At 51.1% G+C, this 230,686-nt stretch carries 217 protein-coding genes (2 of these 217 cut by a window edge); 142 read left to right on the plus strand and 75 right to left on the minus strand.

Annotated features, from left to right (window positions below; genetic code table 11):
• Positions 1 to 2,192 carry the 3' portion of an Ig-like domain-containing protein gene (locus M467_RS21175; RefSeq protein WP_021066161.1) on the plus strand. The gene continues 1,135 nt to the left of window position 1, outside the view, so the window shows 2,192 of its 3,327 coding nt (coding positions 1,136–3,327); the start codon falls outside the window, past its left edge; the stop codon is at positions 2,190 to 2,192.
• An 86-nt stretch (positions 2,193 to 2,278) separates the two neighbouring features.
• On the opposite strand, the gene M467_RS21180 is transcribed toward M467_RS21175, so the two are convergent.
• On the minus strand, positions 2,279 to 2,914 hold the full coding sequence (locus M467_RS21180) for a class I SAM-dependent methyltransferase (RefSeq protein ID WP_021066162.1): 636 nt from the start codon (positions 2,912 to 2,914) through the stop codon (positions 2,279 to 2,281).
• A gap of 74 nt (positions 2,915 to 2,988) precedes the next feature.
• On the opposite strand from M467_RS21180, the gene M467_RS21185 reads away from it, so the two are divergent.
• The 7 genes from M467_RS21185 (at position 2,989) to M467_RS21215 (ending at position 10,077) form a co-directional block, all read left to right on the plus strand.
• Complete coding sequence (locus M467_RS21185) at positions 2,989 to 4,476, plus strand: cryptochrome/photolyase family protein (RefSeq protein ID WP_021066163.1); 1,488 nt, start codon at positions 2,989 to 2,991, stop codon at positions 4,474 to 4,476.
• A gap of 191 nt (positions 4,477 to 4,667) precedes the next feature.
• Positions 4,668 to 5,264 (plus strand): glycerol-3-phosphate responsive antiterminator, encoded by a 597-nt coding sequence (locus M467_RS21190; protein ID WP_031200014.1) that lies wholly within the window; start codon positions 4,668 to 4,670, stop codon positions 5,262 to 5,264.
• Positions 5,261 to 6,352: an ABC transporter ATP-binding protein gene (locus M467_RS21195; protein WP_021066165.1), complete on the plus strand. Its 1,092-nt coding sequence runs from the start codon at positions 5,261 to 5,263 to the stop codon at positions 6,350 to 6,352. Before M467_RS21190 ends, M467_RS21195 begins: the two co-directional genes overlap by 4 nt.
• A complete protein-coding gene (locus M467_RS21200; protein WP_021066166.1) occupies positions 6,349 to 7,254 on the plus strand; it encodes a carbohydrate ABC transporter permease in 906 nt (301 codons plus the stop codon). The genes M467_RS21195 and M467_RS21200 overlap by 4 nt, the downstream gene beginning before the upstream one ends.
• The gene (locus M467_RS21205) at positions 7,251 to 8,060 is read left to right on the plus strand and encodes a carbohydrate ABC transporter permease (protein ID WP_021066167.1); all 810 of its coding nucleotides are present in this window, start codon (positions 7,251 to 7,253) and stop codon (positions 8,058 to 8,060) included. Before M467_RS21200 ends, M467_RS21205 begins: the two co-directional genes overlap by 4 nt.
• 15 nt (positions 8,061 to 8,075) lie before the next feature.
• Positions 8,076 to 9,386 carry an ABC transporter substrate-binding protein gene (locus M467_RS21210; protein ID WP_021066168.1) on the plus strand — a complete coding sequence of 437 codons (1,311 nt, stop codon included), beginning with the start codon at positions 8,076 to 8,078 and terminating at the stop codon, positions 9,384 to 9,386.
• A gap of 1 nt (position 9,387) precedes the next feature.
• Complete coding sequence (locus M467_RS21215) at positions 9,388 to 10,077, plus strand: glycerophosphodiester phosphodiesterase (RefSeq protein ID WP_021066169.1); 690 nt, start codon at positions 9,388 to 9,390, stop codon at positions 10,075 to 10,077.
• Between the two features lie 98 nt (positions 10,078 to 10,175).
• Here M467_RS21215 and M467_RS21220 read toward each other — a convergent pair whose 3' ends face one another.
• The 7 genes from M467_RS21220 to M467_RS21245 form a co-directional block, all read right to left on the minus strand.
• Positions 10,176 to 10,418, minus strand: coding sequence for a hypothetical protein (locus tag M467_RS21220; RefSeq protein ID WP_144060656.1), 243 nt, complete (start codon positions 10,416 to 10,418; stop codon positions 10,176 to 10,178).
• A 186-nt stretch (positions 10,419 to 10,604) separates the two neighbouring features.
• On the minus strand, positions 10,605 to 10,757 hold the full coding sequence (locus tag M467_RS31730) for a hypothetical protein (RefSeq protein WP_021066171.1): 153 nt from the start codon (positions 10,755 to 10,757) through the stop codon (positions 10,605 to 10,607).
• Between the two features lie 49 nt (positions 10,758 to 10,806).
• Positions 10,807 to 10,953 (minus strand): hypothetical protein, encoded by a 147-nt coding sequence (locus M467_RS31760; RefSeq protein WP_021066172.1) that lies wholly within the window; start codon positions 10,951 to 10,953, stop codon positions 10,807 to 10,809.
• Positions 10,954 to 11,029: 76 nt separating this feature from the next.
• Positions 11,030 to 12,187 carry a sensor histidine kinase gene (locus tag M467_RS21230; RefSeq protein ID WP_021066173.1) on the minus strand — a complete coding sequence of 386 codons (1,158 nt, stop codon included), beginning with the start codon at positions 12,185 to 12,187 and terminating at the stop codon, positions 11,030 to 11,032.
• Positions 12,188 to 12,391: 204 nt separating this feature from the next.
• Complete coding sequence (locus M467_RS21235) at positions 12,392 to 13,108, minus strand: peptidoglycan DD-metalloendopeptidase family protein (RefSeq protein ID WP_021066174.1); 717 nt, start codon at positions 13,106 to 13,108, stop codon at positions 12,392 to 12,394.
• 438 nt (positions 13,109 to 13,546) lie between these two features.
• Entirely contained in the window at positions 13,547 to 14,128 is a 582-nt protein-coding gene (locus M467_RS21240; protein ID WP_021066175.1) for a YdhK family protein, read from the minus strand.
• Positions 14,129 to 14,154: 26 nt separating this feature from the next.
• The gene (locus M467_RS21245) at positions 14,155 to 15,654 is read right to left on the minus strand and encodes a multicopper oxidase family protein (RefSeq protein ID WP_021066176.1); all 1,500 of its coding nucleotides are present in this window, start codon (positions 15,652 to 15,654) and stop codon (positions 14,155 to 14,157) included.
• A gap of 132 nt (positions 15,655 to 15,786) precedes the next feature.
• Between M467_RS21245 and M467_RS21250 the strand changes: the two genes are divergently transcribed.
• Positions 15,787 to 17,793 carry a heavy metal translocating P-type ATPase gene (locus M467_RS21250; RefSeq protein ID WP_021066177.1) on the plus strand — a complete coding sequence of 669 codons (2,007 nt, stop codon included), beginning with the start codon at positions 15,787 to 15,789 and terminating at the stop codon, positions 17,791 to 17,793.
• Between the two features lie 59 nt (positions 17,794 to 17,852).
• The gene (locus tag M467_RS21255; protein WP_021066178.1) at positions 17,853 to 18,809 is read left to right on the plus strand and encodes a F510_1955 family glycosylhydrolase; all 957 of its coding nucleotides are present in this window, start codon (positions 17,853 to 17,855) and stop codon (positions 18,807 to 18,809) included.
• Between the two features lie 36 nt (positions 18,810 to 18,845).
• Here M467_RS21255 and M467_RS21260 read toward each other — a convergent pair whose 3' ends face one another.
• From M467_RS21260 to M467_RS21270, 3 genes are all read right to left on the minus strand, one after another.
• Positions 18,846 to 20,240, minus strand: a complete 1,395-nt coding sequence (locus M467_RS21260) for a sensor histidine kinase (RefSeq protein ID WP_021066179.1) — start codon at positions 20,238 to 20,240, stop codon at positions 18,846 to 18,848.
• On the minus strand, positions 20,237 to 20,914 hold the full coding sequence (locus M467_RS21265) for a response regulator transcription factor (protein ID WP_021066180.1): 678 nt from the start codon (positions 20,912 to 20,914) through the stop codon (positions 20,237 to 20,239). Before M467_RS21265 ends, M467_RS21260 begins: the two co-directional genes overlap by 4 nt.
• Before the next feature lie 76 nt (positions 20,915 to 20,990).
• Positions 20,991 to 22,445: a UDP-N-acetylmuramoyl-L-alanyl-D-glutamate--2,6-diaminopimelate ligase gene (locus M467_RS21270; protein WP_021066181.1), complete on the minus strand. Its 1,455-nt coding sequence runs from the start codon at positions 22,443 to 22,445 to the stop codon at positions 20,991 to 20,993.
• Between the two features lie 172 nt (positions 22,446 to 22,617).
• On the opposite strand from M467_RS21270, the gene M467_RS21275 reads away from it, so the two are divergent.
• Complete coding sequence (locus M467_RS21275; RefSeq protein ID WP_021066182.1) at positions 22,618 to 23,115, plus strand: DUF305 domain-containing protein; 498 nt, start codon at positions 22,618 to 22,620, stop codon at positions 23,113 to 23,115.
• Between the two features lie 14 nt (positions 23,116 to 23,129).
• On the opposite strand, the gene M467_RS21280 is transcribed toward M467_RS21275, so the two are convergent.
• From M467_RS21280 to M467_RS21300, 6 genes are all read right to left on the minus strand, one after another.
• Positions 23,130 to 23,333 (minus strand): hypothetical protein, encoded by a 204-nt coding sequence (locus tag M467_RS21280; protein ID WP_021066183.1) that lies wholly within the window; start codon positions 23,331 to 23,333, stop codon positions 23,130 to 23,132.
• A 62-nt stretch (positions 23,334 to 23,395) separates the two neighbouring features.
• The gene (locus tag M467_RS31785; protein ID WP_021066184.1) at positions 23,396 to 23,569 is read right to left on the minus strand and encodes a hypothetical protein; all 174 of its coding nucleotides are present in this window, start codon (positions 23,567 to 23,569) and stop codon (positions 23,396 to 23,398) included.
• Between the two features lie 90 nt (positions 23,570 to 23,659).
• Positions 23,660 to 24,577, minus strand: a complete 918-nt coding sequence (locus M467_RS21285; protein WP_021066185.1) for a TerC family protein — start codon at positions 24,575 to 24,577, stop codon at positions 23,660 to 23,662.
• A gap of 129 nt (positions 24,578 to 24,706) precedes the next feature.
• Entirely contained in the window at positions 24,707 to 25,330 is a 624-nt protein-coding gene (locus M467_RS21290; RefSeq protein WP_021066186.1) for a DedA family protein, read from the minus strand.
• A gap of 89 nt (positions 25,331 to 25,419) precedes the next feature.
• Positions 25,420 to 26,400, minus strand: a complete 981-nt coding sequence (locus tag M467_RS21295; protein WP_021066187.1) for an aldo/keto reductase — start codon at positions 26,398 to 26,400, stop codon at positions 25,420 to 25,422.
• A gap of 13 nt (positions 26,401 to 26,413) precedes the next feature.
• Entirely contained in the window at positions 26,414 to 26,659 is a 246-nt protein-coding gene (locus M467_RS21300) for a hypothetical protein (protein ID WP_021066188.1), read from the minus strand.
• A 156-nt stretch (positions 26,660 to 26,815) separates the two neighbouring features.
• Between M467_RS21300 and M467_RS21305 the strand changes: the two genes are divergently transcribed.
• Together M467_RS21305 and M467_RS21310 are read left to right on the plus strand one after the other, a co-directional pair.
• Entirely contained in the window at positions 26,816 to 27,697 is an 882-nt protein-coding gene (locus tag M467_RS21305) for an AraC family transcriptional regulator (RefSeq protein WP_021066189.1), read from the plus strand.
• 146 nt (positions 27,698 to 27,843) lie between these two features.
• The gene (locus M467_RS21310; protein WP_021066190.1) at positions 27,844 to 28,680 is read left to right on the plus strand and encodes a Cof-type HAD-IIB family hydrolase; all 837 of its coding nucleotides are present in this window, start codon (positions 27,844 to 27,846) and stop codon (positions 28,678 to 28,680) included.
• A gap of 23 nt (positions 28,681 to 28,703) precedes the next feature.
• Here the strand turns inward: M467_RS21310 and M467_RS21315 are convergent, their stop codons facing one another.
• On the minus strand, positions 28,704 to 29,138 hold the full coding sequence (locus M467_RS21315; RefSeq protein ID WP_021066191.1) for an Rrf2 family transcriptional regulator: 435 nt from the start codon (positions 29,136 to 29,138) through the stop codon (positions 28,704 to 28,706).
• A gap of 148 nt (positions 29,139 to 29,286) precedes the next feature.
• Here M467_RS21315 and M467_RS21320 point away from each other — a divergent pair, with 148 nt between their 5' ends.
• Complete coding sequence (locus M467_RS21320; RefSeq protein ID WP_021066192.1) at positions 29,287 to 30,147, plus strand: SDR family oxidoreductase; 861 nt, start codon at positions 29,287 to 29,289, stop codon at positions 30,145 to 30,147.
• A gap of 157 nt (positions 30,148 to 30,304) precedes the next feature.
• On the plus strand, positions 30,305 to 30,481 hold the full coding sequence (locus M467_RS31735) for a hypothetical protein (protein ID WP_021066193.1): 177 nt from the start codon (positions 30,305 to 30,307) through the stop codon (positions 30,479 to 30,481).
• A 35-nt stretch (positions 30,482 to 30,516) separates the two neighbouring features.
• Here M467_RS31735 and M467_RS21325 read toward each other — a convergent pair whose 3' ends face one another.
• Together M467_RS21325 and M467_RS21330 are read right to left on the minus strand one after the other, a co-directional pair.
• Complete coding sequence (locus M467_RS21325) at positions 30,517 to 32,043, minus strand: methyl-accepting chemotaxis protein (RefSeq protein ID WP_021066194.1); 1,527 nt, start codon at positions 32,041 to 32,043, stop codon at positions 30,517 to 30,519.
• Positions 32,044 to 32,156: 113 nt separating this feature from the next.
• Positions 32,157 to 32,804 carry a TVP38/TMEM64 family protein gene (locus tag M467_RS21330; RefSeq protein WP_021066195.1) on the minus strand — a complete coding sequence of 216 codons (648 nt, stop codon included), beginning with the start codon at positions 32,802 to 32,804 and terminating at the stop codon, positions 32,157 to 32,159.
• Positions 32,805 to 33,009: 205 nt separating this feature from the next.
• Between M467_RS21330 and M467_RS21335 the strand changes: the two genes are divergently transcribed.
• From M467_RS21335 to M467_RS21355, 4 genes are all read left to right on the plus strand, one after another.
• A complete protein-coding gene (locus tag M467_RS21335) occupies positions 33,010 to 34,719 on the plus strand; it encodes a methyl-accepting chemotaxis protein (RefSeq protein ID WP_021066196.1) in 1,710 nt (569 codons plus the stop codon).
• 310 nt (positions 34,720 to 35,029) lie between these two features.
• The gene (locus M467_RS21340; RefSeq protein WP_021066197.1) at positions 35,030 to 35,359 is read left to right on the plus strand and encodes a hypothetical protein; all 330 of its coding nucleotides are present in this window, start codon (positions 35,030 to 35,032) and stop codon (positions 35,357 to 35,359) included.
• A gap of 681 nt (positions 35,360 to 36,040) precedes the next feature.
• A complete protein-coding gene (locus M467_RS21350; protein WP_021066199.1) occupies positions 36,041 to 37,261 on the plus strand; it encodes an ABC transporter permease family protein in 1,221 nt (406 codons plus the stop codon).
• Complete coding sequence (locus M467_RS21355; protein ID WP_021066200.1) at positions 37,258 to 37,920, plus strand: ABC transporter ATP-binding protein; 663 nt, start codon at positions 37,258 to 37,260, stop codon at positions 37,918 to 37,920. The genes M467_RS21350 and M467_RS21355 overlap by 4 nt, the downstream gene beginning before the upstream one ends.
• Positions 37,921 to 38,184: 264 nt before the next feature.
• On the opposite strand, the gene M467_RS21365 is transcribed toward M467_RS21355, so the two are convergent.
• Together M467_RS21365 and M467_RS21370 are read right to left on the minus strand one after the other, a co-directional pair.
• Positions 38,185 to 38,607 (minus strand): DUF1801 domain-containing protein, encoded by a 423-nt coding sequence (locus tag M467_RS21365; protein WP_021066202.1) that lies wholly within the window; start codon positions 38,605 to 38,607, stop codon positions 38,185 to 38,187.
• Entirely contained in the window at positions 38,607 to 38,963 is a 357-nt protein-coding gene (locus M467_RS21370; RefSeq protein ID WP_021066203.1) for a DUF2200 domain-containing protein, read from the minus strand. Before M467_RS21370 ends, M467_RS21365 begins: the two co-directional genes overlap by 1 nt.
• A 142-nt stretch (positions 38,964 to 39,105) precedes the next feature.
• Between M467_RS21370 and M467_RS21375 the strand changes: the two genes are divergently transcribed.
• Positions 39,106 to 39,558: a MarR family winged helix-turn-helix transcriptional regulator gene (locus M467_RS21375; RefSeq protein WP_021066204.1), complete on the plus strand. Its 453-nt coding sequence runs from the start codon at positions 39,106 to 39,108 to the stop codon at positions 39,556 to 39,558.
• Positions 39,559 to 39,569: 11 nt separating this feature from the next.
• On the plus strand, positions 39,570 to 40,088 hold the full coding sequence (gene paiA, locus M467_RS21380) for a spermidine/spermine N(1)-acetyltransferase (protein WP_021066205.1): 519 nt from the start codon (positions 39,570 to 39,572) through the stop codon (positions 40,086 to 40,088).
• Here the strand turns inward: paiA and M467_RS21385 are convergent.
• On the minus strand, positions 40,063 to 40,749 hold the full coding sequence (locus tag M467_RS21385) for a haloacid dehalogenase type II (protein ID WP_021066206.1): 687 nt from the start codon (positions 40,747 to 40,749) through the stop codon (positions 40,063 to 40,065). The genes paiA and M467_RS21385 overlap by 26 nt on opposite strands.
• 107 nt (positions 40,750 to 40,856) lie before the next feature.
• Here M467_RS21385 and M467_RS21390 point away from each other — a divergent pair, with 107 nt between their 5' ends.
• On the plus strand, positions 40,857 to 41,453 hold the full coding sequence (locus M467_RS21390; RefSeq protein ID WP_021066207.1) for an FMN-binding negative transcriptional regulator: 597 nt from the start codon (positions 40,857 to 40,859) through the stop codon (positions 41,451 to 41,453).
• A gap of 49 nt (positions 41,454 to 41,502) precedes the next feature.
• On the opposite strand, the gene M467_RS21395 is transcribed toward M467_RS21390, so the two are convergent.
• Positions 41,503 to 42,123 (minus strand): YesL family protein, encoded by a 621-nt coding sequence (locus M467_RS21395; protein ID WP_021066208.1) that lies wholly within the window; start codon positions 42,121 to 42,123, stop codon positions 41,503 to 41,505.
• A 27-nt stretch (positions 42,124 to 42,150) separates the two neighbouring features.
• Positions 42,151 to 43,275, minus strand: coding sequence for a GntR family transcriptional regulator (locus M467_RS21400; protein WP_021066209.1), 1,125 nt, complete (start codon positions 43,273 to 43,275; stop codon positions 42,151 to 42,153).
• Between the two features lie 367 nt (positions 43,276 to 43,642).
• Between M467_RS21400 and M467_RS21405 the strand changes: the two genes are divergently transcribed.
• The 21 genes from M467_RS21405 (at position 43,643) to M467_RS21500 (ending at position 68,091) form a co-directional block, all read left to right on the plus strand.
• The gene (locus M467_RS21405; protein WP_021066210.1) at positions 43,643 to 44,992 is read left to right on the plus strand and encodes an ABC transporter substrate-binding protein; all 1,350 of its coding nucleotides are present in this window, start codon (positions 43,643 to 43,645) and stop codon (positions 44,990 to 44,992) included.
• 68 nt (positions 44,993 to 45,060) lie between these two features.
• On the plus strand, positions 45,061 to 45,957 hold the full coding sequence (locus M467_RS21410; RefSeq protein ID WP_021066211.1) for a carbohydrate ABC transporter permease: 897 nt from the start codon (positions 45,061 to 45,063) through the stop codon (positions 45,955 to 45,957).
• A gap of 72 nt (positions 45,958 to 46,029) precedes the next feature.
• Complete coding sequence (locus M467_RS21415; RefSeq protein WP_031200025.1) at positions 46,030 to 46,872, plus strand: carbohydrate ABC transporter permease; 843 nt, start codon at positions 46,030 to 46,032, stop codon at positions 46,870 to 46,872.
• 68 nt (positions 46,873 to 46,940) lie between these two features.
• Positions 46,941 to 48,341 carry an arabinan endo-1,5-alpha-L-arabinosidase gene (locus tag M467_RS21420; protein WP_021066213.1) on the plus strand — a complete coding sequence of 467 codons (1,401 nt, stop codon included), beginning with the start codon at positions 46,941 to 46,943 and terminating at the stop codon, positions 48,339 to 48,341.
• A 16-nt stretch (positions 48,342 to 48,357) separates the two neighbouring features.
• Complete coding sequence (locus tag M467_RS21425; RefSeq protein WP_021066214.1) at positions 48,358 to 49,668, plus strand: arabinan endo-1,5-alpha-L-arabinosidase; 1,311 nt, start codon at positions 48,358 to 48,360, stop codon at positions 49,666 to 49,668.
• 282 nt (positions 49,669 to 49,950) lie between these two features.
• Positions 49,951 to 51,648: a ribulokinase gene (gene araB / locus M467_RS21430; RefSeq protein ID WP_021066215.1), complete on the plus strand. Its 1,698-nt coding sequence runs from the start codon at positions 49,951 to 49,953 to the stop codon at positions 51,646 to 51,648.
• A complete protein-coding gene (gene araD / locus M467_RS21435; RefSeq protein ID WP_021066216.1) occupies positions 51,642 to 52,340 on the plus strand; it encodes an L-ribulose-5-phosphate 4-epimerase in 699 nt (232 codons plus the stop codon). Before araB ends, araD begins: the two co-directional genes overlap by 7 nt.
• A 34-nt stretch (positions 52,341 to 52,374) precedes the next feature.
• The gene (gene araA, locus M467_RS21440; RefSeq protein ID WP_021066217.1) at positions 52,375 to 53,862 is read left to right on the plus strand and encodes an L-arabinose isomerase; all 1,488 of its coding nucleotides are present in this window, start codon (positions 52,375 to 52,377) and stop codon (positions 53,860 to 53,862) included.
• A 44-nt stretch (positions 53,863 to 53,906) separates the two neighbouring features.
• Positions 53,907 to 55,430, plus strand: coding sequence for an alpha-N-arabinofuranosidase (locus tag M467_RS21445; RefSeq protein ID WP_021066218.1), 1,524 nt, complete (start codon positions 53,907 to 53,909; stop codon positions 55,428 to 55,430).
• A 1-nt stretch (position 55,431) separates the two neighbouring features.
• Positions 55,432 to 55,671 carry a DUF6171 family protein gene (locus tag M467_RS31665; protein WP_074036941.1) on the plus strand — a complete coding sequence of 80 codons (240 nt, stop codon included), beginning with the start codon at positions 55,432 to 55,434 and terminating at the stop codon, positions 55,669 to 55,671.
• A gap of 15 nt (positions 55,672 to 55,686) precedes the next feature.
• The gene (locus M467_RS21450; RefSeq protein WP_021066219.1) at positions 55,687 to 56,691 is read left to right on the plus strand and encodes an aldose epimerase family protein; all 1,005 of its coding nucleotides are present in this window, start codon (positions 55,687 to 55,689) and stop codon (positions 56,689 to 56,691) included.
• A complete protein-coding gene (locus tag M467_RS21455; RefSeq protein WP_021066220.1) occupies positions 56,688 to 57,857 on the plus strand; it encodes a sn-glycerol-1-phosphate dehydrogenase in 1,170 nt (389 codons plus the stop codon). The genes M467_RS21450 and M467_RS21455 overlap by 4 nt, the downstream gene beginning before the upstream one ends.
• Positions 57,854 to 58,801, plus strand: a complete 948-nt coding sequence (locus tag M467_RS21460; protein ID WP_021066221.1) for a glycoside hydrolase family 43 protein — start codon at positions 57,854 to 57,856, stop codon at positions 58,799 to 58,801. The genes M467_RS21455 and M467_RS21460 overlap by 4 nt, the downstream gene beginning before the upstream one ends.
• Positions 58,798 to 59,742: a glycoside hydrolase family 43 protein gene (locus M467_RS21465; protein WP_021066222.1), complete on the plus strand. Its 945-nt coding sequence runs from the start codon at positions 58,798 to 58,800 to the stop codon at positions 59,740 to 59,742. The genes M467_RS21460 and M467_RS21465 overlap by 4 nt, the downstream gene beginning before the upstream one ends.
• A 187-nt stretch (positions 59,743 to 59,929) precedes the next feature.
• Positions 59,930 to 60,910, plus strand: coding sequence for a LacI family DNA-binding transcriptional regulator (locus M467_RS21470; RefSeq protein ID WP_021066223.1), 981 nt, complete (start codon positions 59,930 to 59,932; stop codon positions 60,908 to 60,910).
• A 157-nt stretch (positions 60,911 to 61,067) separates the two neighbouring features.
• Entirely contained in the window at positions 61,068 to 62,309 is a 1,242-nt protein-coding gene (locus M467_RS21475) for an MFS transporter (protein ID WP_021066224.1), read from the plus strand.
• 17 nt (positions 62,310 to 62,326) lie between these two features.
• The gene (locus M467_RS21480; RefSeq protein ID WP_021066225.1) at positions 62,327 to 63,811 is read left to right on the plus strand and encodes a glycoside hydrolase family 32 protein; all 1,485 of its coding nucleotides are present in this window, start codon (positions 62,327 to 62,329) and stop codon (positions 63,809 to 63,811) included.
• Between the two features lie 77 nt (positions 63,812 to 63,888).
• Positions 63,889 to 64,866, plus strand: coding sequence for a carbohydrate kinase family protein (locus tag M467_RS21485; protein ID WP_031200029.1), 978 nt, complete (start codon positions 63,889 to 63,891; stop codon positions 64,864 to 64,866).
• Between the two features lie 135 nt (positions 64,867 to 65,001).
• Positions 65,002 to 66,039: an iron-siderophore ABC transporter substrate-binding protein gene (locus M467_RS21490; RefSeq protein WP_021066227.1), complete on the plus strand. Its 1,038-nt coding sequence runs from the start codon at positions 65,002 to 65,004 to the stop codon at positions 66,037 to 66,039.
• Positions 66,040 to 66,049: 10 nt separating this feature from the next.
• Positions 66,050 to 67,063 carry a FecCD family ABC transporter permease gene (locus M467_RS21495; protein ID WP_034797063.1) on the plus strand — a complete coding sequence of 338 codons (1,014 nt, stop codon included), beginning with the start codon at positions 66,050 to 66,052 and terminating at the stop codon, positions 67,061 to 67,063.
• A complete protein-coding gene (locus M467_RS21500) occupies positions 67,060 to 68,091 on the plus strand; it encodes a FecCD family ABC transporter permease (RefSeq protein ID WP_021066229.1) in 1,032 nt (343 codons plus the stop codon). The genes M467_RS21495 and M467_RS21500 overlap by 4 nt, the downstream gene beginning before the upstream one ends.
• A gap of 46 nt (positions 68,092 to 68,137) precedes the next feature.
• Here M467_RS21500 and M467_RS21505 read toward each other — a convergent pair whose 3' ends face one another.
• Positions 68,138 to 68,887, minus strand: coding sequence for an SDR family oxidoreductase (locus tag M467_RS21505; RefSeq protein ID WP_021066230.1), 750 nt, complete (start codon positions 68,885 to 68,887; stop codon positions 68,138 to 68,140).
• Between the two features lie 141 nt (positions 68,888 to 69,028).
• Between M467_RS21505 and M467_RS21510 the strand changes: the two genes are divergently transcribed.
• On the plus strand, positions 69,029 to 69,598 hold the full coding sequence (locus tag M467_RS21510; protein ID WP_021066231.1) for a TetR/AcrR family transcriptional regulator: 570 nt from the start codon (positions 69,029 to 69,031) through the stop codon (positions 69,596 to 69,598).
• Here M467_RS21510 and M467_RS21515 read toward each other — a convergent pair.
• Entirely contained in the window at positions 69,595 to 70,473 is an 879-nt protein-coding gene (locus M467_RS21515) for a LysR family transcriptional regulator (RefSeq protein ID WP_021066232.1), read from the minus strand. The genes M467_RS21510 and M467_RS21515 overlap by 4 nt on opposite strands.
• Before the next feature lie 104 nt (positions 70,474 to 70,577).
• Here M467_RS21515 and M467_RS21520 point away from each other — a divergent pair, with 104 nt between their 5' ends.
• The 4 genes from M467_RS21520 (at position 70,578) to M467_RS21535 (ending at position 72,829) form a co-directional block, all read left to right on the plus strand.
• Positions 70,578 to 71,309 (plus strand): SDR family oxidoreductase, encoded by a 732-nt coding sequence (locus M467_RS21520; protein ID WP_021066233.1) that lies wholly within the window; start codon positions 70,578 to 70,580, stop codon positions 71,307 to 71,309.
• Positions 71,309 to 71,869 (plus strand): sugar O-acetyltransferase, encoded by a 561-nt coding sequence (locus tag M467_RS21525; RefSeq protein ID WP_198922689.1) that lies wholly within the window; start codon positions 71,309 to 71,311, stop codon positions 71,867 to 71,869. Before M467_RS21520 ends, M467_RS21525 begins: the two co-directional genes overlap by 1 nt.
• Positions 71,866 to 72,297 carry a cyclophilin-like fold protein gene (locus M467_RS21530; RefSeq protein WP_031200030.1) on the plus strand — a complete coding sequence of 144 codons (432 nt, stop codon included), beginning with the start codon at positions 71,866 to 71,868 and terminating at the stop codon, positions 72,295 to 72,297. The genes M467_RS21525 and M467_RS21530 overlap by 4 nt, the downstream gene beginning before the upstream one ends.
• Before the next feature lie 133 nt (positions 72,298 to 72,430).
• Entirely contained in the window at positions 72,431 to 72,829 is a 399-nt protein-coding gene (locus tag M467_RS21535; protein ID WP_021066236.1) for a cytidine deaminase, read from the plus strand.
• A gap of 36 nt (positions 72,830 to 72,865) precedes the next feature.
• On the opposite strand, the gene M467_RS21540 is transcribed toward M467_RS21535, so the two are convergent.
• From M467_RS21540 to M467_RS21555, 4 genes are all read right to left on the minus strand, one after another.
• Complete coding sequence (locus tag M467_RS21540) at positions 72,866 to 73,588, minus strand: polysaccharide deacetylase family protein (protein WP_031200032.1); 723 nt, start codon at positions 73,586 to 73,588, stop codon at positions 72,866 to 72,868.
• 262 nt (positions 73,589 to 73,850) lie between these two features.
• Positions 73,851 to 74,789, minus strand: a complete 939-nt coding sequence (locus M467_RS21545) for a M23 family metallopeptidase (RefSeq protein ID WP_021066238.1) — start codon at positions 74,787 to 74,789, stop codon at positions 73,851 to 73,853.
• A 103-nt stretch (positions 74,790 to 74,892) separates the two neighbouring features.
• On the minus strand, positions 74,893 to 75,609 hold the full coding sequence (locus tag M467_RS21550) for a polysaccharide deacetylase family protein (protein ID WP_021066239.1): 717 nt from the start codon (positions 75,607 to 75,609) through the stop codon (positions 74,893 to 74,895).
• 129 nt (positions 75,610 to 75,738) lie between these two features.
• Positions 75,739 to 76,497 carry an MBL fold metallo-hydrolase gene (locus tag M467_RS21555; protein WP_021066240.1) on the minus strand — a complete coding sequence of 253 codons (759 nt, stop codon included), beginning with the start codon at positions 76,495 to 76,497 and terminating at the stop codon, positions 75,739 to 75,741.
• Between the two features lie 118 nt (positions 76,498 to 76,615).
• On the opposite strand from M467_RS21555, the gene M467_RS21560 reads away from it, so the two are divergent.
• Positions 76,616 to 77,023, plus strand: a complete 408-nt coding sequence (locus tag M467_RS21560; protein WP_021066241.1) for an Lrp/AsnC family transcriptional regulator — start codon at positions 76,616 to 76,618, stop codon at positions 77,021 to 77,023.
• A 38-nt stretch (positions 77,024 to 77,061) separates the two neighbouring features.
• On the opposite strand, the gene M467_RS21565 is transcribed toward M467_RS21560, so the two are convergent.
• A complete protein-coding gene (locus M467_RS21565) occupies positions 77,062 to 77,781 on the minus strand; it encodes a GntR family transcriptional regulator (RefSeq protein WP_021066242.1) in 720 nt (239 codons plus the stop codon).
• 146 nt (positions 77,782 to 77,927) lie between these two features.
• Between M467_RS21565 and M467_RS21570 the strand changes: the two genes are divergently transcribed.
• Positions 77,928 to 79,277 carry a 6-phospho-alpha-glucosidase gene (locus M467_RS21570; RefSeq protein ID WP_021066243.1) on the plus strand — a complete coding sequence of 450 codons (1,350 nt, stop codon included), beginning with the start codon at positions 77,928 to 77,930 and terminating at the stop codon, positions 79,275 to 79,277.
• 62 nt (positions 79,278 to 79,339) lie between these two features.
• Complete coding sequence (locus M467_RS21575; protein ID WP_235045165.1) at positions 79,340 to 80,902, plus strand: PTS transporter subunit EIIC; 1,563 nt, start codon at positions 79,340 to 79,342, stop codon at positions 80,900 to 80,902.
• Between the two features lie 51 nt (positions 80,903 to 80,953).
• On the opposite strand, the gene M467_RS21580 is transcribed toward M467_RS21575, so the two are convergent.
• On the minus strand, positions 80,954 to 81,172 hold the full coding sequence (locus M467_RS21580; RefSeq protein ID WP_021066245.1) for a hypothetical protein: 219 nt from the start codon (positions 81,170 to 81,172) through the stop codon (positions 80,954 to 80,956).
• A 135-nt stretch (positions 81,173 to 81,307) separates the two neighbouring features.
• Complete coding sequence (locus tag M467_RS21585; protein ID WP_021066246.1) at positions 81,308 to 82,198, minus strand: helix-turn-helix transcriptional regulator; 891 nt, start codon at positions 82,196 to 82,198, stop codon at positions 81,308 to 81,310.
• Positions 82,199 to 82,273: 75 nt separating this feature from the next.
• Here M467_RS21585 and M467_RS21590 point away from each other — a divergent pair, with 75 nt between their 5' ends.
• Positions 82,274 to 82,792: a dihydrofolate reductase family protein gene (locus M467_RS21590; protein ID WP_021066247.1), complete on the plus strand. Its 519-nt coding sequence runs from the start codon at positions 82,274 to 82,276 to the stop codon at positions 82,790 to 82,792.
• Positions 82,793 to 83,265: 473 nt separating this feature from the next.
• On the opposite strand, the gene gntK is transcribed toward M467_RS21590, so the two are convergent.
• The 6 genes from gntK to M467_RS31830 all read right to left on the minus strand — a co-directional run bounded on the left by gntK (position 83,266) and on the right by M467_RS31830 (position 91,248).
• Positions 83,266 to 84,765, minus strand: coding sequence for a gluconokinase (gene gntK, locus M467_RS21600; RefSeq protein ID WP_021066249.1), 1,500 nt, complete (start codon positions 84,763 to 84,765; stop codon positions 83,266 to 83,268).
• Positions 84,766 to 84,782: 17 nt separating this feature from the next.
• A complete protein-coding gene (locus M467_RS21605; protein ID WP_021066250.1) occupies positions 84,783 to 86,126 on the minus strand; it encodes a GntT/GntP/DsdX family permease in 1,344 nt (447 codons plus the stop codon).
• 82 nt (positions 86,127 to 86,208) lie between these two features.
• Positions 86,209 to 87,093: a phosphogluconate dehydrogenase (NAD(+)-dependent, decarboxylating) gene (gene gnd, locus M467_RS21610; RefSeq protein WP_021066251.1), complete on the minus strand. Its 885-nt coding sequence runs from the start codon at positions 87,091 to 87,093 to the stop codon at positions 86,209 to 86,211.
• Between the two features lie 138 nt (positions 87,094 to 87,231).
• Positions 87,232 to 89,658 carry a bifunctional diguanylate cyclase/phosphodiesterase gene (locus M467_RS21615; protein ID WP_021066252.1) on the minus strand — a complete coding sequence of 809 codons (2,427 nt, stop codon included), beginning with the start codon at positions 89,656 to 89,658 and terminating at the stop codon, positions 87,232 to 87,234.
• A 236-nt stretch (positions 89,659 to 89,894) separates the two neighbouring features.
• Entirely contained in the window at positions 89,895 to 90,488 is a 594-nt protein-coding gene (locus M467_RS21620) for a hypothetical protein (RefSeq protein WP_021066253.1), read from the minus strand.
• The gene (locus M467_RS31830) at positions 90,475 to 91,248 is read right to left on the minus strand and encodes a hypothetical protein (protein ID WP_021066254.1); all 774 of its coding nucleotides are present in this window, start codon (positions 91,246 to 91,248) and stop codon (positions 90,475 to 90,477) included. Before M467_RS31830 ends, M467_RS21620 begins: the two co-directional genes overlap by 14 nt.
• Before the next feature lie 175 nt (positions 91,249 to 91,423).
• Here M467_RS31830 and M467_RS21630 point away from each other — a divergent pair, with 175 nt between their 5' ends.
• The 3 genes from M467_RS21630 to M467_RS21640 all read left to right on the plus strand — a co-directional run bounded on the left by M467_RS21630 (position 91,424) and on the right by M467_RS21640 (position 94,418).
• Positions 91,424 to 92,272 carry a MurR/RpiR family transcriptional regulator gene (locus tag M467_RS21630; protein WP_021066255.1) on the plus strand — a complete coding sequence of 283 codons (849 nt, stop codon included), beginning with the start codon at positions 91,424 to 91,426 and terminating at the stop codon, positions 92,270 to 92,272.
• Positions 92,273 to 92,382: 110 nt separating this feature from the next.
• Positions 92,383 to 92,766 carry a hypothetical protein gene (locus M467_RS21635; RefSeq protein ID WP_021066256.1) on the plus strand — a complete coding sequence of 128 codons (384 nt, stop codon included), beginning with the start codon at positions 92,383 to 92,385 and terminating at the stop codon, positions 92,764 to 92,766.
• A 59-nt stretch (positions 92,767 to 92,825) separates the two neighbouring features.
• Positions 92,826 to 94,418, plus strand: coding sequence for an FMN-binding glutamate synthase family protein (locus M467_RS21640; RefSeq protein ID WP_021066257.1), 1,593 nt, complete (start codon positions 92,826 to 92,828; stop codon positions 94,416 to 94,418).
• Positions 94,419 to 94,424: 6 nt separating this feature from the next.
• Here the strand turns inward: M467_RS21640 and M467_RS21645 are convergent, their stop codons facing one another.
• The gene (locus M467_RS21645; RefSeq protein ID WP_021066258.1) at positions 94,425 to 95,624 is read right to left on the minus strand and encodes an MDR family MFS transporter; all 1,200 of its coding nucleotides are present in this window, start codon (positions 95,622 to 95,624) and stop codon (positions 94,425 to 94,427) included.
• A gap of 345 nt (positions 95,625 to 95,969) precedes the next feature.
• On the opposite strand from M467_RS21645, the gene amaP reads away from it, so the two are divergent.
• From amaP to M467_RS21665, 4 genes are all read left to right on the plus strand, one after another.
• Positions 95,970 to 96,512, plus strand: coding sequence for an alkaline shock response membrane anchor protein AmaP (gene amaP / locus M467_RS21650; protein ID WP_021066259.1), 543 nt, complete (start codon positions 95,970 to 95,972; stop codon positions 96,510 to 96,512).
• Positions 96,513 to 96,524: 12 nt separating this feature from the next.
• Positions 96,525 to 96,740 carry a DUF2273 domain-containing protein gene (locus tag M467_RS21655; protein ID WP_021066260.1) on the plus strand — a complete coding sequence of 72 codons (216 nt, stop codon included), beginning with the start codon at positions 96,525 to 96,527 and terminating at the stop codon, positions 96,738 to 96,740.
• A 24-nt stretch (positions 96,741 to 96,764) separates the two neighbouring features.
• Entirely contained in the window at positions 96,765 to 97,208 is a 444-nt protein-coding gene (locus M467_RS21660) for an Asp23/Gls24 family envelope stress response protein (RefSeq protein WP_021066261.1), read from the plus strand.
• A 121-nt stretch (positions 97,209 to 97,329) separates the two neighbouring features.
• On the plus strand, positions 97,330 to 97,944 hold the full coding sequence (locus tag M467_RS21665; protein ID WP_021066262.1) for a flavodoxin family protein: 615 nt from the start codon (positions 97,330 to 97,332) through the stop codon (positions 97,942 to 97,944).
• A 42-nt stretch (positions 97,945 to 97,986) separates the two neighbouring features.
• Here the strand turns inward: M467_RS21665 and M467_RS21670 are convergent, their stop codons facing one another.
• The 3 genes from M467_RS21670 to M467_RS21680 all read right to left on the minus strand — a co-directional run bounded on the left by M467_RS21670 (position 97,987) and on the right by M467_RS21680 (position 99,838).
• The gene (locus M467_RS21670; protein WP_158406023.1) at positions 97,987 to 98,472 is read right to left on the minus strand and encodes a hypothetical protein; all 486 of its coding nucleotides are present in this window, start codon (positions 98,470 to 98,472) and stop codon (positions 97,987 to 97,989) included.
• A 210-nt stretch (positions 98,473 to 98,682) separates the two neighbouring features.
• Positions 98,683 to 99,564, minus strand: coding sequence for a phosphogluconate dehydrogenase (NAD(+)-dependent, decarboxylating) (gene gnd, locus M467_RS21675; RefSeq protein ID WP_021066264.1), 882 nt, complete (start codon positions 99,562 to 99,564; stop codon positions 98,683 to 98,685).
• 61 nt (positions 99,565 to 99,625) lie between these two features.
• Positions 99,626 to 99,838 carry a hypothetical protein gene (locus tag M467_RS21680; protein WP_021066265.1) on the minus strand — a complete coding sequence of 71 codons (213 nt, stop codon included), beginning with the start codon at positions 99,836 to 99,838 and terminating at the stop codon, positions 99,626 to 99,628.
• 433 nt (positions 99,839 to 100,271) lie between these two features.
• Here M467_RS21680 and M467_RS21685 point away from each other — a divergent pair, with 433 nt between their 5' ends.
• The 5 genes from M467_RS21685 (at position 100,272) to M467_RS21705 (ending at position 104,929) form a co-directional block, all read left to right on the plus strand.
• The gene (locus M467_RS21685) at positions 100,272 to 101,225 is read left to right on the plus strand and encodes an LCP family glycopolymer transferase (RefSeq protein WP_021066266.1); all 954 of its coding nucleotides are present in this window, start codon (positions 100,272 to 100,274) and stop codon (positions 101,223 to 101,225) included.
• 63 nt (positions 101,226 to 101,288) lie between these two features.
• Positions 101,289 to 102,143, plus strand: a complete 855-nt coding sequence (locus M467_RS21690) for a YihY/virulence factor BrkB family protein (protein ID WP_235045166.1) — start codon at positions 101,289 to 101,291, stop codon at positions 102,141 to 102,143.
• Positions 102,144 to 102,246: 103 nt separating this feature from the next.
• On the plus strand, positions 102,247 to 103,170 hold the full coding sequence (locus tag M467_RS21695; protein ID WP_021066268.1) for an LCP family glycopolymer transferase: 924 nt from the start codon (positions 102,247 to 102,249) through the stop codon (positions 103,168 to 103,170).
• 82 nt (positions 103,171 to 103,252) lie between these two features.
• Positions 103,253 to 104,452: an alpha-amylase family glycosyl hydrolase gene (locus M467_RS21700; RefSeq protein WP_021066269.1), complete on the plus strand. Its 1,200-nt coding sequence runs from the start codon at positions 103,253 to 103,255 to the stop codon at positions 104,450 to 104,452.
• Between the two features lie 126 nt (positions 104,453 to 104,578).
• Positions 104,579 to 104,929 carry a hypothetical protein gene (locus tag M467_RS21705; protein ID WP_144060657.1) on the plus strand — a complete coding sequence of 117 codons (351 nt, stop codon included), beginning with the start codon at positions 104,579 to 104,581 and terminating at the stop codon, positions 104,927 to 104,929.
• Between the two features lie 23 nt (positions 104,930 to 104,952).
• Here M467_RS21705 and galE (M467_RS21710) read toward each other — a convergent pair whose 3' ends face one another.
• Both galE (M467_RS21710) and M467_RS21715 read right to left on the minus strand, forming a co-directional pair.
• Positions 104,953 to 105,969: a UDP-glucose 4-epimerase GalE gene (gene galE / locus M467_RS21710; RefSeq protein WP_021066271.1), complete on the minus strand. Its 1,017-nt coding sequence runs from the start codon at positions 105,967 to 105,969 to the stop codon at positions 104,953 to 104,955.
• Positions 105,970 to 105,996: 27 nt separating this feature from the next.
• A complete protein-coding gene (locus M467_RS21715) occupies positions 105,997 to 107,229 on the minus strand; it encodes a hypothetical protein (protein ID WP_021066272.1) in 1,233 nt (410 codons plus the stop codon).
• A 195-nt stretch (positions 107,230 to 107,424) separates the two neighbouring features.
• Here M467_RS21715 and M467_RS21720 point away from each other — a divergent pair, with 195 nt between their 5' ends.
• From M467_RS21720 to murJ, 13 genes are all read left to right on the plus strand, one after another.
• On the plus strand, positions 107,425 to 108,144 hold the full coding sequence (locus tag M467_RS21720) for a YveK family protein (RefSeq protein WP_021066273.1): 720 nt from the start codon (positions 107,425 to 107,427) through the stop codon (positions 108,142 to 108,144).
• Entirely contained in the window at positions 108,137 to 108,853 is a 717-nt protein-coding gene (locus tag M467_RS21725; RefSeq protein WP_021066274.1) for a CpsD/CapB family tyrosine-protein kinase, read from the plus strand. Before M467_RS21720 ends, M467_RS21725 begins: the two co-directional genes overlap by 8 nt.
• Before the next feature lie 14 nt (positions 108,854 to 108,867).
• Positions 108,868 to 109,635 (plus strand): tyrosine-protein phosphatase, encoded by a 768-nt coding sequence (locus M467_RS21730; RefSeq protein WP_021066275.1) that lies wholly within the window; start codon positions 108,868 to 108,870, stop codon positions 109,633 to 109,635.
• A gap of 221 nt (positions 109,636 to 109,856) precedes the next feature.
• The gene (locus M467_RS21735; RefSeq protein ID WP_021066276.1) at positions 109,857 to 111,746 is read left to right on the plus strand and encodes a polysaccharide biosynthesis protein; all 1,890 of its coding nucleotides are present in this window, start codon (positions 109,857 to 109,859) and stop codon (positions 111,744 to 111,746) included.
• Positions 111,747 to 111,763: 17 nt separating this feature from the next.
• Positions 111,764 to 112,396 carry a sugar transferase gene (locus tag M467_RS21740; protein WP_021066277.1) on the plus strand — a complete coding sequence of 211 codons (633 nt, stop codon included), beginning with the start codon at positions 111,764 to 111,766 and terminating at the stop codon, positions 112,394 to 112,396.
• Positions 112,393 to 113,238, plus strand: coding sequence for an NAD-dependent epimerase/dehydratase family protein (locus tag M467_RS21745; protein WP_021066278.1), 846 nt, complete (start codon positions 112,393 to 112,395; stop codon positions 113,236 to 113,238). The genes M467_RS21740 and M467_RS21745 overlap by 4 nt, the downstream gene beginning before the upstream one ends.
• A gap of 71 nt (positions 113,239 to 113,309) precedes the next feature.
• Positions 113,310 to 114,395 (plus strand): glycosyltransferase family 4 protein, encoded by a 1,086-nt coding sequence (locus M467_RS21750; RefSeq protein WP_021066279.1) that lies wholly within the window; start codon positions 113,310 to 113,312, stop codon positions 114,393 to 114,395.
• Complete coding sequence (locus M467_RS21755; protein ID WP_021066280.1) at positions 114,392 to 115,729, plus strand: nucleotide sugar dehydrogenase; 1,338 nt, start codon at positions 114,392 to 114,394, stop codon at positions 115,727 to 115,729. Before M467_RS21750 ends, M467_RS21755 begins: the two co-directional genes overlap by 4 nt.
• Positions 115,730 to 115,740: 11 nt before the next feature.
• Positions 115,741 to 116,715 (plus strand): SDR family oxidoreductase, encoded by a 975-nt coding sequence (locus M467_RS21760; protein ID WP_021066281.1) that lies wholly within the window; start codon positions 115,741 to 115,743, stop codon positions 116,713 to 116,715.
• A complete protein-coding gene (locus M467_RS21765; RefSeq protein ID WP_021066282.1) occupies positions 116,715 to 117,935 on the plus strand; it encodes a glycosyltransferase in 1,221 nt (406 codons plus the stop codon). Before M467_RS21760 ends, M467_RS21765 begins: the two co-directional genes overlap by 1 nt.
• Positions 117,936 to 117,947: 12 nt before the next feature.
• Positions 117,948 to 118,463: an acyltransferase gene (locus M467_RS21770; protein ID WP_021066283.1), complete on the plus strand. Its 516-nt coding sequence runs from the start codon at positions 117,948 to 117,950 to the stop codon at positions 118,461 to 118,463.
• A 390-nt stretch (positions 118,464 to 118,853) separates the two neighbouring features.
• Positions 118,854 to 119,750: a hypothetical protein gene (locus tag M467_RS21775; RefSeq protein ID WP_144060658.1), complete on the plus strand. Its 897-nt coding sequence runs from the start codon at positions 118,854 to 118,856 to the stop codon at positions 119,748 to 119,750.
• Positions 119,747 to 121,261 (plus strand): murein biosynthesis integral membrane protein MurJ, encoded by a 1,515-nt coding sequence (gene murJ / locus M467_RS21780; RefSeq protein ID WP_021066285.1) that lies wholly within the window; start codon positions 119,747 to 119,749, stop codon positions 121,259 to 121,261. The genes M467_RS21775 and murJ overlap by 4 nt, the downstream gene beginning before the upstream one ends.
• Before the next feature lie 201 nt (positions 121,262 to 121,462).
• Here murJ and M467_RS21785 read toward each other — a convergent pair whose 3' ends face one another.
• Together M467_RS21785 and M467_RS21790 are read right to left on the minus strand one after the other, a co-directional pair.
• Entirely contained in the window at positions 121,463 to 122,371 is a 909-nt protein-coding gene (locus M467_RS21785; RefSeq protein ID WP_021066286.1) for a tyrosine-type recombinase/integrase, read from the minus strand.
• A 5-nt stretch (positions 122,372 to 122,376) separates the two neighbouring features.
• Positions 122,377 to 122,829 carry a sigma factor gene (locus tag M467_RS21790; RefSeq protein ID WP_021066287.1) on the minus strand — a complete coding sequence of 151 codons (453 nt, stop codon included), beginning with the start codon at positions 122,827 to 122,829 and terminating at the stop codon, positions 122,377 to 122,379.
• 420 nt (positions 122,830 to 123,249) lie between these two features.
• On the opposite strand from M467_RS21790, the gene M467_RS21795 reads away from it, so the two are divergent.
• The 26 genes from M467_RS21795 to M467_RS21915 all read left to right on the plus strand — a co-directional run bounded on the left by M467_RS21795 (position 123,250) and on the right by M467_RS21915 (position 157,420).
• Entirely contained in the window at positions 123,250 to 124,401 is a 1,152-nt protein-coding gene (locus tag M467_RS21795) for an ROK family transcriptional regulator (RefSeq protein ID WP_021066288.1), read from the plus strand.
• A gap of 168 nt (positions 124,402 to 124,569) precedes the next feature.
• Positions 124,570 to 125,016 (plus strand): hypothetical protein, encoded by a 447-nt coding sequence (locus M467_RS21800; RefSeq protein ID WP_021066289.1) that lies wholly within the window; start codon positions 124,570 to 124,572, stop codon positions 125,014 to 125,016.
• Between the two features lie 19 nt (positions 125,017 to 125,035).
• Positions 125,036 to 126,337: an ABC transporter substrate-binding protein gene (locus M467_RS21805; protein ID WP_021066290.1), complete on the plus strand. Its 1,302-nt coding sequence runs from the start codon at positions 125,036 to 125,038 to the stop codon at positions 126,335 to 126,337.
• A 66-nt stretch (positions 126,338 to 126,403) separates the two neighbouring features.
• Entirely contained in the window at positions 126,404 to 127,357 is a 954-nt protein-coding gene (locus tag M467_RS21810; RefSeq protein ID WP_021066291.1) for a carbohydrate ABC transporter permease, read from the plus strand.
• Between the two features lie 12 nt (positions 127,358 to 127,369).
• Complete coding sequence (locus tag M467_RS21815) at positions 127,370 to 128,155, plus strand: carbohydrate ABC transporter permease (RefSeq protein WP_021066292.1); 786 nt, start codon at positions 127,370 to 127,372, stop codon at positions 128,153 to 128,155.
• A gap of 18 nt (positions 128,156 to 128,173) precedes the next feature.
• Positions 128,174 to 130,162: a beta-galactosidase gene (locus M467_RS21820; protein WP_021066293.1), complete on the plus strand. Its 1,989-nt coding sequence runs from the start codon at positions 128,174 to 128,176 to the stop codon at positions 130,160 to 130,162.
• Complete coding sequence (locus tag M467_RS21825; protein WP_021066294.1) at positions 130,159 to 132,225, plus strand: alpha-galactosidase; 2,067 nt, start codon at positions 130,159 to 130,161, stop codon at positions 132,223 to 132,225. The genes M467_RS21820 and M467_RS21825 overlap by 4 nt, the downstream gene beginning before the upstream one ends.
• A 31-nt stretch (positions 132,226 to 132,256) precedes the next feature.
• Positions 132,257 to 133,432, plus strand: coding sequence for a galactokinase (locus tag M467_RS21830; protein ID WP_031200040.1), 1,176 nt, complete (start codon positions 132,257 to 132,259; stop codon positions 133,430 to 133,432).
• Positions 133,429 to 134,436 (plus strand): UDP-glucose 4-epimerase GalE, encoded by a 1,008-nt coding sequence (gene galE / locus M467_RS21835; protein ID WP_021066296.1) that lies wholly within the window; start codon positions 133,429 to 133,431, stop codon positions 134,434 to 134,436. Before M467_RS21830 ends, galE (M467_RS21835) begins: the two co-directional genes overlap by 4 nt.
• Positions 134,433 to 135,947, plus strand: a complete 1,515-nt coding sequence (locus M467_RS21840; protein WP_021066297.1) for a UDP-glucose--hexose-1-phosphate uridylyltransferase — start codon at positions 134,433 to 134,435, stop codon at positions 135,945 to 135,947. Before galE (M467_RS21835) ends, M467_RS21840 begins: the two co-directional genes overlap by 4 nt.
• A gap of 14 nt (positions 135,948 to 135,961) precedes the next feature.
• A complete protein-coding gene (locus M467_RS21845; protein WP_235045167.1) occupies positions 135,962 to 136,933 on the plus strand; it encodes an aldose epimerase family protein in 972 nt (323 codons plus the stop codon).
• A gap of 125 nt (positions 136,934 to 137,058) precedes the next feature.
• Positions 137,059 to 138,849 (plus strand): BglG family transcription antiterminator, encoded by a 1,791-nt coding sequence (locus tag M467_RS21850; RefSeq protein WP_021066299.1) that lies wholly within the window; start codon positions 137,059 to 137,061, stop codon positions 138,847 to 138,849.
• A gap of 98 nt (positions 138,850 to 138,947) precedes the next feature.
• The gene (locus tag M467_RS21855) at positions 138,948 to 140,366 is read left to right on the plus strand and encodes a PTS fructose transporter subunit IIC (RefSeq protein ID WP_021066300.1); all 1,419 of its coding nucleotides are present in this window, start codon (positions 138,948 to 138,950) and stop codon (positions 140,364 to 140,366) included.
• Between the two features lie 12 nt (positions 140,367 to 140,378).
• Complete coding sequence (locus tag M467_RS31865) at positions 140,379 to 140,837, plus strand: PTS sugar transporter subunit IIA (protein WP_021066301.1); 459 nt, start codon at positions 140,379 to 140,381, stop codon at positions 140,835 to 140,837.
• A 62-nt stretch (positions 140,838 to 140,899) separates the two neighbouring features.
• Entirely contained in the window at positions 140,900 to 141,844 is a 945-nt protein-coding gene (gene manA / locus M467_RS21865; protein ID WP_420834471.1) for a mannose-6-phosphate isomerase, class I, read from the plus strand.
• A 104-nt stretch (positions 141,845 to 141,948) separates the two neighbouring features.
• Positions 141,949 to 142,833 carry an ROK family protein gene (locus M467_RS21870; protein WP_021066303.1) on the plus strand — a complete coding sequence of 295 codons (885 nt, stop codon included), beginning with the start codon at positions 141,949 to 141,951 and terminating at the stop codon, positions 142,831 to 142,833.
• Positions 142,820 to 143,770 (plus strand): acetylxylan esterase, encoded by a 951-nt coding sequence (locus M467_RS31435; protein ID WP_021066304.1) that lies wholly within the window; start codon positions 142,820 to 142,822, stop codon positions 143,768 to 143,770. The genes M467_RS21870 and M467_RS31435 overlap by 14 nt, the downstream gene beginning before the upstream one ends.
• 243 nt (positions 143,771 to 144,013) lie before the next feature.
• Positions 144,014 to 146,350 carry a family 10 glycosylhydrolase gene (locus M467_RS21880; RefSeq protein ID WP_021066305.1) on the plus strand — a complete coding sequence of 779 codons (2,337 nt, stop codon included), beginning with the start codon at positions 144,014 to 144,016 and terminating at the stop codon, positions 146,348 to 146,350.
• Between the two features lie 160 nt (positions 146,351 to 146,510).
• The gene (locus tag M467_RS21885) at positions 146,511 to 147,833 is read left to right on the plus strand and encodes an ABC transporter substrate-binding protein (protein WP_021066306.1); all 1,323 of its coding nucleotides are present in this window, start codon (positions 146,511 to 146,513) and stop codon (positions 147,831 to 147,833) included.
• Positions 147,834 to 147,904: 71 nt separating this feature from the next.
• Entirely contained in the window at positions 147,905 to 148,840 is a 936-nt protein-coding gene (locus M467_RS21890; RefSeq protein ID WP_021066307.1) for a carbohydrate ABC transporter permease, read from the plus strand.
• Positions 148,841 to 148,853: 13 nt separating this feature from the next.
• Complete coding sequence (locus M467_RS21895; protein WP_021066308.1) at positions 148,854 to 149,678, plus strand: carbohydrate ABC transporter permease; 825 nt, start codon at positions 148,854 to 148,856, stop codon at positions 149,676 to 149,678.
• Between the two features lie 20 nt (positions 149,679 to 149,698).
• A complete protein-coding gene (locus tag M467_RS21900; protein WP_021066309.1) occupies positions 149,699 to 151,042 on the plus strand; it encodes an FAD-dependent oxidoreductase in 1,344 nt (447 codons plus the stop codon).
• Positions 151,039 to 153,531 carry a glycoside hydrolase family 38 N-terminal domain-containing protein gene (locus M467_RS21905; protein WP_021066310.1) on the plus strand — a complete coding sequence of 831 codons (2,493 nt, stop codon included), beginning with the start codon at positions 151,039 to 151,041 and terminating at the stop codon, positions 153,529 to 153,531. The genes M467_RS21900 and M467_RS21905 overlap by 4 nt, the downstream gene beginning before the upstream one ends.
• 23 nt (positions 153,532 to 153,554) lie before the next feature.
• Entirely contained in the window at positions 153,555 to 155,213 is a 1,659-nt protein-coding gene (locus tag M467_RS31440; protein WP_021066311.1) for an ROK family protein, read from the plus strand.
• Positions 155,214 to 155,222: 9 nt separating this feature from the next.
• Positions 155,223 to 156,731: a DUF4127 family protein gene (locus M467_RS21910; RefSeq protein ID WP_021066312.1), complete on the plus strand. Its 1,509-nt coding sequence runs from the start codon at positions 155,223 to 155,225 to the stop codon at positions 156,729 to 156,731.
• The gene (locus M467_RS21915) at positions 156,728 to 157,420 is read left to right on the plus strand and encodes an N-acetylmannosamine-6-phosphate 2-epimerase (protein WP_021066313.1); all 693 of its coding nucleotides are present in this window, start codon (positions 156,728 to 156,730) and stop codon (positions 157,418 to 157,420) included. Before M467_RS21910 ends, M467_RS21915 begins: the two co-directional genes overlap by 4 nt.
• A gap of 72 nt (positions 157,421 to 157,492) precedes the next feature.
• On the opposite strand, the gene M467_RS21920 is transcribed toward M467_RS21915, so the two are convergent.
• The 3 genes from M467_RS21920 to M467_RS21930 all read right to left on the minus strand — a co-directional run bounded on the left by M467_RS21920 (position 157,493) and on the right by M467_RS21930 (position 162,414).
• The gene (locus M467_RS21920; protein ID WP_021066314.1) at positions 157,493 to 159,088 is read right to left on the minus strand and encodes a hypothetical protein; all 1,596 of its coding nucleotides are present in this window, start codon (positions 159,086 to 159,088) and stop codon (positions 157,493 to 157,495) included.
• Positions 159,089 to 159,223: 135 nt separating this feature from the next.
• Positions 159,224 to 160,729 carry a hypothetical protein gene (locus tag M467_RS21925; RefSeq protein ID WP_021066315.1) on the minus strand — a complete coding sequence of 502 codons (1,506 nt, stop codon included), beginning with the start codon at positions 160,727 to 160,729 and terminating at the stop codon, positions 159,224 to 159,226.
• Positions 160,726 to 162,414, minus strand: coding sequence for a hypothetical protein (locus M467_RS21930; protein WP_021066316.1), 1,689 nt, complete (start codon positions 162,412 to 162,414; stop codon positions 160,726 to 160,728). The genes M467_RS21925 and M467_RS21930 overlap by 4 nt, the downstream gene beginning before the upstream one ends.
• A 114-nt stretch (positions 162,415 to 162,528) precedes the next feature.
• Here M467_RS21930 and M467_RS31445 point away from each other — a divergent pair, with 114 nt between their 5' ends.
• From M467_RS31445 to M467_RS21945, 3 genes are all read left to right on the plus strand, one after another.
• A complete protein-coding gene (locus tag M467_RS31445) occupies positions 162,529 to 163,704 on the plus strand; it encodes a transglutaminase domain-containing protein (RefSeq protein ID WP_235045175.1) in 1,176 nt (391 codons plus the stop codon).
• Positions 163,705 to 163,941: 237 nt separating this feature from the next.
• Entirely contained in the window at positions 163,942 to 164,781 is an 840-nt protein-coding gene (locus tag M467_RS31450; RefSeq protein ID WP_021066318.1) for a hypothetical protein, read from the plus strand.
• Complete coding sequence (locus M467_RS21945) at positions 164,778 to 166,370, plus strand: hypothetical protein (protein ID WP_021066319.1); 1,593 nt, start codon at positions 164,778 to 164,780, stop codon at positions 166,368 to 166,370. The genes M467_RS31450 and M467_RS21945 overlap by 4 nt, the downstream gene beginning before the upstream one ends.
• 59 nt (positions 166,371 to 166,429) lie before the next feature.
• Here the strand turns inward: M467_RS21945 and M467_RS21950 are convergent, their stop codons facing one another.
• The 13 genes from M467_RS21950 to M467_RS31610 form a co-directional block, all read right to left on the minus strand.
• A complete protein-coding gene (locus M467_RS21950) occupies positions 166,430 to 167,122 on the minus strand; it encodes an N-acetylmannosamine-6-phosphate 2-epimerase (protein ID WP_081637930.1) in 693 nt (230 codons plus the stop codon).
• A 2-nt stretch (positions 167,123 to 167,124) separates the two neighbouring features.
• On the minus strand, positions 167,125 to 167,931 hold the full coding sequence (locus tag M467_RS21955; protein WP_021066321.1) for a MurR/RpiR family transcriptional regulator: 807 nt from the start codon (positions 167,929 to 167,931) through the stop codon (positions 167,125 to 167,127).
• A gap of 24 nt (positions 167,932 to 167,955) precedes the next feature.
• On the minus strand, positions 167,956 to 169,497 hold the full coding sequence (locus M467_RS21960; protein ID WP_021066322.1) for a maltose/glucose-specific PTS transporter subunit IIC: 1,542 nt from the start codon (positions 169,495 to 169,497) through the stop codon (positions 167,956 to 167,958).
• Between the two features lie 131 nt (positions 169,498 to 169,628).
• Entirely contained in the window at positions 169,629 to 171,080 is a 1,452-nt protein-coding gene (locus M467_RS21965; protein WP_031200049.1) for a 6-phospho-beta-glucosidase, read from the minus strand.
• Positions 171,081 to 171,117: 37 nt separating this feature from the next.
• Positions 171,118 to 173,025, minus strand: a complete 1,908-nt coding sequence (locus M467_RS21970; protein ID WP_021066324.1) for a beta-glucoside-specific PTS transporter subunit IIABC — start codon at positions 173,023 to 173,025, stop codon at positions 171,118 to 171,120.
• Positions 173,026 to 173,303: 278 nt separating this feature from the next.
• Positions 173,304 to 173,984, minus strand: a complete 681-nt coding sequence (locus M467_RS21975) for a DUF4956 domain-containing protein (protein WP_021066325.1) — start codon at positions 173,982 to 173,984, stop codon at positions 173,304 to 173,306.
• A gap of 13 nt (positions 173,985 to 173,997) precedes the next feature.
• Positions 173,998 to 174,696 carry a polyphosphate polymerase domain-containing protein gene (locus M467_RS21980; RefSeq protein WP_021066326.1) on the minus strand — a complete coding sequence of 233 codons (699 nt, stop codon included), beginning with the start codon at positions 174,694 to 174,696 and terminating at the stop codon, positions 173,998 to 174,000.
• Positions 174,693 to 176,423 carry a CotH kinase family protein gene (locus tag M467_RS21985; RefSeq protein ID WP_021066327.1) on the minus strand — a complete coding sequence of 577 codons (1,731 nt, stop codon included), beginning with the start codon at positions 176,421 to 176,423 and terminating at the stop codon, positions 174,693 to 174,695. Before M467_RS21985 ends, M467_RS21980 begins: the two co-directional genes overlap by 4 nt.
• 16 nt (positions 176,424 to 176,439) lie before the next feature.
• The gene (gene pelG / locus M467_RS21990; RefSeq protein ID WP_021066328.1) at positions 176,440 to 177,876 is read right to left on the minus strand and encodes an exopolysaccharide Pel transporter PelG; all 1,437 of its coding nucleotides are present in this window, start codon (positions 177,874 to 177,876) and stop codon (positions 176,440 to 176,442) included.
• Positions 177,839 to 179,278, minus strand: a complete 1,440-nt coding sequence (gene pelF, locus M467_RS21995; RefSeq protein ID WP_021066329.1) for a GT4 family glycosyltransferase PelF — start codon at positions 179,276 to 179,278, stop codon at positions 177,839 to 177,841. Before pelF ends, pelG begins: the two co-directional genes overlap by 38 nt.
• A complete protein-coding gene (locus M467_RS22000) occupies positions 179,275 to 180,858 on the minus strand; it encodes a DUF2194 domain-containing protein (RefSeq protein ID WP_144060659.1) in 1,584 nt (527 codons plus the stop codon). The genes pelF and M467_RS22000 overlap by 4 nt, the downstream gene beginning before the upstream one ends.
• Positions 180,859 to 180,945: 87 nt before the next feature.
• Positions 180,946 to 181,815 (minus strand): bacterial transcriptional activator domain-containing protein, encoded by an 870-nt coding sequence (locus tag M467_RS22005; RefSeq protein WP_021066331.1) that lies wholly within the window; start codon positions 181,813 to 181,815, stop codon positions 180,946 to 180,948.
• Positions 181,805 to 183,943 carry an NAD-dependent epimerase/dehydratase family protein gene (locus M467_RS31610; RefSeq protein WP_081637920.1) on the minus strand — a complete coding sequence of 713 codons (2,139 nt, stop codon included), beginning with the start codon at positions 183,941 to 183,943 and terminating at the stop codon, positions 181,805 to 181,807. Before M467_RS31610 ends, M467_RS22005 begins: the two co-directional genes overlap by 11 nt.
• Before the next feature lie 229 nt (positions 183,944 to 184,172).
• Between M467_RS31610 and M467_RS22015 the strand changes: the two genes are divergently transcribed.
• Positions 184,173 to 184,628 (plus strand): hypothetical protein, encoded by a 456-nt coding sequence (locus M467_RS22015; protein ID WP_021066333.1) that lies wholly within the window; start codon positions 184,173 to 184,175, stop codon positions 184,626 to 184,628.
• 38 nt (positions 184,629 to 184,666) lie between these two features.
• On the opposite strand, the gene M467_RS22020 is transcribed toward M467_RS22015, so the two are convergent.
• Positions 184,667 to 185,314 (minus strand): acetyltransferase, encoded by a 648-nt coding sequence (locus M467_RS22020; protein ID WP_021066334.1) that lies wholly within the window; start codon positions 185,312 to 185,314, stop codon positions 184,667 to 184,669.
• A 283-nt stretch (positions 185,315 to 185,597) separates the two neighbouring features.
• Between M467_RS22020 and M467_RS22025 the strand changes: the two genes are divergently transcribed.
• The 20 genes from M467_RS22025 (at position 185,598) to M467_RS22120 (ending at position 206,005) form a co-directional block, all read left to right on the plus strand.
• On the plus strand, positions 185,598 to 186,443 hold the full coding sequence (locus tag M467_RS22025; RefSeq protein ID WP_021066335.1) for an aldolase/citrate lyase family protein: 846 nt from the start codon (positions 185,598 to 185,600) through the stop codon (positions 186,441 to 186,443).
• The gene (locus M467_RS22030; protein WP_021066336.1) at positions 186,440 to 187,345 is read left to right on the plus strand and encodes an NAD(P)-dependent oxidoreductase; all 906 of its coding nucleotides are present in this window, start codon (positions 186,440 to 186,442) and stop codon (positions 187,343 to 187,345) included. The genes M467_RS22025 and M467_RS22030 overlap by 4 nt, the downstream gene beginning before the upstream one ends.
• Positions 187,346 to 187,517: 172 nt before the next feature.
• On the plus strand, positions 187,518 to 188,570 hold the full coding sequence (locus tag M467_RS31455) for a glycosyltransferase family 2 protein (RefSeq protein WP_081637921.1): 1,053 nt from the start codon (positions 187,518 to 187,520) through the stop codon (positions 188,568 to 188,570).
• 13 nt (positions 188,571 to 188,583) lie between these two features.
• Positions 188,584 to 189,741 carry a glycosyltransferase family 4 protein gene (locus tag M467_RS22040; protein ID WP_021066338.1) on the plus strand — a complete coding sequence of 386 codons (1,158 nt, stop codon included), beginning with the start codon at positions 188,584 to 188,586 and terminating at the stop codon, positions 189,739 to 189,741.
• A 134-nt stretch (positions 189,742 to 189,875) separates the two neighbouring features.
• The gene (locus M467_RS22045) at positions 189,876 to 190,652 is read left to right on the plus strand and encodes a YveK family protein (protein WP_021066339.1); all 777 of its coding nucleotides are present in this window, start codon (positions 189,876 to 189,878) and stop codon (positions 190,650 to 190,652) included.
• Positions 190,615 to 191,319, plus strand: a complete 705-nt coding sequence (locus tag M467_RS22050) for a CpsD/CapB family tyrosine-protein kinase (RefSeq protein WP_021066340.1) — start codon at positions 190,615 to 190,617, stop codon at positions 191,317 to 191,319. Before M467_RS22045 ends, M467_RS22050 begins: the two co-directional genes overlap by 38 nt.
• A gap of 16 nt (positions 191,320 to 191,335) precedes the next feature.
• Positions 191,336 to 192,607: a glycosyltransferase gene (locus M467_RS22055; RefSeq protein WP_021066341.1), complete on the plus strand. Its 1,272-nt coding sequence runs from the start codon at positions 191,336 to 191,338 to the stop codon at positions 192,605 to 192,607.
• On the plus strand, positions 192,550 to 193,485 hold the full coding sequence (locus tag M467_RS22060) for a glycosyltransferase family 2 protein (RefSeq protein WP_021066342.1): 936 nt from the start codon (positions 192,550 to 192,552) through the stop codon (positions 193,483 to 193,485). Before M467_RS22055 ends, M467_RS22060 begins: the two co-directional genes overlap by 58 nt.
• A gap of 20 nt (positions 193,486 to 193,505) precedes the next feature.
• Positions 193,506 to 194,570, plus strand: a complete 1,065-nt coding sequence (locus M467_RS22065; protein ID WP_021066343.1) for an EpsG family protein — start codon at positions 193,506 to 193,508, stop codon at positions 194,568 to 194,570.
• A gap of 15 nt (positions 194,571 to 194,585) precedes the next feature.
• Complete coding sequence (locus M467_RS22070; RefSeq protein WP_021066344.1) at positions 194,586 to 196,127, plus strand: oligosaccharide flippase family protein; 1,542 nt, start codon at positions 194,586 to 194,588, stop codon at positions 196,125 to 196,127.
• Between the two features lie 192 nt (positions 196,128 to 196,319).
• Positions 196,320 to 197,345 carry a polysaccharide biosynthesis protein gene (locus M467_RS22075; protein ID WP_021066345.1) on the plus strand — a complete coding sequence of 342 codons (1,026 nt, stop codon included), beginning with the start codon at positions 196,320 to 196,322 and terminating at the stop codon, positions 197,343 to 197,345.
• The gene (locus tag M467_RS22080) at positions 197,342 to 198,526 is read left to right on the plus strand and encodes a polysaccharide biosynthesis C-terminal domain-containing protein (RefSeq protein WP_021066346.1); all 1,185 of its coding nucleotides are present in this window, start codon (positions 197,342 to 197,344) and stop codon (positions 198,524 to 198,526) included. The genes M467_RS22075 and M467_RS22080 overlap by 4 nt, the downstream gene beginning before the upstream one ends.
• A complete protein-coding gene (gene wecB, locus M467_RS22085) occupies positions 198,453 to 199,610 on the plus strand; it encodes a non-hydrolyzing UDP-N-acetylglucosamine 2-epimerase (RefSeq protein ID WP_021066347.1) in 1,158 nt (385 codons plus the stop codon). Before M467_RS22080 ends, wecB begins: the two co-directional genes overlap by 74 nt.
• Positions 199,607 to 200,737 (plus strand): glycosyltransferase family 4 protein, encoded by a 1,131-nt coding sequence (locus M467_RS22090; protein WP_021066348.1) that lies wholly within the window; start codon positions 199,607 to 199,609, stop codon positions 200,735 to 200,737. Before wecB ends, M467_RS22090 begins: the two co-directional genes overlap by 4 nt.
• Before the next feature lie 12 nt (positions 200,738 to 200,749).
• Complete coding sequence (locus M467_RS22095) at positions 200,750 to 201,466, plus strand: WbqC family protein (protein WP_021066349.1); 717 nt, start codon at positions 200,750 to 200,752, stop codon at positions 201,464 to 201,466.
• Between the two features lie 10 nt (positions 201,467 to 201,476).
• A complete protein-coding gene (locus M467_RS22100) occupies positions 201,477 to 202,652 on the plus strand; it encodes a DegT/DnrJ/EryC1/StrS family aminotransferase (RefSeq protein ID WP_021066350.1) in 1,176 nt (391 codons plus the stop codon).
• Positions 202,652 to 203,623: a glucose-1-phosphate thymidylyltransferase RfbA gene (rfbA, locus tag M467_RS22105; RefSeq protein ID WP_021066351.1), complete on the plus strand. Its 972-nt coding sequence runs from the start codon at positions 202,652 to 202,654 to the stop codon at positions 203,621 to 203,623. Before M467_RS22100 ends, rfbA begins: the two co-directional genes overlap by 1 nt.
• Entirely contained in the window at positions 203,529 to 204,587 is a 1,059-nt protein-coding gene (gene rfbB, locus M467_RS22110; protein WP_034797025.1) for a dTDP-glucose 4,6-dehydratase, read from the plus strand. Before rfbA ends, rfbB begins: the two co-directional genes overlap by 95 nt.
• A gap of 11 nt (positions 204,588 to 204,598) precedes the next feature.
• Positions 204,599 to 205,207: a sugar transferase gene (locus tag M467_RS22115; protein WP_021066353.1), complete on the plus strand. Its 609-nt coding sequence runs from the start codon at positions 204,599 to 204,601 to the stop codon at positions 205,205 to 205,207.
• Between the two features lie 153 nt (positions 205,208 to 205,360).
• Positions 205,361 to 206,005, plus strand: coding sequence for a thioredoxin domain-containing protein (locus M467_RS22120; RefSeq protein ID WP_021066354.1), 645 nt, complete (start codon positions 205,361 to 205,363; stop codon positions 206,003 to 206,005).
• 36 nt (positions 206,006 to 206,041) lie between these two features.
• Here M467_RS22120 and M467_RS22125 read toward each other — a convergent pair whose 3' ends face one another.
• The 4 genes from M467_RS22125 to M467_RS22140 form a co-directional block, all read right to left on the minus strand.
• The gene (locus tag M467_RS22125; RefSeq protein ID WP_021066355.1) at positions 206,042 to 206,893 is read right to left on the minus strand and encodes a polysaccharide deacetylase family protein; all 852 of its coding nucleotides are present in this window, start codon (positions 206,891 to 206,893) and stop codon (positions 206,042 to 206,044) included.
• A complete protein-coding gene (locus M467_RS22130) occupies positions 206,893 to 207,372 on the minus strand; it encodes a PgaD family protein (protein WP_021066356.1) in 480 nt (159 codons plus the stop codon). Before M467_RS22130 ends, M467_RS22125 begins: the two co-directional genes overlap by 1 nt.
• Positions 207,330 to 208,589 carry a poly-beta-1,6-N-acetyl-D-glucosamine synthase gene (pgaC, locus tag M467_RS22135; RefSeq protein ID WP_021066357.1) on the minus strand — a complete coding sequence of 420 codons (1,260 nt, stop codon included), beginning with the start codon at positions 208,587 to 208,589 and terminating at the stop codon, positions 207,330 to 207,332. Before pgaC ends, M467_RS22130 begins: the two co-directional genes overlap by 43 nt.
• A 120-nt stretch (positions 208,590 to 208,709) precedes the next feature.
• Positions 208,710 to 208,955, minus strand: a complete 246-nt coding sequence (locus tag M467_RS22140; RefSeq protein ID WP_021066358.1) for a hypothetical protein — start codon at positions 208,953 to 208,955, stop codon at positions 208,710 to 208,712.
• Positions 208,956 to 209,081: 126 nt separating this feature from the next.
• Between M467_RS22140 and M467_RS22145 the strand changes: the two genes are divergently transcribed.
• A complete protein-coding gene (locus M467_RS22145) occupies positions 209,082 to 210,323 on the plus strand; it encodes a UDP-glucose dehydrogenase family protein (protein ID WP_021066359.1) in 1,242 nt (413 codons plus the stop codon).
• Between the two features lie 34 nt (positions 210,324 to 210,357).
• Here the strand turns inward: M467_RS22145 and M467_RS22150 are convergent, their stop codons facing one another.
• A complete protein-coding gene (locus M467_RS22150) occupies positions 210,358 to 210,831 on the minus strand; it encodes a DinB family protein (RefSeq protein ID WP_021066360.1) in 474 nt (157 codons plus the stop codon).
• Between the two features lie 108 nt (positions 210,832 to 210,939).
• Between M467_RS22150 and M467_RS22155 the strand changes: the two genes are divergently transcribed.
• Both M467_RS22155 and M467_RS22160 read left to right on the plus strand, forming a co-directional pair.
• Positions 210,940 to 211,668 (plus strand): DUF3784 domain-containing protein, encoded by a 729-nt coding sequence (locus tag M467_RS22155; RefSeq protein ID WP_021066361.1) that lies wholly within the window; start codon positions 210,940 to 210,942, stop codon positions 211,666 to 211,668.
• The gene (locus M467_RS22160; protein WP_021066362.1) at positions 211,665 to 211,931 is read left to right on the plus strand and encodes a hypothetical protein; all 267 of its coding nucleotides are present in this window, start codon (positions 211,665 to 211,667) and stop codon (positions 211,929 to 211,931) included. The genes M467_RS22155 and M467_RS22160 overlap by 4 nt, the downstream gene beginning before the upstream one ends.
• A gap of 30 nt (positions 211,932 to 211,961) precedes the next feature.
• On the opposite strand, the gene M467_RS22165 is transcribed toward M467_RS22160, so the two are convergent.
• A complete protein-coding gene (locus M467_RS22165; protein ID WP_021066363.1) occupies positions 211,962 to 214,670 on the minus strand; it encodes an EAL domain-containing protein in 2,709 nt (902 codons plus the stop codon).
• Positions 214,671 to 214,785: 115 nt separating this feature from the next.
• Complete coding sequence (locus M467_RS22170) at positions 214,786 to 216,384, minus strand: C40 family peptidase (protein ID WP_021066364.1); 1,599 nt, start codon at positions 216,382 to 216,384, stop codon at positions 214,786 to 214,788.
• A gap of 280 nt (positions 216,385 to 216,664) precedes the next feature.
• On the opposite strand from M467_RS22170, the gene M467_RS22175 reads away from it, so the two are divergent.
• Entirely contained in the window at positions 216,665 to 218,518 is a 1,854-nt protein-coding gene (locus M467_RS22175) for a sensor domain-containing phosphodiesterase (protein WP_021066365.1), read from the plus strand.
• Positions 218,519 to 218,531: 13 nt separating this feature from the next.
• Here M467_RS22175 and M467_RS22180 read toward each other — a convergent pair whose 3' ends face one another.
• Both M467_RS22180 and M467_RS22185 read right to left on the minus strand, forming a co-directional pair.
• Positions 218,532 to 219,905, minus strand: coding sequence for a sensor histidine kinase (locus M467_RS22180; protein WP_021066366.1), 1,374 nt, complete (start codon positions 219,903 to 219,905; stop codon positions 218,532 to 218,534).
• A 13-nt stretch (positions 219,906 to 219,918) separates the two neighbouring features.
• Positions 219,919 to 220,611 carry a response regulator transcription factor gene (locus M467_RS22185; RefSeq protein WP_021066367.1) on the minus strand — a complete coding sequence of 231 codons (693 nt, stop codon included), beginning with the start codon at positions 220,609 to 220,611 and terminating at the stop codon, positions 219,919 to 219,921.
• A gap of 107 nt (positions 220,612 to 220,718) precedes the next feature.
• Between M467_RS22185 and M467_RS22190 the strand changes: the two genes are divergently transcribed.
• The 4 genes from M467_RS22190 (at position 220,719) to M467_RS22205 (ending at position 224,560) form a co-directional block, all read left to right on the plus strand.
• On the plus strand, positions 220,719 to 221,477 hold the full coding sequence (locus M467_RS22190) for an ABC transporter ATP-binding protein (protein ID WP_021066368.1): 759 nt from the start codon (positions 220,719 to 220,721) through the stop codon (positions 221,475 to 221,477).
• On the plus strand, positions 221,464 to 223,293 hold the full coding sequence (locus M467_RS22195; RefSeq protein ID WP_021066369.1) for an ABC transporter permease: 1,830 nt from the start codon (positions 221,464 to 221,466) through the stop codon (positions 223,291 to 223,293). The genes M467_RS22190 and M467_RS22195 overlap by 14 nt, the downstream gene beginning before the upstream one ends.
• Positions 223,294 to 223,306: 13 nt before the next feature.
• On the plus strand, positions 223,307 to 223,651 hold the full coding sequence (locus M467_RS22200; protein WP_021066370.1) for a YxeA family protein: 345 nt from the start codon (positions 223,307 to 223,309) through the stop codon (positions 223,649 to 223,651).
• 153 nt (positions 223,652 to 223,804) lie between these two features.
• On the plus strand, positions 223,805 to 224,560 hold the full coding sequence (locus tag M467_RS22205) for a Fic family protein (RefSeq protein WP_021066371.1): 756 nt from the start codon (positions 223,805 to 223,807) through the stop codon (positions 224,558 to 224,560).
• Positions 224,561 to 224,589: 29 nt separating this feature from the next.
• On the opposite strand, the gene M467_RS22210 is transcribed toward M467_RS22205, so the two are convergent.
• Positions 224,590 to 225,030, minus strand: a complete 441-nt coding sequence (locus tag M467_RS22210; protein ID WP_021066372.1) for a MerR family transcriptional regulator — start codon at positions 225,028 to 225,030, stop codon at positions 224,590 to 224,592.
• Between the two features lie 320 nt (positions 225,031 to 225,350).
• Between M467_RS22210 and M467_RS22215 the strand changes: the two genes are divergently transcribed.
• The 7 genes from M467_RS22215 to M467_RS0115915 all read left to right on the plus strand — a co-directional run.
• Complete coding sequence (locus M467_RS22215) at positions 225,351 to 225,563, plus strand: hypothetical protein (RefSeq protein WP_021066373.1); 213 nt, start codon at positions 225,351 to 225,353, stop codon at positions 225,561 to 225,563.
• A gap of 68 nt (positions 225,564 to 225,631) precedes the next feature.
• Positions 225,632 to 225,772 (plus strand): YvrJ family protein, encoded by a 141-nt coding sequence (locus M467_RS31615; RefSeq protein WP_021066374.1) that lies wholly within the window; start codon positions 225,632 to 225,634, stop codon positions 225,770 to 225,772.
• Positions 225,773 to 225,798: 26 nt separating this feature from the next.
• Positions 225,799 to 226,011: a hypothetical protein gene (locus M467_RS22220; RefSeq protein ID WP_021066375.1), complete on the plus strand. Its 213-nt coding sequence runs from the start codon at positions 225,799 to 225,801 to the stop codon at positions 226,009 to 226,011.
• A gap of 29 nt (positions 226,012 to 226,040) precedes the next feature.
• Positions 226,041 to 226,253 (plus strand): DUF2922 domain-containing protein, encoded by a 213-nt coding sequence (locus tag M467_RS22225; protein WP_021066376.1) that lies wholly within the window; start codon positions 226,041 to 226,043, stop codon positions 226,251 to 226,253.
• 119 nt (positions 226,254 to 226,372) lie between these two features.
• Complete coding sequence (locus tag M467_RS22230) at positions 226,373 to 228,199, plus strand: methyl-accepting chemotaxis protein (protein ID WP_021066377.1); 1,827 nt, start codon at positions 226,373 to 226,375, stop codon at positions 228,197 to 228,199.
• Between the two features lie 130 nt (positions 228,200 to 228,329).
• Positions 228,330 to 229,109, plus strand: a complete 780-nt coding sequence (locus M467_RS22235) for a CPBP family intramembrane glutamic endopeptidase (RefSeq protein WP_021066378.1) — start codon at positions 228,330 to 228,332, stop codon at positions 229,107 to 229,109.
• 195 nt (positions 229,110 to 229,304) lie between these two features.
• On the plus strand, positions 229,305 to 230,686 hold the 5' portion of the coding sequence (locus M467_RS0115915; RefSeq protein ID WP_021066379.1) for a methyl-accepting chemotaxis protein. It continues 322 nt past the right edge of the window; 1,382 of the gene's 1,704 nt are visible here — the first part of the coding sequence; the start codon lies at positions 229,305 to 229,307; its stop codon lies beyond the right edge, outside the window.

Genomic DNA, 230,686 nt, shown 5'->3' on the forward strand with positions numbered 1-230,686 from the left:
CCTACTCGGATCCAAAAGCTGGAAATGCTCAAGTTCGTGTACAGGCAAAAAGTGATGAAGCGGGTAACATTGTCTTTTCATTACCTAGACTATACGGACTGAACTATATGGTCTCTTATTTGGACGAATATAATTATTCTCATCCAAAAGTAGAGCTTCGTGCGGAGGATAATCGCCCCGCTCCGATTCCAAATTTCAAACTTGAAAGTGATCGTATGGTAATTGGAATTCCACCATTTCATTACCCGAACAAAACGATATCATTTGAAACGAAGATCGAAAAGTCGGACGGACGTTCGATTGTTGAGAAAGTAGATTTGAAAAATCCGACGGTTCCACTTGAGCTAAATGACAAGTTCATGATTAGGACGCTCCTTCAAGATGGACGCGTCTCGGAGTGGGTTGAAGGAACGTTTGATGCGATTCAAAAACCATCGATCAAAGAACTGACAAACCACACGAAAGTGTTGACAGGGACGACGGAACCGAACGCTAAGCTTCAGTTCTCGAAAGGAATCACAAAAGAAGTGACGGCAGATGCCTCTGGGAAATTTGAGTTCGCCGTCAACTTGGAGAAAGTCTCGACGTTTAACGTCCTCGTTCAAGTGGCGGGGAAAGCAGATCAACGCTTCACGTATGCAGTAGAGGATACGATGAAACCGACATTACAAATGTACGGAATCTTGTCTGACGAAGCGACGCAAATAGACGCCGAAGCCAATGAAAAAGTAACGGACTTTACGATTGCATACTATAAAGGGGAGAGGCTGTTGCGAGAAGGCATCGTCAAACCAATCCATTCGTTCCCAAAAAACAACTCTAAAATCATAACGACCTCACAGTTACCTGTCTCAAATTTGAAGAGGGACGGCGTGACCCATCTTGTCGTCAAAGTTAAAGACCTCTCCGGTAATTGGTCGGAAGGAAATAAAGTTACAATCAAAGACATAGTTGCACCTCGAGTAACGCTTCAAAAGTATGTTTTGCCAGGTGAACGACTCATCTATGGAAAAACAGAACCAGGGGCCAAAGTTACGTTCACTTATCGAAGTGATAAAGAGAAAGCAGTCTCAGTCTCGAAAACAGGGGATTTTGTCATTAAAACGACAGACCCTATGTACTTATTCTATAATGGGGTCCGTCACAGTAAAGTAAGAATCACTACAAAGGATGCAGCGGGTAATGTGGCATATACTTATGTAGGACCAGTCGGTGACAAAATTCAAGATATTCGTATGAATGGGGATCAGCGAATTTGGTTTTACTCCCCATCAGACAATATGATTCAAAAACAGTATGAGTTCACCGTGAACGGGCAAACTGTCAGCCATAAACACATGGGCAATGTGGTCACATGGTCGAATGATATTGAATTACCTGCCGACGTGACAGTCAAACTCGTCAATCCGGATAAAACGATTAAGTATGAAGTCAAGAAGACGGTCACAAAACCGTATAGCGGCAAAAATGTATCCGCCGTTAAATTCCAAAAAGCATCCCGTCACATTACAGGCGTGGGAGAGCCGCAGGCAACGCTTGAAGTGTGGAATGGTACGACTAGAATTGGTCAAACGAACATCGATGCAACAGGTAAATTCAGTTTCTATCTAGTCCGTATGTACAAAGAAGGCGAAAGCTTAAAGTTCGTGACCATTCCTAGACTTGGACAAAAAACGTCAGTTACACTCAAGGCGAAAGATAACACGGCACCAACCAAGCCGACAGTCCATGCAATGTCGGCAGCGTCAACGAAAGTCCAGGGGAAGACAGAAAAAGGGGCAACCGTCCTCATTACGTATAACGGGCGGACCTATACGACGAAAGCGAACAGCTCTGGTTCATACGCCTATTCGATTAATAAATGGCTACCAGGAAAAACCGTTTCGGTCCGTGCAAAAGATACTACTGGAAATGTGTCGACGGCAACTGTACAAACCATCAAGTATGCGTTCAAACAATTCAGTGTGAATACTGTACGAACGAGTCACACCTATGTGACCGGAAAAGGACATCCGGGTGCGACGGTACAAGTGTATGGTAGAGATTCGAATATTGGAAAGGCTGTCAAAGTTGATTCGAAAGGGAACTTCAAAGTTTATGTGAATAAACAACGTCAAAGCAGTATGTTGACCGTTGAAATGACACGCTCGAGTTATATGACGAAGCGTATCAATACTATCGTTGCTAAATAACAAAGAAACCTCTCGAGATTTCACATTCGAGAGGTTTCTTTTCATTTTAAACAGCAAATGGAATAAAAATTCTTATAAAGTGATGATTAGAAATCATCGTGCGGCTTCCGCCCCGTCACGGCAACCGTATGATAATCACGCGAGTCAGGTCCTCGCTGTTGCTTGACGTCGATGAGACCGAGTTCCGAAGCGGCGGGGATGAACTGTTCCCGCATGATGGACGCGATGCCATCCCACGTCACGTCACCTTTCCCGTCACAGTAGGTGATGACGAATGACCCGCCCGGAACGAGAACGCGATCAATTTCGGCAAGCACCGCAGGCACGTCTTCCCAAAAGTAGAGTGTATGGATGCTGAAGACACGGTCGAACTGTGCGTCCGGAAACGGGAGCGTCCCGAGGTCGCCTTCGACGACGTCGGCTCGCCCGGTCTGCACGTCCGTTCGATTTCGTCGGAGCGCCGAGCGGACGATGGTCGGGGAACGATCGAGTCCGGTCACATGCACGTGCTCAAAGCCACGCAGCATCTGCGCCAGCGCGTCGCCGGCCCCGCAACCGAGGTCGAGGATGCGGTGGTCGGGCTGAATGTGAAGTTGTTCAATCGTCCAATCGACTTCGACCCGGTGTTGCCGGACCATCTTCTCACCGATATACGTCCCGACGATGCCGCGTGGATTCTCGTATTGACTGTCAATCCATGTTTGGAGACGCATGAAGCGCATCGAACCATTCCTTTCCGTATCCAGTAGATGTAGATTGAGTGTAGCATAACCATTTTGGGAGGGGAGTTGAATCGATGCGTTCTTTTTGGATTTTCGGCAATCAACTGTCGCACGAACTCGAGCTATTCGATCACGTTGAGAGCGATGACGTCATCGTCATAATCGAAGCGACGTCACGGGCGACGTGGCGGCCGTACCATAAACAGAAACTCGTCCTCATCTTCTCGGCGATGCGTCACTTCGCTGAGGAACTGCGAGAAAAGGGCTACACGGTCGACTATCACGAGGCCGACTCGTTCCAAGACGCATGGGACGACCACTTCACACGATATGAACCGGAAGAGATTCATTACACAGCCGTCACCGACGCCGCGATGGAGAAGAAGTTAAAACAGTTCGGTCAGCAGCATAAGCTCGTCGAACATACGGACGTGCCGCTCTTCTATTTAACGAAGAAGGAAGCCGTCGACACAATCGGCAACGCGCCATGGCGGATGGACCGCTTCTATCGCCAGATGCGGAAACGGTTCGACGTGTTGCTCGAGGACGGGAAGCCGCGCGGTGGCAAATGGTCGTTCGATGCGGATAACCGCCAGCCGCCGAAAGACGGGCTGACGTTCCCGGCACCAATCCATTTTCGACCGGACGCCATCACGAAAGACGTCATCGAAAAAGTGAATCGCGATTTCGCCGACCATCCGGGCGACATCACCCCGTTCGTCTGGCCGGTGACGCGTAGTGAGGCACGACGGGCATTGAAACGGTTCGTTGAGGAGCGTCTCGAGACGTTCGGTCCGTATCAGGACGCAATGCTGTCGGACAATCAAGACATGTCGCATAGCCTGCTGTCCGCGGCCATCAACATCGGGCTCCTGACACCGGACGAGGTCGTTCAAGCGGCCATTGCGTCGGATGCGCCGCTCGCCTCGGTCGAAGGGTTCGTCCGTCAACTCCTCGGCTGGCGCGAATATATGCGCGCCGTCTACGTGGCCTCGATGCCGGGATATGAGTCGGTCAACACGTTCAAGCATGAGCGCGACTTGCCACACTATTTTTGGGACGCCGAGACGGACATGCACTGCGTCCACCAGAGTGTGAAGCCGGTCATCGAGCGGGCGCACAACCACCACATCCAGCGGCTCATGGTGCTCGGCAACTTCGCGACGCTGTTCGAAGTGTCGCCACAACAGACGAGCGACTGGTTCAATGAGATGTATATCGATGCTTACGACTGGGTCGTGCTTCCGAACGTGCTCGGGATGGCGCTCCATGCCGACGGCGGGAAATTGGCGACGAAGCCGTATATCGCCTCGGGCAAGTACATCGACAAGATGAGCGACTACTGTAAGGGCTGCAAGTATAATCCGAAACACACGACTGAAGAAGACGCCTGTCCGTTCAATGCCTTGTATTGGAACTTCATCGACAAGCACGAGGAGCGGTTCGCAAAGAACCAACGGATGAAGATGATGGTCCGCAACTGGCAAGGGCGGGACGACGACGTCAAAGCCGACATTTTGGCGAAGGCGAGACAGACAATCCACGACACCGACTCCTTATGAGTCGGTTTTTTTACGTCGTCTTCACAAACTTTTGCACGTCCTTCACGACCGCTTTACATTCATCCGGTACGATATGACTTGTGAGACCCCTCATGCCAAGTGAATAGCAACTGGTAGAACATTCGAGAGACCAACAGAAGCCCGTACGTCGATGACGTCCTGTTTCTGTTGGTCCTTTTTTCTAGGGAAGGATGATTCAAGTGAATGAAACGCTCCGCACGATTGGACAAGAGAAGATGATCGCCTCCATCAAATCACCGAAACAACTCGAGAAGTTCCTGCAGTCGGACGTGACGACGACGTTCCTCATGATGGGGACGCTCAGCACGCTCGACCGCTACGTCGCCCATTTGAAGCGGGAGAACCGGACCGTGTTCTTGCACGCCGAACGGATTAATGGCATCAGTCTCGACCGGGACGGCATCGACTATTTGGCGAAACGCGTCGGCGCCGACGGGATTGTGACGACGAAGGCGTCGGTCATTCAACACGCCAAACGGGCCGGCCTGATGACGGTGCAGCGCCTATTCCTCGTCGACTCGGACGCAATCACTTCAGGCATCAAGATGGCGAAAGACCAACAGCCGGACGCGCTCGAACTGATGCCGGGTCTCATTCCGAGTGTCATCGAGCACGTCGCGGAACACGTCTCGTTGCCGATTGTGACGGGTGGGATGATCCGAAAACCGATTCACGTGCATGAAGCACTTTCTCACGGGGCGTTCGCCGTCTCGACCGGGGATGAGCGATTATGGGCGTCGCAAGGAATGAAGGAGGATATCATATGAAATCGATTCAACTGCAGAATATCAAAAAGTCATACGACGAGACGGAAGTCATCCGTGGCATCGACGTGACGATCGAGGCCGGTGAATTCTTCGCCCTCGTCGGACCGTCGGGTTGCGGGAAGAGCACGATGCTCCGGATGATTGCCGGGCTCGAGTCAATCACGAGCGGGACGCTCCGCATCGACGGCGTCGCCGCGAACGACTTGAAACCGAGCGAACGCCAACTGTCGATGGTGTTCCAAAACTATGCGCTCTATCCGCATATGACCGTCGAGAAGAACATCACGTTCGGGTTACATACGAAAGGACTGACGAAGCTCGAGCAGCGCGAACGCTGCATGGAAGCGGCCGAAACGCTCGGACTGACCGACTATTTGAAGCGAAAGCCGCGTGAACTGTCGGGCGGGCAACGGCAACGGGTCGCCTTGGCCCGGGCCATCGTGACCGAGTCACCAATCTGCCTCATGGACGAGCCGCTCTCGAACTTGGACGCGAAACTTCGGGCCAAAATGCGCTCCGAGATCCGACAGCTGCAACGCAAGCTCAAGCTGACGATGATTTACGTCACCCATGACCAAGTCGAGGCGATGACGATGGCCGACCGGATGATGCTGTTGAACGATGGCGAGGTCCAACAAGTCGGTCAACCGCTCGATTTGTACAACAAGCCGGCGAACACGTTCGTCGCCTCGTTCATCGGTTCACCGCCGATGAATTTGACGCCGGTGCAGCGGAGTGACAAGGGCTGGGTCGCCTCGGACGGACGCCTGTTCCATCCGAACACGCTGACGCGAGAAGATACGGCGACGCTCGGCATCCGCCCGGAACAAATCACGCCGGCGAAAGAGGATGTCACGTTCTATGCCGAACTGAAGAACATCGAGGTGCTCGGCACGGAGACGATTCTCGCCTTTGACATGGGCGGCGTCGAGTGGCTCGCCAAATGGCCGGGACAATGGCCGCTGTCGATCGGGGAGAAAATCGCCTGTTACGTCGACCCGAAACAGATATCTTTGTTTGATACGAACGGCAATCGTATCGAACCGCGGCAACCGAAACTGTTCGAGGCGTTGGAGGTGTTCCAATGACGGTCGCCCTTCCGAGACAACGCGTCCGGACCCGACTATCGGACGCGACGAGCGGGCTCCTCTACTTGTCACCGTCGATCGCGCTGTTCGGGATTTTCCTCGTCTATCCGCTGTTCCGGACGATTTACTTGAGTTTCTTTCAAACGGACACACAAGGGACGCCACTCAGCTACGTCGGCGGCGAGCATTACGCCAAGCTGTTCACGAGCGCCTCGTTTTGGCAGAGCATTCAGGCGACGGTCGGCTTCGTTCTGTTGACCGTCCCGCTCACAATCATCATCGCGCTCAGTCTGGCGCTCCTCGCCAACGAGAAGCTGCGCGGGATTGGCATCTTCCGGACGGCGTTCTCGGCGACGATGGGCATGAGCGTCGCGGCCTCATCCGTCATCTGGATGTTCATGTACAACCCGTCCATCGGCATCTTCAACCGTTTCTTGGAAGCGGTCGGGGCGAGCGGGGTGCAGTGGCTCCTCGACCCGCAGTACGCGCTCTTATCCGTGTCGCTCGCGACCGTCTGGATGAACATCGGCTTCACGTTCTTGATTCTCCTCGGCGGCCTGCAAAACATCGACCGGACGCTTTACGAGAGTGCGGACATCGCCGGGACGGGGTATTGGACCCAGCTCCGAGCGATCACCATCCCGATGCTGTCCCCGACCCTCTTCTTCGTCGGCATCATCTCGCTCATCAATGCGTTCCAGACGTTCGGGCAGATTGATTTGCTGACGAAAGGCGGACCGACGAACTCGACGAACGTCATCGTCTACGCCATCTATAAGGACGCGTTCATCAACTATAACGTCGGCGGGGCGAGCGCGCAGGCCGTGCTCTTGTTCCTTGCGGTGCTCGGGTTGACGTGGCTCCAGTTCAAGCTCGTCGAAAGGAAGGTGCATTACCAATGACGCTCCGGAAAATCATCACGTATGCGCTCCTCATCTTGAGTGCGGTCATCCTCTTGTTCCCGATTGCCTACGCCTTCTCGATCAGTCTGATGGACGGTAGCGAAGTGTTGAAAGGGAACCTCATCCCGCGCGACGTGACGTTCGACAACTATGTCGCCGCGTTCGAGCGCATCCCGCTCCTGACGTACTTATGGAACAGTCTCGTCGTCGCGCTCCTCGTCATGGTCGGTCAGGTCGTCTTGTCGAGCCTCGCCGCCTTCGCGTTCGTCTTCATCGACTTCAAAGGGAAAGGGCTCATCTTCATGCTCTTCCTCGCGACGATGATGGTGCCGTGGGAAGCGACGATGGTACCGAACTTCTTGACGATTCAGTCGCTCGGCTGGCTCAACTCCGTATGGGGGCTGTCGGTGCCGTTCTTCGCGCTCGCGTTCGGAACGTTCCTGCTCCGCCAACAGTTCAAGACGATTCCGTACGAGATGTATGAGGCGTCCCAAATCGCCGGCATCAGCCGGTTCCGCTTCTTTTGGAACGTCGTCTTGCCGGTGTCGAAAACGCCGCTCGTCACGTTGTCGGTATATAGCTTTTTGACGACATGGAACATGTACTTATGGCCGCTCCTCGTCACGAACACGGAGCAGGCACGGACGGTGCAGATTGGGATTAAACAGATGCAGTCGAACGAGGTCGCCTCGGATTGGGGCGTCGTCATGGCGGCGGTCATCCTGATTATCATCCCGACGCTACTACTGTTATTCGCAGGACAAAAGCAGTTACAGGAAGGTCTGACGCAAGGTGCGATCAAATAATAGGGGGAAACGTTCATGAAAAAGACAGCATTATTCGCAGGGTTGGCCAGTTCGGTGTTATTGCTCGGGGCATGTGGCAGTCAAGAAGCGGAAGAGGCCGCGGCGACCACGACGACGGACGGAAAGACAGAAGTCGTGTTTTGGCACGCGATGAGCGGGGACTTGGAAACGGCGCTCAATGATCAAGTCGACGCCTTCAACGAGTCGCAAGAAGAGTATGAAGTGAAGCCGGTGTTCCAAGGGACGTATGAAGAGGCGCTCACGAAATTCAACGCCGTCGCGGGCTCACCGGACGCACCGGCCATCATGCAGACGTTCGAGGTCGGTACGAAATACATGATTGACTCGAACAAAATCACGCCGGTCCAAGAGTTCATCGATAAAGAAGACTTTGATACGAGCGTCTGGGAAGAGAACATCTTGAGCTATTACCAAGTCGACGGTAAGCAATACTCGATGCCGTTCAACTCGTCGACGCCGGTGCTCATCTACAACAAGGACGCGTTCGAGAAAGCGGGCCTCGACCCGGAAAAGGCGCCGCGGACGTATGACGAGTTGAAGCAAGCGGCGAAGGCGCTGACGACCGATGGCCAGACGGGCTTCACGATGCTCAACTATGGCTGGTTCTTCGAACAGCTCGTCGCCGCGCAAGGCGGGCTCTACGTCGACAACGACAACGGCCGTAGCGGGGCACCGACGAAAGCCGTCTTCGATGGGGAAGAAGGGCAGAATGCCTTCAACTTGATTAAAGAGATGTACGACGAGAAGACATTCATGAACGTCGGTCAAAACTGGGACGACATGCGCGCCGCCTTCCAATCAGGGAAAGTCGCCATGTATCTCGACTCATCGGCCGGGATCCGTACCGTGGCGGACAACGCCGATTTCGAGGTCGGCGCGTCGTACTTGCCGGTCCCGAACGAAGCCGATCGTGAAGGTGTCATCATCGGTGGGGCCTCGCTCTGGATGGGGGACGGCATCGCCGACGAGACGAAGCAAGGCGCATGGGAGTTCATGAAGTATGCGGCGTCGAAAGAAGCACAGGCCAAATGGCACGTCGACACGGGCTACTTCGCGATTAATCCGGAAGCGTATGACGAGCCGGTCGTCAAAGAGATGTGGGCCGAGTATCCGCAGCTCAAAGTGACGGTCGATCAATTGAGCGAGACGACAGCCTCTCCGGCGACGCAAGGTGCGCTCATCTCGACGTTCCCGCAATCCCGTCAAAGCGTCGTCAACGCCATGGAGAGCCTATACCAAGGCGTATCGGTCGAAGAGGCGTTGAAACGCGCGGCCGATGAGACAACTTCCACCTTGGGACAATGACATGTTGATTTACGCACATCGCGGCTATAGCGCCAAGTATCCGGAGAACACGATCAGCGCGTTCAAGGCGGCGTTGCCTCACGTCGACGGCATTGAGCTCGATGTCCAATTGACGCGCGACGGACGCCTCGTCGTGATCCATGACGAGACGGTCGACCGGACGACGAACGGAAGCGGCTTCGTCAAGGATATGACGCTTCGACAGCTCCGCTTGCTCCGGACGGAGAGCGGGGAACGGATCCCGACGCTCGAGGAAGTACTCGTCTTGATTGAACCGTCCGACGTCACGCTCAATATCGAGCTGAAGACAGATCAATTTGATTATGAAGGAATCGAGTATTTGACGTGGCTCGCCGTCACCGAGTTCAAGTTAGAAGAGCGTGTCGTCTTCTCCTCGTTCAACCCGGACACGCTCGTCCGGTTGCGGGACGTCGCCCGCGAGGCGAGAATCGCCGTCTTGACCGGGGACGGGCATCCACGGCTCGTCGAGTTCGTCGAACGAGTCGGTGCCGAGGCGGTCCATGCCCAACCGGAGTTTATCGGGACGAGGGACGCGGCGATGATGCGCGAACAAAATCGGTTGCTTCGCCTGTACACCATCAATGACCCGAGTGAATTACCGGACATGACCGGTGTCGACGCCATCATGACGGACGAGGTCGAGCGGTTCCAATCGAAGTCGCGTCATTGAAGTGAGGTTGGGATATGCCTCAGTCGATTTGTAAAAAGAGGCCAGCTGGCGCGACGTGTTCGCATCAGCTGGCCTCTTCTCATGGCAATTCTCTAAATTTAGTATTCTTCGTTCAACGTGGTAAATTCATCTTCTTTCAAAGGTGAATCGCCATACGAGTTATGCCCATAATAGGTGACGACGTACTCTTTCTCTTGATTGGTTTTGACGAAAAATTCATACTCGACTCTGTTTTCGTCCTCGAAATTCAAGCGATATAAGTACCCAAATTGATTCATGCTGAACTCGACATCATAGGCGCTCTGATCGATTGAAAAATGCTCAGTTAACGTTTCGTTCAAAAAAGTTTCTCGCTGATTTACTTCATGAAGAAGGAAAAAGATACCTCCTAACAGGAGTAACGCAAAAGCGAGTTGAAACTTGGGTATAGGTTTGTTAGATGCCATCTACATCAGCCTTCCTTAAATGAGATCAATCAACTGCTACCGAGTAAATATGACAAAGACCGCTCAATGAAGCGGTCTTTGTCATATCTTCTTCGGTGAATCACTAAAAGCGAAATACAATCCGACACCGATTGCGAGTCCAATCAAATAGTGATCGAGCGCGATGGCAGTCGAGACACCGACGCCGAGGGCGAGCGGAAAGGCGTAGCTGCCGGTCGTTTGTTTATTGGACATGGAGCATGCCTCCTTTGTCCAATTACTACGGGCGCCGCCTAAAAAAGTTTCAAGCCTTCTTCTTCGTCCCTTGGAACGCGAAGAACATCGCGATGCCAATCCCGAGTCCAAGCCACCAGTTATCGAACAACAGCCCGAAAATAAGGATAAAGGCGACGGCGACAGGAAGTGCCAAAAAACCACGTTGACGTTTCATGCGAATCATCCTTTCTACGTTTCTCATTTCGTCTGTTCCCGCTTTAAAGGCGATTCATTCAAAAGAGACGGTCCTGTCAGTCGGACGTCTCTCGTTCGGCGAGTGACGTCGAGCTACTAGGATATAAGTAGATGGAGAACGTCGTGCCTTCACCGTACACGGAGTCGGCATGGATGCCCCAGCCGTGCGCTTCGGCGATCCGTTTACAGATGCGTAGGCCGAGACCGGTCCCTTTGATCGGACGGTGTGCATCCGAGTCGACCCGGTAATATTCGTCGAACACGTACGGGATGGCGTCGCTCGGGATACCGATTCCGGTGTCACGGACCGACAGGACAGACGTGTCGTCTTCGGTCGTCAGCTCGATGTGGACCGTGCCGCCGTTCGGCGAATACTTGATCGCGTTCCCAATCAAGTTATGGAGCAGCTGCAACAGCTTCTCCTGATCGGCTTCGAGGGTCATGTCATCCGCGGACAAGATGACGTCATGCTTGGGGGCCGTCGTCTTATAGTGAGCGACGATGTCCTCGAGCAATGGTCGCAAGTCGAACGTCGACAACGACAATAACTCCACGGAATAGTTCACACGCTGGTAGTCGAGGAAATTATCGACGAGCCGCTCGAGTCGCTCGGCCTCCCGTTTGACGAGTGTCAACATCCCGTGTGTTTTCTCGTCGTCGCCATGTTGGTACATGAGCAGTTCCGCGTAACCATTGATGGCCGTGAGCGGGGAACGGAACTCATGGGACAGTTCGGCCAGGAAGGCGTCTTTCTGCTCCTCGAAGCGGATCGAGTCGGTGATGTCCCGCCACATGAGGAATGCGCCGCGCGGCGTGTGCGTAAAGTTCACGATGACTTGCATCGTTCGCTCGCCGATGCGGAGCGACTTCGCATCCATGCTCGGACAACAGCCGAACCGGTTCGTCATGAGCTCGTCCCAAAACAGCGTTACATCGTTCATATTTGCGCCGTTCCGCTCGAACGCTTCGTAGAAGAACCGGGTCATGTCTTCCGGGCGCGAGAAACGCTGGTTGACCATCGAGGGACAGATGGCACGGAGCTGTTCATTCGAATACAGATGGTTCCGTGTGAAGTCGATATAGCAGACGGCGTCTTGAACTTCTTCGACAAGTGAATGAATCGGTAACGACTGGGGTGCGTGAATCTGGTTCATTCGTTTAGCCGTCGAGCGCCCATGGTACCGACGAGCCGGATAGAATGACTTTCGAGTCATCGCGCGAACCTCCCTTCGATATAAGGCTATATATAAACGTAAAGTAATATCCGACATACTCCTTTATTATACGATATTCGCCGATGATTCCCTATACCCCCCATAGACCTAGCTAGAAATGGGTCACAACCGGGATAGTCGGACGGAATGCGCACGATTCTAGGAAAAAACACCTTCCTCGTATGTTAGAGGAAGGTGTTAGGATTAGAACAACGTGTATGGGTTGACGCTATTGGCAGCCGTCGAGCTACTGTAGACGTATTTATCTTTATGGATTTCGAAGTGGAGGTGGCTTCCGTACGAGTTGCCGGTGTTGCCGACCGTACCGATTCTCCCACCCTTGGCGATTTTCTGTCCTTTGACGACGTTCAAGCGGTCCAAGTGAGCGTAGACAGTCGTATAGGCTTGACCGTCAACGGTATGTGTGACCATGACGTGGTTACCGTACGCTCCATAGTTACGGGCGACGATGACTTCACCGTACGCGGCGGATTGGACGGTCGTGCCTTTCGCGGCCGCCAAGTCGATGCCGTTATGGAACGTGTAGCCGTATTTGCCGCTCGCCGGGCCATAACCTTGCGTCAACGTGCCTTTCGCAGGAATCAAAAACTTGCCCGCTGTCGCTGTTTGGAGTGACGTGCTGCTATATTTTTTAACATATGTACTCGAGACGTATTTTGTACTGCCGTTATAATTGATTTTTGTCCATGAGCCGGTCGCGCCGAGATAGGTGAACGTTTGGCCGAGTTTAGCACTGCCGACTTTTTGATAAGACGTCGATGGGCCGCTCCGCACGTTCAAAACATTCGTCGTGACTTTGACTTTATACGATGTAGCTGCCTCTACCGGTGTCGAAGCGGGAACTGTCAAGCCGGAAACAAGAAGGGCGCCTAATGTGATCGTCATCAGTTGTTTTTTCATAGTATGGTAAATCCTTTCAATTATGGAACAATGCGACATAAAAATGATAATTACCTTATAAAAAAATTTTACCATCAAAAAATAGATTCTAATATGTCATTTATATTTCAAAAAAGTATAATCGTTATGAAAACAATCATGTATTGGAGAAAGTCCAGTCATATCAACGAAAATGAGACATGCAACGTTTTGTTGGTAAAAGAATATATGCCTAAAATTCAAAAAAACTCCGATTTCTCGGAGTTTAGCTTTTGAAAAACAGGGTAATTTAAAATGGTTTAGCCTAAATAAAAAAGGGCCGATGAGAATCAATCCCTTTTGTCAGTTGTTTCCTTGAAATGCTTCGTCCCATACATAAGAAAAACCGAGACATGTGCCCCGGTTTCGCTTGCCTGCTCTTACTGAGAAGGCGTGACCACGTTCAGACAAACGTTTCGATTAAGGTGCCGACAGTTCTTTCTCGGTGACCCATTTATGGTTGGTCACTTCTTCGCCGGATTCTAACGTGAAGTCGACCATATAGACCGTCGTCTCTTCGACAGAATCGATGGTAGCAGTCGTGCCGCCCATACCGCTCATATGCTCGGCATTGACTTCAACCTCGTCGCCGACCTCGTACGGGGCGTCCTGTGCACCTTCAATCTCTTCATGAATGATCCATTTATGGTCTTTGACGCGCTCGCCCCCGTGCATCGGGTCGTACGAGATACTGTAGGCGACCGTATCGTAGGCGCCGACGATGCTCGCTTCCGCGCCTTCCATGCCAGGCATATGGGCCTCTGTGATGACGGCCGTGTCGCCGACCGCGAACGTCGGGTTCTCTGCTGACTTCAATCCTTCGGGGACGTCACCAGACCCGGACATGTCCATTCCTGAATGGTCGTTCCCGTCCATCGTCTCTTCCATTTGATCATTCATGTTCGTATCATTATTCGTCGTGTCGTCTTCACCACAAGCAACGAGTAAACCGCTCAGTGAGAGTGCCATCGTCATCATTCCAAGTTTCTTATTCCATTTCATTCATATTCCCTCCAAGTTAAGTGTGATTAGTCTACTTTCAATTGTCCCATCATCCCGTTTTCTTCATGCTCCAGGATGTGGCAGTGATACATAAACGTCCCTGTCTCTCGAAACGTCATTTCAATGTTCACTTTCTCGCCCGGTGCGACGGCGACCGTATCTTTCCAGCCACGTTCGTTGTCAGGCGGAGGCTTGCCGTCCCGTTCAAGTATCCGGAATTGGACGCCATGGACGTGGAACGGGTGGGTCATCCCGCCCATCATGTCTTCTCGGTTATAAATTTCCCACACCTCGGTCGAGCCTTGCCGGACGTTAATGTCAATCCGGTCAGGGTCGAACTGTTTGCCGTCAATCGTAACCATATTGCCCATCCCGAACAACGTGAGCCGGCGATCGGCCTCGCTCGACTCGTTAGCGACAGGAGCTTCCGTAAAAGCTTCCGTCCAATCACCGTCTTGCTCGATGTGGTCGCGCGCCGTGAACGTCGTGAACGGAATCCCGTCAGCTTGAAGAGCGAGGTCGTCCCCGAGCGACAGATCTGAAAAGTCGATTAAAATATCGGCCCGTTCGCTAGGTGTGAGCGTCAACGTCTCAAGCGAAACCGGTCGATCGAGCAACCCGCCGTCAGTCGCGATTTGAGTGAACGCCTCCCCGTTCGATAGGGAGAAGTCGAGATTCCGGGCGTTAGAGCCGTTGACGAGACGGACGCGTAACGTGTTCGTCGTCACGTCGAACGTTGTATTGATCGCTCCGTTCGCAATCAACGTATCACCGACCGTCCCATCGATGTTCATCTGGCGGTCGTAATCGAGTTGTCCGTCGGCTGTGAAGAGACGGTCTTGAACGATGAGCGGGATGTCATCGACACCGTATTCATTCGGCAACCCGGTCTCCGTTTGATCCGTCACGTACAAGAGTCCGGCCAAACCAAGGTATACTTGTTCGGCCGTCGCGCCCATCGGATGCGGGTGGAACCAGAGCGTGCCCGGTTCTTGGTCGATGTCGAGACGAACTTGTCTTTGTTCGCCCGGGGCAATCGATTGATGGGGTCCGCCGTCTTCGGCTCCCGGGATGACGAGACCGTGCCAATGGAACGAGGTCGGTTCATCGAGCTGATTGATTGTATTGATATAGACGGTCTTTCCAGCTGGCAATTCAATCATCGGTCCGAGCAAATTCCCGTTATAGCCAAGCGTCTCGGTACTGACACCTTGATTGAAGAACCGGTGCTCGCCACGTTCGATCCGCACCGTATAATAGAGCGCCTCGTCCGTGACACGGTCAGGTCGTAGCGGTTCCGGGATGGGGAGTCGTTGATTCGGTTCGTTCGACGCGGCGAGCTCGACGGTACCCTCACGTCCCATCCCGCCGTTGCCATGCATCATGCCACCATCGTTCCGATCTCCCATGAATGAACTGTTGCCCATCATCCAGTTTCCAGGAGCAAACGTGAACAAAAGCAAGAACAATCCAATCACGATACTGACTATACCCATCCCGATGACCCATTTCATTACGCGGTTCATAAGGCATCATCCTTTCGTTTAAAAGCGAGAGCCTATTTAGTTATACCAACAAGTTATGAAATATTTGTTAAACGGAAAATAAGTTTTTATATACTATATAGGGGTATATGGTATACATAGGAGGTGGTCAACGTGGAACATTCACACCACACGTCATCTCATCATGAACACGGGGAAGCGCATGACTCGCATGCCGGCGGACATGAAGGGATGATTGAAGAGTATAAGCGTCGATTTTTCGTCTCGTTAGGGCTGACGATTCCGATTCTCATCTTGTCAGATATGATTCAAGAGTGGGCCGGTTTCGAACTCACGTTTCCTTATGAAAAGGAGACGCTATTCGTGTTGGCGACGATTGTGTACGTCTACGGAGGGTGGCCGTTTTTGAAAGGTAGCATCGACGAATTGCGTCAACGAAATCCGGGGATGATGATGCTGATTGGACTTGCCATCAGCGTCGCGTACTTCTATAGTGTTGCCATCGTGTTCGGATATGGGCATGGACATGACTTCTTTTGGGAGTTGGCGACGTTAATCGTCATCATGTTGCTCGGGCACTGGATTGAGATGCGCTCAATCATGGGTGCGTCGAACGCGTTGCAACAGCTCGTTCGTCTATTACCGAGCGTGGCACACCGCATCAACGGGAGTGACATCGAGGACGTTCCCGTCTCGGCGCTCGCTGTCGGGGATTTGATTCTCGTCAAACCGGGCGAGCAGATTCCTGTCGACGGGGAGCTGCTGAAAGGGCGGACGACGGTTGATGAGTCGATGTTGACCGGTGAATCGATGCCTGTCGAAAAAGAGACAGGGGATGTCGTCATCGCAGGATCAATCAACCAAGAAGGTAGCATGACGATTTCGACGACAAGCACGGGAGAGAGCACATACTTGGCGAAAGTCATCGACTTGGTCAAAGAAGCGCAGGAGTCCAAATCGAAAACGCAAAACCTAGCCAATCGGGCCGCCAAGCTCTTGTTTTATGTCGCCGTCGGATCGGGAGTGCTGACGTTCGTCATTTGGGTCGCCCTCGGATATCCGGTCAGTATGGCCGTCGAACGAATGGTCACCGTCATGGTCATCTCATGTCCGCACGCGCTCGGTCTCGCGTCTCCGCTCGTCGTGGCGGTCTCGACAGCCCTGTCGGCGAAACGTGGACTGTTGATTCGGAATCGGACCCAATTCGAAGAGGCGCGTCATCTCGATGCAGTCATTTTCGATAAGACGGGAACGTTGACGCAAGGCGATTTCGGGGTGACGGACATTGAGGCCGCATCTGCTCATACAGAAGAGGAAGTGTTACGTCTGGCCGCCGCGGTCGAGACGGCCTCGCAGCATCCGCTCGCACGAGGTATTCTTCGGGAAGCGGAAACACGCAAGTTGACGTTGCCTGAAGTCGTCGATTTCGCTTCGATCACGGGTGTTGGATTAGAAGGACAGGTAGAGGGAGGTCACGTTCAAGTCGTCAGCCCCCGCTATATTCGGGAGCATGAGCTCTCAATTGACGAAATGGCGTTCGACCGATTATCGGCCGCCGGGAAGACCGTCGTCTTCACGATTCGAGACGGGGAGTTGGTCGGTATGATCGCCTTGGCGGACATGGTTCGCGATGAAGCGAAAGAGACGGTCCGAGCGTTGAAAGACCGGGGCGTCCGCTCGATCATGCTCACCGGGGACAACCGGAAAGTCGCCGACTGGGTCGCGTCACAACTTCACATCGAGGAAGTGTACGCCGAAGTGTTGCCGGATGATAAATCACGGCAAGTGCAAACCGTCCAAGCCGATGGCAGCAAAGTGGCGATGGTCGGGGACGGCATCAATGATGCACCGGCTTTGGCCCAAGCGGACGTCGGCATTGCCATCGGTAGCGGCACCGACGTCGCCGTCGAGACGGCTGATATCGTCCTCGTCCGGAGCAACCCGAAAGACGTGCTGTCGATTCTCGACTTGTCTCGCAACACATACAACAAGATGATTCAGAATCTGTGGTGGGCCGCCGGCTATAACATCGTCGCCATCCCGCTCGCGGCCGGCGTGTTGGCCCCAATCGGTATCATCTTGTCACCGGCCGTCGGCGCCGTGCTCATGAGTCTCAGTACCGTCATCGTCGCCTTGAACGCGCGGACGCTCAAGCTTTAACAATTCTTTCATCTTTGGTCTCTATAATGAGGAGGATGCTAAAGATGGAGGGAACTATTATGAAACGAAAGCTATTCGTACCGATGTTTTTGACGACTGTATTTCTTGCCTCGTGTGGGGGTGCGACACCAGCGAGCGAGTCGACGGAACCGGTCACGGAAGAAAAAGAGGCGTCGACGGAACAGGTGCCGGACCGCTGGACAGCGACAAAAACAGGCATCGTGGTCTCCCATATCCACGGTGCCGGCTTTTGGCCAGACGGGCGTCCGGTCATCGCGACGCATACAGGACTGATGGAATTCAGGGAAGACGGCTGGTACGAATTGTCGTCGAACCGACACGACTATATGGGCTTCGAGCTCGTCGCAGACGGATTCTATGCGAGCGGTCACCCGGCACAGGATTCGCCGTATAAAAATCCGCTCGGTGTCGTCCGCGGGACCGATAAAGGTGAGACGCTCGAGATTCGTTCGCTAGAGGGCGAGGCCGATTTTCACTACATGAGTGCGGGCTTTGAATCCGAGAGCCTTTACGTGTATTTAGAAACGGCGACAAGTGAACTCGAACCAGGTTTTTATCGGTCGCTCGACGGTGGTACGTCGTTTGAGCCGATGAAGATGGATGGGATCGAAGGTCGAGGCATCGCCGGCATCACAGCCGATGCGAGCGAACCGAAACGCGTCTTCGTCTATGGCCCGGACGGCATCCTCGTCTCAGACGACGGGGGAGACACGTTCGAGGCGTTCAACAATCAAGGAAATATCGTCACGATGGCCGCAGCAAAGGGGCAACTGGCGTATATCGCTAAAACAGGTACCTCGTTCGATCTTGTGGTCTCGGATTTGACCGACGAGACGGAGACGACCGTTGAGCTGCCCTCGCTGAACGCGGACAGCGTCCCGATCGAACTGGTCAGCCAAAACGGGCGATTTTTGCTAGCGACATCGGATAACAGTGTGTACGTCTTTGAAGACGAGGAATGGACGCAACTGTTGCAAGCAGGGAAAGTGAAATGAAAAAATCCGGCGCCTGAGCTCAGGTGCCGGATTTTTTTAGTGGGGCGGAAGAGTGATGGTGAACATCGTCCCAGATGAATCAGAGGCGACGGTCAACGTACCATCATGCAACCGGATGATTTGATGGGCGATGGCAAGCCCGAGTCCACTGCCACCCGTACGACGGGAACGTGATTTTTCGACCCGGTACAGGCGATCGAAGATGTGAGGCAGATCTTCTTGAGGGATACCTTTCCCGTCGTCTTGAATCGTGAAGTGAAGTGCTTCATCCGTAAGTTGCATATCGAATCGGACGTGGCGTGCCTCGCTATGTTGAATCGCGTTGTGGGCGATGGAGCGGAACACTTGTAAGATGCGATGTCGATCTAACTGTAAGACGACGTCCTTGGAGGAGCAATCGGTGCTACTAGCAAACGCGATCGGTGTCACTCGGAACATCGTGGTGAGCACGCGTTGCAAATCGTCGCAGAGCGCATCGACGGCCACGGGTTCGCGATGCAACGTGAACGTGTTCTCGTCCAACTGGGCGAGCTGGAACGCGTTCTCGACGAGCTCGGTCAACGCTTGGCTCTCTTCGAGAATCGTCTGAATCGACTGTTCTTTTAACGACTCTGGCGTCTGCGGTTTGGATGCGATTTCGGCATATCCTTGCAGATACGTGAGCGGCGTTTTAATCTCGTGGGCGAGGTCCGACAAGAACTGATTTCGTTCTTTCCGGAGACGATCCAGTTCAAGCGACATCACTTCAATTGAACGGGCCAACTCGCCGATCTCATCTTCTCGAGACGTCGGCAGGGTCAACGTTTCGGGATTCGTCAAGACATCCTCGGTCGCTCGGCGCAACAGCTGAATCGGGTTTGAAATCAACCGGCTCAGCAAGACGAACGTCATGATGGTGATGACGAGGGCGATGCCGGTGATATAAAGAAACCGGAGTTGGAGCCGATGGCTGATGCCATGAATAATCTCGGTCGGTAGAAACATATACACATACCCGTAACGGGTGTCATTTTCCATCGCATCAATCGGGGTCCGTACTGCGAGATACGGTTCGTTCTCCCAATCGTCTTCGAGGATGGTCGTCACATCGGCATCCCCTCGGTCCGCTTCCGTTTGGACGAGCACCGAGAGCGGGTCGGGGAAGCGGTTGGATGTCTGTAGAATCGAGTGGTCGGGAGCGGTGATGGCGACTTTCGTATCGGTCTCGCTCTCCATCGTCGCGACGTGGCCAATCGTCTCTTCATCAAAACTCATCGCCAGTACGCTCGCATGGCTTTCCGCTCTCGATTCGAGCCGGTCGATTTCTTCGACAACACGTTCACCGAGGAGCGTATGGTAGAGCAATAAGAACAAGACACCTTCAATCAATAACGTCGTCAATAAAAAAATCAGACTGATTCGGAACGGGAGGCTATTGCGTCGGAATGTCATGAGTCCGACCGCTCCTCGGTCCAGCGATAGCCGCGACCCCACACCGTCTTCAAATAATCGTCAATCGGGAAGCCGGCCTCACCGAGTTTGTCGCGAATCATGCGGATATGGGCATCGACCGTGCGCGGGTCCGACTCGGACGAGTAGGGCCACACCAAGTCGTATAAATCCATCCGGTTGTATAGCCGGTTCGGATGTTGCAAGAACAGTTTCAAGATGGCCGTCGCTTTCGGCGTCATGACGACTTCTTGTTCTCGATAGAGGATCCGTCCGCTCGCTTCCTCATAGCGCAGCTGTCCGTAGTTCACATTGGTGACACGGCTCCGTCGCAACACCGCACGAATCCGGGCCAGGAGCACATTTCCTTCGAACGGCTTCGTGACATAATCGTCGGCACCTGCGTCTAACCCACGGATTGTGGTCTCACTGTCCGAGCGGGCCGTCAACAAGACGACGGGCAGTTCGGCATCGAGCGCCTTGATTTGGCGGCACAACGTGATCCCATCGACGCCGGGCATCATGATGTCGAGCATCACCAAGTCCGGACGTTCGGAAATCCGTTCCATCGCTTCTCGTCCGTCAGCGGCCTCGATACAGGTGTAGCCGTCGCCTTCTAAGAATAAGCGGAGCAACCGTCTCATTTTCATTTCGTCATCGACAATCAAAATTTTCATATGTGGTCCTCCTATGATTCTGAGCCGTCTCGTCTACGTAACGGTTTCGAGAGAAGGGGAACGTTCTCCTTGTCCCTCAGGGCAGTTCGGGCGATTGAAGAAAGCGTCGGACGAGTGCGGGTTCGTCGAACGGCACGGCCGCGTCTCCGATGCGCTCGACGCGGTCATGCCCTTTCCCGAATAAGACACCACAGTCGTAGTCGTCCATCCGTTCGCAGAAGAACCGGATGGCTGCTTCGCGTTCGTCGAAACGTGCAAACTCGACAGATTGTCCCGTCGCCAAATCGTCAAGGATTTGTTGCGGATCTTCGTGACGTGGGTCATGGACCGTCAAAATCATATCCGCGCCTGAAGCAACGACGACCTCTGTCATGATGTTTCGCTTCATTCGGTCACGTTCGCCGGCAGCACTGAGCAGCACGAGTACACGAGGGTAGCGGGCCGTCAATGCCGTCACGACTTGTTTGATGGCGTCCGGCGTATGTCCATAGTCGATATAGACCGATTGTTCGATTCCGGTCACTCGTTCGAGGCGTCCGCTCGGCAACGTCAACTTCTTAACATGAGGAAGGACCTCTGCCAACGGAACCCCGGTTTGCAGGACGATGCTGATGGCGCACAACGTGTTATCGAGGTTATAGGCCTCATAGAATGGGAGGGGAGATTGGACCGCTTCGTCACCCAATTCGAGCATGAACTGCTCGTCTTTTCGATGCCCGACCAAGTCCGCGGCAGTCGACTGACGGCTGAACAAAAACGAGTTGGCGGCGGACGGTGCCATCGACAGCATGAGCGTGTGATGCGGATCATCTTCATTGACGATCCCACATCCAGACTCCGTCAACTGTGTAAACAACTGGGCTTTCGTGTAGGCGTACGTCTCCATCGTGCCATGATAGTCCAAGTGGTCGTGGGACAGGTTGAGGAATGAAGTCGTCTCGAACTCCAAGCCGGCAATCCGTGCCTCCGCGATGGCTTGGGATGAGACTTCCATCATACAATCGGTGACACCGGCCTCGACCATGGCATGAAGGTGGCGATTGATGGTCAACGGGTCAGGCGTCGTGTTCGGTGTCTCAAACGTCTTCCCGGCGTATGTGATGCCGAGTGTGCCGATGAGTCCGGCTGACATGCCGACGTGATCAAACAATTGATGGGCGAGCGCGGTCGTCGTCGTTTTTCCGTTCGTCCCGGTGACGCCATGCAGACGAAGTCGCGTCGATGGATGATCATAAAACGCATTGGCGAGTTCGGCCAAAGCCGCCTTCGTGTCTTTGCAGTAGATGACAGGTACTCGGGCCTCGATTGGACGTTCGGCGACGATGGCGACCGCCCCGTTATGAATCGCCTCGTTCACGTAGTCATGGCCATCATGGCGATAGCCCGAGATACAGACGAATACAAAATTTTGTTTAATATTTTTTGAAGAGAAGGAAATGCCCTCAATCATCGTTTCGGCAGGATTGTCTAAATATGTCCATGTCACGAGCTGTTTCAGCTCTGTCAACAGGTCTTGCAAGGTTTTCAACACTTCGAATTTCTCCTTTATCGGCAAAGTCCATTTTGACAGTATAGCCCTCGTTTGTGAAAAAGAAGTGAAATGAGAAAGAGGCGCATGTCGCGAGCGATTCTTCGATGTTTCAACGAATTTGGTTTAGGCAATCAATGGTTTAGACAGACCATCTGAAAAGGAGGAGTAGACGATGAAACCTTACGCAAAATTTGGAGTGATGATTCTCGTTTCGACATTCCTCATGTACTGGCTCATGTATTTGAACGTGTTCCAATTCGACCACGTCTTCTTCAGTCAGACACGTCTATACATGGCGCTCATCATGGGATCGGTCATGGCGTTCGTCATGTTGCTGTTCATGTGGGGCATGTACAAAAACAAGAAGTTGAACGCCGTCATCTTAGGTGTGAGCGCGCTCGTGTTCGGGCTCTCGCTATGGCTCGTCCGGAGCCAGACGACGGTCGATGACGTCAGTTGGATGAAGGCGATGATCCCGCACCATTCGATCGCCATCTTGACGAGCGAGCGGGCCGAGATCGAGGATCCGCGCGTGAAACAGTTGTCGGAAGACATCATTGAAGCACAGCGGCGTGAAATTGAAGAGATGAAGCGGTTGATTGAAGAGTTAGAAAAAGAAGAAGAGGAAGCAGCAAAAGAAGCTAAATCGACAACAACAGCGACCGAGTGATACGGTCGCTGTTGTCATATGTCGGGATGAAGTTGGGCCTCAATCAATGCGACGGCGATTGTCAGCGCCTGGATGCGCCGGTTGGCGAGTGTCAGTTGTGACTTGTAGCGCTCAGGGGAGTCTTTCGCCTCGAGCGTCGTCACCGTCTCTTGCAGCTTGTGGAGAATCGAATCGATTTGACGTTTCGCTTCCGTCAGTTCTGTCGTTGAATAATCCATATGTCCTCCTAAAGGCTTTCCTCCAGTATACATGAAGAAAAAACCGAGGCGTGTACCCCGGTTTAGCGTGTCTGCGGTATATATTTTCTAGTACGGCGGTTTGTCGAACGCGGTGCGACGAGGAAGAAGATTCCTAACATCACACCGACTCCAAGTCCCCAAAGACTGTTGAACAGAAGCATCAACACGATCCCGAAGACGAGTCCAATACTCACATCACCCATACGGTCAAACATTTGTAACCACCTTTTCTGTGTTTGCTAGACTAAAGGTTTACCCACAATTGAGAAGTGAACCACCTGGGAGGCTAGCACGTCTCCCTTTTGTTATACGTGATTTTTCTGACCAGGTTTCGTTTTATAGAAACTATAGACGACACTGATCAAGATGACGATGACGATTGCGCCAAGTGACATCCAAATCGGCATCTTGTAGACGTCGCCCAATACCATCTTCGCTCCGATGAAGACGAGCATGAAGCTGAGTCCGTGCTTCAAGTAGTAGAAGCGGTCAATCAAGTTGGCGAGGACGAAGTAGAGGCTACGGAGTCCAAGAATCGCCATGATGTTCGCATAGAAGATGATATACGGGTCACGCGAGTAGGCGAAGCTGGCCGCGACCGAGTCGACGGCGAAGACGATATCCGACAGCTCGATGAAGATGAGCGCGATGAACAGCGGTGTGAAGAACAGTTTGCCGTTGATGCGTTTCGTGAACTTACCAGACGAGATGTCTTGCGTGATGGGCAAGCGGCGTTCGAGCCAACGAATCGTCTTGTTCTCCTCGAGCGACTCGTCCTTACCGATGTTCTTGAACATCATCCATCCTGTATAGATGAGGAAGGCACCGAACACGTAATAGACCCAATCGAAGTTCTCTAAGAGCGAGACGCCAGCCACGATAAAGACGGCCCGGAAGAAGATTGCCCCGAGAATGCCCCAGAACAACACCTTATGCTGATACTTGAGCGGAATCGCGAAGTAGGCGAACACGAGCGAGAAGACGAACACGTTATCGATGGCGAGTGCCTTCTCGATGAAGTAGACGCTCGCATATTCTGTCGCGACGGTGCTGCCTTGCGAGTAGAACAACCAACCGCCGAACGCGATGGCGATCCCGATCCAGACGAACGTCCATGTCCATGCCTCGCGGAGCGAGACTTCGTGTGCCTTGCGGTGGAACACCCCGAGGTCAAGTGCGAGCATGAAGATGACGAGTGCCAAAAAGGCGATGAGTAGGGTCAACAATAATTCCTCCTTTTAAGTTCACATGAACTCTATATATTCAATTTAAGGTCATAAGAACTTAAAGTCAAGAGGGTAAACTGCGATTCCACAAAAAAACACTCCGAATCGATTTCGGAGTGTGCAAACTTAACGCTGTTCAGAGCGACGTGACCAGATGACCCGGACGATGAAAGCGCCTAGTCCGAGAAGGATGACGGCGAGGACGCCATACATGACATGCGAATACGTCTCGATATGGCCGAGCCACACTTGCCAATTCTCCCCGACGTACACGCCGACAAAGATGAGCACCGTGTTCCAAATGAGCGTCCCGAGTGTCGTCAGCATCAAAAATTTGACGAACGGCATGTTCGACATGCCGGCCGGAATCGAGATGAGGCTGCGGACGACGGGGACGAATCGACCGAAAAAGACGAGTTTCGGTCCAAAGCGGTCGAACCAGCGATCGGCCATGCGGACGTCATCCACTTTCAAATAGAGACGTTTGCCGTAACGTGCGACCCATGACTCGAGACGCTCCTTGTCGAAAAATAATCCCACGCTATACAAAACGATAGCTCCGATAACCGCACCGACCGTCGCGGCGAGAATCATCCAGACGGGTGTAAGCGTGGTCGTCGTCGTGAAGAAGCCGCCGAATATTAAAATGAGCTCGGACGGGATAGGTGGGAAGACGTTCTCGATAAAGATGAGGAAGAGGACGCCCCAATAACCGAACTGCTCAATCATTTGTTGAATCCATTGTTCCATGAATCGGTTCTCCTTGCGTATATGACATCTCTGTCTACTTTACCCGACGGCAAGGAGCACGCCCATACGACTTGAGGTTGAATTTTGACTCAAATCGCACCGACGACCGCGTGTGGGATGTACGGTTCTTCGAGCGAAGCCATCTCTTCTTGTGTCAACGTGACGGCAAACGCACCGACCGCCTCGTCCAAATGACGCTGCTTCGTGGCACCGACGATTGGCGAGGTGACCGTGTCTTGTTGCAAGAGCCAGGCGAGAGCGACTTGTGTCCGGGTAATTCCCCGCGTCTCAGCGATTGCGGCGACCCGCTCGATGATGAGCCGGTCGGCGTCCATCGTCGCGTCATATTTCGAACGTTGAATCACGTCCGTCTCAGAGCGGTGGGTCACGGTCGACACGTCGCGTGTCAGGCGCCCCGAGGCGAGCGGACTGTACGGTGTGACCCCAATTTTCTCTTCCCGGCAGAGCGGCATCATTTCACGCTCTTCTTCCCGATAAATCAAGTTCAAATGGTTTTGCATCGACACGAACCGGGTCCAGTTGTTCCGTTCCGCCACGTGGAGCGCTTTTTGGAACTGCCAGGCGTACATTGCCGATGCACCGATATAGCGGGCCTTCCCGGATTTGACGACGTCATGGAGCGCCTCCATCGTCTCTTCGATCGGTGTGTCATAGTCCCAGCGGTGGATGATATACAGGTCGACGTAATCGGTGCCGAGCCGTTTCAAACTATGATCGATTTCCGACAGAATCGCCTTCCGCGACAAGCCGCCGCCGTTCGGACCGTCGTGCATTCGACCGTGAACTTTTGTTGCGAGAACGATTTCGTCCCGGTTCGCATAATCCCGAAGCGCACGTCCGACGTATTCCTCGCTCGTGCCTTTCGAGTAGATGTTTGCCGTGTCAAAGAAGTTGATACCGAGGTCGAGTGCTTGTTTGATGATCGGACGGGTCGCCGCCTCATCGAGTACCCAGTCATGAATCCATCGGTTCGCGTCGCCAAAGCCCATACAGCCGAGACAGAGCCTTGAGACATCGAGTCCCGTATTGCCAAGTTTTACGTATTCCACGAAAATGCCTCCTTCAAAGTTGATACGTGGAGAGGAACCGTTCGAACTCATCCACGGTGCTGTCGTCGTTGACGGTCAATCGTAATTCGGTATGGGTGCCGATCGGAAGCGCTAGCGCCTCGACAAGTGCCTCTGGCGTCGGTTCAAGTCGGAATGAATCGAGCCGAATCACCACGTTATGGGCAAGTGCGAAATGCGCACAACGGGTGAGCAATGTCGCGAAGCCACGTTCGACCGTCACGTGATACGTCTTTTCCATGTCGATTCCCCTCCTTTGCCACCAGTATGACGCGAGATGTGGGGCGGGCGTTAGCGCGTTCATGTCGTGTTTTTGCCTAATCCTCTCAACAGGTTGGACAGGGCTCGTCCAAGAAAACGATCTGCCGTATACTGAAGGGGAGAATCCAGAGGGAGGGTGAACGACATCGAGACACGACTGCAACTGATTGACGTCATCACACGACATATACCGGGGGACGGGGTGCATCCGACGATCGTCCCGGCGATGACGTTCATTCATGAATCGATGGTGACCGAACCGATTACACGCGTCAATGAACCGTCATTTTGCCTAATCCTGCAGGGTGGGAAAGAGATGTTGTTCGGTGACGAACGGCTCGTCTACGAGGGCGGACATTACCTCGTTGCCTCGGTCGACTTGCCTGTGACGGGACAAGTGACGAAAGCGAGCGCAGACGTCCCATACGTGGCGCTGAAACTCGAGTTGACGATTGACGACTTGATCGATGCCGTCGGGCACGTCGAGCTGACCGAGCCGCGTGAACCAAAACGAGGCATGTATATCGCCGATGCCGACGAGGCGTTGTTCGATGTCGCGCTCCGTCTCGCCCGTCTCGTCGACACACCGGATCACGTGGCACTCGCGCCGCTTTATAAGCGCGAGCTCCTGTATTGGGTGGCGCAAGGGTCGAACGGAGAGATGTTGCGTCAGTTGGCGTTCGAGGGAAGTCAGGCGTTCCGGATCAAGCGCGTCATCGACCACATCATCGCGAACTTCAACGAGACGATTCGAAGTGAGGAATTGGCCCGCGTCGCCAACATGAGCGTCTCGACGCTCCACCGTCATTTCAAGGAAGTGACGGCGATGAGCCCGCTCCAGTTCCAAAAACAGTTACGGCTCCAAGAGGCGAGACGGCTGTTGCTCATGCAGGCGACGGACGTGGGCGAGGCGGCGTTCCAAGTCGGCTACGAGAGTCAATCGCAGTTCAGCCGCGAGTATGCCCGGTTGTTCGGGCTGTCGCCACGGGCCGACGTGCGGCAACAACGACAGCTTTGACAAACGAAATGCGCGAGCGGTATGCTTGAGGGGAAAACGACATACATTAGGATTGTTACTGGATGACCAGGCAAAACCTAAACTGGGCGCACATGTTGCGTCTGGTTTAGGTTTTTCTTGTGTTCAGGACAAAAAAGGAGGATATTATGCGACACATCATCTTTCTAGACGTCGACGGCACGCTCGTCGATGACCACGGCAACATCCCGGAATCGGCCAAGGAGGCCGTCCGACAGGCGCGACAGAACGGCCATCTCGTCTTCTTGTCGACCGGGCGCTCGAAGGCCGAGCTGTTCTCGGACATTCTCGACGTCGGCTTTGATGGCATCATCGGGGCAGCCGGGGGCTATATCGAGCTCGAGGAAGAAGTGTTGTACCATCAACAAGTCTCCGTCGATGATTTGAGCCACCTCATCTCCTTCTTCACGGAACACGGCATCGATTTCTATCTTGAGTCGAACGACGGCCTGTTCGCCGGCGGCAACGCTAAGGCACGGGTGGCGACGATGATTGACGAGTTGATGGCGAACAATCCGGAGGCGAGTGCGACAATCGAGCGCGGCTTGAAGCCGTTCCATGACGCGATGATGGAAGGGGTCGACCTCGTCCGTCCCGACGTGAACAAAATCTCGTTCCTCGGCTCATCCGTCCCGCTCGACGTCATCCAACAAGAGTTCGCATCTCGTTTCACCGTCATCCCGAGCACGGTCGCCGTATTCGGGGCCAACAGTGGGGAGCTGTCCATCCCGGGCGTCAACAAAGCGACGGCGATTGCGACACTGCTCGAACATCTAGGGCTCGAGCGAGCGCAGACGTTCGCCTACGGGGACGGGTTGAACGACATCGAGATGCTCGAATACGTCAAGGTCGGTGTCGCCATGGGCAATGCCAAACTCGAGGTCAAGCGTGTCGCCAACGATGTGACGGACGCCTGTGACCAAGACGGGCTTGCGAATAGCTTCAAAAAGTATCGACTCATCTGAAAAAAAAGCCAAGCAACCTCTCTTCAGGTTGCTTGGCTTTTCGTTGCGACATCGTTCACGACATCGGCGAGGGTCACATGCTTCAATACCGATTCCATCGCCGATTGGGCGTGGATAAAGATCGGCTCGATCGTCGCTTGGATATGTTGGCCGACAGGACACGCCAGGTTTGGGTTGTCATGGATACTGAACAGCTCGTTCTCCTCGACGACACTGACGGCGCGATAGACATCATAGAGCGAAATCTCGGTCAAGTCTTTCGTCAGTTTGGCTCCGGCGACGCCAGGCTTCACTTCAATCAAGTCGGCCTTCTTCAACATGGCCATGATTTTTCGGATTAGGGCCGGGTTCGTGTTGACACTGCCGGCCAAAAAGTCAGACGAGGTGACGCCGTCCTGATTGACCTCGATCAACGTCAAGATATGAATGCCGACCGCGAAACGGCTACTGATGGACATAGGCTACCACCTTTCTGCACAAGTCATGTAAGTGAATTGGTTACATCTTCAGTATAACAGGGAACAAACAATTGACAAACGAAGATGCTGTAACTATGATGATTACATGTAACTGATTTAATTACAGGTTAAAAGGAGGAAATGATTTATGAAATACTTAGTCACAGGTGCAACCGGGAAACTCGGTTCGAAAATTGTCGATGTGTTACTCAAGTCGGTACCCGCAAGTGAACTCGCGGTCAGCGTCCGCAATCCGGAAAAAGCGGAAGCACTGAAAGCGAAAGGTGTCGATGTGCGACATGGGGACTTCGACAAGCCCGAGACGCTCGATGAAGCGTTCAAAGGTGTCGAACGACTGCTCATCATCTCGGCGGACGGGGACAACGACACGCGCATCCGTCAACATGCGAACGCCGTCGAGGCGGCCGAGCGCGCAGGCGTATCGTTCATCGCCTATACGAGTCTCGCCGATGCGACAGAAAGCCAAAACTTGATGGCCCCGCCACATGTCGAGACCGAAGGCGCAATCGAGCGGACGGGGATCCCGCATGCGTTCTTGCGCAACAACTGGTACTTAGAAAACGAACTTGGTAGCATTCAAGGTGTGCTTGCCGGCGCACCTTGGGTGACGGCAGCCCGTGACGGCAAAGTCGGTTGGGCGCTACAAGAAGATTACGCTGAAGCGATCGCGAACGTTTTGATGGCAGACGATTTCGAACAAGACATCTTTGAATTGTCAGGTCCGCTCCATACGCAAGCCGAACTCGTCGAGGCGCTCAGTGAAGTGCTCGGGCGTGAAGTGGCCCTCCAAGAAGTGAGTAACGACGCTTACGCTGGCGTCATGCGCGGCGCCGGGGTGCCGGAAGGAGCGATTCCAATCGTCGTCGGCATTCAAGACAGCATCCGCAACGGCTCGCTCGAGGTCGAGTCGAATGATTTCGAGTTGGTGCTCGGTCGTCCGGTGACACCGCTCAAAGAGGCGCTTCAAAAGCTCGTATCAACGTTATAAACGATAATAGTGACGTCACGTTTTCGATGATTGAGAACGTGACGTTTTTTGATGAATATTAGTGATTTGTCTTCACATATTTGTGAACACGTCATCCCCATCCGTTATACTAACAATAAATGGATAATCATAGATGTACATAGGAAGGATCGATTACATGAAAAACATGATGTTCTTAATCGGCGTCGTCTTAGGATTAGGATTATTGTTCGGGCTGAGATATGAATTCAATGTCATCGGGGATACGGGCTTTAGAATCGCGGCCATCCTCATGCTCATATCGGTACTCATCATTCGGTCGACTGCAAAAATTTCATTCTTCAGCCATTCATAAAAACAGACCGCGAATCCACATTCGCGGTCTGTTTTTTAGTTCGCTCGGGCTTCGAGCTGACCGGTCACGTCTTCTAACGTGCTCGCGGTCGAGGCGAGGCGGTCCGACATGTGGCTCAACTCTTTTTGGATGGCGACTTGTTCCTCGGTCGCGGCGGCGACGTGCTGAATTTGTTGCTGCAGTTCGCTCGCCGCTCGTTTCGTCGTCGCAAGGCGCGCCTCGAGCGTCTCCATCTGAGACGTCACGCGTTGACGTGTCTCTTGAATCGAACTGATTTGACCGTCGATTTCAGAGACGTCTTCGGTCAGGCGATGGAACACGGCCGTCACATCGGCCGAGACGGTTTGACAGTTCTCGGTCGCGCGTTTGAATAACTGTGCCGAATCGCGGACGACGATCGTATCGTCCATCAGTCCACCGAGAACGCGGGTCATCTCGGCTGCATAATCTCGGGACTGGACGGCGAGCTTGCCGACTTCAGAAGCGACGACGGCGAAACCACGACCGGCGTCACCCGCCCGTGCGGCTTCAATCGAGGCGTTCAAGGCGAGCATGTTCGTCTGGTCGCTGATTGTCTCGACGTGCTGCAGGATGGCTTGAATTTCGGTCGATCGGTTCGACATCGTCGTGACAACGCGTTCGAGTCGTTCTGATTCGCTAATGATTTCTTCGACTTTCGCCTCCATCCGTCGCATGTCGCCGTCCCCGGCGATGGTGTCGGCCGCAATCCGTGACGAAGCGGCAGCTGTTTGGGCCATCCGTTCTTGGATGAGCGCCGTGAGGGAGCGAATCGATTGAATCTCCTCGGCCCCGTGGTTCATCGACGTCTCTTGCTCGGTCGCGTGGGCGACGATCGGATCGACGGTGACGGCGATTTGTTCCCCGGACTGGAGCGACTGGTTGGCTGCCGTCTCGAGTTCGGTCGCATGTGTCTTCAATGTCATGACGAGTTGACTCGCGTCGGTGACGGCCTGCTGTAACAGACGGCGCGTCTCATCTTCCTGTACTTTGACACGCGACGACTCGAGGTTACGGAAGTGGATTTGCGCGATGAGCACGGCGCTCAGTAGGATGAGATAGATCGCATGGACGAGCAACAGGCTGAACGGATAATCCGCTGTTCCACAAATGATTTCAGGAACCAAGAAATATCCAGCGAGATGTTGCACGGCGAAGATGACCGTACTGTAGACGATCAAATCGATGCGGCGCATGAACGACAAAATCGCCAAGACGACGAAAATCGAGAAATGATATTCGACGAGCCCTTGCCCACCGGCGACGGTCGAGATGCTCGCGAACGTGAGCGTCAGCATCATCAAGTACGGGAAAAGATGTGGTTTTACGCGCTGGCTGACGACCATGGCGATCAATAGTACGATTGGGACTGCAAACAGGACCCATGTCGCGATGGGATATGCGTAGCCGACGGCACCGTTTCGGAGCACGGTGTACGTATAGGCAAAATCCGTGAAGCGGTGGAGCAGATGGACGATAACAGACGTCAAGACGATGACGAACGTGGTGACGAGCATCAATTGATTGCGTTTTTCAGAACTCATGCAGATTCCTCCTGATAATAGGTCGATATAGCTACTAGAGTATCGTCCGATTGGCACGAATGTTTATCGTTTTTACACGCCGAAGCAAAAAAAAGAGAAGCGGATGCGCTTCTCTAGTCTGACGTGAGTCCGAGCCACCGTTTGACGGGTTCCCGGAAATAGTAAGTGACACCAATCAACGTGACGAAGACGAGGGCGGCGATGACGACCAAAGTGATACTTCCCGAGGCGAGACTCGCCCCGAGAAAACTGTAGGCGAGCGTCCCTGGGATCATGCCGAGGACGGTCGCGAGGATAAACGACCGGAACCGGACCTTAGCAATCCCGCCCGCGTAACTGAGCAAATCGAAGCTGACGAGCGGGATGAGCCGCAAGACGAACACGTATAGGAAGCCACGTTGCTCCATCTGCGTGAACAGCTTCTCCGACCATGGATAGCTCTCGACCTTGAGCACGGACCTGCCGAACAGTCGGGCCATGACGTAACCGGTCACGGCCGCCGCCGTCGCCCCGAACAGGATGTAGAGTACACCCGGCCACACCCCGAAGGCGAGACCGGCCCCGAGTGACAGTACCGACGTCGGCAAGAAGATGATTGGGCCAATCGCATAGATGAGGAAAAAGACGACAGGACCCCACCAACCGAACGACAGGACGATGTCACGGATATCGGATGGACGGAGTTCATAGTGGAAATGAGTAATATAGAAGATACTCCCGAACACAATGAGCATGAGACTAAGTTTGAGCCAGCGGGGCACAGAGTACGCCTCCTTTCCATCAGTTCTTTTGTTTATCGTATCGCATTCCGTCTCCAAATGAAGGTGAGCCAGCTTACAAATGCGTCGGCAATGTGCGATTGTGCTCAATAGGGTGGCTAAAAATGGAAACATAGGTCAACGCATGTGCCGAGGGACTTCATTTTGAAGCTCTTTCCTACGATAAATCAGGTAGGGAGGGATCATCGTGAAAAATTTGAAGATGTCTAAAAAACTGACAGTACTGATCAGCGTATTCATCGCGACACTCGTTCTCGTCGCAGCACTCAGCCACGTCTTCATGGGACGCATGGCCGATGCGGGAGAATCGATTTATGAAGATCGGTTATTGCCGATTCGCGCCCTTGGTCAAATCCGGACGGATAACCGTGCCTTGGACGGGTATTTGCTCGAATTGATGCTGACGACGGATGCGTCTCGAAATGAAGAACTAGAGGCAAGTATCGAGGAACGGCGTGACAGCATCGGGACGAACCTCGAACTGTTCAACGAGACGTTCGCCTCAACAGATGCCGAGATGCAAGGTCGAGTCGAAGACTTGAATGCCGAGATTGCAGCCTATCTCGAAGGGACCGAGCTCGTGCTTCAGCCGGTGCTTCGAAATGAGAACACGGCGGCCTATCGCGTCTATATGAGTGACTTGCGACCGGTCCGTCAAGACTTGGTCGAGACGGCAACGGTCGTCATGGACGGCATCAATCAAGAAGCCGAGACGGCAAGCACGACGATGCAGAACGAGCGGACTGAATCGGTCACGTTGTTCTGGGCGCTTGTCGCCATCGGGGCACTCATCTCAATCGGGCTCGGCGTCTACATCACGCGCCTCATCGTCCGTCCGGTCCGTGAGTTGAATGGACTCATGAGCCGTGCCGGAGCCGGTGATTTGACGGTCGACAGCACGTACACGTCGCGTGACGAGATTGGTTCGCTCGCCAACTCATTTAACGAGATGAAAGATAGTCTTCGCGACTTGATCGGCAACGTCACGGCGACAGCCGGTCGCGTCGCGACGTCATCGGACGATTTGAAATCGAACGTCGAAGAGACGACAAAAGCGACCGAGATGGTCGCCGTCACGATGGAAGAGATTGCATCCGGTTCGGTCCGTCAATTGACGCGTGTGAAGGAATCGAGCAGTACGCTCACCGAACTGACGAATGGGATTCATCACGTCTCAAATAGCGCCCAACACATGACCGAACTGTCAGACGGGGCACTTCAAAAAGTCGGGACCGGCAACGAGTTGATTGAGACGCTCGAGTCCCAGCTCGAGGCGATGAACGAGAAAGTGAAGGCGTTGCAGACGGTCATCGGCCAACTCGACGTCCGCTCCCAAGAAATCGGCAGCATCACCGGCACCATCTCCGGCATTGCCGAACAGACGAACTTGCTTGCCTTGAACGCGGCCATCGAAGCGGCCCGAGCCGGCGACCAAGGACGCGGATTCGCCGTCGTAGCGTCGGAAGTGCGGAAGCTCGCCGAAGAGTCGGCGATCGCGACGAAACGAATCTCTGGTTTGATTGGAGATACGCAGACAGAGACGAAACAAGCCGTCCAGACGATGCATGTTGTCGAGAGCGAGATGGGCCACAGCGTCACGAACGTCCAACAGGCAGGCATCGCGTTCGAGGACATCAAGCGGGCGATTGAAGAAGTCGGTCAAAAAGTCGAGGAAGTGTCAGGCTCTGTCCAAGAGATGGCGGCCGGAGCGACCGAGATTTTACGATCGGTGAACGAGATTCAAGGCATCACGGAGACGACGGCGACCGACACCGAGAACACCTCGGCGGCGACGGAAGAACAGATGGCGTCGATGGAAGAAATCACGGCTTCGGCCCAAGAGCTGTCGAACATGGCAGACGAGATGCGTCAAATGACAAAACGATTTAACGTGTAACGAACAGGCAGGTCGACAATCGACCTGCCTGTTTTTGTGAATACTGTTCTATTCCACACTTCGTTTTTAAGAAACAGAGCAATCTAAGGACCCTGGACACGATTCAAATTAATCTATCAGGCGAGAGGTCGTGTATAGATTGATTGATGATAGTTAATTCGTAATGAGGAGAAACATACTTTTTATGTAAAAAGAATCAAATTGTAATAATATGTTATTTATCGATTGAATTTAATGGATGGTATGTTAGGTTTTAAATTGTACTAACCTTTCTCACTTCAAAATACTAACAGGAAAGAAGGAATGTGTTATGAACAAGAAGACAAAACGGTTTACTAGCTCAGCTTTAGTAGTCGGTGCGCTTTTATTAGGTGCAGGGTCTGCCTCGGCAGCAACTTTCGGTACTGCCTCTAGTGGAGCCTCTACAGAAGAGTCTTTCCAGATTAAGTACAACGGTGCTGCTTGGAATTACAGTAACTCAGCATACAAATGGACTTCGTTTAAATACACACGTGATGGGAGAACTTTGTTGAGCAAAGTCGCCTACAGCAGCAAAGTGACAGGGTCTGTTTGGGATGATTTAAGATGGGGAGATAAGTACACGACAAAATTCGGCTGGGCCCGTGGCGCACTAAAATAAGACTTTGTCGTTTGAATTTTTTAATTGCTAAGCACGTAGGGGACGTGAATCAGGCCCGAGAGGTATCTTCCTACAGGGCCTGATCTTATACCGATGCGATGTGATTTATTTCTATTTTAACTGGAAGATCAGCTTGTTTTTCTTGATGATCAGTTAGAACTCACAGTTTTTTTTAGCTAGGTAGTTGGCATTTAATTATACGTGTTACCATAAATTTATAAATGCCATCTGTAAGGAGTAGGTCATGAAATATTCTTTATTTAGATTTAATGATGTGTTTGAAGCTTTTGCCATTTACTTCTTCTGTTTCGTTTCAAATTTAATATTACTTTATGTAAAAGTTGCAGATTTAGAGGGCTCATTTATTTTAATGTCGTTCATTGAAAGCATTATCGACTATCAATTTGTAATCAGTATTGTTCTCACTTTTATTATGATGATTTTTCATTATCAATTTTTAAATCGGAGAAAAGTAGAGATATCCTGTCGCATCCTCGTCGGTGACACAAAGCAAAAGATTATGATTCGATATATGTTGAATAGCCTAGCGATCTTGCTGTTCACCTTTTTACTATCACTTTCATTGAACTTCTACTTGGATTTGAATATAACCAGCAATCTCTACCTCGTTTTGCTGTTTATCGTATACATATTAATTAGTGTAGGTCAGGTGAATAAAGAATGAGAATTTTACACTTTTTTATAACTAAAATATTTTTGAAAAGGTGGATCCTTGTTTTTGGAATGATCCTATTACTTTTTCTAGCGAATTATCTCTCGTTTAGTGCCACGCGTTCGATTATTTCGACTGTACAAGGTTATCAAGAAATTGAAACGTTTAACCAAGAAGGGAATTATATCGCCAATCTGGACCCGGACAGTGAAGCTGATTTCGCTCGAATTGAAATCGAGGATACACGCAAGATTTATGAGGATTTAAATAAAAATTATACATACGCCCTACAAGCTGATGGTTTTACGACCTCGTTAGAGAATGAACATGATATGGAAGTGTCGTTCAATTACATCAATGATGAGGCTTACCAACTTAATCAGTTCAAATTGGCGCAAGGCGATCATTTGAGCTTCGATTATCAATTTCAAAAAGATGAAATTCCGGTCCTGATAGGTGGGGGTCTGGCCTCAACGTATCCTGTAGGATCGAAAATCGAGATTGCTGATCCGGTTACCCAACAGGTAGTCGATTTGAAAGTTCAAGGAATCTTGGAGAAGAATACGCACCGCTCTAATTTTTATGCGCCCAATTCAAAGAATTACTATAATTTTTCAATTTTCGTGCCCGTCAATGAACAATTTATTCAAAGTGCGGGGCTTGACCTCCATTTGAATGGTTTGATGGATATCGTGCTTCTTGGTTCGACGAAAGAAGAAGCGATGAAGCTTACTGAACAGATTCAAAATGAGTTAGGGTTAGACTTCAACTTTTTTAATCAGCAAGAAAACTTTGAGTACTTTGAAGAATATTATATAAGCTCATTAAAAATGATTAGTGCGATTACGTTAGTGTTACTCGTCGTCATTATTTGTCTGGCGACCTGGAATACGCTAATCAGTGTTCGACTCATGATTAAAGATTTTACAGTCAATTTATTAGTTGGATTAAGTTATTCCAAACTGAGAACCATTTTTTATAGTTACTTTGCGATTTTGTTCTCAATTAACCTCGTTATCTTATTTGCAATTACCGCCTTCAACCGATACGGCTTTTGGATGAGAAAAGATTCGATTTTTGCTACGTATGGGCTATTTGGCTTAATCAGTATGGATTGGATCGCTTTCCTAGGTGTTCTGTTGATTGACGTGATCATTGGGTTGATGATTGTAGAACTTACGTTAAAAAAAATCAAAGGTATTCCAATCTCGGTGGGGGTTTTGAAATGAGTAGTATCATCAAGTTAGAAATCCAGAAAAAATCATTTGATAAAAAAGGGTTTTCGATCCTACATGATTTTGAGCTGGAGGTTCAACCGGGGGAAAAGCTCTCGATTATAGGGGAATCTGGAGTGGGGAAGACATCTTTGCTCAACATCATCGGATTACTGGATACGCGATATCAAGGGAGTTATCAGCTATTTGATTCACCGGTTCAGGAGCTGTCCCGAAATAAACTAGCAGAATGGCGCAATCAAAAAATTGGATTTGTTCTGCAGGAGTCGGCACTCATTGATTCATTGACGATCGAGGACAATATTAAGTTACCCCTCATGTATGCCAACATCGAAAAAGACGCGAGCGCCCAAGAACATTTCAAACGGATTGTTAATAAAATTGGCATCGAGTCTATTTTGAAGAAAAAGCCGCTGGAGTGTTCGGGCGGGCAACGATCTAGAGCTGTTTTCGCGAGGGCTGTCATTATGAATCCCCAAATCATTCTATCCGATGAGCCTACCGCGTCATTGGACCCTGAGAACAAAGAAAGAATCATCGATTTATTGTTTGAGATGAATGAAGAGTTCAATACGACGGTGATTACCGTGACGCATGATTTAGATGTGGCCAATCGTCACGAGCGAATCATTAAGCTTAAAAGGAGCGAATAAAATGGGATTCTTTGCAATGGTCTTATCATTCCTACTCGGTATCTTCTTTACCGTGATTGGTGTTGTTCGTAGAAAACAAAACGTGTTATATAAACTGTTCATCGTACTAGGGATTACTCTCCTTATTGTTGCGGTATACCTAGCAAGACCACAATAAAAGCCGGGGCATTGAGGTCTGAGACAGTCCTCGATCAGCATCGTCGCGATTGTGTAAAAGGGAGAAATCATGCTTAAAGGGCAGGTCGACAATCGACCTGCCCTTTTTTAACGTGATTCGTACGCAGCGACCCATTGCTCCGGCGTCATCTTCGAGACGAGCTCGCCAATCAACTCGTACGGGATATGTTTGACGTTGCCGAAGCGGATACAGCTCTTGCCCATGTTCAATTTCGTCGGCACTTGGTTGGCGTATGACTCCTCGAACCAGCGGAGCAGTTCCGGGTCGCTATAGACGCCCATATGATACACGGCGACATGGTTCTTCTGGGCGATGACGCTCAAGAACGGGAGCGGGGTGCCCGGTGTGACATGATACCCGGACGGATACGTCGATAGCGGGACAACATAATGGATGCCGTTCCCGTCGGTCGTCTTCTCGAATCCGGCCGGTAAATTCGCATCGATAATATCAATCAAACGGATGAAGGCGTCGAGTCGTTTGTCGTCGACGAGTGTCGTATAGTCCATCAGACGTCGCCTCCTCGTAAAATCTTCGCCATCGCTTTGCCTTTGGCGAGTTCATCGACGAGTTTATCCAAGTAACGGATCTCGCGCATGAGCGGCTCCTCGACATTCTCGACGCGGACGCCGCAAACGACGCCTTTGATCAAGGCACGGTCTTCGTTCATCTTAGGTGCGGTGGCGAAGAACGTGTCAAAATCGACCTCGGCGGCGAGTTGGCGCTCGAGCCCAGCCTCGTCATAACCGGTCAACCAGCGAATAATCGTATCGACTTCGTCTTTCGTCCGGCCTTTCCGTTCGGCTTTCGCGACGTAAAGCGGATAGACGCTCGCAAAGCTCGTCGTGTAAATGCGGTGTGCCATGAAATCCCCTCGTTTCGTGGAATGATACCTTCATTTTCTCACACAATCAAAGCTCATATCCAAAATACTTTTTGTTGCAAATGCAACTAAATCAACTATACTAGACGTAACATATTGTAAATACAACAATCAGGAGGATTGTATGAGAGACCAGTTACGTGAAATCGGGATGATTGCGCGTGCCCTCGATTCGATCAGCAATATCGAGTTCAAAGAGCTCGAGCTGACGAAAGGGCAATATTTATATTTGGTCCGGATTTGTGAGGAGCCGGGCATCATTCAAGAGAAGCTCGCCGAATTGATCAAAGTCGACCGGACGACGGCGGCGCGGGCGGTTCAAAAGTTGGAAACGAACGGGTTGATCATGAAGCAGGACGACCCGCACAACAAGAAAATCAAGCGGCTCGTCCCGACTGAACGGGGCAAGGCGCTGTACCCGGTCATCATCCGAGAGCACGAACATTCGACAGACGTCGCGCTCGCCGGGCTGAGCGACCAGGAAGCCGAGCAGCTGCTCCGGCTATTAAAGCGGGTCCGTCACAATATCGAAGGGGACTGGGATGCCGTGAAAAAAGGGAAGAAACGAGACTACTAGGGGGAACGAACATGATCACCATCGAAGCTTGCACAATCGAAGACGGCGACGCACTTCGCACCATCAGCATCGAGACGTTCACGGAAACGTTCGAAGCCGAGAATGACCCGGCGCATCTGGCCGCGTATCTCGAGCGGGCGTATAACGTAGCGCAACTTAAAAAAGAGCTTTCGAATCCGGACTCACAGTTCTTCTTCGCCATGCTCGACGGGGAAGTGGCTGGTTACTTAAAAGTGAACGCCAACAACGCCCAGACCGAGGCCATGGGCGAAGAGGCGTTCGAACTCGAACGGATTTATGTGCGACGGAAGTTCCAAGGTAGTGGCGTCGGCAAGGCGTTGTACGACCAGGCCATCCGCTGTGCGAGTGAGCTGAAGAAACGTGAAATCTGGCTCGGTGTGTGGGAACATAACCATAAGGCGCTCGCCTTCTATCGAAAGCACGGGTTCGTCCAAACCGGGGCGCACACGTTTTATATGGGGGACGACGCCCAAGTCGATTTGATTATGGCCAAGCCGCTTCGTCCGTGACCCATTCCAGTATGCCTGACAAGTCCTCGTAGACGGCGTCAGGGGCCAGGTCGGGCATATCGACCGGTTTGCCGTCGCGGTTGATCCAAGCCGTATGGAACCCGAAGTTCTTCGCACCGGCAATGTCCCAACCGTTCGAGGACATAAACAGCACCTCGTCCCGCTTCAACCCGCTGTTCTTGAACCAGTGCATGTAGGCGGCCGGTGACGGCTTCGCTTGTTTGATGCCGTCGATGCTGACGAGTTCGTCGAACAGGTCGGTGAACCCGGCGTTTTGGATGAGTTCCGCGAGCATCGCGTCCGTCCCGTTCGAGAGAACGATAGTCTGTTTATGATGCAGCTGGTGCAAGACGTCTTCAACCTCTTCATATGGCGACAGGTCGGCGTAAGTGGCAATCAATGCGTCCTCCGTCTCGATCGTCCACGTCACTTCGGCCGCTGACAATGCATACCGAAGCGCGTCGCGCGTGACGACGGAGAAGTCCTCGTAGCGCCCCATGATGTGGCGGGTAAAGAAGTAGTCGAGCTGTTTCGTCCGCCATGCCTGGCTGATTTGGTCCCCTTTTCCGGGGAACTGTTCGTCACACGCCGTCTTGACGGAATGGACGTCGAACAAGGTCCCATATACATCGAACACGAATGCTTTAATAGTTGGTTTCATGAAATCCCTCCTCAGTAAAAGCGTGTCATCTACTCTTTACCCTAGTTGGCGTGAATTATACGGAAGGGTCCAGTCAGTTGAACAACGAACAAGACAGGAGGAATTTGATGTACGTCCCAAAACTATACGCCGTGAACGATCCGAAAGAAGTCTACGCCTTTCTGAAGGCCCATCCGTTCGGCACCGTCGTCACGCATGACGGACAGAAGCCGATCGCGACGCACGTGCCGCTCCGTTTCCATGAGGAAGAGGGCCGCGTCTGGTTCACGACACACATCGCCAAAAACAATCCACAGTGGCAAACGATTGAAGACCAGACCGTCCTCTTGATCGTCCAAGGCCCGGACGCCTATGTGTCGGCGTCGTGGTACGGACATGAGGACGTATCGACGTGGAACTATCAGGCCGTCCATGCATACGGACAGGCCACCATTTTAAATGCGGACCAACTCGATGAAGACTTGGCCGGACTGCTTCAAGACCATGAAGGGGACCGGGAGCACGCCGTCGTCTGGGAGGAACTGTCCGAGCCGGTGCAGCGGCAGAAATATGGCGTCGTCGGGTTCCGCATCGACATTTCGGACATGCAGGCGGCGTTCAAGCTGAGTCAGAATCGAAACGAAATGGATTATACACGTATCGTCTCGGAACTCGAACAGGCAGGGTGTCCGATGGCAGATGTGATGCGAGCATATAAAAAATAACCCTTCCCTCGTCTGCGTGACCTAATCGCAGATGGAGGAAGGGTTTGTTTCATGAAGACTTGATGTCGACGTGGCGGCTCATGATGGCGCGGTCTAACTGGTGGAGGTACAGTTTCGTCATTAAGAACACGATGAACGAAAAGCCGAACAACAAATAGAGCGGAGAGCGATACGCGAGCATCCCGAGCGCTGTGAATAACAAGAGCGCGAGCACAACAATATAGCCATATCGCATGATGCTGAATAACGCCAACTTCAAGGCATCCATCGTCTTCATCTCGTAGTGCGTCAAAATCGGAAACAGGAATAACGATAGGGAGGTGAAGACAAATCCAATCACGAACAGACCGGTGAAGAGAATCGTTTGCCCGGTATCGATTTGACGAATGAGCAAAAAGTCGATCAACAAGACGAATACAAACAAGGTCCAGGCTATACCGAGCTTATAATGACGGCGCACTCCTTCATTAAAAAAGCGGAAGTAGGCGCGAAACACGCTGTAATCTTGGTTGACCGACCATTGCCGTGTGACGGCATGTAAAGCGTACAAGGCCGGGAACAACGTGATGACAGGCAGAATGCTCAGTAAGAAGACCACGTTCAGTTGCACCAGGCTGGTGACAAATTCGAGCGCTTGGAATAGCTTGTTGTGTTCATGTTTTAAATTCATGAGGACCTCCAAGAAGTTAGCAGAGAATCAGCCTAATTTAGATTCGAGACGGTTATAGGGTGCAGTCGAGTTGCGAACGATCAATTCAGGTTCATACGTATGTGACGGCGGCGTGTCCTTTTTCTCGACAGCCGCGATAATCCACTCGGCTGCGGCACGACCCAATTCTTGCTTCGGGTGGATGATCGAAGTCAGCTTCACCTCTGTCGCGACGGCAAGCACCGAGTCGTCATATCCGACGAGTGAGACGTCTTGCGGGACAGAGAGGCGTAGATTTCTCAACTGGTCCAACACGTTAAGGGCGAGTTGGTCGTTATAACAGACGATTGCACTCGGCCGTTCGTCCGCGTTCTCGAACACTTGATGAATCACGTCATAAAAAGAAGGCACAAGTTCTTCTGTCGTATACGTTATAATTAATTCTGGCTCTAGGGGGAGATTGTATTCTCGGAACGCGCGTATAAAGCCGCGCATCCGATGGACCCCTTGAAGGTCATCTGTTTTGAAGAGTCCCATGATGCGCTCATGGCCAAGTTTGATGAGATGTTCGGCAGCCAAGAATCCACCTTTCTCGTCATCCATAATCAAATAAGGAGGCGTCAACTGCGAATAGTATTGGTTAATCATCAAATACGGCGTATGCTGTTGTTCGAGTTCTAAATAATATTTGATGTTCGGATTGTAGCTACTGCTCTTCGTCGGCTCGACGATCAACCCATCAATTTGACGATCTAACATCATCTCGAGGCACTGCCGTTCTTTCTCGACGTTGTTATCCGTACAAGATAAGGTCAACGTATATCCTTTTGAAGCCAAGTGGGATTCAATCCCCCGGATGATAGACGGGAAGATATAGTCAGACATGTAAGTCGTGATGACCCCGATGTTTTTACCATTTCCTAAACGTTCGATCGTCTGGGGAGTCGAGGTCGGGAGGACCGGGGAACAATACGTGCCCGAGCCTTGTTCACGGTAAAGATAACCTTCGTTTACGAGTTCTCCTACAGCTTGTCGAATCGTATGACGGCTCACTCCAAATGATTGGACCAATTCATTTTCAGAAGGAATTTTTTCGCCGGGTCTTACCGTTCCATCTTTTATCCATTCAAGAATATGATCTTTGACCATATTGTACTTTGTGCGTTGTGCCATCTGGCGTCCCTGCTTTCTCTCATGTACGTCGAACAACTCATACGTACAAGATATGATCTTACTTCCATATTAACAAACAAATGTACCGTTTACTATGAATAAGCAAAAAAAGCATCTGAATTTTCTATGAATATGTACGGATGAAATATGAAAATACATAAAAATCGAATTGACATGTCCGAACGTGTGTAATAGACTCGAATTGTACAGAAAACGCTTTCATTACCAATTATATCGGTTTATTGGCTAGTAAATGTATAGTGTTGTGTGGGCTTCATTATACAGTTTGCTTTTTTATTTAACTCAACATGTACGTACATCTTTATCATGCTTTGCACATGAATATAAATTGATGGAGGAATTCACAATGAATCGTAAATCGAAAAAAATGTTTGCGTTGACGATGTCAGCACTGATGACAACTTCTTTTGCGCTCGCCGGCTGTTCGGGAGACGAGGCAGGCGCGGATGGAAAAGTTGAACTGACATTTATGTTCCGTGGAAATCCAGAAGAGTTAAAAGCCTATCAAGCGACGGTGAAACGTTTTGAAGAAGCCAATAAAGACGTGAAGGTGACGATGGTCCAGACGGCGCCGGATCAGTACGATACGAAACTCAAATCGGCCATCGCAGGCCGCAAAATCCCGGACGTCTTCTTCTATAATCCTGCCCAAGTGAAAGCCTATGTAAACTCGGGGGTTCTACTCGATATCACTGAAGCGGTTGAAACTTCAGAAGACGTCAAGTTGGACGACATTTGGGAGAAGGGTGTCGACAAATATCGTTTCGATGGGAAGACGCTCGGAGAAGGCGCGATTTACGGGCTACCGAAAGACTTAGGTCCGTTCGCACTCGGCTACAACAAGACAATGTTCGAAGATGCGGGCATCCCGCTTCCGGATAAAGACAAACCATATACATGGGACGAGTTCGTGGACGTGGCCAAACAGTTGACGAAAGACACGAACGGTGACGGGAAGATGGATCAGTACGGCACTGGCTTCAACGTGAACTGGGCCCTTCAACCGTTCGTTTGGAGTAATGGAGCAGACTGGATCAATGAAGATGGTACGAAAGTGACAATCGATGATCCGAAGTTCATCGAAGCGTTGCAATTCTTCGTCGATCAACAGTTGAAACATGGGATCACACCGTCAATCGGCGAAACACAGACGCTCGACACGTACCAACGTTGGTTGAAAGGTCAGCTCGCCTTCTTCCCGGTCGGACCGTGGGATATGGCGGCATTTAAAGAACAGTTGAAATTCGAGTACGACTTACTCCCATGGCCAGCTGGTTCTACCGGTAAAGCGTCGGGATGGGTTGGGTCGCTCGGGATTGGCGTTGGGTCGACGACGAAACATAAAGAGGAAGCGGCAGAGTTGGCCATGTACTTGTCTGCCGACCAAGAAGGGCAACAAGCGCTCGTAGACGCGCAAGTCCAATTGCCGAACAGTATGGAAATCGCAGACAACTGGGCGGCTGATACGTCAATCAAACCAGAAAACAAACAAGAGTTCCTTGATTTAATCAACGATTATGGCCGCGGCTTCCCGGCTGAGAAAACATACACGGCAGAATGGTACGACGAGTTCTTCAAAAACATCCAGCCTGTCCTCGACGGTAAAACATCGGTCGAAGACTATGTGAAGACGGCGCAGCCGAAGATGCAGAAATTGCTCGATGCGGCGATCGAACAAGAGAAACAGGCGAACTGATCAGAGAGTCGAAACGGGGTGGCGATGTTCGCCACCCGCGTCTCTGACGTTGAAAGGATGGAAGAACAATGAAAACAAAATCGATTTCAAAGTTATATCGAACTGAACAGCGGTACGCCTACTTGTTCGTTGCGGCACCGGTCATTGGGTTCTTTCTCTTCGCGTTCGTACCGTTGATGTATTCCGTTTACGGCGCCTTCACGAATTGGAACGGTCTCGGTCAAATGAAATTTATCGGGTTTGAGAACTTCGTTAACTTGTTCCAAGATGAATACTTTTATAAGTCGATGTACAACACGCTCTTCATGATGATTGGGATTCCGATCGGCATCGTCCTCGCGCTGCTGCTTGCCCTCGCGTTGAATCGAAAGATTTTTGGGACAGACACGTTCCGCGTGATTTACTACATTCCCGTCATCTCGTCGATTGCCGCCGTCTCGATTTTGTGGCAATGGGCGTACAACGGGGACTATGGATTGGTCAACCAATTCTTGGCGTTGATCGGCATCGACGGGCCGAACTGGCTTCAAAATACCGATACCGTCAAACCGGCGCTCATTCTCATGGCGATTTGGAAAGGGCTTGGCTACACGATGCTCCTTTATTTGGCGGCGCTCCAAAGTGTCCCGAAATCATTTTATGAAGCAGCAAAACTCGATGGAGCCAACGCGTGGCAAAGCTTTTGGCACATCACGCTCCCGATGGTCAAACCGGTCACGTTCTTCATCATCGTGACGAACATCATCGGTGGGGCGCAAATCTTCACAGAAATCAACGTCATGACACCAACCGGGGGTCCGGAGTACTCGTCTGCCTCTGCGGTCTTCTACATTTGGCAAAAATCGTTCGGGAACTTCCAACTCGGTTACGCTTCGGCGATGGCGCTCGTCCTCGGGCTCTTCATTTTCATCGTCACTTTGCTCCAATTCCGGATGAATGAAAAATCATCGTTCGATCTTGATTGAGCGATTCGCGTATAGGAAAGGAGAATGACCATGCAATTAGCTCTCTCACGGAAAAAAGAGAACGTGGAAACGATGTCGGTGAAGAAGAAGGACCGGATCACGGATTTCTTCATCTTTATCTTCCTGTCCATCGGAGCGGTCGTCATGATCGCGCCGCTGCTCTGGATGGTATCGACGTCGCTAAAGTCAAAAGAGGATGTGTTCGCACTCCCGCCGGTATGGATTCCGACCGATATTTCGTTTAGCAAGTACACGGAAATTTGGAGCATGGGTCCGCTGTTGTCCGGGATATCGAACAGTTTGATCGTCGCGTTATCCGTCACGATCGTCGGGACGTTCACGTCGAGCTTGGCGGCGTTCGCCTTCGCGAAGTTGAACTTCAGAGGCAAGAATAAAATCTTCCTGCTCTTGTTCGCTTCCGTCATGATCCCATACCCGGTGCTCATGATTCCCCAGTTCATGATGTTCTCGAGCATCGGCTGGGTAGATACGCTGTTACCGTTGATCGTACCGGGACTGTTCGGGAACATTTTCATGATTTTCTTCTTGCGCCAATTTTTGAACAGCATCCCGAACTCGATTATCGAGGCGGCCAAGATTGATGGCTGCTCGTACTTCCAAATCTTCTACAAGATTATCTTCCCATTGATCAAACCGGCCGTGGCCGCGCAATTGATTCTTTGGTTCATGGCAATCTGGAACGACTATCTCGGACCGATTCTGTATTTGAACTCGCCGGAGAAACAGACGCTTCAACTTGTCATCGCGAACTTTAACGCATCGTATGCAATTCAAAGTGATTATCCGTTAATCATGGCCGCGTCCGTCGTGGCGTTACTCCCGATGTTAATCGTCTTCATGATCTTCCAAAAACAGATCATCGAGTCGATTGCAATTTCTGGTGTGAAGGGCTGAGGTGTGACAGGACAAAGGCACCCGTCTTTTTTAGGCGGGTGCCTTTTTGATGGAGAAAGGAGATTGACATGAAAAAAATGATGGTCTGGATGGCGTTGCTCATCGTCGCGGTCGGAGGTGTTTTCTTCTGGCAGACGACGAGTGCATCAATCGATGAGTTGCCACTCCCGAAAGCGCCGTTTGATCAAAAAGTGGAAGATGTGACGCCAGACGTGCTCAACAAAGAGAGCGAGTGGACGACGAACTTCACGCATGACGGGGCAATCTTTAAAGATGGTGACACGTACTACGTTTTCTCGACGGATTACATGGTGGGTAGTCCTCCGACGCCCGGCATTCAAATTCGTAAATCGACCGATCTCATTCACTGGGAGTTCGTCGGCCGTGTGTTCGATCAAGTGTCTGAAGAGGCGTTCGCTTGGGCCGGTGGGAATACGTTCTGGGCCCCGGCAATCACAAAAATTGGAGATCGGTTCCACCTGTACTATTCCGTATCAGGGGTCGGGAGCCGCACGTCGTACATCGGGCTAGCGACCGCGTCAACGATCGAAGGGCCTTGGGAAGACGAGGGTGCCGTCGTGACGTCGAAAGACGGGGACGGGGGTGTCGCCAACGCGATTGACCCTCATGTGACGCAAGATGCGTCAGGCAAATGGTGGATGACGTATGGGTCGTACTTTGGGGGAATCCTTTTGACGGAGATTGACCCAGGCACCGGGAAGCGAGTGGACGAATCGTCAGAAGGAACGCTGCTCGCCAAACGGAAAGACATGTCGATGGGCATCGAAGGACCGGAAATCTTATACAACGATGAGACAGGCTATTACTACTTGATGGTGTCGTATGGTTGGTTAGAAGATACGTACAACGTCCGAATCGGTCGCTCGAAGTCAATCGCGGGACCGTACGTCGACTCGCGTGGTCGAGACTTACGGGACGAATCGGATGAGTCATTTGATACGGGCGTGAAAATCGTGGGTCCGTATCGTTTCGAAGGAGATGACGGATACGTCGGGACCGGGCACTCGGCATTCTTACAAGACGGGACTGACACGTTCGTGTTGCATCAGGCGCGACCGAGTGAAGACATCTATTGGTCCCAGTTGCACGTCCGAAAAGTGTATTGGACGAAAGACGGTTGGCCGGTCGTCTCGCCCGAGCGCTATGCAGGCGAAGGAGACGTCGAGGTCGACGACGCCCATCTGGTCGGGGACTGGGACGTCATCACGTTCCCGCGATTCGACGATGGGCAGCAAGCCTCGAGCACGTTGACGTTGAAACGAGACGGGAAGCTCGAAAACGGGGACGGGTCTTGGCGATTGAACGGCTCGGTCCTCGAGGTCGAAGTCGGGCAAGAGACGTATGAGACGCAAGTCGGAGCGGCGTGGGACTGGGAGAATTGGAAACCGACGATCATCTTCACAGGTCTGAGCGAGGACGGCACCGCCGTATGGGGCAAAAAACGATAAAAGGAGAAACGGAAACATGCAAAAGCTGAACGGTCCGAAACGAGAAGAACGTTATGTGTTAGAACGATTGACGGACGAAACGATGTGGGGCACACACAACGCCCACGATCCGGCGTCAATCAAAGTCGGGGACTGGTATTACGTGTTCTCGACGGACGCCGCCCACGGACATCACATCAACGGCGGGATTCAAGTGCGTCGCTCACTTGACTTGATCCATTGGGAATACGTCGGCTTGGCGCTTGAAGAACTTCCGCACGAGGCTGTGGAATGGACGGGGGCGCCAGGGCTTTGGGCGCCGGAAGTCGTGTTCATGGGTGGTCGCTATGTCATGTACTACGCGGCTTCACAATTTGGACAGACGCAGTCGTATATCGGTGTCGCCAGTGCGGAAACGATAGACGGGCCTTGGCAGGATCGCGGGCTCGTCGTGAAGAGCGAGGCTGGGACATCGGGGCCGAATGCGATCGATCCGAATATCACGTTCGATGCGCAAGGAGAACCGTGGCTCGTCTACGGCAGCTTCTTCGGTGGGCTGTATGTGTTCCCGGTCGATCCGGAAACGGGGAAGAAACGCCCGGGGAGTGAGGAGACGTTGATTGCGAAACGTCACCAAAGCGTTGAAGGGGCAATCGAGGGACCGTATATCGTCTACCGGGAGGCGGATCGCCATTATTACTTGTTCGTCTCGTACGACTCCTTGTTCAAGGACTATCACATCCGTGTGGCCCGCTCGACTTCGATCACCGGACCGTACGTCGATTTTGATGGGAACGTCATGACCGACCTCGAGATCGACCCGCAACAAGTCGGCATGAAGATTCTAGGGGGCTATCGGTTCGGGGCTGGGGAAGGTTGGGTTGGTCCTGGTCATAACTCCGTCTTGCAGGACGGCGACAAGGATTATCTCGTCCATCACGTCAGAGGTGAGCAAGACCCGCACTGGCATGAACTGCATATCCGGAAAATCATCTGGACGGAATCGGGCTGGCCGCTCGTGTCTCCGCAACGATATGCCGGGGAAGAGGAACGGCCCATCGAGATGGAAGAGCTCGTCGGGGAGTGGGAGTGGATCTACATGGACCGGACGAAACATGGCGTCCTGCCTTCGAATAAGATTGAACTTCTAGCTGACGGGACGTTCGTGACAGAGGACGGCGAACGAGGGCGTTATGAGAAGCTGACGGATACGACCATCAAACTCTACGGTCCTGAAGGAATCACTTGGCATGTGTTACCGGGTTGGGACTGGGAGAATTGGCGAGAGACGCTCGTGTTCGCGGGACTGTCTGACCAAGGGCGAGTCTTTATTGGCAAACAACTATAAATATCCGTACAACTTATCGCATTCTCTTTAAAGATGCGTGTCACAGTTTTTTCAGAACTAACGCAAAAATGTTCGAATAAAATACTGAAAACAGTTGATTAATTTAAAATAGTTGATACAATCAAGGTGTAAGTTATACGTACAACTTGATTGTATCTTTTTGTTTTCTGTACGAATCAGGCACGGTATTTGAATAGTTGTACGGATGAAAAAGACAGGAGTGCCCACACACTTTATTTTTTTTCATCCTATATGTAAGCGCATTCTTTTGGAGGTAGGGTGATGAATATGGCCAACTATACAATCGGCGTCGACTACGGGACGCAATCAGGACGTGCGGTCCTCGTCGACGTAGCGACAGGTCGAGAAGTGGCGACCGCGGTCAAACCGTACACACATGGCGTCATGGATGAATATTTACCGGACGGGGTGACCCGTCTCGAGCATGATTGGGCGCTCCAACATCCACAAGACTATTTAGAAGTGTTAGAACTCACCATCCCGGCCGTCGTCAAAGAGGCGGGGATCACGGCTGACCAAGTCGTAGGACTCGGTATCGATTTCACAGCCTGCACGATTTTACCGATTGACGAACACTTGAACCCACTTTGTTTCCGCGAGGAACATCAGCAAAACCCGCACAGCTACGTGAAGCTTTGGAAGCATCACGCCGCGCAAGACGAGGCGGACGAGTTGAACCGCATCGCGGCCGAACGGGGCGAAGCTTTCTTGAAACGATACGGCGGGAAAATCTCATCGGAGTGGATGATCCCGAAAGTGTGGCAAATCCTGAACGAAGCGCCGGCCATTTATGAAGAAGCGGACCAGATTCTAGAAGCGACGGATTGGGTCGTCTCCCAGATGACAGGTCGCGTCGTTCGGAACAGTTGCACAGCTGGATATAAAGCCATTTGGCATAAACAAGACGGTTACCCGTCGAACGAATTCTTTAAAGCGCTCGACCCGCGGCTAGAGAACGTCGTCGAAGAGAAACTCTCTCGCGACATCGCGCCAATCGGGTCCAAGGCGGGTGAACTGACGGAGGCGTTCGCCGCGCGAATCGGACTCCTTCCAGGCACGGCCGTCGCGGTCGCGAACGTCGACGCCCACGTGGCGGTACCGGCTGTCGGAATCGCCGAACCTGGCAAGATGCTGATGGTCATGGGCACATCGACGTGCCATATCTTGCTCGGTGAAGACGAACAGGTCGTCCCAGGCATGTGCGGTGTCGTCGAAGACGGCGTCATCCCAGGATTGATGGGCTATGAAGCTGGCCAATCGTGTGTCGGGGACCATTTTGAATGGTTCACCGAGACGTGTGTCCCAGGACATTACGTCGAAGAGGCCGCCTTGAAAGGTATCGGCATCCATCAGTTGTTGACGGAGAAAGCAGCCCGGCAACGTGTCGGGGAGAGCGGTCTCGTCGCCCTCGACTGGTGGAACGGGAACCGATCAACGCTCGTCGATACGAATTTGACGGGTGTCCTCCTCGGAGCGACATTGCTCACGAAACCAGAAGACATTTACCGGGCATTGATTGAAGCGACAGCGTATGGGACACGGACGATTGTAGAAGCGTTCCGGAACAGCGGTGTCCCTGTGCATGAAGTATATGCAGCCGGCGGGATCGCCGAGAAGAACGCCCTCATGATGCAAATCTATGCGGACGTGTTGAACATGGAAATCAAAATCTCCGCCTCCTCGCAAACGCCTGCCCTCGGGTCGGCCATGTTCGGAGCGGTGGCGGCTGGTGCGGAGCGAGGCGGTTACGCCACAATCACGGAAGCGGCAGCGAAGATGGGCCGTGTCAAAGAAGAGACGTACAAGCCGATCACGGAAAACGTCGCGACGTATGATGCTTTGTTCGCCGAATACACGAAACTATACGACTACTTCGGTCGCGGTGAAAACGATGTGATGAAACGCTTGAAAAAAATCAAAGCCGACGCGTCACGCGTGAAGGAGGAGCCGGTATGGTAAGCCGTCATTTGAAGGAAGCCGTGCTCGAAGCGAACTTGGCCCTCCCGCAACACGGCTTGGTCACATTCACGTGGGGCAACGTCAGCGGCATCGACCGTAACTCAGGATTGGTCGTCATCAAGCCGAGCGGTGTCCCTTACGAACGATTGACCGTGGAAGACATGGTCGTCGTCGATTTGGAGGGTAACGTCGTCGAAGGCGAGCTTCGTCCCTCATCAGACACACCGACCCATCTCGCGCTCTACCGGTCTCTCCCAGAGATTGGCGGGGTCGTGCATACCCATTCGCCATGGGCGACGAGCTGGGCACAGGCGAAGCGGGCGATTCCGGCGTTCGGAACGACACACGCCGATTACTTTTATGGCGAGATTCCGTGCACTCGGGAATTGACAGACGAAGAGATCGCAACGGCGTATGAACTCGAGACCGGACACGTCATTTTAGAGACGCTCGACGAGTTAATGCTCGAAGCGGTCGCCGTACCCGGCGTGCTCGTGGCCAACCACGCACCGTTCTGCTGGGGCAAAGACGCGAATGAGGCGGTCCACAATGCGGTCGTCCTCGAGGAAGTCGCGAAGATGGGACTTCACGCCTTGAACTTGAACCCTGGCCTGACACCGATTAAACAGAGCATCTTAGATAAACACTATTTGCGAAAACATGGGGCGAACGCATACTACGGCCAAAAATGACCGGAACTTCGCCCTCACATTAGGGGGACTTTGGATGTTGACAGCAAAAACATATGAATTTTGGTTCGTGACAGGAAGCCAAATGCTTTACGGTGAAGACGTGCTTCGGCAAGTGGAGGATCATTCAAAAGAGATGGTGGCCGGACTCGATGCGGCCGACGTCTTCAGCGACCGGATCGTCTTCAAAGGCGTCGTCAAAAACGCAGAAGAGATTCGTCAAATGATGCTTCAAGCGAATGCGGACGACTCATGCGCGGGCGTGATCACCTGGATGCACACGTTCTCGCCATCGAAGATGTGGATCAGTGGCATGCGCGTCCTGCAAAAACCGTTGCTCCATTTCGGGACACAGTTCAACCGTGACATCCCTTGGGATGCGATCGATATGGACTTCATGAACTTGAACCAATCGGCGCACGGCGACCGGGAACACGGCTTTATCACGAGCCGGATGAACGTCAAACGCAAAGTGCTCGTCGGGCACTGGGAAGACGAGACGACACGCGGCAAGATGGCGAGTTGGATGAAAGTCGCTCATGCGTTGGCCGAAAGCAAAGTGTTAAAAGTGGCTCGTTTCGGTGACAACATGCGTAACGTCGCCGTGACGGAAGGCGATAAAGTCGAAGCGCAGATTCGCCTCGGTTGGACGGTGGACGGATATGGTGTCGGTGATCTCGTCGCATATATGGACGCTGTGACCGACACGGACCTCGAAGCGCTGATGGACGAATACGCGTCTCGTTACGAGCTGACGAACAAAGGGATGGCAGAAGAGGAGTTCCTCGACTCGGTCCGTTACCAGGGTCGCATCGAACTCGGTATGAAAGCCTTCCTCGAGGCAGGCGGCTATACCGCCTTCACGACGACGTTCGAAGACTTGCATGGCATGAAGCAGTTGCCGGGTCTCGCCGTCCAACGCTTGATGGAGCAAGGCTATGGCTTTGCCGGAGAAGGTGACTGGAAGACCGCGGCGTTGGTCCGTCTCATGAAAATCATGGCGAACAACGAGCGGACCTCGTTCATGGAAGATTACACGTACCACTTCGAGCCGGGCAACGAGATGGTGCTTGGCGCCCACATGTTAGAGATTTGTCCGACGATTGCGGTCGATCAACCAAGAATCGAAGTCCATCCGCTTGGTATCGGCGACCGGGAAGCACCGGCCCGGATCGTCTTTGAAGGACAGAGCGGCAAGGCGTTGAACGCGAGTATCATCGATCTCGGCCATCGCTTCCGTCTTCTCGTCAACACGGTCGAAGGCATTCAGCCGGAAGAGGCGATGCCGAACTTGCCGGTCGCACGCGTTCTTTGGAAAACAGAACCTTCGATGGCGCAAGCGGTCGAAAACTGGATTCAAGCCGGTGGGGCGCACCACACCTGTTATTCGTATGAAGTGACGACCGACCAACTGCGGGACTTCGCGGAACTGCTCGACGTTGAAATCGCGGTCATCGACGCCAAGACGGAGACGGTCCAATTCAACAACGAACTACGTTGGAACGAACTTTACTATCGACCATAATCTAAAGGGCCACTTCGTTGGCCCTTCTTCATGGAGGAGATACAATGAACAACCAACTCATCAAACCGACGCACGTGACGACAGGGACGACACAGCTCATCGTCAATGCCGACTTAACCAAGGGGACGATCAGCAAGCACATTTATGGTCACTTCGCCGAGCATTTAGGTCGTTGTATTTATGAAGGGCTCTGGGTCGGTCCTGAGTCGCCGATTCCAAACACGGATGGCATTCGCAACGACGTGCTCGCCGCCTTGAAAAAATTGAACATTCCGGTCCTCCGTTGGCCGGGCGGCTGCTTTGCCGACGAGTACCACTGGAAGGACGGGGTCGGTCCGAACGAGAACCGAAAACGGATGGTCAACACGCATTGGGGCGGGGTCGTCGAAAACAACCACTTCGGCACCCATGAATTCATGCGCCTCTGTGAACTGCTCGAGTGTGAACCGTACATCTGTGGGAACGTTGGAAGCGGGACGGTGCAAGAGATGTCGGAATGGGTAGAGTACATGACGTTCGGTGGCGAGTCACCGATGTCGAACTGGCGACAAAAGAACGGCCGGACCGAGCCGTGGGAACTCACGTACTTCGGCGTCGGGAATGAGAACTGGGGCTGTGGCGGCAACATGCGCCCGGAATATTACGCGGACCTGTATCGCCGCTACCAGACGTACGTCCGCAACTATGATGGCAATAAACTCTATAAAATCGCCGGTGGGGCGAACATCGACGACTATAAATGGACAGAGGTCCTGATGCGGGAAGCAGGGACGATGATGGACGGGCTCAGCCTCCATTACTACACGATCCCAGGTGACTTCTGGTTGGGCAAAGGATCGGCTCTCGATTTCACGGAGGACGAATGGTTCATCACGTTGAAGCGCGCCCTCCATATGGACGAGTTGATCACGAAACACGGCCAGATCATGGACCAGTATGACCCAGAAAAACGTGTCGGCTTGATCGTCGACGAGTGGGGCACTTGGTTCGATGTGGAGCCGGGGACGAACCCAGGTTTCTTGTATCAACAAAACTCGATTCGGGATGCACTCGTAGCTGCGGTCCACTTCAACATCTTCCATAACCATAACGACCGCGTTCATATGGCGAACATCGCTCAAATGGTCAACGTGTTGCAGGCTATGATTTTGACGGAAGGAGACCGATTCATCCTCACGCCGACATACCATGTGTTCGAGATGTACAGCGTCCACCAAGATGCCGAACGCGTCGAACTCGCCGCACACACACGCGATTACGTGGCCAAAGATGAAGCCATTCCGGCCGTGAACGCCACTGCTTCGCGAAATGCGGAAGGTGTGCTCCACATCAGCCTCTGCCAACTCGACCACGAGCAAGGCGATACGGTCGAAATCGATTTGCGGGGAATCGGCGCCATCTCTGGCGTGTCGGCCCGGATTTTGACGGCAGACCATTTGAACGCCCATAACACGTTCGAACAGCCTGACCTCGTCTCACCACAGGACCATGATGTGACAGTCACGGAAGACGGCAAGCTCGTCCTCGATGTGCCGGCGATGAGCGTCATCACCATCGCGGTCCGCTGAGATGACAGTGGCGGAGACGCGGCGATGTCGGACCTGTACACCGCAAGCGACAGACCAAGACTGGCTGTTGACCATCGATGCGGAAGTCATGGAGCAGGTGTCGGATACGGAATACGAGGCGCGCCTCACCCATTGCGCGGCTTGCCCGTTCCAGCAACAAGATACTTGCTTGAAATGTGGGTGTTACGTCTCGTATCGGGCACGACTCGCGACGAAGCACTGCCCAGTGAACGTTTGGTAAAAAGGAGTGGATGTCATGAAGCGGCAACTAGAAACAGCGATTGACGAGTCGACGATCACGCTCGAGAACGATGTGTATCGATTGAACATATTGACTTACGGAGCGACGTTGCAAGAATTTTCGATTCAGGACGATGGCTGGAAAAATATCGTCTTGTCGTACGACACAGTCGAGGCGTACATGCAGGACACGTATTATTTGGGTGCGACGATCGGACGGGTCGCCGGACGGATCGACCAGAGTACGTTCGACCTGGATGGTGTGACGTATCACGTGCCCGCAAATGAAGGTGTCCATCACCTTCACGGCGGAGAAGGGTTGCACCGTCGCGTCTGGACGGTCGAACAGAGAACGTCCGACCGTGTGACGCTTCATTACGTCAGCCCGGACGGAGAGAACGGATATCCCGGGGCACTCGATGTCCGCGCCACGTTCGAACTGGTCGACCACGGCGTCACCATCACATACGAGGCGACCTCTGATCAAGATACGGTGTGTGATTTGACGAACCACACGTATTTCAACTTGAGCGGAGGTGAGCGGGATATCTTGAACCATGAGCTTACGTTGTCCGCCGACACGTTCGCTGAGCTGCGGGATGATTTGATTCCGACGGGTCGCTTGCTTGAAGTCGATCAGACAGCGTTTGATTTCCGGTCTGGTCGTGTCTTGGCGGACGGTCTCGAGTCAACCCATCCACAAAACGAATTGGTCAACGGCTATGACCATCCGTTCGTCTTCGCGGGGCGACGGGAAGCGAGACTCTATGAGCGAGCGTCACAGCGAGAGTTGACGATCTCGACGACGGCCCCCGCCATCGTCCTCTATTCGGGCAATCAGATGAACGAGACGACTTCATTGCGTGAAGGGACGTCGAGACGTTACTACGGCGTCTGTCTGGAGCCGCAACACCTCCCTGATGCCGTTCACCACGAGACGTTCCCGTCGATTCGCTTGAAGGCAGGGAACACGTACCGTTGGCAAACGACGTACCGCGTTGAGACAGGAGTCAGCCGATGAACCTCGAACAGATTAACGAACACGTACAAGCTTGTGATTGCGGGAATCCCCATCACGCGATCACGATTGAACGGATGGTCGCGTCCGAACACGTCTGGGTCGAATTGGCTGCGTTCGTCCACGAAAAAGAGTGGAACCACCTCCTCGTCGTCGCCGACATGAATACCGAGCACGTCGGGTTTCTCCCGCTACGAGAAGCCTTGACGGACATCGGAGTCGATGTGTCGCTCGTCTCGCTCCAAGCGGATGAGCAAGGCGACGTCTTGGCGGAGGAACGCTCGGTCGTACAAGTATTGCTTCAACAAGATGAAACCGTCGACGCGCTCATTGCGCTAGGTGCCGGCACGATTCATGACGTCACCCGGTTCTGTGCGGCCAAAACGAAAGTACCGTTCATCTCGGTGCCGACCGCGCCGTCAGTGGATGGCTTCACGTCGAAAGGAGCCCCCCTCATTGTGAGAGGTAAAAAAATCACGTACCAGCTCGTGTCCCCGATTGCCGTGTTCGTCCCGAGTCAGGTGATTCGAAAGGCACCCGACGCGTTGGTCGCAGCCGGGGTCGGCGATATGCTCGGGAAATACACGTCCTTGTTGGATTGGCGGTTCGGAGCATTTGACGGCGGTGAACCGTTTTGTCCGGTCGCCGCATCGTTGACGGAGCAGGCGTTACAATCGTGTGTGAACGCCTTGCCTGCCATCTATAAACGAGACGCGGACGGGTTGGATCAACTGATGGAGTCGCTGTTGTTGTCCGGAGTCGCCATGTTGATTTTCGGTCATTCGCATCCAGCTTCCGGTGGTGAGCATCACTTGTCCCACTATTGGGAGATGGATTTCATCGCCAACCATCGTCCGGCGGTCCTCCATGGAACGAAAGTCGCCATCGCCACGATGGAACTCATCGATTCCTATAAAACAATGATGCTCGAACGGCCCGACACGCCGGACGCGCTACGGGCATGGGCCGAGCAGATGCCGACAAGCCAAGAGCTCGAACACATCTTCCACGCGTTACAGGCACCGCTGCGGCCGGATGAGATCGGGGTCTCCTCGCTCTTATTAGCGAGTAGCAAGCGAGAGGCGTACCGTTTGAGAGAACGACACACACTGTTAAAACATATGAGTTTGAACCGAACAGAATCTGAGGTAGGGGAGCGTTCTTTATGAGAGAGACGATCACAAATCCGCTAGTGGAACAACGAGCGGACCCATGGATCATGCGCCATACAGATGGCTATTATTACTTCACGGCCTCGTTGCCAGACTTCACGGGCATCCCGCTCCGTCGAGCTAAGACGCTCGCCGCCTTGACCGAGGCCGACGAACGAGTCGTCTGGACTAAACGTGAGACGGGTATCATGAGTGCGAACATTTGGGCCCCGGAATTACATCACATCCAAGGAAAATGGTACCTCTATTTTGCGGCCGCGCGAGAAGATCACGTCTTCGATCATCGGATGTATGTGTTCGAGAATAGCTCGGCGAATCCGCTCGAAGGGGAATGGATTGAAAAAGGACAGGTCCGGACTTGGTGCGAATCGTTCGCGCTTGATGCGACGACGTTCGAGCACGAGGGGCGCCTCTATTATGTATGGGCCCAAAAAGACCCGTCCATCGATGGCAACTCGAACCTCTACATCTCGGAGATGGCGAACCCGTGGACACTCACGGGGCCACAGACGATGATTGCGACGCCGGAGTATGACTGGGAGAAGGTCGGTTTCCTCGTGAACGAAGGGCCGGCCGTGTTGAAGCGGAACGGTCACATCTATATCACGTTCTCTGCGAGTGCGACGGACCATCACTACTGTATGGGCCTCCTGCGCGCTGAGGGGACGAGTAATTTATTGGACGCGGCGAGTTGGACGAAACATCCGGACCCGGTCTTCGGAACCGATGAAGCGGCCAGTCAATTCGGACCGGGTCACAACAGTTTTACGACGCTAGATGACGGGACGGACATCCTCGTCTATCATGCCCGTAACTATAAAGAAATCGTCGGGGACCCGCTCTGGGACCCGAACCGACATACGCGTGTCCAACCGTTCATGTGGGATGAAACTGGCCCAGTGTTCGGCCGACCGATTCGTGACGAGGAGGCTGTACGATGAAGCAAGTAGAAGATCGACATTTGATAGTAGAACAGCGGGCCGACCCGTGGGTATATTTGCATACGGATGGCTACTACTACTTCACGGCGTCGGTGCCTGAGTATGATTTGATCGAGTTACGCCGCGCCAAGTCGCTTCAAGCACTTCGGACGGCCGAGCCGGTGACCGCATGGGTGAAACACGAGACGGGTCCGATGAGCGACTTAATTTGGGCGCCTGAACTGCACCACATTCATGGCAAGTGGTATCTCTATTTTGCGGCCGCGAAATCGCGGGACATCGTCAACGGTCTGTTCGACCACCGCATGTTCGTGTTAGAGAACGAATCAACGAATCCGCTCGAAGGGGAGTGGGTCGAAAAAGGGCAAGTCCAGACCGAATGGGATTCGTTCGCCCTTGACGCGACCGTGTTTGAGCATAAAGGGACTCACTATTTGGTGTGGGCCCAAAAAGACCCGTCTATCGACGGAAACTCAAATGTATACATCGCCGAGCTCGAAAACCCATGGACGATTAAATTGCCACAAGTCATGTTGACGAAGCCTGAGTATGATTGGGAGACTCGAGGTTTCCTCGTCAATGAGGGGGCGGCCGTGTTGAAGCGGAACGGCCACATCTTCATCACGTATTCGGCGAGTGCGACCGATGAGAACTACTGCATGGGTATGTTGTGTGCTTCGGACGACGCTGATTTGTTGAACCCGGCATCGTGGTCGAAATCGTTCCGGCCGGTGTTCCAGACGAATGCTGACGTGAATCAATTCGGGCCCGGTCACAATAGCTTTACTGTGAACGAGAAGGGAGAAGATGTCCTCATCTATCATGCTCGGACGTATACAGAAATTGAAGGAGATCCCCTCTACGACCCGAACCGTCATGCGCGCGCACAAGTGTTCACGTGGAATGAAGAAGGGCGCCCGGAATTCGGGAAGCCGCTCTAATCAGTAACAGACGCTCACACGTTGTGGGCGTCTGTTTTTATGTAACGGGAGCGGACGTCACGAACTACAGTTGATCAGATGCACCATCCCCTCTCTGATTTTCTTCACTGAATTCACTCCAATCCTGCATCAACGCGCACAGTTTTGTATAATTGAAAGCGAGAGCTAGGAAGGGAGAAACGATTCGATGAAACCAAAGATTGAGGACGTAGCCAAGTTGGCTGGGGTTTCTCCGACAACCGTGTCACGTGTGTTGAACAATCGTGGCTATATCAGTGAAAAGACTAAAACAAAAGTTGAGGCGGCGATGCAAGAACTCAACTATTTTCCGAACGACGTGGCGCGGTCGCTGTTCAATAAGCGCTCGTACTTGATCGGCTTGATTTTACCGACAACGGCCAACCCGTTCTTCGGGGAGCTCACGTTCCATATTGAGAACTATTGTGCAACGAACGGGTATAAAGTACTCCTATGCAACAGTTTGAACCAAGTCGATAAAGAAGAGCGTTATTTGGAGATGTTGCTCCGGAACCAAGTCGATGGCATTATCGTCGGGACACATAACCGTGGGATTCTCGATTACCATAAACAAAATTTGGCGGTCGTGGCAATTGACCGTTACTTATCTGATACGATTCCGGTCGTTAGTTCGGATAATTATCAAGGTGGCAAACTGGCGACCGATTATTTATGGACAAAAGGCTGTCGTCGCATCGCTTTAATCGATGGGGAAGGGTCACTCGAGACCCCGGCCCGCCTCAGACGGCAAGCCTATCTCGACGTGATGAAAGCACACGGTCAAGAACCGATCGTGTACGAGGTCGAAGAAGTCTTTGATCGCACGAGCCAAGAAGCCGTCATGCAAAAGTTGATTGACGAACAACCGGAGCTCGATGGGGTGTTCGCGACGAACGATTTGTTCGCGGCCTCCTTCATGCGCGTGATGAAAGCTTCTAAACACTCGTCTAGAAAAATTGAAGTGGTCGGCTATGATGGGACCGAGGCAGTCCGTTCGCTCTTGCCCGAACTCGTGACCGTACAACAACCGATCGAAGAGATTGCGAAGACGGCCATCGATCTTCTGCTGAAAGAAATCGACGGGGAATTTACAGACGAAGGTAGAGAAATTCAACTTCCTGTCCGTATGATTCAAGGCGCCGACGCTTAAAGATCGACCCGCTCTTTACGAGGAGCGGGTTTTTTCAATTCAAGAAAAAAGTGACAACAATATGTCAACCGGTTGACATATGAAAGCGGTTGACATATTATGATTTTGAAAGTGCTTTCAATTTGTAGTTCATTCTATTTTTGAGGGAGACACCATCATGAAAACGTCAAAAATCTTGTATTGGAAACTCAGTGCCTATTTCTTCTTCTTCTTTTTCACTTGGTCGTCGAGTTATTCATTGTTCTCGATTTGGCTCGGTCAAGAGATGCAACTGACTGGCGCCCAGACTGGCTTGGTCTTTTCTGTAAACGCTATCTTTGCGCTGTTGATGCAACCGCTCTATGGATTCATCTCCGATAAGATTGGTCTAAAGAAAAACATTTTGTTCTTCATCAGCATGCTGCTCGTGTTTGTCGGTCCGTTCTATATCTATGTATACGGACCACTCCTTCAGTACAACGTCATCATCGGTGCCGCTGTCGGGGGGCTCTATCTCGGGACGGCCTTCCTTGCCGGGATTGGTGCAATCGAGTCGTATATTGAAAAAGTAGGACGGAAATATGATTTTGAGTACGGGAAGACGAGAATGTGGGGTTCTCTCGGATGGGCTGCAGCGACGTTCTTCGCAGGGCAATTGTTCAACATCAACCCAAACATCAACTTCTGGGTGGCGTCGGTCTCGGCCATCGTCTTGGTCGCGATCATCTTATCCATCAAGGTAGAAGTCACGGATGTCGAGATGGAACGGGCGGCCTCGGTCACATTGAAAGACGTCGGTCATTTGTTCACATTGAAAGATTTTTGGTATTTGATGCTGTATGTGATTGGTGTCGCTTGTGTATATGGTGTGTATGACCAACAGTTCCCGGTCTATTACTCGTCGCTCTTCCCGACAGAGGCACAAGGGAATCAGGTGTTCGGCTACTTGAACTCACTCCAGGTATTCTTAGAAGCTGGGATGATGTTTGCCGCACCGTTTGTCGTCAATAAAATCGGCGCAAAAAATAGCTTGATTCTTGCCGGTTACTTGATGGCGTTCCGGATTGTCGGATCGGGACTCGTCGAAGGGCCGATTGGGATTTCTTCGATGAAATTGATTCACGCCTTGGAGTTGCCGATTATGCTCGTCGCAATCTTCAAATACTTGGCAGCCAATTTCGATACGCGTCTATCGTCGGTGCTGTATCTCGTCGGTTTCCAGTTCGCCAAACAGGTCGGGGAGTCGATCATGTCACCGGCTGCCGGATACTTCTATGACAGTATCGGATTTAGACAAACATATTTAGCGATGGGAGCCATCGTTCTCGCGTTCACGGTCATCTCGATGTTCACGTTATTGAACGAGAAGAAGGCCGATCTTCAAAAACCAACATCAAAAGATATGGGACAAGTCATTTAACTTAAAGGAGCGATCATATGTTAACGCACACAACACAGACAGAGGCAGACAAAGCGGTGGCCGAAGCGAAAGCGAAACTAGACACGACGTATCGGCTCGGCTATCACATCATGGCGCCGGCCAATTGGATCAATGACCCGAACGGACTGATTCACTACAAAGGTGAGTATCACGTTTTCTATCAACACCATCCGTACGACGAGAATTGGGGACCGATGCATTGGGGACACGTGAAGAGTAAAGACCTCGTTCATTGGGAGCACCTCCCGATTGCGATCGCCCCGACAGAGGAATACGAGCGGGACGGTTGCTTCTCTGGGAGCGCGGTCGATGACAATGGTGTCCTCACATTGATTTATACGGGCAATCTCTTCATCGACAAGGAGAAAGACATTCTCGACCAATCTCAATGTATCGCCACGAGCACCGACGGCATCCACTTTGAGAAGCATCCTGAAAATCCGGTTATCCCGACGCACCCGGAAGACGGTTCTGGTCATTTCCGTGATCCAAAAGTATGGAAGCACGAAGACGAATGGTACATGGTCCTCGGTACCCGAAAAGGTGACATCGGGAAGGCGATCCTCTACAAGTCGGCAGATTTGAAGGAATGGCAGTATCTCGGTGTGCTCGGAGAGAGTGATGGGACGGAAGGATACATGTGGGAATGTCCGGACTTCTTTGAACTCGACGGCGAGCACGTGCTCTTGTTCTCACCGCAAGGGATGAAACCAGAAGGTGACCGTTATCAAAACCTATTCCAGACCGGATACATGACGGGGTCGTTCGACTATGAGACGAACACATTCGACCGGGGTGCATTTAAAGAGCTCGATTATGGACATGATTTTTATGCCGTGCAGACGTTGCTCGATGACAAAGGCCGGCGCATCGCCATCGGGTGGATGGACATGTGGGAATCGGAGATGCCGACGAAAGAACATGGCTGGGCCGGGGCATTGACGTTACCTCGTGTGCTGACGCGAATGGAGGACGGCCGCATCAAGATGGAGCCGGTCGAAGAGCTGACGGCCCTTCGTTCGAAACGATTTGACTTGGACCTATCGACCATCGAGGATACAGAGATCGTCACCAACGTCACAGAGGAGCTGCTCGAAGTAGAAGTTGAGTTTTCCTTACGTGATGTGACGGCGGAGGCATTCGGCATCAAGTTGCGTCGCAGTGAGGACGGGAAGCAAGAGACGGTCATTCGGTTCTCGACGAAGACGCAACAACTATCACTCGATCGGACGAAGTCAGGTGTGGGCGTCGATGGGGTGAGAACGGTCGAGGTCGAAGGGGAAGATGATGTGCTCAGTTTGCGTCTCTTCTTGGACCGCTCATCAGTAGAAGTATTCGCCAACGGTGGGACGACGGTGATGACGAGCCGGATTTATCCGGATCCGACAAGTCTCGGTCTATCGTTCTATGCCGAGGGGGGACGTGTCGACATCAAATCGTGCCGTGTTTGGAGTTTGAGCGATGTGTGGAACGAACAATAAACATGCAGAGCCAAGTATCCATCTTTCGAGGTGGGGCTTGGCCCTTTTTATGAAGATGAGAAAGGATGGAAATGAACATGAGACAACTTCATTGTATGGGTGAGGCGCTGATTGATTTGATTGCGCATACGAAAGGACAATCATTGGACCAAGTAACGACGTTTGAACGGGTCGCAGGAGGGGCCCCGGCAAATGTGGCTGCCGTCGTGGCTTCATTAGGAGGACAATCTTCATTGATCACAAAGCTAGGAAATGACGCGTTCGGGGACTATTTGGTTTCCACACTGAAAGCGAAAGGGGTTGGCGTCGAACACATCTTCCGGACGAGTGAAGCGAATACAGCGCTAGCGTTCGTCTCGGTAAAAGAGGACGGCGATCGAGATTTTTCGTTCTATCGAAATCCGTCGGCTGATTTATTACTGAATGAGGATGAAGTGAAGAGAGAATGGTTCAATCAACAGGATATTTTTCATTTTGGGTCGGTCGACTTGGTCGAGAGTCCGATGAAATATGCGCATCGCCGTGCAATCGAATGGATGACACAAGCCGGTGGCATCATCAGTTTTGACCCGAATGTACGCACCTCACTTTGGAATGACTTAGACGTCTACAAACAGACGATTCAAGAGTTTCTGCCTTTCGCCCATATCCTCAAAGTGTCGGAAGAAGAGCTTGAATTCATCACGGGTATCCCCGAACAAAAACGAGCGATTGCTTCCTTGTTTAAAGGCAATGTGCGTATCGTGCTCTACACGAAAGGAGCGCGAGGAGCCACGATTTATACAAAAGATCACACCTGGGAGGTACCTACGTTTCCAATCAAGGTCGCTGACACGACCGGTGCCGGCGACGCGTTTATGGGGGGATTTTTATATCAGTTGCTTGTGAATGAGGCGACCGTTTCTACGCTCGAACCATTCATAGGTCGTCATGGCGAAGAGGTCTTACGGTTTGCCAATGCGACTGGCGCGCTCGTCGCATCAGTGAAAGGTGCGATTGACGTTTTACCGACGCAAACCCATGTCAATACGTTATTGGACACGCATAGCGTTTAAGGAAAAGCGGTTTCTTGTCCAAAATAGATGGAAGTTCACATTGACAACGTCAAGACATTCATCCTATACTCATAAATGATAATGATTATCAATGTCGGCGTAAAACGTTGTCATACAGAAAAAGGGGACTAGGACATGAACAGCTACAAGAAAATGCTACATATGTTCATCATCATGTCTGCTTTCGTGCTCGTGCTCGCAGGATGCGGCTCGAACAATGAAGATGCAGCCACGACAGATGAATCTGCTGAAACGGCAGAAGGCTATCCAATCACAATCAAACACGCGTTAGGCGAGACGGTCATCGACAAGAAGCCGGAACGTGTCGCAACGGTCGGTTGGTCAAACCAAGACGTGGCGCTCGCGCTCGACGTCGTACCAGTCGGTTTCTCGGCTGCGAACTACGGTGTCCAAGACGGCAGCGGCATGTTGCCGTGGACGGCTGACAAGTTGAAAGACCTCGGTGAAGAAAACCCGAACATCTACCAAGATACGGACGGTCTCGACTTCGAAGCAATCGCCGACTCACAGCCGGACGTCATTCTTGCTGCCTACTCAGGCATCACGCAAGAAGATTACGACACGTTGACAGAAATCGCACCGGTCGTCGCATACCAAGAGACGCCTTGGGTGTCATCATGGCAGGACACGGTTCGTTACGACTCAATGGCCATGGGCATGGAAGAAGAAGGCAAACAGTTGATTGAAGACACAGAGAAACTCATCGCTGACAAGGCAGCTGAAGTACCGGAGATGAAAGGGAAAAAAGCGGCATTCGTCGCGCTCAGCCCAGACGATCTCTCGAAGTTCTACATCTACACGACGGGTGACCCACGCGGTGCCTTCATCGAAGAACTCGGCATGGAGTACCCTGAGAACATCACAAGCCAAATCAAAGATGAGAACAGCTTCTACCTCGAGCTCAGCTCAGAGAACGCTGACATCTTGAACGACGTCGACATCTTCGTCGCCTACGGGAACGAAGAGACGTTGAAAGCACTTCAAGCTGACCCGCTCTACAGCAAAGTGCCGGCCATCAAACGCGGTTCGGTCGTCATGATCGAAGATAACACGCCGCTCGCGGCTGCTGGGACACCATCACCACTCTCGATCGAATATACGATTGACGACTACGTGAAACTCGTGTCAGAAGCACTCGCGAAAGTCGAGTAATCAAATGAATATGCCGAAGAAGTTACACACGCCGAAACGGTTCGGGCTCCTCCTCGTAGGGTCGCTCGTCCTGCTCGTCGTCTGTATGCTCGCTTCGCTTGCTTTCGGCTCACGGACAGTCGGATGGGATGAACTGCTTGACGGTTTATTCCGTCCGGCTGTTCAGTCGTATGAAGCGGACATCGTCCGGCAGCGGGTCGTTCGGACGGTTTTCAGTTTCATGTGTGGGGCGGCACTCGGTGTCTCGGGCGCATTGATGCAGTCGGTGACGCGCAACCCGATCGCCGACCCGAGCATTCTCGGAGTCAACACGGGAGCGGCGCTGTTCGTCGTCGTCGGGATTGCCTTCTTCAACATCTCGACCGCGAGCGACTATATCTGGTTCGCGCTCGCAGGGGCGCTCTTGACGGCGGCGTTCGTGTTCGGAATCGGGTCGCTCGGGCGGGGCGGTTCGACGCCACTCAAACTTGTCTTGGCCGGCGCGGCGACGAGTGCGGCCTTGTCGTCACTCGTCATGGCCATCATGATTCCGCGCTCGAACGTCATGGACCAGTTCCGGTTCTGGCAAGTCGGTAGCGTCGGGGCCGGGACGATGGATTCGATTATGACGTTCCTGCCGTTCTTTATCGGCGGTATCGTCATCGCCATCTTGGCGGCACCGTCCCTCAATATCTTGGCGCTCGGGGAAGAGCTCGCCACAGGTCTTGGTGTCCGCATCGGCACGTTGAAATTGATTGCCTCGTTCGCCGGTGTGATCTTGTGCGGGGCGGCGACGGCACTGGCTGGACCAATCGGCTTTATCGGTCTCTTGGCGCCGCACCTCGTCCGTTTGGTCATCGGAGCGGATGAACGGTATATCATCCCAATGTCGGCACTCACCGGCGCAATTTTATTGACGTTCGCTGACGTGGCAGGACGGTTGCTCGGTAGTCCCGGGGAACTCGAAGTCGGGATCGTCACGGCGTTCGTCGGGGCCCCGATTTTGATCGCGTTGACGATGAAAGTGAAGGTGCGTGGCGTATGACGAACCAATCGATTCAACCCATCATCCATAACAGTCGCAAGCGTCGGCAACGGACCGTCTTCGTGACGCTCGTCTTGTTCGCGCTGGCCCTTACGTTGAGCGCGACGATGCTCATGCTCGGCAACACGATTTATCCAGTCGCGGACGTCATCCGTGTCTTGTTCGGGGAACAAGTACCGGGCGCCTCGTTCGCCGTCGGCACAATCCGTCTGCCGCGCATGCTCGCCGGCATCTTCGCCGGACTCGCGTTCGGAATCGCCGGGACGGTGTTCCAGACAATGCTCCGTAACCCGCTCGCCAACCCGAACGTCATCGGCATCACGACCGGGTCAAGTGCGGCGGCCGTGTTCGGCATCGTCGTCTTACAGGCGAGCGATACGTTCGTCTCGATCATCTCAATCATCGGCGGGCTGTTGACCGTACTCGCCATCTACTTCTTGTCGAAAGGCGCCGCCTTCTCAATCGGCCGGCTCGTCTTAGTCGGCATCGGGATTCAAGCGATGCTGACGGCGGTCATCAACTATCTGCTGCTCATCAGCCGCCAAAACGATGTCGGGACGGCGATGCGCTGGTTGAGCGGTAGCTTGAACGGGGTGAAGATGGAGACGCTCCCGCCGCTCATGATCGCGGTCGCGCTCTGTCTGCCGGTCATCCTCCGGCTCAGTCGACAGCTCCAGATTTTAGAGCTCGGGGAGATGACGGCGACGTCGCTCGGTGTCAAGACGAACCAGACGCGCGTCCTGCTCATTGTCGCCTCGGTGCTCATGCTGGCGCTCGCGACGGCGACGACCGGACCGATCGCCTTCGTCGCGTTCCTGGCAGGACCGATTGCGAAGCGGCTCGTCGGGGACGGGCGTTCGACGATCATTCCGGCGGCACTCGTCGGGGTCATCTTGGTACTCGCGGCCGATCTCATCGGTCAGTTCGCCTTCACGGCCCGCTACCCGGTCGGTGTCATCACCGGCATGGTCGGAGCGCCGTATTTGATTTATCTCTTAATCCGGATGAACCGGAGAGGGGAGCTATAACGAGAAATGAGCCACATCCCGCGTCGGATATGGCTCATTTTTTGGTTTAATAGGCGGTCCAACCGCCGTCGATGGCGACGACTTGACCGTTGATGAAACTCGATTCGTCCGAGCCGAGGAAGAGGGCGAGCTGAGCAATCTCTTCCGGTTGTCCGATGCGTGGGTTGATGGCCATCCCGAGCTGTTGGCGACCGAACCCGGCCTGGCTCATGTTTGTCATCGTCGAGCCGATGTTCGTCGCGACCGCGCCCGGTGCGATTCCGTTACAACGGATGTTTTGGTCGGCATACATGAACGCCGTGTTCTTCGTCAATCCGACGACGGCGTGTTTTGACGCCGTATAGGCCGCGCCGGCCCGAGCGCCGTACAAGCCGCCGGCCGAGATATTGTTGACGATGACGCCGTGACCTTGCTTCGTGAACAAGTCGACGGCAATCCGCATCGATTTCATGACCGACACCGTGTTGACGGCAAAGATTTTCTCCCAACGTTCGTTCGAGATTTCACCGACCGGTTCCATCCCGTCCATGATGCCGGCGTTGTTGACGAGGATGTCGACTTGACCGAACGTCTTCACCGTCTCGTCGAACAACTGTTGCAACGCCTCTTCAGACGTGACGTCCGTCTGGATGGCGATGGCCTCGCCTGAGATATTCTCGGCGACGTGCTTCGCCCCGTCAAGATTCATGTCCGAGACGACGACTTTCGCCCCTTCCTGCGCGTACAACTCTGCGATCGCTTTTCCCATTCCTGATGCTGCTCCTGTGACAATCGCCACTTTCCCCGATAACCGCATGACTGTCTCCTCCTTTAATTGAACATGTGTTCAATAACTATTATAATGAATGTTGGAAAGCGCTTACAATCATCAAAAAAGAGACGTTCTGTTGAATAATCAACACTTCCAGCCATAACTGTTGAGAGGAATGTGCAAACTATGAAGCCGGACTTGCGTGTCGTCAAAACAAAGCGAGCGCTCCATGAGGCGCTCGTCGAATTATTGAAGAATCATTCGCTCGAACAAGTGACGATTTCAGCACTTTGTCGTGTGGCAAATGTCAATCGGGGCACGTTTTATTTGCATTATGCCCGGGTCGAGGACGTGTTCGAGGAGTACTTCCAAGAGATTACGGCCGACCTCGCCAAGTCGTATGAGGAGCCATATCGACATGTGAAGTTGCTCAACCCGCGTGAACTCGAGCCGTCGACGATCCGTATCTTTCATCACGTCCAGACGTACGTCGATTTCTATCGCATCGTCTTCTCGAAAAACGTACCGCTCGCGTACTATTACATGTTGTTCGACGAAGTGCGGAAGTTGCTCCTTCGCGATACGGCGGCGCACAAGCAAGATGAGATTGACCATGAGTTGTTCTGTTCGTATCAAGCGAACGCCATCGTCGGGATGATCATCCATTGGGCCGAACACGACTTTGCGGCCACCCCGGACGAGATGAACGAGCAGTTGGCGCACATATTGCGCCTCGATTCCGGCCGCCGTGTTTAGGTGGCCGTTTCCCGTTCATCGAACAGCTCTAAAAATGTTGAGGCGACGTTCGACAGGCGACTCCCGCTCTTCCAAATCAAATGGACGGAAGACGTGAGGGGGGGATGGAGCGGGACGAACACCAACTCGGTCCCTTGCGTGTTGATGATCCCGTCGAGGCAGAGCGCGTGGCCGACGCCTTCCCGGACGAGGAGCGAGGCGTTATAGAGCAGGTTATACGTCGCGACGACGTCGGCTTCAGTCAAATCGACGCCGAGCCGGGCCGACAAATGTCGGTCGACGAGCGATTGCTCCGACAAGATGAGCGGCAAGTCGAGGAGATCCTCGGTCTCGATGGCACTCTTTTGTCCGACTAGGCTGTCACGACGCGTCAAGATGCCCCAACGGTCGACATGAGGGAGCTCGCGCGAGGCGTACGTGGCCAGGTTGATTGGCTCGATGACGACCCCGAAATCGAGGATGCCTCGGTCCAGCTTGTCGATCACGTCGTCTCCGTTGCCGCTATACAGGCGTAATTTGACGTCGGGATGAAGCTGTTTCATCTGTCGGAATGTCTCAATGACCGAGGTGAGCGTCTCCGTCTCGCCACCGCCGATATACAGTTCTCCGCTGACGGGTGTCGCCGTGTTCAAGTTGATCGAGATCTTATCGGCCAGACGGATCATCTCTTTGGCGTGTTCGGCCAAATAGTAGCCTCGTTCCGTCAGCGTGACGCCGCCTTGGCTCCGCTCGAACAACGGTCCACCGAGACTGTCCTCGAGCTGATGGATTTGCCGGGACAGCGCCGGTTGCGACAGCCGTAAATGTTCGGCCGCGCGCGTGATGTTCTTTTCGCTCGCGACGGCGAGGAAGTAGCGTAGTTGTTGTAGCTCCATGTCATTCCTCCATGCGTTTTCGTTATGGTTCTTAATCAAATAGTAGCATTAGACATGACGCTTGTCCGTTCCTATACTGGAGTCATTCAAAGGAGGAATGGATTATGACCATCAACAAAGTTGTCATCATCATGGGGGCGTCGAGCGGGATCGGCGAAGCGACGGCCCATCTATTGGCCGAACGGGGCGCGAAACTCGTGCTCGCCGCCCGTCGTCTCGACCGGTTGGAAGCCATCCAAGCGAAGCATCCCGAGGCTGACATCGTCATCCAGCAAGCCGATGTCACGGACTACGCAGCTGTCGAGGCGGTGGTGAAGACGGCACTCGACACGTTCGGGCATGTCGATGTCTTGTTCAACAACGCTGGCATCATGCCGACCGCGCCACTTGTCGACGGGCGCCGTGACGAGTGGCAGGCCATGCTCGATGTGAACGTGACCGGGGTGTTGAACGGGATTGCCGCCGTGCTTCCAATCATGGAACGTCAACAGTCGGGTCATATCATCGCGACGGATTCGGTGGCCGGCCACGTTGTCTATCCGGAGTCGGCCGTCTACTGCGGGACGAAGTTCGCGGTCCGCGCCATCATGGAAGGCTTGCGCCAAGAACAGCGGGAGAACAACGTCAAATCGACGATCATCTCACCGGGAGCCGTCCAGACCGAACTGTACAACACGATCAGTGACAAACAAGCCGCCCAGGCGCTCCATGAGGCGCAAACCGAGTGGGGATTGACGAGCGAGGACGTGGCTGAAGCGGTCGTCTACGCCATCGACACACCGGACCGGGTCTCTGTCAGCAACCTCATCATCCGTCCGACGAAACAACAGGTGTGATGATGGGTAGCGGATTGAGAGAACGCGTGTCCGGTCGAACGATCGCTGCGGGCGAAGCCGTCTTTGAAGAGATTCATCACATTCAACGAGCCATCGAGCCGACGCTCATGCGCCTGAATTATCAGTACTTGCCGAAAGACGAGTTCCAGCGGACGCTCTCGGAGTTGCTCGGGCAAGACGTCGCGGACTCGGTCACGGTGCTACCGCCGTTCTATACCGATTTCGGGAAACACATCACGCTCGGGACAGACATCTTCATCAACCGTGGCGTCATGTTCACCGATCTCGGCGGCATCGACATCGAGGACCACGTCTTGATCGGCCCGTTCGCCAAGTTGCTGACGGTCAATCATCCGACCGACCCGACCGAACGGCGCGGCTTGATCACGAAGCCGATTCGTGTGAAACGTAACGCCTGGATTGGGGCCGGGGCGACGATTTTGCCGGGTGTCACCATCGGCGAGAACGCCATCGTCGCAGCTGACGCGACGGTGACAAAAGACGTCCCGGACAACGTGACGGTCGCCGGGACACCGGCCCGTATCGTTCAGACGTCATGAACGTCATCCGCCTCGGATTGGTCGCTTCCATGGTGTTTCTCGCTGGGTGTGGGGACGACACGGTGAGGAAGCCGGAGAATCAGGAAGGAGTGACGTCACAAGTGGAAGAACTAAACGTCTCAATACGTTTCGAAACCAACCTGACAGCCGAAGCGCTCCAAGCCCGTCTGCCACTCACGTTGTCGATGCAGGACTTGCATCAGAACGAGAAGTATTTCTATTTCGACGAACCGTTCCCGACGAACCCGGAACGTGTCGGTTCGATTCGGGCCGGGGATGTCATGCTGTATGGAGATGACTGTCTCGTCTTGTTTTATAAAGACGTCGAGACAAGCTATGCATATACGCGCATCGGTCGGGTCGAGGATTTTGCGACGCTTGAACCGCTGCTTGGGAGCGGGACGGTCGAGCTGACGTTTCAAAAATGATAAAAGATTGTGACCGCTTTCAAAATTTCATTGACTTCTCTATCGCATGAGGTGTATGCTAAAAATCCTGCCCAAAAAAGAGAGGCCGGGAACTGGCATCAGTTCATTTCGAGTCAGAGAGGACAATGATCCCATGAACCAACAACAATTAGTCGAGCGTGCCCGCCAAGTGAAAGAGAACGCCTACTCGCCGTATTCGAACTTCCGCGTCGGAGCAGCGCTTCTCATGAAGGACGGTACGGTCATCGACGGTGTCAACGTCGAGAACGTCTCGTTCGGTGCGACGAACTGTGCCGAGCGTACGGCCATCTTCACAGCGGTCGCGCAAGGTTATAAAAAAGGTGACTTCGAAGCCGTCGCGGTGTCAGGCGACACGGTCGACTTCTTGCCGCCATGCAGTATCTGCCGCCAAGTGCTCGTCGAGTTCGGCGACCCGGACTTCAAAGTGTTGCTCACGAACGGCAACGCCGACGTGAAAGAAGTGACGCTTGAAGAGCTCGTCCCGCTCGCGTTCACAGAACTCGAGATGTGATACAAAATGCTGAGCCCGCGGGCTCAGCATTTTTGTTTACCGATGTGGTTTCCATTTATTGAAGAAGTTGTGCGGATTTTTAAGGCCTTGTAGCGTTCTGAACGCATAGCCACGTTTTTTCGCTTTCGCGTTGCGGATGATGTAGTCGAGCGCGGTCGGAGTGATGGAGTGGTCGTGGGTCAAGATGATTGAGGCGATTCTCGCTTTGTAGTTCGCATCGAGCCGAGCAAACACTTGGTTTTGGACGCGGCGGTTGTCCGTCTTATACCGATAGTCGAGACTGTCGATATTCCAGTCCCACATTTGAAATCCTGCTTTCGTCATCGCACGCCGATGCGCCAGCGTCATGTACGGGTCGCTGCCGTAGGGTGTGCGGACGATGTTTGATTTGACACCTGTCACTTGGAAGACGCGCCTTTGGACGTCCTGCATCTCGCGCACGGCCGTCGTCGGTGTCCGGTAAAATTTATGCCGGTCGTGCGTCATCCCGTGAAGCGCGATGAGGTGACCTTCTGCGACGATTCGTCTGAGCATTTTCTCATTGCCTTTGATGTTGTTGCCAAGAATGAAAAACGTGGCTTTGACCTTATGTTTCTTCAGCACATCGAGCAATGCGCCGGTTTGACGGTGCGGCCCGTCGTCGAACGTCAAATAGATGAGGCTGCGGTCGTTGTACGCTCTCGGTGTCGCTGCCTCGGTGTGCGATAAGGGGCTGATCAGCAGAATGGCCAATACGAACAAAATCAAACGTTTTCTCATCAACATACACACCTTCCTGATGTAGAGCGGTGGTGTTAGACGGTGCCGGCATGATTGACGTTAGTCTTTACCCGATTCAAGTTCACGACACTACACGTGTGGACGACAAATACTGGGTTTCTCCCGAAACGTTGAGGTATATCAGGAGATGATCCCAATCGAAATGAATAACGTGCAGGGCGTTAGCTTTTTAGTCATCACGTCTAGTCATTCAACATGCTCCCGCATCGCTGGATGTGGGAGCATTTTTTGTCGTCAGCGATCACTTCCAAAAATTAAACAAGAGTCTGGGAACGGCGAGCGCGAGTTCGAATAAAAAGTCAGCGGCTAAGTCCGTGCGATCCAACGAGTTGGATTGTTTCGGTCTGACGATTTGACCACGAACCGGATTCTTTCTTCCTTTTAGACGAATCCGAAGTGAGGTGGCGGATGCCAGGTCGGGACTGTCCATCACTTGGAAGTGAAGGTGCGGTTCAGACGAATTACCCGAGTTGCCACAACGACCAATCAATTGGCGTGTCTTGACATGGTCCCCGACGTTGACGGCGATTGAGCCATCCTCGAGGTGAGCGAGGAGACTATACTCCCCGCCGGCGTGCTCCAAGATGACGTGATTGCCGAAAGGGCGACTCGAATCTGGAACGTCCGGTACATCATCGACAACCACCACAACCGTCCCATCCAACGGTGTGATGACGCGTTCCCCGAACGCATAAAACGAGTGGTTCCCGGACTTTGTCTTGTTGTATGACCAGTTGTTGTTCACTTTAATGAAATCGTAGGCGTATCGTTGCGCGCGTTCCGGATAATGCCGATTTTCACCAGGATGTGTACCGCCTGATACGACGAGCCAGTCATCCGTGAACGGAAGGTGGTATGTATGTTTCGTGAAGCGACGGTCGCCCCTCGAATCGGGTTGATGTGGCGTCATGAGTAGTTCCTCGATGAGGTCGTCCTGATTGAACGTGACACTAAGCACGCGTTCCTTCCGGTCATCTATCCAGACGAGACGACGGCTTCCGTTCAATTTCATGTCATTTACCACCCGATAGCGGCGAACGCCTTCATTGAATGAGATGGCGAGCCGGTAGAACGCGTCGAGCGAGGTCTGTTGTTTGAATGAGTCGGTCGTCTGGCTATAGATTGAATCGAATTGACCATCGCGAAATGATTTTGGAAACGTTCGGACGTCGAGTTGCATGTGGGTTCCACCTTTGCTGGTTGTTCCTATTGTATACGGCGTCAAGAATATAAAGTTTCGAGCAAACAAAAAGCTGAGCCCACGTGGACTCAGCATTTGTCATTCATTCATTCGGTTCCCACGGATTGAAAAAGTTGTACGGGGGATGTACCCCTTCTAACGTCCGGAACTCATAATTGCGTTCTTTCGCATAGCGGATAATCGTATCGAGCGCTTTCGGTGTCATCGAGTGATCGTGCGCCAGGATGATGGAAGCAATATTCATCTCGTAATTCGCCTCGAGCCGATTGAACACACGCTGCTCGATCGGGTCGTTGTCTTTCTTATAAATATGATCGAGACTGCCTACGTTCCAGTCCCAAATCTCAAAACCGGCCTCGTCCATCGCTTGCCAGTGCGCAGGCGTCATGCCTGCGTCACTACCGTAAATCGTACGAGCCATATTCGTATGAATGCCTGTCACTTCATAAATGAGACGTTGCACGTCTTTCATTTGACGCACGGCCGTTATTGGTGACGCATAAAACTCCTCGCGCACGTGGGTCATCCCGTGCAAGGCGATGAGATGGCCTTCGGCGACGATGCGTCGGATGAGGTGCTCATTTCCCTTGATATTTTTCCCAAGGATGAAAAATGTCGCTTTGACCCGATGTTTCTTCAAGACGTCAAGCAGCGCTCCCGTCTTCCGATTCGGCCCGTCATCGAGCGTCAAATAGATGAGGCTGCGGTCGTTATAAGCTTTCGGTTTCGGAATCGCTGCCTGTGACAGGGAGTTGATCAACAAAAAAATCGACATGAGCAAAATGACACGTTTCATCATCCAAACAAAACTCCCTCTAGGCAAAAAACGGGTGACGTGGTATCGGTATGAAGCTTAGAATACCATAACAAGAAGGCAAAAATGAAGCTAAAAACGGCCCTGACGTGAAAGGTCAGGGCCGTCGTTTCGTTAGCGTGAAATCGTCTCGCCGTCTTCAGGAACGATGAGGCGATCGGCGAAGCCGTGTGATGCCGCATAGGCACGTAAGTCAGGACGCGATAGTTTCCAATGGTTGACCGCTTCCATATGGACCGCGATAATCGTCGCCGACGGGGCAGCCTCGTGAACATGGCGGACGTCCTCTTCGTTCATGACGAGCGACCCGCCTTCGACGAATTGGTTGTCCCCGGCGTTGACGACGATGACTGCTGGTTGATGCGCTTGAATCGTCTTGGCGACTTCGTCATACCAGACCGTGTCCCCGGCGACATAGAGCGTCTGTTCCGTAGGGTGGGTGAAGACGACACCGCACACGAGACCGGCCATTTCTAAAATCGGACCGCGACCGTGCTCCCCAGCTGTCTTCGTGAGGTTGATTCCTTCGAATGCTGTCGTGTCGCTCAACACGGTCACGTTCGTGAAGCCGTCGCCTTCGATGACAGTCAAATCATCCTCGTTTTGAACGAACAGCGGGATCGCTTTCGGCAGAACTTGTTTCGCGACCTCGTCGTAGTGGTCGAGATGCAGATGGGTCAAGATGACGGCATCGATGCCTGTCAGAATGTCGTCAATCGCGATTGGCAGGTCGGCCAATGGATTAGCGTCTTGCCGTTCCGAGTTCGGGAACGGGGGATAGGCGCCCTTCTCCCCGAGGAACGGGTCGATGAGGAACGTCTTTCCGGCGTATTCAACGCGGAGTGTGGCATTACGGATCAGTTGCACGTGCATAGAAAAATCTCTCCTTTTAGCTATAATGTATGTACAGTTTAACAAGCAGCCGTCGTTTCATACATAACACGAATCAAGTGTTTGGACGGATTGGCTTGAATCGTGAAAGGAGTCACCCATGCTCGATCCAACTGACCGCCTCATCATCGAGGCGCTACAGGCGAACAGCCGGATAACGATGAAAGAACTCGGGGCACACGTGCACTTGACCGGGCAGGCGACGGCGACGCGCGTCAAGAAGCTCGAAGACCTCGGCATCATCGAAGGGTATACGATTCGCGTGAACGAGGACAAGCTCGGGTTACCGGTCCACGCGATGATCACTATCTTTACGTCGAGCACGTTTCACGACCCGTATCTCCTATTCCTCGAGGAGCACCGGCCGTACGTCCGCAATAACTACAAGGTGAGCGGGGACGGCTGCTACGTCTTAGAGTGCCGATTCCCGTCGAACCAAGAGTTGAACGCCTTTTTGGACGGGCTCAGCAAGTACGTCAATTATAAGTTGTCGATCGTCATTAACTGACGAAGGACCTGTGAATCGCTGTGATTCACAGGTCCTTTTTAATGTCTTCGTCCGGCGCGGATGATGAAGCGGTATTCTTCACTCTTGAAATACGTTTCTGTGAACTCAAACCGACTGCCATCCATAAGAAACGAATAGAGTTCGACTTTGAGTACGGGCGTTCGTTCACTCACTCCGAGCATCTCGGCAATCTCTTTTGTCGGGAGCACCGGGATGAACTCTTGGACGCTGTCCGCAATCTTGAACTGTTTGACGTCTTCGATATAGGCGTACTTCGATTGCGACATCACTTCGTACGTCAAGTCGGGGAACAGCTTTAGCGGCAAGTATGTGTCCTCGACGATGAGCGGTTCGCCGTCTGCGAATCGTTGGCGCCTCACGTAGAAGACGAGCTCGCCATCTTCGAGTTCGAGTGCCTCTCGCACTTTCTCACTCGGTGGCTGCAACGTGAAGGTGAGTACTTTGTTCGTCACTTCTTTCCCTTCTCGTTTCATGTCTTCCGTGAAGCTTTTTAATTCGTACATGTTGTGTTCAATCTTTTCGGACTGGACGTATGTGCCGCTACCCTGTCGTTTCCATAAGAGACCTTCCTCTTGGAGCAATTTGACCGCCTGCCGGACAGTCACTCGACTGACGCTGAACTCTTCGACGAGTTGAGCCTCGGTCGGGATCGCCTCACCGGGCGCCCACGTGCCGGACTCGATAAACGTGCGCATTTTGTGGGCGACTTGTTGGTAGAGCGGTGATTTTGCTTTCATGACTGACCCTCCGATTTCGACCTGAATTCATACTTCTAGTATACACAAAGTAAAACGTTTTCAAAAATATTGTTGACGTTTAAAATAATATGTATTAAATTTGTATTGTAATCAATAAGATATGTATTCGAAAGGGGAACGCACACATGAAACAAGGACAACGCCTCGTCGTCGTCGGTGGCGGCAGCACGTACACAATCGGTATGATTATGAGCTTGATTGAAGAGAAAGCTCACTTCCCACTACGTTCAATCACGTTTTACGATACGGATGGTGAGCGCCAGGAGCGTGTCGCCAAAGCGACTGAAATCATCTTTCGTGAGCATTACCCAGAGCTCGAGCTGTTCGAGTATACGACGGACAAAGAATACGCCTTCCGCGACAAGGACTTCTTCTTCGTTCAAATTCGAACGGGCGGCCTGGAAATGCGCGAGAAAGATGAACAGATTCCGCTCCGTCACGGCGTGGTTGGACAAGAGACGTGTGGACCGGGCGGGATGTCGTACGGGATGCGGTCGATCGGGGACATGATTGATCTCGTCGCAGACATCCGCCAAGGCTCACCGGGCGGCTGGATCTTAAATTATACGAACCCGGCCGCAATCGTCGCCGAGGCGTTGAAGCGTGCCTACCCGAATGACAAAAAGATTTTGAATATCTGTGATATGCCGGCCGCAATCATGGTGAGCTACGCGAAGATTCTCGGCAAAGAGATTTGGGATCTCGTGCCGGAATACTTCGGCCTCAACCACTTCGGTTGGTTCACAGGCATCTATGACAAAGAAGGCAATGAGTTGACGGAAGACATCAAGCGCGCCATCTTAGAGGACGGGTTCATCCCAGAAGACTCAGAGATCGCAAACGACCCATCTTGGATCAAGACGTTCAAGCAAGTCGAGAAGATGCTCACCGATTTCCCGGAATATTTGCCAAACACGTATCTTCAGTATTATTTGTATCCGTCCGACATGGCGGAGAAGGAAGACGTGGAGAACACGCGGGCCCGTCAAGTCATCAACGGCCGCCAGCAACGGGTCTTCTCGATGTGTGATCAAATCATCGCTGACGACTCACTTGAGAACGTGCATCTTGAAGTCGATATCCACGGTTGCTACATGATTCGTGTCGCAGCGTCACTCGCCTACAACAATGGCGACATCTTCATCGTCATGGTGAAGAACGACGGCATCATCGCTAACTTGCCGGATGATGCGATGGTCGAAGTGCCGGCGATGCTCACGAACCGTGGACCGAAGCCGTTCGCTGTCGGACACATTCCTCGCTTCTACAAAGGGATGATCGAAGGACAGCTCGCCTACGAACAGCTCGTTGTCGACGCCTATTTCGAGAACAGCTATGAAAAGGCACTCCAGGCACTCACGCTCAACCGGACCGTCGTCGATGCGCCGGTCGCCCGTCAAATCCTTGACGATTTGATTAACGAGAACGAAAACTATTGGCCGGCCCTCAAACAACGGGAGACGGTCGCACGCTAAAGACGAAGGGGAGTTATTCCCCTTTGTTCGTTTTGTGAATTGATAACGCTTACACATGAGGAGTGAATCAAATAAGTCAATGGTTCGGGGTATTTCAAAAATTCGGGAAGGCGCTCATGGTAGCAGTCGCGCTCTTGCCGGCGGCCGGTATTTTACTTGGTCTCGGCGCGGCGCTAACAGGTCCGCTTGCAGAAAGTTGGACGTTTTTACAGAACGGGACGGTCGAAGCGATCAGTGCCGGGATGCTTCAAATCGGGTTGAGTATCTTCGCCAACTTGCCAATCATCTTTGCGATTGGCGTCGCGGTTGGTCTGTCCGGCGGGTCGGGAATTGCGGCACTTGCCGCACTCGTCGGCTACGTCATCATGAACACGACGATTTCGATTGCCCTTGGGATCACACCGGAAATGGCGGCTGAGAGCGGGGAGTACGGCATGTTGCTCGGTATCCCGTCACTTGAGACGGGTGTGCTCGGTGGGATCGCGGTCGGCTTGCTTGCGGTCTGGGTGTATAAAAAATTCCACACGTTCAACCCGCCAGAGATGCTCGGCTTTTTCGCCGGAGATCGTTCGGTCGGTATCGTCATGGTATTCTTCTCCATCTTGCTCGGTTTCTTTATGATGCTCATTTGGCCGCCGATTCAGACCGGCCTCACAGCGATGGCGAATGTCATCGCGAGTGATGCGACGAATCCGGCTTACGTCGGGTTATACGGAATGCTCGAACGGTTATTGATTCCGACCGGATTACATCACATCTGGTACGCACCGTTCTTATGGACGTCACTTAGCGGCACGGCGACGGTTAGCGGTTCGATTTTGAGCGGGGACCAATATATTTTCCTCGCTCAAATCGCAGAAGGTGTCGACGTGACGGCCGGACGCTTTATGGCCGGCAAGTTCCCGATCGTCATGTTCGGTCTTCTTGGAGCGGCGTTCGCCATGTACCGTCAGGCCGACCCGGACAAGCGTCCCGTCGTGCGTGGCCTCTTGCTCGCAGCGGCAGGGACGGCGTTCTTGACCGGGATCACCGAACCGATCGAGTTCACGTTCTTATTCATTGCACCACTTCTTTACGTCGTGCATAGTGTGTTGACAGGGGTGTCGTTTGCGCTCATGTACGCTCTTGACGCCCATATCGGCTGGGCCGGTGGCTCGGGATTGATTGACTATGTCTTGGTGAATGTGTTGCCAGGGACGCCGCGCTGGTGGATGAACCTCGTCGTTGGGGCCGGATTCTTCTTCGTCTATTACGGCATCTTCACGTTCGCGATTAAAAAATGGAACTTGGCGACGCCGGGCCGAGGGGGACAAGAGACGAAACTGTTTACCCGCAAAGACTACAATGAAAAGAAATCAGGAAAGACATCAATCCAAACGACGGCACTTGCCATTCAAGAGGCGCTCGGTGGCCGTGACAACATCATCGATATCGATGCCTGTTTCACACGTCTCCGTGTCGAATTGAAAGATGTGTCCCAAATCGATGAGGACGAGTTGAAGGCACTCGGGGCAGCCGGGGTCGTGAAAGTGAAAAATAACATCCAGGCCATCTTTGGAGGACGCTCGGATTTGTACAAGAATGAGTTGCTCAAACTGCATAAAGAGATGGACCAAGCGAATTGAAAAAAGAGCTCAACCGATTTACGGTTGGGCTCTTTGTCCGAGATGAGAAGGTTAGTTCGTAACCGACGAGGCACGATAAAATTGAGCGCCTTTGATGAGTGTCGAAGCGACGAGACCGATAGCGAGTGGCAGCGTGATGATGCCAATCCCTTGCTCGGTGACGATCATTTTGCCTTCCTCATAATAGCCTTTCAAGTAGAACAGCCCTGAACCGATCGTCTCGTTCAGTTCGAGCGTCGAGACGTTAAGGTACACCATGATAGCGAACAATGAGATGACACTGATTGAGACAAATAATTTTGAAAACGATAGCTTGGTTATGCGAACGCTCCTTTACATGTAGCAATATGGACTCATATTACCATATAAAGACAATTCTTACATGAGGCCAAAGCATCGATTTGATTATCGATACCGGTTCCATAACCGCTCCGCCTGCTCTCGCATCATCTCCCGCAGTTCAGTCGGCTCGACGACCTCGACTTCCGCCCCGGCCGCGAGCAATTGCCGCGACAAGAACGGGAGCTCGGCCTCCGGCACGTCCCACTCATTTTTTTCGGTGATATCGGGTAATACGTCTTCAAGCAGACGGCGGCCGAGCGAGGTAAGATTGAGCCGAACGGTCACGCCGGTTCGTTCGTCACTCGCCTCGAGGAGCGTCGCCAAATCGTCCGCTTCGAATGTCTCTTCGAGAAGGTGTATCGCTTCAATCCGGTCGATTCGATATTGACGCAGGCCGTACTCCGAGAGACCGTACACGTACCATTTCAAGTCGAGGAGCGCCATCCCGACCGGTGCGACGGTGAACGTGCGTGATCCTTTCGTCGTCGCATACGTCATCTCGATGTTGCGCCGTTGCTCGACCGCCTGAAACACGTCTTTCGTGAACGGCGCCGGTGGGACGGTCTGATTCCCGAGCCAGAGGATGTTCTTTTCGAGCCGAGCGATTTTCGTCTCGAGGTCATGTGGCAATTCGTTGACATACCAGTCCGACAGCGTGTCCCGCATATCCCCGAACGGCACGTCCGGAATCTGTTCCATCCATTTGAGTGTGAGATACAAAGCGACCGCTTCCTGTTCCCGGAGCTGGAGCGGTGGCAAGAGCCGATTCGGCAACATCTCATAACCGCCACCCGCGCCGGGGACGCTCCAAATCGGATAGCCGAGTTCTTCGAGTGTCAGCATATCGCGCTGAATCGTCCGGACCGAGGCACCCGTCTCAAGAGCGAGTTCGTCCGCCGTGAAGCGTCGTCCCCGGTTCAACAATCGAATTAAGTACAGATGTCGTTTTTTCATCTTATCCATTCCCGTCATGTTTTGTCGTGTTTATCAAGTAAGCTGAATGTATCACGAATCAAGGAGGAATTCATCATGGCAAACGTCGTCTTATATATCGCGACAAGTTTGGATGGAAAGATTGCGCGCACGAACGACCAGCTCGACTGGTTGTTCGAAGTCGTTGGGGAAGGGGACAACGGCTACGCCGACTTCTTCCAAACGGTCGGGGCAGTCATCATGGGACGGAAGACGTATGAGGAAGTGCTCGTGCTTGAGCCGGACGGTTACCCGTACGACAAGATTCCGAACTATATTTTGACGCGGAGCCCGGACCGGGAAGCTGAGCACGTCACGTTCACCGATGAGCCGATCGAACAGCTCATTGAACGATTAAAGCAAGACATCGACGGGGACATTTGGATTGTCGGGGGAGGCGAAATCATCAAGGCGGCGATGGCGCACGACTTGATCGACAGCTATGAGATTGCCATCGCTCCGGTCGTATTAGGTGAGGGGATTCCGCTCTTCCCGGAAGGCACGAAAGAGACGAAGTTGAAACTGACGAGCCAACGCGCGTCCGGACAGTTCGTCATGGTGACGTACGAGCGGTAAATAAAAAAGCCGACCTTTGAAAGCGTCGACTTGGTGTATCAAAACGTCATGTGTTCGAAGAATTGCATGTGACGTTTCATCATTTCGTGCGTTATGTAAAATTAACAAGAAACGTGATCACGACAAATGACAGGCCGACCAAGACGAATGCGTATCCTAAGACTTTTGGTTTAAAACAGGATAAAAACAAACTGAACAAGATTTCAGTTCCGTCTGTCGGTGCGCCGGTCTCTCCAGACTTTGTCTGATCTTTTGACTTGATGAGCAATACGCCAAAGAAGACAAAGGGGATTGCCGCAATCAAAGAATCAAGGATGTTACTCATTCGATTTTACCTCGTCTCTCATCATCTAGAATGGATTTCTAATCGTGAAAAGTATACCATCTCTTTCGCTCTAGGAATCTAACCTAGAAGAAAGATAAATTGCGTGATCAATAAACAAGGCCGAGTTCACGATGAACTCGGCCTCTTCTTATACATGCTTTCTTTGGAACGCGGCAATCGCTTCATACTCTTCCGCGAGATGACGCGAGAGTCGGATATAGATCGGGAGCAGCTCCCGGTAAATCGTGGTCGCTTCATGATTTGGTGCATGTTCGTGCGTCACTTGCGGCACGGCCGTGAAGTCGTCGATGTCCCCGAACGCATACTCCCCAAGCATGACGGCCCCAAGACACGAGCTCTCATGACTCTCCGGCACGACGACCGGCGTATCGAAGATGTCGGCCATCATCTGGCGCCACAGGCTCGACTGGGCGAAGCCGCCCGTCGCGTGAATCCGGTTCGGCGCACCCGTCAACTCATCGAGTGCCAGCATGACCGTATACAAGTTGAAAATGACACCTTCTAACACCGAGCGGATGAAATGCTCGCGCTTGTGGTGGATACTCAAGCCGAAGAACGAACCGCGTGCGTTCGAGTCCCAGAGCGGGGCCCGTTCGCCCATCAAGTACGGATGGAACAACAGGCCGTCCGAGCCCGGTTTGACCGTCTCGGCGATGCGCGTCAACACATCATAGGCATCCATCCCGAGCCGTTTCGCCGTCTCGACCTCGCTCGCCGCGAACTCGTCGCGGAGCCAGCGAAGGATGATGCCGCCGTTATTGACCGGCCCGCCGATGACCCAATGCTTGTCGGTCAAGGCGTAACAGAAGATACGTCCTTTCGGGTCCTCGACCGGTTCCCGGACGACCGTGCGGATGGCACCGCTCGTCCCGATCGTGACGGCGACGACGCCTTGCTCGAACGCCCCAACACCGAGGTTCGACAACACCCCGTCACTCGCCCCGATGACGAGCGGGAAGTCCCAGCCAAGCGTCTCAACAACATCCGGTTTAAGCGTCAAGATCTCGGTCGTCGGCACGAGCTCGGACAGTTGCTCCGGTGTGACTCCGGCGACGTCGAGCGCCTCCGCATCCCAGGCGCATTCCTTCAAATTGAACAGCCCGGTCGCTGATGCGATTGAGTGGTCGATGACGAAACGACCGGTCAGGCGATAGAAGACGTACTCTTTGATGGAGACGAACTTGGTCGCCTGCTGGAACACGTCCGGATGCTCATGTTTCAGCCAACGCAGCTTCGAGAGTGGCGCCATCGGATGGACCGGTGTGCCGGTACGCATATGGAGCGCACTCGCATCAAAGTTCCGTTTGATCTCTTGCGTATACGGGTTGGCCCGGCTGTCGGCCCACGTGATGCTGTGGGTGAGCGGGCGACCTGACGCATCGAGCGCGATCAGGCTGTGCATCGCCGAGCTGAACGAGGCGAAGCGGACCGGACCGTCGGCTTTGGCGCGAACGGCGGAAATCGCCTCGAGCACGGCCCCGTAGATGACGACCGGGTCTTGCTCGGCCGTCTCCGTGTCCGGGGTGAGAAGCGGGTACAACACGTTATGTACCGCGAGTTGTTGCTGGTTATGGAACAGGACGGCTTTCGTACTCGTCGTCCCGATATCGACGCCAATCGTGTACACACACATCACTTCCTAACTTAAATGATAAACAAGCTGATCAAGAAGACGACCGCGAAGCCGGTCAATCCGATAATCGTTTCCATGACGGTCCACGACTTGAGCGTGTCTTTCACATCCAAACCGAAGTAGCGGTTGACGAGCCAGAAACCTGAGTCGTTGACGTGCGAGAGTACCGTCGCACCCGAGGCGATTGAGATAACGATGAGGCCGAGCGCGGCACCGGTGATATTTTGAAGTTCGAGAAGCGGCGTGATGAGTCCTGCCGCCGTGACCATCGAGACGGTCGCCGAACCTTGGGCGACACGGACGACGGCCGCAATCAAGAAGGCGAGCACAATCGCCGGGAGTGCTGAACCGGCCATCATTTCTCCGAGCACGTCACCGACACCTGAGTCGATCAATACTTGTTTGAACACGCCACCGGCACCCGTGACAAGGATGATAATCCCGGCCGGTTCGAGTGCTTTCGTCGCAATCTCTTGCACTTCGTCACGCGTATAGCCGCGGCGTGTGCCGAGGAAGATGAACGTGAGGAGTGTCGCGAGCGTCAAGGCGACGAACGGGTGACCCATGAACGTGAAGAAAGTGCGGATGCCGTTGCCTTCTTCAAGCAAGACGGCGGACAACGTGTTGGCGAGAATCAACACGAGCGGAATCGAGATGAGCGAGACAATCATCTTGAAGCTCGGCAGTTCTTTCGACGTATCAATCTCTTCGAACTCCATATAGTCCGGGATAGTGACGTGAATTTTTTTGGCGATATACTTCGCAAAAACCGGTCCGGCGAGAATTGTTGCCGGAATTCCTGCGATGACCCCGAACAAGATGACCCATCCGAGCTCGGCACCAATCAAATTGGCGACGGCAATCGGACCCGGCGTCGGCGGGATGAAGCTGTGCGTGACGGCGAGACCCGCGAGGAGCGGAATCCCGTAGTACAAGAGCGAGCGGCCCGTCTTTTTGGCGAGGCCATAAACGATTGGAACGAGAATGATGAAGCCGACATCGAAGAAGACCGGGACGGCGACAATAAAGCCGGTGAGAGCAAGTGCCCATTGCGCCTTGTCTTCTCCAAACTTATTGACGAGCGTCTGGGCGAGGCGTTCCGCACCACCCGAGACTTCTAACATCTTCCCGAACATAGCACCGAGACCGACGACGACGGCGACGAAGCCGAGCGTGCCGCCCATCCCGTTCTGGATCGAGGCGATGACGTCCCCGAGCGGCATACCGGCCGCGACCCCGACGAGCAGACTGACGAGGAGAAGTGAGACGAAGGCGTGGAGCTTCGTCCGCATGACTAAGAATAAGAGCAAGAAAATCCCTGCGACTGCGATTAAAATGAGTGTCGAACCCGACATATGTATTTCCCCCTTTACCGTATGTGTAACCGTTTACAAATATTTACAAAGGAAAAGGCCACCCCTGACCTTTTCCTTGCGGTTATTTCTTGACGACCGCGTGGCCCCCGAACTCGTTTCGGAGCGCGGCGACGACTTTCCCTGAGAACGTGTCGTCCTCGAGCGAGCGGTAGCGCATCATGAGCGACATGGCGATGACCGGGGCCGCCGCCTGTAGCTCGAGCGCCGTCTCGACCGTCCATTTTCCTTCCCCTGAGGAATGCATGACGCCGCGGATGTCGTCGAGCTTCGCGTCTTTCGAGAACGCGTTCTCGGTCAACTCCATCAACCATGAGCGGACGACCGATCCGTGGTTCCAGACGCGGGCGACCTGTTCGTAATCGTAATCGAACGGGCTCTTCTCCAAGATGTCGAACCCTTCGGCGATCGCCTGCATCATGCCGTATTCGATGCCGTTATGGATCATCTTCAAGAAGTGGCCGCTGCCGGCCGGTCCCGTATACAAGTAGCCGTTCTCGACCGAGAGATCTTTGAAGATCGGTTCGATCGTCGGCCAGGCGTCGGCGTCACCACCGACCATCGTGCAGGCGCCGTTGCGGGCACCTTCTGTGCCGCCGCTCGTCCCGCAGTCGAAGAAGGCGATGCCTTTGGCGCTGAACTGTTCGGCGCGTGCGACCGACAGCTTGTAGTTCGAGTTCCCACCATCGATGACGATGTCACCCGGCTCGAGCTTCTCAAGCAGTTCTGCCAGTACAGCCTCAGTGATGTCACCGGCCGGCACCATCGCCCAGACGACGCGTGGTGTCTCGAGCGAGTTGACGACGTCCTCAAGCGTCGGCACGATCTCAAACTTCGATGTCGCCTCGACGTTCCCGGCGTCCGTCCCGACGACGTTGTGACCGTGGTCGCTCAAGTTGAGCGCCAAGTTGTATCCCATCTTGCCTAATCCAATCAAACCGATTTGCATATCGTCACCTCTAAATCGAATTTTTTTCCATCTCTCCACTATAATATCAAATTAAATTCGATTTACAAGTCGAATGACGGAATTTTTTTCGAAGAACAAAAAAAAGCGTCCCGACCTAACGTGTAGGCGGGACGAGAATCAGACACTTTTCTTATACGGATACAGGAACGAGTCGAGCTCTTCGGCCGGCATCGGCTTGTTGTAATAGTAGCCTTGTGCCTGGTTGCAATCCTCGGCCTTGAGGAAGGCGACCTGTGCTTTCGTCTCGACCCCTTCGGCGATGACGTTCAGCCCGAGCTCGTGCGCCATCCGGATGATCGTCTTGACGAGGGCGGCGTCCTTCGAATCGGTCTCGATGTTTTTCGTGAAGTGTTGGTCGATTTTCAGCGTGTCAATCGGGAACAGCTTCAAGTAGCTGAGAGACGAGTAGCCGGTGCCAAAGTCGTCGATCGACAAGTGGACGCCGAGGGCGACGAGTTCCTCCATCGTCTCGATGGCACTTTGCGCGCTCTGGATGACGGTCTCGGTCAACTCAAGCTCGAGATATTCCGGTGCGAGTCCGGACGCCTCGAGCGCCTGGCTGACGATATCCGGCAAATCTTTTTGCGCGAACTGGAGTGCCGAGATGTTGACGGCAACGCGGAATGGTTCGACGCCCGCATCCTGCCACGCCTTGTTCTGCCGGCACGCCTCATTCAAGACGTACTCGCCGAGACGATGGATGCTGCCGGTCTCTTCGGCGATCGGGATGAACTCGGCCGGGGAGATCATGCCGAGCTCGGGGTGGGTCCAACGCACGAGTGCCTCGACGCCGATGAGCACCTCGGTCTCGAGGTGCACTTGCGGCTGATAATGAATCGAGAACTCGCCGCGGCCGATGCCTTTCCGGAGCGCCATCGCGAGCTGTGACTTGCGCGCGACAGACTCGTTCATGTCTTTCGTGAAGAACTGGAAGCCGTTCTTGCCGTCCTCTTTCGCTCGATACATGGCGATGTCGGCGTTCTTCAATAAGTCACCGGCCGTCCGCCCGTCGGACGGATAGAGGCTAATGCCAATCGATAGGCTCGTGAACACGTCCTCACTTTCGAGCAAGAACGGTTGGTTCAACGCGTTCGTAATCTGTTGGGCGCGGTGGGCGGCAAGGTTACTGCCAGTGTTCGGCGACAGGATGACGAACTCGTCCCCGCCGAGACGGGCGAGCGTGTCGCTCTTAGTAATCGTCGTCAACAGCCGGTCCGTCACTTGGCGCAAGAAGACGTCGCCTGATGAGTGGCCGAACCGGTCGTTGATGACCTTGAAGTTGTCGAGGTCAATGTAAAACAACGAGAATGTCGACTCGCTGCCTTGGGAAAGCAAGGCGTCGAGCCGGTCGTTGAACAGGCGGCGGTTCGGTAGGCCGGTCAGCGTGTCCAAATAGACGAGGTCGTTAATTTGTTCCTCGATTTGCTTCCGTTCACTAATATCTCGGATGATGCTGCTGAAGAAGAGACCTTTCTCCGTCTCCCACGTGCCGAGTGACATCTCGAACGGGAACTCGGTCCCGTCTTTTCGCAAGCCGACGAGCTCGACCGTACGGCCGATGACGTTTGCTTCGCGCGTCTCGCGATAGCGTTTCATGCCTTGTTCGTGTGCGACTTTAAAGCGCTCGGGCATGATGAGCGTGATCGATTCCCCGAGCACCTCGCTTGCAGCATATCCGAATAGGCGCTCGGCCCCGTGGTTCCATTGCACGATGCGCCGTTCGGCATCCGCGACGATGATGGCATCGTTCGCCGACTCGATGACGGACTGGAACTTCGTTTCGAGTTCGATGGACTGACGCTCGAGCTGCTTCTCATTGCGAAGCGAGATCAGCATCAGTACGAACAGCGTTGTGACACTGCCACCAATCCAAAAGGCGAGGAGCGTGCTGTCCATCGAGAAGCCAGTCAGTACTTGTGGCGTCGCGAGCGGAGTGAATTCGGCCGCACCCATGCCGATATAGTGCATCCCCGATACGGCGAGCCCAATCAACAGTGAACAGACGAGCTTCCGCCAATGGAACCGTGACACGTCCGGGAGCGAGAATAACAGATAGAGCCCGACGAGCGAGGCGACGAACGCGACGACGGCCGATAATAGCCACATGAACGGATCGAACGTCAATACGGCGTTCATCTGCATCGCTTCCATGCCGACGTAATGCATCGACACGATGCCGATACTGATGAAGACGGCGCTGATGACGAGATCGCGCGGTCGCGCCGTCTGTCGGCTGACGATATAGAAGGCGAACCCGGACGAGACGATGGCTGGAATGATCGAGGCGATGACGATACCGATATGGTAGGACACATCGGCCTCTAGATGGAAGGCCAACATCCCGATGAAATGCATCGCCCAAATGCCGAGCCCGAGACTGAGGGCACCGGCGCTCACCCAACGGATGCGCGACACCCGTTCGGCATACTTGAGCCGACTGCTAATATCGAGCGAGACGAATGCCGAGAAGACGGCGACGGCGATGGATAACAAGACGAGGGGAAGACTGTATGTACTATGGAGATGGTGTTCGATGGGGACCAAACCTTTCTTTAATAATATCGGGACAAATGGACGAAAACGGACAGTTTCTCAAAAATGAGCTTTCCTAGCGTAGCATATTTGTCTTGACGTGAAGGGAATATTTTCCACGGTGGGTCAATAGTTTGGCACATTAGAAGGATAAACCTATTATCAGCAGACATTGAAATCATATAAACGAAAAACCGTCCCGCTTCATGATTGAGAGGGACGGTCAAACATATGAAAAACGGGGTGGGTTAAAGGGAATCGAACGTCTTGAATATTTTGTCCACGACATTGTCAGCCGTGACATCCATCAAGGGGATTTGTTTACTGACGATATGTTGCACGCCCCAGTAATGACGATCGCTACTTTCTTGATTAATGGGAGTGATACGAGAATAACCATTGTCCAACTCAATGTTCATCAAATCAGCATTGCGTAATGGATAATAGAATCTCCAATGGTTTGACGGAGAGCACCCTTTCCCCCAGCTCTGCATCGTTTCATTGTCATATACAAATTTGGACAATCGAATACAAGGAAGCTGACTTTCTTTCAACTCTAATTCCTCATCATACAACTCAATCTCCATGACATATAACGGTCCGTCCCGCCATTCATTTTCAAACTCATTATGGTCTTTGTTTTGAAAGATAAGAATAAAATCACCGATGAACCAACCAGCAAAATCATTGTCTGATTTGTAGCGTAGAAACTTATCGACGACACTGACGTAATGACTTTTCTCCGGGGCGATAGTTTTCGTGTAGTCCATTAATTTATGTATGTTCTCGTATGTGTTATAGACGACATGGAAGGCGTTTCTTACGTTCTCAGTTGAATTCATAATATAGCTCCTTGTTGATTAGGGTATCGTTTTTAAAATCGATTGTTACTTTATTGGTTGAAATGTTGAAGTTGAATAATTGGTCTGAATGGATGAATGGTGCTCCGTTGATGTCCATATTGATAAAGTCCTCAAACCCTTTTCTCGTCAACAACTCGATTAAATCTTGGATGATAATCTGTTGAAACTGATCTAATCCATTTAATTGTTTTAATTCATGCAAAAAATCTTGCCAAGAAATGAACCCTAATTCGACACCGTTTTCAATTAACTTTCTATTGGACTCTTTGGAATCTCCAATATCATCTTTTACAGCCTTACACATTTGTCGATCCGCAATGAAGAGAAGCACCTTCTCCTTGTTAGTGCCTTTACGTGCAACAATCCGAGATTCCCTTGCGAGTTGGTGTTTACTTAATGTATACGAGCCATCGTCAGCATCATCCACTGAAGAGAGGCCGCTAATAAATTTCACCTCAATTCCGATAATGGTGTCATCAAAAGTGAGTAGAGCATCTAGCTCACCTTCTTGGTCATATGGCCAAAATTCAATCTTATTTGCCCAAAAGTCGTCAGTGACTCCTTTGATGATTGATTCGACATTCGATGATTGAACTGAATTCGCTAATACTTTTCCAAGTCCGTCTGAAAAGGGAAGATAGCGTAGAGCACCGAAGACATTGCCTGTTAAATTGTCTTCTAAGCGTTCTGATAAGTTTGAACCGGTACGACTGACTTTTCCTTTAATCTCAGCTAACACAAACCGACCTCCTGATTATTGAATTATGTAAGAATACATACAGTTATTCGTTAGAAGTAATTTTTTTCCTTTTCAAATCAACATCAACACTTCGTTGAAAATAAAATTGAAGGTCAGTCTTTGATTGCGGAATTTTTTTCGAAACGGTATCGTAAAAAGAAAAAGGGTGAGACATATGGAATCGATGAACGGCCTGGCCCGCATCCGTGGCGCCTATACGACACTCGGCAAGAAAGAGCAACGCATCGCCGATTATATCTTGAAGCAGCCTGAACGCATCATCCACCATACAATCAATCAAGTCGCCGACGACCTCGACGTCGCCGAGTCGACCGTGTTCCGTTTCTGTCAGCGCGTCGGCTTCAAAGGCTATCAGGCGCTGAAAATCGCGCTCGCCACCGACGTTGTCGCACCGCTCCAAGACATTCATGAGGACATCTCGCAAGAAGACACGCCGCTTGAAATCGCGGAGAAGATCTTCACGTCGAACGTGAAGACACTCGAGGCGACACGACAAATCTTGGATGGGGCCTCACTCGACGAGGCTGTCGCGCTTCTCTTGTCGGCCCGTCGCATCGAATTCTTTGGGAGCGGGGGTTCGGCCGTTATCGCGCTCGACGCGTATCATAAGTTCGTCCGGAGCGGATTGTTCGTCACGGCGAACTTGGAGTCGCATATGCAGCTCATGTCGGCGTCACAGCTGACGATCGACGACGTCGCCGTTCTCATCTCGCACTCGGGCGCCTCGAAAGACACGCTCGATGTGGCAAAGGTGTTGAACGAGCGCGGGGTGCCGACAATCGCCATCACAAACTATGCGAAGTCACCGCTCTCAAAACTTTGTGACGTCGCCCTCTATACCGTGTCGCAAGAGACGGAGTTCCGCTCTGAGGCGCTCGCCTCGCGCATCGCTGAGCTCAGCCTGATTGACGCCTTGTTCACCGTCGTCATGATGCGGCGCGGGGAAGAGGGCAGAGAATCGCTCCAAAAAATGCGTGAAGCCATCTCGCTTCGACGCATGTGAACTGGCTGGCCATTCGGTCAGCTTTTTTTCATGCAAGGATTATAAATAGGCAAATCGTGGAATTACTATAGACAGATTGATTTTTGTCTATACAGAGAGGAACCACCGATATGAACAACCTTGAATTCTTGACGACCGAACACTATGACGTGTTCAAACAGTTGGCCCAGCGTCTGAACAATCCTGGTGACGTCAAGAAAGAGTATTTCTCCGCCTTATACGTGATTGCCGGGAATGAGCGGGTGCGTAACCTCCTCTTGCCGTACATGGACCTCGAGCAAGGGAAAATCAGCACGGCGACAATCATCGACGACAATACGTTCGAGAAGCAGGACTTCATCCTCGTCAAACTCGTCATCCATTTGTACAACAATAAAGAATGGGTGCTCCCGACCGAGTTGATCAGTCTGCCACAAGACGACTATCAATTGGCCATGCAGGCGATCACGCTCTGCCGCGACGAACAGTTCGACGACGTCACCATACCCAAATGAATGGACCTGTCCCGCAGCTGTCGGGACAGGTTATTCGTCTAACTGAAGGAGGACACGCCATGTCTGTGAATACGACGATGCTCGCCATCGTGCTCGTCCTGATGGTGTCGATGATTGCCGCCCCGTTCCTGTTCGTCTTCTATTTATGGCGCAAGGACCGCCATCAGCGTGAGCACTCCGTCCTCCGCAACTTCCCGATTCTCGGCAAGGTACGCTACATCTTGGAGAAGGTCGGGCCCGAGATGCGCCAATACTTGTTCTTGAACGACAACGAGGCGAAACCGTTCTCGCGAAACGACTATGAGGCGGCCGTTATTTCCGGGAAATATAAGTCGCGCATTATCGGGTTCGGCTCGGAGCGAGACTTCGAGCGGGGCGGGTTCTATCTGCAGAACGTGCTCTATCCGACGAACCGGAACGAGCTCCGCATCGATAACAGCGAGACCGTGACGACGCATCTCTATCAAGTCGAGGAGGACAATCTGTTCACGCGGAAAGAGCGGATTGTCGAACGCGACGTCGGACCGTACTTATTGACAGAAGAGGACAGCATCGTCATCGGGAAACAGACGTGTCGGGAGCCGTTCTATGTCCGCGGTCTCGTCGGTCAGTCGGCGATGAGTTTTGGTTCGCTCGGCGAGAACGCCATCACGGCGCTGTCGATTGGACTCGGTCGGGCCAAAGGGACGTGGATGAATACCGGCGAGGGTGGACTGTCGGACCATCATTTGAAAGGCGGGGTCGACCTCATCTGTCAAATCGGACCGGCGCTGTTCGGCGTCCGGACCGAGGACGGTTCGTTCTCGGACGCGGCGTTCAAAGCGAAGAGTGAGATTCCGCAAGTGCGTGCCTTTGAGTTGAAGCTCGCCCAAGGTGCGAAGACGAGGGGTGGCCATATCGATGGCGCGAAAGTGACCGAAGAGATCGCCCGTATCCGGAACGTCAAAGTTGGCGTCACAATCGACAGCCCGAACCGGTTCTCTGAGTTCAAGACGGACCGAGAACTGCTCAGCTTCATCGAACGGCTGCGAGACATCGGCGGCAAACCCGTCGGCATCAAGCTCGTCATCGGACGCCTCGCAGACGTCGAGGCGCTCGTTCAAGAGATGGCTTCTTCCGGACAGCATCCCGATTTCATCACGGTCGACGGCGGGGAAGGCGGGACCGGGGCGACATACCAAGAGCTCGCGGATTCGGTCGGTCTGCCGTTGAAGGCGGCGCTCCCGTATGTGCATCAATTGCTCGTCGAATATGGACTCCGTGACCGTATCACGTTGTTCGCTTCCGGCAAACTCGTCACGGCAGACAAAATCGCCGTCGCGCTCGCGCTCGGGGCCGACTGCGTCAATATCGCTCGGGGCCTCATGTTCAACGTCGGCTGCATCCAGGCGCAAGTGTGCCATACGAACCGATGCCCGGTCGGCGTGGCGACCACCGACCCGAAACTGCAGCACGCCCTCGTCGTCGACGAGAAGAGTTACCGCGTGACGAACTATATCATCTCGCTCCGCGAAGGGCTCTATAACATGACGGCCGCGGCCGGCCTCGATACGCCGACGAAGCTGTCGCTCGAGCATGTCGCTTACAAGTATCCCGACGGTCGGGTGAAGCGGGGCGAGGAATTATTCGATGGACAGGCGAAAGACGGATGACCGCGGTCATCCGTCTTGTTGTGTGAGCTGTTGGAACAGTTTGGCATAGAGCCCCATCCCGATGAGCGCCGACAGCAAGATGAGCGTGAACACGGCGTACGGGGGGACGAAACCTGAGACGAGCACCGTCACCGGCGCCAAGAACTTGCCGATCGTGTTTTGGAGCGTATCGGCCGCGAGGTATTGGCCGCGTGACTCGGCCGGTGCGTAGCGGCTGATGAAACTCTGGCTGACCGAGGAGCGAATCAACTCGCCGAACGTGAACACGGTCGTGACGACGAGCAAGTACCAAATGTTCGACGAGAAGGCGACGAGGAACGTCCCGAAGCCGGCGAGGAACGTCGACAGCAGGAAGACGCGCCGTTCGTCCCACGCCCGGAACACGCGTGTGACCGGCATGATGAAGACGACGAACAAGAGCCCGTTATAGGCGACGAGCCAACCGAACAGGACCGTGTTCGAGACGTCGAACGTGGCCGGGGCCTGTTCAATCAAGTAGACCGGTAAATACACGTCGAGCTGCATGATTGGGATCAAAGCGAACACGCCGGCAATCAAATAGAGGCGGAACAAGGGATCGCGCAGAATCGTCGCATACGAACGCCCTTGGGTGCGGAATGTTTTGGCGACCGTCTTCTCAGGTGAGGCCGGTCGTGTCTCATGGGTGAGCGCCGCGAGCAGCACCCCGTACCCGAACAGGACGACGGCGCAGCCGAGGAGGAGCGCCTGTCGATGCTCGAAGAAGAGGACTGCCCCGAGGATGGGACCGAGCACGGCGCCGATATTGTTCGACGCCATGAACGTCGCGAACACGTCCCGCAAATGTTCGGTCGGCACGAGGTCGGCGACCATGGCCGAGCTGGCCGGTTTATAGACGGCACCCATGAAACCGATGCCGATATACGTGATGTAATCGATGTAGGCGTTCGTCGACAAGGCGAAGGCGAGGAACAAGATCCCTTGCGCGAACGTCCCGACGAGCATGACGGGACGACGTCCGATCTCGTCCGCGAGCGAACCGCCAATCAAACTGCCGATTAGAAGGAACAGCGGCGGTACGGCCATGAGCAGACCGGCCAGCTCGACGCCGAGTGTTCGGGCGAAATAGACGGTAATGAACGGGAAGTACATCCAAAACAACAGATTGAACAGACCTTCACCGAACAAGCGGACCTTCAGATTGAGGTCCCAGCGGTACGATTCCATCGTTGTGCTCCTTTCAAGAGTCTATCTTTACTGTAGGGAGTCCAGCTGAGAAAGAATAGACTTATGTTGCGGGATTTGCTAAGCTAAAAATAGAAAAAGCGAATATATAGGCGCTTGTTTGCGCTGTTACATAAACCGAACGTAAGTTCTTATTCTTGAATGGAGCGGTCACTTTCCCGAGCGGAGAGTGACCGCTTTTTGTTTTCCCGAGGAACAGTAACTCTCGCTAATACTTCATAATATGAATTGTTTCCATCGCGCTAGAACGGGAAAATATAAAGACAGACATCAACGGAGCGGAGCGAAATTGTCAGATGAAGCGGAGTGCACAAAGGGGATGTGGGTATGAACGGGTTGAATCGATTCATATTGGTCATCACTGGCATCGTCGGGTTGGTGAGCGTGGTGGTGTTGTTGCTCGGCATTTATGACGTCCCGCGACTCAGTCCTTATTGGGAGCGTTGGCAAAACCAAGAAGAGTACGTCTACACCGTGCTCGCTCTATCGATTTTCCTCGGGGTCGTCTTCCTCATCATGCTCGTGACTGGCTTGGTGGCCAAGTCGAATACGGGGCGTTACACGATTCAGACGGGGGAAGGGCGGATCACGATTTCGACCGAGACGATCGAGAAGATGGTGTATGAGTCGTTGAAGCCGTTCCAAGGGGTGCGGGCGCCGGACGTCAACGTTGACATCGATTCGAAGCGAGACAGCGTGCGCGTCCACATCGACTGTTCCGTTTTCAATCGACAAGGGTTGCCGACGCTCGGCAAAGAGATTCAGACGCATGTGAAAGAGCGTCTTGAGTCATTGCTCGAAGTGCCGGTGACGGACGTGTCACTGAACATTCAAGATACGAAGCGGCAGACGTCAGAACGAGTCGTATAAGGAGGTGCTGTGATGGATACGAAAACGATATTGTTTCCTTATCGCTTCCGTCTAATCGGAATCGTCGTCGGGGTGGTCATTGCGGTGCTGTTCCTGACGATTGGCTTCGGACAGACGGTATTGATCGTGACATTGGCACTGGTCGGTTTCTTAATCGGGAAATGGGGCGATGGGGCGCTCCACGTAAACGAGTGGGTAGAATTTTTCATACGGAAGCAGCGGCGCTGAATCGATACAAAGGAGTGAGCGGTCATGCAAGACGAAAACATGAGCCTCCCGACGAATGTGGTGGATGGCGGGCGGCACAATAAACTGACGTTCGAGGAGCAGGTCATCAAGAAAATCGCCGGACTCGCCACGGGGGAAGTGCAAGGCATCCTGTCGATGAGCGGTGGCTTCATGAGCGGATTCACGGACCGGTTTCGGAGCACCGAAGACATCACGAAAGGCATTGACGCTGAGATTGGGGAGCATCAAGTCGCGCTCGATTTACGTGTCATCGTCGAATACGGCAAAAGCATACCGGGCATCTTTGACGACACTGTTTTGAAAATCAAAAAGGCGATGGCCGACATGACTGGTCTCGAGGTCGTCGAAGTGAACATGCACGTCGAAGACGTCATGACACGTGAAGAGTTCGATGTGAAACGGAAGACGGTCGAAGAAGTGGGCGAACCGAGTCGTGACCTTGTCTGATATGCGGGCAGTCCTTTTCCACAGGACTGTCTTTTTTATGCCGCCTCGCGGACAGGCTCGAGCGATTAACTCGTTTTAGGAAGGGGAACACCTAACTGTTGATTATCTAAGGAGGGATTCGATGAAAGCCTTATTCTTGAACTGTTCGTTGAAAGGCGAGGGCACGACCTCGCACACGGAAGGGCTCATGAAAGATATCATTCCACACTTCGACAAACTCGGGGTCGACTCGGAGATCGTCCGTGTCGTCGACTACAACGTCGCGTTCGGAGTAACAGAAGATGAAGGGGGCGGTGACGAGTGGCCGCAAATTTTCGAGAAAGTGAAGGCGGCCGATATCCTCATCATCGGGACACCGCTTTGGCTCGGTGAGAAGAGCAGCGTCGCGACGCAAGTCATCGAGCGGCTATACGGAGGAAGCGCCTTAACGAACGATAAAGGCCAGACCATCTATTACAACAAAGTCGGCGGTGTCGTCGTGACAGGGAACGAGGACGGGGCGAAACATGCCTGTGCGTCCATCTTGTACGGGCTATCCCATATCGGCTTCACTGTCCCGCCGAACGTCGACACGTATTGGGTCGGTGAGGCCGGTCCGGGCGACTCATACATCGAGGCCGGCCGCGACAACGCCTTCACGAAAAAGAACGGTCGTGTCATGGCGTACAACCTCTACCATTTCGCGAACCTATTGAAGCAGACGCCAATCCCGGCGGAAGGCAACGTCATGGAGTGACGGACAGCGCGACAGCCCCTAGACATCTAGGGGCTGTTCACATTAGAACCTTGATTGGAGCTCGATCTTGCGGAACTCTTTCAGCAATAAAATCGAGATGTCGTCGATGAAATGATCCCCGACCCAGCATGGTTCAAAGTGGAGCCAATTAGAATACGAGTCCGGCTGGAGAATCAGAATCCCGTTCGACAGCCAGGCCGTTCGCGCCCGGGTCGCTACACCGTCAATATAAAACATGACGTAAATATCTTTCATTTCATGCAAATAAGTCACGTGCATCTCGACGCCGCGGCCATCCTCACACGTTCGTTTCAGCTTGAGCATGTGAATGCGGGTGTGGACCAGAGCGTATGCCTCACATAAGAAGTACCCGCCATGCTCGAACGCATAGAACGCTTGGGCGACGAGTTTGTCAAAACATGCCTCCATGTCCTGCCAGTTATGATTCCGTCTCCGGAACACGGGCCTGTCTCCTGGTTCATAAAGCTCTTTCGGGATGTAGACGTTATAGTCGTGAAGTTTACGCATCATGCCGGCTCCTTCTGTGTCACAAGATATGCTGCTCTTTCATCATACGCCTGCTGAAACGAAAAGAGTTTTACAGAAATTAGTACATTCAATCGCCAAATGTATAGAAATCCCATTCATATCAACGTTTGTTCGCATCGAGACGAGCGGATAACTGTCACAGTACAAAAAAACGTCGCCCGAGTTCGACTCGACCGACGCTTACCCCGATTATTTTTTCTCCACCGCATGCCCGCCAAATTCATTCCGCAACGCAGCGACGACTTTCCCAGAGAACGTGTCCTCTTCGAGTGAGCGCTGCCGCATCATGAGCGACATCGCGATGACCGGCGCCGGTACCCCATACTCGAGCGCCGTCTCGACCGTCCATTTTCCTTCACCCGACGCATGCATGACCCCTTTAATCTCGTCGAGCTTCGCGTCCTTATGGAATGCGCTCTCGGTCAACTCCATCAGCCACGAGCGAACGACCGATCCGTGGTTCCAGACGCGGGCGACTTGCTCGTGGTCGTACTCGAACGGACTCTTCTCGAGAATCTCGAACCCTTCGGCGATCGCTTGCATCATGCCGTACTCAATCCCGTTATGAATCATCTTCAAGAAGTGACCACTGCCACTCGGTCCGGCATACAAATAGCCGTTGTCCGTCGACACGTCGTGGAACAGTTCCTCGATTTTGCCGAACGCCTCTAAATCTCCACCGATCATCGTGCAGGCGCCATGGCGTGCCCCTTCCATGCCGCCACTCGTCCCGACGTCGAAGAAGTAGATGAGCTTATCTTTGAAGTGCTCGGCCCGCCGCATCGATTCCTTATAGTTCGAGTTGCCACCGTCGATGACGATATCCCCCGGTGATAAAAGCGCGTGTAGGTCGTTCAACACGTGCTCGGTCACGTCACCCGCCGGCACCATTACCCAGAGGACGCGCGGCGCCTTCAGCCCGTCGACGACTTCTTGGAGTGACTGCTTCGTCTCGAACTGGCTCGTCGATACGTTGCCCGGGTCGTAGCCGAGCACGCGGTGTCCACTGTCCGTCAAGTTGAGCGCCAAGTTCAATCCCATCTTTCCAAGTCCGATCATCCCTAATTCCATATCGGTTCACCCCGTTCGTTGTAGTGGTTTCCTTATAAGGGTTACCCGAAATGGATGGACTTCAAAAGAGGGGCTTCACTTCATCGATGCGGTAAGCGAGGATTGATCCGACCTTCACCTGCTTACCGTCACTTAAGTTCACAAAGTCATTGAGCGGGCTCGCATCCTTCAACGTCTTCTCGAACGTGAAAGCGGCCTCGTGAATCGAACCTCCATACACGATAAACGAACAAGGCTCTTCTTTCTCTAAAAAGCACGTGACGACATAACGCATCTGCCGATTCCTCCAACCAATTAATGGATTTTTATTTACATTTTCATTACGAACAAGACAATTATTACAAAAAATCATCCATTTGTCTCATAAAGGTTTTTGAATATAAGGAAACAGACCTAAAAAACAGCACATTCGACTAAATATTGACATGATTTCGCATAGACTCTGTCCGAGAAGTAGGACCTTATACATATGAGGGCAAGTTGAGAACGGTTTCAACATTACAAAATCGTGGTATCCTTACGAAGGAATGTTTCTGGAATGCTAAACTATTCATAGGGGAAACCCGATATTTAAAAACGAATGAATATTTCGACAACAAATCGCATTAATTTCCCTTTTTTATAAAAAATAACGGTGTCGAAATGTTTTGCATGATAAAATTAAACCTGGTCTTATTCATTAAAAGGTTCGAGAAAGGTGCTATGTCATGGAAGAGCAAAAGAAAAAGAGAGTCAAGAAACGCCGGAGGAAGAATTCACCCGTCAAGCGCATCGCGATTATCGCGGGAATCGTAGTAGGGCTGTTCCTGCTCATCGGAGTCGGAGTGGCGACATATTTATATAATCAAGTTGATTCGACCGTCGAACGGTTGAACGAGTCGACAGGCCTCAGCCCGGAACGAATGACGACGGAAGCCATCAACGACAAGAAGCCGATCTCGGTCCTTCTCCTCGGCGTCGACCGTCGTGCCGACGAGCAAGGTCGCAGCGACTCAATCATCGTCATGACGCTCAACCCGAACACGGATCAAAGCGCGATGCTCAGCATCCCGCGTGACACGAAGACGGAGATCGTCGGCAAAGACACGTCTGATAAGATCAACCATGCCTACGCATTCGGTGGAGCCGAGATGGCGCTCGACACGGTCGAGAACTTGCTCGACATTCCGATCGATTACGTGGCCGAAGTCGACATGAAGGGCTTCCAAGACACGGTCGATCTTCTCGGCGGCGTCAACGTGACGAACAACTTGGCGTTCACGTCAGGTGAGCATACGTTCGAACCGGGTGCACTCACGCTCAACGGTTCAGAGGCGCTCGCGTACACACGCATGCGCTATGATGACCCGAGCGGGGATTTCGGTCGCCAGGAGCGCCAACGTGACGTCATCACGGCGCTCGTCAATAAAGGCAAAGACGACTTCTCGATCTCGAAATTCAACAACATGCTCGACGTGCTCGGCAACAACGCCAAGACGAACATGACGTTCAAAGACATTCGGACACTATCGAGCGACTATATGGCTGCTTTCAAAAACCAGGACGTCCTTCGCCTCGAAGGAACGGGCGGGAAAGAAGGCGACGGTATCTATTACTGGAACCCGGACGCCACTTCACTCGAAGACGTGAAGTCGTATCTCGGACAATTGATGGAACAGTGACGGTTCGCCTCATCCAAATTCGGATGGGGCGTTTTAATATGTGCGATAATAAGAAGAAAAGGGGTGACCCGAGTGCTCGACCGCCTGATCCGTCTCGTCATCGACGTCCGCCATCGGTTCAAGGACCACCATATCAACGACTATAGCGCGACGCTCGCGTTCTTTTGGTTTCTCGCCATCTTCCCGACGTTCGTCCTCTTGTTCGCCGTCATGGCGTGGTTCGGCATCGACGACGCCTTGTTGATCGAACAGATCGAGATTCTCATTCCGGGTTCGAGCGTGCGGGACATGCTGTCGATCGTCTATGACGTCAGCGGCAACATCAACGCCGGCCTCGTCTCCATCGGGGCCATCATCGCCGTCTGGTCGGCATCGAACGGGACGGCCCGCCTCGTCAAGCTGACCGTGTTCGCCTACGGGGAGACGGAGGCTCGGAGCTACGTCGTCCGTCGCCTGATCGGTTTGCTCACGCTCATCGCCTTCAGCGTCGGTGCCGTCATCTTGATCGTGTTTCATATCTTTGGCCGTGAGTTTGTCGAGCTCATGTATACGTGGTTCCCGCGGCTCGAGGACTTCGACCGGCTGGCGACACTCACCCGGTATACGGTGTCGACCGTCATCCTCATCTTCGCGTTCTCGCTGTTCTATAAAATTGCCCCGCAGCAACGCGTCCGTTTCATCGAGACGCTCCCGGGTGCCATCTTCGCCGTCATCTCCTGGCAGATGCTGTCGACGGGTTACAGCATCTACGTCGACCAGTTCTCGATGTTTGGCGATACGTACGGGACGATCGGCATCGTCATTTTGCTCCAGATTTGGCTCTACTTGACGGCTGCGACGATGTTGCTCGGTGCTGAAATCAACGCGGCTTGGCCTGACCATATGCGGCGCACACGTTATAAGACACATTTCCCATGAAAATTGAAAAGATATGGTTAGCATTTTTTGACAACGTGCTATAATACAACACGTGAAGCGGGAATTATATCCATATCTAACGATTTTGAAAGCAGGTGCACGCATGGCGAGACATAAGAAGAAATCACGCTGGAAAAAAGTGTTGGCGATCACGCTCGGCGTCCTGACGATTTTCCTCGTCGCCGGGGGTCTGTTCGTCTGGTCGATGTACCGGGACGTCAACGAGACGGTGACGAAAGTGAACGACAATCTCGAGATCAGTCCGGAACGGAAACAAGTCGAGACGATTGAACAGAAGGAATCGGTATCGGTGTTGTTACTTGGGATTGACCGCCGAGACGGGGAGCAGGGACGGAGTGATTCAATCATCGTCATGACGCTCAACCCGACGACGGACGAAGGCGCGATGCTCAGCATCCCGCGCGATACGAAGACAGAAATCGTTGGCAAAGGCATGAACGATAAAATCAACCATGCCTATGCGTTCGGTGGGGCCGAGATGGCGATGAATACGGTCGAAGGGTTACTCGATATCCCGATCGATTACGTCGTCGAGGCGGACATGGAGGCGTTCACCGAGGTGGTCGACGCGCTCGGTGGCATCACGGTAGAGAACAGTTTCGCATTCTCGTCGGACGGCTACAACTATCCGATTGGACAGGTCGATTTGAACGGTGCCTCGGCGTTGTCATACGCCCGGATGCGTTATGACGATCCGAACGGTGACTTCGGTCGGCAGGAACGGCAACGCGCCGTCGTCGCGGCCATCGTCGAGAAGGGACGTTCTGACTTCTCGGTCGACAAAGTGACGAAGCTACTCGACGTCGCCGGCAACAGGGCCAAGACGAACATCGAGTTCAATGAGCTCGTGACGTTGTCGACGGACTATATGAAGGCGTTCCGCAACGCCAGCACGCTCCGAATCGAAGGGTCGGGCGGTCTCGAGTCAGACGGTATTTATTACTGGAACCCGGATGCGGCCTCGCTCGCTGATGTCCAAACTGAGCTGCAGCGCTTGATGAACTAAGCCATTCCTCATGGGATGGCTTTTTTGCGTTTGAAAAAACGGCATCGGTGGGACTGATAAAGAGACACTGAGGAGGGATCACATGCTTTGGGAAACTGTTGAACCGATTATCAATCAATTAGAGGACGATCATACACGGGAGGACTGGCAGGAGCTGTTCGCCAAGTGGGACGGTCATCATTGGCATGACGGGGAGAGCGTGAGCGAGAAGACGAGCGTGCTCATGATTGATGCCAACGCCGTCACGACGGACGGGAGCCCGGACTTGGACGCGCTCCATGACCTATTGAAGGAACACGTCCAGGCGTCGATTAGCGACTTGTATCTCGTTTCGCTGTTCCCGTATCCGGCCAAGCCGACTGATACAGCCATCAATCCGCGTATCCGGTTATACGAGGACCTCGGACGCTTCAAGCATGAGTTCGAGCTCATGTATGATACGGAGCCCGATGTCTATAACGAGCTACAGTTCAATTTGCTCGAGGAGACGGACGCCTTCATCGAGCGGCTCGCCCAAGGCGCGACGAAGCTGCGTGTCCACGTCCAGTCGTTCCGCGGCATGTCCGAGGAAAGCATTCAACGCGTCATCGAACTGTGGCACGCGGTGCTCCATCACTATAAACCGCACGGCCAGTTGATTCTTGCCTATGAAGGAGACGTTCAGGCACTCGGCTCATACATCAGCGTTGCCGATGCGATTTGTCACTTCGACCTCGCGTCGCACACGATGCTGGCCTTCGCGCAAGGGGATGCCAAGAAGTTGTCCGACTGGGCGAATCGAATCGAGGCGCCAGGAGAAGGGAAGACGTACTTCAACTTCTTGTCGATTCATGAACGCGACCCGTTCGAGAAGAACTTGATCGATCCGAGCGTCGACATGATTCTCGCGGCTCACAGCATCCTGTTCTCGCTCCAAGGCATACCGACCGTTGATTACCGGACGCTACTCGGTGTCCAGACACCGGTTGACCATGACGCGTTGATTCAAGAGCTGAAGACCGATCCGTATCGCTTGCAGGTATTCTCTGGCATCATCAGCCAATTGAACGTCAAACGGACATGCTCGGCGTTCTCACCTTACGCCGAGCAGCGCATCGACACGTCCGACAAACGCGTCTTCACGGTCGAACGGAAGAGTGAAGGAGAGACACTCATGTTGTATACGAACGTCAGTAATGAGCCGGTGACAGTGCGGACGAGCGGGATGAATCTGTTCACAGGTGAGCCGGTCGAGACGATTGACCTCGATGCGTACGGGTTTGTTTGGGTGAAATTTGAATAGGACTTTTGATTCAAATTTAAATTGTGTGATTTAGGTGTATTGACTCATGATTCATTTGGTAGGAAAATGGAGATATAAGGAATTTCCATGACAAAAAATCCTACATACACCAAGGAGCTAACCCCATTGAATCAGTCACTATTTATGCATGTCTTAAGCTTAACGTTTCACTCATTCTCATATTGGATGTTCGCGACGTTGTTCATCGCATTAGCGGGCTTCGTATTTTTCTACATGTGGGACCGTGAGTTTGCAATCGAGTACCGGACGATTTGGCGCAAGTTTTACTACTTGATGTTCGCAGCGTTCGTCTTGTTCGGATTAATCGTTGGCGAGTTCACGTTCGACGCAGCGTGGGCGCTCGCCGGTATCGCGATTGTGATCGCCGTCCTTGACTTCGGAGTGCTCGTTACGCCAGGCAAGGAACCCGAAATCATTGAAGTTGACATGACAAAACCCCTTACCGAAGAACAGTGATGTTCTCGTGTAAGGGGTTTTTCTTATGCCCGGTAACCGTTCGGATTGTTCGATTGCCAGTTCCAAGCATCGCGGCACATGGCACGGACGTCGTGTTTCGCTTCCCAGCCGAGCACACGTTTCGACTTCGACGGGTCAGCAAAGCACGTGGCGATGTCGCCCGGACGGCGTGGGGTCACTTGGTACGGAACAGCTTTTCCACTCTCGGTCTCGAACGCATGGACGAGGTCGAGGACGCTATAACCAGTCCCAGTCCCTAAGTTGAACGCCTCGGCACCGGTGTGGTCCATGACGTATTCGAACGCCTTCAAGTGACCCTCGGCCAAGTCGACGACGTGGATATAGTCACGAACACCAGTCCCATCCGGTGTGTCGTAATCGTCACCGAACACGCTCAATTCGTTCAAGCGACCAACGGCGACTTGCGTGATGTATGGCATCAAGTTGTTCGGGATATCGAAAGGGTCTTCACCGATTTGCCCCGATTCGTGGGCGCCGATTGGGTTGAAGTAGCGCAATAGAGCGATGCTCCATGATGGATCGGCGATAGCGAGATCGCGCATGATGTCTTCAATCATCAGTTTCGTCCGACCGTATGGGTTTGTCGCGCTGAGCGGGAACGACTCGTCGATCGGTGTCCGTTCCGGCATGCCGTAGACGGTCGCCGACGAACTGAAGACGATTCGTTTCACGTCGAACGCGTTCATCACTTCGAGGAGGACGGTCGTGCCGACGACGTTGTTCTCGTAGTAGCGGAGCGGCTCCGATACCGACTCGCCGACGGCTTTCAGGCCAGCGAAGTGGATGACGGCGTCGATTGTATGCGTCAAAAAGATTTGTTCGAGCAATTCACGGTCGAGAATGTCACCGAGATAGAACGTGACCGATTTCCCGGTCAGTGCTTCGACGCGATTGAGCGCCTCGCGGCGGCTATTCGATAAGTTGTCCAGAACGATGACGTCGTGATCGGTTTCAAGCAACTGTAAGACGGTGTGGGTGCCGATATAACCGGCACCTCCTGTAACAAGAATCGTGTTCATGGGGATTGCTCCTTCCGTGAAACTCTCTTATTTTTCAGTCAGTCGTACCCGTGTTTGTCCGTTCGTACCTTCGAATAAGCGGAGTGAATATGTCTCACTCTCATAAACTACTGCATCGTCCGTCTCGAGGACGGGTTCACCGAGCGGGCTGAACGCCTCGCGTGTCGTTTGCGTGTTTGTCCAGTCGATGGCGTGAACCTTGTCCTGTTGAATGACGAAGAAGCCGCCGTTATAGAACGCATAGGCGTTCAACGCATCCGTCTCACGGCCGTAAGGCGCGCCGAGCGTCTCCGTGAGTGCCGCTTCGTTCATAGCGAAGAAATCAGGAATCGATTCGCCGAGCCAATCGTTGTTCAAGTTCGTGTTCACCCAGTCGAGTAGGGCGCTATCGGTCAAGTCGCGTGTCGGCCATTCGGTCGTGACCGAATCGAGCGGAACCCATGCTGTCGTCCCATCCAAATTTACTTCAACGTGTTCATCTTGTTCCTTTAAAATCTCATAACGGTCGCCGATATCTCCTATATAGGTGACCGTCGTACCGTTCGGTTCAGAGACGAGATTAACGTTTTTCGAGGCGAGCCAGACATAATTTGTTTCTGGCTCTTGGACGACCGGTTCAGGATCCGGCTTAGGTGTTTCTTCGACAACTTTGGCTTCTTGTTTTGGTTCCAACAAGTCCATAACATATGGATACCCGATATAGCCGCCTCCTATGAGTAAACCGAGGAGGAAAAGGACACCAATCCATTTTCCGGATTTACGGCGTGGTCGGGCTGGTTCAATCGTTCGTTGATACTTGGCTCGTTCCGCGCGTGAGGGCACGGGAATTTCAGGTGTATAACGCGGTTTTGCGGTTGTGGCTCGTTCTTCCTGTTTTAGAGTTTCAACTACGGTTGGTTCGGAAGTGGGTACCGATGCCTTGTTCGGAATCGGTGTTTCCTTGACGGCTGTCTTGTCAATTGACGTGGATTGAGGAACCGTCGCTTCTTTGTTCAATACATTCTCATGCATCTCGAGTAAAGACACATAGTATGGAAGAAACGTGGCATCTTTCTTCCCATCCTTAATCCAACCAGCGAAGTCCGACGCCGATTTTTCTTCGGTTGGGAGCGATGGCTCCGTCGTACCGGTCAACTCTTCGAAGGACACGTTCAACGATTTCCCGTCCCCTAAATTTTGTTTAATGACATCTTGTAGTTTTGTACGTGTTGCCGCATTCGTGTCTGCGTACAACTGGAGTAGGCGCTCACTAACGTGCACTATTGTCTCCTCCTTTTGTTAAGTTCTTCCTAACAAAGTTTATCAGATTTACATACCAAAAAACCCAAATTTTAAAAAATGGGTCATCAACTGTGAGGATTTTTGCTATAATGTTTTGGTATTGGCATTGTTAAATATTATCTGCGGAATTTTTCCAGTAGTGACTTTAAAGAACAGAGGAGAGAAAACACGAGCATGAAAGAAGAGACAATTTCCCTTGGAGAATTATTCTCCATCTTGAAACGGAGCAAATGGCTCATCGCAAGTTTAGCAATCATCGCGGCGCTCATCGCCTTTTTAGTTAGTTCATTCGTGATTAGTCCGACGTATGAAGCGTCAACGCAGGTTCTCGTTGCGCCAAAACAATCTGAGCAATCGATTGATTTAGGTCAAGTGCAATCTTCAATTAACTTGGTCAACACATATCGTGTCATTATTCAAAGCCCAGCTATTCTTGAACAAGTTCAAGAAAACGTGATTGGAGCCCCTGATAATATTAGTAATTTAATCACGGTAAACAGTGAACAAAACTCACAAGTCATTAATATCAAAGTTCAACATACGAACCCAGTCTTAGCAACAGATATTGCAAATGAAATTAGTGATGTCTTTTCAAAAGAAGTACCGGAATTGATGAGTGTCGATAACGTCAAAGTGCTTTCTAATGCATCTGTACCGATGTTCCCGGTGAAACCTAACATCTTATTGAATACAGCTATCGCAACAGTGCTTGGTTTAATGATTGGAGTTGCCATCGCGTTTCTCAAGGTTGTGTTGGACCGTCGGATTAAGACGGAACAAGACGTTGAAAATATTTTGGAACTTCCAGTTCTCGGATCAATCCCTGTGATTGATAAAGTCGAAATGCGTCAACAGCGCCAAGCTAACATGAAAGGTGAACAAGTCCATGTTTAAGTTCGGAAAAAAGAAGAGTAAACACATTCAATATGACAAAACCGGTCGTGAGTTAATTACCGTTCTTAAGCCGAAGTCACCGATTTCGGAGCAGTACCGGACGATTCGGACGAACCTAGAATTTACCGCTGTGGATGATGAACTCCAAACAATGGTCATCACTTCTGCTTCATCAGGCGAAGGAAAGTCGACGACTTCGTCTAACCTCGCCGTCGTCTATGCTCAACAAGGAAAACGAGTATTACTCGTCGACTGTGATATGCGTCGTCCGACAGCCCATTTTACGTTCCGTCTTTCGAACGGGATTGGTCTCTCAACTGTGTTGGCTAAGAAGACGACTGTTGAAAAGGCAATACATTCGACTCAAATCGAAAACCTCGATTTGATTGCAGCAGGCCCAATCCCACCAAACCCGTCAGAACTATTGTCTTCGAAGATGATGGATCGCGTTTTGGAAGAACTAAAAACAAACTATGACATCATCATTTTAGATGCACCTCCAATGATGCAAGTGGCGGATACACGCCTTTTGGCTCGCAAGGTTGACGGTGTCGTTCTTGTCGTAGGTTGTGACAAGTCAGACCGTCAGATGGTCGTCAAAGCAAAAGAACAATTGACGCTCGCTGAAGCTCATATTCTCGGTGTTGTCTTGAACAAACGTGAGCCACAAGGCAGCGACGACTACTACTACTATTACGCATACGAATAAAAGGAGAGCGTGCCATGATTGATATCCATTGTCACTTATTGCCGGCCGTTGATGACGGTCCGGAAACAGTTGAACAAGCGGTCGAGATGGCGAAACGCGCCGTAAGTGAAGGGGTGACCGCAATCGTGGTCACCCCCCACGCGTTTCACCCGCAGTTTGACACAAGTCAGCTGGATGTATCGAATGCTGTGACGAGATTACAAAACGTTTTGCGGCAAGAAGGAATCAACCTCGATTTATACACAGGTCAAGAAATCCGGATTTTTGGAGACCTTGTTGAGTCACTAGAGCAAGGAAAAGCATTATCTCTTGCCGGGTCTCGTTACGTTTTAGTGGAGTTCCCAAGTGACTCAGTCCCTGCCTATGCTGAACAATTATTCTTCGGACTTCAAACAGAAGGCTACACGCCCGTCATCGCTCACCCTGAGCGTAATAAAGAGTTCGCTACTAATCCGAAACGATTGATGGACTTCATCTCTTCTGGTGCGCTATCGCAGATTACGACGAGTAGTTTGACTGGAGAGTTCGGTCAGAACGTTAAGGAACTCGCATTTGCTTTCCTTCGTAATGGCTTGAGTCATTTGATTGCATCAGATGCCCATAGCACAGGCCGCCGAACATTTTATTGGACGGAAGTCGAGAAAGTTGTTCGTGAAGAGCTTGGTCAAGATAAGTGGGAAAATTACGTAGTCAATGCGGAAGCAATTATGAAGGATGAATTTGTATTCATCGATCCGCCGACATTACCGACGAAAAACTGGCGAGGAAAATGGAAAAAATGATTGTCTTATTTTAAAGACTAGTTATTGACAATTTATCTATAAATATGATTCTTATGTCGACAACTGTCGAACGATTTCAAGTTTAATTTACTCCTCGTCTGTTTTTATATTAGGTCGAAAGTGGTACCCTTAACTTATAATTTTGAAAGGATGTAAGTTACATCCTTTTTTCTATGAATCAGGCAGATAATATATATTATCCCAGCGAGGAGGAACGATGAATGTCATTAACTGAGCTAAAAAGAAAGTCGATTCGGACTAGTATTTTGGCTACGCTAGATATTATTGCAATTATTTCTGCAATTACATTTACGTATTTCTTTTTATATCCTGTCGAGTTTTTATTTTCGATGAATCAAAATCATTTTATTCAATCGGCGATCATTTATAGTGTGCTATTTATTTTAATAGCGGGACTGAGCGGCCTCTATGATGTAGCATGGCGATTCGCTAGCATTAAAGAAGCCATCAGATTAACACTTACATTGGTAATGAGTACAGCTTCTCTTTATCTCATACAGTTTGGTATGTATGGAGAAGCAATGGAACGTATGTTGTTTCTGAGTTCCTGTCTTTCTTTATTAGCTTTAGGAGCAATTCGATTAGGTTCGCGTGTAATGATCACTTGGAACTCTAATTCTACTTCCGGTTTATTTAATAAAAAATTAAAGAGACGAAAAGATGAAAAACGGACGCTGATCATTGGAGCTGGACAAGCTGGACGAATGCTCGTCCGTCAAATGCAACACTCACAAAATCATCGGATGAACCCGATTGGTTTCATTGATGATAATAGCCATCTACAATCACTAACCGTCAACGACGTGAAAGTGTTGGGGAAGGTTGATGATTTAGAATCTGTAGTTGAACGTGAGGCAATTGATAAGATTGTCTTCGCTATTCCATCAATGAATTATAAAGAACGATTAGAAATCATCAAACGTGCAAAAGCAATTTGTACAAATGTACATACGTTGCCAATGATTGAAGAAGTGGCAGCCGGTAAAGTATCGGTTAACCAGATGCGGCAAGTGTCAATTGAAGATTTACTTGGGCGTGAGCCTGTAGAACTTGATATCTCTGGGATACAGTCGGAAGTGGAAAGCAAAACGGTCCTTGTGACTGGTGCTGGGGGATCAATCGGCTCTGAAATTTGTCGTCAAATCTTAAAGTTCCAACCATCACGCCTTTTATTGCTAGGTCACGGAGAGAATAGTATTTATTTGATTGAACGTGAACTTCGTGATTTGAACTTGAATATTGAACTTATTCCGATTATTGCGGACATACAAGATCGAAATCGATTAAAGGAAGTATTTGAATCATACACGCCACATCTTGTCTTTCATGCGGCAGCTCATAAACATGTGCCATTGATGGAGGCCAATCCTCATGAAGCTGTAAAGAATAATATTTATGGGACCAAGAATGTTGCTGAAATGGCCGATGAATTTGGAGCTTCTCGTTTCGTCATGATATCAACTGATAAAGCTGTGAATCCAACGAATGTCATGGGATCTACAAAACGAATCGCTGAAATGGTCGTTCAACGTTTAGGAAAAATAAGTCGAACGAAATATGCTGTAGTTCGTTTTGGTAATGTTCTAGGAAGCCGTGGATCAGTCATCCCACTTTTCAAAAATCAGATTGAAAAAGGCGGTCCACTTACAGTTACTCATCCAGATATGACTCGATATTTTATGACCATTCCTGAAGCAAGTCGACTCGTTATTCAAGCCGGTATGCTGGCTGACGGCGGAGAAGTTTTCGTTTTAGATATGGGCGAGCCCGTGAAGATTGTGGACCTTGCTCGAAACATGATCAAATTAAGTGGGTTTACAGAGGAACAAATCTCTATTGAGTATAGTGGGATTCGTCCAGGAGAAAAAATGTTCGAAGAGTTGTTGAAAGAAGGGGAAGTCCACCCTGAAGCAGTGTATCCAAAGATTTTTACGGGCATTGTGTCAGAAGAACAGAATTTAGACGGGAAATTAAATCAAATTCATCATCTTAAAACGAGTGAAGCACTTAGTCTTTACCTTATTAATTGGGCGAATGATGGAATTGAGTTGCAAGACGATTCTCTTAACCACATGCGAGAAACTGTTTGACCATTGGAGTGTGAATAATGAAATACATTGAGCAGAAAAGAAAAATTGATTTCATTCTTTCTTTAGTAGGATTAATTGTTTTATCACCTTTATTTATTGGGATTATGATTGCGATTAAATTGGAGTCGAAAGGTCCTATCTTTTTTAAACAAAAGCGTGTCGGAGTGAATCAAACTCATTTCAAAATTTTAAAATTTAGAACTATGAAAATCGATACTCCTAAGGATACACCAACCCACTTATTACTAGATCCAGATCTCTACATTACAAAAGTCGGGAAGTTTCTTCGGAAAACGAGTCTCGATGAACTTCCTCAAATCATTAATATTCTAAAAGGTGATATGGCAGTGATTGGTCCGCGTCCTGCACTTTGGAATCAGTACGATTTGATTGAGGAACGTGAAAAATACGGAGCGAACAGTGTGACTCCGGGTTTAACAGGATGGGCTCAAATCAATGGTCGAGATGAACTTCCAATTGAGTATAAGGCACAACTAGACGGTTATTACGTTGAAAAGATATCATTCTGGATGGATGCAAGATGCTTTATAGGGACTTTATTTAGTGTAGCAAAAGGCGACGGAGTTGTTGAAGGCGGCACAGGAATAATGAGTAAAGAAGTCGCCTCGTCCAAGGAAACAGACAAATGAAGCGTGTTTTAATTGTTGGGGCCAATAGTTATATCGGAAAGTCATTTAGAAGTTGGGTTGCGGAGAATTCAACCTCAGAGATGACACTTGACTCTTTGAGTTTACGTGATGATACGTGGAGAAATGTTGGTTTGCATGAATATGATTCAGTCATTCATTTAGCAGCTATTGTGCACTCTCCAAAAGCAGAATCATCCTTATACTACAAAGTAAATCGAGACTTAGCGGTTGAATTCGCAAAGAAAGCTAAGAGCGAAGGGGTCAAACACTTTATTTTTATAAGTACGCTAAGTGTCTATGGCAATGAAGTGAACGATGTGATTGATCAACATACTGTACCAAAACCAAGTAACCATTATGGTAGATCGAAATGGGAAGCCGAAAATGAAATTATCGGCCTTGAAAATGATGAATTTATTGTTTCGATTGTGAGACCGCCGTTGGTATATGGGCCTCAGGCGCCAGGCAATTTCGCAAGAATCATGAACTTTTCGATATTAACGCCTATAGTGCCTTTTATTTCAAATAAAAGAAGTATGATTTTTATTGATAATCTTTCAAACTTTCTATTTATCCTGATAAAGAATAAAGTCAAAGGGATTTTCATACCTCAAAATGCAGATAGTGTGTGTACATCAGAAATTTTGCTTGAATCTAGAGCGATATCAGGCAAAAAAACACTTGTATTGCCAATCAAATTACCACGGAAGTTAAAAAAGAAAATTAAGATTATAGATAAAGTGTTTGGTGATTTAGTAGTAGATCCACAACTCTCATCAGTAAATGAACAATATAGCCAAGTGACTTTTAAAGAATCTATTTTTTTGTCAGTAATTAAATAACATACAAACGTCGATGTAACATGCTTTTCATAGCGGTTTTCAGAATAGAGATTTAGGCGAGGAAGAAAACGGTGAAACAAATACTCATATTATCAAATCATCATGCATACACCTATAATTTCAGAAAAGAAGTGATCCAGTCGCTACTGAATGAAGGACATAAAGTATGTATCGTTGCTCCTTACGGTGAGAAAATCGAATTACTTAAAGAGATGGGATGCGAATATTTAGAGCTTTCCCTAGATCGAAGAGGAATCAATTTGAAGAATGATATCCAATTAATGTATGGATACCATAAAATCGTGAGACGTATGAAACCGGATGTTATTCTCTCTTATACGATTAAACCCAATATTTACGGCGGGATTGTTTCGAGAGTGCATAAGATTCCTTTTATACCGAATGTCACTGGTCTTGGATCAGCTGCCTCTTCAAATAAACTCATAAGCAAATTGGTTTTATTTTTGTACAGATTGGCTTTCAAAAAAACAAGCCATGTCTTTTTTCAAAATAAAGAAAACAGAGATTTCTTCTTAAATAATGGATTTAAGTTGAACTATGAAGTATTGCCTGGTTCAGGAGTTAACTTAAGTGAATATGCTCCGGCTCCTTATCCTATTGAATCCAATACATACGATATTCTATACGTAGGGAGAGTTATGAAGGAAAAAGGGGTCAATGAGCTTCTTTCGGCAGCGAAAATCCTTGAAGATCGAGCCGTCCCTGTACGATTTCGGTTAGCTGGTTTTCTTGATGATGGATTTGATATTTCAAATTCAATCGAACATAAGAATGTAGAATTATTAGGTGCGAGAGATGATGTTCCTTCTTTAATTGAGAAAGCTCATGCCATTATCTTACCGTCTTATCATGAGGGAATGTCCAATGCCTTGTTAGAGGCAGCTGCCTCAGGTAGACCATTACTAGCCTCCGATATAGCGGGATGCAGAGAAATCATTGATGACAATAAGAACGGGTTCTTATTCGAAGCAAAATCTGCAAACAGCATTGTAGACAGAGTGGAAGCATTCATTTCTACTTCGTATGCTGAGAAAGTTCGCATGGGGTCTGCATCAAGAAATAAAGTAGAAGAAGAATTTGATCGAAGCATTATTGTAAAGGCATATCTCAACAAAATTACGGAGGTTACTCAATGAATACTCAAGTAGTGAATGAAAACTTATATCAAGAAATCGTGACAAAACAAGCCAACATTTCATTGATCGGATTGGGCTATGTAGGGATGCCAATTGCGGTAGCATTTGCAAAAAAAATTAACGTTATCGGGTTTGATATTAGCAGTGAAAAAGTAGAACTATACAAAAATGGTATCGATCCAACAAAAGAAGTCGGGAATGAAGCAATCAAGCAAACGACTGTTGAATTCACTTCAAATGAAGAAGATTTAAAAAAAGCAAAATTCCATATTGTCGCAGTACCTACTCCAGTCAATGCAGACCACACTCCTGACCTTCGTCCGATTCAAGGAGCTAGCCGTACACTTGGGAAAAATTTGACTAAGGGATCAATCGTTGTCTATGAATCGACGGTATATCCGGGTGTGACTGAAGACATCTGCGTTCCGATTTTAGAAGAAGAATCGGGTTTGAAATGCGGGATTGATTTCAAGGTAGGGTATTCACCTGAGCGTATTAATCCTGGCGACACTGTACACCGACTTGAAACGATTATTAAAGTAGTTTCAGGAATGGATGAAGAATCATTAGATATTATTGCTAAGGTCTATGAGTTAGTAGTCGATGCTGGTGTATATAAAGCCGAGTCAATTAAAGTAGCTGAAGCAGCTAAAGTAATTGAGAATTCTCAACGTGATATTAATATCGCGTTCATGAATGAATTGTCTATTATTTTTAACAAAATGGATATCGATACAAAAGCAGTTTTAAAAGCGGCGGGAACAAAATGGAACTTCCTAAACTTTTCTCCAGGTCTCGTGGGAGGACATTGTATTGGCGTAGATCCGTACTATCTCACTTACAAGGCTGAGCAATTAGGATACCGTTCTCAAATTATTTTATCTGGTCGTCGTATCAATGACGATATGGGTAAATATGTGGTAGAGAATCTCGTGAAAAGTTTAATTAAATCAAATATTCCTGTAGCAGGAGCAAAAGTAGCGATTTTAGGATTTACATTTAAAGAAGATTGTCCGGATACACGTAACACACGTGTGATCGACATTGTAGAAGAATTAAAAGAGTATGGGATTACTCCTGTGATAGCAGACCCAGTAGCAGACGCTGAAGAAGCTCATCATGAATATGGCATTTTCTTCGACTCGATGGAAGATGTGAAAGATATGGATGCAGTCATTTTAGCAGTGGCCCATAAAGAATTTATGGACTTGTCACATGAAGAAATTTCAAATTGGTTCAATTCGATGAATGAAAAGAAAGTGCTTCTCGATATTAAAGGTGTCTTGAATCGAAAAGATTATGAAACTAATGAATACAAATACTGGAGACTGTAAGGAGTTTATTCATGGGATACGAAAACGTTGTATTTGAAGAAGATTCATTATTTTTAGTTACAGGTGGAGCCGGTTTTATCGGCTCTAACCTTTGTGAAGCTATTTTGAATAAGGGGTACCGGGTGAGATGTCTGGATAATTTATCTACAGGGAACCCAAAACATGTTGAAATGTTTATAAATCATGAGAACTATGAATTTATTGAAGGCGATATTAGAGACTTAGAGATATGTCTTGATGCATGTAAAGGCGTAGACTTTGTCCTTCATCAAGCTGCTTGGGGAAGTGTTCCTCGTAGTATTGAAATGCCTTTGTTGTACGAAGATATTAACATCAAAGGGACGTTAAATATGTTAGAGGCTGCAAGACAAAATAACGTGAAGAAATTTGTCTATGCGTCAAGTTCATCGGTATATGGTGATGAGCCAACGCTACCAAAAATTGAGGGAAGAGAAGGGAAGGTTCTTTCTCCGTATGCCTTAACTAAAAAGGTAGATGAGGAGTATGCGCGCCTTTACAGTAATCTATATGAATTAGATACATATGGATTGAGATACTTCAATGTATTTGGACGGCGCCAAAATCCGGAAGGTGCATATGCTGCTGTAATTCCGAAATTTCTAAAGCAATTGTTGAATGACGAAGCACCTTCTATAAATGGAGATGGTAAGCAAAGTCGTGACTTCACTTACATCGAGAATGTTATCGAAGCCAATTTAAAAGCTTGTCAAACATCAAGTGAATTTGCAGGTAATGCCTACAATGTAGCGTTTGGCGGCCAAGAGTATTTAATTGATGTTTATCACATGTTAACGGAATCGCTTGATAAAAAGATAGATCCGATTTATTTACCTGAGAGAGCCGGGGATATTAAGCATAGTAATGCAGACATTTCTAAAGCACGAGCAGAAATGGATTATAAACCAGAATATAGTTTTGAGCAGGGGATTTTGGAAGCTATTGAATGGTATAAGGAGAACTTATGATGGGAAGTCATTCTAAAAAGAATATAGTTTTACTAATTCCCCAACTTAGACATGGGGGGGCCGAGAGAGTTGTTTCAAGACTCTCTTTCTTATTAACTGAAGATTTTAATATTAAAGTGGTCGTTTTTGACGATTCAATAGTAACGTATAAAGTAGGTTGTGAAGTTATTTCGTTAGGTGTACCTTCATCTTCGGAGAATAACGTATTTTCTAAAGCATTAAATGTAATAAAAAGAGTGTTAAAATATAAAAAAATTAAACGGGATAATAACATTGATATTACTTATAGCTTTGGTGATACAGCTAATATTGTGAATATTTTTAGTAAAGGCGAAGATAAAAAATTAATCTCAATTAGAGGCTATAAGAGAATCCGAACAGGAAAAACACTTATTGATCGTTTATTATTGAAACCTATTTCTGTATACATTTGCAACAAGGCCGACAAAGTTGTTTCTGTATCAGAACTCATTACTCAAACTCTAATTAAAGAGTACAATCTTCCGTCAGAGAAAGTTTATACAATTCATAATGGATATGACCTAGATACTATTAGAGAATTATCTCAAGAATCTCTAAATGAAGCAGAAGAGAAAATCTTTGAAAAGAAAAATGTGATTATTAGTGCAGGTACTTTTCGTCATGAAAAGGGTTATTGGCACCTTTTAAAAGCATTTTCAATTGTACTTAACAAAAAAGAAGACATGCTATTGGTTATTTTGGGAACCGATTTTAACAATAACAAAGAAAAAGTTTTAAACTTAGCGAAACAATTAAAAATTGAACAATCAATAGTTTTTTTAGGCTACAAAGAAAATCCATATAAATACTTTAGTAAAAGTAATATGTACGTACTTTCTTCAGTCTTTGAAGGATTTCCGAATGCTTTAGTGGAGGCGATGTCATGCGGTCTCCCGGTTGTTGCTGCTGATTGTCCTTCAGGACCAAGAGAAATTTTATCGTCAACGTTTAATATCAATGAAGAATTTAAAGGAATAAAATATTCGGAATTTGGGATTTTGACTCAAAGAATGAGTGCAAAAGAAAACTATGAACCAAACATATTAGAAAAGGATGATATTCATTTAGCAGAAGGAATTATTGAACTACTAGATGAAAAAAATAGACAAGAGTTTTCAAAAAAGTCCCTTCAAAGATCAAACGATTTTGGCTATTCTACATGGTTATTAAAACAAAAAGATATATTATCTTTTAAGTGAGGTAGATAATAAATGATACTAAAAAAAATAAAAAATTATGTATTTACTAAAAAGAATCTTAAGGTAGGAAAAGGTACCAGGATTTTAACTAGTATTAATAACTTTGGATCGGAACCATACTTAGTTACAATCGGATCGAACTGCACTATCACTTCAGGTGTAAAGTTTATTACTCATGATGCTTCTATTGGAACTGTATTAAATTATAAAAAAATCAATCGGATAGTTGGCGAAGAAAAATATGAATTGATGGCAAAGATTGAAGTTGGCGATAATTGTATGATTGGTGTTAATTCGATTATTTTACCAGGCGTTAAAATTGGACCTAATAGCATCGTAGGAGCTGGATCAGTAGTTACTAAAGACGTTCCTCCTGGAACTATAGTGGGAGGAAATCCTGCTAAAGTAATTAGCACTCTTGATGAGTACTTTGAAAAAATTGATGCTAAAAAAATTCTGATTTCAAATATAAAGAAATATGATGAAAGAAAAGATGAGATCATGAGTAAAGTGAAGGACAGAGCGTAAGTAGATAACCAGATCTGTGTGAAAGAAATGAGGTAAATTTAGATGTCTATTATTTTTTACATAGTGTGTATACTTGGATTTATATATTTTTTTATTAATAAACGAACTTTTGATTTTTTTTCAATTGCTTATGTTTCTTCAATGGTCTATTTTTTACCAGGTTTCTTTGGCACAACCTTTCTTCCTGGGTGGATTATAACTGACTTATTAATGGAAACGTACTTCATTATGTGCTTAATACCTGTGTCAATTGTTATAACTGCTATAATTTACGACTACTATCACATAAGTGACGAGCACCTAATTAAATATGATTTTCAGAACTCCGAGTATACTTATATTATGATAAATATCATTACGATAGTTAGCTTTATAATGATGATGTTAACGATGGGTAGTAGCTTATTTTTAGCAGATAAAAAAGAAATGATGTTAGAAATAAACTCTTGGTCTAAAATATGGGAAAATGCTGTTTGTATTGGGATAGTATTAGCCTATTTAAATAATAATAAAAAATCATTTTTGGTTTATTTAGCAATGATTGCTTTTATCATATACACGGGAGATCGGACGATTCCTGCAATTGCGTTAATTTCTATTATGACTATAGTTTTTAATTCTCAAGGAAAACAAAGTATTTTGTTCAAACGATTTAAATTAGTTTCGATAAGTGTACTATTTGCTTTGTTCTTCTTTGTGTATAAATATTTGTATATTCATATAAAATTAAAAATGTGGACAGAAGTATTCGAAAAGCTTACTAATCCTTACTTCTATCTTGAAACGGTAAAGTTTTCAGAACCATTTGCTATTCAAACTATTTTAAATGAAACTATAAAACATGATTTTTACGTAGGAATGGGTCATTTCACAGGATTATTAAATCAGCTCGTTCCATTCGGTAATAGATTAGGTGCAACTAGCGTTACATTTAACAATTTGTTCCAACAGCAACTATTTCCTGAGGTGACTTATGGGATGGGGAGCAACATTTGGGCTGAAATGTTATCAGCAGGTGGATGGGGTTTGCTATTTATCTTCGTGCTTCTGTTTAATATGGTTTTGTATGTAGGGAACGGTTTATTTAGAAAATCGTATGGTAATTTTAGAGTACTAATGGTGATCCTACTAAGTTTTTGGTCATTTTATATCCATAGAAGTAGTTTAGAATATACCATCAATTTAAATAAAAGGATTATTCTATTACTGTTAATTAGTTATATGTTTTCTGCATTAGTAGGCTATGCTTCAAAGAACAAAACTTACAATAAGTTGGTTAAGTCATGAGGAAAATCGCATTAATTTTAATGTTAATATCTATCGCTTCTCAAATAACAGGTTTTTTTAGAGAGCTTGCGCTATCTTATTTTTATGGCGCTTCAAATATAAGTGATGCTTATTTAATCTCTTTAACAATACCGATGGTTATATTCGCCTTTATTGGAAAATCTTTGTCCACTAGTTTTATACCGATATACGCAAGTATTGAAAATGACATAGGTGAAAAAAAAGCCGTAAAATTCACTCGGAATTTAATTTCACACCTTTTACTAATTATGACTTTGATTGTGGTAATTAGTTATGTGTTCACACCCCAGATTATTAAACTATTTGCTTCAGGTTTTGATAATCCTACTACCGAAATAGCAATTGAATTTTCAAGAATAACAATTTTTGGGATTTATTCAATGATGATGGTTAATATCCTTACTGCTTTACTACAGTATAAAAATTATTATCTCGTACCAGCATTAACGGGAATAGTAATGAATACAGTTGTAATTTTTTCAATATACCTCAGTTGGTTTTATCAAGAATTGATGATTTTGTCTATTGGGACATTAATATCAATGATTGCTCAGTTATTCCTGTTGACCCCATTGATGAAAAAAATAAGTTTCAAACTAAACTTATACTATGAAAAAAATGATCAAAATCTTAAAGAAATGATTTATTTATCTATCCCAGTAATCATAGGAGTATCAGTTAACGAAATTAATGTATTGGTTGACCGAACTATAGCATCAAGTGTTGCCGTAGGTGGGATATCAGCGCTAAATTACGCTAATAAACTTAATGGATTTATTTATGGGATTTTTGTGTTTTCAATTGCAACAGTACTTTATCCAACTATTATAAAAAAAATCAATCAGGGTGATCAGGAAGGCTTTCTAAAGTCTTTTCGCGAGGCGACAATCGGAGTACTGTTATTTGTTTTACCAGCGACAGTTGGGTTAATGGTACTCTCCGAGCCTATTATAAAATTGTTGTACGGACGTGGAGCTTTTGATCAAGAGGCCTTAACCTTAACGAGTTCTGCATTGTTTTTTTATTCGTTTGGTATTGTCGGTGTATCCTTGCGGCTAATAATTTCAAGAATATATTATGCTTTGAAAGATACAAAAACACCAATGTTGAACGCTACCTATGGGATGATAATTAATATTGTACTTAATATAATTTTATCGGAGTATTTAGGCATTGGAGGTCTTGCGCTTGCCACCTCTATAGCGGCCATTATTACGACAACGCTACTATTTATTAGTTTAAGAAAAAAAATTGGTCCTTTAGGAATGAAGTCTATTTTTATTTCATTCATGAAAATTTTATTGGCCTCATCATTTATGGGAATGTTTGCAAAACAAAGTTATATATATTTCAATAGTTTTTTATCTGGGAATACATCTCTTTTAATATCAATAGTAATTGCAACTTTATTTTATGGTGTTTTAATTCTTTTATTGAAAATAAAAGATGTCGAAATTTTATTGAATGCAATAAAAGAAAAAATGAAATAGAAAACTATATTATTGTTCACATTATGGAGCAGTTTAGTGTAGAAGTGATGTAGTCTTTCAGCAAGCGGAAAGTGTTAGAGAGGTTTAAAAAGATCTATAGTCTATATCTCGAATTGTTGTCTAACTAAAAAAATTGATTTTCATTGCTCAATTTAAAAAGGCGTATGTCCTGACTATTGTCAGAATGACGCCTTTTTCTTTTCAGTTTTTTAATTGGATGAGTCTATTCTTTGCATTTAAGACTTCGATCGTCTCTTGTTTTTGTTCCTTGGAAATATGCAGATACAACTCGGTAGTCTCGGTGGATGCGTGGCCTAGCAAACGACTGATTTTAGTGATATTGACACCTGCGTTATGCAACTCCGTCGCAAAACTGTGTCGAAGAACGTGGCTCGTGATTCCAAAGCCGAGCTGTTCGTTCGACACTTTCTGCAAATACTCGTTCACGTAGTTCGCACGGACTTTCGTACCACGCGGCATGATAAACAAATAAGGAGACTCTGCATCAGTCTTTGGCCGCTCGCATTGAATGTAACGAAGCAATGCGTCACGCAAACGATCACTCATCGGTACTTCCCGCATCTTGTTGCCCTTCCCATGCCGGATGACAAGCTCATTCGTATCAAACGCGACATCTTCAATCGTTAAATTTAGCGTCTCGCTGATTCGAAAACCTGCATCGCAACCAATCATATAAATGTTATATAGGGTCGCGTTGTCGGCATGATATAAGATTTGATGCAGCTGTTCACGGCTCAGGATAATGGACTGTCGTCTTGCCTCTGCGCCAGACACGTTGACCTGTGCGAACGGATTGCGTGTAATCCATCCTTTCTCGACCGAATAAGCCATGAATGTTTTGAGCACACTTACATATTTCTTAATCGTATTGAACGCTCGCTCACAGTCAACGAGTTCATCTCGATACGCATAGGCGTGGGCGGTTTCGTCCACGTCTTTTAATAAGGTCACGTTCGCCTCGTCCATCATGTTCTCAAATCGACGTAAGGTATTTCGATATGTTTTCACGGTGTCTTGCGATTTACGTTGTCTGAACTCCACATCCTCTAAATAAATGGAGATGGCCTCTTCGATTGTCATGCATTCCATGTTCTTCACTCCTTCGAATAGATGTCTTCTCTCAGTTCACGTTGAACGTCTGCCTTGTAAGCCCGCAATCGGCTCGCGGAATAGGTCAGCGTCTGTTCGGTCCCATCAATCAGGTGACAGAGAAGTTCGAAGTGGCGTGATGACAGTTTCACTCGTTGTTCATCAAGCCAGTCGAACAGATGGCGCTCGGACGTCATACATTGTTCTGGAATCCGTTCGGCTACGACTTCATGTTTCAAGTGGCGAGCATTCTTTTGTTGATGATTCAAGATGGCCCCGCGGACTCGTTGGAAGCAGTACGTCTTTGATAACGTGCACCCCCGATTCAATGCTTCCCACAAAGCGATGCGTGCGATTTGGGCACAGTCTTCTTGTTCATTCGGGTGGATGTTCAAGTGTCGGACGACATAATGGATCATCGGCTCCCACTCATGGATTTGTTCATCAATTGTTTTCATCGGTCGATTCTTTTCCGAGCGCTCTGCGTAATTCCTAGGTTAGACCGAGTATAAACGCTATTCCCCCCGTCACACCATTGCCCTTATCACACATAAGCCCGGGGATATCTCCGATAATATAGGGCGTAAGGTGACAGAGGCGTAAGACAACGGCGGCACAACGACTGAAAAGGGGGGAATAGCGTTTCCTTCCTTGTGATAGAAGAATAGAGGGGGATATTGACTCGGGATTTATCAAACAAGCTATGAAAGAATGAGCAGTACTTTGATGATCACCTTCACTGAGTTCTCACAAGTGATTCAAGGATCGCATCGTCTCTACCGAGAAGGATTAATTTGTCAAATTAGTTCAGTCACCCCATGACCGGTTTCTCCGACATGCTATACTAAGAAAAAAGCAAAGAAATGGGTGGAACAGTTATGGGGAAGACGACACCACGGAACTCGAAATGGATGCGGACGTATAACCGCTCGCTCATCCTCCGGCTCATCCGGCTCCATCAGCCGGTGTCCCGGGTCGAGCTCGCCAAGGCGACGAGTTTGACGAAGCCGACGATCTCGAACATCGTCAACGAACTGAAAGAAGAAGGGCTGATCAACGAGCGCGAACTCGGCGTCTCGAGCGGGGGACGACGGCCGATCATGCTTGAACTCGCGGCCAGTGACCGTTTTGTCATCGGCATCGACGCGACGCAGCGACGACTGCACGGCGTCGTGACGAACATCCATGGGGAGATGTTAGGTGAGGCATGGCATGACGAGCGGTTCGACACGAACGAGGAGTTCATCGAGGCCATCGTGACACTTTACATAGAACTGGCCGGCAAGGCCGAAGGCGATGTCATCGGGCTCGGGGTGTCCGTCCACGGGATGGTCGAGGCGGGGAATGGGATAGTCCTGTTCGCGCCGCGCTTCCACTTGCATGACATCCCACTCAAACAAGAACTCGAACAGCGTCTGAACCAGAACGTCTTCGTCGAGAACGACGTGCGGACGCTCGCCTTGGGCGAACTCTATTTCGGCGAGGCGATCGGCATCGACGAGTTCTTCTACGTCTACGCCGGGTACGGCATCGGAGGCGCCTACGTCCACGGCGGCGAGCTGATCGACGGGGAGCATCATATCGCCGGGGAGATCGGCCATATGCGCATCATGCTCGACGGGCCGATCTGCTCGTGCGGCAATCGCGGCTGTCTCGAGGCGGTCGCCGGGGAACGAGCCATCTTGAACGAGGCTCGGCAGCTGAACCACGAGCTCAATCTGAACGACCTGAGGGACGCCGTCGGAACGAACGCCGACATCCAGCAGCTGTATGAGCGGGCCGGGGAATATATCGGCATCGCGACGCTCAACATGATCCACCTGCTTAACCCGAACCGAATCCTGCTCGGGGGGCCGCTTTTCAACTACGCGCCGAACGTCGTCGCCAACATCCAGGAGCGGGTCGCCCAGACGGCGCTGACGATGGATGCCCGCCAGACGGACATCCGTGTCGTCCCGTGGAATGCGAACCATGGCGCGCTCGGTGCGGCCGCCTTGATCACGAACCAACTGTTCGGCGAAATCCAATGATTCAATCGCTCTCACCTCGAGGGCGATTTTTTTGTGTCGAAAAATAATTTGTATGAAACCGTTTACAAGTCTAAAAAGGATATGCTATAGTCTGTTTGTAGTTAGATAATAAATTTAATTTACTAAGTAAGGGGTGACACTCTCAAACGGGAAAGTGGAGGGGTAGACATGGACATAGAGACACCATTTCTGAAAGACAAGTTTCACGATATATTCGGTCGCTACGGGGCGACACGGCTGTTCACACGGGACGGTTCAACGTTTAATGAATTGGAAGCGTTCTCAAAAGCGGACGGTGTCGTCGTCACCCGCTCACGGCGGGACGGCATCTTCCGGCTCTACGACGAGGAGGCCCGCGACATCCGGCTGTTCCGCGTCTCGGACTTGAACGAGGCCCGCACGAACGACTTCGACGGAGTGTTCGAGATGCTTCTATGGCGGTTGAAGCAACAGGACGCGCTACCGTTCGGGGCCGATCTATACGTCGTCGGATCGTACATAGACGACCATTGGCAATTTGATTTGGAATTGATCGCATACACACTCACCCGGCTCGGGGACCAACCGATGCCAGACCACTTGATTCGGGAGCTTTGCCTCAAGCTGGTCGCATAACATTCAAAGGAGAATGAACATGAAGAAAACGACAATTGCACTCGCATCATCGGTACTCGTCTTGTCATCACTGCTCGCTGCTTGCGGCGGCAAGGAAGAGGCGGCCGCGACGACGGAAGACGGCAAGCCGGTCATCAACTGGTGGGGCTGGGCGCCACAACCAGAAGTCGGGGAAGCCATGGCCAAGGCGTTCAACGAGTCGCAAGACGACTACGTCGTCAAGTTCAAACGTCTCGAGGACTATGAACAACAGCTCCAAGTCGCCATGCTTGGCGGTGACGGCCCAGATGTCATCGGGCTTAAAGAACCGATGATCCCGCAATACAAGGACCGTCTCGTCCCGGCGAAAGACTATATGGACAAAGCGGCCGGCGCGGGCTGGAAAGAGAAGTTGATCGAGCTCGGCGTCGAACAGACGACGGTCGACGGCGAACAGATGGCGGTACCGGTCGGATTCACAGGCCAGGCGTACCTCATGTACAACAAGACGATGCTCGACAAATACGGCGTGACACCGCCGAAGACGTATGACGAGACGATTGCGGCGATCGACAAGATCAACGCCTCGGGCGACAAGGTCATCCCGATGCAGCTCGGCGCGAAAGACGCCTGGGTCGGCACCGACGTCTTCAACGTCTTGAGCCATCAGGTCGCACCAGGGTACATCCAAAAAGTACTTGAGGGCGAAGCGAAGTGGACGGACAAAGAGATGGTCGAGACGGCCGAATTGTGGCAACAACTGTTCGAAGACAAAGTGTTCCAAGAAGGGGCGCTCGGTCTCGCGACATACATGGACGGCATGAACAACTTCTTCGACAAGAAGGCGGCGATGTGGGTCATCGGCTCATGGGAAGCCCACTCAATGACGACGGTCGAGAAACGTGACAAGTGGAACAACTTCGAAGACGAGATCGGTTTCGTCCCGCTCCCGAACCTCGCGGGCGGCACAGAACAACCGGTCATCGCCTCAATCGACATGGCGCTCGGCGTCAACAAAGAGTCGAAACAACAAGACGGCGCTGCCGCCTTCATCGCCTACATGACGCAAGGCGAAGGCCAAGCGCTCTACATGGAGAAGTTCGAGATGGCTCCGGCCGTCAAAGATATCGAAGTCGCGTACGAGGACAAGTTCACGTCTGACGTGGAACGCGAGTCGTACAAAATCTTGAACGAGACGGTGAAGAACGCCGTCGCGGGCCGCGGCATCCGTGACCCGAAAGTATACGACACGCTCGGCAAAGAACTTCAAAACATCGCCGGCGGTCAAGACGCGAAGGAAGCGCTCGCGCGCATCCAAGCCATCGCCGATCAAGGTAAATAATCGAACGAGCGCCAGTAGCCAGCCTGACTGGCGCTCGATTTTTTGATAGGAAAGTGAGGGAACCTTATGCAACACGCAACCGAGTTACCGGAAGAACAGCCGAAGCTGTCGGCGGTCCCGCCGAAACGGCCGGATTCGACGAAGAAGAAAGAACGGCTGAAAAAGAACTTGATCGGCTGGGCGTTCGTCGCCCCGACCGTCCTGTTCGTCATCGCCTTCATCTATTACGGCATCTTCTATAACGCCTATCACTCGCTGTTCTCGTGGGACGGCATCTCATTCGAGAAGACGTACATCGGCTTTGAGAACTTCGGCCGCATGTTCAGTGACCCGGAATTTTATAACGCGCTCAAGAACACGGGCATCTTCACCGTCTTGACCGTGACGATTCAAGCCGGTCTCGGGCTCGTCTTGGCGTACCTGCTCCACACGAAAGGCGTCGGCCGCACGTTCTTCAAGTCGGTGTTCTTCTTCCCGGTCGTGTTGAGCCCGGTCGTCCTCGGTGCCGCGTTCTCGCAAATCTTCGACTTCCAGTTCGGCTATATTAACGAATTCCTCCGGATGGTCGGTCTCGGTGCATTCGAACAGAACTGGCTCGGCGACCAGGACGTCGCCTTATACGCCATCATCTTGATCAACATCTTCCAATGGACGGGTTCGTCGATGATCATGTACTACATGGCGATGCTCGCCATTGAGCGTGAAGTGTTCGAGGCGGCCAATATCGACGGTGCCGGCTTCTGGCGCACGCTCTGGAGCGTCGTGTTCCCGAACTTGAAAGGGACGACGTTCACGCTGACGATCCTCGGGGTCATCGGCGGACTGAAGACGTTCGATATCGTCTGGATCTCGACGCAAGGCGGACCGGGTAACTCGACCGAGGTCATCTCGACGTACCTGTTCCGTAAATCGATGTTGCACCAAGAGGTCGGTTACGCCAGTGCCGTCGCCATCATCTTGCTCATCATCGCGCTCAGCATCACGTACTTCCAGACACGCGTACAGAAGAAAATGGACTGAGGAGGGATACCCATGGAAATCCAAACGAAAAAAGGAAGATGGCTCACCAATCTCGGCTTGTCGCTCATGGCGGTCATTTGGTTGTTCCCAATCTTCGTCATGTTCAAAGAGAGTTTACGGGTCAACGGCTTCAGTAATTATATCGCGACGTTACAGAACCCGAACTTCCCTCAGTTTGTCTTCAACAGTTTCATCGTCGCGTTCTTTATGATTCTCATCTCGATCTCGTTTCTCGCCTTCGCGGCGTTCGGCTTCTCGAAGCTCGAGTTCGCGGGGAAACGGTTACTCTTCAACCTCGTCTTGGCCGGGCTCATGTTGCCGGTCGCGTCGCTCATCGTCCCGCTCTTCTTCACGCTGCGCAACCTTGACGGCTTGAACAGCTACTGGGGATTGATCGGCGCCGAGGTGGCGTTCTTCCTCCCGTTCGGTCTGATGCTCATCAAGAGCTACTTCGACGAGCTGCCGAACGAACTGATGGAAGCGGCCCATATCGACGGGGCGACCACGTTCCAAATCTTCTATAAGATCATGATGCCGCTCGCCAAGCCGGCGCTCGCGACGGCGACGATTTATGCGTTCCTCAACTCGTGGAACGAGTACCTGATGGTCCTCACGTTCATGACGGACCCGGCCTATCAGACGGTGACGATGGCTCCGACGTTCTTCACGGAAGCGCTCGGTGGTGATCCAGGTAAACTATACGCCTCGCTCGTGTTGATCAGCTTGCCGACGATGGTGTTCTATATCTTCTTCCAACGCTTCTTACAGAAAGGCATGACTTCGGGAGCGGTCAAATAATCGATTGAGGTGAATCAAATGTATGTAGGTGTAGATTATTATCCAGAACAGACGGACCGCGCCCTATGGGACGAGGACGTCCGCTTGATGAAAGAGCTTGGTGTCAACGTGATTCGCATGGCGGAGTTCGCGTGGACGATGATGGAGCCGGCCGACGGCGAGTTCGATTTCTCGTTTTGGGACGAGGTCGTCGATACGTTCGGCAAGGACTTCGACGTCATCCTAGGCACGCCGACGGCGACGCCACCGGCCTGGTTGATCGAGAAATATCCGGACATCTTGCCGGTGACGGCGGACGGGGTCCGCATCAGTTTCGGTGCCCGCCGCCACTATACGGTCAACAGCCCGGTATACCGCGAGTATTGCGAGCGCATCACGCGGAAGATGGCGGAGCGTTATGGGAAACACCCGGCCGTCATCGGTTGGCAGACCGACAACGAGTACGGCCACGAGAAATCGGACCGCTCGTACGGAGACGTCGACCAAGTCGCGTTCCAAGCCTGGCTACAAGACCGCTATGAGACGCTCGACGCGTTGAACGCGGCCTGGGGGACCGTCTTCTGGAGCCATACATACTCGGCATGGAGTCAGATTCCGGTCCCTCGTACCGTGTTCCAAGAGCACAACCCCTCGCTCCTCGTCGACTTCGACCGCTTCTGCTCGGACGCGTACCGTTCGTTCAACAAGCTCCAAGTCGACACGCTCCGGCCGCTTATCCATGACGACGCGTTCATCACACATAACCTTGTCTATAGCGACATGGCGATCAACCAGCAACAGATGGCCCAAGACCTCGATTACGTTTCGTTCGACAACTACCCGGTCTGGGGCGGGTTGCCGGAGCCGAACCGTTTCGAGAAGACGGCACATGACCATGACTTATGCCGCTCATCGAAACAAGGTAAAGGCTTCTGGGTGATGGAGCAGCTCAGTGGTGCGCAAGGCTGGAGCCGGATCGGCTACTTGCCGCGACCGGGCCACATCCGTCTGTGGACGCATCAGGCCGTCGCCCGCGGAGCCGAAGCAATCGTCTATTTCCGTTTCCGGGCCGCCCATTTCGGGACCGAGGAGTTCTGCCACGGCATCATCGACCACGACGGCAAGCCGAAACGGAAGTTCGATGAAGTGCAAGGCGTCATGAAAGAGCTCTCGACGCATGGCGATCTAATCAACGCGGCTGAATATAAGGCCGACGTCGCCGTCTACTTCGACCAAGAGAACCTATGGGCGTGGACGCATCAGCCGCACTCGGACGCGTTCAACTTCAAGCAAGAGTTCGTCCGCTTCTACGGGGCGGCCGTCCGCCAAGGCGTCAACACGGACATCGTCTTCCCAGGCGACGCGCTCGACAAGTACAAACTCGTCGTCGTGCCGCTCTATTTCCTCGGAAATGACACGTTCGATGCGTCACTCATCGACTATATCGAGAACGGGGGCCACGTCATCTTCACATACCGGACGGGCGTCAAAGACCCGATCAACCGCTGTCACTTCGACACGCTCCCGGGCAAGTTCGCGAAATACGCCGGCATCGAGATTGACGAGTATGAGAGCTTACAGGCGGTGCAGTCGAACCAAGTCAAACTCGGCGACTATGTGTCCGAGGCGAACATCTGGTGCGACTTGATCACTCCTAAGGGTGCCGACGTGCTCGCGACGTATGAGCAGGCGTTCTATAAAGGGACGGCCGCCGTCACACGCCACACGTACAAGGGCGACGTGACGTATATCGGCTCATCGGTCGACGATGCGATGCTCGATGTGATTTACAACGAGGCGCTCACACGCGCCGGCATCGACGCCGACCGTCTCCCGGACGACGTCGAGAAAGTCGACCGCCACGGCGATGGGTACGTCATCCGCTTCTATATGAACCATTCAACGGACGTGACGTCGACGGTCGACGTGTCAGGCGACTGGCAGACGCTCGACGGGGAAGCAGTATTAAGCAAGCTCGAGCTCAAGCCGCTCGACGTCGTCATCTTGAAGCAGGAGGTGGAGGCATGATTTACCGCATCGAAAACCGCTTCGTGATTGAAGGGACAAACCTCGCCTACGTGTTCGACGTCGACGCCCGCGGACGACTCGTCCATCAATATCTCGGTGGCCGGCTCCTTGAGTTGGATTATGCCGAGCTGCCGGACGCACGCATTTTGCATTCGTCATTTGAGACACCAGAAGGCGTCGCCGCGTACGAATTCGCCTCGTTCGGTGACCTCGTCTATACGGAACCGACGTTGAAGAGTCATACGGAGCGTGAACGGCTGCATGCCTTCACGTTCCAGGAGGCATGCATCGATGGCGACACGCTCGAGATCGACTTGGTCGACTCGATTCAACAGTTGACCGTGACGCTCCACTTCACTGTGTATGCGGCGTATGACATCATCGAACGCAAGATGACGCTCAAAGCAGGGGAGACCGTGACGCTCGAGGGCGCACAGTCGTTCAGCCTCGGGTTGACGGAACGGAAGCTTCGCCTCAGTCATTTCTCAGGGGCGTGGACGAGCGAGTTCCAGCTCCAGCAAGGCGAGTTGCTACCAGGTAAGAAGACGATTGAGAGTCGCCGCGGCTTGACGAGCCACCAAAGCAATCCGTGGTTCGCGCTCGACCAATCGGCGACGGAAGAAAACGGCGAGGTCATCTACGGCTTCCTCGGTCACTCTGGTAACTGGGCCATCCACTTCGAACGCGATCAGTTCGGCTTCACGCAAGTGACAGGCGGACTCAACCCGTTCGACTTCGCGAAGAAACTTGAAGCGGGTGAATCGTTCACAACACCGACCGGCTATATCGGTTACACGCAACAGGGCTTTGGCGGCATGAGCCGGAACGCGCACGATTTCGAGCGCGACGTCATCATGCCGGAACGGACGCGCGAGACGCTCCGCCCTGTCCTGTATAACTCATGGGAGGCGACGTATTTCGACGTCAGCGAGGACGGCCAGAAACGGCTCGTCGATGAGGCGGCCGCGATCGGCTGCGAGCTGTTCGTCGTCGACGACGGCTGGTTCGGCGAACGGAACTCGGATGCGGCTGGTCTCGGGGATTGGCACGTCAACACGACGAAGTTCCCGAACGGGCTCGAGCCGCTCATCCGTTACGTCGAGGACAAAGGCCTCCAGTTCGGCCTCTGGGTCGAACCGGAGATGGTCAACCCGGATTCTGATTTGTATCGGGCGCATCCCGATTGGGTTTACCAGACGGGCGGACGCCCATCGACGACGTCGCGCAATCAGTTCGTGTTGAACTTGGCGCTCCCTGAAGTCGAGGCGCACGTGACCGGTCTGTTGGACGAGCTGCTGTCGAAGCATGCGATCCGCTATATCAAATGGGACATGAACCGGGCCTTCTCGGAGCCGGACAGCCCACAGTTGCGCGACGCGAAAGAGCTGTGGCTCCGCCATACGGAAGCCGTCTATCGCATCCTCGACACGCTCCGGGCGAAACACCCGGACGTCGCCTTCGAGTCATGTGCCGGCGGTGGGGGACGGATCGACCTCGGTGTGCTCACCCGTGTCGAACAAGTGTGGACGAGCGACAATACCGACGCGCTCGACCGGCTCGAGATTCAGGAAGGCTTCTCGTACGCCTATAACGCCAAGATGATGAGCTGCTGGGTGACGGACGCACCGAACTGGTTGAACGGCCGCTCGCTCCCGCTCAGTTATCGGTTCGTCAGCGCGATGCAAGGCACGCTCGGCATCGGCGGCAACCTGCTCGAATGGAGCAAGGACGAGCTTGTTGAGGCGGCACAATGGATTAAGACATACAAGTCGATCCGCCCGCTCGTTCAGCACGGTACGAGCTATCGCCTCGCCTCGCTCAAGACGGACGGGGTACATGCGATGGGCTATACGGACGGTGAGGATTATGTCGTCCTCGTCAACGCCGACCGTCGTCATTACGGCAAGAACCGATTGCGCGTCAAACTCGCCGGGCTCGACCCGGAGCGCGTCTACGTTTACGACGACCGACGCGTGAGCGGACGCTATTTGATGGAACAAGGCCTCACACTCACACAACAACAGGACTATGACGCGTATTGCCTGGTCATCCGCCCGGCATGAGCAAAGAAAGGGATGGAGTCGTATGCTTTCAATTGATTCAGCACACCTGAACGAACAGTTCGAGACCGTGTTCTCGGCAATCCCCGAGCGAAGCTTCTTCGCACCGGGCCGCATCAACTTGATCGGCGAACACACCGATTACAACGGAGGACACGTCTTCCCATGTGCCATCACGTTCGGCACGTACGGGCTCGTCCGGAAACGTGAGGATGAACTGATCCGCGTCTACTCGCTCAACTTCGAGGACGTCGGCATCATCTCGTTCCCGCTGACGGACGGAACGTATGACGCGCAGCATGACTGGGCGAACTACGTCAAAGGCGTCGTCGCGCTCCTGCGCGCGGACGGGCACGCGGTCGGAGGATTCGATTTCCTTCTCGCCGGCAATATCCCGAACGGTGCCGGCTTGTCATCGTCGGCCTCGCTCGAACTCGTGACGGCGCTCATGATCAATGAGGTATACGGACTCGGTCTCGAACGGATTGCCCTCGTCCATCTCGGACAGCGCGTCGAGAACGACTTCATCGGCGTCAACAGTGGCATCATGGACCAGTTCGCAATCGGCATGGGAAAAGCGGACCACGCCATCCTGCTCGACTGTGACACGCTCCATCACGACTACGCACCAATCAAGCTCGACGGTTATGACATTTTGATTATGAACACGAACAAACGCCGTGAACTCGCCGACTCGAAATATAACGAACGCCGCACCGAGTGCGATACGGCACTTGGCCTGTTGCAACAGCATTTCGACGTCGCCTCGCTCGGTCAACTGTCGGTCGAGACGTTCGAGACGGTGGCGGACGAGCTCCCGGAGACGCTCCGGAAGCGGGCACGTCATGCCATCTCGGAGAACGAACGGACGAAGCTTGCCTTCAACGCGCTAGAGGACGGACGGCTCGACGCGTTCGGTCAACTGATGAACGACTCGCACGCGTCACTAAAATCTGACTACGAAGTGACGGGCCGCGAGCTCGACACGCTCGTCGCCGCGACGCAAAGTTGTGACGGCGTCATCGGCAGCCGGATGACAGGCGCCGGCTTCGGTGGTTGCGCCATCGCCATCGTCGACAAGACGGCTACGGAAGCGGTCATGCAGACCGTGTCGACCGTGTATGAAGCAGAGATCGGCTATGCGCCGACATTTTATATCGCGTCCGTCGGGGACGGCGCGCGTGAACTCGTAGAGGAGGAAGTGAAATGAGTGTACTCGTCGTCGGAGGGGCCGGTTACATCGGCTCCCATGCAGTCCGTGCCTTGCTTGCGCGCGGGGAAGACGTCATCGTGATCGACAACCTTCAGACCGGCCATATCGAGTCGGTGCCGAAACAAGTCCGTTTCTATGACGGGGATATTCGCGACCGTGCCTTCATGGATCGGACGTTCGCGAACGAGTCGATCACTGAGGTGCTCCATTTCGCGGCCAACTCGCTCGTCGGCGAGTCGATGGATGAGCCGTTGAAGTATTACGACAACAACGTCTTCGGGACACAAGTGTTGCTCGAGACGATGCGCAAACACGGCGTGACCCGAATCGTCTTCTCCTCGACGGCCGCGACATATGGCGACCAAGCCGAGATGCCAATCCGCGAGACGGCCGCGACGAACCCGACGAACACGTACGGGGCGACGAAGCTCGCGATGGAGACGATGATGAAGTGGTGCGACCGCGCCTTCGGCATCCGTTTCGTCGCGCTCCGTTACTTCAACGTCGCCGGTGCCGACCCGACCGGTGAAATCGGGGAGGACCATATGCCGGAGACACATCTGATCCCGCTCGTGCTCGAAGTGGCGAACGGGAAGCGTGACGCGATCACCGTGTTCGGTGACGACTACCAAACGCCGGACGGGACATGTATCCGCGATTACATCCACGTGCAAGACCTCGTCGACGCCCACGTGCGCGCGCTCGACTATTTGAAACAGGGCGGCGCGAGCGACGTGTTCAATCTCGGAACGGAGACGGGGCTATCGGTGCTCGAAATCATTGAAGCGGCCCGCCGCGTGACGGGACATGCCATCCCGGTGCAGATGGGTGTACGCCGTGCCGGCGACCCGGCGATGCTGATCGCGTCACCGGACAAGGCGAAACAAGTACTCGGCTGGGTGCCGGAACGGTCGACAGTCGATGGCATTTTGGCCGACGCTTGGAACTGGCACAAGCATCATCCAGAAGGCTATAAACATGTCGAAGGGGTGAGACGATGATCGAATCTACGATTGAAGCGCTCGTCGAGGCAGCGATTCGGGAGGAACTAATCACGGAACAAGACCGCATCTATTCGCGGAACCGTGTCCTCGCCCGAATCAATCAGCTTGATTTCACGAAACCGACGTTCGTCCCACACGACTCGATCCCGAATCTGCTCGAGACATTGACAGAACACGCGGTCGAACGCGGGCTCGTCGACGACTTGCTCGAAGAGAAGGACCGATTCATGGCCGAGGTCATGGACGTGTTCGTCTCGAAACCGTCCGAGGTGACGCGCACGTTCAACGCGCTTCGAACTGCCGATGTTGAAGCGGCGACGGATTTCTTCTATAAGATGAGTCAGGCGTCGAACTATATCCAGACGAAACGGATCGCCAACAACATCACGTACAAGGCACCGACCCGCTACGGCACGCTCGATATCACGATCAACCTGTCGAAGCCGGAGAAGGACCCGCGCGAGATTGCACGGGCTCGCCTGCAACCGACGCCGGAGACGAACTATCCGAAAGGGTTGCTCGCGATTGAAAACGAAGGCTACGGCGGTCACTTAAAACATCCGGCCCGGGCCAATCACCGCATCATCCCGCTCACACTCGGCGGACAGGCGTGGTCGTTCCAATATTCGCCATACCTCTACTACAACGAGCACTCGATTTTGTTATCGAATGAAGTGCGGGACATGGTCATCGACCGGGGTGCGTTCGAGCGTCTGCTCGACTTCGTGTCACAGTTCCCGCATTACTTCGCTGGGTCAAACGCGGACTTGCCGATTGTTGGTGGATCGATTTTGACGCACGACCATTACCAGGCCGGCCGCTACCGGTTTGCGATGGATGATGCCAAGGTCGTCTCGACGTATCGCTCGGACCGTTACGATCAAGTCGAAATCGAGACGCTCTATTGGCCGCTCTCGGTCGTCCGGCTCCGTTCACGCCAGAAAGAGCAGCTCGTCATGTTGGCGAATCAGTTGCTCGGTCACTGGCGCGAGTATGCCGACGGTGATATCGTCCCGTATTCAGGTGACACCCGTCACAATACGGTGACACCGATCGCGCGCCGCCGCGACGGACGTTATGAGCTCGACCTCGTCCTTCGCAACAACCGGACGAGCGATGAGCATCCGGACGGCATCTTCCATCCGCACGCCGACGTCCACCACATCAAACGTGAGAATATCGGTTTGATTGAAGTGATGGGGCTCGCCGTGTTGCCGGCCCGATTGAAGACCGAACTCGAACAAGTCGTCCGCTATGTGGCCGGCGAAGATGTCGCCGTCGCGGACATGCACCGTGCGTGGGCGGACGAGTTGAAGACGAAAGAAGGCGACGCGAAGACGATTGTCGATCAGGCCGTCGTCGACAAGTTCGTCAAAGGGCTCGAGGACGCGGGCGTATTCAAACAGACGCCGGAAGGACAGGAGCGTTTTACCGCGTTCATGGCTTCGTTTCTCAGCCACGTCGATAAAGTGGAGTACGGGGCGACGACTACGGGAATGAACAGGTAAACTAGTTGAAGTAGGTGAGCCAGTTGAGAGAAGCAACGATTGAAAACAAGAACGGCATGCGCTTGTCTGCCATTTCGTACGGATGTGCCATGACCGAGTTGACGGCGCCGGACCGTGACGGCAATATGGACTCCGTGATTTTGAAATATGACAGTCCCGAGCAATATCTCGAGAACCCGGTCTATCTCGGTTCCGTCGTCGGACGGATCGCCGGACGGATCCGCAATGCGGAGATTGATGGTGTGGCCTTGACCCCAAGCGAGGCCCCGCATCATATCCACGGCGGAGACGACGGCATCACATCCCGACATTGGGACATGGACGTCGAGGGGCAGGCGATTACGTTTACTTATCTAAGTCCGGACGGGGAAGAAGGGTACCCCGGCAATGTCACGTTCAAGGTCGTCTATGAGTTGACGGACGAGAACGAGCTCGTCGTCACGATGACGGCCCAGACGGACGAACGGACGTGGGTCAACTTGAACCATCACAACTATTTCAATCTCGGTGGACGGCCGACGATTCACGATCACGTGTTAACCTTACCAGCTGATCATGTCGCGAAGCTCGACGAGGAGTCGTTGCCGACGGGCGAATTGCTTGAGGTGGAGGCGACACCGTTCGATTTCAGGAACGGGAAGCCAGTCAGTGAGGCGATTACGTCTGAGGACGAGGCAATTGTGAAAGCCGGAGGCCTCGATCATCCGTTCATCTTGAAAGATGGGACGACGCGATTGCATGACCCGGTGAGCGGACGCGTCATGGACGTCGAGACGAATCAACCGGTCATGGTCGTCTATACGGCCAACTTCCTCAGTGAAGAGACACCGGTGACGCTCGAGGGTCGACAGAAGCATAGCGCCATCTGTCTCGAAGCTCAAGCACTGCCGGACGCACCAAATCATCCAGACATCGCCACATCGATTGAACTGAAGCCAGGAGAGTTGTATCACTCGCGGACGGTTTATCGGTTTGGGGTGGAGTGAAGAAATATGGACCTCACTGTGTAATCATGCACAGTGGGGTCTTCCCTATTTATTCAAGAAACACAAAAGCCTATGAAAAATTATGCTATGCTTTTGGTGGAAAAATGCCAAAGGTGGAATGGACCATGACGGAACGACAACGTAAACTTTTAGATTTGCTAAAGCATAAGGATTGGATGTCGACGAAAGATATCGCCTGGTCACTCAAATGTTCGGAACGGACGGTACGGACCGAGTTACGGCTCCTCGAACAGCTACCAGGGGTCATGATTGAGACGAGCCGTGGGAAAGGTGTCCGGTTAATCGAGAATCGACATGTCGATATACCAGAAACAGAAGATCGTGACTCTCGCATCAAACATGAACTCGTTCAACTATTATTTGATGAATTGGACTCATTCCAAACTGCGGAACGAACGTTTTATGTGAGTGAGGCGACCGTCAAGCAGGACATGGATGAAGTAGAACGACTTCTCACTGGGCACGGCCTGACATTCAATCGACGAACGTTTCGCGTAGAAGGCGAAGAGCTGGTGAAGCGGGAGCTGTTGACACAACAACTTGTCCATGCTCGATTCAATTGGGCCCACAGTCAAGATGTCCAACTCATTGAGGCCTTCCTGCTCCAATGGGAACATCGCGTCGGGAAGCAATACGCCGATTCGGCAGCGGAATTGCTTCAGGCCCGGTTGCTCGTCACACTAAAACGTGTGCGACGACGCAGTTACGTTGACTTGTCACCGATTGGTTATGAGATGGCAGAAGCAACGAATGGTTATTCGTTGTTATGTGAACTTGTGGAATACATCGAACGAGGACTTGGATTATCCATCCCGGCTGTCGAACGTGCTTACATGATGCTTGCCCTCGCCGGCGCCCAAGAGTTCATCCCGTCAGAAGATCGGGTGACGACAGAACTCGCACGGACAACGAATCGATTCGCCCTCGCTGTAATCGGTACGATTTATGGAGGAGTCTTGCAACGTGAGTTATTCCAATCACTACTCGCTCATGTCCGACCGATGGTATATCGGCAACTGATTAAAGCGCATGTCGACAATCCGCTTTTGGATCAAATCAAACGTCGGTTTACAGCAACGTATGCAGCAGTGTTACGTCATGCTTCGATTTTAGAGGAAGAGCTAGACTTATATGTGACCGAGGCAGAAGTCGGCTTTTTGACCCTCCATTTCCAAACGATGCTTGAAGAACGACGCCGCGTCGAGAAGAAACGAATCTTACTCGTCTGTACGTACGGTATGGGGACGAGCAAGCTGATTGCGGCACGACTCAAGAATCATTTCCACGATACTGTTGAAATTGTTGGATTTTCATCGTCACGCGATGTCGACAATCAAGTTGCCATTCACGCTCCTGATCTGATTTTGTCGACCGTTAACTTGAAGCAAGACCTTGTTCCGGTACACGTCGTCTCGGCCGTTCTGACTGAGCAAGACGTGGCCCATTTAAGACAAACGTTCGGACTCGGTGGCGTCTCGCATGCCACAATCGCCTCACTCATCGAGCATATTGTGTTTGTTGATAGTGTGCTTTCACGTGGTCATGCGCTCAGTTTATTGATGGAGCAAGTCAATATCGATCCGACCTATGCAGAAACCGTTTATGCGAGGGAACGAACCGGGCCGACTTCGATTGGACAAAGCGTTGCCATTCCACATGGCAATCCTGAGCATGCGACGACGAACCGAATCGATGTCCTCGTTTCAAATGAGCCGATTGAGTGGGGACAAGAAAAGATTCAACTCGTGTTTCTCCTACAATTCCGAGACTCGGACGCGACGTTCTCGAGTCACTTGTTTGAAGAGATTGCGGCGCTTACAGAAAATCCGACCCTCGTCCGAAAACTCATCGGGACGAAAGACGATACGGCGTTCCGTAAATTGTTGTTGCCGTAGGCAACGGCAAAACGTCATCTGAAACCCCTTTCAGATTCAAGTAAAGTGTAGATGTAGCCAGTACAAATCAAACACTTACATGAAAGGGGAATACGGATATGAAAATTGTTGCGATTACGGCTTGTCCGGTCGGAATTGCGCATACGTACATGGCGGCTGAAAAGCTGTCAAAGACGGGTGCGGAACTTGGGCATGACGTCAAAGTCGAGACACATGGGTCAATCGGCATTGAAAATGGATTGACTGAACAAGAAATCAAGGAGGCGGATGGTGTCATCATCGCCGCCGATAAGACGGTCGACCTCGAGCGTTTTGCAGGAAAACGGATCGTCGTCGTTCCGGTTGCCGACGCCATCAAACAGCCGGCCGAATTGATTGAACGAGTCAAAACAGCACCGGTGCAAAAAGCATCAGCTAAAACATCAGAGTCGAAAAAAGGGAAGGACGGAAACATCGTCTATCGGGCCCTCATGAACGGTGTCAGTCACATGATTCCATTCGTTGTTGTCGGCGGTCTGTTGATTGCCCTTGCGTTAGCAATCGGTGGTGAACCGACTGCGAACGGTCTTGCGATTCCGGAAGGTTCGATTTGGCAAAAAGTATTAGATGTCGGTGGAGCGGCCTTCATGTTCATGGTTCCAATCCTAGCCGGTTATATCGCCTACGCGATTGCGGATCGCCCAGCCCTCGCGCCAGGTGTCGTCGGTGGTTATATCGCTGCGAACGGTAGCTTTTATGGATCTGAAGCAGGAGCTGGATTCTTAGGTGGGATTTTGGCAGGTTTTGCAGCCGGGTATCTCGTTCGTTGGATCAAGACGTGGAAAGTGCCACAGATGATTCAACCGATTATGCCGATTCTCGTCATTCCGATTATCAGTATGGTTGCGATTGCAGCGCTGTTCATCTTCGTCGTCGGGGCACCGATTGCCGGATTGATGGAAGGGCTCACAACCATGCTTCAAGGTATGGAAGGGTCGAGTAAAATCGTTCTCGGTCTCTTGCTTGGAGCGATGATCGCCTTTGATATGGGGGGTCCGGTTAATAAAGTTGCTTTCTTGTTCGGGGCTTCAATGATTGCCGAGGGACAGACGGGGATCATGGGTGCCATCGCGGTGGCGATTTGTATCCCACCACTCGGTATGGGGATTGCCACGTTCATTCGCAAAAAACTGTTCGTCAAAGAAGAACAAGAAGCTGGTAAAGCAGCCTTCATGATGGGGCTAGTCGGAATCACAGAAGGGGCCATCCCATTCGCAGCCGGGGATCCGCTTCGTGTCATTCCAGCGAACATGATTGGTGCGATGGTGGGGGCGGCAATCGCTATCACAGTCGGAGTGACGAATAACGTCCCTCATGGCGGACCGGTCGTCGCGGTACTCGGTGCTGTCGACAATGTCATCATGTTCTTCGTCTCCGTCATCATCGGATCGCTCATCACAGCGTTCACGACGATTTTCTTAAAAGAACGGGCACAACGAAAAGTCAAACAGTCGGAATCACTCAAACAAGTCGGGTAAGGAGAGATACAGATGAAACTCATGAACTACATGGAAGAGGCATTGATTGAATTGGACTTGGCGGCGACGTCACGTGAAGAAGCGTTCGACGTATTGACGCGAAAATTAGACGAGGTGGGATATTTGAACGATCGTGCCGCATATGTGACAGCGCTTGAAGCACGGGAAGCACTTAGTTCAACCGGGATTGGATTTGAAGTTGCCATCCCGCACGGAAAGACGAATGCGGTCAATCGTCCAGTCATTGCGTTTGCGAAAGCGCCGGCTGGCATCGAATGGGATAGTCTTGACGGGGAACCGGCGAAATTGATTTTTATGATCGGTGTACCGGAAGCGGCAGAAGGAGATGAGCATCTTCGAATTCTCGCTCTCTTGAGCCGACGCCTCATTGACGATGAGTTCCGTAACCAACTGAAAGCAGCGACGACGGTCGAGGAAGTCGTCGCTCAACTAGAGACCGTATATGCATAACATATAGGACGCTCATAGCGAGCGTCCTGTTGGTATAAATAGAATTAATCATAGGGGGATGAATGATGGCTATTTTAAAATGTAAACCAGTCTTTCAGGAGCGCCTGTGGGGTGGGCGTAAACTCGAAACCTCGTTCGGGTATGACATTCCGGACGGGAATATCGGGGAATGTTGGGGCATCTCGGCCCATCCGAACGGGATGAGTGTAATTGAAGGCGGACCGTTTACCGGACAGACACTCGCTGATTTATGGAAGGAACGACGAGAATTGTTCGGGACGTACACACTTGACGAATTCCCGCTCTTGATTAAAGTGCTCGACGCCGCTGATGATTTATCGGTCCAAGTCCATCCGAACGATGAAGAGGCAATGCGACTCGAAGACGAGCGTTACGGGAAGACGGAGTGCTGGTATGTCGTCGAGGCTGAGGAAGGGGCAGAATTAATCCTCGGTCACTCGGCCGAAACGAAGCAACAGCTGGCAGACAAGATTGAGCACGGGGAGTGGGACGAGTTGTTGCGTCGTCAACCCGTGAAAGCGGGAGATTTCGTATTCGTACCGAGCGGAACGATTCATGCGATCGGAAAAGGGATCGTCATCCTCGAGACACAGCAATCGTCTGACACGACGTATCGAGTGTATGATTTTGACCGAACAGACAACGCAGGCAACACGCGCGAACTCCATCTCAATCAAGCGATTGAAGTGACGACCGTCCCAGACCGTCCGGCGCTCGTTACGCCGACGTCGAAGGACGTATCAGGTGGAACGGTCCAGACGCTCGTCGAGACAGAAGAGTTCAATGTGTACCGGATGAACGTCCGCGATGGATTCCAAGTCCAGTCGCTTGACCGTTTCCGACTCATTAGCGTGCTTGAAGGCGCCGGGACACTTGACGGAATCCCGCTTCAAAAAGGGAATCACGTTGTCGTGACCGTCTCAGAAGAACCGCTACAAGTAGTTGGGGCAATGGAATGGATTGTGAGCGACCGAGTGACAGTTTAATAGGCAAAGGCATCGGCGACGATGTCTTTTTTGTAAGAAATCATGGTCAAACAATTCAAAAAGGCATAAAGTGGAACTGAAATGAGATGAAAGGGGATACATACATGTTTGGAGCAATCGAGGCAGGCGGTACGAAAATGGTATGTGGGATTGGGATGGAGACTGGGGAGATCATTCGACATACCTCGATTCCAACGACGACGCCAGAAGAGACGATGGCGCGCATCTTTGAATTTTTTGCAGGCGAATCAATCGAGGCACTCGGTGTCGGCACGTTCGGTCCGGTCGATTTGGATCCAGATAGTGATACGTATGGTCATATTACGACGACACCGAAAGTGAGATGGGCAAACTATCCATTATACGAAACGTTAAAATCACATTTTGGTGTCCCGGTAATCCTTGATACCGATGTGAACGGAGCAGCGTTTGGAGAAATGAAATTCGGTGGGGCCAAAGATGTATCTAGTTGCGTCTACATGACCGTGGGAACCGGAATCGGTGCGGGGGCCGTGATCGATGGGGAACTCGTCCATGGGATGGGTCACCCAGAGATGGGCCATATTTTAGTCAGACGTCATCCGAGCGACGATTCGAATGGTGTCTGTCCATATCATGGAGACTGTCTTGAAGGGCTCGCATCAGGACCTGCAATCGAGGCACGGAGCGGTGTCAAAGGTCATCTTTTGGATGAGACAGATGAAACGTGGGATATCGAAGCGGATTATCTCGCTCAGGCGTTGATGAACTTTGCCCTCATCATTGCTCCGCAACGAATCATCCTCGGTGGTGGGGTCATGAAGCAACAACATGTGTTCCCGAAAGTTCGGGAGGCATTCAAAGAGAAGTTGAATGGCTATATTCAAAATCAGTATGTGGACAATGTCGAGACGTACATCGTGCCACCAACATTAGGTGATTTTGCGGGATTAAAAGGTGCGTTAGCCCTCGCCATCTATAAAGAGGACATACACCATGCCCGGCGTTGATGGATCGGTCCGTGAGCTCGAGGCCTACCAATCGCACGTGACATTGCCGGACGACTTTGATTCGTTTTGGGAATCTAAGCTAGAGGCATTGCGAGACGTTCCACTCTCGATTGAACGTATACGGCTCGATTCCTATATTCGGAATGTGATGGTTGAACAAATCAAGTATCAGTCGTTAGAAGGGATTCTTCATCATGCGACGTATATTTCACCGAGCGATTTGGATGAGTCGCTTCCTGTCGTCGTCATGTATCACGGATATGACTGGAATACACATGAACCCCATATCGCGATGAAATATGTCGTCCAGGGGATGGGCGTGCTGTTGGTCGAAACGCGTGATCAAGGCATGGTTGCTGACCAGATGATTTCGTATCCGATGGGTGGCGCTTCAGGTTGGATGACGAAAGGGATTTTTAATAAAGAAGGCTATTACTATACGAACGTCATCTTAGATTCGTTACGTGCGCTTGATGTCGCGCTTGAATTGTCTGGCAGCAGGTCCGCGATTGTGGAGGGCGGTAGCCAAGGTGGTGGCATCGGCCTAGGTGTCAGTGCTTTGCACCCTAAAGTAAAACTTGCCTTGATTGATATCCCATTCCTCTGTGATATTCCACGCGGGGTCGAGCTGGCCGTCCGAGGGCCATACCTGGAGATTTCTCATTATTTTAAAGTCCACGATCCTCTTCACCAACAGGAGAAAGCCATCTATGATACGTTGCGCTATATCGATGGCATCAATTTTGCCCGTCGAATCACGTGCCCGGTCATGGTCGGTGTCGGCCTGCTAGACGAGGTGTGTCCTCCTTCAACGGCATATGCCTTATACCGAGAATTAGGCGGAGAAAAAGAGTTACGGGTGTATCCGGAATATGCCCATGGCCTATCCAGTTGGCATGAAGAAGAAAAATTAAAATTTGTCTCCAATTATATATAATTCCCGACTCCATCATTTTGATGGAGTTTTTTTCATACATTTTTTTATGAAGGTCATTTGTCCTGAAAATAGGTATTAAGCCTTAGTCGATTTCTTCATGAAAGGTATAGACTGCTTTAATAAAAACAAATTGAAAATAATTTTCAATAAATTCCATAAAAGTAAAATGATTATTTTTGCCTACATGGTCATGTGCTATGGTGTTTTTGTAAGCGTTTACTTTTATTAAGGGAGATGAATCACATGTCAAAACGTACAATGATTAGTTCAGCACTCAGCTTGACGTTGATTGGAAGCTTACTACCGCTGCAATCGGAAGCGGCCACGAAGGACGTATTGAAAGTCGTCGATGCATCCGGAGATGAGATGGCGATTGGCGGAATCAATAAACTCGCGAATCAAAACCAGCTCATTATCTTCAACGACCAATTCAGCTACTATACGGAGACAAATCCAGCCAGTACAGAAGTCGTGTTGGAGAAAGTCGGAATCAACACGTACACGGTTGTCGAGAAACGGAGCGGAAATAGCCCAATCCCAGAAAATGGACTCGTTCTCTCGACAGGTAAAGACACGACAGCAGAAATCAAATCATTCTTACAACAACTCGAAGCGGGAGAACGCATCTTTTTAGATGAACCTGTGCAGAAACAAGAAGCCAAACAGGCGAACGCAGTCGACCCGACGCGTCAGACGAACCCGGACGGTGCGCCATTTGATGGATTCCGTGGACCGGATCAATTGATTGTCTATACGCCAGCTTTTGGAGAAACAACGAAAACGAACGTGTATGGCTATGAAATCACGGTAGAAAACGGCTACGTGACGAAGCTTGGCGGCGGTAACTCTGCTATCCCGAAAAATGGATTTGTTGTCAGTGGGCACGGCGTGAACTCATCGTTCCTGTCAGCAAATAGCATCATCGGAGCGAAAGTGGATGTCACGAATGGAGTCGTCACCATCACCCAAGATGTAGACAGTTACGCATTCCAAAGTGGAAAGGCGATGGAAAAGGCCGAACAGTCAATCGCCAAAGCGAAAGCTGAATGGGTTGACGTCCCGTTTGATTTAGCCGAAGAGGCACTCGGTTCAGCTCGAGCACTACTCGAGCAGGCGAATGCGGAGACTGATCCCGTCGTCGCACTCGATACAGTACGACAAGCGACCCAACATGCCTATGATGCGTACTATTATTCCATCGATTCGGGTGTGGCCGAACAACGGGCCGTGTGGCATCGACCGAAAGAGTCGACACTCGCCGGCGTCGAAACGGTACTCGATCGGATGGAGCGGGCCGGCTTCAACGCGGTCTACTTAGAGACAACATTCTGGGGGTATCCGATCTATCCGAGTGCCGTCCAAGACAAATATGGCTTGCCGACACAGCACCCGAACTTTAAAAACGGAGACTTTGGCGAACACGGGACGGATATTCTCGCAGCCTATATCGCGGAGGCGAAAGAACGTGGCATGACGGTACATGCATGGACGGATGGATTTATGGTCGGGGAAGCGAGTCTCGGTGTGCCTTCACAATTTAAGAACTATCCAGAATGGGCAGCTGTGCAACGTACGAATACGACTGGACAACCTGCACCTGACACATCAAGTCGCTATTACTGGCTCGATATCATGCAACCAGCAGTTCAGGACTATATGCTCGAGCTGTACGAAGAGATGGAAGAGAAATACGACATTAAAGGATTGAATATTGACTACATGCGTCTCCCACACCATGGGTTCGATAAAGCATATGGATTCAGTGAGCCGACGCGAGCATTGTACAAAGACGTCAGTGGAATCGATCCGATTGACCTAAAAGCCGGTTCGGCTGAGTGGGATACGTTCCAAGCATGGGTTCGTGAGCGTGAGAATGAGTTTGTCGAAAAACTACATGATGTATCGAAGAAAAACGACGCGAAATTCATGTTGACGGCAACGCCGGAACCGGGTGCGGAAGAAGTGTACATCAGTGATTGGAAAGATGATATTGATGCAGTCATCCCGCAAGCGTACGGACATGACTTCAACAGTATCCAAAAGACCGTTCAGGCAAGTAAGAAATTGATGCCTGAAGGAACGATGTACTATACTGGCATCTATTCGTTCTATCACCACTTGAACGAAGGTGCAGCGGTCGATGACGTCTTGTCGGCGAAGTACGGAACGTCAGGCGTCAACATGTTCGCATTCGGCCAAGCGAGCGCACCTTCCGTTGATGCGCTTGGAAAAGGTCCATGGCGCGATGCAGCTGTTAATCCAGGGGAAGAGCCACTACTTGCAATCGAGGCCTTGCTGAAGGATACGCGACAAGAGATGAACAGTCTGTATATACCGAAGAAAGGAATCGATAAACAAGCAGGTCGTGCCCTTGCGAAAGAAATTCAGCCGCTTGAACGTAAAGCACGCCATGGCTCATTGACGACAGATGATCTCAATCGAATCAAAGAGACGATTACAGAAATGGCCTCACGTGATGACATCGATCCGACACTCGAGGAACGTTTGCTCACACGTGTAAGCGATATGCAACAATGGCACCAGTATGCGATTGATCGTCAAGGATTCAGCGCTAAGTAATATTGTTAAAGACGTGAACCAAGCTCGCCTTAATTATAGGGCGAGTTTTTGTTTTAGAAAATTATTTTCATTTTGATTTTAGTATTGCAAATAGATTTCTTTAGCGATATGATGAATTTGTGAAAACGCTTTCTATTTTATCTCGGGGAGGAAATGGAACATGAATAAACGTACGAAACGGATCGTCGCGAGCGCATCGGTCGCGGCTTTGTCAGTCGGTTTGATGGCGTGCAGCAATGATGAGGCGAGTGAAGGCAGCGCATCGTCAGACGGTGAATTGTCAGGCAAGGTTACGATGTGGACAGCTTCACTTGCGGGTGAGCCATTCGACTCTTACTTTGCGGACATTGAAAAAGAGTTTGAAGAGATGCACCCAGATGTGGATGTCGTCATCGAAGACGTCCCGCAAAACGAAATGGAACAAAAAGTATTGACTTCACTCACGGGCAGTGACGTTCCGGATGTCGTCAACTTGAACCCGCACTATATGTCGAACATCGCAGCACAAGGGGGCTTGCTCGAGTTAGACGGGTTGCTCTCGGATGAAGCGAAAACGGCCTATGTTGATGGACCATACAACTCAGGTATGTTCGAAGAGAAGTTGTATGCACTTCCTTGGTATTTGACGACAACGGTGTCTTGGTACAATGGAGACCATTTCGAACAAGCCGGTATTAAAGAAGTCCCGACTTCAACCGAGAGTATTTATGAAGCGTCGAAAATGTTGACGGAGAAGACGGGTAAACCAGCATTCTATCCGGTCATCAATGACGGGAACGCCATCATGGAAAAAATGGTTTCGATTGCAGGCGAACCGCTCGTCGAGGATGGAAAAGCTACATTTGCAGACAACGAAAACATCATCGAGTACTTTGAAACGATGCAAAAAATGTATAAAGAAGGTTTGATTCCACAAGAAGCAGCCGAGGGATCAATCAAAACAGGTCAAGAGTTGTACATGGCAGGTAACACATCACTGCTTGAAGGTGGCGTGACATTCCTTGGACCGGTTGAAAGTGGAGCACCAGACATTTACAACGTTTCAAAAGCAGGACAACCACTTGAAGCATCAGACGCACCAGTCAACGTCGCCGTCATGAACTTTGCGGTTCCTGCGAAGACGAAGAACAAAGAGGCGGCGGTCGCATTCGCCGAGTTCGTCACGAATGCTGACAACCAACTTGAGTTTGCGAAGACTGCCGGAACGGTGTTGCCATCAACGAAAGCATCACTCGAAGATGAGTACTTCACGAATCCAGGAGACTCTCCAAAAGCGCTCGGGATGATGGAAGCTTCGAAATCATTGGAGCGTGCAGAAGTTCTTGTCCCGCCGACAGAGAACAGCGCCGAACTCCGTGAGTCGACGAAGAATATGTTTGTCCAAAACATGCAGGGCAAGATGTCAGGAAAAGAAGCTGTAGAAGCACTTGCGAAAGCTTGGGATGATGCCTTCGAGAAGTCTGGCGAGAGCGTCACATTCTAAACGTTGAGAGCTGAATCAAAAGGAGACCCCCCTTTTGGTTCAGCTTGTTTTATTGGAAGGAGAAACCACAGATGAATAAAGAGAACATAGCAATCCCTGTGTCGGTCACAAAAACAAAGGCCGTCAAAAGGAAGAATAAAAACCTCCTCACCCCTTGGCTGTTCTTACTCCCATCGATTATCGTGCTTGGGACGTTCCTCGTCATCCCGATTGTCGAAGCGTTCCATTGGAGTTTACTGGACTATAAAATCATTGCGGGGACAGGAGAGTTTGTCGGACTCGCCAACTTCAAAGAGATTTTTACAGACACGACGTTTTGGCTCGCGCTTTGGAACACGATTCTCTTCTTGATCATCGTGTTACCATTGAACATCTTTTTGCCAATGATTTTAGCAGTCCTCGTGAACCAAGCGATTAAAGGTGTCTCGACGTTCCGGATCTTGTATTACTTGCCAGTCGTCACACCGATGGTCGTTGCGGCATTGATGTGGAAAATGCTCTATTCACAGAGCGGTCCGATTTCATCGATTTTAGTTTCACTTGGCTTGTTCGACAATCCAACGAATTTACTTGTTGAAAGCTCCACCGCGCTCGTCGCCGTCTCGGCCATCACGGTGTGGAAAGGACTCGGCTACTACATGATCATCTACTTGGCAGGACTGCAATCGATTTCGAAAGACGTTTATGAATCAGCAGAAATCGATGGAGCGAACGCTATTCAAAAATTCTGGCGCATCACTGTACCAATGTTAACCCCTTCGGTCACGCTCGTATCCGTCATGACCATCATCGCCGGGATGAAAGTGTTTGAAGAGATTGCGCTTACGACCGGTGGTGGGCCAGCTGGTGCGACGACAACGCTCGTCATGTATATCTTCAACAAATTCATGTCACTTGACGTCAGTATTGCTTCAGCAGCTGGGGTCGTGCTACTCCTTCTCGCGATTGGTGCGTCTTTGCTTCAAATGAAGTTGACGAGCTCACGCGAAGACGATTTACGGGCTTAAGGAGGAATTATTAATGAAACGAAAAAGAATAACACAAAAATTGATGCTCTATGCCTTGATGGTATTCATCTCGGTGATTACAGTCGGACCATTTCTCGTGACCTTATTTATGGCATTGAAGTCACCCGGTGAGAATATTTACGGAACGATTTATCCGACCGACCCGACACTGGCGAACTTTACCGATTCGTTCTCAAAAGCGAATTTCGGTTTATATTTCTTGAATACGTTCATCGTGACAGCCATCGCCATTCCACTCAACTTACTATTTTGTAGTTTGGCAGCCTATCCACTTGCACGGATGGACTTTCGCGGTCGTGGAATCGTGTTGTCACTGATTATCGCCACGATGATGGTGCCGTTCCAATTGTATATGGCGCCGTTGTTCCAACTTGCTGGTGAGCTAGGCCTTCGTAACACGTACGTCGGATTGATTGTTATGCAAGTCGCGACAGCGTTCGGGATTTACTTGATGCGACAAGCCTACTTACGAATCCCAAAAGAATTGGAAGAATCGGCATATTTGGACGGGGCGAATCGCTTCCAAGTATGGTACCGCGTCGCGTTACCGCTTGTGAAACCAACACTTGTCACATTGGCGATTTTCACGTTCATGGGCACATGGGGTGACTACTTATGGCCACTCTTGAATTCGACCGAGAGTAGTATGTATACACTTTCCATCGGGCTAGCGCAACTTTCACAAAACTTTGATGGATCAAACTTGAAACTGATCAGCGCTGCTTCGATTTTGACGACAATCCCGACATTGATTCTGTTTATGGCGCTCCAAAAGTACTTTATCTCTGGGGCGACAGACGGTGCAGTAAAAGGATAAGAGAGAAAGGGTGCGAAGAGATGATTCACTATGCAGGACATGATTTACCGATTATGCGAGACGTTGATTGCGTCGTTGTAGGCGGTGGAACAGCTGGGGTGACGGCGGCCTTTGCGGCAGCAAGAGAAGGCCTCGAGACACTTGTCATCGAGAAGACGATTGCCCTCGGCGGAACGCAGACGAATGCACTCGTCTCTCCGATGATGCCGACACACGTTCAGCCGCGCGGTATCAATCGATTGATCATCGAAGCGTTAGAAGAACGTGGAGTAAGAACGGACGATGGTACGACGAATTGCCGCTGGTTCAACGTAGAAGCGTTGACCTCTGTGACCGAAGAACTGCTCGACCAGGCGGGGTGTCATATCTTATATGATGCGGTCGTCATCGATGTCGTGAAAGAACAAGATCGGGTGACACATCTGGTCGTCCAGACATGTGCAGGCTTGGTCGCGATTGGGACGCGGACTGTGGTTGATGCATCTGCGGACGCCGTCATCGCTCGTGTGACAGGAATACCGGTCACATCAGGAGATGTTGATGGTCATAACCAACAGATGACATTTCGTTTTGAAATGGGAGGAATTGACCTGTCACGTGTCAGAAGCTACATCCTCGAGCTAGGCGAGACGTTCTGTCGAATTGAAGACCCTGACTTTTTTGAAATCGTGATGGTACCTGGGAAAGGTCATGTCCTTGAAACGCTATTCCAACAAGGGCTAGAATCCGGAGAACTGCGTCAAGATGACCTCAAATATTTTCAGGCGTTCACGCAACCAGGAAAACCTGGTGTATTCTCCTTCAACTGTCCGCATATCCCACGATTGACGGACACGACCGATCCATTCGTTCGTTCAGATGCGGTCCGAATCGGACGCCAAATGATTCAGCGGATCAGTCGATTTTTGATTCGTCGTCTACCTGGATTTGAACAAGCGTTTCTTCTGAAGGAAGCGACACAGCTGGGAGTTCGTGAATCGTATCGTATCCAAGGACAATACATTTTGAGTGAAATCGATTATGCGAAACGTGCACGGTTCGTAGACGCAATTGCGCGGGGAGATTGGTACGTCGATGTTCACAGTGTCAAAGGAGACGGGGAGCTGCCTAAAAAATATGAAGCAGGCGAATATTACGAAATCCCATACCGTTCGCTCGTCAGCCACGAAGTCGAAAACGTCATTTTTGCGGGAAGACATATTTCGAGCACGTTCTTGATGCAAGCCTCACTTCGAATCCAACCGACGTTACGAGATGTTGGAGAGGCGGCAGGTCTTGCGGCCGCCGTGTCGCTTCAGACCGGAACAGCATTGCGTGAGCTGGACGGTGCCATGGTCCGAGAACGACTGGAGGTCATGCAATGAAGCAAGTGCACGTATTGAACCATACGCATTGGGATCGTGAATGGTACGAATCGTTTGAATCGTTTCGGTTCAAATTGACGGAAGGGCTACGGTATGTCGTCAATCGACTAGAGGCCGGTCAGTTCGAAAATTTCTTTCTCGATGGGCAAACGGTCGTCCTCGATGATTACAAAGAGATCGTTTCAGCTGAAGAATATGAAGTGTTGGTTCGACTGATTCGAGAGGGCAAGATTGAAGTCGGACCGTGGTATCTCCTGGCGGATGAATTTTTAGTCGCAGGTGAAGCGCTCATCCAAAACTTGAAAATCGGAACGAAGATGGCGCGTGAACTCGGTTCAAAACACGACATCGGGTATCTCCCGGATACGTTTGGCCATATCGGGCAAATGCCGCAACTGCTCGAACAGTTTGGAATTGACCATGCGATTTTATGGCGGGGAGCGGTATCCGACCACTTTGAGAACGAATGGTTGGCACCGAACGGTTCGAGCGTGAAGACGTTCGTGTTACCTCTATTCGAAGGGTATTATCAAACATTCTTGAAGCATCAATCGTTTAAAGAAGAGTTGGCTGACTATCTCGAACGGAACGACCCGTACGTGAAGAGCGGTCACTACTTGGTCATGAACGGGGCGGACCATACGTTCACGGCACCTGACTTGAAAGATCGGCTCGATACAATCGACTTGCCGATTCGACAGTCCCTCATGTCTGACTATCTCGAAGCGGTCGCGGATTATACCCCGACCAAGACGATTCACGGCGAACAGCGTGATCCGTCAAAAATCTTCATTTTACCAGGAGTCCTGTCGACTCGAACGTACTTGAAGCGTGACAATCAACTCGTCGAGGATGAGGCACTCAATACGCTTGGATTTTTAGATGCTTTTCTTGGAACCGAGTCACGAAATGATGCGTTCCGAGAATATGTCTGGAAGCTGATTCTCCAAAATCAACCGCATGACAGCATTTGTGGATGTAGTATCGATGCTGTGCATGATGAGATGGAGACACGTACAGCGCGCGCATTGGCCGCAATGCGTCAATTTGAACAGACGCAGTTGGATTGGCACTATCCGGCTCCGTATCTGGACGAGACCTTTAACAATCAGCTCGTCGTCATTTCGACGGTACCGTATAAACGGATACTTCCGATTGAGACGATAATCCGCGTCCCGAAACGGATTGACGTCGGAGGAATCAACATTCGACTGAACGGAGAGACGCTAAGTTTTGATCTCGTACGAAGAAAAGAGAAAGAATTATTCTTGCGTCATATTTTAGCTGAACCCCATTATGAAGAATATGTAGAGTATGACGTCGTCTTTACACTGCCAGTAGAAGGAGCGGGCTCGACTGTTTGTGAGATTGAACTCGTTGAACCGGCTAAAAAGCAGGATGACCCAACAAACGATTGGATAGAGAACGAATTGGTTCGGCTTGAGATTGAAGATGACACGTTGACAATCGCCGATCGGGTTTCGGGCGAACGTCATACGGGACAACACGTTTTCTTATCGAGTTTGGATGCGGGAGACACGTACAACTATTCCCCACCTAAAACGGACAAGTTGACCAAATCTAGACTCGTCGGTACACGTATTGAAACAGGACCGGTTCGTCAGACGCTTCATTTGGATTATGAGCTCACAGTTCCGACCGGCCTTGATCCGTCTCGTCTGACCGGGACTGACGAAACGGTGACTCTCTCAATCCTGACAAAGGCCACGCTCTATCAAGGAGACCCGTTGATTCGTTTCGAGACAACTATCAATAACACGGCAAAAGATCACAAACTGCGTGTCGCCTTTAAAACGGGTACGTGTGATCGAACGATTGCGGATACGGCTTTTGATTGGAACGAACGGATGACGTTACGAGACAAGCAGTTCGATGCTAAACGGAATGAAGAATCTGTCATGGCGCAAGCACCGACATATTCATTCGTACAGGCGAACGATTTTACCCTCATTCATCGTGGACTTCAAGAGTACGAGGTGAGTACGTATGAGGGCGAGGATGTGGTCGAATTGACGATGCTCCGAGCGGTCGGTTGGCTGTCACGTCGCGATTTACGGACACGTGGAAACGGGGCAGGCCCTGGATTTGAAGTACCAGGTGCGCAGTGCCTACGGACAGACACGTTTGAATACGCGCTTCTATTGAATCGACAAGAAGAGACGGAAACGCACATCACTTCATTCCGTCGCCGACCAATCGTGCATCAAACACGTGCGACGAATGCACGCCAGTGGTTCTCATTAGAGGGAGCTGTATTTTCAAGTGTGACGGGTGTCGCGCCTAATGTGACCGATATTCGAGTGTTCAATCCGACCAACGAGAGCGTACCGGTACGTTTGATGTTCGAACAAGCGGTACAATTGGAACGAGTAACGTTGGCAGGAGAGGTCGCGGAACGGATCGACTCGGAATTTTGGATGTGTCCGAAAGAGTTGATGACGATTCGTGTGACGAGCGAAGAGAAATAGAATTTAGTGAAGAAGGTGAAAAGATGAGAAAATTCGTAGCGCTCGACATTGGCGGGTCGTTCATCAAATACGGGGTACTGACGGAAGATGCCGTCTTTCTGGAAAAGCATGAGAGTGTGACCGAAGCAAGTCGGGGCGGGGCGCATATCATTGAAAAAGTGACTGCTTTCATTCGGGACTTGCAGACACGACACGATGTCCAAGGGATTTGTATTTCAACGGCTGGACAGGTTGATTCAAAAGAAGGCGTCGTCGTCTATGCTTCAAAGCTCATTCCGGATTATACGGGGACACGCCTAAAGGATGAACTCGAGTCGACGTTCAGTTTACCGGTCGAGGTGGAAAATGATGTGAACTGTGCCGGTCTCGCAGAGTCTTGGATTGGAAGCGGAAAAGGAGCCAAAAGCTTGTTCTGTCTGACGATTGGAACAGGGATTGGTGGCAGCTATATCCTCGATAACAAACTTCATACCGGCTATAGCTTTAGCGGCGGAGAGATTGGCTATATTCCGATTGAAGGCTATGCATTTGAAGAACTCGCCTCGACGCGTGTCTTGATTGAACGTGTCGAAGCCCGGACCGAGAAGACGGGATTGAACGGGAAAGACGTCTTCGAGATGGCGCACGCGGGCGAAAAAGTGGCGATTGAGGAAATCGACCGTCTTGTCTACTACTTGTCGAAAGGGATTGCGACCGTCACTTATATGATGAATCCTGAGAAAATAATCATCGGTGGCGGAATCACTGCCCAAAAGGACTATCTCTATCCACGGATCATGAAGCAGCTTGCGGCTGATATCATTCCGGCTATCTTAGAGAAAACGACTATCGAGATTGCCCGCAACTTGAACAATGCCGGAATGCTCGGCGCGCTTCGTCACTTCTTGTTGCAAGAGTCGATGCGACCGCTGCGGAGCATCACGACCATCATCGAGTCAAATCATCATCGGTTCACGAAGCGAGAGCAGCTCGTCGCTGATTTCGTGATTCAAAATCTCGAGGCGGTACCGAATAAGACAATCACGGAAATGTCGCGTCAAATCAACGTATCCGAAGCAACAATCACCCGCTTCTGTCAGAAGCTTGAATTTGGTTCGTACAATAAGTTACGTTTGCTCGCGAAAGAAGCGACTGTCAGCAATCGGTATTACGGTCCATCCAATATCGATGGATTGGATGACATCAATGAGGCTTACTTCATGATGATGAAGAAATATGAGTCGCTTTACGATCAAAAATCGATGAACCGTTTGAAGGAAGTGCTCGAATCGACCAATCAAGTCGTCCTATATGGCACAGATGAGTGGTCGCCATTGCTACCAGCCATCAAGATGAAGCTGCTGGAGTTTGGCGTGATGACCGACGCCTTCTCAGGGGCACAAGCGATTTCTTTATCCAAACGGGCGATTCGACCGGAGACGCTCGTAATTGGACTCAGTCGAGACGGATACAGCGAGGACGTCGTCGAAGGACTGGCCCATGCGAAACGACTTGGTGCCGTAACGGTTGGTTTGTCGACACAAAGTGATTCACCGCTATTCTCCGTGTCAGACATCCGATTGACTGTCCCTTCGACCGAGAGCGTCAATGTGACGTCGATTGGAGAAGTGGCTTTATTCTATCTCTTTGATGTCATCACGCATGCGGTTCGCACAGAAGAACCAAGCAGCGAAATTGTGTGAGGTGAGCTGATGCGAATTTTATATGTACCGATCGATGAACGACCTTGTAATGTCGACGTGGTCGAGCGCATCGTCAGCGTGACAGATGAAGTAGAGCTGGTGATGCCTCCGAAAGAACAATTCGGCTATAAAAAGCAGGCGGCGGACTACGAGGAGCTTCGCAAGTGGGTGTCGAGTGCACCGCCTTGCGAAGCGCTCGTGCTCAGCGCAGACATGCTATGCTACGGCGGGTTACTTCCGTCTCGCTTGCATCATTTAACGGAGGAAGACCGCGAGCGATTCATCGGTTGGTTACGTTCGCTACGCGCGACTACTGATGTGCCGCTCTACGTGGCGACGATGATTATGCGGACCCCGAAGTACAGCTCGGACGATGAAGAACCAGATTATTATGGCGTATATGGCGCGGAGATTTATCGACGGGCATTTTTACAGGACAAGCAGACACGAGATGGTTTGACGGAAATAGAACAAGACGAATTGAAGTCGTTGGAGCAGTTGATTCCGTCCGAATATATTGAAGATTATGAGACGAGACGGGCGTTCAATCGCTCGATCAATCATGCGCTCATTCAACTCGTCGAGGAAGGAACCATTGACCGGCTGTTCATTCCCCAAGATGACAGCGCGGAATATGGGTACACCGCAATCGATCAAACCGATGTACTTCGTGCTATCAGTGAGCGTCGTGTCTTCGAACGTGTCCACATGTATCCAGGCGCAGACGAAGTCGGGGCAACGATGGTCGGTCGAGCGTATCTCGATCAGACTGGAGTCCGTCCTAAAATCTATCCGATTTGGAGCAGTACGCTCGGACCGACGCTCATCCCGATGTATGAAGATCGCCCGTTTTCGGAGAGCATGAAAGCACATATCGATGCAATCGGCATGCGTCTCGTGACTACAGTCGAAGAGGCGGACATTGTGTTGGCCTATAACGTCCCAGGTCGTGTGATGCAAGAGTCGTGGGACCAAGAAAAGCGTGACGTGACCTACACTAGTTTTCGGCATTTACCGACGTTTATCTCGAACATTGAGCGTGCGCTTGAAAGCGGGAAACGTGTGATTGTCGCGGACAGCGCATATGCCAACGGGGGAGACGCTGAACTCGTCATATGGTTGGATGAACGACGACTGCTTGAACGAATCGATTCCTATAAAGGATGGAACACGAACTGTAATACGCTAGGGACGACGTTGGCCCAAGGGATATTCGCTCAAAGTGGAAAACAGGAGCGAATTCGAGAAAACGTACTCTATCATCTACTCGACGATTTCGTGTATCAATCGATTGTCCGGATGAAGATGGTTGAAGCGGTGTTGCCGTCTTATGGAGCGAATTACTTTGATTTACAGGACGAGGCGACTGCTATTTCGATGGAACGTGATCGTCAAATGAAAGAAGCGGCGCGTGCCATATTCAAACACTCTTTCCAAGAAAAACTGGAGTTTCAGACGTCCGCTCCTTGGAATCGAATGTTTGAATGCCGTTTGCACTTAAAGGAGGAACGTATATGATGGAGCAATTGAAGGGGAAGTTGATTGTGTCATGCCAGGCATTAGAAGAAGAACCACTTCACGGTGCCGAGATTATGGCGCGAATGGCGATTGCTGCGAAAGAAGGCGGTGCAGCTGGGATTCGTGCGAATGGAATTGACGATATCAAGTCAATCAAACAAGCAGTCGATTTGCCATTGATTGGGATCATCAAACGGGAGTTCCCTGGATCATCTGTTTATATTACACCGACACTAGAGGAAGTAGAATCACTCGTGGTAGCCGGCGTTGAAGTGATTGCCCTCGATGCCACAAATCGGGTACGACCTGATGGATCGACGATTGAATCGTTTTTCCCAATCTTGAAAGAACGCTATCCGAATCAACGCTTCATGGCGGATTGTGCGACAATCGAAGACGCACAGCGAGCAGAGAAATTAGGGTTTGATTGCGTGGCTCCGACGCTCTTTGGCTATACAGAAGAGACGACAGGACGAAAACTGTACGAAAACGACTTTTCTTTTTTAAAAGAAATGGTGGACGCCGTCAATCTTCCTGTCATTGCGGAAGGGAACATTCTCACACCAGACCATGCTCGCCGCGTAATTGAAGCTGGAGCGTATTCAGTTGTTGTAGGCGGTGCGATTACACGACCGCAACAAATTGCGAAGCGGTTTGTTGATGAAATGCAAAACCGGATTCTCACATAAGTGACAAAAAAGCACCAAGTTAGGCTAGTAAGTCAGCCTAGCATGGTGCTTTTTTGTAAATTCTATGTTCGTTTACTTAAGTGTACGTTTAACAGATGATGTTGTCGTGACACCTTCTGAGTAAGAGAGGATTGTATATGTTCCAGCGGGCAACGACCTATTAAAACGAATCTTGAATCTGCCATTGTCCTCAATTCGTTCAAAGTGGACACCTTGACCTTTTGAATTGACGACATACAACATCGAACCTGGCTTGGCAGATCCGGAAATTGATGTTTTCGTAAAGGTCGACACTGTCGGAGTTGTAGGACGCACCGCGTCGCCATCCCCGACTAGCGAATTATACTGATAAGTTGCATAGCCATCTTTTTCAACAAACACCCCATACTCTTCAAAACGTTTGAGTGGCTTGGTGAAGCTGAACGTATGGTACCCGTTTACACTTTTAATCAGCTTGCCATCTGCGTATTCGGACCAGACTGAGACGTTTGCATCTTTGGGATACGTCCGTACCGTCACAGTACGTGTGTCAATGGTCGGGAAAAACGAATAAGCACTGCGGTCAAAATCAATACTGACTAGCGGTCGCGGAAGTTTATAGTTATCAAATTCATCGCTTCTCACCCCATCACTCAACGTCGACACAAGGACTTTCCCTTTTGTAGTCTTCGCGACGAGGTAAATCGCATCATATGGACTATCAAAGCGTTGAAGTGTTTTCAAAGAGAATTGATAACGGTCATCTTTTTTCATTTTTGTAGCACCTAAGTATTTCGTATGGGTCAGATAAGGTGCGCCGCTGGATACTTTCGTTGTTTTCCCCATGTACAGTTCATACTGAATGAATTCTTTTTGACGATCAACTTCGGACGAGAACCAGTGAAGCTGTCCCAACAATTCATTGCTCCACTTTGCCTTGTTATCAATCGTGAGTTCTGCGTGTTGTTTAAATGATTGGTGATGATTAAATAGTGAAATCGTTTGGGGTTTGGTTGAGCGATATTTTCCTTTGTATGTCCACACTCTGACGGATACGGCCTGCTTTGGTTGTTGAGTTAGCGGATAATACCCGATATCTTTATAGTCTTTCATTGGGAGTACCTGAACGACATTAGAGTCAATGGTTTTTCCTTTTGCGTCCACGTATTGAAGAAGAATGCCATCGCCTTTGTAGTCAACGAAAAGATGCTCTTTATCTTTCCAAAGTTGATTAGGCGGAGCGACTGTTGAGTGTGACTTGAATGAACTACTTGTGGCTCGATCAATCATGTCGATACGAAGGCCATAATCGTGACTTTGTAAAGAATGATGGATTTGGCCGCCACTCGGGAGACTAGGAAGAGTAAATTTATAAGCGCTTCGACCTCGTGTCGCTGCCTTTACTTTATGTCGTGTTTTTCCAGCCCGATCGATATATGTTAAGTGATGCGCCAGTTTGCCGTAAGTGGACTCATAGAATTGATCATTTCCTTTTACATTTAAAATGACCTCTTGTTTAACATAGTGCGGACGTAAATCTGTATCTTTCGTTGTAGACGTAAACGAAAATGGATAACTATCATTATTGAAGTTTAGCGCTTCATCAGGTGAATAGGCGTTCGCTTGTGTTGGAGTGAGAATCAACATAGAGCTCACGGCGAATAGAGCGGTTTTCTGAATAAATTTCATTTAGGTTAGTACTCCCTTAAGGTTTTATATTTACTATAGCCAATCGTATACAAGAAAAGTGATGAGAATCTTTAAACATGGTAACCGATTTTTGATTTACAGCTTCAAATACTATTTTTTTATAGTTATACATGGTTAGTACTCACCGCTAAGTTTCTTCCATTCTTGCTCAAGGTGGGCATCGACTGCTTTCCAGTCGTACACGTCTTTCCCGAGAACGTGCTTCAACTCTTGCATCGAGGCGAACGCGAAGCGGCTCCAGGCGACGTAGTTCAAGCGCGTCGCAAATAAAATCGGGACGTTGCCACTTCGGATATAGGCGTCCATTCCATCGGTCAGGCATAGCGCACCGTGACCGACGAGCAACATCTTCCGAAGCGTCGGTTTGTTGCCGACGGGAATCGAGGCGAGCCAGCCGTTCTTGTGATAAAACAGGCTCTTCAATCCCCAAAGCAGGCGGATGACGAGTTCGTTGAAGACGACCGGTACCGCCATGGCGACACCGTGCCGCGCATCATAGCCACTTTCGAACACTTTTGTCGAGAAGTCGGCGAACGAGAGGGTCTGTCCGTTATGCGACACTTTTCCAAAATCGGCGAATTGAAACAACTCAAAGAATGGGAGTGGGATACCGGCGCCGCGACGACCGTTGTCGTGACCGCGCACACCACTCGAACCCGATACGTCAGATAAGAGGTGACCGAACCAGTTGGCAAACCCGGAGAACAGTTTAGCTAGTAAGTTGCCACCTTGTAACCTTTGCGTACCGTCTTCTTTCGGTTCGAGTCGAAGCAGTCGGCCGTCCGAGACGAAGCTCGCTTTGCCTGTGAACTGATCCAAAATCGAGAAGAATAAGCCGATGATGTCCGGAGCGTGGGCGAGCGATTTCAAATGGTGATCCGACGGACGCATATTGAGTGTCGCTTCACCCATTTTCAAATCCTGTGCGTAACGTGCGTCATAATTCACTTTAAAGCGGCGCTCCAAAAAACCGATGGCACTCGCAATCGAATCTGGTTGCTTGCGGAGGCGGGCGCCGTTCTGTTTATCCTGTTTCCAGACGAGGTTCGCGAACTTGATGACGACGTTGTCGACCTTCTCATCTGACCACTTCCCGAGTTTACTGTCCGTCGGAGAGCCGACGAAGAAACTGTCAATCAATCCAGCGACGAGACCGCTGAAGGACGCGATCATGTAGTCGTAGCGGTCACATTCTGCTTCCTTCAGCAAGAACTCTTCTTTGAACGTCGTCGCCAAATCGTGACGCTGTCGTGCCGTCAACAGATGGGCGAACGGATCGTCGAGCCCAGACACATCATGTCGCGTCGCATATGTATCGAGTTCGGCCAAATACATATCCCAAGAGACGTCTGATACTTGGACAGGTTCCAAGTCATCGAATGTCGGGACGGCCAGCGGCGCCAATGGAGGTGCCGCTGTTTGCGGTACCTGTCCATTCATGAGTCGCATCATGTCGTCGAACAAATTGTCGAGCGCTGCCGATTGAGCATCTTGCGTCTCTTCAAGTTGATTCAAGTATCCATGGATGTCACCTAAACGTTGCTCGGCCTGTGCGGCTTGATGTTGTTGAACGAGTAATGCTTTTGCCTTATCAATGATGTCTTGTTCGGACCGGTTCATTTGTCACCGAAGACGTTTTTGACAAGACGCTTCGCCCCACCCGTCACTTCGGCCAGACCGCCGCCGGACATTTCAAAGTAGCCGATCGCTTGGAATGATTCATGTAACTGTTCCAATTCCTCTAGGGTGAGCGTCTCTTTCAAGACGAGCTCTTCCTCGGAACTGAACGTCAAATCATCGAGCTGGATTGGTTGCGGCGTATAACACGCATACACGTAGTCGCGTAGTTTCTGATACGTCGGTTTCGATGTCAACTCGTCTAAGCGAACCGTACTCAGTTTCGGAGGCAGTTGTGTGATGATTTGTTCTTTTTGAGAGTGGACCTGTTTGTCGGCACTGAATTGGGCACTCTGACTGAGCATTTGCAACATGTTCGAGAGCTGGTTGATTTTCTCAGAGTTGGCGTTCCCTTGTTGAATCGCGACAACGAGTCGATTCGAGATCTCATTGATGTCCTCGAGCAGACAGTTGAGGGTTTGCTGCGTGTTGCGGATGATGGCCTGTAGCATGAACTCGCGTTGTTTGTTGTTCTCGATGTCTTTCATGCCCGTGATTTTTTTCAGACCTTGGTACGTGCCGACTCCGATGACGACCAACACCCCGATGCCCGTGAACATGCTCGAGAAACCGAGCAGCCCACCCATACCGAGCGAGGCAAGACCGGATGTCAATCCGGCCGCACTCAATCCGACGACCGAACCGGATAAATAAATGGCTGTGAGCGGGACGCCAACCGCAGCTGCTTTTGCCGCCAAATCTTTCATCGATTTGGCGATTTCTGAGTCGTTTTTGCGGAATGTCAAAATATCCTCGTCGCTTTGGATGGCGCTGGAGATGAGTTCGATTTCTTCTCGCGAGATCGATAGAACTTCTTTCAACTCTTCAAGAAACTTGTTCTCGAACCAAGCCGAGAGCGGACGCTTCAGCTTGAAGAGGTAAAGTAAGTCTTTGAATAACGATTTCTCGACGATGGAAAAGTCGAGGGTCGTCGACAAATCGCGTAACTCGTCAATCAACGCAATCGTTGGTGTATGTTCGTCTGGGTTGCTCAAGTAGCCGCGAAGTTGCAACCGATAGTCTGAACTGAGGTGGATGCGGGTGACGAGCGACATCAGTTCGCTATACTCTTGGGCGTCAATCTGTTGATCATCGACGAACGTGAAGTTAGCCAATATTTTTAAATAGGTGAGCTTATACGTTTCCGGCAAGTCGGCGAGTGGGGTGACTTGTGAGACGTTGATCAGCTCGTCTTCCTTGTCTTTCAAGGCGGCGATGCCGTTCAATAGCTCGACGACGCCTTCGACATTATACGTTGCGAGTTTGTCGGACAGACTGTAGTCGTATTGCTCGGTGTGCATGACGATGTGAAGTTTCTCTTTTCGCTTATCATTCTTATACGTGACTTCTCTATCCAAATCGACGCGCTGCAAATCTTTGTAGTAGACGCAAATCGGTTTTTCAAGTAACGGTTTGAAATAGAAGCGGTCACCCAAAAACAGCATGCCTTCTTTACCGCTCTTAAAGAGTGTCGAATCATACAAGACGATGACATGTTCCGGGAGGGCGTCCTCTGCATAATTCTTAATGGCTCCGTTCAATTTTTTGTCGGGTACGTTTGGCGCGATATGCGTGCCGTCACCAAGTAAAGTGTGGGCGTATTCTTTCAAATATGTATTAATGTTCATCAACTATCACCTTCCATATATTGTTTATAAAGTTATTATATACTTATAGTACATGCTAGGTAGGGAAAATATTCTAACTGGTAAACGACGTGGTGAGGAGCGGCTATGGTGAAGATGATGATGTATATGTTGATAATTGGATTAAGTGGGGGCGTGGCCGTTCTCTTGTTCCGAACAGGACGTGTTGCTAGACTCGTCCATCGGGCATTACGGCGAAAACTTCGTATTATCCAAGATGAATTGAAACAGGCGAAGCATCACCCGGCCCGACAGTTCGAACTGCTTGATCCGGTCTATCGAAAAGTCGTGTTTCAAGTCCATCCGCGGGTGAAGATGAACCGGACCGACTTGGAGCAACTGGTCAGCGATGAGTTGAATCGGTTGATCAAGAGCAAACGCTCGGCCATTTTGTCTTCGGTGACGGTGATAGGGCGAAGCGCGTTGGGGTTGATGATGTTGAGCGTCAGTTTGGTAGGCGGATATGCGGCCTATCATGAGGCGCAAATGTTGGATTGGCCTGGTTCAACGCAAGTGGCGAGTTCATCGGCCACCATCCTTGACGAGACGTTCGAGTTGCCGGCGCAAGTCGCATCATCAGAAGAACTCGGTCAGGCACTCGCTTACCACATGAGTCAATTCGATGAAACGTTCAGTATCAGTTATATCGGCAAGAGTCGAGATTTTGAACAGACGATGGACGAGGCGTGGGATTGGCTTGAGGCGAACCACATTTACGTGTTTCGGTTGTCACGAGGCGGCGAGACGGAGTATCGCGATCATGGCGGTTATGTCGAGCTAGACGTCAAATTGGCTTACGATATGAACATCGAGGAAGCGAAACAGATTGAAGCGAAGGTCGATCAAGTCGTCGCGGAGATGCCGGTCGGGTTGAACGACTTTGAAACAGTGAAATACATAAACGATTACGTCGTCTTGAACACGGCCTACAATTTAGACAGCCAAGCGAGTCCATATACGCCGTACTCCATCTTATTTAATGGGGAAGGCGTGTGCGAAGGATACGCCTTGACGACATTCTTGTTATTGGAAGCCACAGGTGTGGAAGCGAAGTATATCTCTGGTGAGGTCCAGACCGGGTTACACGCATGGAATCTCGTGAAGCTCGACGGTGCTTGGTATCACTTGGACACGACGTGGAACGACCCGGTCCCGAACCGAGAGGGGGAGGTCGGCTACGATTATTTCTTAGTGTCCGATGAGACATTGGGGCAAGATCATGAGTGGGAAACGAATAATTATCCGATTACTGCGAAAACAGATTTTTTGTAAGTGAAGAGTTGGTTCAACAAGTGCAATCTCAAAAGAAACGCGATGGGCTTGGCTAAGAATGTGGCTGCCTGATCGTGTTTTTTTATGACCTAATCATTTACGAAATCATAAAAACATCTCCCCCTTTAACAAAAAAGTACCTACATCAAGCCTTTATAATCCTTATACTAACAAAGTACATAAATAGATGGATTGAAATCCCAATCGAATGAGTTGGGAAGAGGAGTGGACTAAATTATGTTGAATCGCAAATTTCGAGAAGATTCGATTGAAACGTATAAAAAGGCAGAGCGCGCTTATGAAGCGACCAAGCTCGATGTCGTCAAGGCGTCAGAAACGTTGTTTGGTGAGCGGAAACGACTGAAATCCATCATTGGATTCAACTGGGATATCATCAATGAACTGAAAAACAAGACGGCTGAAATGAAATTAGAGGTCGAAAAAATCGAAGTCGAATATAAACGTTACGATTCGTTCTTATTGGAGGTACAGACCGAGATTGCGGCCAACGAAAAAATGATGGCAGCCGTCGAGACACTGACGATGGGTGCCGCTTCACTTAAAATGACGTCGACCACGGCTGCAGCGATTGCGACGACATTCCGTACTGTCTCGTCGGGAGCGGCGTTGAGCGGAGGTCTCGCTGCAAATGCTTCAATGGCTTGGTTGGGCGGAGGGGCGTTTGTCGCAGGCGGCGGTCTAGCCGTAGGTGGTGGATTAATGGGATTGGCAGGACCTGTTGGATGGACCCTCTTGATTGCAGCGAGTGTCTTCCAAAACGGGAAGAATAAAAAGCTTGGGCGTGAGGCGCTTGAAAAGGCGAGCCTTCTCCAAAAAGAACGCGTTTTGCTTCGGGGAAATGAGACCGAGATTCTCGCGTTGAACGAGTTGACTGTACAAAACCGTGTCGGCTTGAACCGTTTGTTGAATGAAATCGAGCCAAAAATTGAACACTATGGCTGGGACATGCGGAAAATCGAACAAGATCGGGAGCTGCTAGAGAGAATTGGCGTACTACTGAACACGTTGCAAAGTGCGTCTGAATTATTGAATAAGAAAGTAGGCGACGCAACATGAGTCACGTGTTTTCAGAATCGTTGCAAACGAATTTTGATATCGATTTGAACCAGTCCCCTAAGTTGGAAGAATCTCATCTTCAAATTTTGATGAAGCAATATAAAGAGATTGCCTTCACAAAAGTGATTCAAGAGTTCGGGCTCGGTCCCTTTTTGAACGATTACAAAAAGGGTGGGAACGTGACGACACTGCATAACGCGCAAGAAGGCGTTTTTGCGGATCAAGAAGTGGAAGCGCGGTTCTCCCGTGGCTATTCGCAAGAGGTACGTAAAGAGATGTATGAAAAAGACTTTGCGAAGATGCGCGAAAAGGAATTTAAAGAAAGGGACTCCATTACGGACGCATATACAGGTCAAACATTGAACAAAGATGGACAAGCCCATCGCGACCATATCGTGTCGGCTTCGGAAATTCATCAAAACGATGAAGCCCGTCTCTATATGACGGATCAAGAACGAGGCAAGATGGCTGTAGATGATCAGAACTTGGCATGGACGAACGGAAGTCTCAATCAGTCAAAAGGGGATAAGGATTTTAAAGTTTGGCTTGACTCACCGAACCCGAAAGACCCGAGTCAGACGAACCGTGACCGCTATGGCGTGGATGAACAGGCGGCGATGGAAAAATATATCGAGGCCAAGCAGCATGTCAAAAAGTCCGTCACGAAAGCGAAACACACATATTATGCAAAGAATCTGGCGAAAACCGGAGCGAGCCAAGGATTGCGGGTCGGTGCGAAACAAGCGATTGGACTGTTTCTCTACGAGTTGCAACACATTTTGTTTAAAGAGCTAAAATGCTTCTTCAAATCATTTAAACAGTTCACGAATTGGGACGCGCGGATTGAAGCGTTCAAACAATGTCTAGAGCGTGTCTACGCTCATATGATGCAACAGATGAAGCGGTTTGCCACAGCGTTCAAAGACGGCTTCATCGGTGGGTTCATGGGGAATCTGTTGACGGTATTCATCAACACGTTCATGACGACGTCGAAAAATTTGGCGCGTCTGATCAATGACGGCGTCACTGGACTTTGGAGTGCGTTCAAGCTATTGTGTCAACCACCTGAAGGCATGACGTCGCAGACGGCCATCAAAGAAGCGACAAAGCTCGTCGTCGCAGCGGTGGCCACGACCGTCGGCGTATTATTGACGGAGTCATTCGTGACGTATCTACAAACGACGCCGTTCGCAATGTTTGCCCAATTGATTGGTGGATTGATTGGCGGGATCCTGACCGGTATCGTCGTGGCCACGTTGATGTATGCGATTGATGAATTGGTCGCTTCGCTCCATAAATTGAACGAGTTGATGGATACGTTCAAAGAAGGGTTGTATACGAATGCAGAGCAGGTGCGCGCCACATATGAGGCTGCCATCGCGATGATGAATGTGGAGTATCAGGCGGTGCTTCAAACCATCTTTCGACAATATGAGGAGTACCGACGACTTTCAGCCATCGCCTTTGATGAAACTGAGCGAGTGAGCGTGCGTCTCGATGCGAGTGCCGAGTTGGCAGATTTACTCGACGTACCGACGGATGATGTCATGCGGAATGCGGATGATGTGCGAAACTTTTTACGAAGTTGATCTATATATTGCTGAAAAAGAGTGTCTCCTGTTTCGAAATGAAACAAGAAACACTCTTTTTATTTTGTGTGCAATGAAGAAGACATCGCCTCTTCAAATCGTGCCGTAATCTGTTGCGGGCGTGTGATAGCCCCACCGACGACGACGGCGTGTGTGCCGAGGTCCATGCAGCGTTTCGCCATCTCTGGCGTCAAGATGTTGCCTTCGGCGACGACCGGTTGTGTGACGTGATCGAGCACGTCTTTCAAAAACTTGAAGTCGTCGTGGAAGAGGAGCGAGCCGTTCGTCTCGGCCGTATAGCCGTGGAGCGTCGTCGAGATGTAGTCGAAGCCGAGTCGATCCGCTTCGATACAATCCTCAAGCGTCGCACAGTCGGCCATGAGGAGTTGATTCGGATAAATCGAACGGATGGCGTGGACGAGTTCTTGCAGCGTCATGTTGCCGGGACGTAGGCGGTGTGTCGCATCGAGGGCGATGACGTCGACGCCGACCTCGGTCAGCTCCTCGACTTCTTTCATCGTCGCCGTGATGAATACGTCGCTGTCCGCGTAGTCACGTTTGACGATCCCGATGATCGGGACGTTCACTTGCTGTTTGATTTCACGGATGTCTTTCGCCGAGTTGGCACGGATGCCTTTGGCCCCGCCTTGAACGGCTGCGATGGCCATCCGGCCCATGATGTAGTCGCTATGGAGCGGTTCATCTTCGAGTGCTTGGCAGGAGACGATCAATCCGCTTGGTAAATCGGTCATCATTAATCACTTCTTTCTTTTAATCGGTCGAGCGCTTTGAGTGTTTTTAGATAATGCGCTTTTAAGTCTTCATTCGTTTCCATCAACGTCTTCGTTACCGCGTCCGCCGTGAACAGGAGCGGGAGCTGTGTGTTGATCAAGAACGCCTCGCCCGACGCACCGGCCGTCAACAGTCGATGGTCGACGAGCTCGGCGAGCGGGGAGTGCTGATAGCCGACGAAAGCGATGGTCGTGCAGCCCGATTCTTTGGCGAGCTGGACGGCTTGGACGACCTCACGGCTCTCACCGCTGTTCGAGAAGGCGATAATCAAGTCGTCTTTCGTCGCAATCGAGGCGTCCATGACCATACTATGGCTATCGAACGCCGTAGTGGCGAGCAGTCCCATCCGCCGTAAGCGATATTCCATCTCTTGAGCGACGAGCCCGGCGTTACCGAGCCCATATAAATGGACCGAGCGGCAACGTCGGATATGATCGCAGATAGCGAGGAGTTCCTCTTGGTCGATCAAGTGAGCGGTCGTCTGAATCAATTCGATATACGACCGTTGCATCGGTTCGAGTGACGTCGCCGTCTGGGGTAAGTTCGTTTCCGTCAATGTCTTTTGCATCATGAGCTTCAGTGCCGAATAACTCCCTACCCCAATCGTCTTGCAGAACCGGGTCACGGTCCCAGGTGACGTCTGGATGGCTTGCGCCAACTCGGTGATCGTCAACTCGATGGCGTCGTTCATATTCGTCATGAGGTAATCGGCAATCTTTTTCTCACTGTCCGTCATATCTGGATAGACGTCTTTCATTTGTTCCCACACGGCTGTTCCCTCCAACACAATTCGTTATTCGCCCCGGCCTAACGCCTCTTGGACTTCATTCTTAATAATTGTAACAGAAGGACCGTAAATTACTTGAATCCCATTTCCTTTTTGCACGACCCCGTGGGCGCCCGTCGCCTTCAACAAATCCTCGCGGACGTGCTGGTGGTCGTTGACGGTGACGCGGAGGCGTGTCGCACAGCAGTCAACCGTGTCGATGTTGGCATCGCCACCAAGCGCTGCGATGATGGCTGTCGTGCGGTCTGATGCGTCGACGTCGGCTGCTTTCACAGCTGTCTCGTCTGAACGTCCCGGCGTCATGAAGTTGAACTTCGTGATGAGGAAACGGAACGTCACGTAGTAGAGCAAGAACCAGAAGGCACCGATGACCGGTACGAGCATCCAGTTCGTCTTGTCATTTCCCTGTAAAACCCCGAATAAGATAAAGTCGATGAACCCACCTGAGAACGTTTGACCAATCGTGATTTCGAAGATGTGGGCCATCATGAAGGCAAGTCCGTCGAAGATGGCGTGGACCAAGTAGAGGACCGGTGCCACGAACAAGAAGGCGAATTCGAGCGGCTCGGTGATCCCTGTCAAGAACGACGTGAGCGCCGCCGAGAACAAGAGGCCAAAGACGACTTTCTTCTGTTCTGGTTTCGCGCAATGATACATGGCGAGCGCGGCACCGAGCAGACCGAACATCATCGTGATGAAGCGACCTGACATGAAGCGGGCCGTCCCTTCATAGAACTGCGTCGTGCTCGGATCAGCGAGCTGGGCGAAGAAGATTTTCTGCGTCCCTTCAATCAACGTCCCGTCGATGACCATTGAGCCCCCGAGGCCGGTCGTCCAAAATGGGATGTAGAAGATGTGGTGCAACCCGAACGGTCCGAGCATCCGGAGCACGAAGCCGTAGATGAACGTCCCGATATAGCCTGTCTTGTCGACGAGTCCGCCGAGCGAGAAGATTCCGCTTTGGACCGTCGGCCAGATGAAGTAAAGCGCAATCCCGACACCGATGGCGACGAACGACGTGATGATCGGTACGAAGCGCGATCCGCTGAAGAAGCCGAGGAACTGCGGGAGCACTTGCTTGTTGTAGCGGTTATGCAAGAGCGCCGTCACAATCCCGATTAAAATCCCGCCGAAGACCCCGGTCTCGAGCGTTTGAATCCCGAGCGCCATCCCTTGGCCGGCACTGGCGAGATCCGTCTCCATCAATTCACCCGTGATTTGAAGCATGGCGTTGATGGTGGCGTTCATAATCAGATAACCGAGCATGGCGGCGAGTCCCGCTGTCCCTTTATCCGACTTGGCGAGCCCGACCGCGACCCCGATTGCGAACAGGACGGCCAAGTTGGCGAAGACGATCGACCCGGCGGCGGCCATAATCGTGAATAAATGCTGGAGCCAGGTGATGTCTAGGAATGGATACGCTTGGACCGTGTTCGGGTTCGAGAGCGCACCTCCAATCCCGAGCAGTAGTCCCGCTGCAGGTAAGACAGCGATGGGCAACATAAATGATTTCCCGAATTGTTGTGCCCGTTCGAATAGACGTGACATGAGATAAATCCTCCTTAAAATTATTTTCACCTGAATCATAATATGAAAAATATTTTTATGCAAGCGGTTACGGTGAAAATCTTTTTAACAAAAAATCGAACCAGTCAACGGGACCGGTTCGATTCGCATGGTTATGTGGTTTTGACAGTAGGGGTCACTTTTTCGCCATTCGTCGTGATAACTTGCTTATACCAATCAAAGCTCTTCTTCTTCGAGCGGGTGAGGGACCCGTTACCTTCATTGTCTTTGTCGACGTAGATGAAGCCGTAACGTTTCTTCATCTCGCCGGTCGAGGCGCTGACCAAGTCGATCGGGCCCCAGCTCGTATAGCCAAGAATTTCGACGCCGTCCTTGATGGCCTCATGCATCTGTTCAATATGCTTCGCCATATAGTCGATGCGGTAATCGTCTTCGACGTAGCCGTTTGAGTCCGGTGCGTCGACGGCACCGAGTCCATTCTCGACGACGAACAACGGCTTCTGGTAGCGGTCGTACAGCTGATTCGCCGTGATACGGAAGCCGGTCGGATCAATCGTCCAGCCCCATTCCGACTTTTCGAGGAACGGGTTCTCGAGCGAGCTGAAGATGTTGCCTTCGGTCGATGCGTTGATCTCCGGGTCCGTGCTCGTCGTCCGGCTCGCATAATAGCTGAAGCCGATATAGTCGACCGTATGCTGTTTCAACAACTCGAGGTCGCCGTCTTCCATCTCGAGCGTGATGCCGTTTTCGTCGAGGAAACGTTTGGCATAGCCTGGGTATTCGCCACGCGACTGGACATCGATGAAGAAGAACGATTCACGGTCCTTGTCCATCGCGTCCAAGACGTCGTCCGGGTTGCACGAGTAGGCGTACGTCTGACCGGCCGCGAGCATGCAGCCGACTTGCATGTCGGGGTTGATGGCGTGCGCCGCCTTGACCGCTTTCGCGCTCGCGACGAGCTGATGATGCGCCGCCTGGTATTTCACTTGCTGCTTGTCCTCCCCGTCTTCGAAGACGAGTCCGGCGCCGATGAACGGCAAATGGAGCAACATATTGATTTCGTTGAACGTCATCCAATACTTCACTTTGCCGTTATAGCGGGTGAACAGCGTCGTCGCGTACGTCTCGAAGAAGTCGACGACACGGCGGTCGCGCCAACTGCCGTAGTTTTGGATGAGGCTGACCGGCACGTCGAAGTGGGCGATCGTGACGACCGGCTCGATACCGTGCTTCAACAGCTCGTCGAAGACGTCGTCATAAAACTGTAGTCCGGCCTCGTTCGGCTCGGCGTCGTCGCCGTTCGGGAAGATACGTGCCCATGAGATCGACAGGCGGAGCGCCTTGAAGCCCATCTCGGCGAACAGGGCGATATCTTCTTTGTAGCGGTGATAGAAGTCGATCGCCTCGTGCGACGGATAAAACTCGCCCGGCACCGGCTCAAGTGACGGCAAGTCGCCGAACATGACGTCGAACCGTTTCTTCCCGGTCGGCAACAAGTCGACCGTCGTCAAGCCTTTGCCGCCTTCTAAGTACGCACCTTCAGCTTGGTTCGCGGCGATGGCGCCGCCCCATAAAAATCCGTTTGGAAAACTCATCAAATCCATCCTTTCTAAAGTAGGGGAGGGACGAACCCTCCCGCATTCATTCGTTGATGACAAACAAGGCTTCGCCTGAGCGCACGTTTGTGGCGTGGCTCGGTGAAATCACTTTCCGGTTCGTGACGATGACCGGTGTTGTGAGGGCACGGCCAGAGCGTTTGATGGCGTCGAGGTCGAACTCGATCAACAGCTGTCCTTTCTCGACGAACTCGCCTTGCGTGACGTGTGCTTTAAAGTGTTTGCCTTCGAGTTGAACCGTGTCCATGCCGATATGGATGAGCACCTCAGCTCCTGTCTCGGTCGTGATGCCTATGGCGTGATGCGTTGGGAAGAGAGCGGATACCGTCCCAGATACCGGGGCGACGAGCTTGCCTTCCGTCGGTTCGATGGCGACGCCTTGGCCGAGTGAGCCCGATGAGAAGGCGACGTCCGAGATGTCTTTCAAGTTGACGACGTTGCCGGCAAGTGGACTGAGGATTTGCTCTTGGCCGACTTTTGTCGCTGATACTTCTTGTGAGACCGGTGTGACTTCTGGTTGTGGTGTCGCGGCGACCGCTTTATTGACGCCACCGAAGAGATACGTTAAGACGAAACCGACGACGAAGGCGGCGGCCGTCCCGATGAGTGAGCCGTAGAAGCCAGTCGTGATGCCTTCCGGCGAGATGTTCGACGGGTACCCGAAGACGCCGAGTCCACCGATGATATACACTTGTGTACCCATGATGCCCATGATCCCACCACCGACGGCACCACCGATACAGCTCATGATGAACGGTTTCTTGAGCGGGAGCGTGACCCCGTAAATGGCCGGCTCGGTGACCCCGAAGATGCCTGAGATGAAGGCCGGGATAGAGAGCGTTTTGATCTTTTGATTTTTAATGCGAAGGAAGACTGCGAGTACGGCACCGATTTGCGCGAATGAGGCTGCGAAGACGAGTGCGAGTACCGGGTCTGCCCCGAGTGACGTCAAGTTGTTGATGGCGACCGGGACGAGTCCCCAGTGCAAGCCGAAGATGACGAACACCTGCCAGAGACCGCCAAGGAAGATCCCGGCGACGAGCGGGCTCAAGTTGTAGACGGCGACCGTGGCGCTACCGAGCAACATACCAGCCCATGTCGCGATTGGTCCGATCAAGATGAACGTGAGCGGAACGATGATGAGCAATGTAAGTAACGGGACGATGAACATTTTGACGACGTCCGGGATGACCGTCTTCAAGAAGTTCTCAAGCTTCGCTGCGAAGAACGCCGCGATAATGATCGGAATGACCGATGTCGAGTATGTCATCAAGATGACCGGCACACCGAGGAACGTGATATGGATCGGTGACTCGAACATGGTGCCGGCGAAAACGGTGTAGAGCGGGTCACCGGCCGTGAGCGTCGACAGCGTCGGATAGACGAGCGCCGCCCCGATGGCCATCCCGATAAACGGACTGCCGCCGAACTTCTTAATGGCCGTATAGCCAAGGAAGATTGGGAAGAAGTAGAACAACGAGTCGCCGATGGCGTTCAACAGCTGATACGTGCCGGATGTGGCGTCGAGCCAACCGAGGGCGACGAAGAGGGCGTTGAACCCTTTAATCATCCCGGTCGCGGCCAAGACGCCGAGGACAGGGGTGAAGATGCTAGAGATGATATCGATGAACCGGCTGAATAATGATCCTTTCGGGCCTTCCTCTTCTTCAACAGGTGACTGGTTTTGGAAACCGCCGACTTCGACGACGGCTTTATAGACGTCGGGGACGTGGTTGCCGATGACGACCTGGTATTGGCCGCCGCTCTTCATGACGGTGACGACACCATCCATGTTTTTGAGCGCTTCCGTGTTGGCCTTGTTCTCGTCTTTTAATTTGAAGCGCAAACGGGTGATACAGTGGACGACGCTGTTGACGTTCTCTTTGCCGCCGACTTGCTGGATAATGTCGCGTGCGAGCTGTTCATACTTCATGTCCATACCTTCCTTTTTCATTGGATTTTTGGTTTGCGTCAAATAAAAAACCTGACCCGTGTCAGATGAGATACGTGAAATCACGTCTACCATCTGACTCGAGTCAGGTTATGCCCACTAAAGGTAACATTCCTGCGCAGGAGACCGTTCAGTTGTTATTTGATACTTGAAATGTAGCACGTGCCAAAACAAAATGTCAACGCTTACATTTAGGAATTTTCAGATTTCTTTATTTAGACAAAAATGGACTCACCATGAGGCGAGTCCATTGGATTGGATTATACGGCGTAGTCTCCGTTGTATTGGACGAGTGAGACGTCGCGGACTTCTTCAATATCGTTCAATCGGTTCATGAAAGCTGTATTGTCGATCTTCAAGCGTAACTCCGCCGTCAATTCGACGACATCTTTCCGAACGATTTTTGATTTGAGCGTGTAATCGAGTTGCTGCAGTTCACGTCGTACTTCATCGTTCCCATCTTCATAGTAATGGATTACGAGAAGATAAAGCGTATCGGTATGCTTTTTCCGGGACAACATGAAGATGACAGCTCCGACGACAACCGCGCCGAACAACGTCAAAAAGTAGAGTCCCGCGCCACTCGAGATGCCGGCCGCGATTGCCCAAAACATAAAGACGACGTCGAACGGGTCTTTGATGGCTGTCCGGAAACGGACGATACTAAGTGCACCGACCATCCCGAGTGATAAGACGACGTTCGTCGAAATGGTCATAATGACGAGGCACGTAATCATCGTCATGACGAGCAACGTGGCATTGAAACTCGGACTGTACAGGACACCTCGGTATGTCATTTTATAGATGAAGTAGATGAAGCCGCCGGCAATAAAAGCAGTCAACAACCCTAACATCACATCGATAATTGATAAATTTCCGAAGGTAAATTCGTTTAAGAAGCTATTTTTAATGACATCGTTAAAGTTTATTGTTGTATCCATTGATTCCACTCTTTCATAATCCATGATAACGAATGCTGGCCATCCGACAGTGAACATACTTCGAAATGGCAGATCGTTGGTGTGACTCTAACTGCAATAATTGGCGTACATATTCCGGCAAGAATTCATCGTACTTCACTTCCAAAATCGTCTTTGGATAGTCGAGTACTTCTTCCGATACAGGGTGCTTCTCGAACAAATCGACACTGTTCGTGACGAAGCTGAGCTCTTTATCAAACGTGACCCGGACATTGCCGAGGGTCCCGACGTATGCCTCACGGACATAGTCGACGATGACACGGGGACGCATTTGGGAACTCGTCAGATAGTAGTAAAACTCTTGATATAGCTGCCCTGTTTTTTTCAACAAGAAGTCATAGTCCCAGTCTAAGATTTGTTCATATTCTTCACGCGTAATCGGGACAGAGGATTTTAAAATGTATTCACCTTGCCGACTTTTTTTCTCGAGCTTGATGACGTCTTCTGAGTAGTTGTACGTTCGAATCCGAAACTTTTTACGGCGGAAGATTCCACTGTTTTTTTGAATCAAATCGTGATCATACACGTTGTCGAAATAAAGACTGCGAATCAAGTAGCCGTCCCGACTGACGGAGTGCCGGTCTTGGGTCAGGACGAGACTGATTTTGTCGCGAAGGGTCGCGTAATCTTTTTCATTAATAAAGTATTTGAGTTCGTGTCGGAATCGCTTCATGGTTTTGCTCCTGGTATGACAATTTGTTGGACTCCCCAATGCATCGTACGGTCGTTATCACGGTAATAGTCAAATGGGATTTGTGTATTTCCTTCCGCGTCTGTGACCGTGACACGCCAATAGTAACGACCGGGGTCAAGGCTTGGAATCGACTGAGAAAACGTCGTCATGTTTTGCTTTTCGGTGACGAGCGTCGAAAAATCAGGAGATTTACTCAATTCAAAGTGATATCGTAACTCATCGTTTTGGATGTCGTATGAAGCATCCCATCGGAAGACATCTTGCTTCCCTTCACGAGCATGGTTAAGGAAAATCGGCATTGGATTTTCGAGAGATCGAATAAAATCTTTATGATATTTCGAAGTGATATTTTCGAGTGTACGATAACTCGTCGCATAATCTTTTGCTTCGACGCTTAAGAAGCGAATATCTGGTTCACTCGTGACGAGTGGGGCGACAACCGGATAGAATCCATCAATCAATCGTTTCGTATTGTCCGCATTGATGACGCGCGTCAATTCCTCCATTTTTGTCTTCAGTGCCTCGACGTGATCCGGGTCTTTTAAATAACGGCGATGGAGGACAGTTCCCCAGTAACGTTGGACACCTTGTTGCCAACTTGGCATGACGTCCGTCCGTTCAGTATCTCGCCCGAGTGCTTTGTCGAAGTCCCAAGGCATGAAATACCATTTTTCTGAGTTGAGCGGACTATATAAATAATAGTTCGTCGACATCGTGTCATAGTTTCCAAACAAAATATTCGTCCCAAGCCATGTTAAGTAATTGTCCTCATCGAAATAGGTGTCGAATACTTCGTCGAACGGTTTGGATAAATCATTCAAATCATCGAGCATGGTCAACAACTCTTCATGATTATCCGAACCATTAATTTTGAGCACCGACTCGAATGCTTTTTTGTCATAAGTCGGATCGTCTTTCGCTTTTAAGGCATCCGGATAGCGATGAAACTCAAAGTTTTCTGCTTTGTATAAATGACCATCTGGGTTCAATCCGCGCGCAGAGAGCGCCTCCTCATTCAGTTGTTCGACATGCGTATAGAGGCCGTAACTGACAAATTCGTCAGCCTGGCTCGGATCCGTCATATCGCGGACATGCAATTGAACGAAGTTGGTACGTAAACTTGAGATATCATCGAGTTGTTCGTAATAGGCGAAGGCCAAACGATTGCGAACTCGTGTCCGGTCGTCCGCATGTTTATTTAAATTCAGTACACTTTGGCCGTACCACAGCCCGGCGCTGTCTTGGAGTCGGATTTTATACGACTTTTGTGGTTCTAAACGGCTCGATCGCCCCCGTAGTTCGATGGTGGCATTGACGGTCGCGTCATCAAATAAGTTGAGGGAATCAGGACCCTCAGCATCGCCTGACTCAAAATGGACGAACAGCTTTGGACCGCTCTCGAGGTTGCTATACTGTTTATACGATTCATTTATATCATACAGAGTGATATCGTTTTCCGGTACCGACTTTTGGTCGAACACAGTGACGTATACGTGCTCAAGCCGGTTACCATCATGGCTGGCATACACCCGTTTGTCTTCAGCGAACGACGTTTCGGACGATTTCGTCTCGGGCGATGTGACAGTCGATGAGGCTGATGTCGACGTCGGTGTCGATGGAGACTTTAGAATGGCTTGAAGGCCAAGCAAAACAAAAAATAAGCAGATGATACTGACTGTCGTTTTCGGATAAGGCAACCGTTTCATTAATTAACTCCTTCTTTCATGACAAGCTGCCGATTCGTCGCAAGAATCGTTCGGTTTTCGTCGTGATTTCTTGGTAGACAATCGGCTGTGAACAGAACGTGGTATAGTCGATGTCATTTAAGCTCCGGATGAGCAGACGAGCTCCCCATAGAAACCCGAGGACGGAGGAGAGGAACATGCCGACGCCGTACATATCGAAACCGAGTACAAACAACAGGGTAGTCGTGAAGCTCGCCACCGCATAAAATCCAGTCAAACTGATGGCAGCGCGACGTTCGTCAAAATAAAGCAAAATCAAGAAGAACGTGATGATCAAACTGAGGAACCAACTACCGAGTACCACGATAATGTAAATATCGATTTGGTTTTGCGTCATCCCTAGGAAGGGAAGCATACGCACACCTAAAAATAAGAAGATGAACGTGATTAACATTTGAACTTGAGCCATGAACAAGAGCTCGGAACCAAGTGTTCGATACATCTCTTGTTTTGCGTTCTGAATATCTTTGTACGGGTATCCGTTCAAAATCCGACCGTAATATTTTTTATACGTCGTATAAAAAGTCGTCTCGAGCGTGACCATAAACAACACGAGAGAAGGTAAGACGCTCAAATAGGCGTAGAACACCGGGGTGTCATAGTAAGGCGCCATTAAGAAGGTCTCCCCGACAACGATGGCCCGGTCTCCAAACCAAGTCGCCAAATTATGTCCGTATAATCCGAAATAATAGGCAACACCAATTAAAAACAGGAGCGGGTACTTCTCGAGATAGACGAGAAAATAAAAGTAATTACGATCGTTCACTTGAAAGTAATTGTGGATGTCTCGGAATAACCGAATCAAGATGATAAAAAAGCCGATGTTTAGTCCGATGAAGACCGAGGTCGGTGTCGCTGAATCGAGTGGTCCCGTCAACAGCCAAATGAAAAATGCCGCGACAATCGTTCCGAGTAAATAGCTCTTGACGATTTTTTTGTAGTCTTTCAGAGCGGACACATACATCGATAAAATCCAAATGACAGAGAGCTGGGTGAAGTATAAATACGTCACGAGCTTATAGCTGAAAGGTAGCGGAGACCCGGCGTAGAAGACGACTGTCATCACAAACCCGATTAAGACGACGAGACTGATGAGTCCGTATAAAGACGACAAGACGTGCTCTTCTTTCTCTAAAAACGTCTGATCGGCTACGAACCGAGAAATCGTGAACAAAAAGCCACCGGTCAGCAATTGAGAGAAGATAAATGTGTATTGGACCGCTGCCATATAGATGTTAATTTCTGTTGCGGCGACGTCCAAAAAGAGAAGCCATTCGCGTGATGCTGTGATTAACAGAATGGATAAAAACATAGGACCGACCGCAGTAATCGAGGAATATCCATAGGCGCGGAGTTGTCCGAAAAAGCTAGATTGGTCATACAGACGCTTCAGTTGAAATCCGATTCCGGCCATGACGTTCTCCTTTCTCGTAATAAGATTTATAACGGTCAATCATCATGTGGAGCGTGTAACGGTTGAGGACGCGTTCCCGCCCATTTTGTCCATATGTCATTCTCGATTCCGGGCGCTCGATTAATTTTATGATCTCTAACGCCAGCAGGTGAAAATGCATGACAGGGACAGTTGTGCCGGCTGGACCGTAGTGATCTTCTGGTCCTTCTAACAGTTCACGGCACCCTCCGACGTCGGTTGAGACAAAGGGAATCTCCATCGCAAGCGCCTCTAAAATTACCAGAGGTTGTCCTTCGCTAATGCTTGAGAGGACAAGAATGTCCATGAACGTCAAGTAGTCCGTGACGTTGACAGGTCCAGTAAAATGTACGTTCTGTAAATCAAGTGTGTCGATTAAGTCGAGGCATTCGTCGTAGTAATCTTCATCTTCGTCCAAGGGACCGATGATATAAAAATTGGAGTCAGGGAACGTCTCCTGAACAAGCGCGAACGCCTGTAACATCGTCTTGATGTCTTTGATTGGAACAACACGTACGATGGCCCCGATATGAATCCCAGGTCGTGTCGCCCGGAGTTCGGGCGAAAATCGAGCGACATCGATACCGTTTGGAATGAGAAACGTCTTGTTTGGGGGGCAACCGAGCTCCAATTGGATTTCACGATTCCCTTCGAACAAGGTACTGACGTCGTCGGCGTATTGATAGGCGCAGTTGGATAAACTGTAGAAGTAATCAATCCATACATCCTTGAAGTAGCCTTTGATCCATGAGGACTTAATGATCTCTTCTTCACGTTCACGTGTATAAATCCCATGTTCTGTGATAAGCAATGGTTTTCCGTACTGATACTTCGCAAGTGCCCCTAAGACGCCGGCGTATCCCGTCGACACGCTATGATAGACGTCGGCAACGGGCACTTTTTGATCGATGCAGACGAAGAGCGGAAGTAACATCGAACGTAGCGCCCAAAACATGTCCGTGAACGGAACTTGCATGAAACGTTTTTCACACAGGATGGTGACGATGTCATAAAAATCTTTACTTCCTAAAAAGTTCATAACCGAGTCGATTCGGCCACTCGTAAAGAAGTTGAATAGGACATCCCAATCGGTCTGACGGTTAGACATAAGGGAGAGGAAGGCCAACCGTTCGGCTTCAGTCAATTTGTAACGTTTTCCGGTCACGATGGCTTGATCCAAGTAATCCCCGAGATGAATTTCTCGCAATTCAATCAAATTCGGAGGGAGCGTATATTTGGGCTTCGCGCCTTTTAACTCTTTAGCGGAAATCGAATAAACGATGAAGTCATGTTCAGGCATTTGCGTAATGATGGATTGAATCCAGCTCGAGACACCACCTGTGACGTGAGGATAGGCCCCTTCTGAAATCAGACAAATTTTCATATCGTTTCCTCCAATTGAATCGTGAACGATAACGACTCCGACTTCACGAGGTATAAACCTGGACCGATTGATTCAAGCTGACAATCGGTGTAGTCCGCTACCGGGATGGGTGTCGTGAAATAAAAGAATGTTTCATCCGATCCTTCGTCAAGCGTGAACGTGTAGGTGTTATCTGTTTTTTTCGTATAAATCGAGCCGTTAAAGAAGTGATGGTTGTCTGCTACGTCTGACGCTTTTGTGGAGCGGAGCCATGGTACTTCTCGTTGTTGCATCTCATGACTGTCTTTAAAAGAAGCCAGAAATTGTTCGCCACCTTCTTCTGACGTGACGGCTTGAGGCATGATTTGTGTGGAGATGAGTCCGCTCGAGACGAGCTCATTAAACGTATACCACTTCGTCAAGTCTGTGTTGGTGAAGTCGCTTGGAGCAGAAGGGAGTCGCAATTGGTCCTCTTGCATGGTAGGGAATTGGGTACCGCCAAGGGCTACAGTCACATCTGAAAAGGATTGGTTGAGCCGCGTCTCGTCGAGCGGTGAAGTAGCGAGAACGGTTTTGACGGTGAGACCTGGCAACGCATATTGGAGTTGTTGACTATTGGCCTTATACCAACCTTCTTGCTGCTTTTCAGGGGCTGATATAATGGCGACCTCACCACCCGACCGTAACGTCTCGCGTCCATAGAGTGCCAAATCTTCGGAGTAAGCAGACGTCTCTAGTTGGGGATTCAAAGACGGGCTTGCCGTAGCCATCACGTAGTTCAAGTCATACTTAGCTTCCACCCGCTGGAGTTCTGCCCAAAAGATATTTCGATAATAGTCTCGATCTGTCATCGAGGATGAGATGTTTCTTTCGTCCGAGCTATGAAACGGGAAGCCATGTAACGCTGTGATTTTCGTATTCAAAATAGGGCGTAGCATTGGGTCTGTGTGTGACAGACCCACAAAGAACAAGGCATGTTCTAAAGGATCCTCCATCATCGTTCCGTTGAAGAAAATGAAACGTCCGGCTTGATAGTCGGTTTGCCAAAGCAGCGGGACATCTTGGCTCGAACGTGCGAGTAATGTCGCGCTCGGATCAAGACGAACGGTTAGGGACGAATTAATCAGTTCTTCGGTCTCGAATGTTTGATAATCAGAGGCACCGAAAAACGGATTCGTTAATTGAATTCCGGTCGTCTCGACAAAGTTACCCACCTCAATCAAACCGACGTGACGGTATATCTCCATGAAACGGGGGCTTGGAGAAGGTCTCGTCGCAAAAAAGACAGTTCCTCCTTTGCCTACATAATTTAAGAGAATGTCGCGGTCACGTAATAAGTCGAGCCGTTCTGTCGCGATGATGACGGTTGTGGCTTCGGGTAGACTCGTTAGCTTTTCAATCGAGGACACGGTCACACGTTTGCCGATGCCTTCAAGCCGTGCTTGTAAAGATGCACTAAGACGAGTTTCTTTTTGACTGTTGATAATCAAAAACGAATCGATTGTCCCGTCTTTATTAGGATCAATCGATTGGGTGCGAATTGCACTAACGGATGACTCGTTAAACAAAGGTAGCTTCAGCACATAGTCTGATCGAATCAAAACAAACAGAACACCTAATACGGCGATAAATACCCCGATAATATATAATCCTTTTTCAAGTTTGAACGCATGTTTCACTGTTTTCACCTATATCCAAAATCGTAGTTGATTGAGTCCATCCGGCGATAAACGTACTTCAGAGGAGCGAAGCAGATGAATCATTTCGTGGACTCGCTTTACATTTTTCATTGCATAATGAACGGCCATTGCTTCAAAATAGGCCGTTTCGTTCGTAGGATGTTGATGTAAAAACAAATCACTCGCTTGAAGCGCATGCTCATATTCACCGAGCGAAAGTGCCATCTGGATACGCTCCACATGATAGATGGTTTCCGCACGGCCATCCACATCAATCAAATTGGCTAGCGCATGGAGATAGGTGTAGGCATACTTCATTTGGGTCCGTCTGTCTAGAAACTCCATGTCCATGATCTGTTTTAAAATTTGTAAATACGATTTAATAACTTGTGGGTCCTCAGGCCGTTCTTCGAGTTCGCGTTCTAGATGACGCAGTTGTTTAGAGAGGTGCGTTTTAGCTTGTTGAAGTGCGGTTGCCGCGTAATGAGACGTCTCATTGTCTTCACTCTTCAAAGCAGCTGCAAGCATCGGTGCCTGTTGGAGGAAATCATTTTTTAAGATGTTCATGAGTGTTTTACGTTTAATTTGATTCGTATTTAAAATCAATGCATCTTGTAGGGAAATCATATTTGTCTCACTTGATTTATCCGGGAGGCTTAGACTTACGTCTTCATAGGCCTCTTTTCGTAAAAGCCAATCAGGGAGTTCTGTTGCATCGTGTTTCGAACGTTGTAAATAGTAGATGATTCCCCAACTGAAAAATGGTAAAGCGATCAGCGTGAAGGCCATTGGAATAAAATCTTTCCGTTGTTTGAGGAAGACGATGACAAGAGTAATCACTGCCAAAACATAGTGGAGGATTAAGGCGTTACTCAACATAAGATACGTCCTCCACGACCTCGGCATGAATGGATTTTTGGGCTAACCGTTCAATAACGATTTGCGATTCATCCACAGTCGCGTTTGATAATAGGGCATATAGTTCATTGTCATCACGATAACCTAAATAATCTGTCGTTCGTAATGTGGCATCTACCGAGTGTAGGACAGTGTCAGTTAGGGATTCGCGAATGTGTAATAACGTGTAAGGGATGTTTAACTCTACTTTGGCCTGTTCTTTTTGTATGACAATCCGTTCGAAATAGTCTTGTTTCAGAGCGTTTGTATTTCCGACGTATCGATCAAGTTGGACGGCATCAATATAACCAAATGAACGATCGAGCGATGAGTTGATCAAACGCGTCATAACATCGATTAGGTTTCGGTAGGACAGCGTCAAGTTTTGGAACGGAACTTGGTAACATAAAATCACAGCAAATATTTCGCCTTGGCGGAGCAACGGCGCGCCGAACATGGCTTCCTCTGGAGTGAGCGCTGTATTAAACACAATTTCTTTAGATTGAACCACTTCGTTCACTAGCGAATGTTGCTCGAGGTCTAGTGAATTTTTAGGGTGAAACTCGGGATTGGCTGATTTGGCTGCTAATCGTGCAAAAGCAGATTGATTTACTAAATAGATGGCGAAATGGTTAGCCTTCAATGTTTTTTCGAGTACAGAAATTGATCCGACAAACAGTCCTTCTGGCTCTAAGCTGTCAAGTGCACGCGTCGCTTCATAAACACTTCCGATACTGTCTTCCGAACGAATGATTTGTTGATGTAACTGATTTTTGATATCGAGTGTTTCTTCATAAATCTCATTTAAGAAGTGGTGACGTTCACTCGTTGCGGCTAACTCATCTTTTAAAAACTGAATCTCAATTTTGCGACGGTCCATGACATAACTCACGATTAGTCCAATCAATAGGTAAATTGTAAATACCGCGAGAATTGAGTTATCGACGAACAAAGAGAGAATATTTCGACCGGTCGCAGCATGATCATAGAATTGAACACCAACAGCCAAAATCGAGGCTACGAGGGATTGGGTTTTCCCAAACAGTAAGGCTGCTAACAACACATAGATAAACCAATAATCTGGTGCATCTACAACAGGTGTCATGATGAGTGAGAGCGCAAAAAAGATGAGAAATAACGTTAAATTCTCAGCAATTCGAACAAACGGGTTCGAGAAGAGTGCGGTGAACTTCGTCGGTTTCTTCTCGTCTGAGACAGACGTTGTGACTTCATGTTTGTCATAGTACAACCGAGTTGCGTGCAATCCTTCTTCAATCGTATACTTCGGTACCCAATCCAAGTCGGTTTTTAATTTGCGATTTTCAAATGGAGCTGCGTGTGTCTTGGCAGTATGACTGTATGTCACGTCATTCAAACCGAGAAGTTCAGATAAACGGCGCAGAGAAGTTTGAGTGCTAGACGATAGATTGTATATGCCGGTTAATTGACTCATGACACTGCGATATACGGCGTCGGCTACATCCCCTACAAAAATGAAGTCGTATATCCAGTCAGGGCTACCATTTAGATGAATATTCGTACCTTTTGAAGCGGCAGAGGTCACAGTAGTGATGAGTGAACTCTCTGAACTAGTATGTTGCTTCGGTCCATAAACATGGCCCAATCGAAGTATGAGTGTTGGAAGTCCGTATAATTCAGACCATTGTTCACAGTACGCTTCACCATGGAGTTGATCGAGTGCGAACGGTGTGGCTGGAGCAAGGACTGTTGTCTCTGTAATGAGTCCTTCACTCTGATTTCCATATACCTCTAAGGTCGAACAATAAATAAATTGTTTCACCTGATATTTTTTTGAAAGTGTCAATAGATTAAGGAGACCGTTCACGTTCGACTGAACTGGGTGAGATAGATGGGAATGTTGATTCGATGCGGCACAATGGATCACGACATCGAAGGAGTATGTTCTAAAAAAAGCTTCACACTTCGGATCGGATATGTCCGAGATTAAGAAGCGATGTTTGAAATCAATATTTGATTTCGTGCCAGATGAGAGATTATCAAGTATATGTACGTGATGACCTTCTTTAAAGAATCGTTCAGCGAGAATGCTGCCAATAAATCCGTAGCCGCCTGTAATTAATATATTCATCTTCTAGCCCCTTCATGATTTGAAAGTAAGAATGCGTAAGGAATATTATAATCGACGGATGTTGCATTTACCTAAAATCGAAGAAAGGACAATGTGCTCCTTATAATTAGTCGAATAATGTAGAATTTAAATGCTGATTCTACATATTTTCTCCAATATTAGTTTGAAACATACGTTACCTTTTATCCGTATAGATTTAATACCCTGATTAATAAGAAGGAGGAGGACTATGAGACGTGAACAACACATCCGCCGCCTTGTCGATTACGCACGGCAAGGGAAGACGAAGACATTTATCCTGGGAGCGGCCTCGGCCATCATCACGGGAACGCTCGTCCAATACATAGCTCGATTTGAATTCATAGTGCTCGGGATCGGGTTTCTCGGTGTCATCCCGCTGGCGATTCACGAATGGAAACTCGGAACAATCCGGGCATCGTTCAACCATAGTGCGACGTATCAACGGCTCGTTCGGTTGCCGTTTTGGCTGACGTTATGCGGATTGGTCATGCTGTACGTGGTTCTCGGCTGGTACGATTCCGGCTCGGCGGGTCCGTCCTTCTTTATCTTGTTCGCAGCGCTCTGCATCGGGATGTTTGGTCTCCAGCGTGCCTTCGACCGGGTTATCTTGAAACTCGAGCCGGACTATATCACCGACCGCGAGCTGCATCGCGAGTTGAAATGAAAACGAGGTCACCCGGCGCGGGGTGGCCTCGTTTTTGCTTACAGGTAGCGTTCGTTCATGACCCGGCCCCGCACCGGTTTGGCCGGGGAGCCGTAGGCGACGACGTGATTCGGGATGTCCTTGACGACCGTGGCCCCGGCACCGATGACCGTGTCATGTCCGATGTGAATTCCATGGATGACTGTCGCGCTCATACCGATGAACGTGCGGGCGCCGACATATACGTTGCCGCCGAGATGCGCGCCCGGGGCGACCGAAGCGAACGGTTCGAGCACACAGTCGTGATCGACCGACGCCATCGTATTGATGATGCTATGAGGACCGATGACGGCATTCGGGTTGATGACGCTACCGGCCATGACGGCCGTTCCTGCGCCGAGGGTGACGTTCTTGCCGATAATAGCACTCGGGTGCACGGCGTTGACGAATTCAAAGTCTGGATTGTATTTCATAACTTTTTTGGCAATGTTCTCACGATGGTGATTCACTCCGACCCCGATAATCCCTTTCTGAGCCACAAGCTTAGAATCAATCAGTCCTAGTACCGGATACCCAGCAATGAACTTTCCTACTAGACTGGGACTGTCATCGTAAATTCCCGCAATCCGATAAACACCCATTAGTTCAAGTATATCGATGAGAACTTGTGCGTGACCGCCTGCACCAAATATCACAATCCATTCCATAATTGGTCACCCCTTTTGCCGAAAACTGTCGAATTTTATACTGTACGTTAGTTATTTCCGATTCACCATATTTAAAACAAAATCAAAAAGAAGTTACGAGAATGGTTTGATATCAAAGCATATTCCACATGAGGGTCTCATCCCGAAATAACGAGGCAGACGATAAATAAACAACATTATACGAAAGGTTTGGATTGCAAAAGCATTATTCGCATTTCCGTTTTGTTGTTTTTCGGACGGGCTATTTTCCTAAAGTAATCTACTTACGGAAGGAGTGCTCGCCATGCCTTTAAAATTGATGTACATTACGAACCAGCCGGAGATTGCGCTGCTCGCTGAACAGAACGGAGTCGATTGGGTATTCGTCGATTTAGAACTGAACGGAAAAGAAGAACGACAAGGTCATCTCGACACGGTCATTTCACGCCACGCAATCCGCGACGTGAGTCGGTTACGTGCGGTGTTGAAGCATGCCGAGCTGCTTGTTCGTGTCAATCCGATTTTCCAAGGATCACGCTATGAGATCAATGAAGTCATCAATCGCGGGGCCGACGTCGTCATGTTGCCATACTATAAGACAAGCGACGAAGTCGCGACATTCATCGAACTCGTCGACAAGCGAGCCAAGGTCTGTCTGTTGTGCGAGACGAAAGAAGCCGTCGCTTGTATGCCGGACGTGCTCAAACTACCGGGTATCGACTACGTCCATATCGGATTGAACGACTTGCATCTCAGTTACGGGCAGAGCTTTCTGTTTGAACCGCTCGCCGACGGGACCATCGAGGCGGTCGTTCATCAAATTCAAGCATCGGGCATCCCGTACGGCTTCGGTGGCATCGCCCGGATCGGGGAAGGGAAGCTCCCAGCCGAGAAGGTGCTCGGGGAGCATGTCCGACTCGGCTCGTCGCTCGCCATCTTGTCGCGCAGCTTCTGCAATATCGGGGTGACCGGAAAATTTGACGCCAGACAGGCACAAATGTTCCAAGAAGGGGTATGGAAAATTAGGGTGTACGAGCAACAGCTCGAATACGCGACACCGGAGTGGTTGGAATTGAACCGGTTGAGCCTCGTCTCGACCGTCGATGCCATCGCGACGGAAATCCAGAACCGGAAAGGGATTTTGTCATGAATTTGCTGTCAACAGGAGTGCGTTTGGCTCCTGAACAACTCACAAAACTCGAACAACTCGGCTATACGGTGACGACGCTCCGCGAAGAAGCGGACGTAACAGACATCGATGTCTCAGAGGTCGAGGGCTTGATTTGTAACAATGTGTTTCAATATCGCCAATGTGAGGATTTCGAACGGCTGCGGTTCGTCCAAGCCATCAGCGCCGGACTCGACCGTCTGCCGCTCGACGAACTCGAGGAACGAGACGTCCGCATCTATAATGCCGGCGACACGTATGCCGTGCCGATGGCCGAATGGGTCGTCTGGCAATTGCTGGACTTCATGAAGCATGGGGCGGCGTTTCGTGAGAAGCAGGCGAATCGGCATTGGGAGAAGGAGCGTCGATTGCGCGAACTGACCGGAAAGACCGTCGCCTTGCTTGGCCTCGGCCACGTTGGAGAGGCGATTGCGACGCGGCTCCGGGCGTTCGATATGACCATCATCGGCGTCGGGCATCGCGAGAAACAAGTGTCGTTCGTCGACCGTTACGTGTTGATGGATGAGCTACACGACGTCTTGGCGGAGAGTGACGTCATCGTCATCGCTTTACCGCTCACCGACGAGACGTATCACATGATCGATGCGGAGGCGCTTGCGGCCATGAAAGAAGACGCTGTCTTGTTGAACGTCGCGCGCGGCTCGATTATCGACGAGACGGCGCTCATCGCCGCACTCGAGGAAGGGAAGTTCTTCGGGGTCGCCTTGGACGTCTTTGAGACCGAGCCGCTCCCATCGGACCACGCGCTCTATAACTTCGAATGGGTGACGCTCACCCCGCACAATTCATACGTGTCGGACCGGGTGAACGAGCGGCTGTTTGATAATATCTTTCATAACTTGTTACATGAACAACCTAACTGACACACGAAGCTGACCCAAGGGTCGGCTTTTTTCATTTTTTATACTTCACGAAAAGATTATCCACCACTCATTCTGTTTGTGAGTTACCGGGAAGGGCTTACGGGAACAACGAGGATAGAATCATCGCCTTTCACTCACATCATGAAATGACAACCTAGAAGGAGTGACCCACATGCCAAGTCTTACCCCGCTCGTCAGTTTAGTCGTGCCCATCCACAACACAAGTGCCTACTTGAGACAATGTCTTGATAGCCTTGTCCATCAAACTTATCCACACCTCGAAATTATTTGTATCGATGATGGTAGTACGGATGATAGTCTCGACATCGCCTTGAGTTACGACAAAGATCCACGGATGCGTGTCATCAGTCAGACGAATCGAGGATGCTCCTCTTGCCGAAATCGTGGCCTACAATTGGCATCAGGTGAGTACATCATGTTCATCGACAGTGACGACTGGCTCGATTTAGATGCGATTCGATTAATGGTCGAGCACGCAGAGGCAGGACGTGCCGATGCCGTCATGGGCACGTACGTCCGTGAATACACCGACCGTTCCCTCCCTAAACGAATCTTTGAGGCGGATTTTTTGTCGTATGACGCAGCGCAGACGAGACGCTATGTTCACCGCCGTTTATTCGGACTCGTCGGTGACGAGCTCGCTCATCCGGAAACGGTGGATGCGCTCAATTCAAATTGCATCACGCTCTATCACCGGGACCTCATCAAACATTTGTCGTTTGGCGGTCCATACGGGACGTTCATCGACTTGTATTTTCAAATCCAAGCGTTGGAGCATTGCCAGCGATTTATTTACATTGACTATCCGGTCTATCATTACCGAAAAACGAATGCCACATCGGAAACGAGTGTGTATCACAAAGACCTCATCTCCTCTCGCCTGCAGTTCTTTCATATATTGATGCGCTATATTGAGACGCATCAACTTGGGGAGGAGTACAATCACGCCCTCTATAATCGAATCGCCCTCAGTATGATTGGCATCGGCTTGAACGAACTCGCTGCACCGAAGTCACTTCTCGCCCAGGCCGAGTCGCTAAAACAAGTGCTCCGGCAAGAGGAATATAAGCGTGCCTATTCACAGATGGACATGCATCATTTCGATGTGAAGTGGCGGACGTTCTTCCAGCTTTGTAAGCACGAACAGACCGTGCCGCTCGTCTTGATGTTGCGTGGTGTCGATTATCTTCGGAAACGTGTATGAGGAGGGGAGAACGATGAAACGAGTGCTCATGGTCGCCTCGGTCGTCTCGATGATCGAGAGCTTCAACCGCGACAATATCCGTATGCTCCAAGAGATGGGCTATCAGGTCGACGTCGCCACGAACTTCGAGTGGGGCAGCATGTATTCGCCTGAGAAAATTGCCCGCATTAAACAGGACTTACAAGATAGTAACGTCGGTTTGTTCCAAATCGATTTCGAGCGTGACATCAAGCGGATGAACAGTCACGTCCGTGCCTATCAACAATTGAAGGCCGTCATGACGGCGAACCGCTATCACTTCGTCCATTGCCACTCGCCAATCGGCGGGGTCGTCGGTCGGCTCGTCGCCCGCCAGACGCATACGCCATGCATGTATACGGCGCACGGATTCCATTTTTTCAAGGGCAGCCCGTCACTCAACTGGATGCTGTATTATCCAGTTGAACGAACGCTCGCCCGTCTGACCGACACAATCGTCACCATCAATGAGGAGGACTTCTCGCGGGCACAGACGTTCAAGACGTCACATACGTTCCGTATCCCCGGCATCGGCGTCGACACGAAACGGATTGAGGCAATCACAATCGACCGAACGTTGAAGCGTAAAAGCCTCGGCATCGACAGTGACACCGACTTTGTCTTGTTATCGGTCGGCGAGTTGAACGAGAACAAGAATCACGAGACGATCATCCGTGCCATCGCCTCGCTAAAAGAACCCACGCTCCGCTATTTGATTGCCGGGACGGGTGACAACAACGACCACCTCGAACGGCTTATCCGGGAGCTAGGGCTCGAGCGGCAAGTCGCTTTACTCGGTTTTCGGGACGACGTCATCGAAGTGATGAAGGCCTCGGATTGCTTCGTTTTCCCATCGAAACGCGAAGGGCTCGGCATGGCCGCGCTCGAGGCGATGGCTGCTGGACTCCCGCTCATCACGTCGAACGTCCACGGCATCAATGACTATTCGATTGACGGGGTGACCGGGTATAAGTGTTCGCCGGAAGACGCTTCAGGGTTCGCTCGAGCAATCCGGACGATGCAACTCGATTTTGATTTGTCCCACCAGATGGGGCTCCACAACAGTGAGTCGGTCAAGGCGTTCGACGTCGACCGCTCGAAGACGGAGATGCGACGTATCTATTCTCAATTCCTTCAAGATAAGCCGACGTGATAGTTCATGAAAAGATGGTAGACATTTCTTTTCGATTTGCAGAGAACGTCGGGTAAGAAGTAAAGACATAGAACGATCTCATCATCTCGATTGGATTATGGTATAGGCAACTTTGTCTGAAGGAGGGCTTACGTGTGAAAAGTCAAACGATGTTACTCTCAGAAATATTTGGAGTCCTAAAGAAAAACTTTTTACTTCTCGTGTTGATGATGCTCATTGGAGGAGGGGCAGCCTATTATTTAAGTCAGTATGTGATTGCACCGACTTATGAGGCTTCGACACAAGTATTGATTGTACCTAAAGAAGAAGCCGGTACGAACGTGATTGACAGTGCCCAAGTATCTTCTTCACTATCGCTCGTAAATACGTACCGCGTCATCATGCGCAGTCCAGCCATCTTGAACGAAGTACAAGAAAGAGTGCCTGAAGCACCGACAGACATCAGTGAGATTCTTTTAGTAGAAAGTGAAGAGGACTCGCAAGTCATCAATATCGTCGTTCAATACGTTGATCCAGTCGTGGCGACTGAAATTGCAAATGTCATCACGCGCGTATTCGCGAGTGAGATTCCTGATTTAATGAACATCGACAATGTTCGCATTTTATCAGAAGCTGTCGTACCCGGTGATCCAATTGCTCCTAACCTCGTTATGAACACCGCGATTGGTCTACTTGCAGGTTTCATGGTCGGAGGAGCGCTTGCTCTCATCCGCCATACGTTTGATAAACGGATTCACGATGAACGTGAGGCAGAACTGATTTTGTCCATGCCAGTGATTGGTTCAATTCCGGTCATTGAAAAACGGGATATGAATCCCAAAGCGGTGAAGGCAAAAGCTGAAGCTGCCAAAGAACCGAAAGGAGATGACCCACATGTTCCACCTGTCAAAGAGACAAGACAAACATCGTGATTCTGGGCGTAGCCTCATCACATTGGCAAATCCTAAATCCCCGATCGCCGAACAGTATCGAACGATTCGGACCAACCTACAGTTCACGGCACTTGGTGCGACGTTACAGACGATTGTTGTCACGTCAGCGTCGCCAGGTGAAGGGAAATCAACGACGGCTTCGAACTTGGCCATCGTCTATGCGCAGCTCGGAAAACGGGTGTTGCTCATGGACTGTGATATGCGGAAGCCGACGGTGCATTTCACATTCCAACTAGCGGGGCAAACCGGTATGTCTACCGTCCTCGCTAAACGGACATCGTTTGAGCGTGCGGTTCAAATGACGAAAGTGCCAAAACTTCATTTACTGGCAGCGGGACCGATTCCGCCGAACCCATCTGAGTTATTGGCTTCTCCAATGATGAAGCAACTATTGGATGAGGTGAAAGAAAAGTACGACTTAGTTATCTTGGACGCTCCTCCACTCATGCACGTGGCGGACAGTCGACTGTTGGCAAGTGAGACCGATGGAACCATTCTCGTCGTAGGTTGTGACAATTCAAACCGCGACCTCGTCTTAAAGGCGAAAGAACAGCTCGTCTTGTCTGGTGCTCACATGCTTGGAATCGTTATGAACAAGCGGGAACGAGGCGGCAAGGACGCCTACTACGCCTATACGTACGAGTAAGGAGGGAGGGAGAACCATGCGGATTCTACACATCAATGCCATTCATGAAGAAAAAAGCACGGGACGGATTTGTAAAGAGATTTCGTCTGTTGCGGTTGCCCATGGCCATGAGAGTGTCGTCGCTTATGCGACAGGTCCAGATACGGGAAGTGGGTTCCGCATCGGTTCATCCTTCGATCAAAAACGACATGCGCTCTTGTCTCGCTTGAGTGGGAAACAAGGTTATTTCTCAAAAGGGGCGACGGCAGAACTCATCGATTATATCGAATCGTACAAGCCTGACGTCGTGCATTTGCACAACCTCCACGGCAATTATATACATTTCGAGACATTGTTTAATTGGCTCAGCCATACTGACACGCCGACGGTACTGACGCTACATGATTGTTGGTTTTACACCGGGAAGTGCACGCATTATACGCGAACCGGTTGTGAGCGTTGGCGAGATGGATGCGGAAGCTGCCCTAGACTTGCGCTTGATAATCCAAGTTGGGGTCTTGATCGGACTGCTGAAATGTGGCAGGACAAAAAACGATGGTTCGAAAACATCTCGCGATTAGCCGTCATCGGCGTCTCAGATTGGATCACGATTGAAGCACGATTTTCATTTCTCGGTAATGCAAAGATGATTCGGCGGATTTATAACTGGGTCGACCTCGATATTTTCTACCCCCGGGACACATCAGGGTTACGTGAGGTGCTTGGGTTAGAGAACCGTTTCGTTCTACTAGGCGTCGCTAGCTCATGGGACGACTCGAAAGGACTGTCTGACTTTTTACAGGTGGCACAGGCGTTGCCGGAAGCACGATTGTTGCTCGTCGGAGACCTTCCCGACATTACGTTACCCGTGAATGTGATCCATATTCCTTCAACGAATCGTATCGAGGAGTTGGCTGACTACTATGCGCTCGCAGATGTGTTCCTCAACTTATCGGTCGAAGAATCATTCGGGAAAGTGACCGCGGAAGCGATGGCCTCAGGAACGCCGGTCGTTGTGCTCGATGCGACAGCTAACCCAGAGCTAGTTCCACCTACATGTGGGGAAGTCATACAGCCCCAACGGTTAGAGGCCGTTATAGCTGCCATCGAAAAAATGAAAAGACTCGGAAAGGAACACTACACGGATTCCTGTGTCGAGCACGCACGCACCTCCTTTTCAATGGAAGAGCGAGTGATGGATTATCTGGGAGTGTATGAAAGCTTGGTCCACGAAAAAAGGAGGAATCCACAATGGAACGCCCACTCGTCTCGATTGTCATCCCCGTCTACAATGGAGCGGACTATTTGAAGGAAACAATTGAAAGTGCCCTCGCTCAAACGTATGAGCGTGTGGAAGTGATTGTAGTCAACGACGGATCGACAGACAGCGGTGCGACAGCGGCTATTGCCCGTAGCTTTGGAAACCAAATTCGATATTATGAAAAATCAAATGGCGGAGTATCGACCGCACTAAATCTTGGTATCGAGAACATGCGCGGTGAATGGTTCTCTTGGTTAAGTCATGATGATCTTTATGAACCGGACAAGGTGAACAATCAAGTCCAAGAACTACAGAAGCTTGGTGATCAAGCTCAGAACTATATATTGTCTTGTGGTACGAAACTGATTAATGAAACAGGGGCTCCCATCCATCGTCCAAGAAGACAGTTGAAAGGGTTGTACACGGATGAGGCCATGTTTGATTACCTTTTACTCAAAGCTTGTTTGAGCGGCTGCGCGTTACTTATTCCCAAACAAGCATTCGAACAAGTGGGAGGATTCCCAACAACGTATCGATATATTCAGGACTGGGTGTGCTGGGTTGATATGGCTTTGGCAGGATATCAATTTAAATTGACAACGACTCCACACTCGAAGACACGCATTCATGAAAAACAACAGACGAAGAAAATAGCTGACCTCGCGCCAATCGAGACGGCTCGCTTTTTCGAACAGTTGTTAGTACGACTTGATGCCCAAAATAGTGTTACCACGCCTCAGATTAAAACGGTATTTAAGGCGGTTTATCGCTCGGCTGAACCTGAAGTAAGAGAGGATTTATTAAAACGTTTCGCTGGGAACCGTCATTTAAGTGAATTCGAACAAAAGAAATTGCAGACGTCTTCGTTCATCTATCATCGCGTGTTGATGCTCTATCGAGGAATGATGAACCTTCGTTATCGTTAAGCGGAAAAGGAGGAGGTCATATGTGGATCTATTTGATTAATATGTTGCTTCTGATTGCATGGGCGGCGCTCCTCCTGCGTGATGATGGCATCAAGCACGGAAAGTTGCTGTTTGTGACGATTGCGACGTGCCAGTGGATACTTTTATCAGGATTTCGACATTTCAGTGTAGGTGCCGATACGATGCAATACAAATGGATGTTTGATGAGACGAAAGGCATATCGTGGGAACGTCTAGGTGACAATTTTGTCAGCATTCTCTTTGGCGCCGCTGACGGAAGAGATCCAGGTTATTACTTATTGCAAAAAACAATTCAACTGGCGACAGAAAATTATCAGTGGTACCTGTTAACGGTTGCGCTCTTGTTCTTGATTCCGTTTGGGATTTGGATTTATCGAAACTCTAGCGAACCGTTACTCAGTTTTCTAATTTTTTCAACACTGTTTTACGCGTTCTTTGCCATTACTGGTATCCGCCAAACAATTGCGACGGCGATTGCCGTGTTGATCGGCTATTACTTTATTCAAACGAGACGATTTTGGCCATTTCTCGGTGTCGTGTTGCTGGCAGCGACGATTCATCAATCCGCACTCGTCTTCCTTCCGTTTTATTTCTTGGCTACGAAGACGATTACATCACGCTATCTGTTGTTCATGGGTGCGCTGATTCCATTCCTGTTCGTTTTTAGGGTTCCACTCTTCGAATTCTTCCGTACCATTAGCGGTTATGACGAGTATGACTACTATACGGGCGCAGGCACGTTCAATTTCTCCATGATTTTGATTTTAATCACGATTGTCTCGCTTTGGCGTCGTGAACAAATGATTGCGGTCAATCCGAACGTAACTCACTACTTAAATGCGTTACTGTTGGCGCTTTGCTTCCTACCATTAACGTTCATCAACCCTTCGATGATGCGAATTGTCCAGTACTTTTCAATCTTCGTCATGCTACTGATTCCTGAACTTCTCCGTTCATTCGAGCGGCGAGAACGTTTGCTCGTCTATTACGTTGCCATCACGATGCTGCTGCTCTTATTTGTCCGCAATGAACCGCTTTATATGTTCTTTTGGCAACAAAAATAAGAGGAGGGGAATCTGGTGACGACGAAAGTGGAATTTGATGAACAAAAAAGCTCTCGGCAAATCAAGATTGGCGTGCTTATGTCTTACGTCGCCATCGGATTCAATATCCTGGCGGGTCTGTTTTACACCCCGTGGATGATTGCGGAGATTGGGAAGGCGAACTACGGGCTCTACATGTTGTCGCTGTCGCTCGTCAGCATCTTTGCGATGGATTTCGGGTTAGAGGCGGCGGTGTCGCGGTTCCTGTCAAAATACCACGCCCTCGGGGATACGGAAGGGGCGTCTCGCTTTCTCGGGGTCGCGTTCAAACTTTTCATAGGCATCGCGCTGTTGATTGGGGTCGTACTCATTGGTGTGTATATGATGATCGACACGATTTATGCGAGTTTATCTCCTGGTGAGATTGAGACGCTTCAAGTGCTATATATCATGGTTGGCTTTTACATCGTCGTCTTGTTTCCGACCAAACCGTTCAACGGGATTTTTATCGCGAATGAACGATTCGTTGTCCTCAACTGGTTCAACTTGATTGAGAAAGTATCGACGGTCGTCTTGATGGTCGGTGCGCTCCTATTCGGATTTGGCTTGTATGCGCTTGTCTTCGTTAATGCGCTTGTCGGTCTGTCAATTATTATCGGCAAAGGAATCTATCTCATGCGTAAAACAGAGACGGCGATTGATTTTTTGCATAACAGCCGTTCGATGTACCGAGACATCTTCACGTTCTCCTCGTGGACGACCGTGATTGCCATCGCGCAGCGCTTCATTTTAAACATCACACCGACCATCCTCGGGGCTTTGGCGAGCAGTGCCTCCATCGCCTTGTTCTCGATTGGGATGGTGATCGAAGGTTACGTCTGGACCATTTCCTCGGCGATCGGGTCACTGTTCCTGCCGAAAGTCACGCGGATGACCACGTTTAATCGTCAGGCCGAACTGGACAATCTGCTCATCCGCGTAGGGCGGATTCAGTTATACATCGTCGGCTTGATTATCATCAACTTTGCGACGATGGGCCGGGAGTTCATCGGACTTTGGGTCGGGCCAGACTTCTTTCCCTCTTATGTAGTGGCATTATTACTCATTCTTCCTGGTATCATCACGTTGACGCAAGAAATTGCCTATACGACATTGATTGCGCTCAATCAAATCAAGTACCGGGCGTTCGCGTCGCTCATTGTCGCGACGGTCAGTGTGATTCTATCGCTGATCTTGTCACCGCAGTATGGTGCAATCGGTGCTGCAAGCGCCATTTTAGTCGGTAACTTGGTCGGCACTGTGATTTTCATGAACATGGTGTATATTCGCGTATTAAAATTGAGCATGTGGAGATTCTTCTACGAATGTCATGTGAAGCTTGCACCGGCCTTGATTTTTCTAGGGATTTCTGGCTTCTTGCTCCAACGATATCTACCTGTCGATTCGCTCCTGCACTTCCTCTTTAAAGCTGTTGTGCTCGGTCTCGTCTACTTTATCTTTCTGTGGGTCTTCACGTTTCGGGATGACGAAAAAGAATTATTGCGTGGATTTGTCCGCCATGCAACGAAGGCACCCTGAGCAAGGGTGTCTTTTTTCATGAGATACAAACATTAGACATGTCATCTTTCAAAAAAATGATAAACATTTCTTTTCTATTCTCACAAAGAGTCGGGTAACACGTTAGTATCAACGTCATTGCAATTGTTTCCAACTCAACTTTCCCATCACCTTTAGAAGCAACTGACATCATGACAAAGGAGAGGATTTGCAATGTTTAAAGACAAGACGTTATTGATCACTGGAGGAACAGGTTCATTCGGAAACGCCGTCATGCAGCGTTTCCTGAAAACTGATATTAAAGAGATCCGTATCTTTTCACGGGATGAGAAGAAACAAGATGATATGCGGAAGCTCTATCATGACGACAAACTCAAGTTTTATATCGGTGATGTACGAGATATTAACAGCGTCCGTAACGCGATGTATGGCGTCGATTACGTCTTTCATGCGGCAGCATTGAAACAAGTGCCATCGTGCGAATTTTTCCCGCTCGAGGCGGTTAAAACGAACGTGCTCGGTACGGATAACGTGTTGAACGCAGCGATTGAACAGAACGTCCAAAAAGTGATTTGTCTGTCAACGGACAAGGCGGCCTATCCGATCAACGCGATGGGAATCTCCAAGGCGATGATGGAGAAAGTGTTCGTCGCCAAAGCGAAAGCGGTCGGTCCAGAGCAGACACTGATTTGTGGGACGCGCTATGGAAACGTAATGGCCTCAAGAGGCTCGGTGATCCCGTTGTTCGTCGACCAAATCAAACGTGGCGAGCCGCTCACCGTGACGGATCCGTTCATGACCCGCTTCTTGATGAGTCTTGAGGATGCCGTCGAACTCGTCGTCTTCGCTTTTAAAAACGCACATGCGGGAGACATTATGGTTCAAAAATCGCCGGCCTCGACCATCGGCGTGTTGGCGCAGGCGTTGCTCGAGCTGTTCGGTGCGAACAATCCGATCAAAGTCATCGGCACGCGTCACGGCGAGAAGTCATACGAGACGCTGTTGACACGAGAAGAGAATGTCGTCGCAGAAGACATGGGCGGTTTCTACCGTGTCCCAGCTGATACGCGCGACTTGAACTACGATAAATATTTCAACGAAGGTAGCAAGCGCCTCACCGTCGAGGGCGAATACAACTCGGCCAATACGGAACAGTTGAACGTGGAACAAGTGAAACAGCTGTTATTGACACTACCCTACATTCAACAAGAACTCGCGAGCTGGGTGAAAGTATCATGAAGATTCTTGTCACCGGAGCAACTGGATTCATCGGCAAAAATCTAGTCGCTGAGTTAACCGCACGAGGTTACGAAGTATTCTCATCCACGCGCAATACGTCAGAAGCCGAATTTCAACGATATTGCCAACATGCCGAGTTCGTCTATCACTTGGCCGGAGTGAACCGATCTGAAGTGGAAACCGACTTTGAGGAAGGGAACACCGGGTTCACGGAACGATTGATTGCATCGTTGGCGTCTTATGAGAATGATGCATCAATCATGTTCGCTTCCTCGATTCAAGCGACGCAAGATAATCCATACGGTCGCAGTAAACTCGCTGCAGAGAACATCTTAAAACAGGAACATGAGAAAACGGGACGCACTATCTATCTGTTCCGTTTCCCAAATTTATTCGGCAAGTGGGGACGACCGAACTATAACAGTGTCGTCGCGACGTTCTGTTATCGGGCCGCTCGCGACTTACCGTTAGAAATCCATGACCCGACACGGACCGTGCAACTGGCGTACATCGATGACGTGCTCGATGCGTTAGTCCACTTACTAGATGCCAATGTAAAAACGCATGCTGTGTTTGAGGAAGACGTTGCGGTCCATCCGCCAATCGAGCTCGGCCGGATTGCCGACCTGTTACAGGTGTTCAAAGAGAGTCGACGGAGCTTGACCGTCCCGCAACTCGATGATGCGTTTACCAAGCAGCTGTACAGTACGTACCTCAGTTACTTACCTGTCGACCGCTTCGCTTATGACTTGAAATTGAATGAAGATGCACGCGGATCGTTCACTGAATTCATACGGACGCCCGACCGAGGGCAAGTGTCCATTAACGTGGCCAAGCCCGGAATCACGAAAGGGAACCACTGGCACCACACGAAAAATGAGAAGTTCCTCGTGGTCAGCGGCGAGGCGTTGATTCGTTTCCGCAAGGTCGGAGAGAGCGAGGTCCATACGTATCACGTCACGGGAGAGATGATGCGTGTGCTCGATATCCCGATCGGCTATACGCACAACATTGAAAACATCGGAACGACCGACTTGGTGACCGTCATGTGGGTGAATGAGGCCTATGATTCGAACAACCCGGACACATACTTTATGGAGGTGCAAGATGAAACGACTCAAAGTGATGACCATCGTCGGGACGCGTCCCGAAATCATACGCCTGTCGGCCGTTATTCATAAACTGGAACACTCTGAGGCCATCGAGCATGTCCTTGTGCATACGGGACAGAATTATGATTATGAATTGAATGAAGTGTTTTTCCAAGATTTCTCCTTGCGAAAACCAGATTACTTCCTCAATTCGGCAACGGGCAGTCCAATCGAGACGATCGGCAACATTCTCATCCAAGTCGATCCAGTCCTCGAGCTTGAACGTCCGGACGCGGTGTTGATTCTCGGAGATACGAACTCTTGTCTCGCGGCAATCGCAGCCAAACGACGGAAAATCCCGATTTTCCATATGGAGGCAGGGAACCGTTGCTTCGATCAACGCGTCCCGGAAGAAATCAATCGGAAGATTGTCGATCATACGGCGGACGTGAATTTAACGTACAGCGATATCGCTCGTGAATATCTTCTCCGCGAAGGGCTTCCGGCAGAACGAATCATCAAGACGGGGAGCCCGATGTTCGAGGTATTGATGTCTAAACGAGAGGCGATTGAAAACTCCGATGTACTCGATCGACTCGAATTGAGCCCTGACAACTACTTCATCGTTTCGGCGCATCGCGAAGAAAATGTTAACTCTGATCAACACTTTCTCGCACTCGTCGACAGTTTAAATGCCATTGCAGCGCAATATGGACTGCCTGTCATCGTCAGCACTCATCCTCGGACGATGAAGCGAATCCATGAACTGAACGTCTCGTTCCATCCGTTGATTCGACTTCTCAAGCCGTTGGGGTTTGTCGATTACAATCACCTTCAACTGCACGCCAAGGCGGTGCTCAGTGACAGTGGGACGATTAGCGAGGAGTCTTCGATTCTTGGGTTGCGAGGGTTGAATATCCGTGAGACACACGAACGGCCGGAAGCGATGGAAGAAGGGGCCGTGCTGATGGTTGGTCTCGAAACAGAGCGAATCTTACAAGGGTTATCGGTCGTCATGCAACAAGAGCGGCCTCGCATCGTCAGTGATTACAGCATGCCAAACGTCTCTGACAAAGTGGTGCGGATTTTGATTTCGTATACGGACTACGTCCGACGCGAAGTATGGAAAGGTACAACGGATCCACGCCAAACTGTAAAGGAGGGTGAACGATGAAACAAAAACTCGTTTTTATCGGAAACATCGCTTCTCCTTATCAGGTGAAGCTGTGCTACGCCTTGGAAGAGTACTTTGACTCTGAATTTTGGTTTTACGAATATCTAGATCAAAATCGGCCAGACTGGTGGAAAATCCCACTCGGTGATAAATGTCAGGTGTTGAAATATTCGAAGTGGTTTCCGAAGATTGGCTATCTCTCACTCGGCTTGATCCCAGAGTTGATTCGTTTCAAACCAGACGTCATCCTACTCGGCGGGTTCATGGCGGGACATGCTGCCATCGTGAGAATCGCGAAACTGTTCGGCATCAAAACCGTCATTATGAGTGAGCCGCTTCGACCGCTACAAAATGACGACGATCCGTCTGACCGGCTGACGAATCCGCAGGATAATCCATACAAAACGAAGCTGTTGCACTGGATGTTCAAGGACGCTGACCTCTACTTCGGGATGGGGACGGTAGCAGTGGAGCAATTCAAACACCAACTCGGGTTTGACCCTAATAAAGTCGTACATGCGACGTATGCCCAAGACATTGATGCGTACTTCGATCATGGATTGAGACGGAAACAGCAGGGCGATACATTCAAACTATTGTTTGCGAATCGACTCGTCGAACGCTATCAACCACTACTCGTGCTAGAAGCGTATCGGAACTTATCAAAACGCTATTCCCTCGAACTCTATTTGAACAATTCGGGGCAACAGCTCGAGGCGTGTAAAGCCTACATCGCAGAACACGATTTGAAGAACGTCCACTTCTTAGATGAGATTCGGGCGTGGGATGAGATGCCGAAAGTGTATGAACAAGCGGACATTTTGGTACTGCCGGCAACGTATTCGAACGGGAATGGGACTATCATCGAAGCGAGAGCCTCGGGCATGGGGGTCGTCATCAGCGATCAAATCAACAACGTCTCCCATCATTCCGTAGACGGTAAGAATTGCTATATGTGTGGCGTCACGGTCGAATCGATTGAACGAGGGATTGAACAATACCTCGAACATCCGGAGCGTCTCATCGAACATGGTATGTTATCGCGGGAACTCGTCAAGTTCCACCGTAACGATGTCACAGCAAAAGGGTACTATGACACGTTGCGTGCGAAACAGATTATTTCGTAAAGGAGAAATGTCATGAACGTGGCCATTATGCAGCCTTACTTCTTCCCATATATCGGGTACTTCCAATTGATTCATGCGGTTGATACGTTCGTTGTGTATGACGACGTTCATTTCATCAAAAAGGGTTGGATTCATCGCAATCGGATTCTGATTGACGGAAATCCTCATCCGATCACCTTACCCATTCAGAAGATGAGCCAGAATCGTTTGATTTGCGACCATGAGCGTTCGCAACCAGACGAAATCGTTGAACAACAGTTGAAGTTGTTGCGACACGCCTATCACAAAGCCCCTCAATTTGAACACGTCTTCCCGTTACTCGAACGCGTGATTCGTCATCCCGAGCGAAACGTCGGGAAATATTTGGCATACAGCATCGAGGAAGTCGCTCGGTACCTCGGCATTTCAACGACATTCATTCTCTCGTCAGAATTGAACGCTGGGGTTGGATTGAAGGGCCAAGCGAGAATCCTCAATATATGTGAGCATTTGAGGGCGACGCATTACGTGAATGCCATCAACGGAATGGACTTGTACGATACCGAGGTGTTCGAACAGGCGGGAATCGATTTATCATTCATCGAGACCGAGCCAATCATTTACCATCAAGAATCATGTCCGTTTCAAGCGAATCTGTCCATCATCGACGTGATGATGCATTGTCCCAAACAGGAAATCCAGCTCATCCTTGAACGTTACGCACTCGTCTCGAATCGCCAAGTGACCTAGGAGGTGCCTTATGCTACACATCATCGATATCCAATCCGCCGCATTCCCGGTTCGTCCAGTAGTGAACAAGCCTGACCGCAAACCGACAGCTATTCCGGTCACCAAATCCGTACTTCCCTCCTTTGAAGAATATACGGATGAGATTCGTGACATATGGGAGTCAGGATGGTTGACGAACAACGGCACCAAACATCAGCAACTTGAACAGGAGCTGATTGAGTATTTGGATGTAGAACACGTGTCACTGTTCACGAACGGGCACTTGGCGCTCGAGACGGCGATTGAAGCACTCGGATTGACAGGTGAGGTCATTACGACGCCTTTTACTTTTGCTTCGACAAGTCATGCACTGATTCGTAAAGGGCTAACACCCGTTTATGGAGATATCCGATCAGATGACTTTACGCTCGATGCTACAAAACTAGAACATCTGATTACACCCAAAACTTCAGCCATCCTTCCTGTCCATGTATACGGAAATGTATGTGATGTTGAGGCCATCGAAGCGATTGCCAAACGACACAACTTGAAAGTGATTTATGACGCGGCCCATACGTTCGGCGTCAAAGTGAACGGACGAGGAATCGGAACGTTCGGAGACGTCTCGATGTTCAGTTTCCACGCCACGAAAGTATTCCATACCATCGAAGGCGGGGCTCTGACATACAATGATCCGGCACTGAAACATCGTTTCGACCAATTGAAAAACTTTGGCATCACCGGACCAGAAACGGTGGAAGTGACGGGCGGGAACGCCAAGATGAACGAGTTCCAAGCAGCGATGGGGCTATGCAACTTGCGTCGTATTGATGAGACGATCGCGCGGCGGAAGCAAGTGCGCGAGCTATATGACGAATTACTCAAGAACATTCCAGGAATTCGGATTCTGACACCTCAAGAAGGTGTCGAGACGAACCATTCGTACTATCCCATCATTTTCACAGCAGAAGAAAATCGACGGGATGAACTGCATGACGCCCTGGCGAAAGAAGGAATCTTCACTCGAAAGTACTTCTATCCGCTCGTAACGGATTATGCGTGGAATCATAATCGTTTCGCGAGCCGTCGCACACCCGTTGCCCGCACGATTGCCGAACGTGTACTGACACTTCCACTTTACCCAGACCTTACTACAGAAGATGTAACCCGGATTTGTGCCACGATTCAAGAAAGGGTGATGAAGTGATGAAAGGGATTATATTAGCGGGTGGGAATGGAACGCGCCTCTATCCGATGACGAAGGCCGTCTCGAAACAACTGTTACCAATCTACGACAAGCCGTTGATTTACTATCCAATGTCCGTGTTGATGCTCGCAGGTATTCGGGAGATTCTGCTCATTTCGACTCCGCAAGACATTGGTGGATACGAGCGATTGTTCGGGGACGGGCATCAACTCGGTATCGACATCTCGTATAAAGTGCAGACCAAGCCGGTCGGACTAGCAGATGCGTTTATTTTAGGAGCTGACTTCATCGGTGACGACTCGGTCTGTCTCATCTTGGGGGATAACGTTTTCTACGGACCGGATTTAACTCGATTCTTGAAACACGCACAATCGAAAAAACAAGGAGCGACCGTCTTTGGCTATCCGGTAAAAGATCCACGGGCGTTTGGAGTCGTTGAATTTGATTCACAAAATCGAGTTGTCTCGATTGAAGAAAAACCGGCTGAACCAAAATCGAACTATGCGGTCCCAGGACTTTACTTTTACGACAATCAAGTCGTGGAGTTCGCCAAACGTGTTGAGCCTTCTGCACGAGGAGAACTCGAAATCACGTCAATCAATAATATGTATCTGGAACGCGGCGAGTTGAACGTCGTTTTGTTCGGCCGCGGAATGGCCTGGCTCGATACCGGCACACCAGAAGGCATGATCAAAGCAGCTGTGTTCGTTCAAACGGTACAAGAACGGCAAGGCTATTACATCGCCTGTCTCGAGGAAATCGCTTGGCGTCGCGGGTTCATCACAAGAGATGAGTTGAAAGATATCGGTTTGACGCTCAAGATGACGGATTATGGACAATATCTCTTATCACTCGTCGAGGAAGGGGAGAGAACGGATGCGAACGATTCTAGTGACTGGCGGAGCCGGGTTCATCGGTTCAAATTTCATAAAACACTTACGGGTAAAACATCCGACGTACCGCATTCTTAACGTCGATGTGCTCACCTATGCAGGGAACTTGGAGAACTTGCGCGAGTTCGAAGCAGATCCGCTTTATCATTTCGAAAAGGTTGATATTCGTGACCGTCAAGCAATTGAACAGTTGTTTCAAGCATATGACGTGGATGAAGTCGTTCACTTCGCTGCAGAATCACACGTCGATCGGAGTATCACCGAGCCCGAGTTGTTTTTGACGACAAACATTCTCGGGACGCAGGTGTTGCTCGACATGGCGATGCGACATTGGAAAGTGGCCCCCGATGATAAATATAGCCGGGAGTATAAGGAAGGCGTCTGTTTCGTCCATGTGTCGACCGACGAAGTGTACGGGTCACTCGGAGTGACTGGTTATTTCACCGAAGACTCATCCATCGCTCCGAATAGTCCATATTCCGCCTCGAAAGCAAGCTCTGATTTACTCGTTCGAGCCTATTACGAGACATATGGATTGCCGGTCAAGACGACCCGATGCAGCAATAACTATGGGCCGTATCAATTCCCAGAGAAACTCATTCCGCTCATGATTCATAACTGTATGTCGAATCTGCCATTGCCAGTCTATGGAGACGGGCAACAGATTCGAGACTGGCTTCATGTAAGCGATCATTGTGAAGCCATCGATGTCGTTCGAGAACATGGGCGCTTCGGCGAAGTGTACAATATCGGCGGTCATAATGAAAAGACGAACTTGGAGCTCGTGCAAATCATCATCAACGCGTTCGGTCAGTCAGAAGAATTGATTCAATTCGTCAAAGATCGTCCGGGGCATGATCGACGCTATGCGATCGACGCGACCAAGATGGCCGATGAATTGGGCTGGACCCCACGATATCGGTTTGAAGACGGAATCGCCGAAACGATTCAGTGGTATGTGGAACATCCTGAATGGATTGAACGAATCGTATCCGGTGCGTATCAAACCTATTACGACTCGATGTATTCTTCGTTCAGATAGGAGGGATTACCATGTACGAACGTTTGGTGAAGCGTCCACAAGACGCAATCCTTGCGACGGTTTCGTTACTCGTTTTAAGTCCTGTTCTTCTGACGATTGCGGGTCTCATCAAGTGGAAAATCGGTGGACCGGTGTTGTTCAAACAAAAACGGCCTGGTAAGGACGGCGTCATCTTCGAGATGGTGAAGTTTCGGACGATGACGGATGAGCGGGATGAACATGGCGATTTGTTGCCGGACGAGGTACGTTTGACCCCGTTCGGGCAGACGCTCCGGTCGCTCAGTCTAGATGAGCTACCGAGCCTGCTCAATATCGTCAAAGGCGACATTGCGATTGTCGGACCGCGCCCATTGCTAGTCGAATATTTACCACGTTATAACGATGAGCAACGCCGACGTCACGATGTCCGTCCCGGACTGACTGGGCTCGCACAAGTGAGCGGACGGAACCGCTTATCGTGGTCAGAACGTTTCGCGCTCGACGTGAAGTACGTCGACAACGTCACGTTCCTCAACGACTGGAAAATCATCCTGCAGACGGTCGGTAAAGTCTTGAAGAAGGATGGCATCTCGTCAGACACGGCGGCGACGATGGAGGCGTTTATGGGGAATGAAAGATGAAATGTGTTGTCAACTGAAGCGAGTGGGCATGTGTCCGCTCGTTTTCTTGTGTGCCATTTCTTTTGACGAACTTCACCAGAACGTCACTCGAGTCTGTCGACCCGACATGTTATAACTAAATATGTGAATAATTGAGCAAATGGAGGTTTATACATGAAACGATTCCTGTTCTTATTCGTCGGACTCATCCTGATTCTGACGGCATGCAGTCAAAGCGAGGCCGTCGACTCGACGAAAATCCATACATATACGGCCTACGAGCTCCCACTCGAAGAAAAAGTCGTGCTCGGGGAAGGCGAGCATGAGATCGTGTTCCTCTTCGACTACAGCTGTCCGTGGTGTAAGAAGTGGATGGAAGAGGTACTGCCGGAAATCGAGGAGCGCTGGCTTGACGCGGGCGAGGCGACGTTCAAAGGACAGCCGCTCGTCCTGTTGAACGAACAGTCGCAACTGCTCGCGAACGTGGATTATAACGTGGAACGGCTCATCCCGGACCGCTACTATGAAGTGCAGCGCGCCATCGGACACGACTCGGGGTCGGACGGCTTCGGGACGGAAACCCATGTCCAAAAAATCGCCTCTGAGTTCAACCTGAATGTGGACGAACTGCTTGAGAACCACGTCGATATCGGCATCCAAAACTCACGGCTGTTCACGCGCGACTTCGGCGTCAAGTACGTGCCGACGGTGTACGTCGACGGTATCCAGCTCGTAGACGCGTTCAGTTTGGAGGAAATGGAACACGTCATGAACGGCACCATCGAAGCGGGCGACGAAGTCGAGGTACCGGAAGACTAAAAATAACCCCTCGTCGCGGGACGAGGGGTTGCATCATCAATTCTCGAAATACGGTTTGACGAACAGCTCGAACAGTTCGGCATCGAGCAAGTACCGGTTCGAATAGAACGGGTCGTTGTCCGGCGTGATCGGATTCGGGCTCAAGATGAACGCTTGTTCGAAGCCGAGGTCTTGCACCGTCTCGGTCACAGCGTCGCTCGTGTTGCCGAACGGATAGGCAATTGTCGTGACGCGCGTCCCGAGATTCTTTTCGATGGCGGCGACACTCGTCTCCAAATCTTGTCGGAGCTCATCTTGCATGTCTTCCGGCAAGAAGACGGCGCCTCCGTCTTTGACGTAATGCATGTCATGCGTATGCGTCCCGAAGTCGGCGAGTCCGCTCGCCTGCATGTCTTTCAATTCGGTCCACGGGGCGAGGTCCAAGTTTTGGAACGCCTCGCCGACATGACCGGTGATGATGAACAGCGTGAACGGGATCTGCTTGTCTTTCAAAATCGGGAACGCGTTCTCATAGACGGTATGGTCGACGTCATCGAATGAGATCCACACGCATTTGTCCGGAATCGGATCACCGGAGCGATAGCCGAGCAAGTCGGCCTGCGTCGCGAAGTGGACGCCTGCTTCTTGGAGCCACGTCATCTGCTGCTCGAACTTGTCGGCGTAGACGTTGTAGCGGACAAGTTCGGACGAGCCGGTCACGTTCTCGACGAGCTTGTTCCACGTATCCGGCTGTTTGACGCGGTGATAGTTGAGACCGAGACAGACGTCCTCGGTCGGGAGGAGTGCCGCATCGGGCACGTCCTCGTTTGTCGTCGAGGACACATCGTATACTTTCCAAGCGATACCCCCAATAATGAGTAGTACCATGAGCCATTTTGCGTAGCGCATCATTTCAACTCTTTCACCGGATTTTCTTTAAACACAATCACCTTCTCGGATTGAAGTCGCTCGATATCTTCCGGCTCCATCAAGTCGAGTTTGAGCCAATCGTCGAGCGTCGTGTCCGTCGGCATCTGCCGGCGGTTGAGCGGGCCGTACTTCCGCTTGTTGTACGTCCGCCACAGGAAGAGCAACAGGGCGGCGACGAACGACGAGACGAGCCCGAAATAGAGCAACTCGCGGATGTCGGCGTTCGTCACGTTCAAGGCGGTCTTGAGGATGGCGATATAGCGGTCGTTCACGTCGACGACGGCGCTCAAGAAGAACCACGTGACGATGAACGTATACAGCCAGAACACGACCGTGAGCAACAGCTCAATCCCTTTGCGGAACACGTTCTGTTTCGTCTTGACGAGAATCTCTTGCTCGTAATCATATAACTTACTTACAGGCTGCTTCTCCGTGCCCCCCGGTCTGGTGAACTCCATGTCGCATAGCCTCCTTTCACACGGGCTCTAATCGCTTTCGGTGTCGCCGCGATGACGACGAACGTGTTGAGCATCCAGTAGATGACCGGATACCAAGCGGCCCAGACGTAATATTTGAACACTTTATCGTAACGGGCGTCGTTCCAGAGCGAGATGATCAGCTGGACGTGACTGACGAGGACGAGCGCGAACGAGTTGTACGTGAACCAAATCAACATGTCCTGCCACGTGTCGGCCGTCGCGAACAGATACACCGTGACGATGAGCCATGCATACGCCCAGAGGACGCTGACGACCTGTTCGATATAGACGGGCCAAATCCGGCGCTGGCGCCAGTCTTTGAAGATGTCGAAGTGACGCAAGACGACTTCCTGTCCGCCTTGCGACCAGCGCACGCGCTGTTTCCAAATGCCAGAGATCGACTCGGGGACGAGCATCCAGCAGAGGGCACGTGGCTCATAACGTATGTCCCAGAAATTCTTCTGGAGTTTCCACGAGACGGCGATGTCCTCGGTGATCATGTCGCGGTCCCAAAGACCGACCGACAGCAACGCTTTCTTGCGGAACATGACGATGACGCCGGAAACGGTCATGATTTTACCCATGACTCGTTGCGTCCGTTTGATGGAGCCGATAATCGACGAGTATTCGACGAGCTGCATCCGGCTGAGGAGCGTGTCGCGGTTACGGATACGCGGGTTGCCGGTGACGGCACCGACGCGCTCACCGCGATTCAAGAAATGACGGACGAGGTAATACGGGGCCTCCTCGCTCAAGAACGCGTCCGAGTCGACGCAGAGCAAATACTCGGAGCGGGCGGCGTGGGCGGCCATATGTAAGGCGTTCGCCTTGCCTCGGTTCTCATGACAGTCGATGACACGCAGACGCTCGTACTCGTCGGCGAGCCCGACGAGAATGTCGCCGGTCTTGTCACGGCTGCCATCGTTGACGGCGATAATCTCAAAATTCGGATAGGTGAGACGGTCCAAGTATTCGATCGTCTCGGCAATCGTCTCTTCTTCGTTATAACAAGGAATCAAGATACTGATGAGCGGCCATTCCCGCTCGTTCAAATCGAGTTCTTCCTCTTTCTCCCGCGTCAAGCTGAATAAGAGAGCGCCTGAAATCCAAAACAGCGCCATGAAGAACGGATACCAAAACACGAATTGGGCCAGTGGTTCGATCCAAGGTGCGATGTCGAGCCCGTAAAAATTCATAATTGTCTCCCCTTATTATTCAATAAGATATGGTATGTAAGATACTAGTTGATATAGAATTATTATTTCATATTAATTGGGTGAAATATACATTTAATAAAAAAAGACATTCGACGTGTGTCAAATGTCTGGGTGCTTGTTCAGTTTCGTCCGTCTGTCTTTGCGCCATTTCCAAACGAACAAACCGATCAGCGCGAGGACAGGGGCCGCAACCCAAGGGCGGGCTTCGATGATGGAGACGAGTTCGAAAATCGAGAGCCATCCGCTGATCATGATGAGAATCAGCAGGAAAGTCTTGAGTCCACCTCGAATAGGAAACCAGTAGAACACGAAGAGCGTAATCAAAAAGAAAGCGAGCAATCCCATGCGGTTATTCCTTTCTAGCCTCATTTTGACTCATTATAGCAGAGAATATTCAGAGAGTGTTAGAGCCTTCCCTTGCACGCCGCTTTTCGGTACTGTTAATAGAAGACTATTGAAGGAGGAACTATCGTGAAATTTGGAATCATCGGCCTTGGCTATGTCGGGCTGGCCACCCTGTGTGGACTAGCAAAAGCGGGGCATGAGGTCATCGGTGTCGAGAAAGACCAACCGAGACTGCTCCGTCTCATGAACGGGGACGTCCCGTTCCACGAACCGGGCATGGCAGACGTGTTACGCGATCATCACGGTTCAATCACATTCACGGACTCGATTGCCGATACAGAAACGGTCGACTACCTCGTCCTCGCCGTCGGGACGCCGAGCAAGCAAGACGGAAGCTGTGACTTGACGTTCGTCGACGCGGCCTTGTCCGAGGTCGAGTCGAAACATAAAATCATCATCCGCAGCACGGTGCCGCCGGGGACGACCGACATGCTGTCGGTCATGTATCCGGCCCACACGTTCGCCGTCGTGCCGGAATTCCTTCAAGAGGGGCGCGCCCTCGCCGACGTGTTGAAACCGCACCGCGTCGTCATCGGCAGTGACAACCTCGAGATGTGTGAGGAACTTGCCGGTATCTATGGACGCCTCGGGGTGCCGATCGTCTGTACATCACCGAATGACGCCGAGTTCATCAAATACGCCTCGAACGCGTTCCTCGCGACAAAAATCAGTTTCATCAACGACTTGGCGCGTCTCGCCGACAAGGCGGGAGCGGACATCACGACGATCGCCGACGGGATGGGACTCGACCCGCGCATCGGACGTTCATTCTTGAACGCCGGACTCGGCTACGGGGGCTCGTGCTTCCCGAAAGACATGCACGCGCTCTTGAACGTGGCGAACGAGAACGAGGTCGACTTACCGGTCATCCGAGCGGCCATGCACGCGAACGACGCCCAGATGGAGTACGTCGCCTCGAAAGTCGAACCGAAGAGCGATCTCAAAGTCGCCTTGCTTGGCCTCGCCTTCAAACCGGGGACGGACGACATGCGCGACGCGCCTTCAATGACGCTCGCTCAACTGTTGGAGATACGTGGAGTCGAAGTCATCGGTTACGACCCGCTCGCCAAGTGGGACTTCCCCCAAGCGGAGACGGTCGAAGCTGCGCTCGAGGGAGCGGACATCGCCATCCTCGTCACGGAATGGGACGAGCTCGTCGCGTTGAAACCGGAAGCGTTCGACGGGATGCGGACGAAGCGCTTGATCGATGCGCGCAACGCTTGGAAGTATGCACGCGACCCGGGTACCGTCCAGTACGAAGGGGTCGGTCGGATGCAAAACAAGGAGAATACACCGTCATCGATGTGACGAAAAGCGAGACCCCACGGGGCCTCGCTTTTTTTCACGCCTTCATCTGTTCTTTCGTCGGTCCCATGACGCCCGGGACCGTGAGTCCCGCCTGACGGAGGAGCACCGTCATCTGGCCGCGGTGATGCGTCTGATGGTCGATCATCATGCGCAAGACGGCGCCACGCGGCTGTTTCGCACCGTGGACGTCGACTTCTTCGAGTAGGTATTCGTCCGAGAACTGTTCGGCCGCCTGGCTAATCTCGTCGGCATAGCGCGCATACTGGTCGGCGATGGCTGACGCGTCAGCCGGTTGCGTCAAACTCTTCAGCGCCGATAAACGGAAGCCGAGCAAGTTCGTGAAATAGCCGAGCGCGGTCGTCACGTGCCAACCGATCCAGCCGAGCGAGTTGTGGCCCGGGACGATTTCCTGTCCGAGCGCCTCGTCCGTGACGACGCGGAGCACGTCGAGCGTGCCGGTCGATGATTTGGTCCAATCTTGTAGAAAATCTGCTTTCGTGCGATACATCGAATTCCTCCTTGGAACGTTCTACCCTGAGTATACGACGCAGATTCACGATTTTGAAACGTTCGGTCTCGTTTTCACGTAGACTATAGAAGAAAGGGGGACACCTCTATGTGGGGACTCGTGATTGCAGCACTCATTCTATTCTTGCTCGGATTCGCCGTCCATCGCTTGGGATGGCATTTCCTCATCTCGGGATATAACACGATGAAGCGCGAAGACAAGGCGCGCGTCAATATCAAGGCGGTGGCGCGGTTAATCGGTTTCATGTGTTACGGCATCGCAACCATCTTTCTCGTCATCGTCGCCATTGACGTGTCGGGTCTCGACATTCCGCTCGAGCCGTTGTTTCTGCTCATCGTCGCTCTCGTTGTCGTGACGCTTTGGCGCGCCCAAAAGTATGACGGGAATATTTTTGATGAGAACGGTAAGCTTCGTCCTGGAGGCAAGAAGAAACTCATCCCGCTCATCCTCGTCTTGACGCTCATCTTGGGCTTTGTCGGGGGCCTCTTGTTCTGGTTCAGTCAGCCGACCGAGGTGACGCTCACCGATTCGGCGCTCATCATCGAGGGCGGTTACGGCGAGACGGTGCCATATGACGAGATGGAAGCCGTGACGTTGACGTATGAGCCGAGCCTCGCCCGTCGCACGAACGGTGCCGCCGTCGGCTCACGCCTGACCGGACACTTCCGGACGACGAACGGGGAGGACGTGCTCGTCTTCATCGATCGGGACATCGACGTGGTCGTCCGGATCGACTGGAGCGGCAAACCGATTTATCTGAACGTCGAGTCGCACGAGGCGACAGAAGCGTTATATGAGGAGGTACGACAGAAATGACGCAACCTTGGTATACACGGCACATGCCGTTCTTTTTCTTGACGTTCTTGTTCGCACCGCTGACCTTGCTACTCCTCGTCTGGCGCTGGGATCAGTTCGACGGCCACGAGCGGGGTATCAAACTGTTCTTCGCCATCGGGATGACGGCGTTCATCGTGTTCGGGCTGTTGCCGCGCGGGTCGCTGCCGATCATCTTGCCGGTCATCGGACTGTTGATCGCACTGAAGCTCGTGCTCAATCTCATCAAACGAAAAACCGGCTGACATGTGTCAACCGGTAGGAGGGGCGCTCGCTCAGGCGAGGTGCCCTCTTTTGTCGTTCACCCAGGCCTCGAACGTGGTCGCGTCAAGGGCCGGGGCGTAATAATAACCTTGTCCGAGTTCGACACCTTCCGCGATAATCCGCTCGAGGTCCTGTTTCGTCTCGATGCCCTCGGCGAGCGAGGTCAATTTCTGTTCACTCGCAAAGCGAGAGACGGCGCGGAGGAATGACGTGCTGTCCTTCGCTTTGCCGCTGACGTACATGCGGTCGATCTTCACTTCTTGAATCGGCAAGTGCCAAATCGCTTCGAACGAGGCGTAGCCGGTCCCGAAGTCGTCAATCGAGAGGCAATAGCCGAGGTCCGAGATGTCTTCGAGCCGCTCGAGCTCGTTCGTGTGCGACATGATGTCCGCCGACTCGGTCAGTTCGATTTTCAACCGGTCGGGCAGCCATGGATACGTCGCGATCAAGTCGCGCAGCTTGGTGACGATGGACGGGTCGACCGAATGGGCCGACAAGTTATACGACAACGAGATATCGGCGAACGGCGTGTCGCGCCAGGCGGCGAGCTGCTCGACGACCAAATCGAGAATCGAGTGCGACAGCCAGAGAATCTGGTCCGAGCGTTCGGCGATGCGGATGAACTCGTTCGGTGGTACGTTGCCGATGTCCGGGTGCTGCCAGCGGGCGAGCGCCTCGGCCCCGACGACCCGGCCCGTCTTCAGCTCGACTTGCGGCTGATAGGCGACGGTGATATGTCCTTGCTCGATTGCCTCCGGGAGCGCCTGTTCAATCAAGGCGGCCCATTGAAGCTGGGCGAGGATGCTCGCGTCGTACCAGACGAACGGGGTCCGCGTCTCTTTGGCGTGTTGCAACGCCTTCGTCGCCTCGAATAGACAATCGTTAAAGCTCGGCGTCGTATGCGTCGCCCCGATTTGAAGGTGGACGGTCTGGCGTTTCTGGTTAATCAATAGCTCGGTCGGGAACAGCTCCAACAATTCGGTCTCGTCGACGTTGCGAAGCCCTTTCACATACAGCATGAGCGTGTCGTCCCGGTAACGGCCGAACAAGTGGTGCGCGTACTTCTCGAGCCGGTCCTCGACGTGACGGGCGAACTCGGTCATGAGTAGGTCGGCGTACGTCGGATCGTACCAGTCAACGAGGTGATGGAAGTCGTTCAATTTAATCAAGAGGAACGTCCCGTCGATGTCCTGTTTCTCCCACGCCCGCAGGAAGCCGTACTCGTTGTAGAGCTCGGTGGCGAGGTCGAATCGGACGAGCCGGTCGACTTTGCGCTCGCGTTCGACGCGCTCGGTCTCATCTTCGAGGATGAGGTAATACGTGAGCGTCTCGCCGCGCTTGAGCGGGATAATTTTGACGTTCAAGAAGCGGACGTGTTCACCTTTCAAATGCAGGATGAACTGCGCGCTCGTACCGTTCTCCGTCACCCCGGCGAGCGCCTCGCGCAACAGACGGCGGCCCGTGTCGGTGAACAACTGGTTGATCTCATACAGGTTCCGTTCGCCGAAGAACTGGCGGAACACATCGTTTCGTTCGATGAAGTTGTACGTGTCGTCGATCAAGGCGATGGCGAGTCCTGTCTCGGAGAACAAGGACGACCAGCGCTCGTGATACCGGAGCAGGTCGTTCGATTTCGTCTCGAGCGTGTGTACCGTCGAATGGACACTGGCGGCGATCTCGCGGAGCTCGTCCTCGATGCCACGGAAGTCGTGGCTCGGTGGGAACGAATCCTCGACCGGTTCCGTGCTCGGGTCGATGGCGAGGGCGCGTGCCTTCAAATGGCTCAAGTCGTGGGCGTACATCTTGCGTGTGGAGCATAGGGCGAACAAGAGCGCACCTGACAAGAGGAGCGTGATGAGCAGGACGGCGATGGCGAGTGTGCCGTAACGGTCACGCTCGGTCATGAGCGTGTCGTCAGCCGCCGAGCGTACCGCTTGTAGCGCGGTGTGCGAATCCTCATAGAAGCTCGTCCCGTTGACGTAACGGGCCTCGAGCGTCGAATTGGCAGCCGTCACCCGACCGAGGGCGAGCGCGCTCTCAATCAAGTCGTCGACCGATTTCGTCCCGAGAGATGGGTCGGTCGCGACGATGTCCTCAATCAGACGGGCCTCGTTCGCAATTGTCGAGACCTCGAACTCGAGCTGGTCTTGATCCGGTGTCTCGGCGAGCAGGTTCGTGACACCTTCGACGAACGCCATCTGCATGCGCATGATGGCATCGGTCAATTCATAGGCCGTGTTCTCTTGGGCGGTCCGTTCGAGCCCTTGATAGAGCCAGCGCCGGTTGATCGACTCGATGACGTCGAACGGCACGGCTTGGAAGCGGCTCGAGCCATCCTCGTTCAACGTATCTTCAAGTTCTTCCGAGAAGCGAAGCAACGCCTCCCGTTCGCGCTCGTCGACCCCGGTCTCGAAGTCGTCGAGCAGTTGAAGATTGTATTGGAGCGCCCGTTCACGGTACGGGGCCGACAGTAACGCCGTCGGTTGCTCTGAGTTCGTCTCGTAGAGCTTGGCCGCGTGATGCAAGACGAGATACGACTCGACGCCGGCCAAGTCGGAGGCGTGGTTCAAGTCGCGCACCGTCTCGTCGACGGCGACGTGTTTTTCTTTCCAGTAATAGCTCAGACCGAGCCCGAACAACAATACGCCGATGAGACAAGCGACGGCGAGGGCCATCGTGTAAATCCGGTACGGAATTTTAGCGAATCGATTGCTTCCCATCGGACACCTCCTTCTTTCTCTTCCCATTCTATCTCTCGTGTTCGAGTCTTTCGAGGGAAATCCTGCCCCACGAAAAAAAACCCGACAAAGGTCGGGTCTTTCAATGCGCCGAAGGTCACGGTCGCTTGTAACCGATGACGCGTGATTTCCAGTATGGCTCTTTACTGATCGTGTTATAGCCGAGTCCGTACGTCCCGGCGTGGATGAACGTGTCCGCGTTAATCATGATCCCCATGTGTGACGGGCCGGCCGTGTACGTGTTCTCGAAGAAGACAAGGTCGCCCGCTTTTGGGACGAACGTCTTGCTGAGCTGTGTTCCGAAATAAGACCCGGACCAGTACGTGGCGACGTTCGTGCGTGGGACGCTGTAGCCTGCCTGGTTGAAGGCATAATAGATGAGTCCAGAGCAGTCAAACCCACCGTTGGCCGGGTTCGAGGATGCCCAGATGTATGGGGTGCCGACGTATTTCTTAGCGACGGCGATGGCGGCGATTCCTGCCTCGGACGTGCCTGGAGCAGGACTTACCGCAGAGCCTTTCGGCACCGCTTTGACGTAAGACGCCGAAACGAAACCGGTCGTGTTCCCGATATAGATTTGATGCCAACCGTTCGACGTCTGGACGATTCGGAGCGTCTGTCCGGCCGTGACGCGACCGATGATGGCCGAGTTCGTCGAGGCCGACGTGCGGACGTTGAGCGATGGTGTATTCACGACATAGTCGAACGAAGCGTTGCCTGCACCGCCGTCTCCGGCGTTCGGTGTGACCGGCGCACTCGGTGCTGTCGTCGTCTGTTTCAAGTAACCGGTGCTGACGTAACCGCTCTTGCCGTTATACGTGACGTATACCCACGTGCCGCTCTGCTTCGTCGCTTTGACGGTCGTGCCGTTCGGGATGCTCGTGACGAGGGCGTAGCCGATACCGGGGCCTTGACGGACGTTCAAGTTGGCCGTCGTGACGTACGACTGGTTGATGCTCTGTTCTTGTGGAGCGGCCGGTTTTGTCGGCGTGCTCGGTGTAGTCGGTTTGACGGACGAGTTCGTCAAGTACCCGTTATGTACCCAACCGGTCTTCCCACCGTAGCTGACTTTTGTCCAGGCACCGCTCGTTTGAATCGGTTTGAGCGCTTGGCCTTTCGGAATCGTGACGAGTACGTCGTGCCACGTGCCTGCGGCGACGCGCATATTCAAGTCGGCCGTCGTGACGGTGGCGTCGCTTGATGGTGCTGGGGCAGCAGGTTTGATTGGAGTCGGTGTAGCTGGTTTGACAGATGAGGCCGTCAAATACCCGTTATGTACCCAACCGGTCTTCCCGCCATAGCTGACTTTCGTCCAGGCACCGCTCGTTTGGATCGGCGTGAGTGCTTGGCCTTTCGGGATCGTGACGAGTACGTCGTGCCACGTGCCTGCGGCGAGACGCATGTTCAACGCGGCCGTCGTGACAGTACCCGTGCCTGATGTGGCAGCAGGTTTCACCGTGGTCGGGGCGTTCCCGTTCAATTTAAGCGTCTGCCCGATGGCGAGACGGTCTGAATTCAAGTTGTTGAAAGCTTTTAAATTAGCGAGTGACACGTTGTGCTGTTGGCTGATCGACCAGAGCGTGTCACCGGCACGGACGACGTGTGAACTGGCTGCTGCGGCTTCGTCGGCCTGGGCGATGATGCTTACGGCGGCGATGGCTGCGAATGAGTACATGAGGCCGGACTTAGGGGACATGGGGTCACTTCCTTCTCTAATGAGTGCTTTTGACAATTATCGACAGGTAAAGCAATACATGTTTATTGTAGGGTTTACACAAACGGCAAGCAATGGTGGAAATGGCTCAATCAGCCGATTCCGTTAAAAATGAGGTCAATATTTTTGGACGCGTATGAGGCAACAGTAATAAAGAAACAGGGGAATCGAAAATTGACTTTCTGTTGAATTTTGGAAACCTATCCATAGTTCTTTTCGTGCTATCATGAATTCAAAACGTTTGAATGAGAGTAGGGGACTTATGAACGAGGGGAACTTTTCAACACAATCATATCGCAAACATCAAGAGAAACTGTTCGAACTCGTCCGAATGCCAGAAGTGACGGAGGCTGCGGTACGGCAAGCGCTCTTATACATGTGTGAGGTCGTCTCCGATATGCTCGACGTCGACACGGTCTCGATTTGGCATTTCGACGAGACGTATGCCTCGATCAGTTGCCAAGTCGCCTATTCGAAAGAGACGGGACCGAGCGAACCGGTGTTGACGGTCATGCGTGGGGACGCACCTGTCTATTTCGACGCGTTGCGGACGAACCGGGTGCTCCCGTTCGAAGACGTCCGGACCCACGAGTGGGTGAAGGACTTATACCAGCAGCACTTCGTGGAAGGGCAACGAATTTATTCGATGCTCGACGCCCCAATCTATGCGAACAATCGGGCGAAAGGGGTCATCTGTTGTGAGACGTTCGCGCCGCGGCAATGGACGTTCATCGAGGAGCTGATCGTCAGCACGCTGTCCGACTTTATAGCCATCCTCTATCTCCGGCTCGACCGCCGCGAGATCGATGAACACATCACGAAGCTCGCCTATACGGATGAACAGACCGGGCTCATGAACTTGAACGGGTTCATCGAGCGGGTGGACGCGCTCCGCGAACAGGCACCGCACCAGCTCGGCTCATTGATTTATCTCCGGGCGGACGAGTTCCGTTCCGTCGAGACGGCCATCGGCATCCAGCGCGCGGACGACATCGTCATCGAACTGTCGGAACGCCTCCAACAAGTCGTCGATGCGTCGCTCTTGGCGCGCGTCTCTCAATCTGGATTTCTACTGTGGACGCCTTACGGCGACCGCATCAAAGTAAAGGCGCTCGCCGATTTGATTTGTGAGACAGTGACGAGCGAGCCGTTCGCGGTCGGGGAACTCGACGTCGTCTTGACGATGAGCGCCTTCATCTCGATCGAGGACAAGTCACGCTCGACGCTCGAGATGATGGACACGACCCGAATCACGGCCAATGATCGCCACGTGCAGCGCGGGGGGATCGCCTTCTACGAGGAAGAAATGGGCGAGAAGGCGACGGCCCGTCTGACGCTCGAGATGAATTTGCGGAAAGGGCTCGCCTTGAACGAGTTCACGCTCTATTACCAACCGAAGATTGAAGCGGCGACTGGCAAGTTAAAAGGATTTGAAGGGCTGATGCGCTGGATCCATCCCAAACAAGGATTGATTCCGCCGCTCGACTTCATCCCGCTCGCCGAATCGACCGGTGTCATCATCGCACTCGAAGAGTGGGCGCTCGAGGCGGCATGTCGCCAACTGAAGACGTGGCACGACGCGGGCCGGATGTATCAGCTCGCCTTGAACTTGTCGGCCCGTCATTTCCTATCGGACGGGGTCGTCGAAAAGTTGGGCCATATCGTCAAGGAGATGGGCGTCTGCCCGAACTACTTGACGTTCGAGATCACCGAGAGCGTCGGGATGGAGAATCAGCAGCACGTCATCGAGCGGTTCGTCGCGTTCCGGGAACAAGGCTTCTCGATCTCGATCGATGACTTCGGGACCGGCTTCTCGGCGTTCGTCTACTTGAAGCACTATCCGATTCATGAGATTAAAATCGACCGGCAGTTCATCCAAGTGACGGACAACGATCCGACCGGGAACGTTATCGTCCAGTCGATTATCGAGCTCGCCCGCGGGCTCGGCTTGAAGACGGTGTGTGAAGGGATCGAAACGACGGACCAGCGCGACACACTCCGTTCGCTCGGCTGCGACGAGATGCAAGGCTACTTGTTCTCGCGTCCGCTACCGATTGATGAGCTCGAGACGTGGATTGAGGACTATGACACGACGAAAAAGGATTCGCTCCGCTGAGCGAATCCTTTTGTTATGCCGGTAACTCGATGCGAATCGTCGTCCCGGACCCGCGCGCACTCGTCACCGTGACGGTGCCGCCGTGCGCTTTGATGATGTCCCGGGAAATGGCCATACCGAGTCCGCTACCGAGCGCGTCGGTCGTGTTCGTGCCCCGGTAGTAGCGTTCGAAAATGTACGGCAGTTCACTTGCATCGATGCCGATGCCGTCGTCTTGAATCGTGATCACGTCATGCGCGACGGACACATGGACGGCGACCGTCTCATCGTTATGGAGCAGGGCGTTATACAAGAAGTTGAGAAGGGCCCGCTTCATGAAGTGCCGGTCGATGGGGCGCGTCTCGGCGTTCGTGCTCGTGAACGTGATGTCCCGCTCGGAGAACCGGGCGTCGTTCAACACGTCGATGACGAGCTCGCGGACGAATCTTTCGAGCCCGGTCTCGACCGTCTCGAGCGGGAAATCGCCGTGCTGGAGCCGCATCGTCAAATTGAAATCATCGATCAATTCCTTCATATACAACGCCTGTCGCTCGATGACCTCGGCGTATTGGCGCCGTTCGGAATCAGTCAGCTCTTGGTCGTCGAGCAGCTCGGCGTAGCCTTGGATCGAGGCGAGCGGCGTCTTCAAGTCGTGCGAGACGTTGCTCATCCATTCTTTCCGGCGCAGTTCGAGCTCTTCGCGTTCCGACTCGTACGTCGTCAGCGTCTCGGACACGTCGTTCAAGTTGGCGAAGACGGGCCGATACATGCCGGGCCGTTTCGGTTCGACGGTTGAGAAGTCACGCGCCTTCAGCTGGGCGATCCGTTCGGTCAATCGATAGACTGGCTTCGTCAAAATCGAGCTGAAGGCGAGACCGATCAGCGCGGCGACAGCAAGGTCGACGATGAGCAGGATGAGTCCGGCCTTTGAGACGTAGGCGAGCACGGACTGGGGGTCGAACATCGTGACGATGCGGCCCTCGGTCGCCTCGGGGAAGCCGACGAGATAGCTATAGTCCTCGAACTCCCCGATGAAGTAGAGGACAAGGTCGTCGTCCTTATATTTGTAGATCTGAATCAACTCGATCGGTGAGTACGCGTCCGGTGCCGTCGCCGGCGCATCGATGTCACTGACGACACGGCCCGACGCATCGAGCACTTGCAGGAAGGCGTTGTTCGCCTCGAGTGCTCGGACTCCGTCCGGACTGACGACCGGTTCACCGTCCTCGAGCGTCATATATTGATTGAACGTGCGCGTGAACGTCTCACCTGAGTTGCTTTCGACGTCATCGATGCCGGTCCGCTGATTGACGAGGAGAGCTACGAGAATGACGACGTTCAAGATGACGACGATGGCGACGATGGCCAGAATCGACACCAAATAGTTACCGGTCAGTTTCCATTTCACGTGTGACCGCCCCCTATGCCTCGAACTTGTAGCCGAGCCCTTTGACCGTCTTGATGTAGGTCGGTTGGGACGGATTCGGTTCGATTTTTTCACGGAGACGGCGCATGTGTACCATGACGGTGTTGTCGGCCCCATAGAAATCTTCGCCCCACACTTGGGTGAACAGCGTCTCTTTGCTGAGAATCCGGTTCGGGTTGCGCATGAAGCAGGCGAGCAGGCCGACTTCTTTGGCCGTCAGCTCGAGGCGGACCCCGTCGCGATCCACTTCAGTGCCGTCCGCGTTCAACCGGAACGGGCCGACAATCGTGTCATTCGGGAGCTCGGGTGCGTCATAGAGCGACACGCGGCGAAGCTGCGCCTTGACGCGGAAGGCGACTTCTTTCGGGCTGAACGGCTTCGTGATATAGTCGTCGCCGCCGATGGCGAGACCGAGAATCTTGTCGACCTCGTCGGACTTGGCCGACAGAAATAGAATCGGGATGTTCGACGTGTTCCGGATTTGCCGGCACAGCTCGTAGCCTTCGCCGTCCGGCAACATGACGTCGAGGATGGCGAGATGGGGCGCGAACGCGGTGAACGTTGCGAGTCCGTCTCGAATCGTATGGGCCGTCCGAATCTCGCGAAAGCCTTCTTTCTCTAACGCTTTTTGGATGAGCGTACATAAGTCTCTCTCGTCATCGACGATTAAGATACGTGGTTGTTCCATGATCATCACCTCTCGTTCAAGCATAACACTTAAGCTTTTTGTAAGGTACGCGTGATTTTCAGTTAAGGTACGGCCTGTATCGTAATGGATAGAAAGAGGTGCTCATAATGAATCCATTACTACAAGTTGATGCTATCCAAAAGACATACACGACCGGAGGCCATGCCTTTAACGCGCTCGATGGCGTGTCGTTCACAATCGACCACGGCGAGTTCGTCGGAATCATGGGGCCGTCGGGAGCCGGGAAGTCGACGCTGTTGAACGTGCTCGCCACAATCGACACACCGACAGACGGGGACATCTTCGTCGACGGAGAGAATATCGCCAAGCTCGAAGAAGAGGCGCTTTCGGACTTCCGACGCGACCATCTCGGCTTCATTTTCCAAGACTATAACCTGCTCGACTCGCTCACGGTCCGGGAGAACATCCTGCTCCCGCTCGCCGTCACGAAGACGCCGATCGACGAGACACGGTCACGCGTCGAAGCGCTCGCACATCGGTTCGGGATCACGGCGATCCTCGACCAATACCCGTACCAAATCTCGGGTGGACAGAAGCAACGAACGGCGGTGTGCCGCGCGCTCATCTCCAATCCGAAGCTCATCTTTGCCGACGAACCGACGGGGGCGCTCGACTCAAAGTCGGCGACGGATCTGCTCCAGACGCTCGCCGGGTTGAACGAGGCCGAGACGACGATCATGATGGTGACGCACGATGCCTACGCCGCGAGTTTTTGCCGTCGGGTGCTCTACATTCAGGACGGACGATTGTCGAAAGAACTGATTCGCGGGACGACATCGCGCGACGCCTTCTATCAGACGATCCTCGACGAGCTGAAGGGCGGTGCGTCTGATGACGCTGTTTGATTTAGCGAAGAAGAACGTCGCCCGCAACTTGTCGCGTTATGCGCTCTACGTCGGGACGACCATCTTCTCAATCATCATCTATTTCACGTTCGCGACGCTCAAACATAGCGATGAGATTAGCGGCATGGCCGAGACGTCAGGACAAATCCGCAGCTTAATGAGCGCATCGACGTTCATTCTGCTCGTCTTCGTCGCTTTGTTCATCGCCTACTCGAACGCCTTCTTTTTGAAAGGACGTAAACGCGAGGTCGGGCTCTATTCGCTCCTCGGGGTACGCAAGAAACAAATCGGGACACTTTTGTTGTTCGAGAACCTCGTCATCGGCGCGGTGTCGCTTCTCGTCGGGATCGGCCTCGGTTTGCTCGGCTCGAATGCGCTGTTACAGCTGTTGCTCCGCTTGATGAACAGCGACTTGTCGATCGGCTTCACGGTCGCGACATCGGCCCTCATCGAGACGACGCTCGTGTTCGTGGCCATCTTCTTGTTCACGTCGTTCCAAGGCTATCGGGTCATCTATCGCTTCAAGCTGATTGAACTGTTCCATGCTGATAAGAAAGGTGAGGACGTCCCGGAAGCGAGCCCGTTCATGGCGCTCCTTGGAGTGTTCGTCCTCGGCGCGGCCTATTGGCTCGCCTTGCAAGACTTGGCGACATCACCGCTCTGGGGATATCTCACGGCGGCGATGCCGCTCCTCATCATCGGGCTCACGATCGTCGGGTCGGGTCTGTTGTTCCATAGTGTCCTCATCTTCATCCTCGGCCGCCTGAAAGCGAATGAGCGCTGGTCATGGCGCCGGCTCAACTTGTTGACGACGTCACAGTTGTTATACCGAATCCGTGGTAACGCCAAGACGCTCACGCTCATCAGCATCATCAGTGCGACGGCGATCACGGCAGGCGGCGCCATTTTCAGCGTTTATTATTACGCCGAGCAACAAGTCACATCGTACGCACCGTACACGTTCGCCTGGCAAGGTGAGGCGCGTGATATCGATGCCGATGTGCTTCATCAGACGACCGTTCTCGAGAAGACGGTTCGGGTCGCTGGGGAGATGGGGGAACGCGAATATGGCGTCATCGATGAGTCGACGTTCCGAGCCGTCGCGACCGATCTGGGCTGGGATACACCACCGGCACTGACACAAAATCAGGTGTATTTGATCGATCCGTTCTATGACGAACGATTCTCAGAAAATGTGACCGAGGTCGAGCTCGATGGTGTGACACATGAAGTCGCTTCTCGCTACGACGAGACACCGCTCAACGTCATGACGTTCGGCGGCTTGCTCCTTGTGACACCGGACGACGTGTTCACGGCACTGTCGGAACCGGCGACGACGTATCAGGCCGTCTCCGTCGCCGATTATAAAGAACAAACCGCCTTGTCGGAGTCGTTGTCGATTGAGGCGAATTTCTCGAGCGCGACGGCCTTATATAGCGAAGCGATGGCCGTGCACGGCGCACTGTTGTTCGTCGGCAGCTTCCTCGGACTCGTCTTCCTCGTCGCCACCGGCAGCATCATCTATTTCAAGACGATGACTGAAGCGGAAGAGGACCGGGCCAAATACGCGGTGCTCCGAAAAGTCGGCATCTCGAAACGGGACGTGAAACGAACGATTCGCCAACAGATCGCTGTCGTGTTCCTAGCGCCATTCTCGCTCGGCATCGTGCACGCCTCGGTCGCGCTCGTCGCATTCTCGCGGTTGCTCGGAATGAATTTCACGGTGCCGGTGCTCGTCTGGATGGCTTTGTACAGCGCGATCTATGCGCTCTACTACGTGCTGACCGTACGTCGGTTCACGAAACAAATTTTATGAAGGAGAGAGAATGATGAAAAAAGGAATCATTGCGAGCATCGCGCTCGTCATTGTTGTCATCGGTCTCATCAATATCGATTGGCAACGGCTCGGGAAGGATCATGTCTACGTGCAGGTCGGGGAGGTCACAGAAGTGGAAGAGACGACGCTCGATTCGGGTGACGTCGTCCGCCGCTACATCTATTCGACTGAGGGGCTGACGAAGGACGGGGATCCGCAAACGGTCACGTTCACGGCGGCGAAAGAGCTTCGGAGCGGGGCGTACTTGAAGTTGTACGTCAAAAACAAGGATGAGGTCACGTCGTACGACGAAGTGTCGGTCGCGGACGTCCCCGAGGCGGCACGGGAGAAGTTATGAAAATAAAGCACGATGTATCACACATGTGTGGGAATGATGTATCGTGCTTTTTCGCATATGTCACGAAGTAAGGCGTTCCATCGAAATCGACTTGCTCAGGAAAACAAGCGTATAATGAAATCACGAACACTTGAGAGAAAGGAAGCGGGTTATATGTTTGAGCAACTGAAGATGAAAAAAGAGCAACTGGATCAAAACCGACCGCTGCCGACGTATACGCTTCAAAGTTTGAGAGCAAAACTCTTTTTAGAATGGACATACAACTCGAATGCCATTGAAGGAAATACGTTGACAATCAACGAGACAAAAGTGGTGCTGGAAGGTATAACGGTTGGCGGGAAGACGATGCGAGAACATCTAGAAGTGATTAACCATCAAGATGCTATTTCCTACGTCGAAGAGATTGTCCGACGTGAAGAGCCGCTGACGGAGTGGCAAATTAAAAATTTGCACCGTCTCGTCTTGAAAGGCATTGACGATTCGTATGCAGGCGTCTATCGGGATCAGCAAGTGTTTATTGCGGGGGCGGTCCATACACCGCCGCCCCCGTATCTCATTCAAGATCAAATGGGGCAGCTGATGCGTTGGTATGAAACTGAGACGGATACGATGCATCCAGTTGAACGGGGTTCTTTATTGCATGCTAAGTTTGTGGGAATTCACCCGTTCATTGATGGAAATGGTCGTACATCTCGGTTGTTGCTCAATTTAGAGTTGATGAAGTCCGGTTATCCGCCAATCGTCATCAAAGTCGAAAATCGCCTGAGTTATTACAATGCGTTAGATCGAGCGCATACGACAGGAATGTACGACGACTTTATCGCCCTTGTCGCGACCGAGGTCGAAACATCACTAGATTTATACTTGAGCGCGATTGCCCCTCATCCATCCAAAAACAGCCCTTCCTGACGATTCAGGAAGGGCTGTCTCATGTCCGCTTATCCAAGCGGGAGTTCGGTTTTCAATTCCAGTTGGAGTATGTACGCCAATTCTTTATGGGCTAGCTCGGAGAAGTTCGTCTTTTTGACGTGTGTCCGGGGCCGTAGTCCGCATTCCAATGCGATGTCGACGATTGTCCGAATCTGATTTTCCGTATAGAAGCGCTTGCGTCCCATCGTGAACGGGGTCGGTGGCAAGACGCCGTCGGTTTCCCATTTGATCAGCTGTTGCTGGCTACGGGGAATCCCGGCAACATGAAACGCACGGCTCAGTTCTTTGAGTGGATAGACGGTCAATGGGCGTTCGTTGTACAGGAACGGCTTCGCGTTTTCCGGGCGATAAGCATCCCAGTCAGTCGCATAAAACGTCAGGTCGGTGTGGTCGAAGTCGAGTTGAGCGGAAGGAATAGAAGTGTTGAGTGCGAAGTCTAAGCTGTTCATCTAGAGTATCTCCTTCTTCAAGTCAAACTGGTCATTTCGAAAATGCCCTCCTACGTATAGTAACCCATTTCTAAGCAATTAACTGCCAGTTTTTTCAAAGTGGGGAAATGAATTCGTGGGACTTTAGGCGTGTTTTCGAAATTCGATTGACGTCTATTAAGATACCCTAATTGGTATGAGAATTCAAGGAATAAAGCCGATTTCGACCGATGAATGCGTCTTCATTCAGAATAGGTCTATAGTCGTTACGAAAAGGTTACGAGGAAATATGAGCAAACATTCACCAACTTCGGTTAATAGGGGCGAAGGAGGTGAGACATATGGCAGTGTATCGAGAATACGCAAGCGTCTTTTATCTCGACACGAAGCGGCTCGTTGACGGCAAGGAAAAGCGTCAGTTCGTCCGGTTCGGTCCACTCGGTGCGCGGATGGAGACCGAGGAGATCAAGCAGTTCGGTGATCTGTTGATTCCGCTTCTCGCGGTCGAATCCGCCGCATACGTCGTGTCGCGTGAATTCCACGTGACGTTCTAATTGGAGGAACCCCTGATGCGTGTACCGAAGCGTCCCGCCGGAGCCTTGTCCGATGAGCGGGTGGGCCCATGAGCTGGCCCGAACTCATCTCGAACCTCGGCTTCCCGATCGTCGTCTCGCTCTATCTGCTCCACCGGATCGAGACGCGCCTTGAGCGCATGATTCAACTGCTCGAACGTCTCGACTCGACCTATCCATCTGAATTGTAATCCATCCCCGAAAGGAGCCATCCCCCATGGCCGTATTGACTGAAAAGAAAGCCACACTCGTCTTGACGACGCACCACGATTTGAACAGCTTGAAACCGACGAAGAAAACGCAGCGCTTCGGTCCGATCCGGGCGGCGCTCACGGCTGACAATGCCGAGGCGTTCGGTCACCTCATGCTCGACTTGACCGAGCAAGAAGATTTCACCGTGTCGGTCGTTCGCGAATACGACGTCGTCTAATCACACCCACATCCAAGGAGGACTAACCCATGACTGAGACTAAAGTAGAAATCGCATTTTTGGACATGTTCAATAAAGTATCGCGCTTCCGTTTGAATAACGTGAAACAGCCGGTCGACGCGTTGAAAGTGCAAGCGCTCGCCGACTTCATGGTCGCCAACGACCCGCTCGGCAAGAGCGTCGTCAAATGGACCGAAATCAAGATGATTGAAGGCACGCAGACCGTGTTGAATGTTCAATAATGATTTGGAAGATGACTGATTGTTCAGTCATCTTTTTTTATTTTGGTCAATCTCCTTTAGATTCCTCAACGTCAAGACGATATAGGAAGAAACGTTGCATGCGAGAGGGGAATATACATATGTCAGTGAAACAGAAGTGGACAGCGTTACGGAACCGGTTAAACGTCCGGCGCTTTCAATGGAAACCGAAACGACGAAAGCCAAGCACGCGTGAAGGAAAACGAGTGACCGGCACGAACCTGACCATCCGTCAAAAGCTGTGGGGACTCGTCATTCTCGCGCTCCTCATGGTCGCAGGTGTCGGTGGCTACTCGCTCTTGTCGCTCGCCGATGCGAACCGTCAAGGCGATGACGTCGTCAACAACTGGAACAAAGGGCTCGACTACGCCCATGAGTTGAACACGCTCGCGGCGAACTATCGTGCGCTCGAGCTCGAACACATCGTGACGGATGACGCGGCCGCAAAAGAAGAATTGATGACCGCGATGAAAGAGATTCGGACACGCATCAATGAGATTGCCCCTAAATATGAACAGACGGCGACGGGTGAGACGGACAAGGAGTTGTTCGCCAACTTCAGTAAGCAGTGGGAGATGTATCAACGCGTGTCGGATAACATGCTGATTTTCAGCACGTCCGGCAACAACGGTATGGCTCGCTCGTATTACGATGCCCAGTCCCAATCGACATACGATAACTTCACGCAACGCCTGACTGAGCTCGTCGACTACAACTCGGAAGGTTCACAACGTGTCGGCGCCGACATGGAACGTGAGTTTCAACAGTCGCTCATCGCACTACTCGCGGTGACGATCGGTGCGGTCGTACTCCTGTTGTTCCTCGGACTGAGCTTATTGCGTTCCATCATCAAACCGATGCGGGTGCTCCAAGAGAAGTTTGACGAGTTGGCCTCACAAGGCGGCGACTTGACGATGGCCATCCCGGTCACATCGAACGACGAAATCGCGCAAGTGAGCCGCTCGTTCAACACGTTCCTCGCGACGCTACGCGACATCATGATTGACGTCGACAAGACGGCAAAAGTCGTCCTCGTCTCGTCAAAAGAAGTGGCAGCGGAAGTCATTGAACTGAGCCGTTACATGGAAGAGACGTCAGGCACGGTCGAGGAATTGACGGCCGGTATGGAAGAAACGGCCGCGTCCTCGCAAGAGATGAGTGCGTCGACGACCGAGATGGGCAGTTCCATCGATTCCATCGTCGACTTGTCGAACGACAGCGCGACGACAGCGGGCGACGTCGAACGTCGCGCTCACGCCATGCGTGAACAAGCCGTTGCATCGAAGACGGAAGCGAACGCCATCATCGAGCAGAAACGCATCGAACTCGACGAGGCGATCAAAGGGGCGCAGTCGGTCGAACAGATCCGTGTCTTGACGAGCGCCATCTTGACCATCGCCGATCAGACGAACTTGCTCGCCTTGAACGCATCGATTGAGGCGGCTCGGGCCGGAGATGCCGGTCGCGGTTTCGCCGTCGTCGCCTCAGAGATTCGTAAGCTCGCCGAGAACTCGCGGCAGACGGTGAACGAGATTCAAGCGGTGTCGCACACGGTCATCGATTCGGTCGCCCGGCTCAACACGAGTTCGGCCGATATGCTGACGTTCCTCGACACGAAAGTGCTCGCCGATTACGACCGGCTCGAGGAGTCGGCCACACAATATGAAGCGGATGCGACCGTGTTCGGACAAACGGCAGAGACGTTCGAGACGAACGCGCTCCAACTCCGTCATATGACCGACAGTATCCTCCACGTCATCCAAGAAGTCGCGACGACGGTGACCGAAGGGGCGGACGGGACCCAATCGATTTCGGAGAAAGTCCAGCTTTCCGTCGAGCGGTTCAACGACGTGCAGGCACGGATGCAGGAGACCGAACAACGTGCGGTCGAACTATCGAATCGCGTGTCACAGTTTAAATTAAATTGAATCGATTAAGCGGCTGGCCATCTTTGGATGTGCCAGCTGTTTTAGGTTGACGATTGATTTCGATTGAGCGAGGTATATATATACATAGTGTGAAATCGTTTTGGCCTTTTCGATTAGGGAGGAACAAGACATGTCTCGAAATAACTCGATCATCTTAGCAGCGGTCGTGTTTATGGTGATGGGTGTCGTGATGGCCGTTTCGGCGTTCGGGTTCCAGATTTATTATGGAAATCCGGAACTGTTGCGAATCGCTATTTTCGGTGAAGTGTTGACGGCTGTTTTCATTGTCTTTTGGATTCGCAGTAAAGGATCGTTCGCGCGTGTCGGATTCTCAACATTGAAGGTACGCGGCCTCGTATGGCTCGTTCCCGTCTTCCTTGTTGTTCTCTATCAATTTGGTTTGATTGTGATGGAGTTCGTGTCGCGTTTCAATCAATTATCGAGTTCGACCGTTCAACTGTTGGCGATTATTTTCGTGACGACATTGTTTGTTGGATTCAATGAAGAAGTCACGTTCCGTGGTGTGCTGTTGCGCATGTTGAAACCGGACGTTCACCCGTATCGCGCGATTGTGATCAGTGCCCTTCTGTTTTCGTCATTCCATCTCCTCAATCTCATTGCTTTTATTCCACCTGCGGCCATGCTTTTCCAGCTCGGTAACACGTTCTTATTCGGATTGTTTTTCGCCCTCGTTGCGTTAAAGTTAAATAATTTGTGGCCGCTCATTATCTTTCATGCACTCTGGGATTTTGGCAGCATCGCAGGCGACGTATTAGCTGTCAATTTGACGATTCCTACATTGGTCACTCAAGTCTTTGTCATCATTGCGATTGTCGTCCAGTTTGTGTTGTTGAAACGCCATGATTTGTCTCATTTGAAACCAACGTCCCTGACGTCAGCTAAAATATGAACGTATCTTCTAGACCGCAGTCCCATGATGCGGTCTTTCTTGTGGCAAAAATGTGGAGTGGAAACTAGGAAATAAGGTCAATGTTCAAATAAATGTGCGAGAAGATTGGAAAACCGGTTCCGACATCCGATAAAACCCATGTAGTTCCAAAAAAAGAGAGATAGAGGTGGGAGAGGACACGTTCCTCGAAAGATTATGAAACGATTCAATCAACTGTCATTGACACAAAAACTGTTTAGCGGCATCGGATTGATTTTGCTGTTCGTCACGCTCGGCATGGGCTATAACCTATGGACGCTGCAAAATATGACGAGTCAATACGAAGACATGATTTCCCATGACGTCATGAAGATGAAAGCGGCCGATGACTTGTCGCTCGGGATGACGCGCCAAGCGTACGGCGTACGAGGATATATTCTCGTCCAAGATGACGAGCGACGCGCCCAAATCGAACGCGGCGCCAAAGAAAAGAAAGAGGCGCTTGAACAATTGCTCGCGCTGTCGAAGACGGATGCCGAGACGAAAGAACTCGAGAGCATGCTCTCCTATGCGACCGGCTATGATGATTTGGCGCAAGAAATCATCGTCGCGGCAGATAATAACGATCAGGACAACATCGACCGATTGACGCTCCGCCTTATGCCGGATGTGACGGCATCGATTTCGGAGACGGGCGAACGGTTGCAAGCCGAGACCGAAGCGACGATCGTCGAGAAACAACAGGAGCTCGAGCGGCTCGGCGGACAGGCGTTCCTTTACTCGACAGGGATTGCCCTCCTCATCTTGCTGCTCACGCTCGGGGCCGGTTATATGCTCCAGCGCATGGTGACGGTACCGCTCCGTCAATTATCGGACGAGGTCGGCATCGTCGCCGACGGCGATTTGACGCGCGCCGATCTGCAAGCGCTCACGCGCGATGAAATCGGTGAGTTGATGCTTGGTTTCAACCAGATGAAAGGCAACCTTCGCGAACTCATCGACGAAGTGAGCCGGAACGCCCAAGAGATTACGGCCCAGTCGGAAGAACTGTACGCGAGCACGGAAGAGATGTCTTCGCAGACAGAGGAGACGACGCGGATGATCGAACAAGTCGTCGGCGAGACGATCAACCAGGCGGCGGCTGCCTCGAAGAGTGGGCAAGCGGTCGCAGCGGCCGATGAAGGCGTCGAGCGAATCGCGACATCAATCGGGACGATCAGCCAAGACGTCCAGACGAGTCTGAAGCTCGCCGAACGCGGTGAACAGACGATTCAACAAGCGAAACAAGAAGTGCTCGCCCTCGAATCGGAGACGGTCACGACCGGACAATCGATCACAGCGTTGAAACAACAGTCGGATGAGATCGCCCTCATTACCGAGGTCATCCAATCGATCACCGACCAGACGAACCTGCTCGCTTTGAACGCGGCCATCGAAGCGGCCCGGGCCGGGGAGCAAGGAAAAGGCTTCGCCGTCGTCGCCGAAGAAGTGCGGAAGCTTGCGGAACAGTCGAAACAATCGGCGTCCCAAATCGCCGGCTTAATCGAATCGATTCAAGCCCAGTCGAACGCGGTGCTCGAGCGTCACGCCATCAGCGC

Source organism: Exiguobacterium chiriqhucha RW-2, from assembly GCF_000416965.1.
Lineage (GTDB): Bacteria > Bacillota > Bacilli > Exiguobacteriales > Exiguobacteriaceae > Exiguobacterium > Exiguobacterium chiriqhucha.

Bases quoted from the DNA above. Each gene is read 5' to 3' on its own strand.
- M467_RS21180 (WP_021066162.1), bottom strand. From the start codon at position 2,914: ATGCGCTTCATGCGTCTCCAAACATGGATTGACAGTCAATACGAGAAT.
- M467_RS21185 (WP_021066163.1), top strand. From the start codon at position 2,989: ATGCGTTCTTTTTGGATTTTCGGCAATCAACTGTCGCACGAACTCGAG.
- M467_RS21190 (WP_031200014.1), top strand. From the start codon at position 4,668: ATGATTCAAGTGAATGAAACGCTCCGCACGATTGGACAAGAGAAGATG.
- M467_RS21195 (WP_021066165.1), top strand. From the start codon at position 5,261: ATGAAATCGATTCAACTGCAGAATATCAAAAAGTCATACGACGAGACG.
- M467_RS21200 (WP_021066166.1), top strand. From the start codon at position 6,349: ATGACGGTCGCCCTTCCGAGACAACGCGTCCGGACCCGACTATCGGAC.
- M467_RS21205 (WP_021066167.1), top strand. From the start codon at position 7,251: ATGACGCTCCGGAAAATCATCACGTATGCGCTCCTCATCTTGAGTGCG.
- M467_RS21210 (WP_021066168.1), top strand. From the start codon at position 8,076: ATGAAAAAGACAGCATTATTCGCAGGGTTGGCCAGTTCGGTGTTATTG.
- M467_RS21215 (WP_021066169.1), top strand. From the start codon at position 9,388: ATGTTGATTTACGCACATCGCGGCTATAGCGCCAAGTATCCGGAGAAC.
- M467_RS31730 (WP_021066171.1), bottom strand. From the start codon at position 10,757: ATGTCCAATAAACAAACGACCGGCAGCTACGCCTTTCCGCTCGCCCTC.
- M467_RS31760 (WP_021066172.1), bottom strand. From the start codon at position 10,953: ATGAAACGTCAACGTGGTTTTTTGGCACTTCCTGTCGCCGTCGCCTTT.
- M467_RS21230 (WP_021066173.1), bottom strand. From the start codon at position 12,187: ATGACTCGAAAGTCATTCTATCCGGCTCGTCGGTACCATGGGCGCTCG.
- M467_RS21235 (WP_021066174.1), bottom strand. From the start codon at position 13,108: ATGAAAAAACAACTGATGACGATCACATTAGGCGCCCTTCTTGTTTCC.
- M467_RS21240 (WP_021066175.1), bottom strand. From the start codon at position 14,128: ATGAAATGGAATAAGAAACTTGGAATGATGACGATGGCACTCTCACTG.
- M467_RS21245 (WP_021066176.1), bottom strand. From the start codon at position 15,654: ATGAACCGCGTAATGAAATGGGTCATCGGGATGGGTATAGTCAGTATC.
- M467_RS21255 (WP_021066178.1), top strand. From the start codon at position 17,853: ATGAAACGAAAGCTATTCGTACCGATGTTTTTGACGACTGTATTTCTT.
- M467_RS21260 (WP_021066179.1), bottom strand. From the start codon at position 20,240: ATGACATTCCGACGCAATAGCCTCCCGTTCCGAATCAGTCTGATTTTT.
- M467_RS21265 (WP_021066180.1), bottom strand. From the start codon at position 20,914: ATGAAAATTTTGATTGTCGATGACGAAATGAAAATGAGACGGTTGCTC.
- M467_RS21275 (WP_021066182.1), top strand. From the start codon at position 22,618: ATGAAACCTTACGCAAAATTTGGAGTGATGATTCTCGTTTCGACATTC.
- M467_RS21280 (WP_021066183.1), bottom strand. From the start codon at position 23,333: ATGGATTATTCAACGACAGAACTGACGGAAGCGAAACGTCAAATCGAT.
- M467_RS31785 (WP_021066184.1), bottom strand. From the start codon at position 23,569: ATGTTTGACCGTATGGGTGATGTGAGTATTGGACTCGTCTTCGGGATC.
- M467_RS21290 (WP_021066186.1), bottom strand. From the start codon at position 25,330: ATGGAACAATGGATTCAACAAATGATTGAGCAGTTCGGTTATTGGGGC.
- M467_RS21300 (WP_021066188.1), bottom strand. From the start codon at position 26,659: ATGGAAAAGACGTATCACGTGACGGTCGAACGTGGCTTCGCGACATTG.
- M467_RS21310 (WP_021066190.1), top strand. From the start codon at position 27,844: ATGCGACACATCATCTTTCTAGACGTCGACGGCACGCTCGTCGATGAC.
- M467_RS21315 (WP_021066191.1), bottom strand. From the start codon at position 29,138: ATGTCCATCAGTAGCCGTTTCGCGGTCGGCATTCATATCTTGACGTTG.
- M467_RS21320 (WP_021066192.1), top strand. From the start codon at position 29,287: ATGAAATACTTAGTCACAGGTGCAACCGGGAAACTCGGTTCGAAAATT.
- M467_RS31735 (WP_021066193.1), top strand. From the start codon at position 30,305: ATGAAAAACATGATGTTCTTAATCGGCGTCGTCTTAGGATTAGGATTA.
- M467_RS21325 (WP_021066194.1), bottom strand. From the start codon at position 32,043: ATGAGTTCTGAAAAACGCAATCAATTGATGCTCGTCACCACGTTCGTC.
- M467_RS21340 (WP_021066197.1), top strand. From the start codon at position 35,030: ATGAACAAGAAGACAAAACGGTTTACTAGCTCAGCTTTAGTAGTCGGT.
- M467_RS21350 (WP_021066199.1), top strand. From the start codon at position 36,041: ATGAGAATTTTACACTTTTTTATAACTAAAATATTTTTGAAAAGGTGG.
- M467_RS21355 (WP_021066200.1), top strand. From the start codon at position 37,258: ATGAGTAGTATCATCAAGTTAGAAATCCAGAAAAAATCATTTGATAAA.
- M467_RS21365 (WP_021066202.1), bottom strand. From the start codon at position 38,607: ATGGACTATACGACACTCGTCGACGACAAACGACTCGACGCCTTCATC.
- M467_RS21370 (WP_021066203.1), bottom strand. From the start codon at position 38,963: ATGGCACACCGCATTTACACGACGAGCTTTGCGAGCGTCTATCCGCTT.
- M467_RS21375 (WP_021066204.1), top strand. From the start codon at position 39,106: ATGAGAGACCAGTTACGTGAAATCGGGATGATTGCGCGTGCCCTCGAT.
- paiA (WP_021066205.1), top strand. From the start codon at position 39,570: ATGATCACCATCGAAGCTTGCACAATCGAAGACGGCGACGCACTTCGC.
- M467_RS21385 (WP_021066206.1), bottom strand. From the start codon at position 40,749: ATGAAACCAACTATTAAAGCATTCGTGTTCGATGTATATGGGACCTTG.
- M467_RS21390 (WP_021066207.1), top strand. From the start codon at position 40,857: ATGTACGTCCCAAAACTATACGCCGTGAACGATCCGAAAGAAGTCTAC.
- M467_RS21395 (WP_021066208.1), bottom strand. From the start codon at position 42,123: ATGAATTTAAAACATGAACACAACAAGCTATTCCAAGCGCTCGAATTT.
- M467_RS21400 (WP_021066209.1), bottom strand. From the start codon at position 43,275: ATGGCACAACGCACAAAGTACAATATGGTCAAAGATCATATTCTTGAA.
- M467_RS21405 (WP_021066210.1), top strand. From the start codon at position 43,643: ATGAATCGTAAATCGAAAAAAATGTTTGCGTTGACGATGTCAGCACTG.
- M467_RS21410 (WP_021066211.1), top strand. From the start codon at position 45,061: ATGAAAACAAAATCGATTTCAAAGTTATATCGAACTGAACAGCGGTAC.
- M467_RS21415 (WP_031200025.1), top strand. From the start codon at position 46,030: ATGTCGGTGAAGAAGAAGGACCGGATCACGGATTTCTTCATCTTTATC.
- M467_RS21420 (WP_021066213.1), top strand. From the start codon at position 46,941: ATGAAAAAAATGATGGTCTGGATGGCGTTGCTCATCGTCGCGGTCGGA.
- M467_RS21425 (WP_021066214.1), top strand. From the start codon at position 48,358: ATGCAAAAGCTGAACGGTCCGAAACGAGAAGAACGTTATGTGTTAGAA.
- araB (WP_021066215.1), top strand. From the start codon at position 49,951: ATGAATATGGCCAACTATACAATCGGCGTCGACTACGGGACGCAATCA.
- araD (WP_021066216.1), top strand. From the start codon at position 51,642: ATGGTAAGCCGTCATTTGAAGGAAGCCGTGCTCGAAGCGAACTTGGCC.
- araA (WP_021066217.1), top strand. From the start codon at position 52,375: ATGTTGACAGCAAAAACATATGAATTTTGGTTCGTGACAGGAAGCCAA.
- M467_RS21445 (WP_021066218.1), top strand. From the start codon at position 53,907: ATGAACAACCAACTCATCAAACCGACGCACGTGACGACAGGGACGACA.
- M467_RS31665 (WP_074036941.1), top strand. From the start codon at position 55,432: ATGACAGTGGCGGAGACGCGGCGATGTCGGACCTGTACACCGCAAGCG.
- M467_RS21450 (WP_021066219.1), top strand. From the start codon at position 55,687: ATGAAGCGGCAACTAGAAACAGCGATTGACGAGTCGACGATCACGCTC.
- M467_RS21455 (WP_021066220.1), top strand. From the start codon at position 56,688: ATGAACCTCGAACAGATTAACGAACACGTACAAGCTTGTGATTGCGGG.
- M467_RS21460 (WP_021066221.1), top strand. From the start codon at position 57,854: ATGAGAGAGACGATCACAAATCCGCTAGTGGAACAACGAGCGGACCCA.
- M467_RS21465 (WP_021066222.1), top strand. From the start codon at position 58,798: ATGAAGCAAGTAGAAGATCGACATTTGATAGTAGAACAGCGGGCCGAC.
- M467_RS21470 (WP_021066223.1), top strand. From the start codon at position 59,930: ATGAAACCAAAGATTGAGGACGTAGCCAAGTTGGCTGGGGTTTCTCCG.
- M467_RS21475 (WP_021066224.1), top strand. From the start codon at position 61,068: ATGAAAACGTCAAAAATCTTGTATTGGAAACTCAGTGCCTATTTCTTC.
- M467_RS21480 (WP_021066225.1), top strand. From the start codon at position 62,327: ATGTTAACGCACACAACACAGACAGAGGCAGACAAAGCGGTGGCCGAA.
- M467_RS21485 (WP_031200029.1), top strand. From the start codon at position 63,889: ATGAGACAACTTCATTGTATGGGTGAGGCGCTGATTGATTTGATTGCG.
- M467_RS21490 (WP_021066227.1), top strand. From the start codon at position 65,002: ATGAACAGCTACAAGAAAATGCTACATATGTTCATCATCATGTCTGCT.
- M467_RS21495 (WP_034797063.1), top strand. From the start codon at position 66,050: ATGCCGAAGAAGTTACACACGCCGAAACGGTTCGGGCTCCTCCTCGTA.
- M467_RS21500 (WP_021066229.1), top strand. From the start codon at position 67,060: ATGACGAACCAATCGATTCAACCCATCATCCATAACAGTCGCAAGCGT.
- M467_RS21505 (WP_021066230.1), bottom strand. From the start codon at position 68,887: ATGCGGTTATCGGGGAAAGTGGCGATTGTCACAGGAGCAGCATCAGGA.
- M467_RS21510 (WP_021066231.1), top strand. From the start codon at position 69,029: ATGAAGCCGGACTTGCGTGTCGTCAAAACAAAGCGAGCGCTCCATGAG.
- M467_RS21515 (WP_021066232.1), bottom strand. From the start codon at position 70,473: ATGGAGCTACAACAACTACGCTACTTCCTCGCCGTCGCGAGCGAAAAG.
- M467_RS21520 (WP_021066233.1), top strand. From the start codon at position 70,578: ATGACCATCAACAAAGTTGTCATCATCATGGGGGCGTCGAGCGGGATC.
- M467_RS21525 (WP_198922689.1), top strand. From the start codon at position 71,309: ATGATGGGTAGCGGATTGAGAGAACGCGTGTCCGGTCGAACGATCGCT.
- M467_RS21530 (WP_031200030.1), top strand. From the start codon at position 71,866: ATGAACGTCATCCGCCTCGGATTGGTCGCTTCCATGGTGTTTCTCGCT.
- M467_RS21535 (WP_021066236.1), top strand. From the start codon at position 72,431: ATGAACCAACAACAATTAGTCGAGCGTGCCCGCCAAGTGAAAGAGAAC.
- M467_RS21540 (WP_031200032.1), bottom strand. From the start codon at position 73,588: ATGAGAAAACGTTTGATTTTGTTCGTATTGGCCATTCTGCTGATCAGC.
- M467_RS21545 (WP_021066238.1), bottom strand. From the start codon at position 74,789: ATGCAACTCGACGTCCGAACGTTTCCAAAATCATTTCGCGATGGTCAA.
- M467_RS21550 (WP_021066239.1), bottom strand. From the start codon at position 75,609: ATGATGAAACGTGTCATTTTGCTCATGTCGATTTTTTTGTTGATCAAC.
- M467_RS21555 (WP_021066240.1), bottom strand. From the start codon at position 76,497: ATGCACGTGCAACTGATCCGTAATGCCACACTCCGCGTTGAATACGCC.
- M467_RS21560 (WP_021066241.1), top strand. From the start codon at position 76,616: ATGCTCGATCCAACTGACCGCCTCATCATCGAGGCGCTACAGGCGAAC.
- M467_RS21565 (WP_021066242.1), bottom strand. From the start codon at position 77,781: ATGAAAGCAAAATCACCGCTCTACCAACAAGTCGCCCACAAAATGCGC.
- M467_RS21570 (WP_021066243.1), top strand. From the start codon at position 77,928: ATGAAACAAGGACAACGCCTCGTCGTCGTCGGTGGCGGCAGCACGTAC.
- M467_RS21585 (WP_021066246.1), bottom strand. From the start codon at position 82,198: ATGAAAAAACGACATCTGTACTTAATTCGATTGTTGAACCGGGGACGA.
- M467_RS21590 (WP_021066247.1), top strand. From the start codon at position 82,274: ATGGCAAACGTCGTCTTATATATCGCGACAAGTTTGGATGGAAAGATT.
- M467_RS21605 (WP_021066250.1), bottom strand. From the start codon at position 86,126: ATGTCGGGTTCGACACTCATTTTAATCGCAGTCGCAGGGATTTTCTTG.
- gnd (WP_021066251.1), bottom strand. From the start codon at position 87,093: ATGCAAATCGGTTTGATTGGATTAGGCAAGATGGGATACAACTTGGCG.
- M467_RS21620 (WP_021066253.1), bottom strand. From the start codon at position 90,488: ATGAATTCAACTGAGAACGTAAGAAACGCCTTCCATGTCGTCTATAAC.
- M467_RS21630 (WP_021066255.1), top strand. From the start codon at position 91,424: ATGGAATCGATGAACGGCCTGGCCCGCATCCGTGGCGCCTATACGACA.
- M467_RS21635 (WP_021066256.1), top strand. From the start codon at position 92,383: ATGAACAACCTTGAATTCTTGACGACCGAACACTATGACGTGTTCAAA.
- M467_RS21640 (WP_021066257.1), top strand. From the start codon at position 92,826: ATGTCTGTGAATACGACGATGCTCGCCATCGTGCTCGTCCTGATGGTG.
- M467_RS21645 (WP_021066258.1), bottom strand. From the start codon at position 95,624: ATGGAATCGTACCGCTGGGACCTCAATCTGAAGGTCCGCTTGTTCGGT.
- amaP (WP_021066259.1), top strand. From the start codon at position 95,970: ATGAACGGGTTGAATCGATTCATATTGGTCATCACTGGCATCGTCGGG.
- M467_RS21655 (WP_021066260.1), top strand. From the start codon at position 96,525: ATGGATACGAAAACGATATTGTTTCCTTATCGCTTCCGTCTAATCGGA.
- M467_RS21660 (WP_021066261.1), top strand. From the start codon at position 96,765: ATGCAAGACGAAAACATGAGCCTCCCGACGAATGTGGTGGATGGCGGG.
- M467_RS21665 (WP_021066262.1), top strand. From the start codon at position 97,330: ATGAAAGCCTTATTCTTGAACTGTTCGTTGAAAGGCGAGGGCACGACC.
- M467_RS21670 (WP_158406023.1), bottom strand. From the start codon at position 98,472: ATGCGTAAACTTCACGACTATAACGTCTACATCCCGAAAGAGCTTTAT.
- gnd (WP_021066264.1), bottom strand. From the start codon at position 99,564: ATGGAATTAGGGATGATCGGACTTGGAAAGATGGGATTGAACTTGGCG.
- M467_RS21680 (WP_021066265.1), bottom strand. From the start codon at position 99,838: ATGCGTTATGTCGTCACGTGCTTTTTAGAGAAAGAAGAGCCTTGTTCG.
- M467_RS21685 (WP_021066266.1), top strand. From the start codon at position 100,272: ATGGAAGAGCAAAAGAAAAAGAGAGTCAAGAAACGCCGGAGGAAGAAT.
- M467_RS21695 (WP_021066268.1), top strand. From the start codon at position 102,247: ATGGCGAGACATAAGAAGAAATCACGCTGGAAAAAAGTGTTGGCGATC.
- M467_RS21700 (WP_021066269.1), top strand. From the start codon at position 103,253: ATGCTTTGGGAAACTGTTGAACCGATTATCAATCAATTAGAGGACGAT.
- galE (WP_021066271.1), bottom strand. From the start codon at position 105,969: ATGAACACGATTCTTGTTACAGGAGGTGCCGGTTATATCGGCACCCAC.
- M467_RS21720 (WP_021066273.1), top strand. From the start codon at position 107,425: ATGAAAGAAGAGACAATTTCCCTTGGAGAATTATTCTCCATCTTGAAA.
- M467_RS21725 (WP_021066274.1), top strand. From the start codon at position 108,137: ATGTTTAAGTTCGGAAAAAAGAAGAGTAAACACATTCAATATGACAAA.
- M467_RS21730 (WP_021066275.1), top strand. From the start codon at position 108,868: ATGATTGATATCCATTGTCACTTATTGCCGGCCGTTGATGACGGTCCG.
- M467_RS21735 (WP_021066276.1), top strand. From the start codon at position 109,857: ATGTCATTAACTGAGCTAAAAAGAAAGTCGATTCGGACTAGTATTTTG.
- M467_RS21740 (WP_021066277.1), top strand. From the start codon at position 111,764: ATGAAATACATTGAGCAGAAAAGAAAAATTGATTTCATTCTTTCTTTA.
- M467_RS21745 (WP_021066278.1), top strand. From the start codon at position 112,393: ATGAAGCGTGTTTTAATTGTTGGGGCCAATAGTTATATCGGAAAGTCA.
- M467_RS21755 (WP_021066280.1), top strand. From the start codon at position 114,392: ATGAATACTCAAGTAGTGAATGAAAACTTATATCAAGAAATCGTGACA.
- M467_RS21760 (WP_021066281.1), top strand. From the start codon at position 115,741: ATGGGATACGAAAACGTTGTATTTGAAGAAGATTCATTATTTTTAGTT.
- M467_RS21765 (WP_021066282.1), top strand. From the start codon at position 116,715: ATGGGAAGTCATTCTAAAAAGAATATAGTTTTACTAATTCCCCAACTT.
- M467_RS21770 (WP_021066283.1), top strand. From the start codon at position 117,948: ATGATACTAAAAAAAATAAAAAATTATGTATTTACTAAAAAGAATCTT.
- M467_RS21775 (WP_144060658.1), top strand. From the start codon at position 118,854: ATGGGTAGTAGCTTATTTTTAGCAGATAAAAAAGAAATGATGTTAGAA.
- murJ (WP_021066285.1), top strand. From the start codon at position 119,747: ATGAGGAAAATCGCATTAATTTTAATGTTAATATCTATCGCTTCTCAA.
- M467_RS21785 (WP_021066286.1), bottom strand. From the start codon at position 122,371: ATGGAATGCATGACAATCGAAGAGGCCATCTCCATTTATTTAGAGGAT.
- M467_RS21790 (WP_021066287.1), bottom strand. From the start codon at position 122,829: ATGAAAACAATTGATGAACAAATCCATGAGTGGGAGCCGATGATCCAT.
- M467_RS21795 (WP_021066288.1), top strand. From the start codon at position 123,250: ATGGGGAAGACGACACCACGGAACTCGAAATGGATGCGGACGTATAAC.
- M467_RS21800 (WP_021066289.1), top strand. From the start codon at position 124,570: ATGGACATAGAGACACCATTTCTGAAAGACAAGTTTCACGATATATTC.
- M467_RS21805 (WP_021066290.1), top strand. From the start codon at position 125,036: ATGAAGAAAACGACAATTGCACTCGCATCATCGGTACTCGTCTTGTCA.
- M467_RS21810 (WP_021066291.1), top strand. From the start codon at position 126,404: ATGCAACACGCAACCGAGTTACCGGAAGAACAGCCGAAGCTGTCGGCG.
- M467_RS21815 (WP_021066292.1), top strand. From the start codon at position 127,370: ATGGAAATCCAAACGAAAAAAGGAAGATGGCTCACCAATCTCGGCTTG.
- M467_RS21820 (WP_021066293.1), top strand. From the start codon at position 128,174: ATGTATGTAGGTGTAGATTATTATCCAGAACAGACGGACCGCGCCCTA.
- M467_RS21825 (WP_021066294.1), top strand. From the start codon at position 130,159: ATGATTTACCGCATCGAAAACCGCTTCGTGATTGAAGGGACAAACCTC.
- galE (WP_021066296.1), top strand. From the start codon at position 133,429: ATGAGTGTACTCGTCGTCGGAGGGGCCGGTTACATCGGCTCCCATGCA.
- M467_RS21840 (WP_021066297.1), top strand. From the start codon at position 134,433: ATGATCGAATCTACGATTGAAGCGCTCGTCGAGGCAGCGATTCGGGAG.
- M467_RS21850 (WP_021066299.1), top strand. From the start codon at position 137,059: ATGACGGAACGACAACGTAAACTTTTAGATTTGCTAAAGCATAAGGAT.
- M467_RS21855 (WP_021066300.1), top strand. From the start codon at position 138,948: ATGAAAATTGTTGCGATTACGGCTTGTCCGGTCGGAATTGCGCATACG.
- M467_RS31865 (WP_021066301.1), top strand. From the start codon at position 140,379: ATGAAACTCATGAACTACATGGAAGAGGCATTGATTGAATTGGACTTG.
- manA (WP_420834471.1), top strand. From the start codon at position 140,900: ATGATGGCTATTTTAAAATGTAAACCAGTCTTTCAGGAGCGCCTGTGG.
- M467_RS21870 (WP_021066303.1), top strand. From the start codon at position 141,949: ATGTTTGGAGCAATCGAGGCAGGCGGTACGAAAATGGTATGTGGGATT.
- M467_RS31435 (WP_021066304.1), top strand. From the start codon at position 142,820: ATGCCCGGCGTTGATGGATCGGTCCGTGAGCTCGAGGCCTACCAATCG.
- M467_RS21880 (WP_021066305.1), top strand. From the start codon at position 144,014: ATGTCAAAACGTACAATGATTAGTTCAGCACTCAGCTTGACGTTGATT.
- M467_RS21885 (WP_021066306.1), top strand. From the start codon at position 146,511: ATGAATAAACGTACGAAACGGATCGTCGCGAGCGCATCGGTCGCGGCT.
- M467_RS21890 (WP_021066307.1), top strand. From the start codon at position 147,905: ATGAATAAAGAGAACATAGCAATCCCTGTGTCGGTCACAAAAACAAAG.
- M467_RS21895 (WP_021066308.1), top strand. From the start codon at position 148,854: ATGAAACGAAAAAGAATAACACAAAAATTGATGCTCTATGCCTTGATG.
- M467_RS21900 (WP_021066309.1), top strand. From the start codon at position 149,699: ATGATTCACTATGCAGGACATGATTTACCGATTATGCGAGACGTTGAT.
- M467_RS21905 (WP_021066310.1), top strand. From the start codon at position 151,039: ATGAAGCAAGTGCACGTATTGAACCATACGCATTGGGATCGTGAATGG.
- M467_RS31440 (WP_021066311.1), top strand. From the start codon at position 153,555: ATGAGAAAATTCGTAGCGCTCGACATTGGCGGGTCGTTCATCAAATAC.
- M467_RS21910 (WP_021066312.1), top strand. From the start codon at position 155,223: ATGCGAATTTTATATGTACCGATCGATGAACGACCTTGTAATGTCGAC.
- M467_RS21915 (WP_021066313.1), top strand. From the start codon at position 156,728: ATGATGGAGCAATTGAAGGGGAAGTTGATTGTGTCATGCCAGGCATTA.
- M467_RS21920 (WP_021066314.1), bottom strand. From the start codon at position 159,088: ATGAAATTTATTCAGAAAACCGCTCTATTCGCCGTGAGCTCTATGTTG.
- M467_RS21925 (WP_021066315.1), bottom strand. From the start codon at position 160,729: ATGAACCGGTCCGAACAAGACATCATTGATAAGGCAAAAGCATTACTC.
- M467_RS21930 (WP_021066316.1), bottom strand. From the start codon at position 162,414: ATGAACATTAATACATATTTGAAAGAATACGCCCACACTTTACTTGGT.
- M467_RS31445 (WP_235045175.1), top strand. From the start codon at position 162,529: ATGATGATGTATATGTTGATAATTGGATTAAGTGGGGGCGTGGCCGTT.
- M467_RS31450 (WP_021066318.1), top strand. From the start codon at position 163,942: ATGTTGAATCGCAAATTTCGAGAAGATTCGATTGAAACGTATAAAAAG.
- M467_RS21945 (WP_021066319.1), top strand. From the start codon at position 164,778: ATGAGTCACGTGTTTTCAGAATCGTTGCAAACGAATTTTGATATCGAT.
- M467_RS21950 (WP_081637930.1), bottom strand. From the start codon at position 167,122: ATGACCGATTTACCAAGCGGATTGATCGTCTCCTGCCAAGCACTCGAA.
- M467_RS21960 (WP_021066322.1), bottom strand. From the start codon at position 169,497: ATGTCACGTCTATTCGAACGGGCACAACAATTCGGGAAATCATTTATG.
- M467_RS21965 (WP_031200049.1), bottom strand. From the start codon at position 171,080: ATGGATTTGATGAGTTTTCCAAACGGATTTTTATGGGGCGGCGCCATC.
- M467_RS21970 (WP_021066324.1), bottom strand. From the start codon at position 173,025: ATGAAGTATGAACAGCTCGCACGCGACATTATCCAGCAAGTCGGCGGC.
- M467_RS21975 (WP_021066325.1), bottom strand. From the start codon at position 173,984: ATGGATACAACAATAAACTTTAACGATGTCATTAAAAATAGCTTCTTA.
- M467_RS21980 (WP_021066326.1), bottom strand. From the start codon at position 174,696: ATGAAGCGATTCCGACACGAACTCAAATACTTTATTAATGAAAAAGAT.
- M467_RS21985 (WP_021066327.1), bottom strand. From the start codon at position 176,423: ATGAAACGGTTGCCTTATCCGAAAACGACAGTCAGTATCATCTGCTTA.
- pelG (WP_021066328.1), bottom strand. From the start codon at position 177,876: ATGGCCGGAATCGGATTTCAACTGAAGCGTCTGTATGACCAATCTAGC.
- pelF (WP_021066329.1), bottom strand. From the start codon at position 179,278: ATGAAAATTTGTCTGATTTCAGAAGGGGCCTATCCTCACGTCACAGGT.
- M467_RS22005 (WP_021066331.1), bottom strand. From the start codon at position 181,815: ATGTTGAGTAACGCCTTAATCCTCCACTATGTTTTGGCAGTGATTACT.
- M467_RS31610 (WP_081637920.1), bottom strand. From the start codon at position 183,943: ATGAATATATTAATTACAGGCGGCTACGGATTTATTGGCAGCATTCTC.
- M467_RS22015 (WP_021066333.1), top strand. From the start codon at position 184,173: ATGAGACGTGAACAACACATCCGCCGCCTTGTCGATTACGCACGGCAA.
- M467_RS22020 (WP_021066334.1), bottom strand. From the start codon at position 185,314: ATGGAATGGATTGTGATATTTGGTGCAGGCGGTCACGCACAAGTTCTC.
- M467_RS22025 (WP_021066335.1), top strand. From the start codon at position 185,598: ATGCCTTTAAAATTGATGTACATTACGAACCAGCCGGAGATTGCGCTG.
- M467_RS22030 (WP_021066336.1), top strand. From the start codon at position 186,440: ATGAATTTGCTGTCAACAGGAGTGCGTTTGGCTCCTGAACAACTCACA.
- M467_RS31455 (WP_081637921.1), top strand. From the start codon at position 187,518: ATGCCAAGTCTTACCCCGCTCGTCAGTTTAGTCGTGCCCATCCACAAC.
- M467_RS22040 (WP_021066338.1), top strand. From the start codon at position 188,584: ATGAAACGAGTGCTCATGGTCGCCTCGGTCGTCTCGATGATCGAGAGC.
- M467_RS22050 (WP_021066340.1), top strand. From the start codon at position 190,615: ATGTTCCACCTGTCAAAGAGACAAGACAAACATCGTGATTCTGGGCGT.
- M467_RS22055 (WP_021066341.1), top strand. From the start codon at position 191,336: ATGCGGATTCTACACATCAATGCCATTCATGAAGAAAAAAGCACGGGA.
- M467_RS22060 (WP_021066342.1), top strand. From the start codon at position 192,550: ATGGAACGCCCACTCGTCTCGATTGTCATCCCCGTCTACAATGGAGCG.
- M467_RS22065 (WP_021066343.1), top strand. From the start codon at position 193,506: ATGTGGATCTATTTGATTAATATGTTGCTTCTGATTGCATGGGCGGCG.
- M467_RS22075 (WP_021066345.1), top strand. From the start codon at position 196,320: ATGTTTAAAGACAAGACGTTATTGATCACTGGAGGAACAGGTTCATTC.
- M467_RS22080 (WP_021066346.1), top strand. From the start codon at position 197,342: ATGAAGATTCTTGTCACCGGAGCAACTGGATTCATCGGCAAAAATCTA.
- wecB (WP_021066347.1), top strand. From the start codon at position 198,453: ATGAAACGACTCAAAGTGATGACCATCGTCGGGACGCGTCCCGAAATC.
- M467_RS22090 (WP_021066348.1), top strand. From the start codon at position 199,607: ATGAAACAAAAACTCGTTTTTATCGGAAACATCGCTTCTCCTTATCAG.
- M467_RS22095 (WP_021066349.1), top strand. From the start codon at position 200,750: ATGAACGTGGCCATTATGCAGCCTTACTTCTTCCCATATATCGGGTAC.
- M467_RS22100 (WP_021066350.1), top strand. From the start codon at position 201,477: ATGCTACACATCATCGATATCCAATCCGCCGCATTCCCGGTTCGTCCA.
- rfbA (WP_021066351.1), top strand. From the start codon at position 202,652: ATGAAAGGGATTATATTAGCGGGTGGGAATGGAACGCGCCTCTATCCG.
- rfbB (WP_034797025.1), top strand. From the start codon at position 203,529: ATGCGAACGATTCTAGTGACTGGCGGAGCCGGGTTCATCGGTTCAAAT.
- M467_RS22115 (WP_021066353.1), top strand. From the start codon at position 204,599: ATGTACGAACGTTTGGTGAAGCGTCCACAAGACGCAATCCTTGCGACG.
- M467_RS22120 (WP_021066354.1), top strand. From the start codon at position 205,361: ATGAAACGATTCCTGTTCTTATTCGTCGGACTCATCCTGATTCTGACG.
- M467_RS22125 (WP_021066355.1), bottom strand. From the start codon at position 206,893: ATGCGCTACGCAAAATGGCTCATGGTACTACTCATTATTGGGGGTATC.
- M467_RS22130 (WP_021066356.1), bottom strand. From the start codon at position 207,372: ATGGAGTTCACCAGACCGGGGGGCACGGAGAAGCAGCCTGTAAGTAAG.
- pgaC (WP_021066357.1), bottom strand. From the start codon at position 208,589: ATGAATTTTTACGGGCTCGACATCGCACCTTGGATCGAACCACTGGCC.
- M467_RS22140 (WP_021066358.1), bottom strand. From the start codon at position 208,955: ATGGGATTGCTCGCTTTCTTTTTGATTACGCTCTTCGTGTTCTACTGG.
- M467_RS22150 (WP_021066360.1), bottom strand. From the start codon at position 210,831: ATGTATCGCACGAAAGCAGATTTTCTACAAGATTGGACCAAATCATCG.
- M467_RS22155 (WP_021066361.1), top strand. From the start codon at position 210,940: ATGTGGGGACTCGTGATTGCAGCACTCATTCTATTCTTGCTCGGATTC.
- M467_RS22160 (WP_021066362.1), top strand. From the start codon at position 211,665: ATGACGCAACCTTGGTATACACGGCACATGCCGTTCTTTTTCTTGACG.
- M467_RS22165 (WP_021066363.1), bottom strand. From the start codon at position 214,670: ATGGGAAGCAATCGATTCGCTAAAATTCCGTACCGGATTTACACGATG.
- M467_RS22170 (WP_021066364.1), bottom strand. From the start codon at position 216,384: ATGTCCCCTAAGTCCGGCCTCATGTACTCATTCGCAGCCATCGCCGCC.
- M467_RS22175 (WP_021066365.1), top strand. From the start codon at position 216,665: ATGAACGAGGGGAACTTTTCAACACAATCATATCGCAAACATCAAGAG.
- M467_RS22185 (WP_021066367.1), bottom strand. From the start codon at position 220,611: ATGGAACAACCACGTATCTTAATCGTCGATGACGAGAGAGACTTATGT.
- M467_RS22190 (WP_021066368.1), top strand. From the start codon at position 220,719: ATGAATCCATTACTACAAGTTGATGCTATCCAAAAGACATACACGACC.
- M467_RS22195 (WP_021066369.1), top strand. From the start codon at position 221,464: ATGACGCTGTTTGATTTAGCGAAGAAGAACGTCGCCCGCAACTTGTCG.
- M467_RS22200 (WP_021066370.1), top strand. From the start codon at position 223,307: ATGAAAAAAGGAATCATTGCGAGCATCGCGCTCGTCATTGTTGTCATC.
- M467_RS22205 (WP_021066371.1), top strand. From the start codon at position 223,805: ATGTTTGAGCAACTGAAGATGAAAAAAGAGCAACTGGATCAAAACCGA.
- M467_RS22210 (WP_021066372.1), bottom strand. From the start codon at position 225,030: ATGAACAGCTTAGACTTCGCACTCAACACTTCTATTCCTTCCGCTCAA.
- M467_RS22215 (WP_021066373.1), top strand. From the start codon at position 225,351: ATGGCAGTGTATCGAGAATACGCAAGCGTCTTTTATCTCGACACGAAG.
- M467_RS31615 (WP_021066374.1), top strand. From the start codon at position 225,632: ATGAGCTGGCCCGAACTCATCTCGAACCTCGGCTTCCCGATCGTCGTC.
- M467_RS22220 (WP_021066375.1), top strand. From the start codon at position 225,799: ATGGCCGTATTGACTGAAAAGAAAGCCACACTCGTCTTGACGACGCAC.
- M467_RS22225 (WP_021066376.1), top strand. From the start codon at position 226,041: ATGACTGAGACTAAAGTAGAAATCGCATTTTTGGACATGTTCAATAAA.
- M467_RS22230 (WP_021066377.1), top strand. From the start codon at position 226,373: ATGTCAGTGAAACAGAAGTGGACAGCGTTACGGAACCGGTTAAACGTC.
- M467_RS22235 (WP_021066378.1), top strand. From the start codon at position 228,330: ATGTCTCGAAATAACTCGATCATCTTAGCAGCGGTCGTGTTTATGGTG.